General features: G+C 64.4%; 227 protein-coding genes and 3 tRNA genes (2 of these 230 only partly in view). 120 read left to right on the top strand and 110 right to left on the bottom strand.

Going from position 1 to position 221401, the window contains the following annotated elements; translation table 11 throughout:
• A protein-coding gene (gene phhA, locus EN862_RS25540) for a phenylalanine 4-monooxygenase (protein WP_127866275.1) crosses the window boundary here: on the top strand, positions 1–683 show its 3' portion. It extends 151 nt beyond the left edge of the window; the window shows 683 of its 834 coding nt (coding positions 152–834); its start codon lies off the left edge, out of view; it ends in the stop codon at positions 681–683.
• 78 nt (positions 684–761) lie between these two features.
• On the opposite strand, the gene EN862_RS25535 is transcribed toward phhA, so the two are convergent.
• Positions 762–1253, bottom strand: a complete 492-nt coding sequence (locus EN862_RS25535; RefSeq protein ID WP_127866274.1) for a MarR family transcriptional regulator — start codon at positions 1251–1253, stop codon at positions 762–764.
• A 94-nt stretch (positions 1254–1347) separates the two neighbouring features.
• Here EN862_RS25535 and EN862_RS36325 point away from each other — a divergent pair, with 94 nt between their 5' ends.
• Positions 1348–1515: a hypothetical protein gene (locus EN862_RS36325; RefSeq protein WP_164772138.1), complete on the top strand. Its 168-nt coding sequence runs from the start codon at positions 1348–1350 to the stop codon at positions 1513–1515.
• Between the two features lie 80 nt (positions 1516–1595).
• On the opposite strand, the gene EN862_RS25530 is transcribed toward EN862_RS36325, so the two are convergent.
• The 3 genes from EN862_RS25530 to EN862_RS25525 all read right to left on the bottom strand — a co-directional run bounded on the left by EN862_RS25530 (position 1596) and on the right by EN862_RS25525 (position 4139).
• On the bottom strand, positions 1596–3035 hold the full coding sequence (locus EN862_RS25530; RefSeq protein ID WP_127866273.1) for a GMC family oxidoreductase: 1440 nt from the start codon (positions 3033–3035) through the stop codon (positions 1596–1598).
• Positions 3032–3205 carry a hypothetical protein gene (locus EN862_RS36320; RefSeq protein ID WP_181592077.1) on the bottom strand — a complete coding sequence of 58 codons (174 nt, stop codon included), beginning with the start codon at positions 3203–3205 and terminating at the stop codon, positions 3032–3034. The genes EN862_RS25530 and EN862_RS36320 overlap by 4 nt, the downstream gene beginning before the upstream one ends.
• 172 nt (positions 3206–3377) lie before the next feature.
• Positions 3378–4139, bottom strand: coding sequence for a GGDEF domain-containing protein (locus EN862_RS25525; protein WP_127866272.1), 762 nt, complete (start codon positions 4137–4139; stop codon positions 3378–3380).
• Between the two features lie 149 nt (positions 4140–4288).
• Here EN862_RS25525 and EN862_RS25520 point away from each other — a divergent pair, with 149 nt between their 5' ends.
• Positions 4289–4996, top strand: a complete 708-nt coding sequence (locus EN862_RS25520; protein ID WP_127866271.1) for a pyrimidine 5'-nucleotidase — start codon at positions 4289–4291, stop codon at positions 4994–4996.
• Between the two features lie 43 nt (positions 4997–5039).
• Here the strand turns inward: EN862_RS25520 and EN862_RS36315 are convergent, their stop codons facing one another.
• From EN862_RS36315 to EN862_RS35985, 3 genes are all read right to left on the bottom strand, one after another.
• Positions 5040–5507 (bottom strand): hypothetical protein, encoded by a 468-nt coding sequence (locus EN862_RS36315; protein WP_189401435.1) that lies wholly within the window; start codon positions 5505–5507, stop codon positions 5040–5042.
• The gene (locus tag EN862_RS25510) at positions 5507–5959 is read right to left on the bottom strand and encodes a hypothetical protein (RefSeq protein ID WP_127866270.1); all 453 of its coding nucleotides are present in this window, start codon (positions 5957–5959) and stop codon (positions 5507–5509) included. The genes EN862_RS36315 and EN862_RS25510 overlap by 1 nt, the downstream gene beginning before the upstream one ends.
• Before the next feature lie 177 nt (positions 5960–6136).
• Positions 6137–6553 (bottom strand): hypothetical protein, encoded by a 417-nt coding sequence (locus EN862_RS35985; protein WP_189401438.1) that lies wholly within the window; start codon positions 6551–6553, stop codon positions 6137–6139.
• Positions 6554–6836: 283 nt separating this feature from the next.
• On the opposite strand from EN862_RS35985, the gene EN862_RS25500 reads away from it, so the two are divergent.
• Both EN862_RS25500 and EN862_RS25495 read left to right on the top strand, forming a co-directional pair.
• The gene (locus tag EN862_RS25500) at positions 6837–7511 is read left to right on the top strand and encodes a sensor histidine kinase (RefSeq protein ID WP_189401441.1); all 675 of its coding nucleotides are present in this window, start codon (positions 6837–6839) and stop codon (positions 7509–7511) included.
• A gap of 376 nt (positions 7512–7887) precedes the next feature.
• A complete protein-coding gene (locus EN862_RS25495; RefSeq protein ID WP_245519686.1) occupies positions 7888–8511 on the top strand; it encodes a response regulator transcription factor in 624 nt (207 codons plus the stop codon).
• A gap of 128 nt (positions 8512–8639) precedes the next feature.
• Here the strand turns inward: EN862_RS25495 and EN862_RS25490 are convergent, their stop codons facing one another.
• Positions 8640–9485, bottom strand: coding sequence for an LOG family protein (locus tag EN862_RS25490; RefSeq protein WP_127866268.1), 846 nt, complete (start codon positions 9483–9485; stop codon positions 8640–8642).
• A 144-nt stretch (positions 9486–9629) separates the two neighbouring features.
• Between EN862_RS25490 and dapD the strand changes: the two genes are divergently transcribed.
• From dapD to EN862_RS25475, 3 genes are all read left to right on the top strand, one after another.
• The gene (dapD, locus tag EN862_RS25485) at positions 9630–10484 is read left to right on the top strand and encodes a 2,3,4,5-tetrahydropyridine-2,6-dicarboxylate N-succinyltransferase (protein WP_127866267.1); all 855 of its coding nucleotides are present in this window, start codon (positions 9630–9632) and stop codon (positions 10482–10484) included.
• Positions 10485–10612: 128 nt separating this feature from the next.
• Positions 10613–10984 (top strand): DUF805 domain-containing protein, encoded by a 372-nt coding sequence (locus tag EN862_RS25480; protein ID WP_189401445.1) that lies wholly within the window; start codon positions 10613–10615, stop codon positions 10982–10984.
• A gap of 7 nt (positions 10985–10991) precedes the next feature.
• Complete coding sequence (locus tag EN862_RS25475) at positions 10992–11693, top strand: hypothetical protein (RefSeq protein ID WP_127866265.1); 702 nt, start codon at positions 10992–10994, stop codon at positions 11691–11693.
• 76 nt (positions 11694–11769) lie between these two features.
• Here the strand turns inward: EN862_RS25475 and EN862_RS25470 are convergent, their stop codons facing one another.
• Positions 11770–12804: a 2-dehydropantoate 2-reductase gene (locus EN862_RS25470; RefSeq protein WP_127866264.1), complete on the bottom strand. Its 1035-nt coding sequence runs from the start codon at positions 12802–12804 to the stop codon at positions 11770–11772.
• A 116-nt stretch (positions 12805–12920) separates the two neighbouring features.
• Between EN862_RS25470 and dapE the strand changes: the two genes are divergently transcribed.
• The 4 genes from dapE (at position 12921) to EN862_RS25450 (ending at position 15325) form a co-directional block, all read left to right on the top strand.
• Positions 12921–14120 (top strand): succinyl-diaminopimelate desuccinylase, encoded by a 1200-nt coding sequence (dapE, locus tag EN862_RS25465; RefSeq protein ID WP_127866263.1) that lies wholly within the window; start codon positions 12921–12923, stop codon positions 14118–14120.
• A 2-nt stretch (positions 14121–14122) separates the two neighbouring features.
• Entirely contained in the window at positions 14123–14728 is a 606-nt protein-coding gene (locus tag EN862_RS25460; protein ID WP_127866349.1) for a transporter, read from the top strand.
• Between the two features lie 82 nt (positions 14729–14810).
• A complete protein-coding gene (locus tag EN862_RS25455; protein ID WP_127866262.1) occupies positions 14811–15092 on the top strand; it encodes a type II toxin-antitoxin system ParD family antitoxin in 282 nt (93 codons plus the stop codon).
• Positions 15089–15325 (top strand): type II toxin-antitoxin system RelE/ParE family toxin, encoded by a 237-nt coding sequence (locus EN862_RS25450; protein ID WP_245518553.1) that lies wholly within the window; start codon positions 15089–15091, stop codon positions 15323–15325. Before EN862_RS25455 ends, EN862_RS25450 begins: the two co-directional genes overlap by 4 nt.
• A gap of 94 nt (positions 15326–15419) precedes the next feature.
• Here the strand turns inward: EN862_RS25450 and truA are convergent, their stop codons facing one another.
• The 4 genes from truA to def are packed head-to-tail and all read right to left on the bottom strand — an operon-like array spanning position 15420 to position 18226.
• A complete protein-coding gene (gene truA, locus EN862_RS25445; protein ID WP_127866261.1) occupies positions 15420–16175 on the bottom strand; it encodes a tRNA pseudouridine(38-40) synthase TruA in 756 nt (251 codons plus the stop codon).
• Positions 16176–16199: 24 nt separating this feature from the next.
• Positions 16200–16706: an N-acetyltransferase gene (locus EN862_RS25440; protein ID WP_127866260.1), complete on the bottom strand. Its 507-nt coding sequence runs from the start codon at positions 16704–16706 to the stop codon at positions 16200–16202.
• Positions 16703–17638: a methionyl-tRNA formyltransferase gene (gene fmt, locus EN862_RS25435; RefSeq protein WP_127866259.1), complete on the bottom strand. Its 936-nt coding sequence runs from the start codon at positions 17636–17638 to the stop codon at positions 16703–16705. The genes EN862_RS25440 and fmt overlap by 4 nt, the downstream gene beginning before the upstream one ends.
• A 57-nt stretch (positions 17639–17695) precedes the next feature.
• Positions 17696–18226: a peptide deformylase gene (gene def, locus EN862_RS25430; RefSeq protein WP_127866258.1), complete on the bottom strand. Its 531-nt coding sequence runs from the start codon at positions 18224–18226 to the stop codon at positions 17696–17698.
• 103 nt (positions 18227–18329) lie between these two features.
• Here def and EN862_RS25425 point away from each other — a divergent pair, with 103 nt between their 5' ends.
• Entirely contained in the window at positions 18330–19583 is a 1254-nt protein-coding gene (locus EN862_RS25425) for a DNA recombination protein RmuC (protein ID WP_127866257.1), read from the top strand.
• Between the two features lies 1 nt (position 19584).
• On the opposite strand, the gene EN862_RS25420 is transcribed toward EN862_RS25425, so the two are convergent.
• Together EN862_RS25420 and EN862_RS25415 are read right to left on the bottom strand one after the other, a co-directional pair.
• Positions 19585–19989, bottom strand: a complete 405-nt coding sequence (locus EN862_RS25420; protein ID WP_127866256.1) for a GFA family protein — start codon at positions 19987–19989, stop codon at positions 19585–19587.
• Positions 19990–20025: 36 nt separating this feature from the next.
• Positions 20026–20985, bottom strand: a complete 960-nt coding sequence (locus tag EN862_RS25415) for a cation diffusion facilitator family transporter (RefSeq protein ID WP_127866255.1) — start codon at positions 20983–20985, stop codon at positions 20026–20028.
• Between the two features lie 233 nt (positions 20986–21218).
• Between EN862_RS25415 and EN862_RS37445 the strand changes: the two genes are divergently transcribed.
• Both EN862_RS37445 and sugE read left to right on the top strand, forming a co-directional pair.
• Positions 21219–21344 (top strand): hypothetical protein, encoded by a 126-nt coding sequence (locus EN862_RS37445; protein WP_095819016.1) that lies wholly within the window; start codon positions 21219–21221, stop codon positions 21342–21344.
• A gap of 195 nt (positions 21345–21539) precedes the next feature.
• Positions 21540–21854, top strand: coding sequence for a quaternary ammonium compound efflux SMR transporter SugE (sugE, locus tag EN862_RS25405; protein ID WP_127866254.1), 315 nt, complete (start codon positions 21540–21542; stop codon positions 21852–21854).
• 176 nt (positions 21855–22030) lie between these two features.
• Here sugE and EN862_RS25400 read toward each other — a convergent pair whose 3' ends face one another.
• Complete coding sequence (locus EN862_RS25400) at positions 22031–22459, bottom strand: DUF6481 family protein (RefSeq protein WP_042647354.1); 429 nt, start codon at positions 22457–22459, stop codon at positions 22031–22033.
• 234 nt (positions 22460–22693) lie between these two features.
• On the opposite strand from EN862_RS25400, the gene EN862_RS25395 reads away from it, so the two are divergent.
• From EN862_RS25395 to EN862_RS25345, 11 genes are all read left to right on the top strand, one after another.
• Positions 22694–23746 (top strand): LLM class flavin-dependent oxidoreductase, encoded by a 1053-nt coding sequence (locus tag EN862_RS25395; protein WP_127866253.1) that lies wholly within the window; start codon positions 22694–22696, stop codon positions 23744–23746.
• Positions 23747–23878: 132 nt separating this feature from the next.
• Positions 23879–25042, top strand: coding sequence for an AI-2E family transporter (locus EN862_RS25390; RefSeq protein WP_127866252.1), 1164 nt, complete (start codon positions 23879–23881; stop codon positions 25040–25042).
• 89 nt (positions 25043–25131) lie between these two features.
• Complete coding sequence (locus tag EN862_RS25385) at positions 25132–25953, top strand: arylamine N-acetyltransferase (protein WP_127866251.1); 822 nt, start codon at positions 25132–25134, stop codon at positions 25951–25953.
• A gap of 3 nt (positions 25954–25956) precedes the next feature.
• The gene (locus tag EN862_RS25380; RefSeq protein WP_127866250.1) at positions 25957–26955 is read left to right on the top strand and encodes an LLM class flavin-dependent oxidoreductase; all 999 of its coding nucleotides are present in this window, start codon (positions 25957–25959) and stop codon (positions 26953–26955) included.
• Positions 26956–27029: 74 nt separating this feature from the next.
• Positions 27030–27830, top strand: coding sequence for an inositol monophosphatase family protein (locus tag EN862_RS25375; protein WP_127866249.1), 801 nt, complete (start codon positions 27030–27032; stop codon positions 27828–27830).
• A gap of 476 nt (positions 27831–28306) precedes the next feature.
• Entirely contained in the window at positions 28307–30223 is a 1917-nt protein-coding gene (gene dnaK / locus EN862_RS25370; protein WP_127866248.1) for a molecular chaperone DnaK, read from the top strand.
• 201 nt (positions 30224–30424) lie between these two features.
• On the top strand, positions 30425–31552 hold the full coding sequence (gene dnaJ / locus EN862_RS25365) for a molecular chaperone DnaJ (protein WP_112128917.1): 1128 nt from the start codon (positions 30425–30427) through the stop codon (positions 31550–31552).
• A gap of 145 nt (positions 31553–31697) precedes the next feature.
• On the top strand, positions 31698–32303 hold the full coding sequence (pmtA, locus tag EN862_RS25360) for a phospholipid N-methyltransferase PmtA (RefSeq protein WP_112128916.1): 606 nt from the start codon (positions 31698–31700) through the stop codon (positions 32301–32303).
• A gap of 331 nt (positions 32304–32634) precedes the next feature.
• Positions 32635–33231, top strand: coding sequence for an NADPH-dependent FMN reductase (locus tag EN862_RS25355; protein ID WP_127866247.1), 597 nt, complete (start codon positions 32635–32637; stop codon positions 33229–33231).
• Positions 33231–33938, top strand: a complete 708-nt coding sequence (pyrF, locus tag EN862_RS25350; protein WP_127866348.1) for an orotidine-5'-phosphate decarboxylase — start codon at positions 33231–33233, stop codon at positions 33936–33938. Before EN862_RS25355 ends, pyrF begins: the two co-directional genes overlap by 1 nt.
• Positions 33939–33977: 39 nt before the next feature.
• Positions 33978–34265, top strand: a complete 288-nt coding sequence (locus tag EN862_RS25345) for a DUF1330 domain-containing protein (protein ID WP_127866246.1) — start codon at positions 33978–33980, stop codon at positions 34263–34265.
• Between the two features lie 257 nt (positions 34266–34522).
• On the opposite strand, the gene EN862_RS25340 is transcribed toward EN862_RS25345, so the two are convergent.
• The 7 genes from EN862_RS25340 to EN862_RS25310 form a co-directional block, all read right to left on the bottom strand.
• The gene (locus EN862_RS25340; protein ID WP_127866245.1) at positions 34523–35575 is read right to left on the bottom strand and encodes a D-alanine:D-lactate ligase-like protein; all 1053 of its coding nucleotides are present in this window, start codon (positions 35573–35575) and stop codon (positions 34523–34525) included.
• 104 nt (positions 35576–35679) lie between these two features.
• The gene (locus EN862_RS25335) at positions 35680–36558 is read right to left on the bottom strand and encodes an SMP-30/gluconolactonase/LRE family protein (RefSeq protein WP_127866244.1); all 879 of its coding nucleotides are present in this window, start codon (positions 36556–36558) and stop codon (positions 35680–35682) included.
• Positions 36555–37190 (bottom strand): 2-dehydro-3-deoxy-6-phosphogalactonate aldolase, encoded by a 636-nt coding sequence (locus EN862_RS25330; RefSeq protein ID WP_127866243.1) that lies wholly within the window; start codon positions 37188–37190, stop codon positions 36555–36557. The genes EN862_RS25335 and EN862_RS25330 overlap by 4 nt, the downstream gene beginning before the upstream one ends.
• Positions 37187–38125 (bottom strand): 2-dehydro-3-deoxygalactonokinase, encoded by a 939-nt coding sequence (locus EN862_RS25325; protein WP_245519685.1) that lies wholly within the window; start codon positions 38123–38125, stop codon positions 37187–37189. Before EN862_RS25325 ends, EN862_RS25330 begins: the two co-directional genes overlap by 4 nt.
• A complete protein-coding gene (locus EN862_RS25320; protein WP_127866241.1) occupies positions 38122–38889 on the bottom strand; it encodes an SDR family oxidoreductase in 768 nt (255 codons plus the stop codon). The genes EN862_RS25325 and EN862_RS25320 overlap by 4 nt, the downstream gene beginning before the upstream one ends.
• Positions 38890–39189: 300 nt before the next feature.
• Positions 39190–40539 (bottom strand): EAL domain-containing protein, encoded by a 1350-nt coding sequence (locus tag EN862_RS25315; protein ID WP_127866347.1) that lies wholly within the window; start codon positions 40537–40539, stop codon positions 39190–39192.
• A 262-nt stretch (positions 40540–40801) separates the two neighbouring features.
• Positions 40802–42601: a GtrA family protein gene (locus tag EN862_RS25310; protein ID WP_127866240.1), complete on the bottom strand. Its 1800-nt coding sequence runs from the start codon at positions 42599–42601 to the stop codon at positions 40802–40804.
• 126 nt (positions 42602–42727) lie between these two features.
• Between EN862_RS25310 and EN862_RS25305 the strand changes: the two genes are divergently transcribed.
• The 5 genes from EN862_RS25305 to EN862_RS25285 all read left to right on the top strand — a co-directional run bounded on the left by EN862_RS25305 (position 42728) and on the right by EN862_RS25285 (position 48156).
• Positions 42728–43732: a glycosyltransferase gene (locus EN862_RS25305; RefSeq protein WP_127866239.1), complete on the top strand. Its 1005-nt coding sequence runs from the start codon at positions 42728–42730 to the stop codon at positions 43730–43732.
• Between the two features lie 11 nt (positions 43733–43743).
• Positions 43744–44118 carry a GtrA family protein gene (locus EN862_RS25300; RefSeq protein ID WP_127866238.1) on the top strand — a complete coding sequence of 125 codons (375 nt, stop codon included), beginning with the start codon at positions 43744–43746 and terminating at the stop codon, positions 44116–44118.
• 81 nt (positions 44119–44199) lie between these two features.
• Complete coding sequence (gene gshB / locus EN862_RS25295) at positions 44200–45153, top strand: glutathione synthase (RefSeq protein ID WP_127866237.1); 954 nt, start codon at positions 44200–44202, stop codon at positions 45151–45153.
• A 64-nt stretch (positions 45154–45217) separates the two neighbouring features.
• Positions 45218–46282 carry a glycosyltransferase family 4 protein gene (locus EN862_RS25290; RefSeq protein WP_127866236.1) on the top strand — a complete coding sequence of 355 codons (1065 nt, stop codon included), beginning with the start codon at positions 45218–45220 and terminating at the stop codon, positions 46280–46282.
• Positions 46283–46626: 344 nt separating this feature from the next.
• Positions 46627–48156: a YifB family Mg chelatase-like AAA ATPase gene (locus EN862_RS25285; protein WP_127866235.1), complete on the top strand. Its 1530-nt coding sequence runs from the start codon at positions 46627–46629 to the stop codon at positions 48154–48156.
• A 39-nt stretch (positions 48157–48195) separates the two neighbouring features.
• Here EN862_RS25285 and EN862_RS25280 read toward each other — a convergent pair whose 3' ends face one another.
• Positions 48196–48783 (bottom strand): TetR/AcrR family transcriptional regulator, encoded by a 588-nt coding sequence (locus EN862_RS25280; RefSeq protein ID WP_127866234.1) that lies wholly within the window; start codon positions 48781–48783, stop codon positions 48196–48198.
• Between the two features lie 131 nt (positions 48784–48914).
• Entirely contained in the window at positions 48915–49505 is a 591-nt protein-coding gene (locus tag EN862_RS25275) for a DUF308 domain-containing protein (RefSeq protein WP_127866233.1), read from the bottom strand.
• Between the two features lie 159 nt (positions 49506–49664).
• Between EN862_RS25275 and EN862_RS25270 the strand changes: the two genes are divergently transcribed.
• Positions 49665–50183: a GNAT family N-acetyltransferase gene (locus EN862_RS25270; RefSeq protein ID WP_127866232.1), complete on the top strand. Its 519-nt coding sequence runs from the start codon at positions 49665–49667 to the stop codon at positions 50181–50183.
• 75 nt (positions 50184–50258) lie between these two features.
• Here EN862_RS25270 and EN862_RS25265 read toward each other — a convergent pair whose 3' ends face one another.
• The 7 genes from EN862_RS25265 to EN862_RS36310 all read right to left on the bottom strand — a co-directional run bounded on the left by EN862_RS25265 (position 50259) and on the right by EN862_RS36310 (position 58475).
• Positions 50259–52424: a malate synthase G gene (locus tag EN862_RS25265; protein WP_127866231.1), complete on the bottom strand. Its 2166-nt coding sequence runs from the start codon at positions 52422–52424 to the stop codon at positions 50259–50261.
• Between the two features lie 295 nt (positions 52425–52719).
• The gene (locus EN862_RS25260) at positions 52720–54741 is read right to left on the bottom strand and encodes a hydantoinase/oxoprolinase family protein (RefSeq protein WP_127866230.1); all 2022 of its coding nucleotides are present in this window, start codon (positions 54739–54741) and stop codon (positions 52720–52722) included.
• A gap of 435 nt (positions 54742–55176) precedes the next feature.
• Positions 55177–55803, bottom strand: coding sequence for a CDGSH iron-sulfur domain-containing protein (locus EN862_RS25250; RefSeq protein WP_127866229.1), 627 nt, complete (start codon positions 55801–55803; stop codon positions 55177–55179).
• 87 nt (positions 55804–55890) lie between these two features.
• Positions 55891–56262, bottom strand: coding sequence for a hypothetical protein (locus EN862_RS25245; RefSeq protein WP_127306452.1), 372 nt, complete (start codon positions 56260–56262; stop codon positions 55891–55893).
• A gap of 357 nt (positions 56263–56619) precedes the next feature.
• Positions 56620–56967, bottom strand: coding sequence for a hypothetical protein (locus tag EN862_RS25240; RefSeq protein ID WP_127866228.1), 348 nt, complete (start codon positions 56965–56967; stop codon positions 56620–56622).
• Positions 56968–57441: 474 nt separating this feature from the next.
• Positions 57442–57951 (bottom strand): hypothetical protein, encoded by a 510-nt coding sequence (locus EN862_RS25230; protein WP_127866226.1) that lies wholly within the window; start codon positions 57949–57951, stop codon positions 57442–57444.
• Between the two features lie 11 nt (positions 57952–57962).
• A complete protein-coding gene (locus tag EN862_RS36310; RefSeq protein WP_189401448.1) occupies positions 57963–58475 on the bottom strand; it encodes a hypothetical protein in 513 nt (170 codons plus the stop codon).
• 440 nt (positions 58476–58915) lie between these two features.
• Between EN862_RS36310 and EN862_RS35980 the strand changes: the two genes are divergently transcribed.
• From EN862_RS35980 to EN862_RS25215, 3 genes are all read left to right on the top strand, one after another.
• Positions 58916–58987 (top strand) — tRNA-Cys (locus EN862_RS35980).
• Between the two features lie 158 nt (positions 58988–59145).
• Positions 59146–59376, top strand: a complete 231-nt coding sequence (locus tag EN862_RS25220; RefSeq protein WP_127866225.1) for a hypothetical protein — start codon at positions 59146–59148, stop codon at positions 59374–59376.
• Between the two features lie 190 nt (positions 59377–59566).
• Positions 59567–60619, top strand: a complete 1053-nt coding sequence (locus tag EN862_RS25215) for a hypothetical protein (protein WP_127866224.1) — start codon at positions 59567–59569, stop codon at positions 60617–60619.
• Between the two features lie 32 nt (positions 60620–60651).
• Here the strand turns inward: EN862_RS25215 and lepA are convergent, their stop codons facing one another.
• A complete protein-coding gene (gene lepA / locus EN862_RS25210) occupies positions 60652–62457 on the bottom strand; it encodes a translation elongation factor 4 (protein WP_127252994.1) in 1806 nt (601 codons plus the stop codon).
• A 366-nt stretch (positions 62458–62823) separates the two neighbouring features.
• Between lepA and EN862_RS25205 the strand changes: the two genes are divergently transcribed.
• On the top strand, positions 62824–63927 hold the full coding sequence (locus EN862_RS25205) for a TadE/TadG family type IV pilus assembly protein (protein ID WP_245519684.1): 1104 nt from the start codon (positions 62824–62826) through the stop codon (positions 63925–63927).
• Between the two features lie 213 nt (positions 63928–64140).
• On the opposite strand, the gene mbfA is transcribed toward EN862_RS25205, so the two are convergent.
• Positions 64141–65124: an iron exporter MbfA gene (mbfA, locus tag EN862_RS25200; protein WP_127866223.1), complete on the bottom strand. Its 984-nt coding sequence runs from the start codon at positions 65122–65124 to the stop codon at positions 64141–64143.
• Between the two features lie 181 nt (positions 65125–65305).
• Between mbfA and EN862_RS25195 the strand changes: the two genes are divergently transcribed.
• Both EN862_RS25195 and EN862_RS25190 read left to right on the top strand, forming a co-directional pair.
• Positions 65306–65629, top strand: a complete 324-nt coding sequence (locus EN862_RS25195) for a hypothetical protein (protein ID WP_127866222.1) — start codon at positions 65306–65308, stop codon at positions 65627–65629.
• A gap of 484 nt (positions 65630–66113) precedes the next feature.
• Positions 66114–67091 (top strand): threonine/serine dehydratase, encoded by a 978-nt coding sequence (locus EN862_RS25190; RefSeq protein ID WP_127866221.1) that lies wholly within the window; start codon positions 66114–66116, stop codon positions 67089–67091.
• A gap of 75 nt (positions 67092–67166) precedes the next feature.
• Here EN862_RS25190 and EN862_RS25185 read toward each other — a convergent pair whose 3' ends face one another.
• Genes EN862_RS25185 through EN862_RS25170 form a run of 4 tightly spaced genes read right to left on the bottom strand, consistent with a single transcriptional unit; the run spans position 67167 to position 70871 of the window.
• A complete protein-coding gene (locus EN862_RS25185; protein WP_127866220.1) occupies positions 67167–68303 on the bottom strand; it encodes an ABC transporter permease in 1137 nt (378 codons plus the stop codon).
• Positions 68300–69220: an ABC transporter ATP-binding protein gene (locus EN862_RS25180; protein ID WP_127866219.1), complete on the bottom strand. Its 921-nt coding sequence runs from the start codon at positions 69218–69220 to the stop codon at positions 68300–68302. The genes EN862_RS25185 and EN862_RS25180 overlap by 4 nt, the downstream gene beginning before the upstream one ends.
• Positions 69217–70170 carry an HlyD family efflux transporter periplasmic adaptor subunit gene (locus EN862_RS25175; RefSeq protein WP_127866218.1) on the bottom strand — a complete coding sequence of 318 codons (954 nt, stop codon included), beginning with the start codon at positions 70168–70170 and terminating at the stop codon, positions 69217–69219. The genes EN862_RS25180 and EN862_RS25175 overlap by 4 nt, the downstream gene beginning before the upstream one ends.
• A complete protein-coding gene (locus EN862_RS25170; RefSeq protein WP_127866217.1) occupies positions 70167–70871 on the bottom strand; it encodes a DUF1956 domain-containing protein in 705 nt (234 codons plus the stop codon). Before EN862_RS25170 ends, EN862_RS25175 begins: the two co-directional genes overlap by 4 nt.
• Before the next feature lie 92 nt (positions 70872–70963).
• Between EN862_RS25170 and EN862_RS25165 the strand changes: the two genes are divergently transcribed.
• Positions 70964–71437 (top strand): CYTH domain-containing protein, encoded by a 474-nt coding sequence (locus EN862_RS25165; RefSeq protein ID WP_127866216.1) that lies wholly within the window; start codon positions 70964–70966, stop codon positions 71435–71437.
• Positions 71434–72366 carry a CHAD domain-containing protein gene (locus EN862_RS25160; RefSeq protein ID WP_127866215.1) on the top strand — a complete coding sequence of 311 codons (933 nt, stop codon included), beginning with the start codon at positions 71434–71436 and terminating at the stop codon, positions 72364–72366. The genes EN862_RS25165 and EN862_RS25160 overlap by 4 nt, the downstream gene beginning before the upstream one ends.
• A gap of 109 nt (positions 72367–72475) precedes the next feature.
• Here EN862_RS25160 and EN862_RS25155 read toward each other — a convergent pair whose 3' ends face one another.
• Entirely contained in the window at positions 72476–73852 is a 1377-nt protein-coding gene (locus EN862_RS25155) for an adenylate/guanylate cyclase domain-containing protein (protein ID WP_127866214.1), read from the bottom strand.
• A gap of 228 nt (positions 73853–74080) precedes the next feature.
• A complete protein-coding gene (locus EN862_RS25150; protein WP_127866213.1) occupies positions 74081–74875 on the bottom strand; it encodes a helix-turn-helix transcriptional regulator in 795 nt (264 codons plus the stop codon).
• A 113-nt stretch (positions 74876–74988) separates the two neighbouring features.
• On the opposite strand from EN862_RS25150, the gene EN862_RS25145 reads away from it, so the two are divergent.
• From EN862_RS25145 to EN862_RS25135, 3 genes are all read left to right on the top strand, one after another.
• A complete protein-coding gene (locus tag EN862_RS25145; RefSeq protein ID WP_127866212.1) occupies positions 74989–75837 on the top strand; it encodes an ATP/GTP-binding protein in 849 nt (282 codons plus the stop codon).
• Between the two features lie 94 nt (positions 75838–75931).
• Positions 75932–76312, top strand: coding sequence for a nuclear transport factor 2 family protein (locus EN862_RS25140; protein ID WP_127866211.1), 381 nt, complete (start codon positions 75932–75934; stop codon positions 76310–76312).
• Between the two features lie 78 nt (positions 76313–76390).
• On the top strand, positions 76391–77317 hold the full coding sequence (locus EN862_RS25135; protein ID WP_127866210.1) for a DMT family transporter: 927 nt from the start codon (positions 76391–76393) through the stop codon (positions 77315–77317).
• Positions 77318–77378: 61 nt separating this feature from the next.
• Here EN862_RS25135 and EN862_RS25130 read toward each other — a convergent pair whose 3' ends face one another.
• From EN862_RS25130 to EN862_RS25110, 5 genes are all read right to left on the bottom strand, one after another.
• Positions 77379–77648 carry a helix-turn-helix transcriptional regulator gene (locus tag EN862_RS25130; RefSeq protein WP_126080263.1) on the bottom strand — a complete coding sequence of 90 codons (270 nt, stop codon included), beginning with the start codon at positions 77646–77648 and terminating at the stop codon, positions 77379–77381.
• A gap of 78 nt (positions 77649–77726) precedes the next feature.
• Complete coding sequence (locus EN862_RS25125; RefSeq protein ID WP_127866209.1) at positions 77727–78437, bottom strand: phosphatase PAP2 family protein; 711 nt, start codon at positions 78435–78437, stop codon at positions 77727–77729.
• Positions 78438–78451: 14 nt separating this feature from the next.
• A complete protein-coding gene (locus tag EN862_RS25120) occupies positions 78452–78790 on the bottom strand; it encodes a hypothetical protein (protein WP_112128871.1) in 339 nt (112 codons plus the stop codon).
• Between the two features lie 310 nt (positions 78791–79100).
• On the bottom strand, positions 79101–79781 hold the full coding sequence (locus tag EN862_RS25115; protein ID WP_127866208.1) for a GNAT family N-acetyltransferase: 681 nt from the start codon (positions 79779–79781) through the stop codon (positions 79101–79103).
• Positions 79778–80263 (bottom strand): MarR family transcriptional regulator, encoded by a 486-nt coding sequence (locus EN862_RS25110; protein WP_127866207.1) that lies wholly within the window; start codon positions 80261–80263, stop codon positions 79778–79780. The genes EN862_RS25115 and EN862_RS25110 overlap by 4 nt, the downstream gene beginning before the upstream one ends.
• A 231-nt stretch (positions 80264–80494) precedes the next feature.
• On the opposite strand from EN862_RS25110, the gene EN862_RS25105 reads away from it, so the two are divergent.
• Positions 80495–81532 (top strand): phosphatidylglycerol lysyltransferase domain-containing protein, encoded by a 1038-nt coding sequence (locus EN862_RS25105; RefSeq protein ID WP_127866206.1) that lies wholly within the window; start codon positions 80495–80497, stop codon positions 81530–81532.
• 131 nt (positions 81533–81663) lie between these two features.
• Here EN862_RS25105 and EN862_RS25100 read toward each other — a convergent pair whose 3' ends face one another.
• The 9 genes from EN862_RS25100 to EN862_RS25060 form a co-directional block, all read right to left on the bottom strand.
• Complete coding sequence (locus EN862_RS25100; RefSeq protein ID WP_127866205.1) at positions 81664–82443, bottom strand: ABC transporter permease; 780 nt, start codon at positions 82441–82443, stop codon at positions 81664–81666.
• Positions 82440–83366: an ABC transporter ATP-binding protein gene (locus tag EN862_RS25095; protein ID WP_127866204.1), complete on the bottom strand. Its 927-nt coding sequence runs from the start codon at positions 83364–83366 to the stop codon at positions 82440–82442. The genes EN862_RS25100 and EN862_RS25095 overlap by 4 nt, the downstream gene beginning before the upstream one ends.
• Positions 83367–83812: 446 nt before the next feature.
• Complete coding sequence (locus EN862_RS25090) at positions 83813–84022, bottom strand: hypothetical protein (protein WP_127878160.1); 210 nt, start codon at positions 84020–84022, stop codon at positions 83813–83815.
• Between the two features lie 159 nt (positions 84023–84181).
• Complete coding sequence (locus EN862_RS25085) at positions 84182–85516, bottom strand: phospholipase D-like domain-containing protein (RefSeq protein ID WP_189401451.1); 1335 nt, start codon at positions 85514–85516, stop codon at positions 84182–84184.
• Between the two features lie 597 nt (positions 85517–86113).
• Positions 86114–86851, bottom strand: coding sequence for a peptide-methionine (S)-S-oxide reductase MsrA (gene msrA / locus EN862_RS25080; RefSeq protein WP_127866201.1), 738 nt, complete (start codon positions 86849–86851; stop codon positions 86114–86116).
• Positions 86852–87182: 331 nt separating this feature from the next.
• Positions 87183–87509 (bottom strand): hypothetical protein, encoded by a 327-nt coding sequence (locus EN862_RS25075; protein ID WP_127866200.1) that lies wholly within the window; start codon positions 87507–87509, stop codon positions 87183–87185.
• Positions 87510–87598: 89 nt separating this feature from the next.
• Positions 87599–88285, bottom strand: coding sequence for a DUF1223 domain-containing protein (locus EN862_RS25070; RefSeq protein WP_127866199.1), 687 nt, complete (start codon positions 88283–88285; stop codon positions 87599–87601).
• 123 nt (positions 88286–88408) lie between these two features.
• Entirely contained in the window at positions 88409–88753 is a 345-nt protein-coding gene (locus tag EN862_RS25065; RefSeq protein WP_127866198.1) for an antibiotic biosynthesis monooxygenase, read from the bottom strand.
• Positions 88750–89118: an NIPSNAP family protein gene (locus EN862_RS25060; protein ID WP_127866197.1), complete on the bottom strand. Its 369-nt coding sequence runs from the start codon at positions 89116–89118 to the stop codon at positions 88750–88752. The genes EN862_RS25065 and EN862_RS25060 overlap by 4 nt, the downstream gene beginning before the upstream one ends.
• A 170-nt stretch (positions 89119–89288) precedes the next feature.
• On the opposite strand from EN862_RS25060, the gene EN862_RS25055 reads away from it, so the two are divergent.
• Positions 89289–89963 carry a winged helix-turn-helix domain-containing protein gene (locus EN862_RS25055; RefSeq protein WP_127866196.1) on the top strand — a complete coding sequence of 225 codons (675 nt, stop codon included), beginning with the start codon at positions 89289–89291 and terminating at the stop codon, positions 89961–89963.
• A 223-nt stretch (positions 89964–90186) separates the two neighbouring features.
• On the opposite strand, the gene ligD is transcribed toward EN862_RS25055, so the two are convergent.
• The 3 genes from ligD to EN862_RS25035 form a co-directional block, all read right to left on the bottom strand.
• Positions 90187–92688, bottom strand: a complete 2502-nt coding sequence (gene ligD, locus EN862_RS25045; RefSeq protein WP_127866195.1) for a DNA ligase D — start codon at positions 92686–92688, stop codon at positions 90187–90189.
• A gap of 12 nt (positions 92689–92700) precedes the next feature.
• A complete protein-coding gene (locus EN862_RS25040) occupies positions 92701–93564 on the bottom strand; it encodes a Ku protein (protein ID WP_127866194.1) in 864 nt (287 codons plus the stop codon).
• A gap of 106 nt (positions 93565–93670) precedes the next feature.
• Complete coding sequence (locus EN862_RS25035; protein ID WP_127866193.1) at positions 93671–94177, bottom strand: ferritin-like domain-containing protein; 507 nt, start codon at positions 94175–94177, stop codon at positions 93671–93673.
• Positions 94178–94574: 397 nt separating this feature from the next.
• On the opposite strand from EN862_RS25035, the gene EN862_RS25030 reads away from it, so the two are divergent.
• The 5 genes from EN862_RS25030 (at position 94575) to EN862_RS25015 (ending at position 97182) form a co-directional block, all read left to right on the top strand.
• Positions 94575–94721, top strand: coding sequence for a hypothetical protein (locus EN862_RS25030; protein WP_116389945.1), 147 nt, complete (start codon positions 94575–94577; stop codon positions 94719–94721).
• A 1-nt stretch (position 94722) separates the two neighbouring features.
• Positions 94723–94848: a hypothetical protein gene (locus tag EN862_RS37440; RefSeq protein ID WP_263649576.1), complete on the top strand. Its 126-nt coding sequence runs from the start codon at positions 94723–94725 to the stop codon at positions 94846–94848.
• A gap of 51 nt (positions 94849–94899) precedes the next feature.
• On the top strand, positions 94900–95364 hold the full coding sequence (locus EN862_RS25025; protein WP_127866192.1) for a thiol-disulfide oxidoreductase DCC family protein: 465 nt from the start codon (positions 94900–94902) through the stop codon (positions 95362–95364).
• A gap of 195 nt (positions 95365–95559) precedes the next feature.
• On the top strand, positions 95560–95931 hold the full coding sequence (locus tag EN862_RS25020; RefSeq protein WP_127304645.1) for a YciI family protein: 372 nt from the start codon (positions 95560–95562) through the stop codon (positions 95929–95931).
• A gap of 6 nt (positions 95932–95937) precedes the next feature.
• Positions 95938–97182 (top strand): RNA polymerase sigma factor, encoded by a 1245-nt coding sequence (locus EN862_RS25015; RefSeq protein WP_127866191.1) that lies wholly within the window; start codon positions 95938–95940, stop codon positions 97180–97182.
• A gap of 216 nt (positions 97183–97398) precedes the next feature.
• Here EN862_RS25015 and cysK read toward each other — a convergent pair whose 3' ends face one another.
• The 7 genes from cysK to hrcA all read right to left on the bottom strand — a co-directional run bounded on the left by cysK (position 97399) and on the right by hrcA (position 102885).
• Positions 97399–98379 carry a cysteine synthase A gene (gene cysK, locus EN862_RS25010; RefSeq protein WP_127866190.1) on the bottom strand — a complete coding sequence of 327 codons (981 nt, stop codon included), beginning with the start codon at positions 98377–98379 and terminating at the stop codon, positions 97399–97401.
• Positions 98380–98569: 190 nt separating this feature from the next.
• Positions 98570–99187, bottom strand: a complete 618-nt coding sequence (locus tag EN862_RS25005) for a LysE family translocator (protein ID WP_127866189.1) — start codon at positions 99185–99187, stop codon at positions 98570–98572.
• A gap of 68 nt (positions 99188–99255) precedes the next feature.
• Positions 99256–99585, bottom strand: a complete 330-nt coding sequence (locus EN862_RS25000) for a type II toxin-antitoxin system RelE/ParE family toxin (protein WP_348632086.1) — start codon at positions 99583–99585, stop codon at positions 99256–99258.
• Between the two features lie 32 nt (positions 99586–99617).
• Complete coding sequence (locus EN862_RS24995) at positions 99618–99908, bottom strand: type II toxin-antitoxin system ParD family antitoxin (protein WP_127866187.1); 291 nt, start codon at positions 99906–99908, stop codon at positions 99618–99620.
• An 86-nt stretch (positions 99909–99994) separates the two neighbouring features.
• Entirely contained in the window at positions 99995–101362 is a 1368-nt protein-coding gene (locus tag EN862_RS24990; RefSeq protein ID WP_127866186.1) for a sorbosone dehydrogenase family protein, read from the bottom strand.
• A 119-nt stretch (positions 101363–101481) separates the two neighbouring features.
• Positions 101482–101682, bottom strand: a complete 201-nt coding sequence (locus EN862_RS24985; RefSeq protein ID WP_127866185.1) for a hypothetical protein — start codon at positions 101680–101682, stop codon at positions 101482–101484.
• Between the two features lie 105 nt (positions 101683–101787).
• Positions 101788–102885 carry a heat-inducible transcriptional repressor HrcA gene (gene hrcA, locus EN862_RS24980; protein WP_112128850.1) on the bottom strand — a complete coding sequence of 366 codons (1098 nt, stop codon included), beginning with the start codon at positions 102883–102885 and terminating at the stop codon, positions 101788–101790.
• A gap of 171 nt (positions 102886–103056) precedes the next feature.
• On the opposite strand from hrcA, the gene rph reads away from it, so the two are divergent.
• From rph to hemW, 4 genes are all read left to right on the top strand, one after another.
• Positions 103057–103773 carry a ribonuclease PH gene (gene rph / locus EN862_RS24975; RefSeq protein ID WP_112098165.1) on the top strand — a complete coding sequence of 239 codons (717 nt, stop codon included), beginning with the start codon at positions 103057–103059 and terminating at the stop codon, positions 103771–103773.
• A gap of 238 nt (positions 103774–104011) precedes the next feature.
• Positions 104012–104422 (top strand): VOC family protein, encoded by a 411-nt coding sequence (locus tag EN862_RS24970; RefSeq protein ID WP_127866184.1) that lies wholly within the window; start codon positions 104012–104014, stop codon positions 104420–104422.
• A complete protein-coding gene (gene rdgB / locus EN862_RS24965) occupies positions 104422–105084 on the top strand; it encodes an RdgB/HAM1 family non-canonical purine NTP pyrophosphatase (RefSeq protein ID WP_127866183.1) in 663 nt (220 codons plus the stop codon). The genes EN862_RS24970 and rdgB overlap by 1 nt, the downstream gene beginning before the upstream one ends.
• Positions 105081–106259 carry a radical SAM family heme chaperone HemW gene (gene hemW / locus EN862_RS24960; protein WP_127866182.1) on the top strand — a complete coding sequence of 393 codons (1179 nt, stop codon included), beginning with the start codon at positions 105081–105083 and terminating at the stop codon, positions 106257–106259. The genes rdgB and hemW overlap by 4 nt, the downstream gene beginning before the upstream one ends.
• Before the next feature lie 75 nt (positions 106260–106334).
• Here hemW and EN862_RS24955 read toward each other — a convergent pair whose 3' ends face one another.
• On the bottom strand, positions 106335–106523 hold the full coding sequence (locus tag EN862_RS24955) for a hypothetical protein (protein ID WP_127866181.1): 189 nt from the start codon (positions 106521–106523) through the stop codon (positions 106335–106337).
• Between the two features lie 213 nt (positions 106524–106736).
• On the opposite strand from EN862_RS24955, the gene rsmI reads away from it, so the two are divergent.
• Both rsmI and EN862_RS24945 read left to right on the top strand, forming a co-directional pair.
• Complete coding sequence (gene rsmI / locus EN862_RS24950) at positions 106737–107633, top strand: 16S rRNA (cytidine(1402)-2'-O)-methyltransferase (protein WP_189401454.1); 897 nt, start codon at positions 106737–106739, stop codon at positions 107631–107633.
• A complete protein-coding gene (locus EN862_RS24945; protein WP_127866179.1) occupies positions 107626–108003 on the top strand; it encodes a YraN family protein in 378 nt (125 codons plus the stop codon). The genes rsmI and EN862_RS24945 overlap by 8 nt, the downstream gene beginning before the upstream one ends.
• Before the next feature lie 215 nt (positions 108004–108218).
• On the opposite strand, the gene EN862_RS24935 is transcribed toward EN862_RS24945, so the two are convergent.
• On the bottom strand, positions 108219–109025 hold the full coding sequence (locus tag EN862_RS24935) for an undecaprenyl-diphosphate phosphatase (protein ID WP_127866177.1): 807 nt from the start codon (positions 109023–109025) through the stop codon (positions 108219–108221).
• A 160-nt stretch (positions 109026–109185) separates the two neighbouring features.
• Between EN862_RS24935 and EN862_RS24930 the strand changes: the two genes are divergently transcribed.
• From EN862_RS24930 to EN862_RS24890, 9 genes are all read left to right on the top strand, one after another.
• Positions 109186–109878, top strand: coding sequence for a glutathione S-transferase family protein (locus EN862_RS24930; RefSeq protein WP_042645260.1), 693 nt, complete (start codon positions 109186–109188; stop codon positions 109876–109878).
• Complete coding sequence (gene queG / locus EN862_RS24925; protein WP_127866176.1) at positions 109859–111010, top strand: tRNA epoxyqueuosine(34) reductase QueG; 1152 nt, start codon at positions 109859–109861, stop codon at positions 111008–111010. The genes EN862_RS24930 and queG overlap by 20 nt, the downstream gene beginning before the upstream one ends.
• 13 nt (positions 111011–111023) lie before the next feature.
• Positions 111024–111926 (top strand): SDR family oxidoreductase, encoded by a 903-nt coding sequence (locus tag EN862_RS24920; RefSeq protein ID WP_127866175.1) that lies wholly within the window; start codon positions 111024–111026, stop codon positions 111924–111926.
• 96 nt (positions 111927–112022) lie between these two features.
• Entirely contained in the window at positions 112023–113120 is a 1098-nt protein-coding gene (gene mepA / locus EN862_RS24915) for a penicillin-insensitive murein endopeptidase (protein WP_127866174.1), read from the top strand.
• 326 nt (positions 113121–113446) lie between these two features.
• Positions 113447–114466, top strand: coding sequence for a glucokinase (locus EN862_RS24910; RefSeq protein WP_127866173.1), 1020 nt, complete (start codon positions 113447–113449; stop codon positions 114464–114466).
• 119 nt (positions 114467–114585) lie between these two features.
• On the top strand, positions 114586–116457 hold the full coding sequence (locus EN862_RS24905; protein ID WP_127866172.1) for an ABC transporter ATP-binding protein: 1872 nt from the start codon (positions 114586–114588) through the stop codon (positions 116455–116457).
• Entirely contained in the window at positions 116454–117275 is an 822-nt protein-coding gene (gene dapB, locus EN862_RS24900; RefSeq protein ID WP_127866171.1) for a 4-hydroxy-tetrahydrodipicolinate reductase, read from the top strand. Before EN862_RS24905 ends, dapB begins: the two co-directional genes overlap by 4 nt.
• Before the next feature lie 34 nt (positions 117276–117309).
• Positions 117310–117930: a 2,3-bisphosphoglycerate-dependent phosphoglycerate mutase gene (locus tag EN862_RS24895; protein ID WP_112128835.1), complete on the top strand. Its 621-nt coding sequence runs from the start codon at positions 117310–117312 to the stop codon at positions 117928–117930.
• Positions 117931–118081: 151 nt separating this feature from the next.
• Positions 118082–118166: transfer RNA gene (locus EN862_RS24890), tRNA-Leu, on the top strand.
• Positions 118167–118369: 203 nt separating this feature from the next.
• Here the strand turns inward: EN862_RS24890 and EN862_RS24885 are convergent.
• On the bottom strand, positions 118370–118561 hold the full coding sequence (locus EN862_RS24885; protein ID WP_127866170.1) for a Flp family type IVb pilin: 192 nt from the start codon (positions 118559–118561) through the stop codon (positions 118370–118372).
• Between the two features lie 367 nt (positions 118562–118928).
• Between EN862_RS24885 and EN862_RS24880 the strand changes: the two genes are divergently transcribed.
• From EN862_RS24880 to EN862_RS24865, 4 genes are all read left to right on the top strand, one after another.
• On the top strand, positions 118929–119219 hold the full coding sequence (locus EN862_RS24880; protein WP_127866169.1) for a DUF1778 domain-containing protein: 291 nt from the start codon (positions 118929–118931) through the stop codon (positions 119217–119219).
• Positions 119216–119710 (top strand): GNAT family N-acetyltransferase, encoded by a 495-nt coding sequence (locus EN862_RS24875; RefSeq protein ID WP_127866168.1) that lies wholly within the window; start codon positions 119216–119218, stop codon positions 119708–119710. The genes EN862_RS24880 and EN862_RS24875 overlap by 4 nt, the downstream gene beginning before the upstream one ends.
• Before the next feature lie 99 nt (positions 119711–119809).
• Positions 119810–121483 (top strand): cyclic nucleotide-binding domain-containing thioredoxin-disulfide reductase, encoded by a 1674-nt coding sequence (locus EN862_RS24870; RefSeq protein WP_127866167.1) that lies wholly within the window; start codon positions 119810–119812, stop codon positions 121481–121483.
• Between the two features lie 26 nt (positions 121484–121509).
• Positions 121510–121815: a UBP-type zinc finger domain-containing protein gene (locus tag EN862_RS24865; protein ID WP_112128833.1), complete on the top strand. Its 306-nt coding sequence runs from the start codon at positions 121510–121512 to the stop codon at positions 121813–121815.
• A gap of 125 nt (positions 121816–121940) precedes the next feature.
• Here EN862_RS24865 and EN862_RS24860 read toward each other — a convergent pair whose 3' ends face one another.
• The 3 genes from EN862_RS24860 to EN862_RS24850 all read right to left on the bottom strand — a co-directional run bounded on the left by EN862_RS24860 (position 121941) and on the right by EN862_RS24850 (position 124535).
• Positions 121941–122123, bottom strand: coding sequence for a hypothetical protein (locus tag EN862_RS24860; RefSeq protein WP_112128832.1), 183 nt, complete (start codon positions 122121–122123; stop codon positions 121941–121943).
• A 323-nt stretch (positions 122124–122446) separates the two neighbouring features.
• Entirely contained in the window at positions 122447–123250 is an 804-nt protein-coding gene (locus EN862_RS24855; protein ID WP_127866166.1) for an aspartate/glutamate racemase family protein, read from the bottom strand.
• A gap of 43 nt (positions 123251–123293) precedes the next feature.
• Complete coding sequence (locus tag EN862_RS24850; RefSeq protein WP_127866165.1) at positions 123294–124535, bottom strand: D-amino acid dehydrogenase; 1242 nt, start codon at positions 124533–124535, stop codon at positions 123294–123296.
• Positions 124536–124800: 265 nt separating this feature from the next.
• On the opposite strand from EN862_RS24850, the gene EN862_RS24845 reads away from it, so the two are divergent.
• Positions 124801–125088 (top strand): GIY-YIG nuclease family protein, encoded by a 288-nt coding sequence (locus EN862_RS24845; protein WP_127866164.1) that lies wholly within the window; start codon positions 124801–124803, stop codon positions 125086–125088.
• Positions 125089–125240: 152 nt separating this feature from the next.
• On the opposite strand, the gene EN862_RS24840 is transcribed toward EN862_RS24845, so the two are convergent.
• The 4 genes from EN862_RS24840 to EN862_RS24825 all read right to left on the bottom strand — a co-directional run bounded on the left by EN862_RS24840 (position 125241) and on the right by EN862_RS24825 (position 130249).
• The gene (locus EN862_RS24840; protein WP_127866163.1) at positions 125241–126410 is read right to left on the bottom strand and encodes a PLP-dependent aspartate aminotransferase family protein; all 1170 of its coding nucleotides are present in this window, start codon (positions 126408–126410) and stop codon (positions 125241–125243) included.
• Positions 126407–127843: a pyridoxal-phosphate dependent enzyme gene (locus tag EN862_RS24835; RefSeq protein WP_127866162.1), complete on the bottom strand. Its 1437-nt coding sequence runs from the start codon at positions 127841–127843 to the stop codon at positions 126407–126409. The genes EN862_RS24840 and EN862_RS24835 overlap by 4 nt, the downstream gene beginning before the upstream one ends.
• A 370-nt stretch (positions 127844–128213) precedes the next feature.
• The gene (locus EN862_RS24830; protein ID WP_245519683.1) at positions 128214–128606 is read right to left on the bottom strand and encodes a hypothetical protein; all 393 of its coding nucleotides are present in this window, start codon (positions 128604–128606) and stop codon (positions 128214–128216) included.
• 302 nt (positions 128607–128908) lie between these two features.
• The gene (locus EN862_RS24825; RefSeq protein ID WP_127866160.1) at positions 128909–130249 is read right to left on the bottom strand and encodes an FAD/NAD(P)-binding protein; all 1341 of its coding nucleotides are present in this window, start codon (positions 130247–130249) and stop codon (positions 128909–128911) included.
• 643 nt (positions 130250–130892) lie between these two features.
• Here EN862_RS24825 and tauA point away from each other — a divergent pair.
• The 8 genes from tauA to EN862_RS24785 all read left to right on the top strand — a co-directional run bounded on the left by tauA (position 130893) and on the right by EN862_RS24785 (position 137900).
• Positions 130893–131906 carry a taurine ABC transporter substrate-binding protein gene (gene tauA, locus EN862_RS24820; RefSeq protein ID WP_127866159.1) on the top strand — a complete coding sequence of 338 codons (1014 nt, stop codon included), beginning with the start codon at positions 130893–130895 and terminating at the stop codon, positions 131904–131906.
• Between the two features lie 163 nt (positions 131907–132069).
• The gene (locus EN862_RS24815; RefSeq protein WP_127866158.1) at positions 132070–132858 is read left to right on the top strand and encodes a taurine ABC transporter ATP-binding protein; all 789 of its coding nucleotides are present in this window, start codon (positions 132070–132072) and stop codon (positions 132856–132858) included.
• On the top strand, positions 132855–133715 hold the full coding sequence (locus EN862_RS24810) for an ABC transporter permease subunit (RefSeq protein WP_127866157.1): 861 nt from the start codon (positions 132855–132857) through the stop codon (positions 133713–133715). Before EN862_RS24815 ends, EN862_RS24810 begins: the two co-directional genes overlap by 4 nt.
• Before the next feature lie 23 nt (positions 133716–133738).
• On the top strand, positions 133739–133924 hold the full coding sequence (locus EN862_RS24805; protein ID WP_127866156.1) for a hypothetical protein: 186 nt from the start codon (positions 133739–133741) through the stop codon (positions 133922–133924).
• A 184-nt stretch (positions 133925–134108) separates the two neighbouring features.
• Complete coding sequence (locus EN862_RS24800; protein ID WP_127866155.1) at positions 134109–135077, top strand: sulfonate ABC transporter substrate-binding protein; 969 nt, start codon at positions 134109–134111, stop codon at positions 135075–135077.
• 78 nt (positions 135078–135155) lie between these two features.
• The gene (gene ssuD, locus EN862_RS24795; RefSeq protein ID WP_189401459.1) at positions 135156–136313 is read left to right on the top strand and encodes an FMNH2-dependent alkanesulfonate monooxygenase; all 1158 of its coding nucleotides are present in this window, start codon (positions 135156–135158) and stop codon (positions 136311–136313) included.
• A complete protein-coding gene (locus tag EN862_RS24790) occupies positions 136310–137089 on the top strand; it encodes an ABC transporter permease subunit (RefSeq protein WP_127866153.1) in 780 nt (259 codons plus the stop codon). Before ssuD ends, EN862_RS24790 begins: the two co-directional genes overlap by 4 nt.
• 7 nt (positions 137090–137096) lie before the next feature.
• Positions 137097–137900 (top strand): ATP-binding cassette domain-containing protein, encoded by an 804-nt coding sequence (locus EN862_RS24785; protein WP_127866152.1) that lies wholly within the window; start codon positions 137097–137099, stop codon positions 137898–137900.
• Between the two features lie 46 nt (positions 137901–137946).
• Here the strand turns inward: EN862_RS24785 and EN862_RS24780 are convergent, their stop codons facing one another.
• Positions 137947–138132, bottom strand: coding sequence for a hypothetical protein (locus EN862_RS24780; protein ID WP_127866151.1), 186 nt, complete (start codon positions 138130–138132; stop codon positions 137947–137949).
• A gap of 309 nt (positions 138133–138441) precedes the next feature.
• Between EN862_RS24780 and EN862_RS24775 the strand changes: the two genes are divergently transcribed.
• The 4 genes from EN862_RS24775 to EN862_RS24760 all read left to right on the top strand — a co-directional run bounded on the left by EN862_RS24775 (position 138442) and on the right by EN862_RS24760 (position 141749).
• Positions 138442–138804: a septal ring lytic transglycosylase RlpA family protein gene (locus EN862_RS24775; protein ID WP_127866150.1), complete on the top strand. Its 363-nt coding sequence runs from the start codon at positions 138442–138444 to the stop codon at positions 138802–138804.
• Between the two features lie 287 nt (positions 138805–139091).
• Positions 139092–140369: a polyhydroxyalkanoate depolymerase gene (locus EN862_RS24770; RefSeq protein ID WP_127866149.1), complete on the top strand. Its 1278-nt coding sequence runs from the start codon at positions 139092–139094 to the stop codon at positions 140367–140369.
• A gap of 200 nt (positions 140370–140569) precedes the next feature.
• The gene (locus EN862_RS24765) at positions 140570–141187 is read left to right on the top strand and encodes a transglutaminase-like cysteine peptidase (RefSeq protein ID WP_127866148.1); all 618 of its coding nucleotides are present in this window, start codon (positions 140570–140572) and stop codon (positions 141185–141187) included.
• A gap of 316 nt (positions 141188–141503) precedes the next feature.
• Complete coding sequence (locus tag EN862_RS24760; protein ID WP_127866147.1) at positions 141504–141749, top strand: hypothetical protein; 246 nt, start codon at positions 141504–141506, stop codon at positions 141747–141749.
• A 183-nt stretch (positions 141750–141932) separates the two neighbouring features.
• Here EN862_RS24760 and EN862_RS24755 read toward each other — a convergent pair whose 3' ends face one another.
• From EN862_RS24755 to EN862_RS24740, 4 genes are read right to left on the bottom strand one after another with little or no spacing between them, the layout of a single operon-like run.
• Positions 141933–142295, bottom strand: coding sequence for a helix-turn-helix transcriptional regulator (locus EN862_RS24755; protein ID WP_127866146.1), 363 nt, complete (start codon positions 142293–142295; stop codon positions 141933–141935).
• 54 nt (positions 142296–142349) lie between these two features.
• Entirely contained in the window at positions 142350–142874 is a 525-nt protein-coding gene (locus tag EN862_RS24750; RefSeq protein WP_127866145.1) for a Smr/MutS family protein, read from the bottom strand.
• On the bottom strand, positions 142846–143976 hold the full coding sequence (locus EN862_RS24745) for a murein transglycosylase A (protein WP_127866144.1): 1131 nt from the start codon (positions 143974–143976) through the stop codon (positions 142846–142848). Before EN862_RS24745 ends, EN862_RS24750 begins: the two co-directional genes overlap by 29 nt.
• A 23-nt stretch (positions 143977–143999) precedes the next feature.
• The gene (locus tag EN862_RS24740) at positions 144000–144707 is read right to left on the bottom strand and encodes a Tim44/TimA family putative adaptor protein (RefSeq protein ID WP_127866143.1); all 708 of its coding nucleotides are present in this window, start codon (positions 144705–144707) and stop codon (positions 144000–144002) included.
• Between the two features lie 202 nt (positions 144708–144909).
• Here EN862_RS24740 and EN862_RS24735 point away from each other — a divergent pair, with 202 nt between their 5' ends.
• The 3 genes from EN862_RS24735 (at position 144910) to EN862_RS24725 (ending at position 146520) form a co-directional block, all read left to right on the top strand.
• Positions 144910–145404, top strand: coding sequence for an FxsA family protein (locus tag EN862_RS24735; RefSeq protein ID WP_127866142.1), 495 nt, complete (start codon positions 144910–144912; stop codon positions 145402–145404).
• 118 nt (positions 145405–145522) lie between these two features.
• Entirely contained in the window at positions 145523–146023 is a 501-nt protein-coding gene (gene secB, locus EN862_RS24730) for a protein-export chaperone SecB (protein ID WP_042645309.1), read from the top strand.
• Positions 146024–146238: 215 nt separating this feature from the next.
• Positions 146239–146520: a GIY-YIG nuclease family protein gene (locus EN862_RS24725; protein ID WP_127866141.1), complete on the top strand. Its 282-nt coding sequence runs from the start codon at positions 146239–146241 to the stop codon at positions 146518–146520.
• Between the two features lie 158 nt (positions 146521–146678).
• Here EN862_RS24725 and dnaQ read toward each other — a convergent pair whose 3' ends face one another.
• The 5 genes from dnaQ to EN862_RS24700 all read right to left on the bottom strand — a co-directional run bounded on the left by dnaQ (position 146679) and on the right by EN862_RS24700 (position 150710).
• Positions 146679–147383 carry a DNA polymerase III subunit epsilon gene (dnaQ, locus tag EN862_RS24720; RefSeq protein ID WP_127866140.1) on the bottom strand — a complete coding sequence of 235 codons (705 nt, stop codon included), beginning with the start codon at positions 147381–147383 and terminating at the stop codon, positions 146679–146681.
• Between the two features lie 181 nt (positions 147384–147564).
• Positions 147565–148170 carry a dephospho-CoA kinase gene (coaE, locus tag EN862_RS24715; RefSeq protein WP_127866139.1) on the bottom strand — a complete coding sequence of 202 codons (606 nt, stop codon included), beginning with the start codon at positions 148168–148170 and terminating at the stop codon, positions 147565–147567.
• Positions 148170–149003: a shikimate dehydrogenase gene (locus EN862_RS24710; protein ID WP_127866138.1), complete on the bottom strand. Its 834-nt coding sequence runs from the start codon at positions 149001–149003 to the stop codon at positions 148170–148172. The genes coaE and EN862_RS24710 overlap by 1 nt, the downstream gene beginning before the upstream one ends.
• The gene (locus EN862_RS24705; RefSeq protein WP_127866137.1) at positions 148996–149595 is read right to left on the bottom strand and encodes a Maf-like protein; all 600 of its coding nucleotides are present in this window, start codon (positions 149593–149595) and stop codon (positions 148996–148998) included. The genes EN862_RS24710 and EN862_RS24705 overlap by 8 nt, the downstream gene beginning before the upstream one ends.
• Before the next feature lie 293 nt (positions 149596–149888).
• On the bottom strand, positions 149889–150710 hold the full coding sequence (locus tag EN862_RS24700) for a pyruvate, water dikinase regulatory protein (protein ID WP_127866136.1): 822 nt from the start codon (positions 150708–150710) through the stop codon (positions 149889–149891).
• Positions 150711–151111: 401 nt separating this feature from the next.
• On the opposite strand from EN862_RS24700, the gene hemE reads away from it, so the two are divergent.
• The 3 genes from hemE (at position 151112) to rho (ending at position 154099) form a co-directional block, all read left to right on the top strand.
• Entirely contained in the window at positions 151112–152140 is a 1029-nt protein-coding gene (gene hemE, locus EN862_RS24695; RefSeq protein WP_127866135.1) for a uroporphyrinogen decarboxylase, read from the top strand.
• On the top strand, positions 152137–152664 hold the full coding sequence (gene hemJ / locus EN862_RS24690) for a protoporphyrinogen oxidase HemJ (RefSeq protein WP_127866134.1): 528 nt from the start codon (positions 152137–152139) through the stop codon (positions 152662–152664). The genes hemE and hemJ overlap by 4 nt, the downstream gene beginning before the upstream one ends.
• Before the next feature lie 169 nt (positions 152665–152833).
• Positions 152834–154099, top strand: a complete 1266-nt coding sequence (gene rho, locus EN862_RS24685) for a transcription termination factor Rho (RefSeq protein WP_127230347.1) — start codon at positions 152834–152836, stop codon at positions 154097–154099.
• A 203-nt stretch (positions 154100–154302) separates the two neighbouring features.
• Here the strand turns inward: rho and EN862_RS24680 are convergent, their stop codons facing one another.
• On the bottom strand, positions 154303–156321 hold the full coding sequence (locus tag EN862_RS24680) for a thioredoxin domain-containing protein (RefSeq protein WP_127866133.1): 2019 nt from the start codon (positions 156319–156321) through the stop codon (positions 154303–154305).
• A gap of 120 nt (positions 156322–156441) precedes the next feature.
• On the opposite strand from EN862_RS24680, the gene mnmE reads away from it, so the two are divergent.
• The 7 genes from mnmE to EN862_RS24645 all read left to right on the top strand — a co-directional run bounded on the left by mnmE (position 156442) and on the right by EN862_RS24645 (position 164520).
• Positions 156442–157749, top strand: coding sequence for a tRNA uridine-5-carboxymethylaminomethyl(34) synthesis GTPase MnmE (mnmE, locus tag EN862_RS24675; protein ID WP_127866132.1), 1308 nt, complete (start codon positions 156442–156444; stop codon positions 157747–157749).
• 424 nt (positions 157750–158173) lie between these two features.
• Positions 158174–160048 carry a tRNA uridine-5-carboxymethylaminomethyl(34) synthesis enzyme MnmG gene (gene mnmG, locus EN862_RS24670; protein ID WP_127866131.1) on the top strand — a complete coding sequence of 625 codons (1875 nt, stop codon included), beginning with the start codon at positions 158174–158176 and terminating at the stop codon, positions 160046–160048.
• On the top strand, positions 160045–160686 hold the full coding sequence (gene rsmG / locus EN862_RS24665; RefSeq protein WP_127866130.1) for a 16S rRNA (guanine(527)-N(7))-methyltransferase RsmG: 642 nt from the start codon (positions 160045–160047) through the stop codon (positions 160684–160686). The genes mnmG and rsmG overlap by 4 nt, the downstream gene beginning before the upstream one ends.
• Positions 160687–160703: 17 nt before the next feature.
• Positions 160704–161501: a ParA family protein gene (locus EN862_RS24660; protein ID WP_042645323.1), complete on the top strand. Its 798-nt coding sequence runs from the start codon at positions 160704–160706 to the stop codon at positions 161499–161501.
• Positions 161502–161563: 62 nt separating this feature from the next.
• On the top strand, positions 161564–162457 hold the full coding sequence (locus tag EN862_RS24655; RefSeq protein ID WP_127866129.1) for a ParB/RepB/Spo0J family partition protein: 894 nt from the start codon (positions 161564–161566) through the stop codon (positions 162455–162457).
• A 637-nt stretch (positions 162458–163094) separates the two neighbouring features.
• The gene (locus EN862_RS24650) at positions 163095–163721 is read left to right on the top strand and encodes a DUF1326 domain-containing protein (protein ID WP_127866128.1); all 627 of its coding nucleotides are present in this window, start codon (positions 163095–163097) and stop codon (positions 163719–163721) included.
• Between the two features lie 25 nt (positions 163722–163746).
• Positions 163747–164520: a DUF2182 domain-containing protein gene (locus EN862_RS24645; RefSeq protein WP_127866127.1), complete on the top strand. Its 774-nt coding sequence runs from the start codon at positions 163747–163749 to the stop codon at positions 164518–164520.
• A 367-nt stretch (positions 164521–164887) separates the two neighbouring features.
• On the opposite strand, the gene holA is transcribed toward EN862_RS24645, so the two are convergent.
• Positions 164888–165931: a DNA polymerase III subunit delta gene (gene holA, locus EN862_RS24640; RefSeq protein WP_127866126.1), complete on the bottom strand. Its 1044-nt coding sequence runs from the start codon at positions 165929–165931 to the stop codon at positions 164888–164890.
• 545 nt (positions 165932–166476) lie between these two features.
• On the opposite strand from holA, the gene EN862_RS24635 reads away from it, so the two are divergent.
• From EN862_RS24635 to lpdA, 4 genes are all read left to right on the top strand, one after another.
• A complete protein-coding gene (locus EN862_RS24635) occupies positions 166477–167709 on the top strand; it encodes a 3-methyl-2-oxobutanoate dehydrogenase (2-methylpropanoyl-transferring) subunit alpha (RefSeq protein WP_127866125.1) in 1233 nt (410 codons plus the stop codon).
• 2 nt (positions 167710–167711) lie between these two features.
• Positions 167712–168725, top strand: coding sequence for an alpha-ketoacid dehydrogenase subunit beta (locus EN862_RS24630; RefSeq protein WP_127866124.1), 1014 nt, complete (start codon positions 167712–167714; stop codon positions 168723–168725).
• Between the two features lie 13 nt (positions 168726–168738).
• The gene (locus EN862_RS24625) at positions 168739–170055 is read left to right on the top strand and encodes a dihydrolipoamide acetyltransferase family protein (protein WP_127866123.1); all 1317 of its coding nucleotides are present in this window, start codon (positions 168739–168741) and stop codon (positions 170053–170055) included.
• Between the two features lie 294 nt (positions 170056–170349).
• Positions 170350–171747 (top strand): dihydrolipoyl dehydrogenase, encoded by a 1398-nt coding sequence (lpdA, locus tag EN862_RS24620; protein ID WP_127866122.1) that lies wholly within the window; start codon positions 170350–170352, stop codon positions 171745–171747.
• Between the two features lie 281 nt (positions 171748–172028).
• On the opposite strand, the gene EN862_RS24615 is transcribed toward lpdA, so the two are convergent.
• Positions 172029–173171, bottom strand: a complete 1143-nt coding sequence (locus tag EN862_RS24615; protein ID WP_281035861.1) for a saccharopine dehydrogenase family protein — start codon at positions 173169–173171, stop codon at positions 172029–172031.
• 83 nt (positions 173172–173254) lie between these two features.
• Here EN862_RS24615 and EN862_RS24610 point away from each other — a divergent pair, with 83 nt between their 5' ends.
• Complete coding sequence (locus tag EN862_RS24610; protein WP_127866120.1) at positions 173255–173683, top strand: Lrp/AsnC family transcriptional regulator; 429 nt, start codon at positions 173255–173257, stop codon at positions 173681–173683.
• A 225-nt stretch (positions 173684–173908) separates the two neighbouring features.
• Here the strand turns inward: EN862_RS24610 and EN862_RS24600 are convergent, their stop codons facing one another.
• The 5 genes from EN862_RS24600 to EN862_RS24580 all read right to left on the bottom strand — a co-directional run bounded on the left by EN862_RS24600 (position 173909) and on the right by EN862_RS24580 (position 180236).
• Positions 173909–175936 (bottom strand): aldo/keto reductase, encoded by a 2028-nt coding sequence (locus EN862_RS24600; RefSeq protein WP_127866119.1) that lies wholly within the window; start codon positions 175934–175936, stop codon positions 173909–173911.
• Positions 175937–175990: 54 nt separating this feature from the next.
• Positions 175991–177076, bottom strand: a complete 1086-nt coding sequence (ugpC, locus tag EN862_RS24595) for a sn-glycerol-3-phosphate ABC transporter ATP-binding protein UgpC (protein WP_127866118.1) — start codon at positions 177074–177076, stop codon at positions 175991–175993.
• Positions 177077–177088: 12 nt separating this feature from the next.
• Positions 177089–177928: a carbohydrate ABC transporter permease gene (locus EN862_RS24590; RefSeq protein WP_127866117.1), complete on the bottom strand. Its 840-nt coding sequence runs from the start codon at positions 177926–177928 to the stop codon at positions 177089–177091.
• On the bottom strand, positions 177925–178785 hold the full coding sequence (locus EN862_RS24585) for a sugar ABC transporter permease (protein WP_127866116.1): 861 nt from the start codon (positions 178783–178785) through the stop codon (positions 177925–177927). Before EN862_RS24585 ends, EN862_RS24590 begins: the two co-directional genes overlap by 4 nt.
• A 182-nt stretch (positions 178786–178967) precedes the next feature.
• Complete coding sequence (locus EN862_RS24580; RefSeq protein WP_127866115.1) at positions 178968–180236, bottom strand: ABC transporter substrate-binding protein; 1269 nt, start codon at positions 180234–180236, stop codon at positions 178968–178970.
• 106 nt (positions 180237–180342) lie between these two features.
• Here EN862_RS24580 and EN862_RS24575 point away from each other — a divergent pair, with 106 nt between their 5' ends.
• Positions 180343–181212, top strand: coding sequence for a helix-turn-helix domain-containing protein (locus EN862_RS24575; protein ID WP_127866114.1), 870 nt, complete (start codon positions 180343–180345; stop codon positions 181210–181212).
• An 18-nt stretch (positions 181213–181230) separates the two neighbouring features.
• Here the strand turns inward: EN862_RS24575 and EN862_RS24570 are convergent, their stop codons facing one another.
• The 3 genes from EN862_RS24570 to EN862_RS24560 form a co-directional block, all read right to left on the bottom strand.
• Positions 181231–182604: a HAMP domain-containing sensor histidine kinase gene (locus EN862_RS24570; RefSeq protein WP_127866113.1), complete on the bottom strand. Its 1374-nt coding sequence runs from the start codon at positions 182602–182604 to the stop codon at positions 181231–181233.
• A gap of 45 nt (positions 182605–182649) precedes the next feature.
• A complete protein-coding gene (locus EN862_RS24565) occupies positions 182650–183327 on the bottom strand; it encodes a winged helix-turn-helix domain-containing protein (protein WP_126063578.1) in 678 nt (225 codons plus the stop codon).
• Positions 183328–183563: 236 nt separating this feature from the next.
• Positions 183564–184349 (bottom strand): hypothetical protein, encoded by a 786-nt coding sequence (locus EN862_RS24560; protein ID WP_127866112.1) that lies wholly within the window; start codon positions 184347–184349, stop codon positions 183564–183566.
• Between the two features lie 211 nt (positions 184350–184560).
• On the opposite strand from EN862_RS24560, the gene EN862_RS24555 reads away from it, so the two are divergent.
• On the top strand, positions 184561–185193 hold the full coding sequence (locus tag EN862_RS24555; protein ID WP_127866111.1) for an isoprenylcysteine carboxylmethyltransferase family protein: 633 nt from the start codon (positions 184561–184563) through the stop codon (positions 185191–185193).
• A 272-nt stretch (positions 185194–185465) separates the two neighbouring features.
• Here EN862_RS24555 and EN862_RS24550 read toward each other — a convergent pair whose 3' ends face one another.
• Both EN862_RS24550 and EN862_RS24545 read right to left on the bottom strand, forming a co-directional pair.
• Positions 185466–185675: a hypothetical protein gene (locus tag EN862_RS24550; RefSeq protein ID WP_127866110.1), complete on the bottom strand. Its 210-nt coding sequence runs from the start codon at positions 185673–185675 to the stop codon at positions 185466–185468.
• The gene (locus EN862_RS24545; protein ID WP_127866109.1) at positions 185672–186427 is read right to left on the bottom strand and encodes a COG4280 domain-containing protein; all 756 of its coding nucleotides are present in this window, start codon (positions 186425–186427) and stop codon (positions 185672–185674) included. Before EN862_RS24545 ends, EN862_RS24550 begins: the two co-directional genes overlap by 4 nt.
• A gap of 293 nt (positions 186428–186720) precedes the next feature.
• On the opposite strand from EN862_RS24545, the gene EN862_RS24540 reads away from it, so the two are divergent.
• Positions 186721–187740, top strand: coding sequence for an LLM class flavin-dependent oxidoreductase (locus EN862_RS24540; protein WP_127866108.1), 1020 nt, complete (start codon positions 186721–186723; stop codon positions 187738–187740).
• 33 nt (positions 187741–187773) lie between these two features.
• Here EN862_RS24540 and EN862_RS24535 read toward each other — a convergent pair whose 3' ends face one another.
• Positions 187774–188100 carry a multidrug efflux SMR transporter gene (locus tag EN862_RS24535; RefSeq protein ID WP_127866107.1) on the bottom strand — a complete coding sequence of 109 codons (327 nt, stop codon included), beginning with the start codon at positions 188098–188100 and terminating at the stop codon, positions 187774–187776.
• Entirely contained in the window at positions 188097–188741 is a 645-nt protein-coding gene (locus EN862_RS24530) for an NAD(P)H-dependent oxidoreductase (protein ID WP_127866106.1), read from the bottom strand. Before EN862_RS24530 ends, EN862_RS24535 begins: the two co-directional genes overlap by 4 nt.
• Before the next feature lie 104 nt (positions 188742–188845).
• Between EN862_RS24530 and EN862_RS24525 the strand changes: the two genes are divergently transcribed.
• The 5 genes from EN862_RS24525 (at position 188846) to EN862_RS24505 (ending at position 194531) form a co-directional block, all read left to right on the top strand.
• Positions 188846–189712, top strand: coding sequence for a LysR family transcriptional regulator (locus EN862_RS24525; RefSeq protein WP_189401462.1), 867 nt, complete (start codon positions 188846–188848; stop codon positions 189710–189712).
• A 79-nt stretch (positions 189713–189791) separates the two neighbouring features.
• Positions 189792–190757 (top strand): sugar ABC transporter substrate-binding protein, encoded by a 966-nt coding sequence (locus tag EN862_RS24520; protein WP_127866104.1) that lies wholly within the window; start codon positions 189792–189794, stop codon positions 190755–190757.
• A 139-nt stretch (positions 190758–190896) separates the two neighbouring features.
• On the top strand, positions 190897–192396 hold the full coding sequence (locus tag EN862_RS24515; RefSeq protein ID WP_189401465.1) for a sugar ABC transporter ATP-binding protein: 1500 nt from the start codon (positions 190897–190899) through the stop codon (positions 192394–192396).
• On the top strand, positions 192393–193409 hold the full coding sequence (locus tag EN862_RS24510; protein ID WP_127866102.1) for an ABC transporter permease: 1017 nt from the start codon (positions 192393–192395) through the stop codon (positions 193407–193409). The genes EN862_RS24515 and EN862_RS24510 overlap by 4 nt, the downstream gene beginning before the upstream one ends.
• Positions 193410–193532: 123 nt before the next feature.
• Complete coding sequence (locus EN862_RS24505; RefSeq protein ID WP_127866101.1) at positions 193533–194531, top strand: substrate-binding domain-containing protein; 999 nt, start codon at positions 193533–193535, stop codon at positions 194529–194531.
• Between the two features lie 302 nt (positions 194532–194833).
• Here EN862_RS24505 and EN862_RS24500 read toward each other — a convergent pair whose 3' ends face one another.
• Positions 194834–195892, bottom strand: coding sequence for an ornithine cyclodeaminase (locus EN862_RS24500; protein WP_127866100.1), 1059 nt, complete (start codon positions 195890–195892; stop codon positions 194834–194836).
• A 2-nt stretch (positions 195893–195894) separates the two neighbouring features.
• Positions 195895–196827 (bottom strand): arginase, encoded by a 933-nt coding sequence (gene rocF, locus EN862_RS24495; RefSeq protein WP_095820630.1) that lies wholly within the window; start codon positions 196825–196827, stop codon positions 195895–195897.
• Between the two features lie 132 nt (positions 196828–196959).
• Here rocF and EN862_RS24490 point away from each other — a divergent pair, with 132 nt between their 5' ends.
• Positions 196960–197400, top strand: a complete 441-nt coding sequence (locus tag EN862_RS24490; protein WP_127866099.1) for an Lrp/AsnC family transcriptional regulator — start codon at positions 196960–196962, stop codon at positions 197398–197400.
• A gap of 128 nt (positions 197401–197528) precedes the next feature.
• Here the strand turns inward: EN862_RS24490 and EN862_RS24485 are convergent, their stop codons facing one another.
• The 3 genes from EN862_RS24485 to EN862_RS24475 all read right to left on the bottom strand — a co-directional run bounded on the left by EN862_RS24485 (position 197529) and on the right by EN862_RS24475 (position 200455).
• A complete protein-coding gene (locus EN862_RS24485; protein WP_128192800.1) occupies positions 197529–198002 on the bottom strand; it encodes a hypothetical protein in 474 nt (157 codons plus the stop codon).
• Between the two features lie 356 nt (positions 198003–198358).
• Positions 198359–198730 carry a hypothetical protein gene (locus tag EN862_RS24480; protein WP_127866097.1) on the bottom strand — a complete coding sequence of 124 codons (372 nt, stop codon included), beginning with the start codon at positions 198728–198730 and terminating at the stop codon, positions 198359–198361.
• A gap of 471 nt (positions 198731–199201) precedes the next feature.
• The gene (locus EN862_RS24475; protein WP_189401468.1) at positions 199202–200455 is read right to left on the bottom strand and encodes a YcaO-like family protein; all 1254 of its coding nucleotides are present in this window, start codon (positions 200453–200455) and stop codon (positions 199202–199204) included.
• Between the two features lie 73 nt (positions 200456–200528).
• Between EN862_RS24475 and EN862_RS24470 the strand changes: the two genes are divergently transcribed.
• The 3 genes from EN862_RS24470 (at position 200529) to EN862_RS24460 (ending at position 205733) form a co-directional block, all read left to right on the top strand.
• A complete protein-coding gene (locus EN862_RS24470; RefSeq protein ID WP_127866095.1) occupies positions 200529–203015 on the top strand; it encodes an adenylate/guanylate cyclase domain-containing protein in 2487 nt (828 codons plus the stop codon).
• 315 nt (positions 203016–203330) lie between these two features.
• Positions 203331–205226: a choice-of-anchor X domain-containing protein gene (locus EN862_RS24465; protein WP_127866094.1), complete on the top strand. Its 1896-nt coding sequence runs from the start codon at positions 203331–203333 to the stop codon at positions 205224–205226.
• Positions 205227–205271: 45 nt separating this feature from the next.
• Positions 205272–205733: a hypothetical protein gene (locus tag EN862_RS24460; protein ID WP_127866093.1), complete on the top strand. Its 462-nt coding sequence runs from the start codon at positions 205272–205274 to the stop codon at positions 205731–205733.
• A 563-nt stretch (positions 205734–206296) separates the two neighbouring features.
• On the opposite strand, the gene EN862_RS24455 is transcribed toward EN862_RS24460, so the two are convergent.
• A tRNA-Gly gene (locus tag EN862_RS24455) sits at positions 206297–206371 on the bottom strand.
• A gap of 262 nt (positions 206372–206633) precedes the next feature.
• Between EN862_RS24455 and EN862_RS24450 the strand changes: the two genes are divergently transcribed.
• From EN862_RS24450 to EN862_RS24435, 4 genes are all read left to right on the top strand, one after another.
• Positions 206634–207134 (top strand): prolyl-tRNA synthetase associated domain-containing protein, encoded by a 501-nt coding sequence (locus EN862_RS24450; protein WP_127866092.1) that lies wholly within the window; start codon positions 206634–206636, stop codon positions 207132–207134.
• Between the two features lie 85 nt (positions 207135–207219).
• Positions 207220–208212: a thioredoxin gene (gene trxA, locus EN862_RS24445; protein ID WP_127866344.1), complete on the top strand. Its 993-nt coding sequence runs from the start codon at positions 207220–207222 to the stop codon at positions 208210–208212.
• A gap of 281 nt (positions 208213–208493) precedes the next feature.
• Positions 208494–209165 (top strand): LON peptidase substrate-binding domain-containing protein, encoded by a 672-nt coding sequence (locus tag EN862_RS24440; protein ID WP_127866091.1) that lies wholly within the window; start codon positions 208494–208496, stop codon positions 209163–209165.
• 24 nt (positions 209166–209189) lie between these two features.
• On the top strand, positions 209190–209435 hold the full coding sequence (locus EN862_RS24435; RefSeq protein ID WP_127866090.1) for a Trm112 family protein: 246 nt from the start codon (positions 209190–209192) through the stop codon (positions 209433–209435).
• Between the two features lie 268 nt (positions 209436–209703).
• Here the strand turns inward: EN862_RS24435 and EN862_RS24425 are convergent, their stop codons facing one another.
• Genes EN862_RS24425 through EN862_RS36985 form a run of 3 tightly spaced genes read right to left on the bottom strand, consistent with a single transcriptional unit; the run spans position 209704 to position 215472 of the window.
• Positions 209704–213036, bottom strand: coding sequence for an error-prone DNA polymerase (locus EN862_RS24425; RefSeq protein ID WP_127866089.1), 3333 nt, complete (start codon positions 213034–213036; stop codon positions 209704–209706).
• Positions 213033–214523, bottom strand: coding sequence for a DUF6504 family protein (locus tag EN862_RS24420; protein WP_127866088.1), 1491 nt, complete (start codon positions 214521–214523; stop codon positions 213033–213035). The genes EN862_RS24425 and EN862_RS24420 overlap by 4 nt, the downstream gene beginning before the upstream one ends.
• Positions 214465–215472, bottom strand: coding sequence for a hypothetical protein (locus EN862_RS36985; RefSeq protein WP_127866087.1), 1008 nt, complete (start codon positions 215470–215472; stop codon positions 214465–214467). The genes EN862_RS24420 and EN862_RS36985 overlap by 59 nt, the downstream gene beginning before the upstream one ends.
• Positions 215473–215655: 183 nt before the next feature.
• Between EN862_RS36985 and EN862_RS24410 the strand changes: the two genes are divergently transcribed.
• Complete coding sequence (locus EN862_RS24410) at positions 215656–216093, top strand: metallopeptidase family protein (protein WP_042645389.1); 438 nt, start codon at positions 215656–215658, stop codon at positions 216091–216093.
• 253 nt (positions 216094–216346) lie between these two features.
• On the opposite strand, the gene EN862_RS24405 is transcribed toward EN862_RS24410, so the two are convergent.
• A complete protein-coding gene (locus EN862_RS24405; RefSeq protein ID WP_042645368.1) occupies positions 216347–216553 on the bottom strand; it encodes a DUF1737 domain-containing protein in 207 nt (68 codons plus the stop codon).
• Between the two features lie 92 nt (positions 216554–216645).
• Complete coding sequence (locus tag EN862_RS24400) at positions 216646–217524, bottom strand: CoA ester lyase (RefSeq protein ID WP_127866086.1); 879 nt, start codon at positions 217522–217524, stop codon at positions 216646–216648.
• A gap of 419 nt (positions 217525–217943) precedes the next feature.
• Here EN862_RS24400 and EN862_RS24395 point away from each other — a divergent pair, with 419 nt between their 5' ends.
• The 3 genes in view from EN862_RS24395 to EN862_RS24385 are tightly spaced (at most 3 nt apart) and all read left to right on the top strand, a layout consistent with a single transcriptional unit that may run on beyond the window.
• Entirely contained in the window at positions 217944–219608 is a 1665-nt protein-coding gene (locus EN862_RS24395; RefSeq protein ID WP_348632085.1) for a DUF4173 domain-containing protein, read from the top strand.
• A 3-nt stretch (positions 219609–219611) separates the two neighbouring features.
• Entirely contained in the window at positions 219612–220310 is a 699-nt protein-coding gene (locus tag EN862_RS24390; RefSeq protein WP_127866085.1) for a response regulator transcription factor, read from the top strand.
• A protein-coding gene (locus tag EN862_RS24385) for a HAMP domain-containing sensor histidine kinase (RefSeq protein WP_127866084.1) crosses the window boundary here: on the top strand, positions 220298–221401 show its 5' portion. It continues 468 nt past the right edge of the window; only the first 1104 of its 1572 coding nucleotides appear in the window; it begins with the start codon at positions 220298–220300; its stop codon lies beyond the right edge, outside the window. Before EN862_RS24390 ends, EN862_RS24385 begins: the two co-directional genes overlap by 13 nt.

The following is a 221401-nucleotide window of genomic DNA, read 5'->3' as shown; positions in this document are numbered from 1 at the left end:
AGACGAAGCTGACCAAGAAGCTCGCGCATCGTTCCTATCTGGACGGCGTCGCGGCGCTCGGGCTGCTGGACAGGATTCCGGATTTCGACGCGGTCAGCGAGAAGCTCACCAAGCTGACCGGCTGGGAAATCGTCGCGGTGCCCGGCCTCATCCCGGCCGGCCCGTTCTTCGACCATCTCGCCAATCGCCGCTTCCCGGTCACCAACTGGCTGCGGACGAAAAAAGAGCTCGACTACATCGTCGAGCCGGACATGTTCCACGACTTCTTCGGCCATGTGCCGATCCTGACCCAGCCGGTGTTCGCCGATTTCATGCAGATGTATGGCGAGAAGGCGGAGGACATGATCGCGCTCGGCGGCGACGAGATGATCACCAGGCTCTACTGGTACAGTGCCGAATACGGCCTCATCCAGGAAGCCGGCCAGCCGCTGAAAGCCTTCGGCGCCGGGCTAATGTCGTCCTTCACCGAACTGCAATTCGCGGTCGAGAGCAAGGACGCCCACCATGTGCCGTTCGACCTCGAGACGGTGATGCGCACCGGCTATGAGATCGACAAGTTCCAGCGCGCCTATTTCGTGCTGCCGTCCTTCGATGCGCTGCGCGATGCCTTCGCCAAGGGCGACCTTGCCGGCATCATCTCACGGTTCAAGGGTCTGCCGGCGCTCGACCCTGCCACGGTCTGAGGTCGGTTTTCGCCCAACCGACGTTTCAGGGCGGTTCAGCTGCCGGAAGGCTGCTGGGCCGCTTTGCTCGTTCGGGGTTCAATCCGCCTTATCGGGCTCGGCCTTGATCCTGGCCAGCTGCTCGCTCTGCAGGTCCAGCGCGGCATTGATGAAGCGCAGCACGGTCTCGATCTCGGCATCGCTGAAACTCGCCACCATCTTCTCGCCTTCCCGCGCGATCGCGCCGTAATAGCGCTCCGACAGGTCCCTGGTCAGTTCGGTCGCCTCGATCACCACCTTGCGCCTGTCCTCCAGGCTGCGGGTGCGGGTGACGTAGCCGCGCGCCTCCAGCCGGTCGATCAGCGCCGTCACGGCCGCCGGTGTCAGTCCGGTCGCAGCCGCCACGGCGCCCGCCGATTGCGGCCCGGCATAAAGCAGGCCGAGGCAGTGCCGCTCGGCCGCAATCAGCCCGAGCCGCGCCCCCACCGCCTCATCATAGGCCTGGGTGGCGTCCTGCCAGCGCATGACTGCAAGGCTGAGAGCCTTGGTCATCTCGTCGCGTTTCGTGCTTGACGAATTTATTTCGATCATCTAACTATCAATCTGTCTAACATTTAGACTATCATATCAATATGCGATGACGCTTTTGCAAGGCAAGGGCAAAGTCGCCGACAAGGAGTGAATAATGAGCTTGATCCAACAGCGCACCCCCCTCTCGAACGAGGAGGAATACAAATACGCCAAGCTGGCGATGGAATGGTATGGCTGGGGCTCACCCATCGGCCTCGGCATCCTGCTGGTGGCGCTTGCGGCCGCGGCCGTGCTGGTGCGCATCGCCGTCTACGGCCTCTGAGCGAAGTCGCAATTTCCCCAAAAGCGCCAGAGCGGCGCCGGCTGCCAGTCCAGGCGTCGGCGCCGCCGGCGTCTCGGAGATCAGACGGCGATCAGCTTGCCGAGGTGCTCGCCCAGGCGGCAGGCGAGCGCGGTGATGGTGGTCGTCGGGTTGCACTGGCCCGACGTGCAGAACACCGAGGAGCCGCCGACATAGAGATTGTCCATGCCGTGCACCTTGCAATTGGCGTCGACGACGCTCTTCAGGACATCGGTGCCCATACGGGTGCCGCCCATATGGTGGTGGCCGGCCGTCTCCTCGTTGGTCGGGTAATCGGCGCCATTGCTGATCCAGTCGTCGATGCGGACGCGGCCGAGATTCTTCTGCACCATCGTCGTGCCGAAGAGCCTCAGCCCCTCGAGCAGCGTGCGGCGCTCGAGCGCCGACTTCTTCCAGTGCAGTTCGATGCGCGGCACGCCGGCGTGATCGACATCGGTCTTCGACAGCTCTATCTGGTTCGAGGCGAGCGGCACCTGCTCCCAGGCGACATAGAGCTGGGCGGCGCAGCGCAGCCTCTGGTCCAGTTGAGAAGACATCCACTCCGCCATGTTCGGCGCGGTGCAGGCAAGGTCGGCGATCAGCTTCTTGACATTGGGATAGGGGCTCTCGATCAGGCGGATGCCGAAATTCATGATCTGCAGCCGCTCCATCGCGGCAAGCGTCGGCGAGAAGAAGGCTTCGTTCGAGGCGTCGACCTCGAATTCCGAGTAGTTGGCAAGAATGGCGTTGCCGCCCTCGAAGGTCGGGTGCTCCATCCAGTAGCGGCCGAGCGCCGTTGCATTCGGCACCACGCCGCCATTCGAGCGCTCGTTCGACCACAACAGCAGCCGCGAGTTCTCCAGCCCGCCGGTACAGGTGACGAAATAGTCCGCGCTGTAGGTGCCGGCGTCCTGGCCGTTCGACCACAGCTTCGCGCCGGTGACGCGCTTGCCGTCGCCGATGAGCTCGGTCGCGTAGGTGTTGAGCACGACGGCGATGTTTTTGCTCTGGTCGAGCTCGTCGGCATATTTCTCGGCGAAACGAACCGCGGGACTCTTGATCAGCTGCACCCAGCGTATGTCGTCTGAAACCTGGACGTCCGGACGGAACGCCGGAAGCTCGAGGATGTCATGGACTTCGCCAAGATAGGGCTCGATGTCGGCGCGGCTGATCGGCCAGCCGGTGTCCGGCGCCCAGGCCTTGGGCTCGAAGTCTTGGCTGTCGAGCACGCGGCACCAGCCGGCCCAGTGGTTGGACGAGCCGCCCATGAAGCGCAGCCTGGTGATGTCGAGGTCGAAATAGAAATCGCCGACCGTCTTGCCGCGGTAGAAATCCTGCGACTCGTCGCTGAACTCGCGCGAGCCCGCCTCCAGGACGATGACCGGGATGCCGGCGGCGCCCAGCTTCCTGGCGATCGTCGTGCCGGCCGGGCCGGAGCCGAGGATGCAGGCCCTGGGTTTGAAGCCGGCCTGCTTGTAGGCTTCATAGCTGTCGAAGATCATGCGAGGTCGCTCCGCCGCAGGATCCATCCGTTGATCTCGACGATTTCATCGCGGTCGATCTCGTCAGGGTTGGCAGGGGCCGGCTGGTTGCGGAACAGCGACAGGGCGGGCAAAGCGATCAACGCCTGCACGATCGCGCGGCGCGACATTTTTCTTATGAACCTGCTCATGACACGTCTCTCGATAGGGGCCTCGATCCACGCATGCCGTTCCTGAACGGCACACATGCCGCCGAGGAGGCCAATTCCGTGACAAACCAGGGTGAAGACGGCGTTACACCCGGAAGTTTAGCGCGGTTGAATATGGACATGGTTAGGGCTTTCCTAACGCTGCGGCGAATCTTCAGGCCGCTTCCGGAAGCTCGCGGTCGAGAATCGAAAGGTTGCGGCCACGGTTCTTTGCCTCATAGAGCCTGCGGTCGGCCGCGCGCATCAAATCGGAAACGGTCGCGTTCTCGCCGCAGCTTATGCCTCCGATCGAGACAGTGAGCGTGACGGTGCGCTCGTCGCCAGGGCGGAACCGGATCAGCTCGACCTCGCGGCGGATGCGTTCGGCGACGTGCTTGGCCTCATGCTCGCTGGCACCTACCAGGAAAGCCGCGAATTCCTCGCCGCCAATGCGGCCGAGCACATCGCCGCTGCGCACGCCGCGTTCGATCGCGCCGGCGATCAGAAGCAGCGCTTCGTCCCCCGTCAAATGGCCGTAGCTGTCATTGATCCTCTTGAAGTGATCGGCGTCGATGATGAGCAGCGCGCCGCGATCGCTCTTGCGCCGCGACCCGTCGAGCGCGGCAAAGAAGGTTTCGCGGTTGAGCATGCCGGTCATGTCGTCGCGGCTTGCCTTTTCGGAGAGGCGCCTGTGCGCGGCGGCGAGCTGCGCGTGGGCACGGGCAAGCTCGCGATGGGCGTTCTGCAGCCGGTCGCTGTGCCAGAAGGTGCCGGCGCTGGCGGCCCAGGCGAGGATGAGCGGGCACACCGTCGATGCCAGCCAGATGGTGCGGCTCATCGGAAAGCCCATTGCCGGAACCACAATCAGCGTCAACAACAGCGAGACAGCGACCGAAGCGAATGCTACGGTAGCGGCCTTTAGAAATATGCGACTCATCACTTGCTCCCAAGGGATAGCCTGTGTGCCAGCAAGCGCTAAAGGCGACCTTTCCGGAACTTTTAAAATTTGAAGCGAGAAGCCATTTTCACAATTCTTGACGCGCATAAGTTGTGGATAAATTCAGCGTCGGCATGCCATAAGAAACCATGACAATGACACCCGATCCCGCCCGCTTTGCCCATGTCACGGACTGGGTGTTCGACCTCGACAACACGCTCTATCCGCATCACTCGAACCTGTTCGCGCAGATCGATGTGAAGATGACCGCCTATGTCGGCGAGCTGCTGACGCTTTCGCGCGATGAGGCGCGCAAGCTGCAGAAGGAACTTTACCTGGAATACGGCACGACGCTGAACGGGCTGATGAAGCGGCACGGCATCGATCCCGACGATTTCCTCGAGAAGGTGCACGACATCGACTATTCGCGGCTGGTGCCTGATCCAGTGCTGGGCGCGGCGATCCGCCAGCTTCCGGGGCGCAAATTCATCTTCACCAATGGCGACCGCAGGCATGCCGAGCGCACCGCGCGCCAGCTGGGCATTTTAGAGCATTTCGATGCCATCTTCGACATCGTCGCGGCGGGGCTGAACCCCAAGCCGGAGCGCCAGACCTATGAACGCTTCGCCGAATTGCACTCGGTGACCGGGCACAACGCGGTGATGTTCGAGGATCTGGCGCGCAATCTGGCCGTGCCGAAATCGCTCGGCATGACGACCGTGCTGGTGGTGCCGCGCAATTTCGAACCGACCTTCTCGGAGATCTGGGAACGCGACCCGGCAAACGAGGACGACGTCGATTTCGTCACCGACGATCTCTCCGGCTTCCTGACCGCGATCGTCGACGTGGCGCCCTGACAAACTCCGGATTGCCGTACGTCGTCCGCGCAGACGATGCCCTCTAATCGAAATCCGGAATCGTGCCGGGCGGCAGTCCCAGTCGGCCGTTCAGCTCCTTCAAGAACCGGCACAGGTCCGGATTGCCGGCGGCTCCCGTGCCGTTGCCGTTGCCGTCGGACGCGTAGCCATTGCCGTGGCCGTTGCCGCAATTGGCGTTGCCGTTGAAGCTGCCGCCATTGAAATTGCCGCTGAAGCTCCCGGCATTGCCGTTGCCGTTGAAGTTGCCGCTGTTGCCATTGCCGTTGAAGTTGCCGGTATTCCCATTGCCGTTGAAATTTCCGGTGTTGCCAAGGCCATTGGCGACACCGGCCCCGATTGGAAGGTCGGCGATCCTGACCAGGGTCGAGGCATCGGCAGCCAGCAACGCGGCAAGCAGGGTGCCGAGCGCGAGGCCGTTGCCATCAAGCAGCCTCGCCGCTACCCGGCGCTCGCGCGGCCTAGCGGGCCCGGATGATTTCAGGCCGGTCATCAGCGGTTCCCCCGGCCGTTGAAGTTGCCGTTGAAGGCGCCGACATTGCCGTTGCCGTTGAACGACCCGCCGTTGAAGTTGCCATTGCCGGCGCCGATGTTGGCGTTGCCGTTATATTCGCCGGTGTTGCCGTTGCCGTTGAAGGCGCCGATGTTGCCGTTGCCGCTCGTCGTCGAGGTATTGTCGTTGCCGTTGAACGCGCCGACATTGCCGGTACCGCTGTTGAAGGCGCCGACATTGCCGCTGCCGCTGTTCTTGTAGCCGAGATTGCCACCGAAATTGCCGAGCGGATCCATGCCCCTGACGTCCGAGCCGATAGCCTGGCCGTATTTGCCGACCGCCGCCTGGACGGCCGACCTGCCGAAGGCCTGGCTGCCCGTCGCGGTGTCGGCTTTCGCCGCGGTTGCGCTCAACAACCCCAGGCATAGCGCCGGTATGACGTAGCGTTTCATCTGCGAGCTCCTTCCATGGCTTTGCTTTTGAAATTGGAACCTGTCGCGAAAAGGACTGGGACCGCCGGCGACATGTCGCGATAGCCTTGCGCGGGGGACGGGCGCGTGGCTCGGCGGTCCCAGAGCCATCAGCGTCTTTCCAAACTGGAGCTTGGCGACGCTGGCGGTTGGACGGCGCTAGTGATTGGCGTTGCCGTTTCCGTTGCCGTTGCCGGCGCCCCAGTTGCCGTTGCCGTTGGCATTTCCGTTTCCGAAGCCCCAGTTCCCGTTGCCGTTCAGGTTGCCGTTGCCGAGGCCGAAGTTACCGTTGCCGTTGCCATTGCCGTTGGCGACGCCGGCATTCAGGTTGCCGTTATAGTTGCCGTTGAAGGCGCCCATATTGGCGTTGCCGTTCCCGTTGCCGTTGCCGAAGCCGAAATTGCCATTGCCGTTGAAGTTGCCGTTGAAGGCGCCGGTATTGGCATTGCCGTTGCCGTTACCGTTGCCGACGCCGACATTGCCGTTGCCGTTGCCGTTGCCGCTACCGATCGAAAGCGCGGATGCCGAACCGGTCAGAGCCGACAGCACGGCCGCGGCCAGGATGATCTTTCTCATGACGTTCTCCTTCGTTTGCGTTGAGCTTCCCGGGCAATCCAAGGTGACCGGGAGGACGCTTGAAGGATGCACGCAGAAATAGTGGCGATACATTCGGGCTGATCGGCAGGCGCTGTCGGTTTTTCTGCTGATCCCGGTGTCAGGAAAAGTTGAAGCAATCAGGAAAAAACTGACAGGCATAAAGGCATCTGGCGGGTGTATACTGCGCTGACATTCATGCCTTTTCTCGCCGACCCGCGGGTGGCTTGCGACCCCCGCGACGGCAATGGGAAGAGAAAGGTTGATGTGGGCGGGTATGACTACAGGCAAGGACGATAGGGCCCTGCGCCGTAGGCTTGCGCGGCGCTTGATCGCCGTGCAGGAAGAGCAGCGCCTGCGCCTGTCGCGAGAGCTGCATGACGACCTCGGCCAGATGCTGGCCAGTGTCGCGCTGGAATTGCACAACGTACGTGCCGGCACGGAAGGGATGGACGGCCGTCTCGAGCGCGCTGCGATGCTTGTCGATCGGCTCAGCGCCAAGGTGCATGACGCTGCCTGGAACCTGCGTCCCGCCGACCTCGATCGTCTCGGCCTGCGCGCTTCGGTCGAGGATCTGGCGACAATGCTTTGCAGCCAGCTCGGCATTCCATGCGAGATGGATCTCGAAGCCCTTTCGAACCCGCTGCCCGCCGAGACCGCGCTCACGCTTTATCGTGTCGCGCAGGAGGCGCTTACCAATATCGGCAAGCATGCCCAGCCAAGCCGGATAAGCGTAACGGCCCATATCCAGGACGATCGAATGCGCCTGACAATCGAGGATGATGGCCGCGGCTTTGACGGCCGCGCCGAACTCGGTCCGGGCCACCTGGGACTTGCCGGAATGCGGGAGCGGCTGGCGCTGGTCGGCGGTGAATTGACGGTCGAAACCGCCACGATGAAAGGGACTACCGTTTACGCGGATGTGCCGTTGGCACATTGAAAAGTGGGAGACTGCGCTTTCCAAGGACAGTCTGATGGGTGGGGAAATAGCGTTTTGGCTTCGGGCCTGGTCCGTCGCGTCTCGCCAGGTGTCAAGTTTTGCACCCAATTCGGATAGCAAAACCGCGACCTCCTTTCCTAAACTCGTCTACGTGAAGCGCTGCACATCCCGGACATTGGTCCCGACTTACAATTCGGGCTCATGGGGTTAGGCGGGGGATGGCTTACCCGTTGCGGCCGTTTAAGGCCTGAGGAAGACGGGCGTCCCGCGCCAGGCGGGGCAGTTGCCTAGACCATCAAGGACAAGAGGACCCTTTCCGCGTGACAGGGCCTTTGACAGACTGATGGAGGTTAAGGTGCGCTGCAGGCGGATATTTTTGGTCGACGACCACCCGATCATGCTGTCGGGGGTTGGGGCGATGATCAACAGCCAGGACGATCTGACGGTCGTCGGCCTGGCCGGGAATGTCGAGGATGCCCTTGAAGGGATAGGCAAGACGCTGCCCGATGTCGCCGTGGTCGATATATCGCTCCCCGGGGACAGTGGGATCACGCTGATCGAAAGGCTGGGCGAGCGATTTCCCGAGGTCAGCTGCATAGCATTGACGGCGCATGAGGACCCCGGCTGCCTGCGCCAGGTGCTTGCGGCCGGTGGCCGCGGCTTCGTGGTCAAGCGCGCGACCGCGACGGACCTCTTGCAGGCGATCCGATGCGTGCTGGCCGGTGACAATTATGTCGATCCCGCACTCGCGGCGCGCATCCTGAGCCCGCGCAGCGCCCCGCAGGGCGATCCGGGCAATCTCAGCCAACGGGAGCGGTCGGTGATCCAGCTGGTGGCGCTCGGCTACAGCAACAAGGAAATCTCGTCCCGGCTCAACCTCAGCATCAAGACGATCGAAACCTATCGCACCAGGGCGTCCGAGAAGCTCGAGCTCCGCTCTCGGGCGGCCATTGTGCGCTTCGCGCACTCGAATGGCTGGCTGGCCGAGTTGCCGGTATAAGCGGACCGAGCCGGGATGCCGTCCCGAATAGAGGAATTGGAGAACTGAGGAATTGAAGAACTGGAGAACAGACGAACGATCCGGACGTCCTTTTTCCTCAATTCTTCAGTTCTTCAATTCATCAGTTCCTAATCCCCCAACTTGTAGAAGCGTCGGATGATGTCCCAGGCTTCCTCGGCGGTGTCGACGAAATCGATGATGTCCTGATCGCCGGGCGAGATCGTGCCCTGCTCGGCGAGGAAATCGAGGTCGATCACCCGTCGCCAGAAGGCCTTGCCGAACAGGATGACCGGCACCCGCTCCATGCGCCCCGTCTGGATCAGGGTCAGCGTCTCGAAGAACTCGTCCATCGTGCCGAAGCCGCCCGGAAACACGGCGACCGCCTTGGCGCGCATGACGAAATGCATCTTGCGGATGGCGAAGTAGTGGAAGTTGAAGCAGAGCTCCGGCGTGACGTAGGCGTTGGGCGCCTGCTCGTGCGGCAGCACGATGTTCAAACCGATCGACGGAGCGCCGACATCATCGGCGCCGCGGTTGCCCGCCTCCATGACGCCAGGCCCGCCGCCGGTGACGACGACATATTCACGATAATAGGAGGTGGCCGATTGCTGCGAGCACAGACGGGCGAATTTGCGCGCTTCCTCGTAGTATTTGCTGTTCGCCTCGAGGTTCTTCTTCTGCGTCTCGTTCTTGGCCGCCCAGGCTTCGCCGCCCGGCTCGGGCAAGCGGGCGCCGCCGAACAGGATCACGGTCGAGCGGATGCCGCGTTCGGCCAGGATCATCTCCGGCTTCAAGAGCTCGAGCTGCAGCCGCACGGCGCGCAATTCGCGCCGCGTCATGAAGTCCGGATCGTTCCACGCCAGCCGATAGGTCTCGGCACGAGTCTGCGGGGTGTCCGGCACGCTTTTCGCGCGTTCCAGGTCCTCGTCCGAATGCGGCAGCGGCGTCCACCCCGCCTTTTCCATGGGAGTCATCGAATCCACCCGTCCAATTCCCTTAACTGCGCCGTCCCGTGACGCTGGCGCGATTGACCCTCATTAAGCCTTAACATAGGGTCCGCGCGACTTTTAAACAGGTTAAGGCTGAGCCCCTTAACAGCTTGGTAATGGAGCGAAATCATGTCGAAGCCCGATCTGGCGAACCTCGAAACGACCATCGAAAAGGCTTTCGAGGAGCGCGAGGCGATTTCGACGGCGACGCGCGGTGAGCCGCGCGAGGCCATCCAGGCGGCGCTCGACCTGCTCGACCGCGGTGTCGCCCGGGTCGCGGAGCGGCAGGACGACGGCAAGTGGCAGGTCAACCAGTGGCTGAAGAAGGCGGTGCTGCTCTCCTTCCGGCTGAACCCGATGGAGATCATCAAGGGCGGTCCCGGTCAGGCGGTGTGGTGGGACAAGGTGCCGTCGAAGTTCGACGGCTGGAGCGCCGTCGATTTCGAGAAGGCCGGCTTCCGCGCCGTGCCGTCCTCGATCGTGCGCCGCTCGGCCTATGTCGCGCCGGGCGCCGTGCTGATGCCGTCCTTCGTCAATGTCGGCGCCTATGTTGATTCGGGCACCATGGTCGACACCTGGGCCTCGGTCGGCTCCTGCGCCCAGATCGGCAAGAACGTGCATCTTTCCGGCGGCGTCGGCATCGGCGGCGTGCTGGAGCCGATGCAGGCCGGACCGACCATCATCGAGGACAATTGCTTCATCGGCGCGCGCTCGGAAGTGGTCGAGGGATGCATCGTGCGCGAAGGCTCCGTGCTCGGCATGGGCGTGTTCATCGGCCAGTCCACCAAGATCGTCGACCGCGCCACCGGCGAGGTGTTCTACGGCGAGGTGCCGGCAAACTCGGTGGTTGTCGCCGGATCGCTGCCGGGCAAGCCGCTGCCCAATGGCGAGCCGGGTCCGAGCCTCTACTGCGCCGTCATCGTCAAGCGCGTGGACGCCAAGACCCGCTCCAAGACCTCGATCAACGAATTGCTGCGCGATTGATCCTGCCTAAAGCGCGTCGCGATCTTTCAGATTCGCTCCCCGCGCTTTAGGTTTTTGATCTTGCGCATGTCTTTGTCCCGAAACCGGTTCCCACTTTCGGGAGACATGCTTTGACGGAGCGGACGCGATTGTCTGAAAAATCGCAATTCTTCTGGCTGTTCTTCAGCCTTTCGGGGCGGCTGAGCCCGGTCGCCTATGCGCTGGCCGGGGTTTTGCTGGTGCTCGTCCAGTTTTTCCCGTTCTACCAGTTCGCGCGAGTGGAGCTGAACACCACCGCCAGTCAGAACTGGGCCATGATATGCTGGGGCGTGCTGCTGATCTCGGCCTGGGCCACCTTCGCGGTGACGGCAAAACGCTTCCATGATTTCGGCAAGCCGACCTATTTTGCGCTAATCTCGCTCATCATCGGTCCCATCCTGCTCATCGTCCTCTCCTGTTTCCGCAGCGATCCCGGACCGAATCGTTACGGCAGGCGCACCAACGCGCCGGCCGATCCGTGAGGCCGTCATGCGCTACCGCGCGCTCGATCCGCAACTGATCATCGAGACGGCCGAAAGGCTGGAGGGGCGGATCGGCGAGCGTTTTCCGGATGCCGGCCTGCGCGGCGTCGCCGCCGAGCTGGTGTCGCTGTCGCGGGACCTCGCCAAGGCAGCCCGCGAACTGGAGACGCCGATCTGGTGGCTGCGCGGCGTCATCATCGCGGCCTTCATCGCCGGCGTGGCGGTGTTCCTGTTCGTGGGCACGATCCTGCCGCTCGACCGCATCTCGGGCGCCGATGACGCCGTGCAGTCGATGCAAGGCATCGAGGCGACCATCAACACCGTCATCCTGGCCGTGCTCGGGCTGCTGGCGCTGGTGCGCACCGAGGAGCGCATCAAGCGCAAGAAGGTGTTCCGCCAGCTGCACGGGCTGCGCTCGCTGATCCATGTCATCGACATGCACCAGCTGACTAAGGACCCGGCAGCGCTTTCGGCCGAGTTCAAGCCGACCGCGCACTCGCCCGCCCGCATAACCAACGCCGCGGACCTTGCGCGCTATCTCGACTACTGCTCGGAGATGCTGTCGATCGCCGGCAAGGTCGCGGCGCTGTTCGCGCAGTCGGTCAATGACGACGTCGTCATCGACGGGGTCAACGACATCGAGAACCTGAGCTCCAACCTCTCTCGCAAGATCTGGCAGAAGATCACGCTGATCGAGGGCCGCCGCTAGAGCGTTTCACCGTTTCACGGAAACGGCGAACCGCTCTATCTTTCTGTTTTGACGCAATTCCTGACGGAAAACCGCGTCACACTTTTCCTGGAATTGCTCTGACCTTCTGGGCAGCCAGCTTCGGCGGGCCGCGCCTTTCCGCTTCCGCCTGACGCACCAGAGCCGCGACCCGTTCGTTCATCGGCGTCGGGATGCCGGCCTGCCTGGCCTGGCGAATGACCGCGCCCTGCAATTCATCGATCTCGGTCTGGCGGCCGCGTTTGAGATCGTCCCACATCGACGAGCGGGCTTCGGGATCGATCGCCAGCATGCGGCGCGCCAGTAGGCCGAACAGCCAGTCGGGCAGCCGCAGCACTTTCGGCAGCAGCGCCGGCGGCAGGCCGGTGATGCGCGCCGGCGCGATCCCCGCCGCCTTCATCGCGGCGAGCGCCTCGTCGATCTGGGCGGCCAGGATGACGCGCCATCGCCGGTCGGCCAGTTGCCTCGCCAGCGGCAGGTCGGAGAGCGCCACCAGGGCATTGTTGAGGTTCATCAGCAGTTTGCTCCACTGCACCGCCTTCATGTCGGTGCGCGCTTCGACGGGAAGCCCGTCGACATCGAGCAGGTCGGCGAGGCCATCGACGCCCTGGTCGATCATCACCTCGCCCTGGCTGGCGCGATGAACGCGAAACGGCAGCTCGCCGTCCGGCGACTGGACGACGTTGAACATCACCATGCCGGTCAGCACCCGCCGTCCCGGGAGCGCGGCGCGCAGCCTGTCCGCATTGTCGACGCCGTTCTGCAGGCTGACCACCACGGCATCCGGGCGCCCGTGGGCGGCGATCAGCTTCGCCATTTCCCCGGTCGCGCCGCTCTTCACCGCCACCAGGACGACGTCCGCCTCGCGCAACGCGATCGCCGGATCGTCGGTGGCTGAAATCGCTTGCGCCTCGAGGCGGCGGTCGCGGCCGTCAAGATCGCTGATCCGCAGTCCGCCCTGGCGCGTGGTCTCGACGAGGCGGCCGCGGCCGAGGAAAACAACCTTGCGTCCGGCGAGCGCCAGGCAGCCGCCGACATAGCAGCCGATGCTGCCGGCGCCGGCAATCGCGATGGTGCTTGTTTTGCTGGCCATGCATTCGTCCCCGCTTGGCCCGCAACTATACGTGATGAAAACCATATTGTCGGCGGCATGACCGGCGATCATCTGCCACCGTGACACGACAAACGCTTTCGACTATCGCTTTGCCCATGACACTGCCGACCGATCCCGCCGCGAATCTTGCCGCCCTGATCCGCTGCCCTTCCGTGACGCCCGCCGAAGGTGGGGCGCTTGCCGCACTGGAACAGATGCTGAAGCCGCTCGGTTTCTCGGTCGAGCGTCCGGTCTTCTCGGAGGACGGCACGCCGGACATCGAGAACCTCTATGCGCGGCGCTCGGGCAATGGCCCCCATCTGATGTTTGCCGGCCATACCGATGTCGTGCCGGTGGGCGACGAATCGGCATGGACGCATCCCCCCTTCGCCGCCGAAATCGCCAAAGGCGAGATGTATGGCCGCGGCGCCGTCGACATGAAGGGCGGCATCGCCTGCTTCATCGCCGCGGTGGCGCGCCACGTGGAGAAAAACGGCGGCCCGAAAGGCTCGGTCTCGCTGCTCATCACCGGCGACGAGGAAGGACCGGCGATCAACGGCACCACCAAGCTGCTCGGCTGGGCGGCGGCCAAGGGCGAGAAATGGGACGCCTCGATCGTCGGCGAGCCGACCAATCCGGATGCGCTGGGCGACATGATCAAGATCGGGCGACGCGGCTCGCTGTCTGGCAGCGTGACCGTGAACGGACGCCAGGGCCATGCCGCCTATCCGCAGCTTGCCGATAACCCGGTGCGCGGGCTGATGAGCCTCGTCGACGCGCTGCTCCATCCCGTGTTCGACAAGGGAACCAAGGATTTCCAGCCGACCAATCTCGAAGTGACGTCGATCGACGTTGGCAATCCGGCGACCAATGTCATCCCGGCCAAGGCGACGGCGACGTTCAACATCCGCTTCAACGACACATGGGACGCCGAAACGATACAGGCCGAGATCCACAACCGGCTCGACCAGGCGGCGGGGCGCAAGAAGTACCGGCCGGGCAAGAAGACGCCGGTCGACTACGAGCTTGTCTGGCGCGACCGGCCGAGCCATGTCTTCCTCACCCGCGACGACAGGCTGATCGATACGCTGAGCAGCTCGGTCAAGGCGGTGGTCGGCAAGACGCCGGCGCTCTCCACCTCCGGCGGCACGTCGGACGCGCGCTTCATCAAGGATTACTGCCCGGTGGTCGAGTTCGGGCTGGTCGGCAAGACCATGCATATGGTGGACGAGCGCGTCGCGCTTGCCGACCTCGAGACGCTGACGCGGATCTACGAACGCTTCATCGAAGACTGGTTCGCAAAAGGCCTTTCGTGACCATGCTATCGGCGGACGAAACCTACTCTTCGCTGGCCGGCGCCTGGCGGCTGATGTTCGGCAAGGCTGACGGGCTGCGCCTGCTCGACCTTTCGGCGGACGGTTTCTGGAACTCCTTCTTCGCCATCGTCGTGGCCGCGCCGGCGCTGATCGTCGGCTGGGTCGGGATTGCCAACGAGATCGGCGATCCGGAGGCCTTCGCCGGGCGCCTCGGCATGCTGATCCGACTGGCGACCGTAGATATCGGCTCCTGGGTGCTGCCGCTGGTGGCGCTGGCGCTGGTCGCGCCGCGCGCCGGCATCGGCGGCCGCTTCGTCCACTATGTCGTTGCCTCCAACTGGGCGTCGGCGATCATCGCCTGGCTGATGCTGCCCTCGGCGCTGCTCAGGCTGTTCCTGCCCTCAACCAGCGAGGTCAGCAGCCTTGTCTCGCTGTTCCTGTTCGCGCTGTCGGCGCTGCTGACCTGGCGCATGACCAACGCGTCGATCGGCAAGGGCGCCGCCGTGGGCACCGCCGTCTTTGTCGGCATGTTCATCGCCTCGCTGCTCGTCCTGTTCGGCCTCCAGGCTCTGCTCGGCATCGACATACCGGACAGCACGACGGGCTGATCCTGACCGATTGACAAAGTCTTTCAATTCATGGGCAAAGTGGTATGATAGTTTCATACCGTTCTCCTCGTGGAGAGAAGCTATGTCCGCCACCGAAAAACGCACCTTCAGCCTGCCGGCGGAGCAAGCCGCCTTCATCGATCAACTCGTCCGCTCGGGCACCTATGCGACCAGCAGCGAAGTCATCCGCGCGGGGCTTCGCGCCCTCCAGGAACGGGACGCCGCAGTGGAACGTTGGCTCCGCGAGGAAGTCGCACCGACCTATGATGCGTTGACGACAAACCCTGATAAAGTCATTTCGCCTGCGGAAATGGCCGAGCGGGCGTGCAAGCGCCACGAGATCCATTCGCAGAAGAAACCGTGAAGCGCCGAGACGTCGGCTACTCGCTTGATGCCAGCGACGATCTCGACCGCATCTACACCATTGTTGCTGAAGCCAGCAGCCCCATCACAGCGGACGGCTATGATCGTCGAATACGGGCGTTCTGCGAGGGTCTCGAGCATGGCTCCGAACGTGGCACGCGCCGCGATGACCTGCGGCCGGGCCTTCGTGTCGTCGGTTTTGAAATACCGGATCGCCGTCGCTTTCATCGTTGAGCCTGAGCGGGTCGTGATTTTGCGCCTTGTTCTACGGCGGAGCGAACTGGTCGGACGAACTCGCCGGGACGACGCCGGCTGATCGGCGCCAGTCTCAGACGTCTTCCGGATAATCCACCCCGACAAGAAACAGCCCGTCCGGCGGCGCCACCTGGCCGCAGGCGGCGCGGTCGCGCGCTTCAAGCGCCGCTTTGAGATCGGCGGCGCCCCAGGAACCGTCGCCGACGCGCCGCAGCGAGCCGACCATCGAGCGGACCTGGTTGTGCAGGAAGGAGCGTGCCGAGGTCCGCACCTCGATGAAATCGCCATTGCGGCTGACGTCGAGGCGGTCAAGCGTGCGGACCGGGCTTTCGGCCTGGCACTGAGTGGAGCGGAAGGTGGTGAAGTCGTGCTTGCCAAGCAGCACCTTGGCAGCTTCGTGCATGGCCTCGGCGTCGAGCCGCTTCGGAACCCACCAGGCCTTGCCCTTTTCCAGCGCCGCCGGGGCGCGACGGTTGAGGATGCGATAGAGATAGCGGCGGCCGGTGGCGGAAAAGCGCGCGTCGAAGTCGTCGGCGACGACGCCCGCCTTGAGGATGACTACGCGCGCGCCGGCCGCCTGCAGATGGGCATTCACCGCGTCGCGCACCTTGTCGCCAGGCCAGTCCCTGGCAAGATCGACATGCGCCACCTGCGCTGTGGCGTGCACGCCGGCATCGGTGCGGCCGGCGGCACGTATTCTTACGTCTTCACCGCAGAACTTTTCGATCGCCTGCTCGATCGCCTGCTGCACCGAGGGCTGATCGGCCTGATGCTGCCAGCCGGCGAACTGGCTGCCGTCATATTCGATATCGAGCCGAAAACGCGGCATGTTCTGCGGTTGGTCGGCGCTCGCCTAGGCGGCGAGCGCTGTGAAAGCGGTAGCGTAGACCAGTCTGCCGGTCTCCGGCGCGTCGCCCCAGGCCAAAGCCTGCAGCGCTTCGCCCTGATACTCGCTCTCGAACTTTGCGGCGCGGTCATGGGCGTAACCAAAACGACCGTAATAGGTCGGATCGCCCAGGACCACGGCAAGCGTCTCGCCGGCTTCCTTGAGCCGCACATGCGCTTCGCGGATCAGCGCGCCGCCGATGCCGGTGCCATGAAACGACGGTTCGACCGCTAGCGGCGCCAGCGCGACGGCCGCGAAGCGCTTGCCGCCATTCTGCACGTAAAGCCTGGAAAACAGGATGTGGCCGACGACCTGGCCGTCTTCCTCGGCAACCAGCTCGACGACGGCGTCGCCGCCGGTGACCAGGGCATCGACCAGGCCGGCTTCCGCCTGCTGGCCAAAGGCATGCTCTTCGACGAGGCGGATGGCCTCGCGATCCCGCGGCGTCGCCGCGCGTATCGACATCATGCTCATGTGAGTTTCGTTCCTTTTTCGATCTTGGCTCCGCGCAGAAACTCCTGCGCGGCGGCAGGCTTTCCGCCCGCCCGTTGAACTTCGACCAGCCTGACCGCGCCTGCCCCGCAGGCGACCGTCAGCCGGTCATCGAGAATTCCTCCCGACTCGCCGACGCCATCCGAGAGCGTCGAGCGAAGCAGTTTCAGCCGCTCCATGCGGCCGCCAATTTCGACCTCGCACCACGCGCCCGGGAAGGGCGAGAGGCCGCGAATGTGATTGTGGACTTCGCCAGAAGGCCGCGTCCAGTCTACGCGTGTCTCCGATTTATCGATCTTTCGGGCGTAGGTCACCCCTTCCGTCGCCTGCGGGGTAAATGTCAGACAATTTATCCCCAACTGCGCGAGCGCCTCGACCATCAGCGAAGCGCCCTGAGCCATCAGGCGGTCATGCAATTCGCCGGCCGTCATATCGGGTGCGATGGCGACTTTTTCAACCATTGCCACCGGCCCGGTATCCAGACCCTCTTCCATCTTCATGACCATCATGCCGGTTTCGGCATCGCCGGCCATGATGGCACGCTGGATGGGAGCAGCACCACGCCAGCGTGGCAAAAGCGAGGCATGGCCGTTGAGGCAACCCAGCCTCGGCGCGTCCAGAATGGCTTTCGGCAGCAGCAACCCGTAGGCGACGACGACGGCGACATCGGCCTGCAGGGCAGCGAAAGCCGCCTGCTCCGCCTCACCCTTCAGCGATGTCGGCGTGCGCACTTCGAGCCCCAGCCGCTCGGCCTCGCGCTGCACCGGCGAGGGCGTCAATTCCAGCCCACGGCGGCCGGCGGCACGCGGCGGCTGGGTGTAGACGGCCGCGATCTCGTGGCCGGCCTCGGCGATGGCGCGCAAGGTCGGCACGGAAAAATCCGGCGTGCCCATAAAGATGACGCGAAGCGGCATGAGGTCCTGCGATCCTGTTTGCGGTAGGCTCAGGTGCTCGCGCGGCCGAAACGGCCCCTAGCCCACCATCTTGCCCGGCGCCTTGTCCTTGGCGAGCTTCTTGAACTTGCGCACCACCATGTCGCGCTTCAGCTTCGAGATGTGGTCGATGAACAGCACGCCGTTGAGATGGTCGATCTCGTGCTGCAGGCAGGTGGCCATCAGCCCCTCGGCCTGCATCTCCTGCAATTTGCCGTCGCGGTCGAGATATTTCACCCGCACGGAGGCCGGGCGCTCGACCTCGGCATAATAGTCGGGGATCGACAGGCAGCCTTCCTCATAGACGGAACGCTGGTCGGAACTCTCGAGCACTTCGGGATTGATGAAAACATGCGGTTCCGGCGGCTCACCTTCCTTGGCGAGATCGATCACCAGCAGCCGCCGCGGCTCGCCGATCTGGATCGCGGCAAGGCCGATGCCCGGCGCGTCATACATGGTCTCCAGCATGTCGTCGGCGAGCTGGCGCAAGTTGGCGTCGACGCGCTCCACCGGCTTGGAAACCTGGCGCAGGACGGGATCGGGAAGGATGATGAGCGGCTTGATCGACATGGCGTCTCACCTAAGACTTCGCTTTCGAGGCGTCAACGGGGGCAGCTTTTCCCTGTTCACGTTTTGATCTGTGCCGGCGATGCGAATCGGTTATGCTGCGTCCATGAACGACATGACCTCCATCCTTTCGCAACCGGTCGCGCGGCTCGGCGCCACCACGATCACGCTCGGCCAGGCGGTTGGTATCGTCGCCGTCCTGTTCGTCGTGCTGTTCGCCGCGCTCGTCATCGCCCTGTGGCGCGCGGCCAAGGCGCGCGCGGTTGCCGCGGCGGAAGCGGCCGACCATGCCCGCGACGCCGAGGCGCGGATGGCCGACATCATGCAGGCGCAGGCCGAGATGCAGGGGCGCATGGGCGCGATCGCCGACGTGTTCGGCGCCAGGCAGGCGGAGCTCACGCAATCGCTCGGGCAGCGACTCGACGCCATGACCGGCCGCATCGGCCAGACCATGGCCGAGCAGACCAAGTCGACGCATGAAAGCCTGGCCAAGCTGCAGGAGCGGCTGGCGGTGATCGACACCGCGCAAGGCAACATCCAGTCCCTGGCCGGTCAGGTCGTGCAGCTGCAGGCGATCCTCTCCAACAAGCAGACGCGCGGCGCCTTCGGCCAGTCGCGGATGGAAGCGATCGTTGCCGACGGGCTGCCGCACGGCGCCTATGAATTCCAGGCCAGCCTCAGCAATGGCAGCCGGCCCGACTGCCTGGTGCGGATGCCGAACGGCGCGCCGATGCTCGCCATCGACGCGAAATTCCCACTGGAAGCCTGGAACGCCATCCGCGCCGCCGAAGGCGCCGACATGCAGAAGGTGGCGGCGCAGGCTTTTCGGCGCGACATCGAGGTGCATATCCGCGATATCGCCGAAAAATACCTGATCCAGGGCGAGACGCAGGACACCGCCTTCATGTTCGTGCCCTCGGAATCGGTGTTCGCGGAAATCCACGAGAATTTCGAAGCGGTGGTGCAGAAGGCGCACCGCGCCCGCGTCGTCATCGTCTCGCCGTCGCTGCTGATGCTGTCGATCCAGGTGATCCAGGCGATCCTCAAGGACGCCCGCATGCGCGAGCAGGCGCATTTGATCCAGGGCGAGGTCATCCGGCTGATGGAGGATGTGGCCAGGGTCGACGAGCGGGTGCGCCGGTTGCAGACGCATTTCGGCCAGGCGGCCAAGGACATCGACGACATTCTGGTCTCGACGTCGAAGGTCACCAAGCGCGGCCAGAAGATCGAGGCGCTGGAGTTCGCCGAGGGCGAGACCGAGACGCCGCGCGGCGGTCCCGCTAAGGCGGAAGCCGGCGCGCGGGTGGCCGATTCAAAGACGGGACAGCTCAGGCTGCGGGTCGTCGAGGGCGATGAGTAGCCTACTGCTCCTCGAGAGTCGTCATGCCTTCGAATTCCGGCAGCCAGTGCAACGCCGAGCGGTGCCAGACCTGTCTTCTCGGAACAAGGTCCTCCCGCTGGCGCGCTGTGCCGACCCTGATGCCATAGATTTTGGGTCCGTCGCCGACCGAGGTTGCATAGAGGTGCGAGCCGCAATCGCCGCAGAAACCTTGCGCCCGTTTGGCGCCGCTCGATCCAGTCTTGATATAGACTTTCGGCGCGCCCCGAGTGACCCTGTAGTCGCTTTCCGACGCCGGCACGGTGACGCGAAAAGCCGTCCCGGTCAGCTGCTGGCAGTCGGTACAGTGGCAGATCGAGGTCTTTTCCGGATCGACCTCCGCCTCATAGGTGATCGCGCCACAATGGCAGCCACCGTCAATTTTCATCAGCATTCTCCTCAAAAGTTCGCTGTTGTGTTGACCCTAATTCTCCTCCGAGGCCCCGGCGATAGCCTTGCGCCGCTGCTCCCATGTGCCAGTGGTTTGCGGCTTGACGAAGAGCCTGGAGATTTGCGGCATTTCCTTTTTCAGTCTTGCTTCCAGGCGCTCGACGCAGGCTTCGATCTCGGGCGCGATGAGGTGATCCTCGAATTCGATGCTCAACCCCGCGACGATCTCTTCCGGTCCGATATGGACGCTCAGAATGCCGTTCGCGCGCTGCACGGCCGGATCCTGCTGGGCGATCGCCAAAACCTTGCGCTGAACCTCAGGCGACGCAGGTTCGCCCAGCAGCAGGCCCTTGCTCTCGCGCGCCAGGAAAATCGCCGTGGCGTCGAGGATGATGGCGATGCCGATCGAGCCGACACCGTCCAGCTCGGGCATTTCCAGAAGTTGCGCAGATAGGATGCCTGTAAAGGCAACGACAAGGCCGAGCAATGCGGCGCTGTCCTCGAACAACACGGTGTAGACGCTCGGATCCTTGCTCGATTGCACGGCCTGCAGCCAGCCCTGCTTGCCCTTCTGCTGGCGGAATTCCCTCAGCGCCACCAGCCAGGAGCTGCCCTCGAACAGGAAGGACAGGCCAAGCACGATGTAATTGACCCTGGCGTTGACGACAGGTTCGGGCGCCATGATGTGGATGATGCCCTCATAGAAGGAAATGCCGGAACCGAGCGCGAACACCAGAAGCGCGACGATGAAACTCCAGAAATAGAGTTCGCGCCCATAGCCGAGCGGATGCGTGCGGTCGGGCGGCCGCGCGGCGCGACGCATGCCGTAGAGGAGCAGCGTGCCGTTACCCGTGTCGACCAGCGAATGCACGCCTTCCGACAACATGGCTGACGAACCGGTGAAGAACGCGGCCGCGAATTTGGTCGCCGCGATCGCCAGGTTGCCGGCGAGCGCGGCGTAGATGACCCTTTTCGAGCCGGCATGCCCTGCCATTGGCCTTTGACCTCTCTGCGATGCATCGAGCTTAGCGGGCCGCACGCCACAGCTCCACAGACAATGCGCCAGCCGGGCCGAGGTTCAAGCCGGCTGAAGCGCTCCGCGAAGGAGCGCGGCGCAGGGAAAATCGGTTGACATCCGGCCGCACGGCTTCGCAAGCGCGGCGCCGCCTCTTGCGGTCCGGCATTTCTCTTGTTTCACTTGCGCGTCCACAATCGGAGGAGCGAATCATGGCAAAAGGCGCGATGAAGGCAGGCAAGGAAGCCCGCAAGCCGAAGAAGGACGCCAAGAAGCCCGCCGCGGCCCCGGCTCCGAAGGCGCCGCCGGTCAAGGCGATGCGCATCAAGGAAAAGTAAGCGGCCGAATTCGGTCGATCCGGCTCTCTGCAGAATCTGAACCGGCGGCATGACAATGCTGCCGGTGTTTTGTTGATCGAGAGACAGGGCACTCCCATATCAAGGGGCGAGGACGACCTCGCTTCCCCGAAAAGCCGGCCGGGACGACCCGCCACCAAGCATCTCAGGCGATGCTGGAATGACGGAGCGTTTTCGATGTCCTGGATCTTTCTTTTCTTCGCCGGCCTGTTCGAGATCGGCTGGGCGATCGGCCTCAAATACACCGACGGCTTCTCCAGGCCGCTGCCGACCCTTCTCACCATCGCCTCGATGATCGTCAGCCTCGGCCTGCTCGGCCTGGCGCTGAAGGAGCTGCCTGTCGGCACGGCCTATGCCGTATGGACCGGCATCGGCACCGTCGGCACGGCGCTGCTCGGCATCTGGCTGCTCGGCGAACCTGCGACAGTCGTCCGGCTGGCCTGCATCGGCCTGATCGTCTGCGGCATCGTCGGGCTGAAGCTGGTAGCCTAAATTAGACCCGACCGCACAAACGCGTTCAGAGCCGCTTTTGGCGACCCTGAATCATTTTCATCAAACCCGGACTCAGAGCGGTTCAGCGATTCACAGAATCGCCGACCCGCTCTAAGCTTTTTGGTTCTTGCGCAATTCCGGACGGAAAACCGCTACGCACTTTTCCTGGAATTGCTCTAGCGGGCGGAGAAGCCCGGAGGCGTCCTGCCGACGCGTGCCTTGCGGGCGGCGTAGCGTGCGTCACGCTTGGCCTTGCGCGCGGCCTCGTCGGCAAGCTCGAGCGCGATGCGCTCTGCTTCCTCGGCCTCGCGGATTTTGGCCTCGGCGGCAGCGGCCTCTTCGGCGGCGATACGCGCCGCTTCGGCGGCGGCTTCGCGTTCGGCCTTCTCGGCCGCTTCGCGAGCCAGCTTTTCCTGCTTCAGCCTTGCCTTCTCCGCTTCGCGGATGGCGCGGGCCTCGAGGATCGCCTTGCGTTCGGCCTGGCGCGCCAGCACAGCGGGATCATCCGCCGCCGGCTTTGCCTTGAAGCGCGCGAGCAGCGCCTTCTTTGCCTCGTTCGCGGCATTGCGCCGCTCGAAAATGTCTTTTTCCCTGTAGATAGCCAAGTGTACTTCCCTGCAGTCTATTCGCGACGCTTACATACGCGTGAAAGCGCCGAGTTCAAGCGTCAAAACGGTATGCCAGCCATGAAAAAACCGGGCTTGTTGCCGCAGGGATACGGCTTGGCGATGCGCGATGCACTGTTCACCGATCGGGGCTCTGGCGGGCGGCAAGGCATACGGCTACCTAGAGCGCCAGCAGGCAAAAACGCTACATGAACAGGTTCAGGACGCAATCAGATGGAACTCGGTCTCTACACTTTCGCCGACGTCAGCCCGGAGCCGGGTCCCGGCGCCATCGGTCCGCATGAGCGGCTGCGCAACCTCATCGAGGAAATCGAGCTGGCCGACCAGGTCGGCCTCGATGTGTTCGGGCTCGGCGAGCATCACCGCCCCGACTATGCCGCCTCCGCGCCGGCCGTGGCGCTTGCCGCGGCGGCCGAGCGCACGAAGAAAATCCGCCTTACCAGCGCGGTCACGGTGCTCTCCTCTGACGATCCGGTGCGCGTCTTCCAGCAATTCGCGACGCTCGACCTTCTGTCCGACGGCCGCGCCGAGATCATGGCCGGGCGCGGCTCCTTCATCGAATCCTTCCCGCTGTTCGGCTACAATTTGGAAGACTATGATGAGCTTTTCGCCGAGAAGCTCGACCTGTTGCTCGCCATCCGCGACCAGGTGAAGGTGACGTGGCAGGGCAAGCTGCGCGCGCCGATCAACGGCCGAGGCGTCTATCCGCGTCCGTTCCAAGAAAAGCTGCCGATCTGGATCGCCATTGGCGGCACACCGCAATCCGCCGCTCGCGCCGGCGTGCTCGGCCTGCCGCTGGCCTTGGCCATCATCGGCGGCGAGCCGGCGCGTTTCGCGCCGCTGTTCGATATCTATCGCGAGGCGGCCCGGCGCGCCGGCACCGATACGGCCAGCCTCGCCACCAGCATCAATGTGCATGGCTTCATTGCCGAGACGACCGAACAGGCCGCCGACGATTTCTACGGACCGCAGGCCGAGGTGATGAACCGCATCGGCCGCGAGCGCGGCTGGGGCCCGACCTCGCGCGCCCATTTCGACCAGTCCCGCGGCCCGAACGGCGCGCTGTTCGTCGGTAACCCCGAGCAGGTGGCTGAAAAGATCGTCGCCCAGCACAGGATCTTCAACAATGACCGCTTCCTGCTGCAGATGGCGATCGGCACCATGCCGCACGCCAAGATCATGAAGGCGATCGAGCTCTACGGCACCAAGGTGGCGCCGATCGTGCGCAAGGAGACGGCCAAGACGGCGCCAGCGCCGGCTGCCTGACGAGCGATCCGCTCTAAACCGGCGCCCGGATGCGGAAAGCCGGCTCTTGGAACCTTGCCGGGAACTCCCGCGTTTCGAGCGCAGGCCCGCCGCCATGCATTCATTGTCGGCTGGCGGCTTGCAAGGGAACCGATGAAAGCCGAACAGATCGCTTCGGGCGCAAGCGCTGTCGAAAGCCCTGACCCGCGTGCCGATGCCAGGGCGGACATGCGCCTGATGCGGTCGCTGGTGATCGGGATTTTCATTCTGATGACGGCCGCCGCGCTTTATTTCGCCCGGGCCTTCTTCATGCCGGTGATGCTTGCCTTCCTGCTGGCGCTGACGCTGACGCCGATCGTGCGCTTCCTGAAGAAACACGGGATTCCTGAAGTGGTGTCGGCGACGCTTTTGGTGCTGCTGTCGATCTTCATCTTCATCGCCGCCGGCTATCTGCTCAGCGGCCCGGTTATCGACCTCATCAACAACTCCTATTCGATCGGCCAGCAGTTGACGGAACGGCTGGCGCCGTTCAGGCGGCCGCTCGAACGAATGATGGACCTCGCGCATCAACTGGAAGCGCTGACCGAGACCTCGCAGGAGCCCGGCCTGCAGCGGGTCGCGGTGGCGCCTTCCGGCATCCTCTCAACCGCGGCCAGCAACATCCTGGAAGCAGGCACCGCGATCACCATCGTGTTTGTCTTGTCGCTGTTCCTGCTCGCCTCCGGCACACTGTTCTACGAGAAGATCATCCAGTCCTTCGCCAGCATGACCCAGAAGAAGCGGGCACTGCGCGTCGTCTATGACGTCGAGCGCGAGATTTCGCACTACCTGCTTACGGTCTCCATCATCAATGTGAGTCTCGGCACGGTGATCGGGCTCGGCCTGTGGGGGCTCGGCATGCCCAACCCGCTCGTTTGGGGCGCAACGGCGGCCCTGTTCAATTTCCTGCCCTATGTCGGCGCGCTGACGACCATCCTGCTCGTCGCCATCATCGCGCTGATCAGCTTCGACACGATCGCCTATGCGCTGCTCGCACCGGCCTTCGTGCTGTTGTGCGACATCGTCGAAGGTCAGTTCGTGACGCCGATGGTGGTCGGGCGGCGCCTCGAGATCAATGCGGTGGCGATCTTCATCGCCATCGCCTTCTGGTCCTGGCTGTGGGGCTTCGTCGGCGCGCTGATGGCGGTCCCGCTGCTGGTTGTCATCAAGGTGTTCTGCGATCATTTCGAAAGCCTGAGCCCGTTCGGCAATTTCCTGGCGGCGCAGCAGTCCATGGCGATCGAGGAAGAGTCCGCCGAGAACAATCACAAATCTTGAAACGCTGGCCCAATCTCAAACCTCGCCCATTGTTTGCGGCACCGTCGGCCAGTGCCTATATCGGACCGGTCAAGCCGGACCTGTCCTTAATGAGCGACTTCGATCTCGATGGCTATTTTGCCCGCATCGGCTACGGCGGACCGGCCGACGCTTCGCTGACCACGCTTAAGGCGCTGCACGCCGCGCATCCGCGGGCGATCCCGTTCGAGAACATCGATGCCTTGATGGGCGTTTCCGTCGGCCTCGACCTCGCTTCGCTGCAGGACAAGATTTTTGGCCAGGGTCGCGGCGGCTATTGCTTCGAGCACAATCTGATCCTGATGCATGCGTTTGACGCGCTGGGCTTCACGGTCAGCGGGCTGGCGGCACGCGTGCTGTGGGGCCAGCCGGAAGACACTGTTACCGCGCGCAGCCACATGCTGCTGCGCGTCGAGCTTGGCGGCCGCACCTACATTGCCGATGTCGGCTTCGGCGGCCTGACGCTGACGGCCCCGCTGCTGCTGGAACCCGGGCTCGAGCAACGAACGCCGCATGAGGCCTTCCGCATTGTCGAGACCAACGACCATTTTCGCCTGCAAGCAAGCATTGGCGGCGATTGGCGCACGCTCTATCGGTTCGACATGAGCCAGGCCTATGAGGTCGACTACCGGGTGGCCAGCCATTTCCTGTCGACGCATCCGAGCTCGCATTTCCTGTCGACGCTGGTCGCCGCGCTGGCCCTGCCCGACCGGCGCTATGCGCTGCGCAACAACCGGCTGTCGACGCATCATGCCGGCGGCCGCAGCGAGCAGCGCGAGATCGCGACGGCCGCGGAGTTCGCCGGCGTGCTGGAGAACCAGCTCGCCATCGTCATTCCCGACCGCGCCGCCTTCGAGGCGAGGCTCAGGGAAAAACGCATCGTGGAGACCTGACCAATGACGGACCTTTCGGTTCTCGACCTGTCGCCGATCACGCAAGGCAGCACCGCCTCGCGGTCGCTCGCCAATTCGCTCGACCTTGCCCGCCATGCCGAGCGCCTGGGCTACAAGCGCTACTGGCTAGCCGAGCATCACAACATGCCGGGCATCGCAAGCGCCGCGACATCCGTCGTGATCGCGCATGTCGCCGGCGGCACCAAGACGATCCACGTCGGCGCCGGCGGCATCATGCTGCCCAACCATGCGCCGCTGGTGATCGCCGAGCAGTTCGGCACGCTGGCCGCGCTTTTTCCCGGCCGCATCGACCTTGGCCTCGGCCGCGCGCCGGGCACCGACATGCTGACCGCCCGCGCCCTGCGGCGCAATCTGGAGTCTGCCGACAATTTCCCGCAGGACGTGGTCGAGCTGATGGGCTATTTCCAGCCGGCCGAGGAAGGCCAGCGCATCCGCGCCGTGCCCGGCGAAGGCCAGACCGTGCCGGTCTGGATCCTCGGCTCCAGCCTCTACGGCGCGCAGCTCGCAGCATTTCTTGGCCTGCCCTACGCCTTCGCCTCGCATTTCGCGCCGGCCGAGCTCGACCATGCGCTGGAGGTCTACCGCACGCGCTTCCAGCCATCGGCGCAGTTGGACAAGCCCTACGTCATGCTCGGCCTCAATGTCTCCGCCGCGCCGACGGATGCCGAGGCGAAGCTGCTGTTCAGCTCGCTGCAGCAGGCCTTCGTCAATTTGCGCAGCGGCAGGCCGGGGCAGTTGCCGCCGCCGGTCGAGAATTACGACCGCGATCTCGACCCGATGGCGAAAACCATGCTTGCCCAGGCGCTGTCCTGCGCCGTCGTCGGCTCGCCGGAAACGGTGCGCCAGGGCATCGATGCCTTCATCCGCAGCACCGGCGCCGACGAATTGATGGTGACGGCGCAGATCTTCGACCACGCGGCGCGCGTCCGCTCCTACGAGATTCTCGCCGACGTGCACAAATCGATGTCGGAGGCGGCGTGATCGCGCAGTCGCTTTTGCCTGACATATTGGTCTGTTAAGGGCGCGCAGATGTCCCTCTCAGCCAAGAGTTCCCCGTGACCGAAGATCTCGACGACCGCATGCATTTTGCCATCGACCTGGCGCGGCGCGCCGGCGAGCTGGGGCTGAAATATTTCCGCGACCTCGACAATCTGGCCGTCGAGTGCAAGGGCCATCAGGATCTGGTCTCAGAGGCCGACCGCGAGGTCGAGCTGTTCGTCCGCGCTGCGATCGCGGAGGCCTATCCGCAGGACGGCATCGTCGGCGAGGAGCACGCGGCGGTGACCGGAACAACCGGCCATGTCTGGGTGATCGACCCGATCGACGGCACCGCCAATTTCGTGCGCGGCATTCCCGCCTGGTGCGTGGTGATCGCCTGCGCCAAGGACGGCGAGACGGTGGTCGGCGTCATCCATGAGCCTTCGACCGACGAGACATTCTACGGCCGCCTGGGCGGCGGCGCCTTCATCAACGGCAAGCCGATCAAGGCCAGCAATGCCGCGTCGCTTTCCGAAGGTTCCGTCGGCACCGGGCTTTCGAACCGGACGGCGACAGAGCATGTCGCGGTGCTCATCAGCCTGATCATGGCGGAGGGCGGCGTCTTCTATCGCAATGCTTCCGGAGCGCTGATGCTTGCCTATGCGGCGTCCGGCCGGCTGCTCGGCTATGTCGAGGAGCACATGAACGCCTGGGACTGTCTGGCCGGCATGCTGTTGGTCGAAGAGGCCGGCGGCATGGTGCTCAGAGCGGATCCGAAGACGGTGCTCGACCAGGGCACGCAGGTGATCACCGGCGGCAGGCAGATCTTCGCGAAATTGCAGGCGCTGTGCGCGGAGGCGTTCGCAGCTACGCGCTGACGGTTTGCGCGACGGCTGCAGATGGTGAACAAGGGCGAGCTGACGGCGACCTTCACCTGTGTCACTCCGGGCGCCGAGGGCCTGCCGCCCGATTCCAAATACTGGCGGCAGGCTGATTTTCCGTCCCTTTCGCGACCGAAAGTCACGCCTGCCAAGGGATGCCTTGCCCCCGCCAAATGCCCGACCTGTGCGGCGCCAGCGGCATCGATTCCAAAAAAGCTATTCGGAACAATAGGGTAGTGCGACCTCCCGCCGATTCTGCCGCAAATCGCGGCGGGGTCGCCCCGTTGCCGCTGTCGAGACAATGGACAGCTTGCGCAGAATGCTTGCGCCCCGTGTCGGCTGTTCTTATATACGCGCCAAGCCGTCCGGCCCCGAAAAGCGGGGACCGGGGCGGGATTTCTTGTGAACAGGGGCTTTCGTCGGAACGCCTTTTGAAGGGTCCTGAGAGCCTGCTTAGAGGAGAGACTAGAACAATGGCAAAAGTTATCGGTATTGATCTCGGCACCACCAATTCCTGCATTGCCATCATGGATGGCAAGGACCCCAAGGTGATCGAGAATGCTGAAGGCGCGCGCACGACGCCTTCCATCGTCGCCATCTCCAATGACGGCGAACGCCTCGTCGGCCAGCCGGCCAAGCGCCAGGCGGTCACCAATCCTGAAAACACCATCTTCGCGGTCAAGCGCCTGATCGGCCGCCGCTATGACGATCCGGTGACGGAGAAGGACAAGAAGCTTGTCCCCTACAAGATCGTCAAGGGCGACAATGGCGACGCCTGGGTCGAGGCCGGCGGCAAGAAGCAGTCGCCCAGCCAGATCTCGGCCATGATCCTGCAGAAGATGAAAGAGACGGCGGAAGCCTATCTCGGCGAGAAGGTCGAGAAGGCGGTCATCACCGTTCCGGCCTATTTCAACGACGCCCAGCGCCAGGCGACCAAGGACGCCGGCAGGATCGCCGGCCTCGAGGTGCTGCGCATCATCAACGAGCCGACGGCCGCAGCGCTTGCCTACGGCCTGGAAAAGAAGGACGGCAAGACCATCGCCGTCTATGATCTCGGCGGCGGCACCTTCGATATTTCCGTGCTCGAGATCGGCGACGGCGTCTTCGAGGTGAAGTCGACCAACGGCGACACCTTCCTCGGCGGCGAGGACTTCGACATGCGGCTCGTCGAATATCTGGCGGCCGAGTTCAAGAAGGAACAGGGCATCGACCTCAAGGCCGACAAGCTCGCGTTGCAGCGCCTGAAGGAAGCGGCCGAGAAGGCCAAGATCGAGCTATCGTCGACGACGCAGACCGAGATCAACCTGCCCTTCATCACCGCCGACGCCACAGGGCCCAAGCACCTGACGATGAAGCTCACCCGGGCGAAGTTCGAGCAGCTGGTCGACGACCTCGTGCAGCGCACGATCGAGCCCTGCAAGGCGGCGCTCAAGGATGCCGGCCTGAAGGCTGCCGAGATCGACGAAGTGGTTCTGGTCGGCGGCATGACCCGTATGCCCAAGATCCAGGAGATCGTGAAGCAGTTCTTCGGCAAGGAGCCGCACAAGGGTGTCAACCCGGATGAGGTCGTCGCGCTCGGCGCCGCCATCCAGGCCGGCGTGCTGCAGGGCGACGTCAAGGACGTGCTCTTGCTCGACGTGACGCCGCTGTCGCTGGGCATCGAGACGCTGGGTGGCGTGTTCACCCGACTGATCGAGCGCAACACGACGATCCCGACCAAGAAGAGCCAGACCTTCTCGACCGCCGAGGATTCGCAGTCGGCGGTGACGATCCGCGTCTTCCAGGGCGAGCGCGAAATGGCGGCGGACAACAAGCTGCTCGGCCAGTTCGACCTGGTCGGTATCCCGCCGGCGCCGCGCGGCGTGCCGCAGATCGAGGTCACTTTCGACATCGACGCCAACGGCATCGTCAACGTCTCGGCCAAGGACAAGGGCACCGGCAAGGAGCACCAGATCCGCATCCAGGCATCGGGCGGTCTGTCCGACGCCGACATCGAGAAGATGGTGAAGGACGCCGAGGCCAATGCCGACGCCGACAAGAAGCGTCGCGCCCTCGTCGAGGCACGCAACCAGGCCGAGGCGCTGGTGCATTCGTCCGAGAAGTCGCTGAAGGATTATGGCGACAAGGTCTCGGAGGCTGACCGCACCGCGATCTCCGACGCCATCGCCGCGCTCAAGACCGCCGCCGAAGGCGACGATCCGGCCAATATCGAGGCCAAGTCGCAGTCGCTGGCCGAAGTGTCGATGAAGCTCGGCCAGGCCATGTACGAGGCCTCGCAGAAGGAAGCGGCCGAAGCCGACGCCAAGGCGGATGCCGCCAAAGATTCGGACGTGGTCGACGCCGACTTCGAGGAAATCAACGAAGACGACGACAAGAAGAAGTCGGCCTGAGCCGGCTGACGGCGAATAAGTGCAAAGCCCGGCGCAAAGCCGGGCTTTTTTGCAACCCCAATCGAAAAAGTGACGGAAAAACCCGGAGCGACTCTGGCTTGGCACTAGCATCCGGGAAACATCGCTCCTAAATCCAAGGCCATGCCGGCAAACGTCGCCAACAATGCTTGAAGACATTGAGCATCCGGACAGCGGGAAAAAATGAAAGCTGATTTCTACGAAACGCTGGGCGTACAAAAAGGCGCCGACGACAAGGAGCTCAAGAGCGCTTTTCGCAAGCTCGCCATGCAGTTCCACCCCGACCGCAACCCCGGCGACCATGCCTGCGAGCACAAGTTCAAAGAAATCAACGAAGCCTACGAGACGCTGAAGGACCCGCAGAAGCGCGCCGCCTATGACCGCTTCGGCCACGCCGCCTTTGAGGGCGGCATGAACGGCGCCGCGCACGGCTTCGGCGCCGGCGGATTCGCCGACATCTTCGAGGATATTTTCGGCGACATGATGGGCGGCCGCCAGCGCCGCTCGTCGGGCGGCCGCGAACGCGGCGCCGACCTGCGCTACAATATGGAAATCACGCTGGAAGAGGCCTTTTCCGGCAAGACCGCCCAGATCCACGTGCCGGCTTCCATTTCCTGCTCGGAATGCTCCGGCAGCGGCGCCAAGCCCGGCACCCAGCCGGTGACCTGCTCGATGTGCCACGGCCACGGCAAGGTGCGCGCCACGCAAGGCTTCTTCTCGATCGAGCGCACCTGCCCGCAATGCCAGGGCCGCGGCCAGACGATCAAGGATCCCTGCCCGAAATGCGCTGGACAGGGCCGCGTCACCGAGGAGCGCTCGCTGTCGGTCAACATCCCGGCCGGCATCGAGGACGGCACCCGCATCCGGCTTGCCAATGAGGGCGAGGCGGGCCTGCGCGGCGGACCGTCCGGCGACCTCTACATCTTCCTGGCGGTGAAGCCGCACGAATTCTTCCAGCGCGACGGCGCCGATCTCTATTGCAAGGTGCCGATCTCGATGACGACGGCCGCCCTTGGCGGCTCCTTCGAGGTCACCACGCTGGACGGCACGCAGACCAAGGTGAAGGTGCCGGAAGGCACGCAGAACGGCCGCCAATTCCGCTTGAAGGGCAAGGGCATGCCGGTGCTGCGCCAGCCTAATGTCGGCGACCTCTACATCCAGACGGCGGTCGAGACGCCGCAGAACCTGACGCGCCGTCAGCGCGAATTGCTGGAAGAGTTCGAGCAGCTCTCCTCGAAGGACAATTCGCCCCAGTCGAGCGGCTTTTTCGCCCGGATGAAGGATTTTTTCGAGTCGTTCGGCGAAAACTGATCGTCACGGCCCACATTGCGAACGGCATCGGAAGCGGCGATCCGCTTCCCAAGCGTCATCAACATCTTATGCCAGCTTGACGCCTTGCCTTGTCCCACCCACCTGCTAAGTAGCGGTTCGGGGGCGAGCATTGAGGAGAGCTCTGATGGCACGTAGTCCCGGGTTGCGCAAAGCGCTGGCGGAAAAATTCGACGACGAGCTGAAGTTCTTCAAAGGCTGGATCGACAAGCCGAAAACGGTCGGCTCCATCGTTCCCACCAGTTCCATCACCGCCCGCAAGATGGCATCGATCGTCAATCCGAGATCGGGCCTGCCCGTGCTTGAAGTGGGGCCCGGCACCGGCGTCATCACGCGCGCCATCCTCGCCCAGGGCGTGAAGCCGGAAAACCTCTACGCCGTCGAATATTCGACCGACTTCGTGCGCCATCTGCGCGGGCTCTATCCCGGCGTTAACGTGATCGAGGGCGACGCCTTCAATCTTAACGCGACGCTCGGCGACAAGCGCGACATGGTGTTCGATTCGGTCGTCTCCGGCGTGCCGCTGCTCAATTTCCCGGTCGCCCAGCGCATCGCCTATATCGAGAGCCTACTCGACCGCATTCCTGCCGGACGGCCGATCGTGCAGCTGACCTACGGCCCGCTGTCGCCGATCCCGGCCGGCCGAGGCGACTACACGGTCGAGCATTTCGATTTCATCTTCCGCAACATTCCCCCGACGCAGCTGTGGATTTATCGGCGCCCCTCACACTAGATTCTCCGTTGCCCCGTCCATCCTCCGCCATTGGCGCAAACGCCTGTCACATCGTCATCCACGGGCGGAGCAAGGAGCGAAGCGACGCGGCGCAGACCCGAGGATCCATTCCGTGACTTCGAGGCGTTGCGGCGATCCAGAATTCTGCTCCGCCACGCTCTACGATCGGGGTAACGGAATGGATCCTCGGGTCTCCGCGACGCCGCTTCGCGGCTGCTCCGCCCGTGGATGACGAAGTTCGTAAGCCGCGGCCATCCTTCACCGTTTTCTGCCTTCCGCTCGTTGATTTGAACGCCCCTTGGCTGTACCTGTCCCCGAACAAGGGTGGCCAATGGCAGTGATCCCACGAATCCTGGTCTTTGCCGGCTCGGTCCGGACCGGCGCCTATAGCGGCCGGACGGCCGATGTGGCGCAGAAGGAACTGGCCATGCAGGGCGCGGAGGTGACGCGCATCTCGCTCGGCGACTATCCGCTGCCGATCATGGACGAGGACCTCGAAAAGGAAAAAGGCATCCCCGAGAACGCGCTCAGACTCGGGCGTCAGATTGCGGCGCATGACGGGCTGCTGATCGCGACGCCCGAATATAACGGCTCGATCCCGCCCCTGCTCAAGAACGCGATCGACTGGGTGAGCCGGATACGGCGCGAGGGCAGCCGTTCGTTCCGGCCGCTTTACGGCAAACCCGTGGCCCTCTGCTCGTCCTCGGAGGGCAAGTTCGCCGGCATACGCTGCATCAACCATCTGCGCGCGGTGCTGGTGCGCTGCCAGATGGAGGTGGTCACGCCGGAATGCTCGGTCTCCGAGGCCGACGCGGCGTTCGCCGAGGACGGACAATTCAGGGACGCCAGACTACACCAATCGATGGAGCGCCTATGCCGTACACTGATGGAAACCTCGCGCATGCTGTCGACCCGGATCGAGGCGTGATGCATTTCGCGGAGGCCGGCAGCATGCGGGACAGGCTGATCGTCGGGCTGGACCTGCCGACGCTGAGCGAGGCCGAGAAGGCGGTGCGCGAGCTCGAAGGCGCGGTTTCCTTCTACAAGATCGGTTACCAGCTCGCCTTTGCCGGCGGACTGGACTTCGCGCGGGAACTGGCTAGCGGCGGCACGAAAGTGTTCCTCGACATGAAGCTGCTCGACATCGACAACACTGTGGCCAAGGGCGTCGAGAACATCGTCAAGATGGGCGTTTCGATGCTGACGCTGCATGCCTATCTTAAAACCATGAGAGCGGCTGTCGAGGCGGCCAAGGGCAGCGATCTCTGCCTGCTCGGGGTGACGGTGCTGACCTCGATGGACGAGCAGGACGTGATCGACGCCGGCTATGAATACGACCCGCACACGCTGGTGCTCAGGCGCTCCGAACAGGCGCTGCATGCCGGCATGGGCGGCATCGTTTGCTCGGCCGAGGAGGCTCAAGCGGTGCGCCGGATCGTCGGACCCGACCTGGCGGTGGTGACGCCCGGCATCCGCCCGTCGGGCAGCGACCACGGCGACCAGAAACGCGTGGTGACGCCGGCGCAGGCGATCCGCAACGGCTCCAGCCACCTCGTCGTCGGCCGGCCGATCGTCAAGGCGCCGGATCGGCGCGCCGCGGCCGAAGCGATCCTCGCCGAAATGCAGTCGGCCTAAGGACCGGTCCTCGTTCGCGAAAACAAACAGGAGAAACGCATGCCCAAGGGATATTGGATCGCTCGCGTCGATGTGCGCGACGCCGAGGGATACAAGGATTATGTCGCCGCGGCCAAGCTCGCCTTCGACCGCTTCGGCGCGAAATTCCTGGCGCGCGGCGGCGAGCATGAAAAGGCCGAGGGGCCGGGCCGCGCCCGCAATGTCATCATCGAGTTCGAATCGCTGGCCGTGGCGCATGACTGCTACCACTCGCCGGAATACCAGCGCGCCGCCGCCATCCGCCAGAAAGTGGCCGAGGGCGAGATCGTGCTGGTCGAGGGCGTTTAGGTCGTCTGCGCCGGCGTATGTTGGAGATCGGCCGCCCATCTCGTCGTCATCCACGGGCGGAGCAAGGAGCGAAGCGACGCGGCGAAGACCCGAGGATCCATCCCGTGACTTCAACGCGCCGCCGCGGTCCAGAAATTCAGCTCCGCTGCACTCCACGGCCGAGGTAATGGCATGGATTCCAGGGTCTGCGCGCGTCGCTTCGCTCCTTGCTACGCCCTGGAATGACGAAGTTGCCCGGCCTCAGCCAATCGTGAAGGTCACGACGTCAGCCTGTTAGCTGCCGTCTGCGCCATAGCATCGGCAAGGCTCATCCCCCATTGTCTGCGGCAATAGTCGCGGAAATCGAAGCAGGGCAGGCCGGGACATACCTCGAACTCGATGAGATGGACGGTGTCGTCGGCCTCGACGCGGAAATCGACGGAAAATACGTCCCGCAAGCCGAGGCCGACAATCAGTTTTTGCGCGATGGCACGGATTTTCCGATCCGCCTCCGGCTGGCTGGCGCCGACAGCCTCGAGCTCCGGCTCGGCATAGGTTCCCGCATCCTTCGCTGCCTGGCCGGTCTCGCCATAAAGCGCCATCGAGTCGGCCATGGTCTGAAAATCGCCGCCGGAATCGACAAAGAAGATGCCGAGCGCCTCGACGCCGGTCTCCGGCTTGAGACCGAGGAAGCTTGCGCGCACATTGCGCCCCGCGACATAGGGCTGGACGACGACATCGTCGCGGTAATGGGCAAAGACACGCCGGCTAAGCTCCAGCGCATGGCCGAGGTCGGCGATGCGCGAATCCGGCCAGATGCCGATCTTGGCGCCGAGCCGGTTGGGTTTGACGAACCAGCCTTTGGGCGAGGCCGGCGGCTCGACCAGCCATTCGCCGTTGCGCGCCAGGCCAGCCTGCGGCGCCGGCAGGCCGAGCGCGCCGAGCACGGCGCCGGAGCGCAATTTGTCCTGGCAGAGCGCGAAAAGCGAATCGTCGGCGCCGATGGTGCGCAGGCCGTTCAGCCGCGCCAGCGCCGGCGAGGCGCCGCCCCGGAAATAGGCAACGCCGTCGGTCAGTGTCCAGACCAACGTTGTTGCGGGATCGGCCTTTGCCAGAACGGGCGCTGCGTCGTCGAGCTCGACAGGCTTGAATGCGAGGCCGCGCTTTTCGCAGGCGGCGGCGAGCAGGTTGAATTCGGGCGCAAGGTCGGTCGACTGCGCCAGATAGGACGAAATTTCCAGGGCACGATCCGCCGGGTATCCGTCGGCGGATAGGCGGTCGAGACAGGCCTTTTCCGGCTCGTAGACAAGGATCAGCGTCGGCTGCGGCATTGAATGCTCCGGGCGAAATCAGGCGCTACCATCGCATGGCCGCAGCGGCCGGCTTGCGGGAAACCGACCGGACTGAGGCGATTGCCTGATAGTGCTGAACTGCCTTACGCGATCAGCACGCGCGGCTCGAAGCGGCCTTTGACCGGGATATCGAGCAGGAAAGTCATGCCGGCCTGCGGATCGAGCGCGCGCTGTTTTTCGTCCTTGCCGCTCCAGGCCGAGGTCACGGCCAGGCGGTTGCCATCGCGACCGACGAAAGCCGGACAGGACGGTTGCGTCACCGGCATGGCGATCTCGCGCAGCAGCGTGCCGTCCGGCGCATAGGCCTTCACCGCCTTGCCACCCCAGACGGCATTCCACAGAACCCCGTCGCGGTCGACGACCGAACCGTCGATATAGCCTTTCGAGGCGCGATGATCGACGAACACCTTCACTTCGCCCGCCGGCAGGCCGGTCGCCGGATCGCAGGCGACGCGCATCAGCAGCCCGGTCGCTGTGTCGGTGTAGTAGGCGATCGTGCCGTCCTCGGAAAAACAGATCGAGTTCGAGACGGTGATGCCGGAAAACAACCGGCGCAATTCGCCCTTGAAGAACCAGTAGATCGAGCCCGCGCCCTTCTCCTCGCCCTTGCCCATCGTGCCCGTCCACAGCGCGCCGCAGGGATGAACGCGGGAATCGTTGGAGCGCGTGACCGAATTGTCGGCCTCGATCGGCGTGTGCAGCGTCAGCCTGCCGGTTTTCACGTCGCGGACCTGCAGCCCGATCTCGGTGGCGATGAGCTGGCGGTCGGCGTCGATGACGGCGATGGCGCTGGCCATGACGCCGAGGTCATGCACCTTCAGCGCACCGGCGAGCGGCTTTTCCAGAAGCTTGCCGTTGACGATGTCGAACCAGAACAGCGTGTCGGTGGCGGGATCGTAGCTCGGGCCTTCGCCGAGTTCGCAGATATGGTCGGAAAAAACCGCAACGCCGTCCATCGTCATCCTCCGAAAGCTTCATCCCAGGCGGCGACCGCGGCGCTGGCGCGCCGCGCCACCTCCTCGACCGTCGCGCCCGGCCTGTAGAGGCTGGACCCCAGGCCGAAGACGCTGACGCCGACCGCCTTGTAGCCGGCAAAGTCCTTGTCCGAGACGCCGCCCACGGCGCCGATCAGGGTTGCGGGCGGCAGCACGGCGCGGATCGCCGCGATGCCGCTCGATCCAAGCACGCTTGCCGGGAAGAATTTCAGCGCCGAGGCGCCGAGCCGGATCGCCTGGAAGGCTTCGGTGGGCGTGAACACGCCGGGCATCGTCACCATGCCGTGGTGCATGGCGCGGCCCATGACCTCGGCATCGATGTTCGGACTGACCAACAGCCTCCCGCCAGCCTTGTGCAAGGCGTCGACGTCCGTCGCCGTCAGCACCGTGCCGGCGCCGATCAGCGCGCTTTGCGGCAGCGCCTTGACCAGATCGGCGATGGAGACGAACGGCTCCGGCGAATTGAGCGGCACCTCGATCGCCTCGATGCCGGCGCCGTGGATCGCCTTGCCGATCGCCACGGCCTCGGAGGGCTTGAGGCCGCGCAGGATGGCGACTAGGCCGCGCTTGAGTTTGGGGAAGGGTGCGGTCTGGCTCATGAAGCGCCTCCAATCATGCCGTTCTCGCGCGCGGCCTCGACGAGGCCGGCGCGCACCGCTTCATCGGCGTCCACGGTGCGGAAGGCAAGTCCGGCAAAACCCAGGGCGGAACCGTAGAGCGTGGCCAGCGCGCCCGAGGCGACCAGCACGACCGGCGCTTCGCTGGCGCCATAGCGGCGTCTTGCCGAGGCGATCTCGCCGCCGATCAGCAGTCCGGACAGCGCCGCCGCCGCCTCGGCGGGCTGCAGATCCTGCAGAAGCCCGGCGGCGCGGATGGCGAACAGTTTCGAGGTGATATCGCCGCCTTCGCCCAAGGCTCGCTCGCACCATTGCCGGAAGAACGGACTGCCCGCGGCGACGGGAGCGGGATGCTCGCCCAGCGAATGTTTCAGGATCGAGTGCCCCGCAAGTACCGAGAACAATTCCCCGGTCGGCCAGGTGCCGAAGCCCGCGACCGCGCCATCCTCGACCGAAACCCATTTTGAATGGGTGCCGGGCATGCAGACGAGATGCCTTCCCTTTGCCGGCAAACCGGCGCCGGCAAGCTGGGTCTCCTCGCCGCGCATGACATCCGGCGCGTCGGCCAGGCGCTGCGCGAGGCCAGGCACGATGCGGATGTCGCGGCGCGAGCCCTCAATGCGGGCGGCGCCGCGCAGGATAGCGCCGATCGGCGCCGGCACGGTGACATAGGGCGCCTCGATCCAGCCCTGCCGCGAGCCGGCCATGCCGCAGATGATGACCGGCAGCGTGTCCGGCGCACCCATGGCGCCAAGGTGGCCTTCCAGCACGTTGGCAAAGCCTTTTTCGCGGGCGGTGATCAGCCCGTCGTCGCCGCGCCGCTCGGCAAGCACCTTGCCGGTGTTGTCGAGCAGCCAGGCCCGGAGCCGCGTCGTACCCCAGTCGAGCGCGGCGACCGCCGGCGAGCCGCCGCTCACAGGAAACCTCCGTCGACGATCAGCATCTGCGCGGTCAGCATGCGCGAGGCGTCCGACGCCAGGAACAGCACCGTGCCAACCATGTCGTCGGGCTGCATCACATCCTTGATGCATTGCTTGGCGACATGGGCGGCAAGCCCCTCGTCGGTCACCCAGAGCTCGCGCTGCCGCTCGGTGATCACCCAGCCCGGCGCCACCGCGTTGACGCGGATGCGGTCGGCGCCGAGCTTGCCGGCGAGGCCCTTTGTCAGGCCGAGTATGCCTGCCTTGGCCGCTGTGTAGGCCGGCATATCGGGATGGTTGATCAGATAGGAGGTGGAGGTGAAGTTGATGATCGAGCCGCCGCCGGCGCGCTTCATGCCGGGCGCCACGGCCTGCGCGGTGAAGAAATGCGGCCGCAGGTTGACGGCGAGATTGTTGTCCCAGAACTCGACCGTGACGTCTTCCACCGCGTGACGGTCGTCGAGCGCGGCATTGTTGATCAAAACGGTGACATCGCCATGCGCCTCAGCCGCCTTGGCCGCGGCGGCGCGCAACGCCTCGACGTCGCGCAGGTCGGCCTTGAGGTAGAGCGGCCGGCGGCCGAGCTCCTTCTCCAGCCGGTCGGCAAGGACGGTGCTTGGCTTGTCGGCGATATCGATGAAGGCGACCCTGGAGCCCTGGCGCATAAAACCTTCGGTCAGCGCCGCGCCGATGCCGGAGCCGCCGCCAGTGATCAGCACCGAGGCGCCGTCGAGGTCGGCGAACCGTGCCGATGGCATCATGATTTCTTCTCCCTTTGGCCGGCGCGCATCCTAGCCACGCAGGGCCGGGGGGCAAGGGCGAAAAGGCGAATTCGGCAGCTTATGTCCGACAAATGAGATCTGCATCTCCGTCTTCCCGGAAGCAGCTCAAGGTTTGTTGAGATTCAGGTCAGGCCGAGTCGGAGTCGAAGACGGGCGCGAAGCGCCCAAACTGGGTGGTTTCCGAGAACCGGAGCGGAGCGTACTTAAAGTACGTGAGCACCAGAAGCGCAGGAGGCCGCCATTTGCAGACCGGCCTCACCTGAATATCAACAGACCTTATCAGATCGCCTTGGCATGCAGCGCGCCCCGATAAGAATCGCGCAGATAGCCGAGCGTGGCGTCGGCATCGGCCGGCTTGCCGAACAGGTAGCCCTGCCCGCCGGCGCAGCCGAACTGGACGAGACGATCGGCCTGGGCCTCGTCCTCGATGCCTTCGGCGACGACATCCATGCCGAGCCCCTCGCACATGGCGAGGATGGCGCGGATGATGTGCTCCGAGGGCCGGTCGTCGAGGATGGAGGAGACGAAGGCCCGGTCGATCTTGAGCTTGTCGAAATGGAACTCGCGCAGGCGGCCGAGCGACGACTGGCCGGTGCCGAAATCGTCGAGCGAGACGCGGATGCCGACGCGGCGCAGGTCCGCGACGATCTTCTCGGCCGAGGCCGGATCATTCATCAGGCCGGTCTCGGTGATCTCGATCTCCAGGCGGCGCGGGTCGAAGCCGGTGCGATCGAGGATGGCGAGGATATGCAAGCCGGTGTTCTGGTCGACGAGCTGCGAGGGCGACAGGTTGAAGGACAGGAACAGATCCTTCGGCCAGCTGCGCGCCGCTTCCGTCGCCTTGCGCAGCACCAGCTGCGACAGCGGGCCGATGATGCCTCGTTCCTCGGCGATCGGGATGAAGACGGATGGCGGCACGACGCCGAGGTCGCGGTCGGTCCAGCGCGCCAGCGTCTCGAAGCCGATGGTGCGGCGGCTGTTGAGGTCGACGATGGGCTGGAAATGCGGCTCGACCTCGCCGGCCGAGACGGCGCGGCGCAGCGCCTGCTCGATGCGGGTGACGCGCTTGGCCGCCTCCTCCATCTCGCGGGTGTAGACGACGACGCGGCCGCGGCCCGAGCGCTTGGCGTGATAGAGCGCGGTCTCGGCCTTGTTGACGAGGATCTCGGTGGTCTCATCGCCGGAATAGAAGAGCGAGCAGCCGACCGAGGCGGAAAGCCTCGCGGTACGCTCGCCGACATCATAGGGGGCCGACAGGATCTCGATCAGCATGCGCGACTTTTCGGCCGCCTGCTCCTCGGAGAACACCATCGGGTAGAGATAGGCGAACTCATCGGCGCCGATGCGGCAGACGGTGGAATAGCCGTCCATCGAGGCGCGCAGCCGCATCGCCACCTGGATCAGGATGTCGTCGCCGGCCTTGTGGCCGAACAGGTCGTTGATCGGCTTGAAGCCGTCGAGGTCGAGGATGCCGACGGTGAAGGGTGCGGGGTCGTCGGCGCGGTCGCTGATCAGGCGATCGACCTTGTCGAAGAAGCGACGATGGTTGCCGAGCCCGGTCAACGAATCCGTGAAGGCCAGATCCGTGTTTTCCCTGCCTGGCTGACCGGTGCCAAACGTCGTTTGCATCATGTCCCTGTTCTGATGTCGGTATTTCTCATCAGACTGGCACCAAAGCGTTTAGGAAAAGTATCGGAAAATCGATTTTCCTTCGCCCAAGAGTTGCTGGCGTCGCTGGCGGGCGTTCAGCTTCGGGCAAAAAACGCTAGTCTAGCCCAAACATTCGTTTATGCGTCATATCTAATAGAATATCGAACGATCTTTTCCTCAGACGCCGCTTCCGTTGAAGCAAGTGCGGACGAAAAGCCGCTCGCACTTTTTGGACATTGCGTCAGCCCGCTTGCTTTACGCGATAGAGCTCAATCGGGCTGCCCTTGGTCTCGCTGACCGGCTCGAGCCAGTCCGGCACGCTGCCGCGCAGCAGCCCGGCCAGGAAGCCCTGCGGCGCCTTTTGGGTCAGGGTCCGGCTCTCGAAATTGCCGGGGCAGATGGCGACAAGGCCGACACGATGCGCCTCGACGATCCGCCGCGCGTCATCGGCCGAGCCGAGAAAGGCGTCCAACGCCAGGAGATTGCCAGCGACGTTGCGATGATAGGGGCCGGCGAAGACCTTGTGGCCGCTATAGACGAGTATGGGCGCGCCGAGATTGGAGATCGCAAGCACGGTGGTGCCGGCCATGCCGCCAAGCGGCGCGAAGGTGGCCTTCTTCTCGCAAGCCCTGTCCGTCGTGCCGCGGTCGGCGACAGCCGGGCCTTTTTCGAACGCCACCGAGGCGGCGGCGGCAACGCCGGTCCAGACCGGGTTGATCGAGACCAGCCAGACTGCGGCAAGGCGCAGCGCCACGCCGGGCGAAGAGCCGGCTTCGGCCCGCGCCCGCCATTTCGCGATCCAGGCCGACAGCGGGATGACCGCGAAGGCGATCGAAAAGGTGGTGCCGCGCAGCTGCCAGGCGCCGACGACGAAGGAGACGCCAAGCAGCGCCGCGACGAGACTGTCCTGCCGCCGCCAGCCGCCGCGCCGCAAGCGCAGCGCCATCAGGATGATCGCGACCAGCGGCGTCGCATAACGCGCCGCCACCCGCGCCGGATCGTGGACAAGCAGCGTGAACAGCGACTGGGCCTCGTCGATGTGGTCCAGCCAGAGTTCCTTGAGGCGCGGATCGAGACTGGCATAGGGCGCCGAGAGGCATTGCGGGAACAGCGACGCCACGACGACGCCGAGGACGAGGCCCAGCGCGGCCAGTGACCCCAGCCTGAACCGCCAGTCGCCAGCGGCGGGCTCGACCGAGGCGATCGCCACCAGCCCGATGCCCGCGACGGCCGCGACGGCGAATTGCGCGACCGAGAAGGCGTCGCATTGCGCCGCGCCCCATGCGGGAGGCGGGATGGTGGCGAAGAAGACAAGCGCCGAGACGCCGGCGAAGCCGAGGCCGAAATCCCGGGCGATCGCCCGCTCGCCGCCTGGATCGGCGACGAACAGCAGCGACACGCAAGCCCCAATGGCCGCGACATAAGGAACCGTTTCCATGCCGATGGCGAGCGTCAGCGCGGCGCAGAGGCCGGACAACAGCGCGGCCCGGCGCCAGGCTGGCGCCTCGAGCAGCAGAGCGAGGCTCGCCATGGTGAGCATCAGCTGGACGTTATGGTGGTCGAGCGCACCCGGCGCATAGATGCCGACGAAATAATAACCGGCGCCACCGATGAGGATGGCGGGCAGCACCGCGCCGCCGCCGCCGAAACCGCGCGCGGCGCGAGCGGTGAAGAACAGGGTCGACCAGAAGAGCAGCGCCGGCCACAGCACCTGCGCCACATCCTCGCCAAGCGGCCTGCTGCCGGTGAGCGCCGAGGCGGCAAGAACCATCGCGGCGATCGGCGCATCCACCAGCCTGGACCAGTGCATGACGAAACCGCCTTCCAGCCCCATGCGATACTGGTGCAGGTCGAACCAGCCCTGGCCGGCAAGCAGGTCGCGGACCTCGACGAGGCGCAGCAGATTGTCGTTGTCGCCGCCGGCATCGGTCAGCGGGCCGAACCCCGTCCACGCGTCGACGCCGAGCGCGAGCAAGGCGGCAAGCAGCGCCAGCACGAGGTCGGATTTCCACGAGGCGGCGCCGTTCTCGGCTGTGCCCATTGCCGTGACCTTTGACGGGAGAGGATCGGTTTAAACCTAGCCTTAACGGCTTCAATAAATAGTAAAACGGCTCGACGGGACCGGCATCAGGCCGGCCGGAGGCTGGTCGGGCGTCCGGAGACAGACATGCCGCATGCAGTCCGCCACGAGCCGGTCATCGCCGTGCTCCTGCCTTGCTACAACGAGGAGCTCACGATCGGCGAGGTCGTTCGGCGCTTCCGCGAGACCCTGCCTTCGGCCGCGATCTATGTGTACGACAACAATTCCAAGGACCTCACGGCGCTGAAGGCCCGCGCCGCCGGCGCCATCGTCGTGCGCGAGCCGCGCCAGGGCAAGGGCAATGTGGTGCGGCGCATGTTCGCCGACATCGATGCCGACATCTATGTGATGGCCGACGGCGACGGCACCTATGCGCCGGAGGACGCGCCGCAGCTGATCAACGTGCTGCAGACCGAGCGCTGCGACATGGTGGTGGGCACCAGGCGCGGCGTGACCGACGATGCCGGCCGCAACGGCCACGCCTTCGGCAACCGCATCTTCAACCGGCTCTACAAGGGCCTGTTCGGGACCGATTTCACCGATATCTTCTCCGGCTACCGGGTGTTTTCGCGCCGCTTCGTCAAGAGCTTCCCGGCCGTGTCCGGCGGCTTCGAGATCGAGACCGAGATGTCGGTGCATGCCTCGCAGCTCAAGCTGCCGGTGAGCGAGATGGCGCTCGATTACGGCCGCCGCCCGGAAGGCTCGTCGTCGAAACTGTCGACCTTCCGCGACGGTGCCAGGATCCTGTGGATGTTCGCCATGCTGATGAAGGAGACGCAGCCGCTGCGCTTCTTCGGCACGTTCGCGCTGTTCTTCCTGGCGGCGAGCATCGGCCTGATGATCCCCGTGCTCATCGAATTCGCCGAGACGGGGCTGGTGCCGCGCATGCCGACCTGGGTGCTGTCGATCGGCATGCTGCTCCTGGCCATGCTCTCCATGATGACCGGGCTGATCCTCGATTCGGTATCGCGCGGCCGGGCCGAGCAGAAGCGCATCTTCTATCTGTCGATTTCCTCCGGCCGGGCCGAGCGCGGGATACCGGGGCAGGCCTTGCCGAAGGGTGAAGCTGGCAAGCCCTCGCGGGCGGCCTAGTGGGGGGCATAGTGGGCCGCCTCGTCCGCTTCGCCCTTGCCGGCGGCATCGGCTTCGCCGCCGACGCGGCGGCACTGTGGCTGCTGCTTGCCACCACGCCGCTCGGCCCGCTTTCGGCGCGCGTGCTGTCGATCGGCTTCGCGCTCTGCGTCACCTGGCAGATCAACCGCCACCTGACCTTCGCGCCGTCGAAACGGAGCATAACTGAGGAAGGCGCGCGCTACGGCGGCGTCGGCGTCGCCACCAGCATCGTCAATTACCTGGTCTACTGCGCCGTCCTGCTCGCGCTGCCGGCCCTGCCGCCGCTGGCGGCGCTCGCCATCGCCTCGATCGTCGCCATGACGCTGTCCTTCCTCGGCTATTCCAGGCTGGTCTTCGACCGGTAAACGTCCGCACCAAGCGAGCACGATTGGCAGGAGCCGCCGATTTCCCTATATCGACGGCTGAGTTTCCCCCGGAGAGGAAAAATGCCGCTGAAGATCGCCGTCCAGATGGACCATGTCTCCACCGTGTCGATCGCCGGCGACACCAGCTTCGCGCTGTCGCTGGAGGCGCAGCGGCGCGGCCACAAGCTTTTCCACTACACGCCCGACCGGCTGTCGATGCGGGACGGCAAGGTGTTCGCGCGCGTCGAGGAGATGCAGGTGCGCGACGAGAAGGGCAACCATTATTCGCTGGGCGAGAAGGTGCGCACCGATCTCTCCGAGATGGACGTGGTGCTGCTCAGGCAGGATCCGCCCTTCGACATGAACTACATCACGACCACGCACATATTGGAGCGCATCCATCCGAAGACGCTGGTGGTCAACGACCCGGCCTGGGTGCGCAACAGCCCGGAAAAGATCTTCGTCACCGAATTCCCGGACCTGATGCCGGAGACGCTGATCACCAAGGACCCCCAGGAAGTCGCCGCTTTCCGCAAGGAATTCGGCGACATCATCGTCAAGCCGCTCTACGGCAATGGCGGCGCCGGCATCTTCCATCTGCACGAGGCCGACCGCAATCTTGCCTCGCTGCTCGAGATGTTCGGCCAGCTGTTCCGCGAGCCCTATATCGTGCAGCGCTACCTCAAGGAGGTGCGCAAGGGCGACAAGCGCATCATCCTGATCGACGGCGAACCGGTGGGCGCCATCAACCGCGTGCCGGCCGAGCACGATTCGCGCTCCAACATGCATGTCGGCGGCCGCGCCGAGAAGACCGAGCTGACGGAGCGCGAGCGCGAGATCTGCGCCCGCATCGGGCCGGCGCTCAGGGAACGCGGCTTCATCCTGGTCGGCATCGACGTGATCGGCGACTACATGACCGAGATCAACGTCACCTCGCCGACCGGCGTGCGCGAAGTGCAGCGCTTCGGCGGCGCGGATATCGCCAGCCTGTTCTGGGATTGTGTGGAGGAGAAGCGGCTGACGTCGGCCGCGTGATTGCCGCATGTTGACTCTACGGCACGGGTATCGCCCTGCTACCGTATTCGAGATTGTCAGCGCAATGTTGCGTCATCGCCGGTATCTCCGGGAAGGGCTCCCTTCCGCGAAGTCGCAACCTGCTCTTCAGGCAAGTTTGCTGTCGGACGATCCGTTCATATCCTATTCGGGAATGTCCGGCACGCCCCTCGGATTGGCAAGCCACATGCCTCGCCTTCGACGCAGCCACCGTGCCTGGTTTCTCATCTCGCCAACCTGGTCCATCGAGAACAATTCCAGCGTCAAAATGATCCGGACCTATGCCGTTCTGCATAGGCTTAGGAACCCCCGTCACTCGCTGATCTTCCTATCCAACACACAAGGTGAGGCCGATCTCTTGAATCAGTCCGGTGAGGCCGCCGTCCTGCACAACAAGACTTCAGCAACCTCCGAATACATATTCAGGCCCCTCGAGGACGTCCCTGTAGAATTCGATGCAATATACAATGCGCAACTGGCTTCGTGGAAACGCCACGACTTGTCCCTTGGCATCGAGCGTTGCGCATTTATCTTTTATCGCGATTCATCGGAGTCATCCACGATGGAGTCGGAAAGGGCGCGAATAAATCGGCACAGGGAGCTCGCGCCGGGTCACGTGTTTATCAATGAGTTTGACAGCACCGGCAAGCCTGTCCGACTGGCGCCGGCTCATGTGAACATGCATCTAAATCGTGCAGCCGTGGGAATTTGTCTCTCTGAAATGGAGGGACCAATGTTCGCCAGCACAGAATATCTTCTAGCGGGGCTGCCTATCGTCACGACCCCGAACCATGGCGGCCGAGACCTTTATCTGGATGACGACTATTCGCTTACAGTTCCACCCGATCCTCGATCCATCGCGGAGGCTGTCTTAGCGCTCAAGGAGCGACGAATCCCCCGGGCCTATATTCGTTCGCAAACCTTGAAACGGATTGAACGAGACCGCGGGCGGTTCATAGACCTTGTAAATGAGATTTTTCAGGAAAGCGGCTCTTTGCGCCGGATCGCCATGCCTTGGCCTTTCCGATATCCTGTCATGGAGTGGCTTCCACCCCACATCGCAATCGATCGATCGCTTTCAGGCACGGTCGATGCCTTTATCAGCGCTTAAAGCGCGTCGCGATTCTTCGGATTCGCTCCATGCGCTTTAGGTCTTTGATTTTACGCATGTCTCCCGAAACCGGTTCTCACTTTCGGGAGACATGCTTTAGACGGCAACAGCCCCGGATGCCGGAGGGGCTGCTCGCCTTTTCGACGGGTCGAGAGCACGCGGCGACAGCCGTTTTCCTTTTGCCTTAACGATGTTCCGCTTTTGCACCCGGGGGCACAATCCGCCTGCAACCACAGCGTTTGCGTGTTCTCGTAATGTTCTTGATTCGATCGAAGAATTGTGATTGTTTCAACGAGAGTTCATTCGTGGACAATCGCAGGGGTTGCTGCCGGGGGCTTGAGAAAATGGTGGCGCGGGTTCGCACGGTCGCTTTCCAGGGCATCGAGGCCTTGCCGGTCGATGTCCAGGTGATGGTCGGGCCGGGCAAGGTCGGCATGCAGATCGTCGGCCTGCCGGACAAGGCGGTGGCCGAGAGCCGCGAGCGCGTGCAGGCGGCGCTGCATGCATCCGGCCTGTCGATGCCGTCGAAGAAGGTGACGGTAAATCTCGCGCCGGCGGACCTGCCCAAGGAAGGCAGCCATTACGACCTGCCGATTGCGCTTGGCCTGATGGCGGCGCTGGGCGCCATCCCGGGCGACATGCTCACCGGCTATGTGGTGTTGGGCGAATTGTCGCTCGACGGCACGATCGCGGGCGTGGCCGGCGCGCTGCCGGCCGCGATCGGCGCCAATGCCGAAGGCAAGGGCCTGATCTGCCCCTTCGCCTGCGGGCCGGAGGCGGCCTGGGCGGGCAAGGATTTCGACATTCTTGCGCCGCGCAGCCTGATCGCCGTCGCCAACCATTTTCGCGGCACGCAGGTTCTGTCGCGGCCCGAGGCCGGCATCCAGCTCGCCGCGCGCGATCTGCCGGACCTCGCGGACATCAAGGGCCAGGAAAGCGCCAAGCGGGCGGTGGAGGTGGCGGCGGCAGGCGGCCACAACCTCCTCATGGTCGGACCGCCGGGTTCGGGCAAGTCGATGCTGGCGCAAAGGCTGCCCTCGATCCTGCCGCCGCTGGCGCCGAAGGAACTGCTCGAAGTCTCGATGATCGCGTCCGTCGCCGGCGAGCTCGGCGAAGGCAAGCTGACCGACCGGCGGCCGTTCCGCGCCCCGCATCACTCGGCCTCGATGGCGGCCATGGTCGGCGGCGGGCTGCGCGCCCGCCCGGGCGAAGCCTCGCTCGCCCATCACGGCGTGCTGTTCCTCGATGAGCTGCCGGAATTCGCGCCGCAGACGCTGGACGCGCTGCGCCAGCCGCTGGAGACGGGCGACTGCATGATCGCGCGCGCCAACCACCGCGTCACCTATCCGGCGCGCATCCAGCTGGTGGCGGCGATGAATCCGTGCCGCTGCGGCATGTCGGGAGAGCCCGGCTATCGCTGCCTGCGCGGCGACCGCTGCCGCACCGAATACCAGGCGCGGATCTCCGGTCCGCTGCTCGACCGCATCGACCTCAGGATCGAGGTACCGGCGGTCTCGGCGAGCGACCTGATCCGCCCGGACAAGGCCGAGACGAGCGCTTCGGTGGCGCAGCGCGTGGCCCGGGCGCGGGCCATGCAGCGCGAACGGCTGGAAAAACTGGGCGCGGGCGCCACCACCAACGCGCACTGCCCGCCTTCGATCATCGAGGAGATCGCCAAGCCCGATACGGCCGGCCTGGCGCTGCTCAAGGACGCCAGCGAGAAGCTCGGCTTTTCGGCGCGGGCCTATCACCGCGTGCTCAAGGTGGCGCGCACGCTGGCCGACCTCGACGTCAGCGAGACGGTGGGCCGCATCCATCTGGCCGAAGCGATTTCCTATCGCATGAGCGCCGAGCGGATGGCGCAGGCGGCGTGAGCCGGAAGGCGTTCGCAGCCACGCCTGACCGATTTCACGTCAATCGGTTGCCGGGATCAACTTCTGCAGGGTCGGCGCCAGGATCATGCCGAAGGTCAGGACGTCGCCATAGGCCCGCGCGGAAAGCATCGCCCCGTGCACGGTCGCCATGAAGGCCTCGGCTTCCACGCGCGGCGCGGCGGCGATCGTCAATGTTCCCTGCTCGGCGCCGCGCTCGAAGACGCGGGTCAGCCAGCCCGAGAGAAACTGAAAATAGGCACGGACTCCCACGGCAACTTCCGGCGGCAGGACCGGAAGCTCGCTCGCCAGCAACGCGCACACGCAAAACGGCCTGCTCGCGTCCTCGATGCACTGGGCCCAGAAGCCGGCATAGGTTCTGAGCAGCTCCGGCGGTTCAGGCACATTGCGCTCGAGCTCCGTCATGCCCGCCACGGCATCCTCGAGGTACCGCTTCACCAGAGTCTGCACGAGATCGACCTTGCTCGGGAAATGATGATGGATGCTCGCCTTGCGGATACCGACCACCTCGGCGATATCGGCGTAGCTGAAGCCGTTATAGCCGCCGGCGACGATGAAGCGTCGCGCGGCGGCCAGGATGTCATCGGCGGTGTTCGAAGGCCTGTCCATAAGCATGCCTAGAGCGTTTCACCGTTTCACGGAAACGGCGAACCACTCTATCCCTTTGTTTTGACGCAATTCCGGACGCAAAACCGTAAACACTTTTCCTGGAATTGCTCTAACCTCCGGCTGAAGAAATCTCAACGCGCGGCCTGCGGCGACTTGCGAAGCATATCGCTCACCGAAAGCCAGATGGCGGACACCAGGAAATAGAAGGCGCCGAAAGCGGCGTAGGGCGCGACATTGGCGATGCCGATGGCCTCCGCGCCGCCCGCCATCTTGACGAAGAAGAGACCGGCCAGCGCCGACTGGGCGCCGCTCAGGATCATCGCCCACTGGGCGCCGTTGGTCTTCCAGCGACGAGCCGCCGTCAGGAGCTGAAACGCGCCGGAGAAAACGGCCCAGACACCGTAGACCGTGAGCACCGCGTTCATGCTGTGGCCAAGCGCGATGGCGACCGCGATCGCGGTGACGATGCTGACCACGAAGTTGAGCAGTTGCGACCTGTTGCGGCCGAGGCCGCCACTGCGCTGCGCGTCGACATAATTCGCAAGCGCGTCCCACAGGGGATAGGCGACCAGCATGACGGCGGCGAGCGTCGGAACTGCCTTCGCGACGGTGAAGGCCGCCAGGACCCAGGCGGCCGATACGGCAAAGCGCAGATAGTAATAGTTTTTGAGCCAGGCATTCGAGGACCGGGCGGGGCTTTCAATGCTTGTTTGTGCAGACATGACGCATACCTTTCTTTGATGTCATAATCTACCTACTAGTAGGTAGACAAATATCTGTCAAGCGTTTTGCGAGGTATCCCCACCGCGTTGAACGCTTAACGACGCATTCGCACCCGGAAAGCTGCGTGATATGGTGGAGCCGATCCGCGGGGGCGAGGGATGATTTCAGTTCTGCCGGCGCGCAGCGCCGAAGATTTCGAGACACTGGCGGGGCTCTGCCGGAAGCTCGCGCAGTGGGATGTCGAAGCTTCGGCGCCGCATGGCGTCTCGGCCGCGGATGTGAGGGCTCTGTTCCATCCCGAAACAAGCGGCCCGCAATTGGCGGCGCAGTTCGGCGCGCCGGATGCGATGGCGTTCATCGCAAGATCCGGAGGCCTGCCGGCGGGCTGCCTCGCCTTCGATCCATTCGGCGAGGGCATGGTGGAACTTCACAGGTTCTTCGTCGACGCTGCTTTCCGGGGGCAAGGCATAGGCCGCGCGCTGATGGGCGCGGTTCTGGCGGAAATCGACAAAGGCCCGGCCCGCACGGTGCTGATCCACACCACCTTCTATATGGAAAGCGCGATCACCGTGTACGAGGCATTCGGCTTCAGGCCCTGCGCGCCGTTTCGCGACACCCCGGCGCATGTCAGGCACACGGATGTGTTCCTGACGCGCTCCGCCTTGTCCGGGATGTGATACGAAGGGCGCTCAAGCCGGCGATCGCATCCGGCTTCGACGGAAGGCAGCGAGGGCGATGGCCCCCGCACAAGTTCAGCCCTTCGCCTTCAGCTCCAGCCGCCGCGCATGCAGCACCGGCTCCGTGTAGCCGTTGGGCTGGCTCGTCCCCTTGAACACAAGGTCGCAGGCGGCCTGGAAGGCGATGGAATTGTCGAAGTCCGGCGCCATCGGGCGGTAGAGCGGGTCGCCGACATTCTGGCGGTCGACGATCGCCGCCATGCGCTGCAGCGAGTCCCTGACCTGGATTTCCGAGCACACCTTGTGGCGCAGCCAGTTGGCGATGTGCTGCGAGGAGATGCGCAGCGTGGCGCGGTCCTCCATCAGGCCGACATCGTTGATATCGGGCACTTTCGAGCAGCCGACGCCCTGGTCGATCCACCGCACGACATAGCCCAGGATGCCCTGCGCATTGTTGTCGAGCTCGCGCTGGATCTCGTCCGGCGTCCAGTTCGGGCGCACCGCGACGGGCACCGACAGGATATCGTCGAGCTTGGCCTTGGGCCGGCTCTTCAGCGCCGCCTGCACGGAATGCACATCGACCTTGTGATAATGCGTGGCGTGCAGCGTCGCCGCCGTCGGCGAGGGCACCCAGGCGGTGTTGGCGCCGGCCTTGGGATGCGCGACCTTCTCAACCAGCATCGCCGCCATCAGATCCGGCATCGCCCACATGCCCTTGCCGATCTGGGCATGGCCGGCGAGCCCGCATTCGAGGCCCGTATCGACATTCCAGGCCTCATAGGCGGAGATCCAGGCGGCCTGCTTCATGTCGCCCTTGCGGATCATCGGACCGGCTTCCATCGAGGTGTGGATCTCGTCGCCGGTGCGGTCGAGGAAGCCGGTGTTGATGAACACCACACGCTCCTTTGCGGCGCGGATCGCCTCCTTGAGGTTGACGGTGGTGCGCCGCTCCTCGTCCATGATGCCCATCTTGATGGTGTTTTTCGCCATGCCGAGCAGGGCTTCGACGCGGTCGAAGATTTCCACCGCGAAGGCGACCTCTTCCGGCCCGTGCATCTTCGGCTTCACGACATACATCGAGCCGGCGCGGGAATTGGCGCGGCGGCCGTTCTCGCCGACATCATGCAACGCGATCAACGCGGTGATCGCGGCGTCCATGATGCCTTCCGGCACCTCGTTTCCGTCGCGGTCGGTGATCGCCGGGTTGGTCATCAGGTGGCCGACATTGCGCACCAGCATCAGCGAGCGCCCCGGCAGCAGAAGCTGGCCGCCATTCGGCGCCGTGTAGCGGCGGTCGGGGTTGAGCTTGCGGACAAAGGTCTTGCCGCCCTTGGTGATCTCTTCGGCCAGGTCGCCCTTCATCAGGCCGAGCCAGTTGCGGTAGACGACGACCTTGTCCTCGGCATCGACGGCGGCGACCGAATCCTCGCAGTCCTGGATGGTGGTCAAAGCCGATTCCAGGATGACATCGGCGATGCCGGCCGGATCGGTCTTGCCGATCTGGTTGGCGTGGTCGATCACGATCTCGATATGCAGGCCGTTCTTGACCAGCAACACGGCTTCCGGATTCTCGGCATCGCCGCGATAGCCGGCGAACTGCTTCGGGTCCGCGAGCGTGGTGGCGCCGGCGCCCTCGCCCGCCTTCAGCGCGCCGTTCGCCACCGACAATCCGTTGACGCCGGCCCATTTGCCTGATGTCAGCGGCACGGACTGGTCGAGGAAATCCTTCGCCCAGGCGATCACCTTGGCGCCGCGCGCGGGATTGAAACCCTTGCCCTTCTCGGCGCCGCCGGTCTCGGGAATGGCGTCGGTGCCGTAGAGCGCGTCATAGAGCGAGCCCCAGCGGGCGTTGGCGGCGTTGAGCGCATAGCGCGCGTTCATCACCGGCACGACGAGCTGTGGCCCGGCGACGACGGCGATCTCGGGATCGACATGCTCCGTCGAGACGCTGAAGGCCGGGCCTTCCGGCACCAGATAGCCGATCTCCTTCAGGAAATTCTTGTAGGCCTCCATGTCGAGCGGCGCGCCGTTTTCGCGATACCAGCCGTCGAGCTTTTCCTGCATGGCGTCGCGTTTGGCCAGCAGCGCGCGGTTCTTCGGCGCGAGGTCGTGGACGATGGCGGAAAAGCCTTGCCAGAATTTTTCCGGATCGATGCCGGTGCCCGGCGTGGCCTCCTCGGCCACGAAGTCATGGAGCTCCCGGGCAATCCGCAACCCGGCGATCTCGATGCGGTCGGTCATCTGCACGTCTCCAGATAGGTAGGCTTGCCGCCTGTCGGTCGGCAACGGGGCTTTGGCATGCCAAGCGGTAAGGGTCAATTCGGCTTAAGGTGAAGTAGGACCGGAGGGCGTCTATTCCAGCACATGGCGAAGGAACGCGACGTGTCAAGACCAAGGTTCCTCGCCCCACGAAAGTGGGGAGAGGTGGCTCGGCGAAGCCGAGACGGAGAGGGGAGCGCCCTACGAAGGCCCCCTCTCCGTCCGCTTCGCGGACACCTCTCCCCCGCCTCCGGCGGGGGCGAGGAACCAAGTGAACTCACACCGCAATCCGCGGCCGTCCCGACGCCACCGCGACGACATGCGCCTCGATGAACATGCGCTGGCCCTCGATGGTCGAGACCTTGAATTCGGTGGCGACGTCGATTTCGGCGCTGTCGGTGCCGGCGTCCTTGGCGCGCTCGGCGGCGATCGCCCGCACGTCCGCCTCGGCCGCCTCGATCGCCTTCACCTCGTCGGTGAAGTCGCGCACCGTCTGGCCGGAGGCGAGGCGGAACAGGCCTTCCTTGGGCTGGCTGACGCGGGCCTCGGCCGAGACGCGTACCTGGCCGACCACGGCGCCGAGCGCGTTGGCGACGTCGGTGTCCTCCGGCACGATGCAGCCATTGCCGACCAGCACGGCCAAGCCGGCGTAATGCAGCGGCGCGGAGGCGCCGAGGCCGATGACCGGGCGGTCGAGCGCGACGGTGAAGCGGGCGATACCGGGATGGCCATCGACCGCGCGCTGCACCAGCGCATGCGCGACGGTGGCGGCGCCGTCCAGCCCGTCCTCGGCGAAAGCGGTTTCGAGGATGTATTCGGCGGACCAGCGGGTGAGCGTGACCAGCACGCGCCCGGCGATCGCTTCCGGCGTCGCGGCGATCGCCTGGCCGCGGCCGTCGCGGCGGCGGGCGAACAGCTCGGCGCCGAGGCGGGCGGTCGCGGCGTCCCAATTGGCCTGCTTGCCCAGCACATGGGCGGCGTCGGACGGCGTGAAGCCGGAGATATGCACGAGACCGCGCGCGACCAGACGGTTCAGCGTGGCGTTCTGGGCGTTGGACGAGAGCAGCCTGTCGAGCGCCAGCGGGACAGTGCCGATCGCCTCGTAGAGTTTCGCCTCCGGCGCGGTGAGGCCGGCGGCAAGCCGGTCCGGCACGCCGGTGCGCAGGGCAAAACGCCCGTCCATGCGGCCGGGGTTCGGCGCCCGCAGCTGCCGCTCCAGCTCTGATGTGACCGCCTCGCCATGCATCATGCCGGCCAGCGCCAGCGGCACCAGGCGGCGCGGCCCAAGCAGGATCTTCGGGTCGAGCGCGCCGTCCTCCAGCGCCACTTCGGAATCGCCGCCAAGGCCGAAAGTGCGCATGGCGACGGCTTCGACCATGGTGCGGAAGCCGCCGACGGTCGCGCCTTCCGGATCGAGGCGCGGCCGGCCGCCATCGAGCACGGCGACGTCGGTCGTGGTGCCGCCGATATCCGACACCATGGCGTCGTCCAGCCCGGTCATGTGGCGGGCGCCGACCAGAGAGGCAGCCGGGCCGGACAGGATGGTCTCGATCGGCCGCTGGCGGGCAAAGGCGGCCGACACCAGCGCACCGTCGCCGCGCACCACCATCAGGGGCGCGGCGATGCCGCGCCTGGCCAGAAACCCTTCGGTCGCGGCGACCAGCCGGTCGATCATCGAGATCAGGCGGGCGTTGAGCAGCGTTGTCAGCGCGCGGCGCGGGCCGCCGAGCTTGGCCGAAAGCTCATGGCTGGCGGTGACCGGCAGGCCAGCTCTCTTGCGGATCAGGTCGCGGGCCGCCAGCTCATGCGCCGGGTTGCGGGTGGCGAAATAGGCGCAGACGGCAAAGCCCGACACCGAGCCCCCCAATTCCGGCAGTGCGGCCTCGAGGCCGGAGAGGTCGAGCTTGGCCGCATTGCCATGCACGTCATGGCCGCCGGGGCAGAACACGACCGGATCGGTGCCGAGCGCCGACTTCAACCCGTCGCGGGCAAGGTCGGCCTCGGAAAAGCCGATCATGACCAGCGCCACGCGCCCGCCCTGGCCCTCGACCAGCGCGTTGGTGGCCAGCGTGGTCGACATGGAGACCAGCTTTATGGCGGCCGGATCGGTGCCGGATTCCTGAAGCACGGCATCGACCGCGCCGGAAATGCCGACGGCGAGATCGTGGCGCGTCGTCAGCGACTTCGCCTTGGCCAGCACCTTGCCTTTCGGCCCGCCCTCCTCGCACCACAGCACCGCATCGGTGTAGGTGCCGCCGGTGTCGATGCCGAGGAAGAGGGGGTGAAGCTTGGCGGTCATTTTTGCGGGCAGTCCGGGGGTCGAGGGCTTTGTCGCGAAGCCCTTAGCCGATACGGGCTGCCGGATAAAGGTTGGAGGGGTGGGCCAGGGGGCGCAAGGTCCTCGCCCCACGGAGCGGGGAGAGGTGGCTCGGCGAAGCCGAGACGGAGAGGGGAGCGCCCTACGAAGGCCCCCTCTCTGTCCGCTTCGCGGACACCTCTCCCCCGCCTCTGGCGGGGGCGAGGAACCCAAGCTTTGAGACGCCGGCGCGAAGCCCCCCTCTCTGGCCTGCCGGCCATCTCCCCCTCAAAGGGGGAGATCGGATGTCACGCCGGCTTTCGCCAATCACCAATGTTGCAGAAGAGGCGCCGGCGCCGAAGCTGCCAATCTCCCCCCTTGAGGGGGAGATGCCCGGCAGGGCAGAGAGGGGGGCCTCGCGCCGGCCTCCGCAACTAACTACCCAACAAACCCCACCCTCTTATGGCTCCCGTCGCAGAACGGCTTGTTGGCCGAATGCCCGCAGCGACACAGGAACACCTTCGTCGTGCGGGCAATCGTATGCCCCGTGCCGGTGACGAGCTCGGCATTGCCTTCGACCTTCAGCGGCCCGTTGGTCGTGGGGGTCACGGTCAGCGGGCCATTCCGCGCGTCCAGCACCTGCGCTTCCTTCAGCGGCGGCTCGCCGGTGGCGGTGAAGCCGGCCTTGATGTGGCTGTTGTCGCAGAAGGGCTTGTTCTGCGATTCACCACAGCGGCAGAGCGTGGCGCGGAAGAAGGTTTCTTCACCCAGCACGATCTCGGCATGGACCGCCAGCGGGCCGTTTTCGCGGACACGCACCGTGTTGACCACGGGCGGCTTCTCCTGCGGCCCGCCATCCTTGCGGTGGTAGGTGATGGCGCCCGACGGGCAGTTCTCCGCCAAGGCAACGACCTGCTCGACGCTGGCCGCTTCCGGATGGATCCACTCGCCCGGCGCATTGGGCACGAAGACATGCGGGTTGCCGAGCACGCAATTGCGCGAATGGATGCAGCGCTTGCCGCTGAAGGAAACGTCGATCTTCTCGCCTTCGACAGTGCCTGCCATTTGGGTGGGGTCTCCTGTTGGGGTGGAGACATGGCTTAAGGCGCGGGTGCGAAGGGCGTCAAGCTGGGAGGATGGGCAGTCGTCCCCTCACTCCTCCAGGTCGATCTCCTCCGTTTGCCCGCCGCTGCAGGTGTAACAGCAGTCCTCGCAGCTCTCCTGGTTGTTGGGGCCGACACCCCAATAGGTGCTTTCATCGCCGTCGACCCAGGCGCCGTAGCAGATCTTCTCGCCCTCGTTGCAGGAGATCGGCAGTTGCTTGGTCTCGCCGTCGTCGAGATAGAAATCCTTGCCATTGCCCGGCCAGACATAGTCGCGGTCCTGGCTGTAGAGCTCGACGCGCATGGCGTTGGGATGGTTGTTCCTGATCTGGAAGGTGACGTCGCCGGCATGGGCGGCGGGCGCGATGAGGACGGCAAGCGAAAGCGCAGCGGCGGCGCGGCGCGCGAAAGAGATGGACATGAGAACCCCCGAGATAGAATCGGCCCCCACGGCCGATGGCGCGATGATGGCATGAGGAGCGGCGATGCCAAGGGGGTGGTGGCGAAAATAGCTGAGGGAAATTTGGAGGTGGTTGGGAAAGCGGCGATGCCGGCCAATTCCACCTCTGGGGGATATCCGGCAGGACAGAGGTGATGCGGAACGCGGCGCCGGCGAGTTCGCGTTTCCTCGCCCCACGAAAGTGGGGAGAGGTGGCTCGGCGAAGCCGAGACGGAGAGGGGAGCGCCCTACGAAGACCCCCTCTCCGTCCGCTTCGCGGCCACCTCTCCCCCGCCTTTGGCGGGGGCGAGGAACAGCAGGTTCGGCGTCGCGCCATCCCTACTCGGCCAAATCCACCGTCTCGGTCGAGTGCTCCACGCAGATGAAGCAGCAGGTGTCGCAGGGCTGGTCGTTGTCGGGGCCGACGCCGGCGGAGACGGAATCGTCGCCGTCCACCCAGGCGCCCCAGCAGATATGCTCGCCGGACTCGCAGGAGATCGGCACGGATTTCCGCGCCTTCGGCCGGATGAGAAACACCTTGTCGCCGCCCGGCCAGACTTTCTGGCTGTCGCGGCTGAACAGCTCCAGCGCGACGCCGTCCGAGCGCTGGTTGCGCACGAAGACCGACATGTCGGCGGCGAAGGCCGGCGTGGTGAGAAGAAGGAAGGCGAGCAAGGCGCGAATCATGGCGAGGTCCCCGACGGGAGTAGAGCACGGGTGGAATGCGTAATCTCCCCCCTTGTGGGGGGTGAGAAGCGGTCCGCGCAGCGGACGAAAAGCCAATTGCTTGGCTTTTCGAGCTTCGAACGCCCGGCAGGCCAGAGGGGGGGCGCGAAGGAACGCGGCGTGTGCAAGATCAAGGTTCCTCGCCCCACGAAGTGGGGAGAGGTGGCTCGGCGAAGCCGAGACGGAGAGGGGAGCGCCCTACGAAGGCCCCTCTCCGTCCGCTTCGCGGACACCTCTCCCCGCCTGTGGCGGGGCGAGGAACCTAGGCCCTGAGACGCTGGCGGGACAGCGCCCCCCTCTGTCCTGCCGGCTTTCGTCGCTCGGAAAGCCAAGCAATTGGCTTCCCGTCCGCTACGCGGACCGCTCCTCAACCCCCACGAGGGGGGAGATCAGCAGTTCCGGCGCCTCCGATCCCCACAAGGGGGGGTGGAAGAATCAGCGCTTCACCAACACATGCGGCGCGAACTTCTTCACCGCATCCACAAGATCCTGCCCCCGCACGTCGAGCGAGGAGATCTCCATATGCACCGTGGTCTTGCCGAAGGGCATCAGGCCGAAGGCGTTGGCGGAGGAATAACGGATCGCGTCGGGCGGCTCGCCGGTGAGCTCGAAATTGAGCATCGCCGCGCCCTTGCCGCCGGCGGCAAGCCGCACGCTTTTCACCTTGCTCCACGGCACCAGCACGTCGCCGGCGCGAACATCGCGGAAGCCGCGCTGGTCAAGGGTCACCTTGACCGAAGTGTCGAAGGCGCCGCGGGCGATAAAGGCGCCGAGCCCGAGGCAGGCGGCGCCGAGCAGCGCGATCCACAGCACATGCCCGCCATCCGCGCCCGAAGCCACGCCCTGCAGCGCGCCGAAGCCGAAGACGCCGCCGATCAGGAACGGCCCGAGCGCCGGAAAAATCTTTCCCGACGGGCTGTTGCGGAGTTCGAGCGGGGCGGCCATGGCCTTGGCGCTCAGCGCTCCGCCTTCAGCAAAGTCCAGATCCAGCCGATGAAGGTCAGCACCAGGAACGGATAGCCGAGCGCCGGCAGCGGCGCGGAGGTGGGCAGAAGCGGCGCGCCCCACAGGATCATCAGGACCGAGACGGCGAAGAGTGCGGCGGCTATGAAGGCCGTCAGCCGCATCCAGAGCGCGAAACTGGCTTGCGCGCTGACCATGACCAGCCCCGCCGCCCACAGCGCAATGCCGCCGGCATAGGAAGGCACGCTCGCCTGCAACCCCGCCGCATTGCCGGCCAGAAGCAGGCTTTCGCCGGCAAGGAAAGTCAGGAACCCGGCCGCGACGAGATCATTGCCGAGCCGCTGGTATTTCATGGTGAGCAGTGCTGCGGCGACGACGATCGCCACGCCGTCGATGGTCCAAAGCGTCTCGCGCAGCGCGTCGCTGGCAACGAAGGTGCCCGCCATGCCCAAAGCACCGCCAATGGCGAGGCCGATCGCGGCGATGGTGTCAGAGGTGGAGCGCATGTGATGTCTCCCCAAACGGGGAGAGGATAGTGCAGCGCTTCTGTAATCGCAAAGGTGCGCTGTCGCCCCTGTGCAACATGCCAAGCTTTTGTACCCCGCTGCCCACATTGGAGATACACAAGATATTGGGGTCACAAAAACTGCAAAAACGAATCCTTGACGGCTCCAAACGAGTCGCTTTTTATAGGCTATGCGTCCCAGTTGCGGGCGTGATCGGCGAGTTTAGAGGCCGGTCTTTTTCCCGGATTTTATGGGTTTTGCCCACATTTTTCGCCTGCTCACGGGCCGGAGGAAGCGTTGGGCATGGATGGGCTAAAGGGAGAATTGTCGGCCTGGAAAAAATGATCTGTAAACGCTACAAGTTGTGTTTGCTGGCATGTTCACTTGTGGCTAATGTCAAGGGTAGAAACGAATCACCCCGCCTTTGGGCGGGGTGATATGGCCGGGAGGCAGAATGGTTATGCGGCTCCCCTGCAAGGTTGCATAAGTCGGTTCGATTCCGAACCCGGCCTCACTGCACTTCGGACGGCCCAATGGGCCGTCCTTTTCTTTTAGCGCCAAAATTCCTGCAATGCGAATCTCTTGTTGCAAGAGTCGCATAACGCGATTCGACGCGCAAGAATTTTAATGCGATTATAAACGCATTAAATTGCCGATGTGTTTAAGCGCGATGTCAGAAAAACGTGGTCGAAAACGGAATGAAGCGGATACCGTTGCGTTTCGTGTCTCGGTACCGAAGAAGCTTCATGACTACCTACAACTCTTGGCACGCAATTCGTTCATCGGTGCTAACGTCGGCGAAGTCGCTGCATATATGATAACGCAGCAATCGCTTTTGATGATGCGCGAGAAGTTCCATGAACTCGACATTGCAGCGGGCGAAAGCGCGTCCCAGTCATAGACGTTGCGCACTGGGCGCTGAGGTTCCAAAGCCGTCTCCACCTTAGTGCTCTGCGTTCCCGGCCGGACGTTTGACAAGCTTGGTATCCTATTCTCCAGAGCTAAAGACGTGACTTTTTGCAATTGGCTCCATTGACCACCCCTCTGAGCCAGCATACTTTTCGGCCGGGTGTTGAGGGGGAGGAAATCGAGTGGCAACCGATGGGACGCAAGTCGTCCGCATAGATAGTGAAGAAGCTGCCTGGAATGCGTTGAATGGGTTGCTCTCAGGAGAACTTCTAGCTAGCCAAATATCTCTTGATCTAAGCGACCTCCGGTGGACGAAGGTCCATTTTGCATTCAAGGGAGAGCCATTTCACCAAACGGTGACCGCTTCCATGATGAGCGGTTTGGTGGAGTACCAGAATGATTTATATAGATCCGTCGCGCGCCTAATAAAAAATGATGGGCGCATCATAAGGCTCACGGATGCGGAGAAAAGGCAACTAGAGCTAGTCTTTTCTGTAACAGAAGGCAGTTCAGAACTATTCGCTAAGGCAGCCGAATCTCTTGGTGCACTGGGGAAAGCGGTGGAAAAACTTAACAGTAAACAATCATTAATTGCAATTCTGACCTTCCTCGTTTTGTTCTTCGGCGCAGCTGGGGGGTACATGTACCTCAGTCACGTGGAAACAATGAAGAAGATTGAAGCTGAGCAAAAAGGCCGAGAATTCGATCAAAATGAGAAAAAAGACTTATATGACTTTATCGAAAAGATGTTGCATGACAAGCAAGCGCAAGCAGATACACTAAAGAAGGCAACGAGGCAATCAGCGGCGGCATCAGATATATCTCAGTATAGCGACCATGCTGTAGACGAAGTATTGAGGAGAAGCGGTGAAGCGACGGAAGTTATATATCAGGGATTAGCATTTGACGCGGACGTTATTTCTGCTGTGACCGCGACACGCCGAGCAAAGTCCGAGAAGATGGTTATACAGGACACCTTCCTTGTCACTGCCCTAGAGTCAGAGAACGTTAAAAGCTATCGAGTCCATCTCGAATCAGTAGATGGTGACTGGAACTTGGTGGCAGAGCTTGAAGATCCCTTGGTGAGTTCAAAATATCAGAAGGCCATCCAAAAGGCCGAATGGAACCACACGCCAGTCACTGTGCACATTGTCGGGCGACGGGTTGGGGAAAGCATCCGCGACGCCAAAATCACCAAGGCCTTCACTCCTCGGAAGCGCAAAGCACGCGCCTAAGGATCCGCTAGCTGCAGGCCTCGTTAACAGCCTCAATCGCCCATCTTCAGCGCCTGGATAAACGCCTCCTGCGGGATATCCACCTTGCCGAACTGGCGCATCCGCTTCTTGCCCTCTTTCTGCTTGTCGAGCAGCTTGCGCTTGCGGGTCACGTCGCCGCCGTAGCATTTGGCGGTGACGTCCTTCCTGAGCGCTGAGACGGTCTCGCGGGCGATGATGCGGCCGCCGATGGCCGCCTGGATCGGGATCTTGAAGAGATGCTGCGGGATCAGCTCCTTCAGCTTCTCGCACATGGCGCGGCCGCGCTTTTCGGCGGCCGAGCGGTGCACCAGCATCGACAAAGCGTCGACGGGCTCGTCATTGACCAGGATCGACATCTTGACCAGGTCGCCCTCGCGATAGTCGGTCAGGTGATAGTCGAAGGAGGCGTAGCCCTTGGAGATCGACTTCAGCCGGTCGTAGAAGTCGAACACCACCTCGTTCAGCGGCAGGTCGTAGGTCAGCATGGCGCGCTTGCCGACATAGGAGAGATCGGCCTGGATGCCGCGCCTGTCCTGGCAGAGCTTCAGGATCCCGCCGAGATAGTCGTCGGGGGTGAGGATGGTGGCGCGGATCCACGGCTCCTCGATCGAGGCGATCTTGACCACGTCGGGCATGTCGGCCGGGTTGTGCAGCTCCTTCACCGTGCCGTCGATGAGGTTCATGCGGTAGACGACGGAGGGCGCGGTGGCGATGAGGTCGAGGTTAAACTCGCGCTCCAGCCGCTCCTGGATGATCTCCAGATGCAAGAGCCCAAGAAAGCCGCAGCGGAAGCCGAAGCCGAGCGCGGCGGAGGTCTCCATTTCGTAGGAGAAGCTGGCGTCGTTGAGGCGCAATTTGCCGACGGCGGCGCGCAGATCCTCGAAATCGGCGGCGTCGACCGGGAACAGGCCGCAGAACACCACCGGCTGCGCCGGCTTGAAGCCGGGCAGCGCCTTTTGCGTCGGGCGGCGGTCCTCGGTGATGGTGTCGCCGACCCGGGTGTCGGCCACTTCCTTGATCGAGCCGGTGAAGAAGCCGAACTCGCCGGGGCCGAGCTCGTCGACATTGACGCGGGCCGGCTTGAACACGCCGGTCCTCTCGACGAGGTACTTTGCGCCCGTGCCCATCATGCGGATGGTCTGGCCCTTCTTCATCACGCCGTCGATGATGCGCACCAGAACGATGACGCCGAGATAGGCGTCGTACCAGCTATCGACCAGCATGGCCTTCAGCGGCGCGTTGATGTCGCCCTCGCGCGGCGGCGGCAGCTGGTGGACGATCGCCTCCAGCACGTCCGGCACGCCAAGACCGGTCTTGGCCGAGATCAGCACGGCGTTGGAGGCGTCGAGGCCGATCACCTCCTCGACCTGCTCGCGGATGCGCTCGGGCTCGGCCGCCGGCAGGTCGACCTTGTTCAGCACCACGACGATCTCGTGGTTGTTGTCGATGGCCTGGTAGACATTGGCGAGCGTCTGCGCCTCGACGCCCTGGGAGGCGTCGACGACCAGCAGCGAGCCTTCGCAGGCGGCCAGCGAGCGCGACACCTCATAGGCGAAGTCGACATGTCCGGGCGTGTCGATCAGGTTCAGCACATAATCCTCGCCGTTTTTGGCGCGGTAGTTGAGCCGAACGGTCTGGGCCTTGATGGTGATGCCGCGCTCGCGCTCGATATCCATCGAGTCCAGCACCTGCTCCTTCATGTCGCGCTCCTCCAGCGCGCCGGTGAGCTGGATCAGCCGGTCGGCAAGCGTGGATTTGCCATGGTCGATATGGGCGACGATGGAGAAATTGCGGATGTGGTCGAGGGGCGTCGTCATGCGGCGCGCTTTAGCAGGGGCGGGGTTGAGGGGCAAGCGGCGGGGGTTAGCTGATCTCCCCCCTTGCGGGGGAGATGGCCGGCAGGCCAGAGGGGGGTGTGACGGATCGCCTGCTTTGATCCAGTGTTTTTTCGACCTTTTCAGCCTCAGGTGAATATTCGGGCGTGGGTAGTCGTGTCGACAGAAATGTTGGCGGGACAGCACCCCCCTCTGCCCTGCCGGGCATCTCCCCCGCAAGGGGGGAGATCAGCTGTATCCCGCTCACGAAACATTCAAATGCGCTTAAACATTCATGCACCGCTTTAGGGCATGCTTCGCGCCCGGATGGTAAACCGGCTCGATGTCGCGATGATGAAGGCCCCAAGAATGCCCAGTTCAGTCCAGAAGTCCAGCCCGGCCGGGGTGGCCGGAGCGGCGAGGCGCTTCCTCGCCAGCCGCGACGGCTCGATGATGCCGATGATGGTACTGCTGACGATCCCGCTGGTGACGGCGGTCGGCTTTTCGGTCGACTACACCTCGGCGGTGACGACCCGCAGCGACATGCAGAACGCGCTCGACGCCGCGATCATATCGATCACCACGCTGCCCACCACCACGGCTTTTGCCGACCGGCAGACGTCGCTGCAGCAGGCCTATGTGGCCAATAGCGGGCAAGGCACGGCGACGCTCACCAGCGTCAATGTCGCCGCCGACGGCTCGGCGACCTTCGGCGCCACGGCCAGCTATCCGATGCCGACCAATTTCATGCAGATCGCCCGCATCAACACGGTGCAGGTCGGCGTCGCCTCCGCGGTGCGCAAGACGCCGGCGCTGGTGCAGTCCACCTTTAAGGTGACGAAGGTGTCAGGTTACTGGAACAAAACCATGTACCTCTACGGCACCAAGTTCGGCGACACAGTGGCCAAGCCGCTGATGACGATCAGCTACACCTACAATGGCTTCGGCGATCCGAAGGGCTACGGCACGACTACGGTGAGCACCATCAACGGCTCCACCAGCACAGTGGTCCAGCAACAGGCCTGCACGACCAAGACGGTCAAGAACTTCAACAGCCTGCCCACCGGAGCGATCACCCAGACCGACAGCAACGGCAAGAGATATGTGACGACCTGCGCCGACACCTTCTACCCCGCCAACGGCGCCGGCGCTGTGATCGACGTCAGCCAGATGGACCAGCTCTATCTCGAGATGGATGTGCCCTCGGGCAATCCGAAGGTGCTGAAGTCGAACGATCCCGCCACCTCGAACCGACTCTATATCGGCGACAGCGACACCAACATGCCGGAGGTGGCGACCGGCCAGAACGTCAACATCTTCACCGCGGTGCCCTGCGGCCAGACCGGGTACCAGGCCTGGGAAGACGGCGGCAACCCGGTGCCGGCCAATGTCAGCAACGCCGACTTCTTCTACACCACCACCGGCAAGTGCGACTACAACCAGCGCCCGTCGGATACGGTGCTGACGCAGTAGGGCGCGGCGCAGCGCGGTTCACCGTTTCACGGAAACGGCGAACCGCCTACCTCCTTGTTTTTACGCAATTCCGGACGGAAAACCGCTCACACTTTTCCTGGAATTGCTCTAAAGCGCGTCGCGATCTTTCAGATTCGCTCCATGCGTTTGAGGTTTTTGATTTTTACGCATGTCTTTATCCCGAAACCGGTTCCCACTTTCAGGAGACATGCTCTAGGCGTTGCCGATCAGCACGCCCGCCCCGAACACCAGCGCGCCGCCCAGCACCACCTGGAAGGCGGCGCGCCAGAAGGGCGTCTGCATGTAGCGGTTCTGGATGAAGGCGATCGCCCAGAGCTCGAAGAACACCACCACAGCCGCGACGATCGTTGCCGTCCAGAAATAGGGGATGAGGTAGGGCAGCGCGTGGCCGAGCCCGCCCAGCGTCGTCATGATGCCGACGGTCAAGCCACGCTTGACCGGCGAACCGCGTCCCGAAAGCTTGCCGTCGTCGGAGGCCACCTCAGTGAAGCCCATCGAGATGCCGGCGCCGATCGAGGCGGCGAGGCCGACGAGGAAGGTCTGGAATGTCGCATGGGTCGCAAAAGCGGCGGCGAAGATCGGTGCCAGCGTCGACACCGAGCCGTCCATCAGTCCGGCCAGGCCCGGCTGCACATAGGTGAGGATGAACTGGCGCTGCTCGGCGCTCGCTTCCTCGGCCTTGACCTCGCCGGGAACATGGGTTTGCTCCAGTTCATGCGCCGAGCTCTCATGGCCCTGCTCGGCCAAGGCGAGATCGTCGAGCAATTTGCGCGTCGAGGCGTCGGTGGTGCGCTTGGCGGCCTCGACATAGAAGCGGTAGGCCTGCCGCTCCATATCCTCGGCCTGCCGGCGCACATGCTCGATGCCGAGCGGCCGCACCAGCCAGTCCGGCTTGCGCTCGTAATAGCCCCTCACATGCTCGCGCCGGATCAGCGGAATGCGGTCGCCGAAGCGCCTGCGGTGAAGCTCGATCAGCGAGTCGCGATGGCCGTCCTCCTCCTCGGCCATCGCCTCGAACACCTTGGCCGATTGCGGGAAATCCTGCGCCAGGCCATCGGCATAGGCGCGGTAGATGCGCCCGTCATCCTCCTCGGAGGAGATCGCCAGCGCCAGGATCTCCTGCTCCGACAGTGAATCGAAGGAACGGCGGCCGAAGCCGAAAACACGGGAAAGCATGATGGGATCACTCTAGTTTAGAATGATTCTAAACTATGGTTTCAAGCGTCCAACGTCAATTGCGAACGCCACGGGCCGCGCGCGAAAATGGATGACCAGAGCGTGATCGGACCGACTCTTCATTATTGCCGAATGTTAGCCTATATAGACGCGACAGCCGAAATCGAAGGAGACCAACGCAATGACGGAGAAGAAGCCGCCGCACGCATTCGACGCCAAACCGGTGCTCGATCTCATCGCCAGCATCGAGGCCGACCTGCAGCGCCTGAAGGGCCTGGTCGAGGAACAGCTCGAGAAATTCGATCCGGCCAACCCGCACAACAAGACGCCGGACGGCAAGCTGACCGAGGAGGGTGCCGAGTGCTGCTACCGCATGTTCGACGAAGGCAAGTCGCGCTACACGGTTTCCCAGCAGATGAAGATATCCTTCGCCGCCGCCACCCACCGCTTCAACACCTGGCGCAAGCTCGGCGGCAAAAAGCGGGCACCGACGCTGCTGGGGTGAGGCGGGCGGTTCGCATGGCAGCGATTGGCCGTGGCCACATTCCCAATCGTCATTCCAGGGCGGAGCAAGGAGCGAAGCGACGCGCGCAGACCCTGGAATCCATGCCGTGACGCTAAGGCGTTGCAACGGTTACAGAATTCTGCACCGTCGCGCGCACCGCAAGGTCACGGCATGGATACTCGGGTCAAGCCCGAGTATGACGAAGGGATAGGCGACTCGGCTAATCGCATAGGTCGCGCCAACAGCGCCCGCTCCGCCCGGCGCCACCTTCAGCCACAGCGCCTTCTCACCCAGTATCAAGACAAGCCCAGCGAGTGCGACCCGGGAAAGCGTCAGCCTTTTGGGATTGGCGTAGCCAAATTCCCAACGAAGATGATGGCCGCGGTCGCCATCATCGCCAAACCTTGTCTCCATCACATTTTTTCGTTGGCGCGCCGCCTTGGTTTGCGTGCACCATGGATGCACTCAGATCACGAGGGCCACCATGACCACCCTGCCCGGCATCTCAGACATCCGCGCCGCCGCCGCGCGGCTTTCCGGCCTGATCGTCGAGACGCCGCTGATCGAATCGCCCGAGATCAACAGGCGCCATGGCGGCCGCATCCTGTTCAAGCCGGAGACGCTGCAGCGCACCGGCTCCTTCAAGATCCGCGGCGCATATAACAAATTGTCGACGCTGAGCGAGGAAGAGCGCAGCCGCGGCGTCGTCGCCTTCTCATCCGGCAACCATGCGCAGGGGGTGGCGGCGTCGGCCGCGATGTTCGGCGTCAAGGCGGTCATCGCCATGCCGGCCGACGCGCCGGCGATGAAAATCGGCAATGTCCGCAAGATGGGGGGCGAGGTGGTGACGTTCGACCGTTTCAAGGAGGATCGCATGACGGTCGTGCGCCCCTATATCGAGCAAGGCATGGCGCTGGTGCCGCCCTTCGACGATCCGGCCATCATCGCCGGCCAGGGCACGATCGGGCTGGAATTGATGCGGCAGGCGAAGGCGCTCGGCGTGGCGCTCGACGCCGTCGTCATCCCTTGTGGCGGCGGCGGCCTGTCGAGCGGCATTTCGGTCGCGGTCAAGGACGCCTCGCCGAACACGCAAGTCTGGGCGGTCGAGCCGGAGCATTTCGATGACACGCGCCGCTCGCTGGCCAAGGGCGAAAGGGTCGCGAACGATCCCGGCCACAGCTCGATCTGCGATGCGCTGCTCACCGCCGAGCCAGGCGCCATCACCTTCGAGATCAACCGCAAGAATCTCGCCGGCGCCATCGCCGTCTCCGACAAGGCAGCGGCGCAGGCCATGCGCGACGCCATGGCCCATCTCAAGCTGGTGGTCGAGCCCGGCGGCTGCGTCGCCTTTGCCGCGCTCGCCTCCGGCGAGATCGACCTCGCCGGCAAATGCGTGGCGGTCGTGCTGTCCGGCGGCAATGTCGATTTCAGCACCTATGCCGGGATCATGGCGGCGGCGTAGAGGCGCTGCACGCGGGAAGCATCGCGTTCCTTCGCGCCAGCCTTCGGCTTTTGCGCGCAAGATTTTTCCGTGATTTCAGTCCAGAGTCCGCCTGAACCGCACCAGCGCGAACCCGGCAAACAGACCCACGAACACCGCCAGCCAGCCGATTTCCGTCGCCACCGCCGGCAGCTCGGCGCCCTTCAGCATGACCGCGCGGGTGATGCGCAGGAAATGCGTCAGCGGAAAGATCTCGCCAAGGCTCTGCGCCCAGCCCGGCATGCCGCGATAGGGGAACATGAAGCCGGAGAGCAGCAGCGACGGCAGGAAAAAGAAGAAGGTCAGCTGCATGGCCTGCATTTGCGAGCGGGCCATGGTCGAGATCGTATAGCCGAGCAGCACCAGCGAAAGCACGAAGACCAGCACCGAGGAGAGCAGCAGCGTCAGGCTGCCGACGAAGGGGATGCCGAACAGCAGCTTCGCCGCCACCAGCACAACCACCACCTGCACCGCGCCGACCACGAGGTAAGGCAGCACCTTGCCCAGCATGATCTCCAGCGGGCTCGAGGGCATGGCCAAAAGGTTTTCCATCGTGCCGCGCTCGGTTTCCCGGGTCAGCGCCATGGCCGTCATCATCACCATGGTCATCTGCAGGATGACGCCGAGCAGGCCGGGCACGATGTTGTATTGCGAGACGCCTTCGGGATTGTAGCGCCGGTGCACGACGACATCGAGCTGGCCGCGCGCCGCCTCCCTGGCCGCGTCCTGGGTGCCCTGGGCTCTCAGCAGCGCCTGGCCGGCAACGGTGCTGAGCGTGGAGATGGCGCCGCTGGCGACGGACGGGTCGGTGGCGTCGGCCTCGATCAGGATCTGCGGGTTGTCGCCGCGCTCGACGCGGCGCGCGAAATCGGCGGGAATAGTGACGACGAAGGAGACGTCGCCGCGCGCCATCAGGAACTCGGCCTCCTCGGCACTTTGCGCGACATGGTCGAAGCGGTAGTAGCCGGTGGTCTGCAGCGCCGAGACCATCGCCCGCGTATAGGGATCGCTGCTGGTCGCCACCAGCGCCGCCGGCAGGCTCTTCGGGTCGTTGTTGATCGCAAAGCCGAACAGCACGAGCTGCATCAAGGGCACGCCCAGCATCATGGCGAAGGTGATGCGGTCGCGCCGCATCTGGATGAACTCCTTGATGAGCAGCGCGCCAAGCCTGGCGAAGGAAAAGACCGCGTTCATGCCATATTGTCCTTCGAGCCGGACATGAACTGGATGAACACATCCTCGAGGCTGGTCTCGCCCGGCGTCACCGTCACGTCCTTGTGCTCCTTCTCGACGTCGGCGAGCGCCTTTTCCAGCGCAGCCTTGTCAGAGCCGACGACATGCAGCGTTGCGCCGAACGGCGCCACCTGGTCGACGCCCGGCCGCCCCTGCAGCGCCTGGGCCACCTGGTCGAGCCCCGTCCCATGCAGCACGAAGGTGGTCAGCCCGGCATTCCTCACCACCTCGTCGACCGTGCCGGTGGCAAGCATCTTGCCGTAGGAGATGTAGCTGATGCGGTGGCAGCGCTCCGCCTCGTCCATGTAGTGGGTGGAGACGAGCACCGTCAGGCCGCCGCCGGCGAGGCGATGGATCTCATCCCAGAACTCGCGCCGCGCCTTGGGGTCGACGCCGGCCGTCGGCTCGTCCAGCAGAAGCAGCTTCGGCTTGTGCATGATGCAGGCGGCCAGCGCCAGCCGCTGCTTCCAGCCGCCGGAAAGCGTGCCGGCCAGCTGGTTGCGGCGGCTCGCCAGGCCGAGCTCTTCCAGCGTCCTCGCCACATATTGCTCGACCGGCTTCAGCCGGTAGAGCCGCGCCACGAATTCAAGATTCTCGCCGATCGTCAGATCCTCGTAGAACGAGAATTTCTGCGTCATGTAGCCAACCTCGCGCTTGATCTTGAGCGCGTCGGTGCGGATGTCGAAGCCCAGCACCGTGCCGTCGCCCTCGTCCGGCGTAAGCAGCCCGCACATGATGCGGATGGTCGTTGTCTTGCCCGAGCCGTTCGGCCCGAGGAAGCCGACGATCTCGCCTTCGGCGACCGTCATCGTCACATGATCGACGACCGTCTTGTCGCCGAAGCGCTTGACCAGGCCGCGGACGTCGATGGCGTTCATTGCCCGATATCCGCGAGATCGACATCGACGATCTGGCCGGGCTGCAACGGCCCGGCATCGCCCTCCGGCCGCGCCTCGACGAGATAGACCAGCTTCTGCCGGTTCTCGAGCGAGTAGATCACCGGCGGCGTGAATTCCGGATCGGGCGAGACATAGCTGACGCGCGCCTTCAGCCCCGCCCCGCATCCGTCGCAGTGGACGTTGAGCTCGGTGCCGACCTTGACCGACGAAAACGCGCGTTCCGGCACATAGACGCTGAGCTTCACGGCGCCGTCCGGCAGCATCGAGATCACCGGCGCGGTCGGCCCGGCCGTGTCGCCGGGATTGCGGATGACGTCGTTAACGCGGCCGGGCGAGGGCGCGGTCAGCACCCGTTTCGACAGCCGCCACTCAGCCTGCCGCAGGGCCGACTGCGCCTGCTTGACCTGGTTGTCGGCGGCCTTGATGGTTTCCGGCCGCGCCGGCAGGTTGCCGACGGCGAGGTTGGCCTCCGCCTGCCCGACCTGGGCATTGGCGGTCTCCAGCGAGGCAGAGGCGGTGTCGTAGTCGGCCTGCGTGCCGGTGCCGCGTTTGTAGAGGTCGCTGGCGCGGTCATATTTGCGCTTGGCGTCGGCGGCCTGGGCTTTCGCCATGTCGACCTCGGCCTTCAGCACCGCGATTTCCTCGGCACGCTTGCCGACCTGCAAATCGGCAAGCTGCGCCTGCGCCTGCGCGAGCGCGGCCTCGGCCTGCGCCACCTCGATCCTGGCGTCGGCATCCTCGAGCGTCGCCACCGCCGCGCCGGTCTCGACGCGGTCGCCGCGCCTCACCGTCACCGTCGCCACCTGGGCCACTTCGATCGGCGCCATCAGCACATATTCGCCCTCGACATAACCGACGGCGAGGGGCGCCGCCGGCGCGCAGGCGCCGAACAGCTGAGCCGCGAGCGGCAGCGAACAGAGAAAGCTCATGATTTGCCCTTCTTGCCGGCGGCCGGCCTGCGCGCCGCCAGCATTGCCCTGAGGTTGTCGGTCGTGGCCGCCACCACCTTGGCGGCTTCTTCGTCGCCGATCTCGCGCCAACCCATCCGGCGCATCACCGCTTCGCGGCCGATGCGGAAATAGATGACCTGGCCGATCAACGTGAAAACGGTGAGCCGGGTTGCCTCACTCTCGGCCGGCTCGCCGGTCGCCTGTTCCCAGATCTGGCACAACCGCCGATGCGTCGGCTCGAACACGCCGGCATAGATGCGGTCGAGGGCGGCGGTCGGGTGCGAAAGCTCGCGAAGTACGAATTGTACGATCTCGCCCGCCTGCGGACTGACGACGACGAAGCCCACCATCCGTTCCAGCGCGGCGAAGAGCTGCGCTCTTGCGGCTTCCGGGCTTGCCGGGGCGGCCGGCTGGGCGCCGCCCAGCGCCTGGCCGGCGATGCCCTGGATGGTTTCGACGATGAAGTCGGCGGCGGCGGCGCGCAGGCCCTCCTTGCCGCCGAAATGATAGGCGATCGAGCCTATATTGGCCTTGGCTTCCGCCGCGATCTGGCGCGTCGACGTGCCGTCGAAACCCCGCCGCCCGAACAGCTTGAGCGCGGCGTGCACCAGCGCCGCGCGCGTCTGCTCGGCCGTGGTCGCCTCGCGCTGCTGCCTTTTTGCCCTTGATTGCTTCTCCATGTCTTGACATTTAATCAATCGATTGATTAAAGTCAAATTTGACCTCTGAACCGGCTTGCCTTCCCGGCCCCCACAGGCTTTAGTGCGCGGCCATGGGCAAGGAAGTCGAGCGTAAGTTCCTGGTCTCCAGTTCCGCCTGGCGCGACGAGGTCGAGGCGGAGATCCGCATTCGCCAGTTCTATGTCGCCACCCAGCCCGGTCGCACCGTGCGCGTGCGCATCTCGGACGGACGCTCCGCCGAGCTGACGCTGAAGTTCGGCGACAGGGCGCGCGAGCGCGACGAATTCGAATATTCGATCCCGCTTGCCGAGGCCGAGGAATTGATGGCCTTTGCCATCGGACGTGTCATCGAGAAGACACGCCACCATGTTAGACACCGCGGCTATCTCTATGAAGTCGATGTTTTCGGCGGCAAGCTCGCGGGTTTGGTGATCGCGGAGCTGGAGACGCCGGAGGACGTATCTGACGAAATGCTGCCCGACTGGCTTGGTCGCGAGGTCACCGGCGAGTCGAGATTCTACAACGCGTCGCTGGCCCTCGGGGGGATTCCGGAGATCGCCGCATGAGCTTCCGCATCGATCCGCGCTTGCCGCTGACCGGCGAGGTCGGGCGCATATTGGCCGACGAGATCGGCAGGGCCATCAGCCATCTCGAGACGGCGCGCGAGAAGCCGGAGCAGGGCCTGCACAAATGCCGCAAGCGGCTGAAGAGCGTGCGCGCCTTGCTGCGCCTGGTTCGTTCCGGAGACGAACCGTTCTGCCAGACCGAGAACGAGTGCTACAAGCAGGTCTCGGCGCTGCTCGCCGGCCCGCGCGAGGCGACCGCCTTGATCGAGACCGTCGACCGCCTCGCCGATGCCTTTCCGGAACAATCGGCCGGCGGCGGCCTCGATCCCGTGCGCGAACGGCTGGTGCTGCGCCAGCACGAGCTCCACGCCGGCCCGGGCCTCGACGCCGCCATCAATGCGGCCGTAGCCGCCTGCCGGGAAGGCCTGGAGCGCATCGACCGGCTGGCGCTGCCCGACCAGCCGGAACAGGCGGCCGATATCCTGGCCGACGGCGCCCGCGCCACCTTGCGGCGGGCGAAGAAGGCGCTCGACAAGGCGGAGTCGCGCGGCGAGGCCGACGATTTTCACGATCTGCGCAAGGCGGCCAAGACGCACTCCATGCATCTGTCGCTGCTCGGCCGCCTGTGGCCGACGCCGATCAAGGCGCGACGCAAGGCGGTCGACAGACTCGGCGAGCAGCTCGGCGAATTGCACGACGTCTTCGTCATGCGCGCGCTGCTCGACGCCGAGGGCGAGCCGCTCGGCCCCGTCGATGAAACGAAGCTTCTGCGCAAGCTCTTGAAGCGCTCGGAAAAGAGCCTGACCAAGGCCTGCCTTGCCGACGCCACCGAGCTGTTCGGCGACAGTCCGAAACGCTCGGCCAAGAGACTCGCCCGCAAGGCGCGCGACGACCTCGCCGCACCGCAGGAAGAAGCGAAGGCGGCGTAGGCGCGGCGCTCATGCACGTGATGGCTTTCGGCCTGGGTCAGGACATGCCCCTATGCCGGGACCTACTGCTATCCGGCCGACGTGCAGGTTTTTCGCATGGCGGCCTGTATCAAGCTGAAACCGCAACAGCGCCTTGGTCCTCGGCTCTGTGCTCGACCCAGACATGGACCGGTTCGTCCCGGCCGCGGACGCTCACCGGGCCATGATCGCTCGCATTCAACTGTGTCATGGGCGATTCCGCCTTTGCGGCCTCTATCAGTCGTGACCCAAAGCAAATATTCGCCCGAAGCTCGCGGCACAGCGACTGCAAACGGCTGGCGACATTGACGGTGTCGCCAACCACCGCGAAGGACAGATTGCGCTCGCTGCCGACCGCGCCGATGACGACTGCGCCATATTGTGCACCGATGCGAATGTCCAGCGACGGGTATCCCCTGGACACACGCTGCATATTCCATGCTTCGACAGCGGCGACCATCGCTTCAGCGCACTTGATGGCACGGGTCGCGTCGTCATGGCTGGTTTGCGGAACCCCGAACGTCGCCATGATGCAATCGCCGATATAGTTATCGACCGTGCCATTGTGGTCGAAGACGACCTGCTCCATGCGACGGTGGAACTGGCGCAGAAGTTCGAACACTGCTTCGGCCGGATTATTCTCGGAATAGTTTGTGAAGCCGACGATATCGGCGAACAGCACCGCGATATCCTGCCGGCGGACCGGGCCGAAGGGCTCGTCATCCGCGGCGAGCTGGTCGACGACGTTGGGCGAAAAATGCCGGGCGAGATTGGCGCGGGCGCGCTCCGCCTTGACATAGTCTTCCGACAGACGTCGGGAACGAGAGACGACCAGCGCCATGATCGCGCCGATGATCAACACAACCAGCACGTTGGTTGCCTGCGCGAATGTATCGACGAAGTTGGGGTTGAGATAGAGGTTCAGTCGCTCTGTCATCGGCAGCGAATAGAGGTTCGTCGCCGGAATGACTGTTCCCGGATGAAGAACCACCCATCCCACCCCGATCGCCCACGTCAAAGCCGCGAGCGCGCCGAGATAGAGCGCCAAGCGTGGCGAAAGGGTCAGCGCGCCAAGGCATACGAAAATCAGCAGGAATTTGAAGCTGCCCTCGCGCAGTTGCATCGCAGCCGGCGTGACCTCCGTGGAAAACGGGTTGGGCGTTACCAGCAGAACGGTCAACAGAATGATGTCCAGCGTGCCGACGAGATAACCGATCCACCATGGCGCCGTGGGGCGGCGCGCAAAGAGAAACTGGATCAGGCCGACGAGCTGGAACAGCACGAGGCCCGCCAGCACGAAGAGCAGCGCGGCATCCCAGCGGCTGATCAATGAAAAAAAGCAGGAGATCACGGCGAGCGATGCGGTACGCGCCCAGAACTGCAATCCGGCACCTTGCCGTTCTGCGCGCTGGCGCAATTTTTGCAGGCGCGAATAGCGGCGAAGCTCGAGTGTTGGCGCGGTCGGCATCGGATCACTTCGATTTCGCATTCGGCAAACCTGCCCCACCACTGTCCGGCAAATCAGTTCGCGAATTCTATCATGAATGTTGATGCCGGATTTCTATTCTATCCCGAGGCGCCCTACGGGCTCGGTCGGCGTCGCTGGCGGCAAGGGCGGAGATGGCAGCAGTCCGCGCCGACGGAGCGGCGCGCGGCAAGCTCGACCGCCAGATGCAATCCTGCTCAAGATGATTGGTCAGGCCGGCAAGGGGCGGCGTCCCTTTGCAGGAGCGGCGCCCTGGGCCCCGGCATCACGCGGATGCGGTCCGATCGGCATGATCGCCGGAAACGGTGTCGCGCCGAAGGCGAAGGTCCATTTGTAGCCGGTGAGCTGGTCCTCCGGCGTGGTGTGCTGGTCGTGATGGGCGAGCAGCCTGGCGCGTTCGGCGAGCTCGTCGGCCTCGCGGCGCAGCATCTCCGCCGTTTCCGGCCGCATGCGCCGGGAAAAGCTGATGAAGGTCGCGGCCTGTTCCATATGGCCGAGCGCCCAGCCGACAAAATTCTTGTTGGTCATCTCGAAATGCGGCTTCAGCGGCCCCTCGAAATCCCACTGGATCGGCGTGTCGACCAATAGCCTTGCCGACAGGCCGCGCCCCAGCGCCACCAGCCCAAGCTCCTCGAGGTCGCGCAGATAGAGGAACATCGAGGCTTCGCTCAGGCCCTGCGAGCGCATGATGCCCTCGGGCGTGAATTTCTCCGACAGCATGATGAAGACGAAGAGCAGCGCCGGCCGCGCCGCAAGGCGGCGCTCGATCTCCGGCCCGACGCGATTGGCCGGACCCGGCCCGCGATTCATCGCGCCGAGCACGTTCTCCAGCTCGACATCGGCCGCGGCGCAGATCTCCATCAGCCTGTCGAGCTTGCAGTTCTTCTCATGGAAGATGCGCTTCACCGTCGGCTCGGAAATGCCTATGCGCTCGGCCAGCGTCCGGTAGGTCAGGCCCTTGGCCTTCAGCGTCCGTTTCAGCGCCTCGAAGATCGGACCGTTCATGGAATGCGCCTCATTCGTGCGGTTTGGTATAGGAATGCGATACTAGCTTCATTCGTGCTTTCCGAGAAGTATCGAAAATCATAGCTCTCCTTCGTCATCACAGGAGAGCACCCATGAAACGCCTGATCGCCTCAACCATCTTCGCCGCTGCGGCCGTGTCTGTCGCGCAGGCCGGCGAGCTCTGGCGCGCCACCGGCTTCGAGCAGCCGGAATCCGCGCTTGTCGACGCCGCTCACAACCGAATCGTCGTCTCCAACATCTCCGGCAATCCCGGCGCGGCGGACGGCAATGGCTATCTGTCACTGCTGTCGATGGACGGCAAGGTCATCGCGCGCCACTGGGTGGACGGCATGGACGCGCCCAAGGGCATGGCGATCGCCGGCGGCAAGCTCTACGCCGCCGATATCACCAAGGTGCGCGTCGTCGATCTCGCCAGCGGCAGGCTGGTCGAGACCATCGACGTGCCGGGCGCTGTCTTCCTCAACGATATGACTGAGGACAAGGCGGGCAAGGTCTATGTCAGCGACATGCTGGCCGACATGATCTACCGCATCGACGGCGACAAGCCGGAGCTGTTCGTCAAGGACCCGTTGCTTGCCTCGCCCAATGGCGTGTTCGCCGATGGCCACAGGCTGATCGTGGCGTCCTGGGGCAAGGACATCAACAAGGCCGACTTCAGCACCCCCGAGCCGGGCGGCCTGCTGTCGGTCGACCTCGCCACCAAGAAGATCACGCCGCTGCCAGGCGCCGAGAACTTCGCCGATCTCGACGGCGTCATCGCCATAGGCGGCACCATCTACGCCACCGCCTACATGACCGGCACGCTCTATAGTTATCATGACGGCGCCCCGCAGGTGGTCGCCACCTTCAAGCCGGGCAGCGCCGATATCGGCACCGACGGCAAGCGCATCTTCGTGCCGCTGATGGGCGAAGGCGAGATCGTGGCGCTTAGCCTCGATTGAGAGCAAACGCTTTGAGGCACCCTCGGAGCGCTCTGCTACCAGCCATGCGATGGACCGTGATACCACGGTCCATCGCGGGCTCAAGGAGGTTGCCATGCAAGACCTGGAGATCAGGGCGGCCCTGGATCGCCATTGGGCCGCTTCCGATGCTGATGATTTCGAGGCCGAGCACCAGATCTACCGTGAGGATGCCGTGCTCGACTATCCGCAATCGGGCGAGCGCATCCGCGGGCGGGCAAACATCCAGGCCTCCCGCGCCGCACAGCCGAACCGCAAGCGTTTTGCGGTGCGGCGCATCATTGGCGCCGGCGAACTCTGGGTGACGGAATATGTCCTGACCTATGACGGGCAGCCGTCCTACACCGTCTCGATCATGGAGTTCCTCGACGGCAAGGTGGCGCGCGAGACCCAGTATTTCGGCGACCCGTTCGAACCCGGCCCATCACGCGCGCAATGGGTCGAGCGGATGCCGTGACCGCCGGGCGGGATTGGACCGCCATATCGGGCCTGCTGCCATCTGGTTCCGCTATGCGCTCCGCGATATCCGGCTGCCATGAGCGATGCCGCGAAGACATCCAGCCTGACCGGCGCCGTTTCTCCGACCATCCCCGTGCTCACATGCGCGCTGGCGATTTTCCTGCTGTCCGGCATGGATGCGGCCATGAAGTCGCTAACGATCGCGGTCGGCGTCTACAATACGCTGCTGTGGCGCAGCATGGTCTCGACCCTGGTCGCGGGCGCGGTCTGGTCGGCGGGCTCGCGTTCAAAGCCGGCCCTTCGGGTGCTGGGCCTACATGCGCTGCGCGCCGCGATTGTCGGCATCGTCCTGGTCTTGTTCTTCTGGGGTCTGGCCAGACTGCCGCTAGCCGAGGCGATCGGGCTCAGCTTCGTCGCGCCGCTGTTTGCGCTTTTGCTTGCGGCATTGTTGCTGGGCGAACGCATAAGGCGGCAGGCGGTCTGGGCATCGCTGGCCGGCATCGCCGGCGTCACCATCATCCTGTCCGGGCAGTTCGGGCGGGAAAGCTACTCGCAAGATGCCCTGCTTGGCACGGCCGCGGTGCTCGCATCGACTGTGTTCTATGCCTACAATCTGATCCTCTCCCGGCAGCAGGCGCTGCTGGCCAGGCCGGTCGAGATCATGCTGTTCCAGAACCTTTTCGTTGGGATTATCCTCGCTCTCGCCGCACCTTGGCTCGCGGTTGCTCTGCCCGGCGATCTATGGCTGCCCCTGGCCGGGGTGGCGCTGCTGTCGCTCGCGGGGCAATTCCTGATGAGCTGGGCCTACGCCCGCGCCGAAGCGCAATATCTGATCCCTACCGAATACTCGGCCTTCATCTGGGCGATCGCGCTCGGCTGGTTCTTCTTCGGCGAGGACGTGGCCTGGACCACGCTGGCCGGCGCATGCCTCATCGTCGCCGGCTGCCTGATCGCCGCGCGCGCCAATCCGAGGCTCGCCGAGCCGATCGAAGCGGCGATGTGAAGCAGCATTCCGTTGGGCGGCAAGTTCAGCTGTGGTGCCGCTACATCCAGGCCGACCTTGCTCAGCCTTGCGGGTTCTGCGCCGCAGCGGCCTTGAGGCGTACGCCCCTGCCGCCGCGCTCGCTGGCCTGGTTCTCGCCGATCAGTTCCACCCCGACATCATCAAGCGCCTGGATGACCTTCATCAGCGTGTCGACCACGCCCCTGACCACGCCGTCGCTCGCTTCCATGCGCTGGATCGTCGGAAGCGAAACCCCGGCACGCTCGGCGAGCGTCTTCTGGTCGATGCCGGTCAACGCCCGCGCGGCGCGCATCTGTGCGGCAGTGATCATCGGCCGGAACCTGTTTCTGAAGATATGAAAGATGTATATTTTAAATATTACAATGTCTCAAGCATCATTTTAAATGCTTCAGCCATCGATGTCGCTGTCAGCCACCACTTTGCGCCGCTGCAGCAGGCGTGCCGCAAGCCAGCATAGCATGGCCCAGGCGAAGCCGGCGCACCAGCCGGCGAGCACATCCGACGGCCAGTGCACGCCGAGATAGACGCGGCTGGCGCCGACCAGCACGGTGGTGAACACGGCAAGGCAAAGCACGAAGATCTTCGTCCGGCGATCCGGCAGGAAACGCGCCGCCAAAGAGCCGAGCGTCAGATAGGTCACCGCCGACAGCATCGCGTGGCCGCTTGGAAAGGACAGCGACGTTTCGGTGACCAGGTGCGAGACGAGATCGGGCCGGGGCCGGTCGACCTCCAGCTTGAGCAGGCTGGAAAGCACCTGCCCGCCGGCTATGGCGACGAAGACGAACAGTGCCGTCGCCGGCCGGCGGATCAACAGCAGGTACAGGATGGCCGCAGTCGTGATCAGCACCAGCACAGTTGTGCTGCCGAGGGCGGTGATGTCGCGCACCGCGCCTTGCAGCCAAAGCGGGCCGATCGGGCTGTCCGGCTGCCCGGCATGGCGGAAGGCAAGCAGGATCTCGGTGTCGAAGGCGTGCGGCGTCGTGGCGCGCGCCACCTCCATCAATTCCTCAAGACCCCACAGCCCGCCGGCGATCACCAGTCCCGCCAGCAGCAGGGGGAATTCGATCTTGGCAAGCAGCGCGCCGACGGATGGCTTCATGAGAGGCTCGAGGGTTAGAGCTTCTGCATATAGGGCCCGAGCGTGATCAGGGCGACGGCGGCGATCGCCAGCACCATGCCGGTCGCCTGGAAAGCATTGAGCCGCTCGCCGAAAAAGGCGATGGCCACGACATTGACCGCGACAAGCTGGATCACCGCCGACAGGCTGAACGACACCGACATGCCGAACTCGCGCACCAGCCTCAGCATGATCAAATTGCCGGCGGTATAGAGCGCCAGCGTCACAAGGAGCTTGGCCAGGCTCGGCGCCAGCCCCCATTGCTTTGCGGCCATTGCCGCAAGCAGGAACATCACGGTCGAAATACCGAGCTGCGCCAGTCCCCAGAAACTCACCTGCCATCCCCTTTTGAAGCGCCGTCGCCACAGCCGGCCGCAGCCCTTGTTTCCGAAGCGGGCGAAGCCGTCAAGCCGATCGCGACGGACGTTGCGTGTTCAAAGGGGGACCGAAGGCGGCTGGCCAGGGCGAAGCAGGAGCGAAGCTCCGTCGCGTAAACCCTGGAATCCACGCCGTTACCTTGGCCGCAATTGCAGCGGAGCAGAATTCTGCACCGCCGGCGGGGCTTCGATGTTACGGCATGAATCCTCGGGTCTACGCGTTCACTTCGCTCCCGCTCCGCCCGTGGATGACGAAAGTGCCGAGCACTCACCCAGCCCGCTGAACCATGGCGATGTTCATCGCGCTGCGCAGCCGGAAGCCGATCGACTCGTAGAGCCTGATCGCCGCAGCATTGTTGGCAAAGGCATGCAGATACGGCACCTCGCCGCGCGCCACGATGCGGTTGGCCACGAACAGCGACAACAGCCTGGCGAGGCCGCCGCCGCGAAAATCCGGATGCGAGCAGACGCCGCTGAGTTCCGAATAGCCGGGCTGCTTCATGCGCTCGCCGGCCATCGCGGCCAGCCTGCCATCGATCTTCACGCCCCAGAATTCGCCGAGGCTCAAGGCTTCCAACGTGAACGGGCCAGGCTTCGTCAGCGAGGCGAGCGCGAGCATCTCGGCCGCGTCCTGCCGCGTCAATTGCTCGATTCGAGGATCGGCGACCGTCTGCAAGGCTTGCCCGGTAATCATCTGCACGGCATCGGCGGTCATCGTCGCGACAAGCGCCGGCGGCAGGACAATGTTCTCGGCCTGAGCCAGGATGACGGTCTCGCCGGCGGGAACGAGCCTTCCGAGCGCATGCAGGCTTTCCGGATCGTCCGTTGCCGTGGCGGCGAACGGGATGATCGATGGCCGGTACCGGCGCGCGAGATCGTCACCCTCGGCGAAAGTCCTTTGCCGTGTTTCGAGCGCGCTCCAGACAGGGCGGTCGAGGATATGCTTCATGGCGTGGCGATCCTTTCGGCGCGACGGTGGAGCGGCGTCTCTGCCAGCCGATCCTCGATGGCGGCAAGCTGGCCGAGCAGCGGCCCGGAAAGATCGGCGCACAAATCCGCGACGGCATTTTCGATGCTCGGCCAGATGTCCCGTTTCGCCCGGTCGACCAGCCGCCTGCCGTTGCCGGTCAGCGAAACGATCCTGCGCCGCTGGTCGTCCTCCGCGGGATTGACCTCCACCAGCCCCAGTTCGGCAAGCAGCGCGACGCTGCGCGTCACGCCCGGCTGCGCGACGCCGAGCGATTGCGCTAGCTCACCGACCGGCAACGGCCCCAGCCTGTCGAGCGCGGCGAGCAGCGGGTACTGGCTCGACTGAATGCGCATGTCGAGGCGGTCGAGCACGCGCTGCGTGTCGGCTTGCAACTGCTCGCCCATGCGTTTCATCCGGCTGCCGAGGCAGAGAAAACCAAGAGATCGCAGAATGTCTTCCATAGCGCGCCCGCCACCTATCGATAACTTGATATATAACATTGCATGGAAAAATCAAGCGAATGCACACAGGGCGTTCCTGCGGCTGATGGCCGATACCGGACGCTTTCGGACGTTTGCCCTTCATTCGCCGTCAATTGCATCCTATATCGCTGACGCGACGTGGCCGGCAGCGGTCGCCAGCGATTCGCGACCTGAGGGTGGCAGGTCATCACTTCTTGGCACGCGGAGCTCATGGCGCCCCTGCGCATCTATTTCGACAGGCTTCTCGATGCCGTGGCGCCCAAGGTTCCGCGGCGCGAATTGAGCGATGAGGAGCGCCTGGCGCTGGTGCGCCGCCATGGCGATTTCTCGCTCGCCTATTCCACGGCTGTGCAGAAGAAGCTGTCCTATTTCAGCGACGGCGACGGCTTCATCGCCTTCGGCACCAAGATGAGCCGCCATTTCGCGCTGGGCGATCCGGTGGCCGACCCGGCCAACCGCCCGGCCTATATCAAGCGCTTTGTCGAGGCGGCCGGCAGCCCCTGGTTCGTGCAGATCGGCGCCGACACGGCCAAGGTGCTCGCCGGTCTCGGCTACCAGGTCAACCGGCTCGGCGTCGACACCAGGCTGCTTTTGCCGGAGCATGATTTTTCGGGCAAGCGCAACGAGACCGTGCGCTATTCCGAGCGTTGGCTGGCGAAGAAGGGGTTTGTCCTCACCGAGGGCACGGGCGACATGCTGCTGGAGGAGATCAAGCAGCTTTCCGCCGACTGGCGCAAAAAACGCATCATCAAGCGCTGGGAGATGGCCTTCCTGAACCGTCGCTTTTCCAGCCAGCTGGGCGCCGACATGCGCCGCTTCCTCCTGCACAGCCCCGAAGGCCGGCTTCTCGCCATCCTTGATTTCGACCCTCTGTTTCGCGACGGCAAGGTCTTCGGCTACACCACTTCCTTCAAGCGCAAGCAGGTCGACACCACGCCGCATGCCGAGATCGGGCTGACCAAATTCGCGGTCGACCGCTTTCGCGAGGAAGGCATCTCGGTGGTGACGCTTGGCCTCTCGCCGCTCCTCGATGTCGAGCCCAGCGGCTTTGCCGAATCGGACTTCTGGCGCAACGCCTTCCAGCGCGCCTACAACTCGCCCTGGGTCAACCGCTCGCGCTTCAACCTGCAGGGCCAGGCGGCTTTCAAGCGCCGCTTCCATGGTGTCGAGGAACCGACCTATATCGCGTTCCGCAAAGGGACCTTCGTGGAGATGCTGGGGCTGCTGCGCCTGACCAAGGCGATCTGAGGCGGGCTTTTTTCCTCGCCCACTTCGTCCACGCTATGCGCACATCTTCCGTGACTGGCGTGTCTGATCGGGCCGCTTGGAAATGTTTGCACGCCTTAGTCACTTTCGTGGGGCGAGGAAGTCGAGTTCCATCAGTTCCTCAATCTGTATCCCGTCTTGAAGATCCAGGCGACGATGGCGATGCAGATGGTCAGGAACACCAGCGTCATGCCGAGGCTGACGCCGACCGAGACGTCGGCCTTGCCGTAAAAACTCCAGCGGAACCCGCTGATCAGGTAGACGACCGGGTTGAACAGGGTGATCGTCTTCCAGATGCCCGGAAGCATATGGATCGAATAGAAGCTGCCGCCGAGGAAGGTGAGCGGCGTGACGATGAGGAGCGGCACCAGCTGCAGCTGCTCGAAGGTCTTCGCCCAAATACCGATGATGAAGCCGAAAAGGCTGAAGGTCACCGCGGTCAGCACCAGGAAGGCGATCATCCAGAACGGATGCTCGATCCTGAGCGGCACGAACAGCGCGGCGGTGGCGAGGATGATCAGGCCGAGCATGATCGATTTGGTCGCGGCACCGCCGACATAGGCGATGATGATCTCCAGATAGGAAACGGGCGCCGACAGGAGCTCATAGATCGAGCCGACGAATTTCGGGAAATAGATGGCGAAGGACGCGTTGGAGATCGACTGCGTCAAGAGCGACAGCATCATCAGGCCGGGTACGATAAAGGCGCCATAGGCGATGCCGTCGATCTCGTTGATGCGCGAGCCGATGGCCGAGCCGAAGACGACGAAATAGAGCGATGTCGAGATCACCGGCGAGATGATGCTCTGCAGCACCGTGCGGAAGGCGCGCGCCATCTCCACCCGGTAGATCGCCCATACCGCACGAAAATTGGGGGCTGCGCGCAGATTCATGGCTCTTGCCTCAGAAGACTGACGAAGATCTCTTCGAGCGAGCTGTTCTTGGTGTCGAGGTCGCGGAACTGGACGCCGGCCGCCTCGAGGTCACGGATCAGCGAGGCGACGCCTGGACGGTCGCTCTGGTTGTCATAGGTGTAAGTGAGCTCGTTGCCGCCCCGGGACAGCTCCAGCGGATAGCGCGACAGGCCGTCCGGAATGGCGGCTAGCGGCGCGCGGAGCTCCAGCCGCATCTGCTTGCGGCCGAGCTTGCGCATCAGCTCGGCCTTGCCCTCGACCAGGATGATCTCGCCCTTGTTGATGACGCCGACGCGGTTGGCCATCGCCTCGGCTTCCTCGATGTAATGCGTGGTGAGGATAATGGTGACGCCGTCCTCGCGCAGGCGCCTGACCATCGCCCACATGTCCTGGCGCAGCTCGACGTCGACGCCGGCTGTCGGCTCGTCGAGGAACAGCACGCGCGGCTCGTGCGACAGCGCCTTGGCGATCATCAGCCGGCGCTTCATGCCGCCCGACAGCGTGATCGCCTTGGAATCCTTCTTCTCCCAGAGCGACAGGTCGCGCAGAACTTTCTCGACGAACGCCTTGTTGGGCGGCTTGCCGAACAGGCCGCGGCTGTAGTTCACCGTCGCCCAGACCGTCTCGAAAGCGTCGATGGTGAGTTCCTGCGGCACCAGCCCGATCAGGCTGCGCGCCGCGCGATAGTCCCGGCTGATGTCGTGGCCATCCACCGTGACGCTGCCCGACGAGCGGTTGACGATGCCGCAGACGATCGAGATCAGCGTCGTCTTGCCGGCGCCGTTCGGCCCGAGCAGCGCGAAGATCTCGCCGCGCTCGATGTCGAGGTTGATTTCCTTCAATGCCTTGAAGCCGGTGGCATAGGTTTTCGTGACACCGGAGATCGAGATGATGGATGACATGCTGAAAAACGGCCGGCTGGAAAATGTGACCTGATATAGGTCGGATGCCGCTCAAGGCAAACGGCAAATCGATGCGGCTCCTGACAGTTCTGGACAGTGACAGCGTCTTTCTCCCCGTGAACGGCTGCGCTATGCGCAGATCTTCTGTGACCGGAAGCTTGATTGCCAAGTGGTTCCCCCAATCCGTCGCTGCTTCGCAGCGCCACCTTTCCCCCTCCGGAGGGAAAGGAAGGGAGCGTTGCCGGACGAGCGTTGCCAGCAAAAAGCTTGGCGCCTTTCCTCTACCCCGTCGATCGGGGGAGAGGTGGCTCGGCGAAGCCGAGACGGAGTGGGGGTCGACCAGCGCTACATTAGACAATGCATGCGCCAAGCTACCGGGCACGCTATCGCCAAAGACCAGCTGCTCAGAAATGTCTGCATGCCGTAGCGTGGAACGGGGAGAAGGACTAACCTTGCCCCGTCCAGAACGCGATCTCCTGCGCCTTGGTCCTGAGCTCGGTCTTCAACCACTGGTCGTCGTCGTGGAGGTAGCTCCACGGCGTCTTGCCCTCAGCCCGCATCTCGCGGATGTAGGAGCGGTAGCGGTAGTGGCTGTAGACCGACATCGCATAGGTGGCATAGGCGGCGGCGAGCTTCCTGTGGCCGCGCACGATCACCAGGTTCTCGTCATTCTACTTGCTCGCCGGGGCCGAGAAATTGTGGCTGCCGGTCACAACCACGCTGTCGTCCGAATGCGGATCGGTTACCAGGATCTTCGAGTGCACGATGGCGTGGCCGATCTGCGACAGGAACTCCCGCCGGTTGACCTCGGCGATTCATGGCCCGAGCGGCGCATCCAGGCCTTGCGGCTGCGCCACCGCGTAGCGGTCGGGCGTGAACGTCCGGTCGCTGCTCACCAGGTCGATGTCGAGGAAGTTCTGCTCGGTGCCGCCCTCGTCTGCGCTCAGCGTCGAGACCACCCCGCGCACATACATGCCTTTCTCCTTGGCGCGCTGCCCGGCAAGCATATGCAGCCCCTGCTTGCCCGGCGTGAACATCAGGAACAGCACCGCATGCCTGGCCGAGGTGACGACCTCGCGCAGCGCGTCCATGTCGGCCCCGTTCGAGGTGCGGGTGAACCATACGGTCGCCCTGGCGCTCCCGATCGCGAAGGTTTTCGGCCCGTCGTTGTCGGCCATCAGCGCCGGCGTGAAGTTCGCCGGGTCGGTCTTCGGCGGCGAGGCGTCCTTCAACAGGTCCCAATGCTTGCGGAAATGCGCCGCGACATCCCTGTCCTCGATCAGCAGCCCGTTGTTGACCTGCGTGCACAGGCCCGTGGTGCTCCAGTTGGTGCTGCCCGTCCATACCATCTCGGGAACGTCATCCCTGGATACCACGACGAACTTGTTGTGGCCGAGCCCTTTCGATTTCAGCATCCGGTCGATTGTCGCGATGCCGTGGTCGTTGAGGTTCTTGCGCGCCGCCTTGTTGCCGTCGCCGCTCTTATCGGAACCGTTGGCAAGGATGAGACGAAGCCGCGGCCCGAGCCCGATCAGCGCCGTCTCCAGCGTCGCGTCGCCGAGCTCGTAGAGCGCGGCATGCAGCTCGTCGCCGGCGCCTTGCGTCAGCCCGACCATGCGCAGGCCGAGATCGCCTTCCAGGAAAGCGCGGAATTTTGCGTCGCCATTGGTCTGCAGGCTCTTCTTGAAGGCCGCCGGCGTGAGCCTGTTCTTGGCCATGTAGCGGGCGACGAACTGCGACAGCACCAGCCCGCGGTTGAAGTAGCAGGAAAAGCCGCCCCCTGCGTCGGTCGCAAGCGTCTTCCAGTCCGTCCAGTCGCTGGAAACGCCCTTGATCAGCGGCTTGCCGGGTGCGGCGCTTATCATCGCGGTGACCCGGTAGCGCACGACATTGCCGACATCGGCCGCATGGTCGGTCCAGTTGAAGCGCTGGAACGGCCAGACGTCCGAAGGCCTGTGGTCGCCCGATTTCGGCCTGTCCTTGGTAAAGCCGACGCGGTTCTCCACCGGCTCGATCTTCTCGGTCGCGCCGACCTTGCGGCCGCGCTCGAGCAGGAAACCCGGGCATCCCGCGATGAAGTCGCTCGGCGCCCAGGCGACGAAGGCGTCGTCGCCATTGGTGTAGACGGAAACCTTTATGCTGACGGCCACCTGTTGCTGCTCCCCCATCTATAGTTCTTGCCGGTGCGGCGCGGCATGGCGGACCTATCACTGCAGCCAACAAAATCCGCGCCGGAAGCAGGGCTCCGGATCAGGTGAAACAGAACTTTCGAAAAGATGACGGCGATGATTGTGTGGCGGCAGAAGATCGAACGTCAATGTTTTGCAGCGTCAAGTATAACTCTATGAACTGCTTCAGATTGCAGGCCTCTTGCCAGCAAAACAAAGGGCGAATTGTTTCGGCGACCATGGGTTCAAACGGCAGGCGGGCCTGGAGCAGTCCAGGAAAAGTGCGAGCGTAGGTCGCCGTTTGTCAGCGGGCAGGACTTTCACCGTTGCTTTCCGTGGGATCGAAGCAAACGCTGGGGATTGGCCAAAGCCGTCCGAACCTCGTCATTCCTGGGCGGAGCAAGGAGCGAAGCGACGCGCGCAGACCCTGGAATTCATTCCGTTACCCTGGTCGTAGGACGCAGCGGAGCAGAATTCTGCACCATTGCGGCGCTCGAAAGTCACGGAATGGATCCTCGGGTCTGCGCGCGTCGCTGCGCTCCTTGCTCCGCCCGTGGATGACGACGAGTGGGTCTCTCGTCAGCTCTTGCTGGAGGCCAGCACCAGCACCGGCTTCTCGCTGTAAAGCTGCGGGAACAGCGCCTTCAGATTCTCGATCTTGGGCAGGTCGTTGTAGACGATATAGGGATAGGTCGGGTTCAGCGTCAGGAAGTCCTGATGGTAGTCCTCGGCCGGGTAGAAGGTCTTGCCGGTCTCCAGCGTGGTGACGATCGGCTTCGCAAACACCTTGGCCTTGTCGAGCTGGGCGATGTAGCTCTCGGCGACCTTCTTCTGCTCGTCATTCTCGGCGAAGATCGTCGAGCGGTACTGCGTGCCGGAATCCGGCCCCTGGTAGTTGAGCTGCGTCGGGTTGTGGGCGACCGAGAAATAGACCTGCAGCAGCTGGCCGTAGGTGACCTTCGACGGGTCGTAGGTGATCTCGACCGATTCGGCATGCCCGGTTCGGCCGCTGCCGACCACTTCATAGACGGCGTTCTCGGCGCTGCCGCCGGTATAGCCGGATACCGCCTTGCTGACGCCCTTGACGTGCTGGAACACGCCCTGCACGCCCCAGAAGCAGCCGCCGGCGAAGACCGCCTTCTCGGTGCCGCTCGCCGCCTTCTCGTCCATTGCCGGCGGCGGGATCACCACCGCGTCCTCGGCCGAACGCGCCGGGCTCTGCCAGAAGACGGCCGCGGCGACTGCCGCAAGGCCAAGCGCTGCAAGTGTGCCGCGGGTGAAGAATGGCCGCGCGGCTTTTGTCTTTATGCCGTTCATGTCCTGATCTCCTGTCATTGTCTTAGTATATACGAAGGAAGCCGTCGGGAGGTTCTCACTTTGCCGTGCGGCCGTGTGCAACCGCCAACGGCGCTCCCCCTCTCCGTCTCGGCTTCGCCGAGCCACCTCTCCCCCACCTTTGGCGGGGGCGAGGAACCCAGGCTTGCGAAGGCCTCTCCGTGGCTCATTGGCGTCCTCGCCCTTCGCGGTTAGCGTTTCCTCGCCCCCGCAAAGCGGGGGAGAGGTGGATCGGCGCGCAGCGCCGAGACGGAGCGGGGGCCAGCGCTGACATTCGCGATTGGCCCGAGCCGGCTGCGGCGCAAGCCTAGCCTCACTGAGCAGTGCTATCCGCCGGCTTCATCGCGTCGGTTGCCGGCTTCATGGCATCCGTCGCGGGCTTCATCGCATCCGCAGGCTTCATCGCATCCGTGGCCGGCTTCATCGCCTCCGTGCTCATCGCATCCGGCTTCATGGCGTCGGTCGCGGGCTTCATGGCATCGGCCGGCTTCATCGCGTCCGTCGCCGGCTTCATGGCATCGGTCGCCATCGCATTGGCGGGCTTCATCGCATTGGTCGTGTCGTCGGCGCGGGCGCCGGCCACGAAGACCGAGGCGGAAAGCGCGAGGGCCAGAGCCGGCAGCGTGAGGAACTTGGTCATGAGGTAGTCTCCTTGGTTTTGGCGCGCGCAGATGCGGGCCTTGGTGAAGCGTTGCCGCCCATGCGGCCCCGCGCGAAGGGAAAGAAAGATCAGTTGGCGGCGGCGGCCAGGATTGGCCCGCCGCGCGGCGCCTGCACCAGCACGGCGGTGCTCAAGCCGCCGCTGGCCGCCGGCAGCGGCAGCGTCGTCGCCTCGCCGTTCCAGCTGCCGAGCTTTGTCAGCGCATGCACGACATTGGCATGCGGCAGCGTGCGGCCGGTGTTCTCGCCGCGCGCCACCGGCACCTCGACGACGCCTCTGTTGTAACGCACCAGCCAGATGTCGGCGCCGCCGCCCGGCGCCTTGCCGGCGCCGATGCTGACCTTGCCCTGCCCGAGCGAAAGCGCCGGGCCTTGCGGGTGGCCGCTGTTGGCGATGAGACCCTGGATCTCGCCCGGCGCCGCGCCCACGGCGTCATGGCTGCCGTTCACCACCACTTGCGGCGTGAACGGTCCGTCGCGGCCGAGCGGCGGCTCATAGGTCACCTGGCGATCGGTGAATTCCTTGCGGCCAAAGGTGTCCTTCCAGCCGAGATAGTCCCAATAGGTGACGTTGAACGACAGCGCCAGCACGCCCGGCTGGTCCTTGACCTTGATCAGGTTGGCATTGGCCGGCGGGCAGGACGAGCAGCCCTGGCTGGTGAACAGCTCCACCACGGTCAATGGCTGGGCGGCCGCGGCGCCGATCGTGGCGGCAAGCATCGCGCCGGCGAGCCGGCCTGTCTTCAATCCGGTCATGGGAAGCAATCTCCGTAGCGGGGTCATGCTCTCATTTCGCCGCGGCGGATTGCTTCGTTACAGGCTTCACCGGTTTGTGATTGCAGGCCTTCCCCGCTTCTCCCGCTGTCGTGGAAGAAGGCTTCATCCGTTCGCCGCGCGGCTATCTTTCGGGGCTTCGGCCCTTTCCGTCAGCCCGTAATCGCGCACGACATGGGCGATGCGCAGACGGTAGCCGGCAAAGATGCCGCCCCGCCCGGCCTTTTGCGCCTGGCGATGCTCCTCGGTGTTGCGCCAGGCTTTCACCGCTTCCTCGTCGCGCCAGAAGGACAGCGACAGCAGGCGCTTCGGATCAGTCAGGCTCTGGAAGCGCTCGACCGAGATGAAGCCGTCGATGTTCTCGAGCAGCGGCTTAAGTTCGGCGGCGATGCCGAGGTAGGCATCGCGCTTGCCCTCCGCGGGCTCCACTTCGAAGATGACAGCGATCATGCCTCTATTCCTTCCCTGACCGTCACGTCGGTGCGAAAGAGCTGCCTCGGACCGTGCGGCCCCGACACCAGCTTCAGGAAGACGCGGTCTTCCTTGAGGATGAATTTCTCGCGCCTGGCGAACTCGTAATTTGCCTTGCCCGCGGGGTCGGCGGCAAGCCGCGCGCGATAGGCTTCGTAGGCGGCGAGGCTCTCGATGTTGTAGGCGGCATAGGCCGTGGTGGCCGAGCCTTCATGCGGCGCGAAATAGCCGATTAGGTCGGCGCCGCAGCGCGGAATGGCCTGGCCCCAGGCGCGCGCATATTGCTCGAAGGCCGCCTTGCCGAACGGGTCGATCTCGTAGCGGATGAAGCAGGTGATGGTCATGTCGGTCTCCTCGTCGGTTGGCTTGCGCACATCGATGCTTCGATCGTGGTCGAAACATCGCTGGGTGCCTCTGTGCTAGGCATTGTCCTGTCAGGAGCGTTGCCCGGGCTGCTTGAGATGACCCCAGAATAATGCTTCCCTGACGGGGATGCTTCGATAAGGATCGAACCATGCGTGAAGGACCCGACATCGCCCGCATCGCCAGCCTGGTCGGCGACCCGGCCCGCGCCAACATGCTGAACGCGCTGATGGGCGGCACGGCGCTGACGGCGTCGGAACTGGCGCTGGAAGCCGGCGTGTCCCTGCCCACCGCTTCCTCGCATCTGTCGAAGCTGATGGAGGGCGGACTGCTCACCTTGGCCAGCCAGGGCCGACATCGCTATTACGGGCTCGCCAGCGCGCAGGTGGCGGGCATGATCGAGGCGATCATCGGCGTCGCCGAGGCGGTCGGTCCGAAGCGCGTGCGGCCGGGTCCGCGCGACGCGGCCATGCGCGTGGCGCGGGTCTGCTACGACCACCTCGCCGGCGAGCAGGCGGTGGCGATGCTCGACCGGCTCTTCGACAGGAAGCTTTTGCTGCGCGAGGACAGTGAAATCAGGCTGTCATCCTCCGGCGCGGCGCATTTTTCCGCGCTCGGCATCGATATCCAGGCCAGGGCGCGGCGGCCGGTGTGCCGGGCCTGCCTCGACTGGAGCGTGCGGCGCTCGCATCTCGCCGGCACGCTGGGCGCGGCCATCCTCGACAAGATCATCGCCGAGAAATGGGCGCGGCGCGAGAAGGAAAGCCGCGCCGTCGTGTTCTCGCCCGGAGGAAAGCGGGAGTTCGAGAGGGTGTTTCTGGCGTAGGGCTGCGCAGAAACGACAGCCTCGCAATGTTGGCGCGAGGCACCCCCCTCTGGCCTGCCGGCCATCTCCCCCGCAAGGGGGGAGATTGTCTGTTTCGGCGACCCGCCTATCCTGCAACGTCGCAGATCGGCGAAAGCGGCTGAGAGCTTAATCTCCCCCCTTGCGGGGGAGATGTCCGGCAGGACAGAGTGGGCGCGAAGGATCGCGACGCTTGTTGCGCCAGCTAACTCCGCTTCAGCGCCTTCCCCAGCTTGAAGAACTCCTTCCACGGGTCGGCCTTCTTCAGCTGGGCCAGCGTCGTCCCATCGCCGAGCGGGAAAGCGTTGGGCGCCAGCCCCTTCTCGATCTCCGGCCAGGTCACCGGCATCGATATCGTCGCGCCCTTCTTGGCGCGTGAGGAATAGGGCGCGACCGTGGTCGAGCCGCGGCCGTTGCGCAGATAATCGACGAAGATTCTTCCGGTGCGCGCCTTCTTCGACAATGTCGCCGTGTAGCGGTCGGGCGCGGCCTGCTCCAGCGCACGGGCAAAGTCGTGGGCGAAATCCTTGACCTGATCCCAATCGGCCGAGGGTTTCAGCGGCACCAGCACATGATAGCCCTTGCCGCCGGAGGTCTTGACCAGGTTGGGCAGCGACAGCTCGTCGAGCTGTTTATGAATGTCGAGCGCTGCTTCGCGCACCCGGCCGACGTCGACGCCTTCGTCCGGATCGAGGTCGAAGATGATCTGGTCCGGCTTTTCCAGCTCATCGATCGTCGAACCCCAGATATGGACCTCGACCACGCCGTACTGGACCAGCGCCGCGAGCCCGTCGAAGTCCTTGATGTAGAGTATCTCCTCGCCATCGGTCGGATCCTTCATCCTGGCGATCCTGTCGCTCATGCCCGGCGAGGCGTGTTTCTGGAAGAAGCGCTGGCCGTGGATGCCGTCCGGCGCGCGCACCAGGCTCAGCGGCCGGTTGACGACGAATTGCTCCATGCGCGGCCAGACCAGCGCGTAGTGCTCTAGCAGGTTCTGCTTCGAAACCTTCTCGTCGGGCCACAACAGCTTGTCGGGATGCGAGAGTTTTATCGATGTCTTTGCCGCTCCGGCCGAGGGCTTTGACGGCGCTTTTGCGCGCGACTTTGCTTCGCTCCCAGCCTTTTTCGGCTTTTCCTGCACGACTTCCTCCGCGGGCTTGTCCTCGCGCAGCCCCTGGAACGAGGCGTGGCGGATTATACGGTCGGATGTCCAGCTGCGGAACTCCACCTCGCCGACAAGCTCGGGTTTGACGAAGGTGAGCCCCTTGCCCTTCGGCACCGCCGCCGAGAAAGGCGATGTCTTCGCCTCCAGGCGATCGAGCTTCTTCTTCAAATCCGTCATCACCTTGCCGGAAAATCCGGTGCCGACACGGCCGGCGTAATTGAGCTTGCCGCCTTCATAATAGCCGACGAGAAGCGAGCGCACGCCCCGCCCGGTCTTGTCCGAAGGCAGATAGCCGCCGATGACGAATTCCTGCCTGAGCGTGCATTTCGACTTGATCCAGGTGAGCCCCCGCCCGCTGCGATAGGGCGCATCGGCTCGCTTCGACACCACGCCTTCCAGACCCATGCGGCAGACATGCTGCAGCATGACCTTGCCCGGCTCGTGGAAATGATCGCTGAAGCGCAGCGCCGAATCCTCGGGCTGCCGGCCCAGCAGCACGGCCAGCGCCTGCTTGCGCTCAACCAGCGGCTCACGGCGCAGATCCTCGCCGTCGAGGCGCATCAAATCGAACACATAATAGATGAAACGGTCGGCGCGGCGCGCCGAGAGGTCCGCCTGCAGCAGCGGGAAGGACGATGCGCCGCTGTCGGCGAGCACCACTACCTCGCCGTCGATGATGGCGTCGTGGCATTTCAATTTGGCCAGCGCCGCCGTGACCGGCCCGTCGAATTTTTCCGTCCAGTCGAGGCCGGCGCGGGTGAGCAGCCTGACCTCGCTGCCTTCGATCTGCGCCTGCATACGATAGCCGTCGAATTTCACTTCATGCAGCCAGTCGTCGCCGGCTGGTGCTTCCTTCTCCAGCGTCGCCAGCTGCGGCTCGATGAATTCGAGCTTCCGGACCTGGCCGGCCTTGGCCTTTCCGGCGGCCGGCCTGTTGGACTGCCAGACCTTCGGTGCCTGCCCCTTGGCCGCCTTGCCTTCGCCGACCTCCTTGATGGTCAGGCCCGATTTCACCGATTTCGGTTCTTCTTCGAGGATGTCCTCGCCGGGACGGGCGGCGGCATCGTCGGATTTGATCAGCAGCCAGTTGTCGCGCTTCTCGCCGGGCCGCGGTCTCAGCCTGACCAGATGCCAGCGGCCGTTGAGCTTGTGGCCCTCGAGCTCGAAGTCGATATGGCCCTTCTTCATGCCCTGGGCCGGATCGCCATCGGGCACCCATCTGCCTTCGTCCCAGACGATGACGGCGCCGCCGCCATATTGGCCCTTCGGAATGGTGCCTTCGAAGGAGGCGTAGTCGATTGGGTGATCCTCGACATGCACGGCCAGCCGCTTCTCATGCGGGTCGAGGCTCGGGCCGCGCGTCACCGCCCAGCTCCACAGCACGCCGTCATGTTCCAGGCGAAAATCGTAGTGAAGCCGCGTGGCGGCATGCTTCTGGACGACGAAGATGCCGCCGGCCTGCTTGCCGCGCTTCACCTTGCCTGCCGGCTCGGCGGTTTTCTTGAAATTGCGCTTGGCGTGATATTGTTCCAGGCTGGCCATGCCGCCACTCCCCTATGCGGATTTGCGCTTCGAGGCCGCTGCCTTGGCCTTCGGCCGCCGCGCCGTCGTCTTTGACGAAGATTTGCCGGCTTTGCCGTCGTCGGCGTTGAGGCTCTTCTTCAGCGCGTCGAACAGGTTGACGACGTTGGACGGTTTCGGCGATGCCTTGGCGCTGGGCGCCTTCCTGCCGGCTTTCCTGGCGCGAATCAGCTCAAGCAACGATTCCTCATAGCGATCCCTGAATTTGGCCGGATCGAACTTCGCCTTCTTCTTGTCGATGATATTTTCGGCCAGCTCGACCATTTCGCCGTCCAGCTTGGTGGACTGAATGTCCGCGAAGACGCCGGACGCGTCGCGCACCGTGTCGCCGTAGCGCAGCGTCGTCAGCAGCATGCCTTTGCCGAACGGCTCGATCATCGCCGGGCGCTCGCGCTGATAAAGCACGATGCGGGCGAGGCCGGCCATTTTCTTCTCCGCAAGCGCATCGCGAATGACGGCAAAGGCCTCCTGCGAGACCTTGTCGGCGGGCGAGACGTAATAGGGCGTGTCGAGATAGACCTGGTCGATCGAAGCCTTGTCGACGAAACCATCGAGATCGAGCGTGTGCGAGGACTCGATCTGGACCGCCTCGATATCTTCGTCCTCGATGCGGATGAAGTCGTCCTTGCCGACCTCGAAGCCCCTGACCTCCTCATCCTCTTCCAGCGGCTTTTGGCTTTTCTGGTCGACATAGACACGCCGGACCCTGTTGCCGGTCTTGCGGTTGAGGATGTGGAAGGACACCTTTTCGGCATGGGTGACGACGTTGCTCAATTCGATGGCGCAGGTGACCAGTGAAAGCTTGAGATAACCGCTCCAGGCGGGGCGCGGCGCCATGACCAACTCCTTGCAACATCGGGACAAACCGAAACGGCCGGAGCGCCGCTTCGGTTCCCGGACACCAAGGCCGGCGTCAAAAGCACCGGCCTTGGAACGGGCGCGCCTACTCGGCCGCCTGCAGGTTGACCCTACTTTCGGCGATCTCGGTGAGCTTGCGGTCGGTCGCCTCTTCTTCCTTGAGGTTCTTGGCCAGCACGTTGGCGCAGTCGCTGCGGCCGAGCTGCTTGGCCCAGGCGATCAGCGTGCCGTAGCGCGTTATCTCATAGTGCTCGACGGCCTGCGCGGAGGCGATCAGCGCCGCATCGAGGACCTCCTTGTCGTCGACATCGCCGCTGACCTCGTCGGCCTCCGCGAGGATGCCGTCGATGGCAGGGCAGTTGACCGTCTTGGCCTTGACGCCGTGCAGCTCGAACACCTGCTCGACCCGCTCGATGTGGCCCCTGGTCTGCGTGAGGTGCTTCTCGAAGCCGGCCTTCAATTGCGGATCGGTCGCCTTGTCGATCATCTTCGGCAGGGATTTCTCGATCTGCTTTTCGGCATAATAGATGTCGCGCAGCGTGTGGATGAAGAGATCGTCCAGCGTCTTGATGTCCTTCGAAAAGAAGCCCATGGCGGTTGCCTTTCCATGTTTCGCGTTGTGGGAAGGTTGCGCGGCGGACAGCCGTCAACATGGCCGGGTTCATCCCGGCCTTGCGGTGTCAACGCAGCCTTCCGTGACAGGTTCCTGCCGGGCTGATCACGCGAAAGGAAATTTCCTGTCGTCGGACGAAGGTGAAACGGAAGCGCGCCCAGGCGACATCGGAACGAAACATATGTGATGCAAAAGTCACACGGCGCGGAAACGCGAACAAAGGCACCGAAACACCGCGAATCAGCCGCAATCCGGCCACGATGCAACGCGTTTCGGACCAGAAATTAACATCACGTTCACCGACTATTCACGCCTCGACGCTATGCTCTCGAACAATTCGGAAGGGACATCCGAAAGCGGGACAGGGACAGGTAAAATGCATTTCTGGAATCACATCGCCGGCTACGCCGCCGCCATCCGCGAATTCGTCGCACCGACATATCGGCCGGAACGCTACTACATGCGCGGTCCGGGCCCGGCCTGCGCGCGCCGCGGCAACTCGCTGGGCGTCAGCGCGAACTGACATGACCCGTTTACGCGCCCACCACAGCCGCATCTGCCGGCCGGCCGCCGATCAGCGCGCCACCACCTATCGCGCCGAGCGCCTTGTGCTCGCCGCCAATTGGCGTGCGACAACGCCGCGACTTTGACGCCGCCGCCGGCTGGCTTAGTGTCTAAAAACACAAGCAGCCGGGGCCTCCATGACCGACCTGCCCGAACCGAACCGTCCCGCCTCTCCAAGCCAGGCTCCAAGCCAGGCCTATGACACCCGCCAGCCGCTGATCGTCTTCGACGGCGTCTGCGTGTTCTGCTCGGGTTTCGTCCAGCTCATCCTCAGGCTCGACCGGGAAAAGCGCTTCCGCTTCGCCACGGCGCAATCGCCGTTCGGCGAGTCGCTGTTTCGCCGACACGGTCTCCAAACCGACGATTACGACAGCAACCTCGCCATCATCGACGGCGCGGCCTTCACCAAGCTCGACAGTTTCGTCGCGGTCATGGCCGCGCTCGGCTGGCCCTGGCGCGCGGCGAAGGCGCTGCTCATCCTGCCGCGGCCGCTGCGCGACTGGCTCTATGACCGCGTCGCCAGGAACCGCTACGCGCTGTTCGGACGCAAGGACAGTTGCGAGATACCTTCGGCCGAGTTGCGGGAGCGGCTGATCGGCTGATGCACGCCACCGTACCGGTGGTACCGCCCGCTTGCCCTGCAGATTCGAACTGCTTGTGCCGCCCGCGAACCCGCGACTTCTTGCGCAATGCGCGCCGGCGGACGAAGATTTTCGCAGCGCCTGTCGAAATCGGTCGATGCCGCACGACATAGGTCGGCACGCAATGATGCGGCCTTCAAGAAACGGGAGAAGACCATGCGATACATGCTTTTGATCTACAATGACGAAGCCGCGATGGCGAATGCTCCGAAAGAGCAGACCCAGCAGGTGCTCGCCGCCTATGGCGCCTATACCGAGGCGCTGAAGAAATCCGGGGCGTATATCGCCGGCGAGCGGCTGCGCCCGACCCAGGCGGCCACCTCGGTGCGGCTCGCCGGCGGCAAGACCAATGTGCTCGACGGCCCCTATGCCGACACCAAGGAGCAATTGGCAGGCTTCTACATGATCGAGGCGGCCGACATCGACACGGCCATCGAGTGGGGCGCGCGTTGCCCCGCGTCCTCCACCGGCACGGTCGAGGTGCGGCCGATCTGGGAAATGGCAGAGTACGTGGCCGCCGCGGAGTGACCCGCGATGGATGATCGCTCGGAGATCGCGCGGGCAGCGGCGGAAGCGGCCGCCCGGCGCAGCTACGGCAAGCTGGTCGCCTGGCTGGCGGCGCGCACGCGCGACGTCGCCGGCGCCGAGGACGCGCTGGCCGACGCCTTCGCCGCCGCGCTGGAGCGCTGGCCGCGGACCGGCGTGCCGGCTGAGCCGGAAGCCTGGCTGCTCGCGGTGGCGCGCCGGCGCGACGTCGACGCCGTGCGGCGACGGCTGACCGGCGAGGCGGCGCGCGATCACCTGCAGCTGATCGCCGAGGAAATGGAGGCGCGCATGAGCGGCGAGGAGCTGCCCGACGACCGGTTGCGGCTGATGTTCGCCTGCGCCCATCCGGCGATCGAGGCCGGCGTGCGCGCGCCGCTGATCCTGCAGACGATCCTCGGCTTCGACGCCGCAACGATCGCCTCGGCCTTCCTGGTTTCGCCGGCGACCATGGGCCAGCGGCTGGTACGAGCCAAGGCGCGCATCCGCGAGACCGGGATTCCGTTCCGCGTGCCGGAGCAGGCGGAGCTGGGCGAGCGGCTGGGCGCGGTGCTCGAAGCGATCTACGCCGCCTTCGCCGAAGGCTGGTCGGATGCGACCGGCACCGACAGCCGGCGGCGCAACCTCGCCGGCGAAGGCATCTGGCTTGGACGGCTGGTCGCCTCGCTGATGCCGGACGAGCCGGAGGCGCTGGGACTGCTGGCGCTGATGCTGTTCGCCGAGGCGCGCCGCTCGGCAAGGCGCGGCCCGGATGGAGACTTCGTGCCTTTGGCCGAGCAGGATATCGCGCTCTGGGACGACAGCATGATCGACGAGGCGGAAGCCCTGCTGGTGCGCGCCGCGCAAAGGGCCATCATCGGCCGCTACCAGCTGGAAGCCGCCGTGCAGTCCGCCCACACGGCGCGCCGGCGCGGCAGCGGCACCGACTGGGCGGCCATCCGCCAGCTTTACGACGCGCTGCTTTCCGTAGCCGGCTCACCGGTGGTGGCGATCAACCGCGCGGTGGCGATTGCCGAGACCGAGGGTGCAACAGCCGGGCTGGCGGCCCTCTATGTGCGGGGCGAGGACAAGCGGCTGCAGGACTACCAGCCTTATTGGGCCGCCCGCGCCGGCCTCTTGGCCAGGCTCGGCAACACCACGCAGGCGGCCGAGGCCTATGACCAGGCGATCGGCCTGGAGCGCGACCCGGCGCTGCGGCGTTTCCTGCAGGCCGAGAAGGCGAAGCTCGTTAGTTAGGCAAACTGTTGAGGCTGGAGGGACAGCGCCCTCCTCTGTCCTGCCGGACATCTCCCCCACGAGGGGGGAGATTGGCCGCCACGCAGGCTTTCGCCAGTCTCCGACGTTGTAAAATCGAACTAGGCGCCGAAGCTGCTAATCTCCCCCCGTGTGGGGGAGGTGCCCGGCAGGGCAGAGGGGGGCGCGAAGGATCTCGGCGCTGGGGCGTTTGGGCTCCTAAGCCCCCAGCCCGTCGAACAGGATGGTCGAGAGATAGCGCTCGGCAAAAGAGGGGATGACGACGACGAGGTTCTTGCCCTTGTTCTCCGGCCGCGAGCCGACGACAATGGCCGCCTGGAGCGCAGCGCCCGACGAGATGCCGACCGGCACGCCTTCGAGGCGGGCGACGAGGCGCGCATTGGCGACCGAATCCTCGTTCGACACCCTGACGATCTCGTCATAGACCGACGTGTCGAGGATTTTCGGCGCGAAGCCGGCGCCGATGCCCTGGATCTTGTGCGGGCCGGGCTGGCCGCCCGACAGAACCGGGGATGCCTCCGGCTCGACCGCCACGACATGCACCGAAGGCTTGCGCTTCTTCAGCACCTGGCCGACGCCGGTGATGGTTCCGCCGGTGCCGATGCCAGCAACGAAGATATCGACCTCGCCATTGGTGTCGTTCCAGATCTCCTCGGCCGTGGTGCGGCGATGGATTTCGGGATTGGCCGGATTCTCGAATTGCTGCGGGATGATGGCGTTGGGCAGTGTGGCGGCAAGCTCATCGGCCTTGGCGATGGCGCCCTTCATGCCTTTCGGCCCTTCGGTCAGCACCAACTCGGCGCCGAGCAGCGCCAGCATCTTGCGGCGCTCGACCGACATGGTCTCCGGCATGGTGAGGATCAGCTTGTAGCCCTTGGCGGCGGCGGCGAAGGCGAGCGCGATGCCGGTGTTGCCGGAGGTCGGCTCGATCAGCGTGGTCTTGCCGGGCGCGATCTTGCCGGCCTCCTCGAGCGCCTCGATCATGGCGACGCCGATGCGGTCCTTGACCGAGGCGATCGGGTTGAAGAATTCGAGCTTGGCCATGAGGTTGGCGACGATCCCCTTTTCCCTGGCGAACTTGTCCAGCCTGACCAGCGGCGTATCGCCAATCGTCTCCGTGATCGAATTGAAGACGCGGCCGCGGCCGGGCACGCGCGCGGAGGTGACGGGCTTGTTCATTTGGTTCGCTCCCAGGGCAATGGCATAGGCAAAACAGAATAGGGCTTTCAACCGCGCAAGATAGGCCGACGTTTGAAAATATCCGAGTGGGGCGGTTGCTCAAAAGCGCAGCGCAGCGGAAATGCATTTTCCGGTGTCAGCGGTTTCAGGAATGGTTTGGCTGAAATCCGGGAGCGGCTGACATTGGAGCCTACTGGCGGGCCGCGATCGCGGCCGCCGCGCCCATCATGAAGCCGGCGGCGGTGCGGTTCAGCACCTTCAGCGCGCGCGGCGACTTCAGGAACCAGCGCGCCTTCGCGGCCAAAGCCAGATAAGGCACCAGCACCACGAACAGCACCGCCACGGTGAGCAGCGCGAGGATGGCGTAGTCGGCGAACGTGATCGCCTTGAGGTCGACGATGGTCGGCGTGATGGCGAGATAGAAGATCATCGTCTTGGGATTGCCCAGCGTCACCGTCAGCCCGGCGATGAAGCTCGACACCAGCCCACCCTTGGCCTTGCGCGCCTCGATGTTTTCCGGCGTGATGCCGCTGGTCCAGAAGCGCCAGGCGAGGAAGGCGAGATAGGCGACGCCGGCCCATTTGATGGCGAGGAAGACCAGGCCGAAGGTCTGAGCGACGAAAGCCAGGCCCAACACCACGGCGGTGAGATAGGTGAGGTCGCCAAGCATCAGGCCAAACGACATGGCGAGCGAGGAACGGAACCCGGAGCCGAGCGCGCGGGCGACAAGCGCCGTGACGCCGGGGCCGGGAATGGCGGCGGCGACGCCGAGGGCGGCGCTGTAGGCGAGGAAACCGGTGAGTGTCATGGTTCTGGCCCGACTGTTGATCCCGCAATGCTAACGCCGCGCGTCACGGCGCATGAGTTCGCCTTGAGTCATACCGCAAAACCATGATCGCGGTCGCCCCTTTGCAAGCGTCTGCTCTTATTCCTCAGTGCTTTCGTCGTGGCCCCGTACAACGCCTCATAATCCCGGCCGCCGTAAAACACATTGACGATTTCCACGGTCTTGCCGACGCGGTAAGCGATTACGGTGCTGCGCTCAAAAGGCACAGTGCGCAACCCTGGTTGAAGGTCGTCGCGTGGTCGACCACCGTTTGGTGCATCGCCAATCTTGCGACAGCGGGCATGTATGCGCCGAACAAAGGCCAATGCAACGTTGCGGCTTTGGCCCTGCGTGGCGATGAACCGGTAAACTTCGGCCAAGTCCGCGATGGCGTCGGGTCGGTAGGTGGACCCTAAGACGCCGCACGGTCCAGGTCTTTGTCGATTCCGGCGATAGCGGCCTCAAGCGCGGCGTCGGCCTCGTCTTCGCTCAAGGACGGCCTGGAGTCCTCGATGGAGCGGCGGACACGGGCTCGGATAGCCTCAAGGCGCTCGGCATCCTCGATGCGTTGCCGCTGCCATACCCGCACGGCGTCACGCATGGCTTCGCTGACGGTGGCAAATTCGCCGGCTTCCACTCTCTCGCGGATAGCCTGCATTTGCTCGCGAGCCATGGTAACGCTCACTTTCTCGGCGTTGTTCACGGTTGGACTCCTTCTCGCTGCCCTACTAGGTAGGATAAATTCCGACCTGGCGCCAGAAATTTGGGAAAAGCTGTGGTGTCGGACCGTCAGGACCGGCCATCTCCATACGTGATGCGCCAGATGGTGCCGTTGCCGTCCTCGGTGAGGATCAGCGCGCCGTCCTTGGCCACGGCGACGCCGACCGGCCGGCCCCAGAGCGCGTCGTCGGCAATGACGAAGCCGGTGGCGAAGTCGTCATATTCGCCGGTCGGCTTGCCGTCCTTGAATCTCAGCCGCACCACCTTGTAGCCGGTGCGGACATTGCGGTTCCAGGAGCCGTGCAGGGTGACGAAGGCGTCGCCCCTATATTCAGCAGGAAAACCGTAATCGGCCGGAAAGTTGCCGCCGTCGTAAAAGGCGATGTTGAGCGGCGCCGAATGCGCCTGGATCAGCACGTCGGGCAGCGTGACCTTGCCGGCGAGATCGGGGCGCGCGCCCTCGTGGCGCGGATCCTCATTGTCGCCGATATAGTACCAGGGCCAGCCGTAGAAGGCGCCTTCCTTGACGGCGGTCGCGTATTCGAAGGGGACATCGTCGCCTAGCTCGTCGCGCTCGTTGACGACGCACCAGAGCGCGCCTGTCGCCGGCTGCACGGTCATGCCGGAGCAGTTGCGCAGGCCGGTGGCGACAACCTTGCGGTTCTTGCCGTCGGGGTCGAAGGCGAGCACATCGGCGCGGCCCTCTTCCGCGCCCCAGGCGGCGCCCAGCGGCTGCGATTTCGCCCACGCCTCGACGCCGCCTTTCGGCTTCGCGCCCATATCCTCGGCGATGTTGGAGCCGGAGCCGACCGACAGATAGAGCGTCTTGCCGTCGGGCGAGAAGGCGATGTCGCGCGTCCAATGGTGGCTGGCGGGGACCTTGGCTACGATGGTCTCCGGCTTGGCGGACGCTTCCAGGTCGCCCTCGCGATAGGGGAAGCGCACCACGCTGTTGCTGTTGGCGACATAGACCCATTGCGGCTTGTCGCCCGGGGGATAGAAGGCGATGCCGTAGGGTCGCGTCAGGCCCTTGGCGAAGATCGACGTCTCAGCGGGCTTGGCGCTGCCTTGCGCCAGGCGATAGACGCGGACCTGGTTCGCCCGGCTGTCGGCGACGAAGAGGTCGCCGTTCGGCGCCACGCGCACCACGCGGGGACTGTCGATGCCCGATGCGACCAACTCGGCGGAGAAGCCCGGCGGAAGTTTCGGCCTGGCCCCCTCGGGACGATCGGTGACGCCGCCGCCATTCGAGGCGGACTCCGCCACATCGGGCTTCGGCATATCCTGAGGCTTCAGCAGCCGGCGCACGCCAGGACGGTCGGCCTTCCAGTCGCCGAAGGCCTTTTCGCCGCTGAGCAAGGGTTGATCGGCCTGCTGCGCAAAGGCACCGGTGGCAAAAACCAGCGCGAGGCCCGCAAGCTCGACGATCCGCGTCATGCTGTATCTCCGTCGTCTGCCAATGCGCCTATCGATCGGCGCCTGCCGACGGAGATATCGGGCACAGGGTCTAAAAGAGAAGCAGGCGCACGTTGATTTGACGACGAAGCGCCAGGAGTTCAGCTCTCGTCTTCGGCATCCAGGTCGTCGTCGAGGCGCTTTTCCAGCTCGACGAGGTCTGCCGGCAAGGGCAGGCCCATGGCGCGGAGCTCGCGCAATTTCTCGCGCAGCTGCTCCTGGATCTCGTGATCGTCCTCGGGCTGGTTGATCATTTCCTGAAGCAGGAGGTCGATCTGGGCCTTGATTGCTTCCAGCGCCATTTCTTTTCTCCCTCTGCAGCAATTTAGGTGTGTCGAGATTCAGGTCAGGCCGAGCCGAAAACGGTGGGTTCCCGCCGTTTGCAGGCCGGCTGAATATCGATACACCTAACGGAGCATGCGCGAAATGAGCTGCGCCGTATAGTCGACCATCGGCACGATGCGCGCGTAGTTCAGCCTTGTCGGGCCGATGACGCCAAGCGCGCCGATGACGCGGGCGTCCTTGTCGCGATAGGGCGCGACGACCAGCGACGAGCCGGACAGCGAAAACAGCTTGTTTTCCGAGCCGATGAAGATGCGCACGCCCGGCCCTTCCTCGGCGAGGTCGAGCAGTTGCAACAGCCCGTCCTGCGTCTCCAGGTCCTCGAACAGATGGCGCAGCAGCTCGAGGTCGGCCTGAGCGGTGACGTTTTCAAGCAGGTTGGCACGGCCGCGCACGATGAGACGCGCCGGCAGGCCGCTTTCGGCGCCGGCCCAGACCGCCAGACCCTTCTCGACAAGATCCTGCGACAGCGTGTCGAGGGCGGATTTGGTTTCGTCCTTGATGCGGGCGATCTCGGCGCGCGCCTCGGCAAGCGTGCGGCCCCTGATATGGGCGTTGAGGAAATTGGACGCCTCGTGCAGCTGCGACACGGTCGTGCCGGCGGGCAGGTCGACGACGCGGTTCTCGACATCGCCGTTCTGCGACACCAGCACGGCAAGCGCCTTGGTGGGCTCGAGCTGGATGAATTCGATGTGCTTCAGCGCCACCTCGTTCTTGGAGGCGAGCACGAGGCCGGCGCCGCGCGACATGCCGGACAGCATCTGGCTGGCCTCGGTCAGCATATGCTCCAGCGTTGCGCCGGAGCCCGAGGCGCGCACCTGCGCCTCGATGATGCGGCGCTCGTCGTCGGAAAGATCGCCGAGCTCCATGAAGGCGTCGACGAAGAAACGCAGGCCCGTCTGGGTCGGCAGCCGCCCGGCGGAGATATGCGGCGCGTAGATCAGGCCCAGATGCTCCAGGTCGCTCATCACGTTGCGGATGGTGGCCGGCGACAGCGAGGAGGGCAGGATGCGCGACAGGCTGCGCGAGCCGACCGGCTCGCCGTCGCGCAGATAGGAATCGACAATCCGCCGGAAAATATCGCGCGAGCGCATGTCGAGTGACTGAAGTACCGGCGACTGAAGCCCGGGTGACTGCGACGTCGGATCGACTGGTTTGTTCATTCCGGCGAGAAACCTCCTGCCGAAAAGATATAGACTTAAGCCACCCCCGCGCAACCCGGTGCCGCGTTTGCGGTCACGGTGCCGCGTTTGCTGCCCCTTTTCCTTTGCGACTTGCCTCGCATGCGTCTACAAGCCGGCCACGATTCCGAAAACGACAAGAAAGCAGGCCGAATGCGCCCCTCCAAACGCCAAGCCGACGAAATGCGCGCCATCTCCTTCGAGCGCGGCGTCTCCAAGCATGCCGAAGGCTCTTGCCTGGTGAAGTTCGGCGACACGCATGTCTTGTGCACCGCGAGCCTTGAGGAAAAAGTGCCGGCCTGGATGCGCAATTCCGGCAAGGGCTGGGTGACGGCCGAATACGGCATGCTGCCGCGCTCGACCGGCGAACGCATGCGGCGCGAGGCCTCCGCCGGCAAGCAGGGCGGCCGCACGCTGGAGATCCAGCGGCTGATCGGCCGGAGCCTGCGCGCCGTGGTCGACCTGCAGGCGCTGGGCGAGCAGCAGATCACCGTCGACTGCGACGTGATCCAGGCCGATGGCGGCACCCGCACCGCCTCGATCACCGGCGGCTGGGTGGCGCTCTACGACTGCCTGCGCTGGATGGAAGCGCGCCAGATGGTCAGCGTCTCCAAGGTTCTGAAGGACCATGTCGCGGCGATCTCCTGCGGCATCCATGACGGCCAGCCGGTCATCGACCTCGACTATCTCGAGGATTCCTCGGCCGGCACCGACGCCAATTTCGTCATGACCGGCAAGGGGGGCATCGTCGAGATCCAGGGCACCGCCGAGGGCGAGCCGTTTTCCGAGGAGCAGTTCGCGGCGCTGATGGGGCTCGCCAAGAAGGGCATTTCGCGGCTGGTGAGCCTGCAGCAGATGGCGGTGGCGTAGGGTTTCCGATGCCGAGCCTAGGCCCCCCTCTCTGGCCTGCCGGCCATCTCCCCCCCAAGGGGGGAGATTGGATGTCACGATGGCTTTCGCCAATCGCCAACGTCGCAAGATGTGCGACGGCATCGAAGCTGCCAATCTCCTCCCTCGAGGGGGGTGAGGAGTGGTCCGCGAAGCGGACGCAAAGCCAATTGCTTGGCTTTGCGATCGACGAACGCCCAAGGGCAGAGAGGGGGGCCTCGTGACTCCCTCCGCAATCCTGGAATCCGCCCTCTACGTCAGCGATCTCGCCGCCGCCGAAGCCTTCTACCGCGACATCATCGGCCTCGAAGCGCTGGGCAAGGTCGAAGGCCGTCACGTCTTCTTCCGCTGCGGCGACGGCGTGCTGCTTCTCTTCAACGCCGAGGCGACGAAAATCCCGCCGGCGCCGGACGCTCGACTGAAAGTGCCGCCGCATGGCACCGCCGGCGAGGGGCATCTCTGCTTTGCGGCTAATGCTGACGAGATTGCCAAATGGCGTGACCATCTCGCCGCCAGGAACATCGCCATCGAAAGCGATTTCGAATGGCCGCAAGGCGGGCACTCGATCTATATCCGCGACCCTTCGGGCAATTCGATCGAGTTCGCCGAGCCGAGGATCTGGGGTTTCTGATGCATTCTTTGAACGGAAAGAAGATCGTCGTCGCCAGCCACAATGCCGGCAAGCTGCGCGAATTCGCCGACCTGATGGCGCCGTTCGGCTTCGAGGCGAAATCGGCCAAGGAATACGGCCTGCCGGAGCCGGACGAGACCGGCACGACCTTCGAGGAGAACGCTTATATCAAGGCACACGCCGCGGCCAAGGCCACCGGCCTGCCAGCGCTGTCCGACGATTCCGGACTTTGCGTGGACGCGCTCGACGGCGCGCCGGGCGTCTACACCGCCAACTGGGCCGAGAAGCCGGACGGGTCACGCGATTTCGGCATGGCCATGCAAAAGACGGAAACGGCGCTGCAGGAGGCCGGCGCGACCGAGCCGGCGCAACGCACCGGCCGGTTTGTCGCCGTCATCTGTCTCGCCTTTCCGGATGGCGATGCCGAATATTATCGGGGCGAGGCCGAAGGCACGCTGGTGTGGCCGCCGCGTGGCACGCTGGGCTTCGGCTACGATCCGGTCTTCCTGCCCAACGGTTTCGACAAGACCTTCGGCGAGATGAGCGCGGAGGAGAAGCATGGCTGGAAGCCAGGCCAGGCGACGGCGCTTTCGCACCGCGCCCGTGCCTTCCAGAAATTCGCCCAAGCCCGGCTGGACATGGCACGGCTCGGTTCGGAATGATCGGGACCGGCCATACCATGCCGCTCGACCGCAGCCCCGGCTTCGGCGTCTACATCCATTGGCCGTTCTGCGCGGCCAAGTGCCCTTACTGCGACTTCAACAGCCATGTCCGTCACCAGCCGGTAGACCAGAAGCGTTTCGCCCGCGCCTTCGAGACCGAGCTCAAGACCATGCGCGCCCGCACCGGGCCGCGCGAGGTGACCAGCATCTTTCTTGGCGGCGGCACGCCATCGCTGATGAAGCCGGAAACAGTGGGCGCGGTGCTGGAGGCGGTGGCGAGGAACTGGACGGTGCCTAAAGGCATCGAGGTGACGCTGGAGGCCAACCCGTCCTCGGTCGAGGCCGAGCGTTTCCGCGGCTATCGCGCCGCTGGCGTCAACCGCGTCTCGCTCGGCGTGCAGGCGCTGAACGACAAGGATCTGCGTTTCCTCGGCCGGCTGCACAATGTCGAGGAGGCGCTGCACGCCATCGGGCTCGCCCGCGAAATCTTCCCCCGCCTCTCCTTCGACCTGATCTATGCCCGGCCGGGCCAGACGCCGGAGGCGTGGGGGGCGGAGCTGGAGCAGGCGATCGGCTATGCCGTCGACCATCTGTCGCTCTACCAGCTCACCATCGAGGAGGGCACGCCCTTCCACGCGCTTTACGCGGCGAAGAAATTCACCCTGCCCGACAACGACCATGCCGCCGACCTCTATGCGCTGACACAGGAGGTGACGGCGGCGCATGGGCTGCCGGCCTATGAGATTTCCAACCACGCCCAGCCGGGCGCCGAGAGCCGGCACAACCTGACCTATTGGCGCTATGGCGAATATGTCGGCGTCGGGCCGGGGGCGCATGGCCGCTTCGTCGAGAACGGGCGCCGCACGGTGACGATAGCCGAAAGGATGCCGGAGACCTGGGCCAATCTGGTCGAGGCCAAGGGACACGGCGTCACCGGCGGCGAGATCCTGACCCGCAGTGAGGAAGCCGACGAGTTCCTGCTGATGGGCTTGCGGCTCGCCGAAGGCATCGACCTGCAGCGCTACGAGGCGCTGTCAGGGCGCGGCCTTTCGAGCGCGCGGCTCTCGGTGCTGCAGGAGGAAGGGCTGGTGGCGCCGGTCGGCAATGCAAGGCTGCGCGCCACGACCGCCGGCATGATCGTGCTCGATGCCGTGGTGGCGGATCTGGCCAGGTAGAATTCCACGGCGCGGGTGCAGAACCCATAACGTCGGCGGGAGGATCGCTACATCCGCGGAAAGAGCGTCACTCGATCAAGCGTCGTGCTTCTGGCGGTGCTTGCTGCGGTGCTTCTCGCCATGCGCCTCACCGTCGCGGACAGGCTTCTGGTCGGCCTTGTCGCGGCGTGCGCCGTTCTGGGTGGCGATGGGGTGTGGAGGGATGCCCTCGCGGGCGGTCTTGCTTTCAAGTCGGCTGATGAAGATGTCGAAGCGATTGGGCATCGTCCGGTCCTGCCTCCTCCCGGGGAATCAGGGGTTAAATTCGCCGTTGCCGGTTTCGTTCCGCACTGTGGCAAAGGCATGGCGATTTCCTTGACCTGACCTCACGTTTTGCAACAGGCCGTCAGCCATGCCAAAGAGACTTTGTTCTTTCGCAATTCCGGACGGAAAACCGCTACGCGCTTTTCCTGGAATTGCTTGGACGGAGGGTTATTCTTGACCGGCGACAAACGCAGCTACCTGATCGGGCAGACCGAGATCGCGGCGCGGGCGCTCCAGCCGGCGCTCTATCTGGTGGCGACGCCGATCGGCAATCTGGCCGACATCACGCTGCGTGCGCTGGAGACGCTGGCCGCCGCCGACATCGTCGCCTGCGAGGACACGCGCGTCTCGCGCGTGCTGCTCGAACGCTACGGCATCCGCCGCCGCACAACCGCCTATCACGAGCACAATGCGCAAGAGGCCGGGCCGAAGCTGATCGAGGCGCTGGCGGCCGGGCAGAGCGTGGCGCTGATCTCAGACGCCGGCACGCCCTTGGTTTCCGATCCCGGCTACCGGCTGGTCGGCGAGGCGCTGGAGCGCGGCATCCGCGTCGTGCCGATCCCGGGACCTTCGGCCGCGCTCGCCGCGCTGACGGCATCCGGCCTGCCATCCGATGCTTTCCTGTTCGCCGGGTTCTTGCCGGTCAAAGCAGGGCAGCGGCTGACAAAGCTTGAAATTTTCAAGCAGGTGCCGGCGACGCTGATCTTCTTCGAATCGCCGCGCCGACTGGCCGAGACGCTCGGCGCCATGGTCGAGGCGCTGGGCGGCAGCCGCAAGGCCGCGATCGGTCGCGAGCTTACCAAGGCCTTCGAGGAGATGCGGACCGGCACGCTGGCCGAACTGGCCGACCATTATGCGGCTGCCGACACGCCGAAGGGCGAGATCGTCATCTGCGTTGGCCCGCCGGAAGCGGCGGAGGACCAGCCGGCGGACATCGACCGGCTGCTGTTGTCGCTCGCGGCCGAAATGCCGGCGTCCAAGGCAGCGGCGGAAGCGGCGAAAATGACCGGCGGGCAGAAGCAGGCGCTTTACCGTCGGCTCTTGGAACTCAAGGAAGGCGACGGTGGCTGATCGTACTTTAGGCCATCGCCGAAAAGCTTATCGGCGCGGCCATCGCGGCGAGTGGCTGGCGGCGCTGGCGCTGATGCTGAAGGGCTATCGCATCCTTGCCCGCCGGCACCGCACGAGGCTCGGCGAGATCGACCTGATCGCCCGGCGCGGCGACCTGGTGCTGTTCGTCGAGGTCAAGGCGCGCCGCACGCTGATCGAAGCGATGGAAGCCATCGGCCATGAATCGGAGCGCCGCATCGAGGGCGCCGCGGATTTGTGGCTGTCGCGCCAGCCGGATTATGGGCGGCTTTCGATGCGCTTCGACATGGTGGCGGTGCTGCCCTGGCGCTGGCCGGTGCATGTCGAGAACGCGTTTTATGGACGGAATTGAGGATACGTCGGCGGGACAGCACCCCCCTCTGCCCTGCCGGGCATCTCCCCCGCAAGGGGGGAGATTGGCGGTTTCGTCGGCGGCACCCCTCTTGCGGCGTGGGCGATTGGCGAAAGCCGAGGCGACATCTGATCTCCCCCCTTGCGGGGGAGATGGCCGGCAGGCCAGAGGGGGGTTGGCGGGAACTCGACGAATGGTGCGGGCAAAGCCCGCTCTTACCCCCAAATGAATAGCGCCGCCAGCCCCACGCCCCCCACCACAAGCCGCCACCAGCCGAACAGCGCGTAGCCTTTGCGCGAGACGTAATCGAGCAGGAAGCGCACGACGATCAGCGCGGCGACGAAGGCCGCGATGAAGCCGACGGAAATGATCGGCAGGTCGGCCGCGGTCAGCACGTTGCGGTTCTTGTAGAGGTCGAAGGCGAAGGCGCCGACCATGGTGGGCATGGCGAGGAAGAAGGAGAATTCCGCCGCCGCGCGCTTGTCGACGCCCATCAGCAGCGCACCGACGATGGTCGAGCCGGAGCGCGAGGTGCCGGGGATCAGCGACAGGCACTGGAACAGGCCGATCTTGAGATAGACGCTCAACGGGAAGCGCTCGACGTCGTGATGCACCGGCTTGAAGTTGATGCGGTCGACGACGAGCAGCACCACGCCGCCGATGATCAGCATGATGCAGATCAGTTTTGGCGACTCGAACAGATAGTTTTTGATGAAGTCGTGACCCAGCGCGCCGATGACCGCGGCCGGCAGGAAGGCGATCAGGATGCCGATGACGAAATGCCTTGTCTGCGGATCGCTGGGCAGCTTGACCAGCATCTGCCAGAGCTTGCTGAAATAGACACTCAAAATGGCCAGGATGGCGCCGAGCTGGATCAGGATCTCGAAGGCCTTGCCGGTGGAGTGGAAGCCGAGGAAATGGCCGGCGAGCAGGATGTGGCCGGTTGATGACACCGGGATGAACTCGGTCAGGCCCTCCAGCAGCCCAAGCAGCAGCGCTTCGACGATGGTCTGGCTTTCCATGGCAACCTCAGGATTTCGGGGACAGCTGGGGACAACGGCTTGCTTGTCACGGCGCGGAAGTCCCCCTATAGGTCGCAACACCGTGACGGCCGCATGACGGGCCGCCAAGACTTACCGGCGCGGCCGGCCAATTGCCAGTGCGCCCTATCATCGCGGAACCATGCTGACGCTTTTCCATCATCCCATGTTCGCCACCTGCCGGTTCGTCCGCCTCGCCTTCGGCGAGTATGGCGAGGAGCTGGCACTGATCGAGGAAAAGCCGTGGACGCGGCGCAAGGAGTTTCTGGCGCTGAACCCGGCCGGCACGCTGCCCATCCTGCTCGCCGAAGGCGACGTGCCGATCGTCGGCGCCATGGTGATCGCGGAATATCTCGACGAGACGCGGGGCGTCTTGAAGCGCGACAAGCGGCTGTTCGCCGAGGACCCGATGCAGCGCGCCGAAATCCGCCGGCTGACCGACTGGTACCTGGCGAAGGCCGAAAGCGAGGTCACCCGCCACCTGGTGCGCGAGCGCGTGCTGAAGCCGGTGATGCCGGAAACCGCCGGCGGCGGCTCGCCCGATTCCGCGGCGATCCGCGCGGCGCGCGCCAACATCCGCCAGCACATGAAATACACCAATTGGCTGGCCGGCACGCGCCATTGGCTGGCCGGCAACAAGGTGACCTATGCCGATCTCGCCGCGGCGGCCACGCTTTCGGTGCTCGATTATCTGGGCGAGATCGACTGGCGCGAACACAGCGCCGCGCGCGAATGGTACACGCGGGTGAAATCGCGGCCGTCGTTCCGGCCGCTGCTCTCCGACCGGGTGCGCGGCCTGTCGCCGGTATCGCATTATGCGGACCTCGACTTCTGAAAAACTGCGCGCGCTGATCGAGGCGGAGGCGCGCCGCGCCGGCTTCGAGGCGGTCGCCGTGACCCAGCCGGACGCGATCCCGCTGGCGCCGGCACGCTTGGCCGAATTCGTCGCTGACGGTTTCCACGGCTCGATGGACTGGATCGCCGAGACGCTTCAACGTCGCGCCGAGCCCTCGATATTGTGGCCGGAAGTGCGCTCGATCATCGTGCTTGCGATGAATTACGGCCCCGACCGCGATCCACGCGATATCCTCGAAAAGCCCGATCGCGGGGCCATCTCGGTCTATGCGCAGAACCGCGATTACCATGACGTGATGAAGGGCAGACTGAAGGAGATCGCCGGCAAGATCGTTGCAAAGGCCGGCGGCGACGTAAAAGTGTTCGTCGACACCGCGCCGGTCATGGAAAAACCGTTGGCGGAAGCCGCGGGGCTCGGCTGGCAGGGCAAGCACACCAACCTGGTCAGCCGCGCGCATGGCTCGTGGCTGTTCCTCGGCACGATCTTCACCACGGCTGAGCTTGAGCCGGACCAGGCCGAGATCGACCATTGCGGCTCCTGCCGCGCCTGCCTCGACGCCTGCCCGACCGATGCTTTCCCGGCGCCCTACCGGCTCGACGCGCGGCGCTGCATCTCCTACCTCACCATCGAGAACAAAGGGCCGATCCCGCGCGAATTCCGCGACAAGATCGGCAACCGCATCTATGGCTGCGACGACTGCCTGGCCGCCTGCCCGTGGAACAAATTCGCCAGCGCCGCCTCGGAGGCGAAGCTTGCCGCGCGTAACGATCTGCGCGAACCTAAGCTTTCGGACTTGCTCGCGCTCGACGACGCGGCGTTCCGCGCTTTCTTCTCCGGCTCGCCAGTCAAGCGCATCGGCCGCGACCGTTTTGTCCGCAACGTGCTGATCGCGGCGGGCAATTCGGGCGACGCATCGCTGACGCCCATTGTGCAAGGTCTGCTCGGCGATGCCTCGCCACTGGTGCGGGGTGCGGCAATCGCGGCTCTGTCGCGACTGCTCTCCGATCGCGAATTTGGCGAGCTCGCCGCCACGGCCTCGAAGGCCGAGATCGATGCGACGGTCAGTGAGGAGTGGCTGGCGGCGCTGGCAGATCCCGTGAAGGCCGATTGAAGGAAGTTCATCGATGAGCGAGAGACGCTTCTTCATCTTTGGCGCAGGCTATTCCGGCAAGGCTTTCGCGCGCGCCAACGGGCAGCGCGCGCCGCTCTTCGGCACGACCCGGGCGCCGGAAAGGTTCGAGGCGCTGCGATCGGCCGGCATCGAGCCGCTGCAATTCGACGGCGCGCTGTCGCCTGAGATCGGCGATGCGCTCGCCAGGACCACGCATCTCATCGTCTCGGTCGCTCCCGACGAGGCGGGCGACCCGGCGCTCAATGCCGCCGGCGATTCGCTGCGGGAAAAAATGCCGGCGCTGGAATGGATCGCCTATCTCTCCACCGTCGGCGTCTATGGCGACCATGGCGGCGCCTGGGTGGACGAGACCAGCGACTGCCGCCCCGTGTCGAAGCGCTCGGTGATGCGGGTGGCGGCCGAACAGGAATGGCTGGCGCTTGGCCGCGCGACCGGCAAGCCGGTGGCGGTGCTGCGGCTTTCCGGAATCTACGGGCCAGGCCGCAACGCGCTCGCCAATCTCGAGGAGGGCACGGCAAGGCGGCTGGTCAAGCCGGGGCAGGTGTTCAACCGCATCCATTGCGACGACATCGCCGGCGCGCTCTGGCTGCTCGCCGAAAACAATCTCGGCGGCATCTTCAATGTCACCGACGACGAGCCGGCGCCGCCGCAGGATGTCGTCGCCTATGCCGCCGGGCTGATGGGCGTCGAGCCGCCGCCCGAAATTCCCTTCGAGACCGCCCAACTTTCGCCCATGGCGCGGTCTTTCTATGGCGAGAACAAGCGCGTCGCCAACAAGGCGATCAAGGCGGCCGGCTATCGCTTCCGGTTCCCGAACTACCGGGTGGCGCTGGAACGGATGTGGGCCGAGGGCAACTGGCGGGACGGGGAGCCGCGCAGCCCGATGAGGGACTGAAGGATCGATGCGGGACGCGCAGCGTGGTATGATTCGTTCCTGACCGGGTTCGCCTAAGCGCGCGGCAAGGAGAAGACTGGAGAGGGATCCGGCCTGATGAATTTGCGATCGCTGCCCGACAGGAAGCCGTTCCTGACCGCCGCGCTGGCGCTGGTGACCTTGGCCGCGCTGGCGGCGGCGGCGATTTCGGCCGAACCGCGCGCCAAGGATCTGTTCGGCGCCAAGAAGCTGCCGGCGGTGGTGCCCGCGCAATCCTTCGGCTTCTACTCCAAGGGCTGTTTCGCCGGCGGCGTCGCCCTGCCCATGGACGGGCCGACCTGGGAAGTGATGCGCCCCTCGCGCAACCGCCGCTGGGGCCATCCGGCGATGATCGCGCTGATCGAGAAACTCTCGCGGGACGCGGCAGCCGATGGCTGGCCAGGGCTTCTGGTCGGCGACGTCTCGCAGCCGCGCGGCGGACCGATGATGACCGGCCATGCCTCGCACCAGATCGGGCTCGACGCCGACATCTGGCTGACGCCGATGCCGAAGCGGCCGCTGAGCATGGCGCAGCGCGAATCGATGAGCGCCACGCTGATGGTCGACGAGAAGACGCATCTGGTGAAGGACGCGCTGTGGACGCCGGCGCACACAAGGCTGCTCAAGCGCGCGGCGAGCTATCCGGAAGTTGAGCGCATCCTGGTCAATCCCGGCATCAAGAAGGAGCTTTGCGACACCGTCACCGGCGACCGTTCCTGGCTGCGCAAGATCCGGCCGTTCTGGGGCCATGACTATCACTTCCACATGCGCATCGGCTGCCAGCCGGGCTCGCCCGGTTGCAAGGGGCAGGAGGCGACGCCCGCGGATGACGGCTGCGGCAAGCCGCTGGCCTGGTGGTTCACCGAGGAGCCGTGGCGGCCCAACAAGAATCCCGATGCGCCCAAGGCCCGCGACCTGATGACGATGGCCAATCTGCCGAAAGAGTGCCAGGCGGTGCTCGCCGCGACGGATGCGCCGTCGCTGGCGGCCGTGACCTACCAGGGCGGCAGCGCCACCGCCGTCGCGGTGGCCGAACCGCAGCCGACCGAGCCGCAACCAAGCGAGCCGGCGCAAACGATTTCCAGCGACAATGCCTCGATCCCGGCGGCGGCAAGCGCCTTCGCGCCGACGCCCAAGATCGGCATTCCGCTGCCAAGGCCTCGACCGGGGAACTGACGCCGAAGCCGGGCGTCTTATCGTCAAGGGAGTCGCCGCCCCTCATCGCCCTGCCGGGCACTTCTCCCCGTATATTGACGGGGAGAAGGAGCTGGCCGCGACGGCGGCGCCTTTCCTGCAACGCTGGTGATTGGCGAAACCGGTGATGAGAGCGCCCTCTCCCCGTCACTATACGGGGAGAGGATGCCGGCAGGCAGGTGAGGGGCAGCGCCAGCGCTGGAAGGGTGGGTGAGGCCCGAAAGCGAAGCCGCTTTCCCTTTGCAGGCCCATGCGCTAGTCAACGAACAAACAGCGGCAGACAGCCGAACGGGGAAGCGCGAGAAGAAATGGTAAGCGAGAACGAGACAGCGCTGCGGTTTCCGGTCCTGATCGGCGACATTGGCGGAACCAATGCGCGCTTCTCGATCGTGCTCGACGCCAATTCGGAGGCGACCGAGCCGCAGATCGTCCAGACGGCGAATTTCAAGACCATCGACGACGCGATCCAGGCGGCGGTGCTCGACCGTTCGTCGGTACAGCCGAATTCGGCGGTGCTGGCGATCGCCGGACCAGTCGACGGCGACGAGATTCCGCTCACCAACTGCCCCTGGGTCGTGAAACCCCGGCAGATGATCGCCAATCTGGGCCTGAGCGAGGTCGTAGTGCTCAACGATTTCGAGGCGCAGGCGCTGGCCGTCGTGGCGCTCGGCGAAGAGCATATGGAAAAGATCGGCGGCGGCACGCCGGAGCCCAATGCGAGCCGCGTCGTGCTCGGCCCCGGAACCGGGCTGGGCGTCGCCGGGCTGATTTACGCGCTCGATCGCTGGATTCCGGTGCCGGGCGAGGGCGGGCATATGGATATCGGACCGCGCACGCCGCGCGACTTCGAGGTGTTCCCGCATATCGAGAAGCTGGAAGGCCGCATCTCCGGCGAGCAGATCCTGTGCGGACGCGGGCTGGTCAATGTCTATCGCGCCGTGGCCAGGACGGACGGCAAGCCGACGCCCTTCACGACGCCGGCCGAGATCACCGGGGCGGCGCTCGCCAAATCCGACGCGGTGGCCGGGGAGGCGCTGGAGCTGTTCGTCACCTGCCTCGGCCGCACCGCGGGCGACCTGGCGCTGGTGTTCATGGGCCGCGGCGGCGTGTTCCTCACCGGCGGCATCGCGCAGAAGATCGTGCCGGCGCTGAAGGCCGGCAATTTCCGCGCCGCCTTCGAGGACAAGGCGCCGCACAGCGCGCTGATGCGCGAAATGCCGGTCTATGTGATCACCCATCCGCTGGCGGCGCTGCTTGGGCTTGCCGCCTATGCCAGGACGCCTTCGCTGTTCGGCGTGCAGACCGCCGGGCGGCACTGGCGGGCATGATTCTCGCCAGGGCCTGGGCCGGCGCTCGGCCGCCGCGACGAAGTTTCGCCATAGGCAAGCCGTAGCCGGGGCGCTAAGAGGGTTGGCCTTATGACGAAAACCCACGAAGCGCTTCCGATTTGACACGTCAAAATCCAGACAAGCACAAGACCCGACCGGGCGAGGTCACCGCGGTGCTGCGCCGCATTGTCGCCGAAAACGGCTATGACCATCGCTGGTCCTACGCGGTCGTCATCGTCTGCTCGCTGCTGGTTTCGGGCGCGACTGGCGTCTCGGCAGCGCTCATGTCGCCGATGGTCAATCAGATCTTCTACGAACGGAGCAGCGGCGCCGTCTGGTGGATTTGCGCCGGCTTCATGGGCGCCTTCCTCGTGCGCGGCTTTGCCGGTTACGGCCAGGCGGTGATGCTAGCCAAGGTCGGCAACAATCTCGTCGCCCGCTACCAGAAGCGCTGCTTCGACCAACTGATGAAGCTCGGCGTCAATTTCTTCAACGACACGCGTTCCGGACGCCTGGCGGCGCAGCTGGACGAGAATGTCGGCGGCATTCGCGACCTGCTGTCGCTGACCTTGATTTCGATCACCCGCGACGCGGTGACGCTGATCGGCCTGGTCTGCCTGATGGTCTACCAGGATCCGGTGTTGTCGCTGAGCTCGCTGCTGATCGGACCGCCGCTGATCTGGGCCGTCGTCTACATCACCCGCCGGGTGCGCAAGATCAACCGCGACTCCGTGCTGATCAACTCGCGGCTGAGCGGGTCGGTGCAGGAGGCGGTTCAAGGCATAGCCATCGTCAAGGCCTTCACCATGGAGGACGAGCTGGCCCGCCGCATCGGCATCATGGCCGATACGGCCGAGCAGCGCAGCAACAAGATCGCCCGCGTCTCCGAGCGGCTGTCGCCGATTTCCGACATGCTGGCCGGCCTCGCGGTCACCGCCGTCATCGCCTATTCCGGCTATCGGGCATTGTATCTCGGCCAACCGCCTGGCGCGGTGTTTTCCTTCATCACCGCGCTGATCCTGGCCTACGATCCGGCGCGTCGCCTGGCGCGCATGCAGGTGACGATGGAACGCGCGCTGGTCAATGCGCGCATGATCTATGAGCTGCTCGACCTCGAGCCGAGGCAGGGGGATGCCGCCGACGCGGTCGAGGCGAAAATCACCACGGGCGAGGTGCGCTTCAACGACGTGAGCTTCGGCTACAGCGCCGACATGCCGGTGCTGCGGGAGCTGAGCTTCACCGCCGCCGCCGGCAAGGTGACGGCGATCGTCGGCGCCTCGGGCGCCGGCAAGTCGACGCTGGTGGCGCTGCTGCAGCGCTTCTACGACGTCGACAAGGGCTCGATCGAGGTCGACGGCCAGGACATCGCCAAGGTGACGAAGCGCTCGCTGCGCCAATCGATCGCCTATGTCTCGCAGGCGCCCTATTTGTTCGAGGGCACGATCCGCGACAACATCCGCTACGGCCGGCTCTCGGCCACCGATGCCGAGATCGAGCAGGCGGCGAAACTCGCCGCCGCCGACGAGTTCATCCGCCAGCAACCGCGAGGCTATGACACGCCGGTCGGCGAAGGCGGCTCGACGCTGTCGGGCGGCCAGCGCCAACGCGTGTCGATCGCGCGCGCCATCGTGCGCCAGGCGCCGATCCTGCTGCTCGACGAGGCGACCTCGGCGCTGGACAACGAGGCCGAGGCACGCGTCCAGGAAGCGCTGACCCATGTCATGGAAGGCCGCACGACGATCGTGATCGCGCACCGGCTGTCGACGGTGGTCAATGCCGACCATATCATCGTGCTGGAAGAGGGCAGGCTGGTCGAACAAGGCACGCATGCGACGCTGATGGCCGACCCGCACAGCATCTATGCCCGTTTCCACAGGATCCAGGGCAAGAAGGGGCTGGGACTTGTCGACGACGCCAAGGCAAGCCAGACTTCGGGCCAAACTCCGGCGCCGCGCAGCCGCGCCAAGAAGACCGTCAGGAGAAGCGCATGAGCGAAGCCGGCGATATGGGCCTGGTCGTGGTGGGCGCCGCGGGCCGCATGGGCCAGACGCTGATCCGCGCCATACACACGATGCCCGGCGCGCGCGTCGCAGCCGCGATCGAGCGGCCGGACTCCCCGCATCTCGGCAAGGATGCCGGTGAGCTTGCCGGCATCGGCATCATCAACGTGCCGATCGTCGACGATCCGCTGCCGGCCTTCGCCAAGGCTGACGGCGTGCTCGATTTCACCGCGCCGGCCGCAAGCGTCGAATTCGCCGGCTACGCCGCGCAGGCGCGCATCGTCCATGTCATCGGCACCACCGGCTGCTCGGCCGACGACGATGCGAAAATCGCCGCCGCCGCGCGGCATGCGACGATCGTCAAATCCGGCAATATGAGCCTCGGCGTCAACCTTCTGGCGGTGCTGGTCGAGCAGGCCGCGAAGGCGCTCGACCCGGAGGATTTCGACATCGAGATCCTGGAAATGCACCACCGCCACAAGGTCGACGCGCCGTCCGGCACGGCGCTGCTGCTCGGCGAGGCGGCGGCCAATGGGCGCGGCATCGATCTTTCCGGCAACAGCGTGCGGGTGCGCGACGGCCATACCGGCGTGCGCAAGGCGGGCTCGATCGGCTTCGCCGCGCTGCGCGGCGGCTCCGTGGTCGGCGACCATAGCGTGATCCTTGCCGGCACCGGCGAGCGCATCACGCTGTCCCACCATGCCGAGGACCGGGCGATCTTCGCCCGCGGCGCGGTCAAGGCGGCGCTTTGGGCGCGCGGCAAGAAGCCCGGACTTTATTCCATGCGGGATGTGCTCGGCCTGAGCTGAGGCGTCTCTTCCATAAAATTCCAAAGGAGCAAACATGTCGGGAACTCTCGTGCTCGTGCGCCACGGCCAGAGCGAATGGAACCTGAAGAACCTGTTCACCGGCTGGCGCGATGTCGACCTGACCGACCAGGGCAATGCGGAAGCGCTTGCGGCCGGCGAAAAGCTCAAGGCGCGCGGCCTAAAATTCGACATCGCCTACACGTCGGCCCTGAAGCGGGCGCAAAAGACCTGCCAGCACATCCTCGACGTGGTCGGCCAGAGCGATCTCAAGACCATCCGCGACCAGGCGCTCAACGAGCGCGACTATGGCGATCTCTCCGGCCTCAACAAGGACGACGCGCGCAAGAAATGGGGCGAGGAGCAGGTGCATATCTGGCGCCGTTCCTACGACATCGCCCCGCCCGGCGGCGAGAGTCTGAAGGACACCGGCGCGCGCGTGTGGCCCTATTACCTGCATGAGGTGCAGCCGCATGTGCTGCGCGGCGAGACGGTGCTGGTCGCCGCCCACGGCAATTCGCTGCGCGCGCTGATCATGGCGCTGGACGGCAAGAGCGGCGAGGAGATCGTCAAGCTCGAGCTCGGCACCGGCGTGCCGGTGATCTACAAGCTCAACGCCGATTCCACCGTGGCGAAGAAAGAAGTGCTGGAGGGGTGAGGCGCAGCAAGAAGGGCGCCGACGCGGCGACTAGCCCTTTCTCCCCGTGAACGGGGAGAAATGCCCGGCAGGGCAATGAGGGGCAGCGCCAACGCTGGTGAAAAAAGCGCGTTGACACACATCGTTTGCCCGCTTACATGAGCGCCCACCAGCCCAGATGGCGGAATTGGTAGACGCGCACGGTTCAGGTCCGTGTTCCGCAAGGAGTGGAGGTTCGAGTCCTCTTCTGGGCACCATCCTTCGCTCTTCGAGCCTCGGATGGCAGGCCATCCCGTAGTTCCAAGAGCGAAGAGTATCCGCAACGCCAATCGAGAAGGTTTGCGGTTCTATCCTCCTTGCCGAGGGCTAACGCCGCCGTGTCGCTGCTTTCCGGCGCCACAAAAAGGAGAGGCCGCCCAAAGGCGGCCCCCGAAGCCGTGCCGTAGCACGTGGACAGAAATTATGTCGGACATCCAGAAGCTTTGGGGTCCTTGACGCAGTCTGCGACTAGCTTGAACTTGGCGTTCAACGCCCCGCCGAGCGAGCTGGCGCCGACCATGATTGCCAACGCGATCAGCGCCGCGATCAGGCCGTACTCGATCGCCGTGGCGCCGGATTCGTCATTCTTGAACCGCTTAATCAGTTTGAGCATTGTACGATTTCCTCGTTGCCCGTTGGTGACCGGCTCAAACTATACAGAAACGATTTTGAAGACCTTAATCGAAACAGTTAAGATTCTGTTATTGCAGCTATATCTGTAATATTCTTTGTCGACTCTTCCGGTAATAACAGGATATCGTTATAAAGCTATCTCTAATATACGACTTGGGAGATATCGTGTTGGAATGCATTTATGTGCAAAATGAGGCAGTTGACTGGTGCCCGCGGTTTGCCATACGCCCGACTCCCGTCTATACCGTTCGAAAGAAACCTTTTTTATCATCTGCATTGATTTTTATGCGAACAAAACCTGATTTCATTATAATGACAATGTCATTACAAGATACTACTCTTGCACAATGAAGCACGAATCGCCGGACGCCTCGAAGAGAAGCACGCTGAACATGCGCATCAGGCCCGAAGAGCGCGGCCTGATCGACGAGGCCGCGCGGACGCTCGGCATGACCCGAACGGATTTCATCCTCGACGCCGCCCGGCGCATGGCTGAGGACACGCTGCTCGAGCGCACGCTTATCAAGGCTTCGCCGGAGGCTTATGCGGAGTTCCTTGTCCTGCTCGATGCGCCGGCCAAGTCGAACGAGCGACTGTCCAAACTGATGAACGCGCCGCTGCCTTGGGAAACCAAGTGACGCTGCAGGCGCCGGTACCGCTGGATCGTGGCCACGATCTCTCGTCTTTTTCATCCGGTGTTGCGGCGTCGGATGACTGGGTCAAACGCCGGGCGCTCGCCAACCAGGACAGTGGCGCGACACGCACCTTCGTGGCCTGCGAGGACGACAAGGTTGTCGCCTATTACGCGCTCGCTTCGGGCGGCGCCATTGCCAGTCACGTGCCGGGCCGGTCCCGGCGCACCATGCCCGATCCGATTCCGGTGGCGATTCTTGCCCGTCTCGCAATCGACACGTCCTGTCAGCGGCAGGGAATCGGCAGGGTGCTCGTCCAGGATGCAGCACGCAGAGTGATGAATGCCGCAGGCTCGCTCGGCATCCGCGGCATCCTGGCCCACGCCGTCTCCGATGAAGCGCGAAGCTATTACACGGCGCTAGGATTCGACCCGTCGCCCCTCGATCCCATGACGCTGGTGATCTCTCTCACCGATCTGCGTGAGGCGATCAGGTAGGGGCCATTCGACCGACGAAGCGGCGCCGGCACCTCCCCTTCCGGCCAGTCCTCCAACAAACCACTTCAAACCCGGCGGCCATGACGCTACGGTCGCGCCATGGCCCCTTCCGTCAGTCCGACCATCGCCGCCCGCCGCGACCAGATGTTCCCGATCCTCACCGATGCGGACATCGAGCGCATGCGCCGTTTCGGCGAGGCACGCTCCTATGCCGCCGGCGATCATATCGTGACGGCCGGCGCGGTTTCGCCGGGCGTGATCCTCATCCTGTCGGGCAAGGTCGACATCACCCAGGCCGACGGGCTTGGCCAACGCGACGCGATCGTCACCCATGGCGCCGGCAATTTCATCGGCGAGCTGGCGCAGCTGTCGAACCGGCCGTCGCTGGTCAATGCCGAGGCGGTCGAGCCGGTCGAGGCGATCGTCATCCCCTCGCAGCGGCTGCGCGACCTGATGGTGCAGGAGGCCAATCTCGGCGAGCGCGTCATGCGGGCGCTGATCCTGCGTCGCGTCGGCCTGCTCGAAAGCGGCGCCAGCGGGCCGGTCGTCATCGGCCCTCCGGGCAATGGCGACGTGCTGCGGCTGCAGGGTTTTCTGCGGCGCAGCGGGTTGCCGCACCGGGCGCTCGATTCCGACACCGACCCTTGCGCGAAAACGCTAATCGAGCGCTTCCATGTCGATCCGCACCATCTGCCGATCGTGCTCTGCCCGAACGGCAAGCTGATGCACAATCCGGGCGAGAACGAGCTTGCCCGCTGTGTCGGCCTGCTGCGGCCTATCGATGCCGACAAGGTCTATGACGTGGCGATCGTCGGCGCCGGACCGGCGGGGCTGGCAGCGGCGGTCTATGCCGCCTCGGAAGGCCTGTCGACGATCGTGCTCGACTGCCGCGCCTTCGGCGGGCAGGCGGGCGCCTCGGCCCGCATCGAAAACTATCTCGGCTTCCCGACCGGCATCACCGGCATGGCGCTGATGGCGCGCGCCTACAACCAGGCGCAGAAGTTCGGCGTCGAGATGGTCATACCCGACGAGGCGAAGCTGCTGGACGACGCCGACGACGGCGCACGCTACAGGCTTGCCATCGGCGATGGCGAGAGCGTGCGTTCACGCGCGGTGGTGATCGCCAGCGGCGCGCGCTACCGCCGCCTCGACATCGCCAATCTGGCGCAGTTCGAGGGCACTTCGGTGCATTATTGGGCCTCGCCGATCGAGGCGAGGCTTTGCCAGGACCAGGAGGTGGCGCTGGTCGGTGCCGGCAATTCGGCCGGACAGGCGGCCGTCTATCTGGCGAGCCAGGTACGCAAGGTGACGCTCCTGGCGCGGCGCGGTCTCGACGCCACCATGTCGCGCTATCTGGTCGAGCGCATCGCCGCGCAGCCGAACATCGAGGTGCTGACCGGGACCGAAGTCGTGGCGCTGGAGGGCCATGACGGCAATCTCGAGCAATTGCGCTGGCGCAACCGGGCGACCGGCGAGGAGACGACCCGCGCCATCCAGCACCTCTTCCTGTTCATCGGCGCCGATCCGAACACCGACTGGCTGGCGAATTGCAATGTGGCGCTGGATGCCAAGGGTTTCGTGCGCACCGGGCCGGACACGACGCCGGGTCACGGGCTGATGGAAACGAGCCGCGGCGGTGTCTTCGCCATCGGCGACGTGCGGTGCGGCTCGACCAAGCGGGTCGCGGCCGCCGTCGGCGAGGGCGCGCAGGTGGTCGCGGCATTGCATGCCTATCTGGCGCGGAACGGCGCCGGCGCCGCCGTAAACGAATAGATCAGCGAACCGGCGAGGACCCAGCGATGGACGAATGCAGGCACACCAGGGACATCAAAAAGGTCACGCCGAGCGCGCTGGGCTGCGAGGAATGCCTGAAGAGCGGCTCCTGGTGGGTGCATCTGAGGCTCTGTCGCACCTGCGGCCATGTCGGCTGCTGCGACGACTCGCCCAATCGCCACGCGACAAAGCATTTCCACGCCACGCAGCATCCGATCATCGAAGGCTACGACCCGCCGGAAGGCTGGGCCTGGTGCTTCGTCGACGAGGTTTTTGTCGACCTCGAGGGCGATACGACGCCGCAGAACGGGCCGATCCCGAAGTTTGTCTGAGTCCAGCCGTCCGGGCGGCGTCTAGAGCGTTTCACCGTTTCACGGAAACGGCGAACCACTCTGTCCCTTGTTTTTGCGCAATTCCGGACGGAAAACCGCTCACACTTTTCCTGGAATTGCTCTAATCAGCGCACCGAGCTCGTCACGGTCGGATCGACGGCGTCGGGCACGGATTTGCGCTCATTGCCGGCGAAGATGCCGATGAGCAGCAGGCTGAGCACGACCGGCACAAACAGGATGGCGACGCGGGCCTGCACGTAGAAGATGGCACGCCATTCATTTCGCTTTTCGGGGCTGTCGTTCATCATGCTCGCTCTGTCTGCGCCTCCCCGAGGCGGGACATAGAGACGAAGCGTTAAACATCTCCTTCCGATTCCGTTAACGGGGGGCGATCTGCGGTAATGGCAGAGGGTAGTGCCAGCCCCTCTCCGTCCGCTTCGCGGACACCTCTCCCCCACTTTGTGGGGGCGAGGAAACGCCAATCGCCGAGGCGGCGCCTTCGCAAGCTTGGGTTCCTCGCCCCGCCAGAGGCGGGGAGAGGTGGCTCGGCGAAGCCGAGACGGAGAGGGGAGCGCCCTTTGCGATTACCCGCTGGATGCGCTTCCGATCCCCTGAAAGTCCGCTCCACCGATCAATCTGCCGGCAGCGCGAACAGCCTGCCACCCGCCGGCACCACGTCGTCGATGCCGGCGAGGCGCAGGCAGTGCCAGGCCATGGCGTGGTTGGACGAGGTGACGGGGATGCCGATGCGCTGCTCCAGCTCCGCCACGGCTTCCGCGACGCGCAGGCTGGTGCAGGAGATGAAGATCGCATCGACGCCGGGCACTTGCGCCATACGCTCGGCGGCCGCCTCGATCGAGGCGAGCGAGATGCGGGCGGCCTCGCGGTCGTCGCGGCGGTCGAAGGTGGCGACGGCGGCGATGTCGAGGCCGCGGCCGGTGAAATAGCGCACCAGGCCCTGGTTGATCTCGGGCGCGTAGGGCGTCAGCAGTCCGATGCCCTTCGCGCCCAGCGCCCTGAAAGCGGCGAGCGCGCCGGTGACCGGGGTGGTGCAGGCGACGCCCGGCCGCACCTTCCTGATCTCGGCGAAGACGGCTTCCTCGCCGAGCGTCATGGTCGCCGAGGTGCAGCCGAAGCCGACGACGTCGAGCGGGATGCTGGGCAGGATGAGGTCAACGGTGGGCGCGATGTGCGGACCGATGGCGCGCAAAGTGTCGGGCGTGATGTCGTTGTCGTTGAAGAGGCGCGCCTCGTAGAAGGCGACGCCAGGAATGCGCACCAGCGCGCGGAACTCGTGCTCCAGCGTCTGGTCGGTGGCGAGGATCGCCAGGCCGATCGCCGCGCGCGAGGCGAGGCCGCCATCGATCTGCGACGGCAGCACGCCCAAATCGACCGGTCCTGACGACTGAGGGCGGGTAGCGGCGCTGACGGACATGGGCTTTCCCTTTCTTGTTGTCGATCCCGCGCGGACCGAACGTTCAGTTCAAAAGGCCTTCCATGGAAACAGAAGGCTTGCGGCCGGCGATGAGGTCGGCGGTGATGCGGGCCGAGCCGTGCGACATGGTCCAGCCGATATGGCCGTGCCCGGTGTTGAGGTAGAGGTTCCGCGGGCGGCGCCGGCCGAATTCGGGCAGGTTGTTCGGCGTCATGGGCCGCAACCCCGCCCACATCTCGGCGCGGTCGTAATCGGCGCCTTCGGGATAAAGCTCCTCGGTCACGCCCTTCATGAAGGCGAAATCGGCCGGCTTGTGGCTGGTGTCGTAGCCGGCGAACTCCGCGGTGGCGGTGACGCGCAGGCGGTCGCCGAAGCGCGAGACGGCGACCAGATTGTGCTCGTCGATCGCGGCGATGGTCGGCGGCGCCGGCCGGTTGCCGATCGGAATGGTCAGCGAATAGCCCTTGATCGGATAGATGGGCAGGCTGAGCCCGATCGTCTTCGCGATCAGCGGGCTGTAGGAGCCGAGCGCCAGCACATAGGCGTCGCCCTTGACCGCCCCCTTGTCCGTCATCACCTGCGCGACGCCGTCGCCGGATGTCTCGATGCCGGTGATGGTCGTGCCGGTGAGGATCTCGCCGCCGCGTTCGACCACCTTGGCGGCCAGCGCCCGGGTGAATTTCGCCGGGTCGCCGGTCTCGTCGGTCGGGCAATGGATGCCGCCGGCGATCTTTTCCCTGGCTGCGGCCAGCGACGGGTCGAGCGCGACGATGGCGTCGCGGTCGAGCACCTTGATCAGCTGGCCATCGGATTCCAGCAGCCGCATATGCTCGACGCCTTTGTCGAGCGCGTGCTGGCTGCGATAGAAATAGAGGATGCCACGATCGTTGCGGTCGTAGTCGATGGCCTCGTCGGCGATTACCTGTTGCAGCACCGATTGCGAATAGACGGCGAGGCGATGCTTGAGCAGCGTGTTGCGCCTCGCCTTCTCGGCCGTGCACTCCATCAGGAACAGCCATGACCAGCTGTAGAGCCTCGGATCGGCCGAGAGCCTGAAGCGCAGCGCCTGGTCCTTCAGCACCAGTGATTTCAGCAGGATCATCGGCGCCCTGGGCGAGGACCAGACGAAGGAATGCCCCGGCGCGATCATGCCGGCATTGCCCCAGCTGGTCTCGGCGGCGACCTGCTGCTGGCGCTCGAGGATGACGACCTCGTGCCCGTCCTTCTGCAGCTGGTAAGCTGTGGTGACGCCGACCACGCCGCCACCCAACACGATCACGCGCATCACGCCTCCGGAGATCGCAAAGCTGGCTCACTGTAGAGTGTAAGCTGCGGTCTGCAATGGCACACATAGCGAGATGTCGGCGGGACAGCGCGCCTCCGCGTGGGCCCTCGTGGGCAGGACGATCGCAAATGGCGCTTCGTCATTCTAGGGCGGAGCAAGGAGCGAAGCGACGCGCGCAGACCCTAGAATCCATGCCGTGACATTCGCCGTGGAATGCAACCGGTCAAGAATAGCCGTTGGTGATAGTGCTAGGTAGGATCGCAGGATGACAGGCTACGTCTACATGACCGCGAGCCAGAAAGGCGGCACGATCTATATCGGTGTCACCGATGACCTTGCTCGTCGCATGCCTGAGCACAAGACCGGCCAAGGCTCCAGCTTCACCAGCCGCTACGGCGTGCAGCGTCTGGTCTGGTACGAGGAATACTTCGACATCGCCGATGCAATTCAGCGTGAGACGTCATTGAAGCGTTGGCCACGCCGATGGAAGGTCGAACTTATAGAGAAAGCCAACCCGGAATGGTTCGAGCTCTTTCGCGGAATTAGCTGGTGAACGTTCTGCACCGTTGCGGCGCTCGGGCGTCACAGCATGGGTTCTAGGGTCTGCACGCGTCGCTTCGCTCCTTGCTCCGCCCTAGAATGACGAAGCGCCATTTGCGATTGTCCTGCCCACCAGGGGCGCGAAAGATCACCACGCCAGGTGCTTTAAAGCGCCAGCGCCTGCTCCAGATCCGCGACCAGATCGTCCCCGTCCTCGATGCCGCAGGAGAGCCGCACCAGTGAATCGGTGATGCCGATCGCGCCGCGCTTTTCCGCCGGGATCGAGCCGTGCGTCATCAGCGCCGGGTGCTCGATCAGGCTTTCGACGCCGCCGAGGCTTTCGGCCAGCGTGAAGAGCTGGGTGCGTTCCAGGAAGCGTTTCGTTCCCGCCAGGTCGCGGTCGAGGTCGACGGAGATCATGCCGCCGAAGGCATGCATTTGCTGGACGGCGATGGAATGCTGCGGGTGGCTGGCGAGGCCGGGATAGATCACCCGGCGGACATCTTTTCGCGTTTCCAGCCATTGCGCGATCTTCAGGCCGTTCGACGAATGGCGTTCCATCCTCAGCGCCAAAGTCTTGGTGCCGCGTAGCGCCAGGAAACTGTCGAAGGGACTGGAGATGGCACCGATGGCGTTCTGCAGGAATTTCAGCTGGTCGGCGAGGTCCTTGTTGTCACCGACGATCGCCACGCCGCCGACCATGTCGGAATGGCCGTTCAAATATTTCGTCGTCGAATGCACGACGATGTCGATGCCGAGCTCCAGCGGACGCTGGATATAGGGGCTGCAAAAGGTGTTGTCGGCGACGGTAAGCAGACCCTTACGCTTTGCAAGCGCGGCGAGAGCTTCGAGATCGACGATGCGCAGCAGCGGGTTGGTCGGCGTCTCGACCCAGAGCAGTTTTGTTTCCGGGCGAATCGCGGCCTCGACCGCCGCAAGGTCGGTGAAGTCGGCGAAGCTCACCTGCAGGCCGGCCGAGCGCTTGCGCACCCGCTCCATCAAGCGGAACGAGCCGCCATAGATGTCGTCGGTGGCAACGATGTGAGCGCCGGAATCGAGCAGCTCCAGCACCGTCGAGATCGCCGCCAGGCCGGAGGCGAAGGCGAAGGCCCTGGTGCCGCTTTCAAGATCGGCGACCGCGCGTTCGAAGGCAAAGCGCGTCGGGTTTTGGCTGCGGGCATATTCAAAGCCCTTGTGCACGCCGGGCGACTGCTGGCCGTAGGTGGAGGTGGCGTAAATCGGCACCATCACCGCGCCGGTCAGCGGATCGTGGCTCTGGCCGCCATGGATGGTGCGGGTGGAAAAAGCCAGGCGGTTCTTGCCGTTTGAAGTCATTTTGCGCGGCGCCTCAGATGGTTGATCAGATCGATACGGGTTATCAGGCCGATGAACTCCTCGCCATCGAAGACGATGGCGACCTCGTTGCGGTCGAAGACAGGCAGCAGCGCATCCAGCGTCTGATTGGCCTGCAGCGTGTGCAGGTTCGACGTCATCGCCGAGCGCACCGGGCCGTTGAAGCGGTCCCAGCGGCCGTCATAGGGACCGTCGACCTTGGCCAGGATGTCGCTCTCGTCGACGATGCCGATCAGCTTGCCGCCGTCCAGCACCGGCAGCTGCGAGACATCGGAACGGCGCATGCGGCCATAGGCATTGAGCAGGCTCTCGTCCGGGCCGACAGTGACGATGTCGCCGGTGCGCGGCGAGCGCATGACTAAGTCACGCAGGTCGCCATGCTGTTCCTGGTCGGCCAAGCCCTGCTCGGCCAGCCAGATGTCGTCGAAGACCTTGGACAGATATTTGTTGCCGCTGTCGCAGACGAAGGTGACGACGCGCTTCGGCACCGTCTGCTCGCGGCAATAGCGCAACGCCGCCGACAACAGCGTGCCGGAGGACGAGCCGGCGAGGATGCCTTCGCGGGACAGGAGATCGCGCACCGCCAGCATGCTCTGCTTGTCGGGAATCGAGTAGGCCTTCTTCACCAGCGAGAGATCGGCATTAGGCGGCACGAAATCCTCGCCGATGCCCTCCACCGTCCAGCTGCCGGCCTCTTCCATCTTGCCGGTCTTGATCAGCGGCGCCAGCACCGAGCCGACCGGATCGGCCAGCACCATCTCGGTCTTCGGCGAATGTTTCGCGAAAAAGCGGCCGAGGCCGGTCAGCGTGCCGCCGGAACCGACGCCGACCACTACGGCGTCGACGTCACCTTCGAGCTGCGAGAAGATTTCCGGCCCGGTCGTCGTCTCATGCGCCAGCGGATTGGCCGGGTTGGCGAACTGGTTGGCGTAGAAGGCGCCGGGCAATTCGGCGGCGATCTTCTCGGCCATGTCCTGATAATATTCGGGATGGCCCTTGCCGACATCGGAGCGGGTCATGCGCACCTCGGCGCCGAGCGCGCGCAGATGCTGGATCTTCTCGCGCGACATCTTGTCGGGCACGACCAGGATGATGCGGTAGCCTTTCGGGATGCCGACCTGGGCAAGCCCGAGGCCGGTGTTGCCGGCAGTGGCTTCGACGATGGTGCCGCCACGCTTCAGCCGGCCGTCCTTCTCGGCCGCGGCGATCATCGACAGCGCGATGCGATCCTTGATCGAGCCGCCGGGGTTCTGGCTTTCGAGCTTGATGAACAGACGGCATTTGCCGGTGTCGAATTTGGTCAGCTCGACGATCGGCGTCTGGCCGATCAGGTCGAGCACCGAAGCGTAAGGTGGACGCAGCCTCGACAGGTTGGTGTCCGCGCCGCCGGGCGCCGCTTTTGTTTGCTCGCTCATCTTGAGTGCTCCGTCGAAGCAGTTCGAGGCGTATGTCGGCAATCTCGCGCGGGAGGCCGCGGGAATCCATTCCGGTTTCGCGGATCGCGCGCCCTGTCTTTTCCAGCCCTTTTCATCCGGAAAGAAGATAGATCGTGCCAATCCGGCGGCGAGTGGAGGAATGGAATTTCACGGGCGGCATCTTGAGAGAAGGTTGATTGGAATTCGATCATCAGCGTCGAGTTCCTTCACATCCCCTCTGTGGCTTGCCGACCTCGGCAGAAATTTCACCCCAGCAGTTGCTTGCTCAGCTTCGCGCACAGCACGCGAATGGGAAATGGCGTCGATCTCGAAAAGCATTTCTTCGACACCTGGCCGTCGCCGGCGATGACTATTTGCCCACTGAGGCGTCCTTCCGGCGAAATATGCGAACTTGCATCTCAGCCCACCGCGTCATCACCTTTTCCTTGAAGCGATCGCCATCGAATGCAACGCACCGGTTTCCCTCGAACAGAAAGATATCGTCCTCGGATGCGACTGCGTCCAGGAATCGTGGAGACCAGCCGGCCAGCCCCGAAGTTTGGCCCATCAATTGCTCAAAAGTGAACATTGCGTGGCAATAATTGTCGAAACTCTCAAACTCGGAAAAATCGGCGGCGCGGCATTCTTCCAATGTCATTAGCGGGTAGCTGTACGGACTCTTCCGGCTACTATGTGGCTTGAGATGCGGAAAAATAGCTGGCGGCATTTGAAGGAACTTGATGGCGCCGACTTCCTCCAGCACCCCAGTACTCCACTCCCAGCAACTCGTGTGCATGTGGTAAAAGGTCTCGTGCTCCACACCATGTTCGTCAGGCAGCCAAAGATTGTAGCCCCGCTCAATCTCGATTTGCCGATAGAAATCGAATAGAAACTCGTATATGAGTGCAGATACTGTCGCGTTTCGCATTTATCACCGTCAATTTTTGCGGCTCGACTGCGCTTGAAAGCCATTTGATGATTACTAGCAACTTGCTGAGTTGCTGCAACAAATATCCGACTGGGGTCGGACATTACGTCGTTTTAATTGATAGCGTGACCTTCGCGCTACCCCAGCAGCTGCTTGCTCAGCTTCGCGCATTGCACCCGGATGTCCGGAATGGCGTCGATCTCGAAGAAGGTGCCGCGCGTCAGCGGCCCGACGGCGAGAAGCTTCGACGACACCGTGCCGTCGGCCGCGATCAGCTCGCATTTTGCCGTGACGTCGAGGCCGAGGCGCAGCGGATCCGGTCGCGCCATGCTGCGCTCGATCAACGAGCGCACCACACCGTTCGAAGTCCTCGAAATGTCGCGGGCGATGCCCATGCAGTCATAGAGCCGGGCGACCTCCAGGGTCTCGATAGCCTGCGTGCCGCGCGGCTGGATTTTTACGGTGAAGCCGCCGTTCGCCTCGACATTCACGACCCTGCCGGCGACCAGGCGGATGCGGCCCGACCTGACCGCCTCGGTGACCCGCTGGTAGACTTCCGGCGCCAAGCGGTGGCGGTGGATATCCCACCAGGCCTTGGTATGCTCGACGAAGCGGCGCTTGGCCGAGGACGGCCAGTTCTGCCAGATCGGCTGGTTGAACGGCCGAAGCCCGTCCACGACGTCGCGCCAGTCGCCGCCGGCCTTCTGGGTCTCGCGGATCAGGTTGCGGAACCAGCCGACGAAATAGGAAAGCTCGGTGCCCAGCGGAATGTCGGCGATATCGAGCTTGATCGGGTTGCCCTTGCGATGCGGCGACGGCAGCAGGCCGCGCCGCGATACCGCGACGATCGGGCCGCGATGGCCGCGCTGTTCCAGTGACAGGAAGGCATCGACCATGCTCAAGCCCGTGCCGAGCAGCAGGACCGAAGTTTTGGGATCGAGCGTGGTGTCGGCCTCCGTCCCCATGCGGATGGCGTGGCCCTGGAAGGCGCCGGGCTGCTCGTCGTGGCCAGTGGCAAGAACTGCCAGATGGCCAACAACGCTGGTGCCGTTGGCGAGCACCACCTCGACGCCAGCCGGCGTCGGCGTGATCGACAGGCTCTCCTCGGCAATCAGCCGCAACCGGCCGGTCTCGCGCTCACGCTCCACCAGATCGTCGAGCAGCTCCCTGAGGTAGCGCGCATAGAGGCTGCGCGGCGCATAGAATGGTCCCTGGTCGGGTTTGGCGAAGCCGCGCTCCAGCACCCAGCGCGCGAAATGGGTGGGGTCGTCGGCATAGGCGCTCATGCCGGAGGCTTTGACGTTGAGCACATGCGCCGACAGCAGCGTCGAATAGGCCATGCCCTGGCCGAAATGCGGCCGCTTCTCGATCAGCGTGACACGCAGATCGGGGTTCGATAACATAAGCAGATGCGCGGCCAGCACGACGCCGCTGGCGCCGCCGCCGACAATGATGATGGAGTTGCCGCGTCCAACCATGGTTGCGAGCCGGAATTTCTGTCGAGCGGTCAGCGCGCGGCGGTCGCCGCGGGCGGCCTCGGCCGCAGGCCACGAACGATCGCCGGAACGGTTTTTAGAAGGTCGCGCATCGTTCTCTCACTCCCAATGTTGATAAGATTACTATACTAAGCGAGCCAGGCACGAAACCCGCTTTCCAATTCGCCCGCAATTTGAAGCATGGGTTTGCCCGGATGGGTCGACCGGAGAATTTTCGTTCGCTGCGCTCGCATCCACGCGGTCGTCATTCCAGGGCGGAGCGACGCGAAGCGGCGCGCAGACCCTGGAATCCATGCCGCTACATCCATGATAGGCACTACGGTGCAGAACGAGGGCCTCGCACGACATCGGATGGTTTGCACCGCCGCATTGCTTCCACGTCACGGCATGGATTCCAAGGTCTGCGCGCGTCGCTTCGCTCCTTGCTCCGCCCTGGAATGACGATGAACACAGGTTGCTGCCTGTTACGGCACCCCGACCGTCCTTTTGCGCTTCCGCCGCCGGTACAGGGCGACACTTTTCCAATAAAGTCCGCTTCGTTGGAAGGATTTAACTCTACAAAACTGATAGAATTAACCGACGATAGAAAGGCAATCCAGTTTTCAGGGGTTTATGGAGCCTTTCAATGTCAATCTTTTCACGACGCGTTCTGCTTTTCTCGTCGGCCGCGCTTACGGCTGCCGCCCTGCTTGGTCCGGCCAGCGCCGAGGACCTCAAGATCACCATCGGCTACCAGACGGTGGTCGAGCCATCGAAAGTGCCGCAGGCCGACGGCGCTTATGAGAAGGCGACCAAGGCGGCGATCGACTGGCGCAAGTTCGATTCCGGCGCCGACGTCATCGCCGCGATCGCTTCCGGCTCGGTCGATATCGGCTATGTCGGCTCGAGCCCGCTGGCCGCGGCGGCCAGCCGCGAGTTGCCGATCCAGACCATCTTCGTCGTCGGCCTGATCGGGCCGTCGGAAGCGCTGGTGGCCCGCAACGGCGCCGGCATCGAGAAAGTCGCCGACCTTGCCGGCAAGAAGGTCGCCGTGCCGTTCGTCTCGACCACGCATTACAGCCTGCTCGCGGCGCTGAAGCATGAAGGCGTCGATCCGAAGTCGGTGCAGATCCTCAACCTCAGGCCGCCGGAAATCGCCGCCGCCTTCGCGCGCGGCGACATCGACGCGGCCTATGTCTGGGATCCGGCGCTCGGCCAGGTGAAGACGACCGGCAAGGTGGTGCTGGATTCCTCGCAGGTGGCCGCCTGGGGCGCGCCGACCTTCGACGCCTGGATCGTGCGCACCGATTTTGCCGACAAGCACCCCGAAGCCGTGCGCGACTTCGTCAAGGTGACCGGCGAAGCCTATGCCCAGTTCCTCGCCAAGCCGGAGGCCTGGTCGGTGTCCTCGCCGGAAGCCGGCAAGATCGCCAAGCTCACCGGCGCCAAGCTGGAAGAGGTGCCGGAACTGCTCAAGGGCTATGTCTTCCCGTCGCTCGAGGAGCAGGCTTCGGACAAGTTCCTCGGCGGCGCGACTGTCAAGGCCGTCGCGGCGACGTCCGCCTTCCTCAAGGAGCAGGGCAAGGTCGACGCCGTGCTGCCCGACTATTCGAAATATGTGACGGCGAAATATGCCAGCGAGGCGCTCGCCTCGAACTGAGCCTTCTCCATGCAATCTCCGGAAGGATGACCGCCTTTCCGGGGATTGTTCGGAAGCGCGGCCTCCTTCCCTGGCCTTGCGCTTGTCTGTCCCGGAGCCGCTTACGAGGCGCGGCTTCGGGGCAGGCCTTAGGATCCAACGCCTTGGTCCAGCAGAGGCCCGAATGACGCATCTCATCCTCGACAAGGTCAGCGTCCATTATGACGGCCAGCCGGCCCCGGCGGTCGAGCGTGTTTCGCTCGACATCGGCAAAAGCGATTCAGGCAGGGGCGATTTCGTCGTGCTGGTCGGCCGTTCCGGCTGCGGCAAGACCTCGCTGCTCAATGTCGCCGCCGGCCTTGTCGAGCCCGCGGGCGGCCTGGCCACGGTGGACGGCCGGCCGATCACCGGGCCCGGCTCCGATCGCGCCGTGGTCTTCCAGAACGATGCATTGTTCCCCTGGCTGACGGCGCGGGAAAACGTCGCCTTCGCGCTCAGGCTGCGTGGCGTATCCGCCGACAAAAGGGCGCGCCGCGCCGACGAGCTGCTGTCGCTGGTCAAGCTCGGCGATGCCGGCGACAAGCGCATCTGGGAGCTTTCCGGCGGCATGCGCCAGCGCGTCGGCCTGGCCCGGGCTTTGGCCGCCGAACCCGAATTCCTCCTGCTCGACGAGCCGCTTGGCGCGCTCGACGCCCTGACGCGCGAGCGCATGCAGACGACGCTGCTCGACCTGTGGGCAGCGGCCCAAGTCGGCGTGCTGATGGTTACGCACGGCATCGAGGAGGCGCTGGTGCTCGCCACCCGCATCGTCGTGCTGGCGCCGGGTCCAGGCCACGTGGTGCGGACATTCGAAACCCATTTCGGCCGCCGCTACGCCGCCGGCGAGCCGATCCGCGCGATCAAGGCCGATCCCGCCTTTGTCGCTGCCCGCGCGGAGCTGACCGACGCGATCTTCGAAGGAGAGGCGGCATGAGCGTGAGCGCCTATAGCGAACGCCCCGGCGCGAAGGCCGACGAGAATGACGGGTTTTCCGTGCCATGGTCCCGGCCACGGCCGAAACGTGCGGTCGTTTCGGCCAGGCTGGTCAGCGCGATCACCATCCTCGTGCTGCTCGCCGCCTGGACGGCGGCGGCCTCGCTGCAGCTGGTATCGCCGGTCTTCCTGCCCTCGCCCGCCGCGGTCTGGGCGAAATTTGTCGTCGTCGCCCGCGACGGATTCGTCGATGCGACGCTGCTCCAGCACACCCTCGCCTCGCTTTGGCGCGTGTTCGCGGCGCTGATCGCGGCGATCCTCGTCGGCGTCCCGGTCGGGCTCGCCATCGGCATCAGCAGGATCGGGCGCGGCGTGTTCGACCCGCTGCTCGAGTTCCTGCGGCCGATCCCGCCGCTCGCCTATCTGCCGCTGATCATCATCTGGTTCGGCATCGGCGAGCCGTCGAAGATCCTGGTGATCGCCATCGCCATGCTGGCGCCGGTGGCGCTGTCGACCGCCGCCGGGGTGCGCGGCGTTTCGCGCGAGCGCGTCGACGCGGCGCGTTCGCTCGGCGCCACGCGAGCCCAGGTCATCCGCCATGTGATCCTGCCCAGCGCGCTTCCATCGATCCTCACCGGCCTGCGCATCGCGCTCGGCGCCGGCTGGTCGACGCTGGTCGCGGCGGAGCTGGTGGCGGCGACGCGCGGCCTCGGCTTCATGATCCAGTCGGCGGCGCAGTTTCTGGTCACGGACGTGGTGGTGATGGGCATACTGGTGATCGCGATCATCGCTTTTGCCCTGGAATTCATCATCCGGCGTGTCGAACGGGTGCTGGTGCCCTGGGCGGGGCGGGAATGAACGAAAGCGAAGGAGTAGGACTTGTGACCCATTCCACCGCAGTGCTGTTCGCGCATGTCGGCGCTTGGCTATTGGGTCTGCCGCCGAGCGACACACGACAGAAAGACGAAGCGAAGTCGCCGACACCGGTGTTGCTCGCCGGGGACCGCGATCGCCTGCCACCCCGCGACGAGAGCTTCTATTGGGCCTGGCAATACTGGTCGCAGTGATTGGGGGGCAGGAGCATTCTTTGTTCCGGCGAGGCGCTGTGCGGCCGCCCGGCGCCGTTGGTAGAAAATGATTCCGATTTGCGCTGCGAACTCGCAAGATCGTTCCTCTACTAACTTTATAGATTTACCTAGCCTGACCTCATTCCAACGGCCCGGCAGTTCGGGACCAACGAAGGAGAGGGTCATGTTCAATCTGACGAGACGCGCTTTCGGCGTCGGCCTGCTGGCAGCGGCGGCCTTTGCCGCATCCTTTGGGACGACATCCCCCGCCGCGGCGGATGATCTCAAGGCGTTCAACATCGGCTACCAGAAGACCGGCCTGCCGGTGATCGCCCGGCAGCAGCAGATCATCGAAAAGGCGCTTGCCGACAAGGGCGTCACGGTTAAGTGGGTCGAGTTCACCGCCGGCCCGCCGCTGGTGGAAGCCCTGAATGTCGGCGCCATCGATGTCGGCTGGACCGGCGACGCGCCGCCGATCTTCGGTCAATCTGCCGGCGCCAACATCGTCTACGCCGCCGCGCTGCCGTCCAACGGCCAGGGCGAGGCGATCTTCGTCAAGCCGGCCTCGCCGATCCAGTCGCTGGCCGACCTCAAGGGCAAGCGCATCGGCGTCGGCAAGGGTACCAGCGCGCATAATCTGGTCGTTGCCGCCCTGGAAAAGGCCGGCATCCCCTTCGACCAGATCACGCCCATCTACCTCAGCCCCGCCGATGCGGCGGCCGCCTTCGCCAGCGACCAGATCGATGCGTGGGCCGTCTGGGATCCGTTCTTCGCCATTGCCGAGACCCGTTACCAGCCGCGCGTGCTTGCCCGCTCCAGCGACGTGCTCCAGGTCAACACCTATTTCCTCGCCAACAAGGATTTCGCCAAGGCGCATCCGGATTTCGTCTCGACGACGATCGCCGCGCTTGGCGACGCGGCGAAATGGGCCGACCAGAACCGCGACAAGGTGGCCGAGGCGCTGCATGAGGTGACCGGCGTGCCGCTCGACGCGCAGACGATCGCCGCCAACCGCACCAAGTTCGGCATCTATCCGATCACCGCCGAGATCGTCGCCGGCCAGCAGGCGACGGCCGACCGCTTCTTCAAGCTTGGGCTGATCCCGAAAGCGGTGCGGATATCCGACGCGGTCTGGACCGCGCCGGGCAACTGATTTTCATCCAAGGCGCCGGGCGCGGCGAACGCCCGGCGCCGCCTTTGTTTTCGACTGTCTTCTCCCCGGGTGTCAGCCATGACCGCATCTTCAAGCCCGCTCGATTTCTTCTGGTTCATCCCAACGCATGGCGACGGAACCTATCTCGGCACCGAGAAGCAGCAGCGTCCGCCCGAATTCGGCTACTTCAAGGAGATCGCGCAGGCGGTCGACCGGCTGGGCTTCCCCGGTGTGCTGTTGCCCACCGGCCAGAACTGCGAGGATTCCTGGATCACCGCCACCGGTCTCGCGACGCTGACGGAAAGGCTGAAATTCCTGGTCGCGCTGCGACCCGGCGTGACGCTGCCGACCTTCGCGGCGCGTCAGACCGCGGCGCTCGACCGGCTGAGCAACGGCCGGCTGCTGCTCAATGTCGTGGTCGGCGGCAACCCGACCGAGCTTGCCGGCGACGGCGTGTTCCTGCCGCATGACGAGCGCTATGCGCAGGCGCAGGAATTCCTGACCATCTGGCGCGGCCTGGTCTCGGGCGAGCGGGTGAATTTCGAAGGCAAATACTATCGCGTCGAGAACGGCCGCCTCGACCTGTTGCCGCTGCAGGAGCGGCCGCCGCTCTATTTCGGCGGCTCGTCCGACGCCGGCCAGGAGCTCGCGGCCGACCTCGTCGACATGTATCTCACCTGGGGCGAGCCGCCGGCGCAGGTTGCCGCAAAGATTGCCTCGGCGCGCGATAAAGCGGCGCGGCGCGGCCGCAAGCTGCGTTTCGGCATCAGGCTGCATTTCATCGTGCGCGAGACCGAGGATGAGGCCTGGCGCGCCGCCGAGCGGCTGATCAGCCATGTCACCGACGCGCAGATCGAGAACGCCCAGGCGCGTTTCCTCAAGGAGATGGATTCGGTCGGGCAGCGGCGCATGGCCGAGCTGCATGGCGGCCGGCGCGACCGGCTCGTCGTCTCACCGAACCTGTGGGCCGGCGTCGGCCTGGTGCGCGGCGGCGCCGGCACGGCGCTGGTCGGCACGCCGGAGCAAATCGTCGAGCGCATCGGCGAATACCAGGCGATCGGCATCGACACCATCATCGGCTCCGGCTACCCGCATCTCGAGGAGGCCTACCGCGTCGCCGAGCTCCTGTTCCCGCGGCTCGGCCTCGGCACGCAGCGGCAGCGGGCGCACAAGGATATCGCCAACGAATTTTCGGTCGGCTTCCATGGCGCCAGCCGCCTGCAGGCGGCGTCATGAGCCTGGCCATCCGCCTTGCCCGCAACGGCGCGGCCGGCTGGCTGCTGCCCGCGGCAATCATCGCCGGCTGGGAAGCCGCAGCACGCGCGGGTTTGATCCCGGCCAATGTGCTGCCGGCGCCGAGCGCGGTGGCCGAGGCCTTCTGGCGGCTGACACTGTCCGGCGAGCTCATCCGCAACATTGGCGTCTCGACCCTGCGGGCGCTGTCGGGCTTCGCCATAGGCGGCTCGATCGGCTTCGCGCTCGGCCTCGCCAACGGATTGTCGGCGCTGAGCCGCGGCCTCACCGACACGACGCTGCAGATGATCCGCAACATCCCGCATCTGGCGCTGATCCCGCTGGTCATCCTGTGGTTCGGCATCGACGAGGAAGCAAAACTCTTCCTGGTGGCGCTCGGCGTCTTCTTCCCGATCTATGTCAACACGCTGCTCGGCATCCAGAGCGTCGATCCGCAGCTGGTCGAGATGGGCCGGGTCTACGGGCTCGACCGGCGCGCCTTGTTCTTCCGGGTGATCCTGCCCGGCGCGCTGCCCTCGATCTTTGTCGGCCTGCGCTATGCGCTGGGCATCATGTGGCTGACCCTGATCGTCGCCGAGACGATCTCGGCCAGTTCCGGCCTCGGCTACATGGCCATGCAGGCGCGCGAGTTCCTTCTGATCGACGTCGTGGTGCTGTCGATCCTGATCTACGCGCTGCTCGGCAAGCTCGCCGACAGCCTGGCCCGCCTGCTCGAGCGCCTGTCGCTCGGCTGGCATCCGGCTTTCCAGAAAGGGTGAGAACAAGATGCCAGCCGCCACCCTCACCGCCGCACGCTCCCTCGCCGCCACGCCGGCGCAAGCCCGGACGATCGGCTCGGTCGAGGGCCGCCGGGCCTTCGCCTTCAGGGAAGTGGGAAAACGCTTCGGCGACAAGATCGTGCTCGACGGCATCAGCCTCGACGTGCGGGCCGGACAGTTCCTGGCCGTCATCGGCAAGAGCGGCTGCGGCAAGAGCACGCTGCTTCGGCTGCTCGCCGGGCTCGACCGCCCGAGCAGCGGTTCGCTGACCTTTGGCGCGGCCGAGGAAGGTCACAGCCGCACGCGCTTCATGTTCCAGGAGCCGCGGCTGCTCCCTTGGGCGAGCGTGGTGAAGAATGTCGAGATCGGGCTGACCGGCATCGCCGGCGGCACTGACGCCAGGCAGCGGGCGCTTGCCATGCTTGACGAGGTCGGGCTGGCCGACCGCGCCGACGAGTGGCCCTCGGTGCTATCGGGCGGCCAGAAGCAGCGCGTGGCGTTAGCCCGTGCCCTGGTGGGCCAGCCGCAGATCCTGGCGCTGGACGAGCCGCTCGGCGCGCTGGACGCGCTGACGCGCATCGAGATGCAGCAGCTTCTGGAACGGATATGGCTCGACCAGAAGTTCACCGCCGTGCTGGTGACGCATGATGTCGGCGAGGCCGTCGCGCTCGCCGACCGCGTCGTGGTGATCGGCGCCGGCAGGATCGCCCTCGACCTCGACGTGCCTGTGGCCCGCCCCCGCCGGCACGGTTCGGCGGAGCTTGCCCATATCGAGGGCACCATCCTGGATCACCTGTTCAGCCGGACTTGATCGCGGCGCCGGCCGCGATCCCAGATCACAAGATGATATCGCAAGGTCAGACGCGCGAGCGGTTCGCCCAGCGCAGCCCGACGATGCCGGCCAGCATGGTGACGAGGCCGATATAGAGCCATTGCGTCCGGCCGGTCATGAAGCTGCCGCCCACCAGGCCGAGGCCCTGCAGCGACCATAGCGCGCCCAACCCCAGCACAATCAGCGCCAGCACAAACCTGATCAATCGCATCGGCTGGACCCTCTCCGGAAGTCGATCCTGAACGGCAACAGGGACGCAACAAAAGACGCCGAGGAATCGGAATAGTCCGGTTCCTCTGTACTTCCAATCTTGGGGACCGATCTTGTCCGGAACGTCCCGGATAGTGACCCGATATTCATCAAGAATACGCCTTTCCGGCTCCAAAAATATCATGACAAACTGTTTCGCGGCGACTCCAAACGTGTGCCGTCGCCATGGAACCGCCAGAAGGCTGCCGCATTTCCCGCCTCATTCGGCACTTAGGCGGGGCTACTCGATCAACGGAGCCACCCCCAAAGCATGAAGAAAACCAACCAGACCGCGCTTGTCGCGGTAACGATCGCGGCTGGCCTGATGGCTGGCGCCTCGTCCGCCTCCTCCGCCGCCGCGCAATGCGGCCGCGCTTCCTGGTATGCGCTGCATTCCAGAACCGCCTCAGGGGAACGCATGAACCCCTCGGCACTGACTGCCGCCCATCGCTCCCTGCCCTTCGGCACCAAGCTTAGGGTCACCAACAAAGACAATGGCCGCAGCGTCGTCGTGCGCATCAACGATCGCGGACCGTTCGTGAAGGGACGCATGCTCGACCTCTCCCGCGGCGCCGCCAACCAGCTCGGTTTCATCGGCTCGGGCCACACCGCCGTCTGCATGGCGCGCGTTTGAGGGTCCCTCACACCATGATCTTTTCCGAAAACCGGAACCCACTTTTCGGGATCATGGTCTAGTGTCCGGCGTGAGGGGCCGGACACATATCCTTCACATTTCGGCACCGCACAGTGAGCCGGCTCGCCCCGTCCAAGTCCGATTTCAACAGGTTGAACCAAAGAAGCATTCGTCAGACAAAATGACGTATTGCATCGCAACAATATCTCGTTAACCTCGCCGGGAGACATTCAAGGCTCGGCGCTGTTCGTCGTCCCTTTGGTCGATGGACGGCAACGAGGTTCTCGATGTTCTACCAGCTCTACGAAATGAACCATGCGGCGCTGCAGCCGGCCCGCCTCTATGCCGACGCGGTGCGGCTGTTCTACTCCAACCCGCTCAATCCGATCTCCCACACCCCCTTCGGACGCTCGGTCGCGGCGACCGCCGAGCTCTTCGAGCGCACCACCCGCCGCTACGGCAAGCCGCGATTCGGCCTGGACAAGACCGTGGTCGACTGGAAGAGCGTCGACGTCACCGAAAAGACGGTCTGGTCGAAGCCGTTCTGCAATCTCGTGCGTTTCGAGCGCGCGCTGCCTGCGGGACGCAAGCCGGACCCGAAGCTTTTGATCGTGGCGCCGATGTCGGGCCATTACGCGACGCTGCTGCGCGGCACGGTCGAGGCGATGCTTCCTCACGCCGACGTGCACATCACCGACTGGGTCGACGCCCGCATGGTGCCGGTGGCGCAAGGCAGCTTCGATCTCGACGACTATATCGACTACGTCATCGAGATGTTCCATGCGCTCGGCCCCGACACGCATGTAATGGCCGTCTGCCAGCCCTCGGTGCCCGTGCTGGCGGCGGTGGCGCTGATGGAGAAGCGCGGCGATCCCTTCGTGCCCTCGACCATGACGCTGATGGGCGGCCCGATCGATACGCGCCGCAACCCGACCGCGGTCAATCTTCTAGCCGAGGAAAAGGGCATCGCCTGGTTCCGCGACAATGTCATCATGCAGGCGCCGTGGCCGGTGCCGGGCTTCGGCCGCGAGGTCTATCCGGGCTTCCTGCAGCTTTCGGGCTTCATGAGCATGAATCTCGACCGTCACATCATCGCCCACAAGGACTTCTTCATGCACCTTGTGAAAAATGACGGCGACAGCGCCGAAAAGCACCGCGACTTCTATGACGAATACCTGGCGGTGATGGACCTGACGGCGGAGTTCTACCTGCAGACGGTCGACACTGTGTTCGTGCGCCACGCTTTGCCGAAGGGCGAGATGACGCATCGCGGCGAGACGATCGACTGCACAGCGATCCGCAACGTCGCGCTGCTCACCATCGAGGGCGAGAACGACGACATTTCCGGGCTCGGCCAGACCCAGGCCGCGCATGATCTGTGCGTCAACATTCCCGCCGACAAGCATGTCCATTACATGCAGCCGGCGGTCGGCCATTACGGTGTCTTCAACGGCTCGCGCTTCCGCTCGGAAATCGTGCCGCGCATCGCCGACTTCATTTCCAGCTATGGCCGCCAGCAGCGTGTGGCGACGAAGCCGAGACTGGTCCGTTCGGCGAAAGGCTGAACGCCGCAGACCGCGCCAGCGCGAACTTTCGCTCCGCCGCCAGCCGGCGGCCGCTGGTGTTGCGCCTTTGCCTCTGTGGCGAAAGTGTCGCTACGGGATCGTCCAGGTAACCATGCCGTCAAACTGGCCGTGCTCTCTAATTGACACGGACTGTAAATCGCCCTTAACGTTTCGTTAATAAAGAGAGGGCGGCGGGGGCAATGACTTCCTCAGCTATGACGCGGATACTGCGTTTGTGTTCAGTCGCAGGGCTGGCGATTTCGGCTCACTGGGCGGTGCCCGCCTGGGCGGCGGGCGCGATGACCACGGGCGGCCTGACCTCGCAGCCGATCGGGCACTATGATTTCTGCAAAGCGCGTCCGAACGAATGCAACATCCATCCGGCCGATCTCGATCCGGCCAGGATGACGGACGGTCTGTGGCGCAAGCTGGTCAATGTCAGCGCCAGGGTCAACGCCGCCGTCAAGCCGTTGAGCGATCTCGATCACTACGGCAAGGATGAAGTCTGGGCCTATCCGGATGACGGCTATGGCGACTGCGAGGACTATGTGCTGGAAAAGCGCCGCCAGCTTTATCGCACGGGCATGTCGCTCGCCGATCTCCTGATCACCGTCGTGCGCAAGCCAGATGGCGAAGGCCACTCGGTGCTCACGGTGCGCACCGACAAGGGCGACTATGTGCTCGACAATCTGACTGACAAGGTCAAAGCCTGGGACGCGACCGGCTACCGCTTCCTCAAGCGCCAGGCGATTGACAACACCGGACGCTGGGTCTCGATCCGCGACGGCCAGGCGGTTCTGGTCGGCTCGGTGCAGTAGGCTGGGCGGGTCAACCTCGGCTTCGTCATTCTAGGGCGGAGCAAGGAGCGGGGCGACGCCGCGCAGACCCTAGAATCCATTCCGTTACCTACAGGCGTCACCGCGGTGCAGAACGACCTCTGTTCTGCACCGCTTTTACCCTTCGCGCGAGGTTACGGAATGGATCCTCGGGTCTGCGCGTCCGCTTCGCTCCCGCTCCGCCCGTGGATGACGAAGGCGATAGGCCTCCGAAAATTTTCAGGCGACTCCATGAACCGTTTCCGTTCAGCCGACGACACACAGCCGTGAATGGCAAACCCAACCATGGAGACCTCAAATGACTGCTTTTCTGCGCAATACCCTTCTTGCCGCCGTCGCCGTGTCGGCCCTGACCGGATCGGCCCTGGCGGACCAGACCTACAAAAGCTGCGCCGCGACCAACCTCAATGACCTGTGGAGCGGCCGCTGCTGCACCGTCGGCTCCGAGAACTGCCTTGGCGGCGGCAATGGTGGCCGCGACCATCAAGGCCATCAGGGCAAGGGCGACCGCGGCAGCACCAACGGCGCCGCCGGCAAGTTCTGATTTCAAGCGTGAGGGTTGCCTGCGGCGCAGTACACCGAAGCCTTGGCTTTCGCGCCGTCGTCATCCCGTGGCGAGCAAGGAGCGAAGCGACGCGCGCAGACTATGGGTCTGCGCGTCCGCTTCGCTCCCGCTCCGCCGTGGATGACGAAGTTCGAGCGCTTCGGCTAACCGCACCAGGGCAAACTATCTGCGCAGCGCAGTCCGGACCAATGCTGTGATTTTCCGCAGCTGCTCTTCATCGAGCTTTTCGATGCTCTCGGCCAAGAGATTGGCAAGCTCGGTCGCCGCCGGAGACAGGCCGGACGTGTCGATCCTGACCCTCGGGTGCGAGCTTTCCGCAAGGCGGGCGAGATCTTCGGCATCGTCCCAGATGACGTTGAAATAGCCGATGATCTTCTGGATCAGCGTCCAGGTTGGCGCGCCGCGGCGGCCGTGCTCGAGCGCCGACAGATAGGCGGCGCTAACGCCGATGGCCTCGGCCATCGCCTTCTGGCTGACGCCGCGTTCGGCGCGCAGCGCCCTGAGCTTCTCGCCGAACGGGGTCATGTCGGCCTGCTCATCGGCGAGCCCCCATTGCCGAGCCCCTCATTGCCGAGTTCCTCATGGGCGCATCCGCCGCAGCCGCACATAGAGCGCGCCAGAGCCGCCATGGTTGCGGGCCGCGTGATCGTGGCTGGAGACGAGATGGCGGAAGGCCGGCGTCGACAGCCAGGCCGGCACGGCGCGGCGCAGGATGCCGTCGCCGCCGGAGGACGAACCCTTGCCGGTGATGATCAGAACGTAACGAATGCCGCCGGCATGCGCCCGATGCAGGAAGGTGAGCAGCAGCGAATAGGCCTCGTCCTGCGTCATGCCGTGCAGGTCGACGCGGCCTTCGATCGGCAGCCGGCCTTTCTTCAGCTTGTGCAGCGTCTGGTCGTCGAGCGCATTTGAGACATGCGGCGTCTTCGGTTTTGCAGCGACGGCCGGGACACCGTTGACCGGAGCGGCGGCCGGCGTCGGCTTGGGTTCGATGATTTCGGGAATCTCGACCGCGGTCTTGCCTTTCAGGGGCCGGGCCGAACGCGCCACCAGGTTCCACAGGATGCGGTCGTCGTCACTGAGATGATCGTCGCGGCGGCTCACCGGGTCGCTCCATCAACAGCGCGCGGGGCACCAGCGCATAAAAATCCGCCGCGTTGCGGACCACGCCGGCGATTTCGCCAGCGGCGTCGCCCGAGCCGGCGAAAAGATCGCCGCGCGCGGGCCCGGTGATGGCCGAGCCGGTGTCCTGCGCAATCATCAGCCGCCGGAACGGTCTTTTATCGAAGGCAGTGAGCGTCGGCGCGTCGATATAGAAGGGCGTGCCGAAAGTATGCAGCAGCCGGTCGACGGCGACCGAGCGCCCCGGCGTCAGCGGGACCTTGGCGGCGGCGATAGGCCCAAGCGCCGCATCGTCGACCGCGGCCTCGCGGAAGAATATGTAGGAGCGGTTTTGCCAGAGGATCTCGTCGACCCGCTCCGGATGCGCCTTGAACCAGGCACGGATCGACTGCATCGTCACCTTTTCCAGCGGGATCTCGCCGAGATCGCTCAAGATCCTGCCGGGACCGGTGAAGCGCTGGCCGGACTTCGCGGCATAGGTGACGCGGGCGAGCCTGCCGTCGGTCATCTTCAGGCGCGCCGCACCCTGCACATGGATGAAGAAGGCGTCGACCTTCTCGGCGAGCCAGGCGATTTCGAGATCTTTGCCGGCCAGCGCGCCGCGCTCGATCGCGCCGCGGTCGAAATATTCGACTGGGCCGTCATCCGTCCGGCGGGCGAAGGCCAGATAAGGATCCATGCCGGCCGGCCGGTTGCTGTCATCGATGTCGATCAGATCGGCGGGGCGGGACAGCAGCGGCACGGTGAACCGCTCGGTCCTGACCGGCGAGGCCTCGACCTCCGGCTCGTAGAAGCCGGTGACGAGGCCCGAGCCGCCATTGTCGGGTATGACCAGGGCGGGTGAGAAATGCCGTTCGAAAAAGGACCGCGCTCCGGACCGGCTCGGCGCCGAAACGGCGCGCGCCTCGGCATAGGCCTCGGCAAAAGCGTTGAAGTCGACGCCGAGCGATCCGGTGCGATAAGGTTTTATGGGCGCGTGGAAGGCTGAGCGCCGGAACGCGGCGAAGGCTGCGCGGTGATCGTCCTCGCTCCAGCCCGGAAGGTCGGTGAAGGATTTTTCGCTGAGTGTAGGAGAGAGCGGCACGACTGGGGCCCCGCCGCTTTGTCTCAATCTTCTTCTTCGGTGGCGACGAGCTTCCAGTTCGGGTCGCGCGAGCGTGTGTCGCGGGCGAAGGTCCAGACATCCTTGACCTCGGCCACCGTCTCCGGATCGCCGTCGATGACGGCGCCGGCCTTGTCGCGGGTCGCCGAGATCAGCTCGGAGACGACGCGCAGCGTGATATGCGCTTCCGAGCCCTTCATTTCGGCAGCGACGATGTCGGCCCTGTCGATGCCGACGAAGGACGACTGGATCTTTTCCGACTTCGCCTCGCGTTCGCCGATGGCGGCGACGAAGCCGTCATAGACCTCGCGCGACAGAAGATTCTTCAGCGTTTTGCGGTCGCCGTCGGCATAGGCCATGACGATCATCTCATAGGCCATCTTGGCGCCGTCGACGAAGCTCTTGGGCTCGAAGGACGCGTCATTGTCCTTGATCGTGCGCAGGCCCCTGTTGAGATCGGTGTCCGGCTTGGCGAAGGCGTCGATATCGGCATAGGTTTCGGCGGCGCTTTCGCCCGGCGCGCGCTTGCGCGGCAGCGACACGACGTTTTCCGGCTTCTGCGCCGCATCAGCCTCGCGCGTGCGGCTCGCCGAATAGGGATCGAAGGGCGGGCGCTCGTTGCCGGTGCGACGTCCGAGCACGTTGCGCAGCTGGAAAAAGATCACAACCGCCGCAATCAAAAAGAAAATCGTGCCGAAGTCGAAGAAACCCATATTTTCCGCCAACTCGAACCCTGTTCTTGCCGGACCGGCATAACCCCTCGGGGACCGCGGTCGCATAGCGTTCAACACCCAAAGCATATAGAACGGCAGGCGCAATCATTCAAATCAAAGGCAGCCATACCTATCTAAGGGCGCCAAGGCCAGCGGCGATTGTCCGCGAGCGCCCAAAAGAAGAAAGCGATCGGTCGAGACTTTGCGCATTTCGTTCATCCCGCTGTTCCTGCTCCTGCTGCCGCTGCTGGAGATCGCCGGCTTCGTGGTCGTCGGCCGCGAGATCGGCGCCTTGGCGACGGTCGGGCTGGTCATCCTGTCCAGCGCCGCCGGCAGCCTGCTGCTCAGGTATCAGGGTTTCGGCGTCATGACGCGGGTGCGGGCCGAGATGGATGCCGGGCATGATCCCAGCCGGCAGCTCGCGCATGGCGCGATGATCGTTCTGGCGGCGATCCTTTTGATCATCCCCGGCTTCATCACCGATATTTTCGCCATTCTTCTGCTGCTGCCGCCGGTGCGCGACTTCGCCTGGCGCCTGCTCAAGAGCCGCATCGTCATGGCGACCAGCTTCTCGAGCGGCTTTTCGGCGCGCCGGCGCGACACCGTCATCGACCTCGACGACAGCGACTATTCGCGCGACGATTATCCGAACCGGCCGGATCACAATTCGCCGTGGCGGCGGTTGAAAAACGACTAGTCCCAGGCCCTTTGCCCGACAAAGCGGCAAAACTTGTTTTGTCCGCCCGAGCATGGTAGCGAACCCGCGATTTCAATCCGGTCAGCAATGCTGCCCAGGCAGAAGGACTTAAAGGCTCATGGCCAGCAACGATGACGCGGCGACCGGCGCCGCCAACGGCAACGGCACCCAGAACCAGCCCTCGCTCAATGTGCTTGCGCAATATGTGAAGGATCTGTCCTTCGAAAGCCCCGGCGCGCCGAACTCGCTGCGCGGCCGCGACAAGGCGCCCGGCATCGCGATCAATGTCAACGTCAACGCCAATCCGCTTTCGGACAAGCAGTTCGACGTCAACCTGACCTTGAACGCCAAGGCCTCCTTCGACCAGGAAGTGCTGTTCAATGTCGAGCTGGTCTATGGCGGCGTCTTCGCCATTTCGGGCTTCCCGCAGGAGCACATGCTGCCGATCCTGTTCATCGAGTGCCCGCGGCTCCTGTTCCCCTTCGCCCGCCAGATCATCTCCGATGCGACCCGCAATGGCGGCTTCCCGCCGCTGATGCTCGACCCGATCGATTTCGCGCAGATGTTCCAGCAGCGCATCGCCGAGGACCAGGCCGCGAGCAAGGTCCAGGTGAGCTGAGAAGATTCGCTTTGGCGAATGACGAGCCCGGCTTCGTGCCGGGCTTTTTTGTTTAAATGTTGAGGATTGGCACCCCCTTTCCATCGTCATCCTAGGGCGGAGCAAGGAGCGAAGCGACGCGCGCAGACCCTAGGATCCATGCCGTGACATTAGCCGTAGAATGCGACGGACCAGGAATGGCCTTGTACGCGCAAAATGCTCGCTAGCCTGAAACGATGACCGGCTACGTCTATATGACCGCAAGCCAGAAGCGCGGCACAATCTATATCGGTGTCACCAACGATCTTGGCCGCCGCATGCCGGAGCACAAAACGGGCGCTGGCTCACGTTTCACGAGCCGCTACAGTGTGCAGCGACTGGTCTGTATATATTTCGACATTGCCGATGCCATCCAACGCGAGAAGTCACTGAAGCGCTGGCCGCGACAATGGAAGATCGAGTTAATCGAGAAGACCAACCCAGAATGGTTCGAACTTTTCCGTGGGACAGGGTGGTAGTTTCGTCCGGTTTCTTGCACCGCCGGAGTATAGCACCAGAGTCACGGCATGGATCCTAGGGTCTGCGCGCGTCGCTTCGCTCCTTGCTTCGCCCTAGGATGACGAAGTCGCGAAAGTATCGGCTAATCTCGACAGTCTACGTTCGGGCGCTCTGCGCCTCACCCCACCGCCACCTTGAGCCACAGCGCCTTTTCGCCGAGCGTCGAAACCAGCCCGGCATGCGCCGCGCGGTCCGCCTCGGTGAGGCGCGGCGGCAGGGCGATCGGCCTGGCGCCGATCGAGATGTCGATGTCGGCCACCTCGCCGGCGCCGTTCATCTGCACCGCCACGGCTTCCAGCACCAGCGCCGCCTGCTTGCCGCCGATGAGCTCGATATAGACTTCGGCCAGCAGCTCGGAGTCGAGCAGCGCGCCGTGCTTGGTGCGGCGGGTGTTGTCGATGCCGTAGCGCCGGCAGAGCGCGTCGAGCGAGTTCGGGCCCATCGGATGCTTGCGGCGCGCCAGGGCCAGCGTGTCGATGATACGGCCGGGATCTATGGCCGGATGGTCGAGCCGGCTGTATTCGAGGTTGAGGAAGCCGAGGTCGAAGGTGGCGTTGTGGGCGATCAGCTTGGCGCCATCGGTGAAGGCCAGCCACTCATCGACGATTTCGGCGAAGGTCGGCTTGCCGACGAGATCGGCGGCGCTGATGCCGTGCACGGCCTGCGCCTCGGCGTGGATGGCGCGGCCCTGCGGATTGATGAATTTATGGAAGGTGCGGCCAGTCGGGAAGCGGTTGACCAACTCGACGCCGCCGAGCTCGATAATGCGGTCTTCGCGCAAATCGAGGCCGGTGGTTTCCGTATCGAAGATGATCTCACGCATTTCGAATCAATCCGCTCCAAGGAGCAGAATCACAAACCAGAACAAAATGGCAATGGGGACTGCTGACGGCCTAACGCATGACCTCCGAAAATCGGAATCGATTTTCGGAAAAGGATCATGCGCAAAATCAAAGCGTTACAGCGTCCTTTGCGCGTCCGAACGGACGCGCGGCGCTGTAATGTCAGGAGCCGGTTTCGCCGGACTTTTCCCCTGAGAGTTCGGCGATGATCGCGTCAACCGCCTTCCGCGCCGCCTCGAAGCCGTGCCCGGTGTCGATGATGAAATCGGCCTGGCGGCGCTTTTCGGCGTCGGGCACCTGCTTGGCGAGGATCGACAAAAATTTCTCCTCGCTCATGCCAGGCCTCGCCAGCACGCGCTCGCGCTGGATCTCGGGCGACGCGGTGACGACCACGACCTTGTCGACGCGGTTGCGGCCGCCGGTTTCGAACAGAAGCGGGATATCGAGCACGGCGACCGGAGCGTCGGCGGCGCGATACTTCGCCAGAAACGCATCGGCGTCGGCGCGCACCAGCGGGTGGATGATTGATTCGAGCTTCTTCAGCGCGGCGGGATCGCCGAGCACTTTTCCGGCGAGCTTCACGCGGTCGACCCTGCCTGCCTCAGTCGTGCCCGGGAAGGCGGCCTCGACCAAAGGCGCGGCCTTGCCGGAATAAAGGCGATGCACGGTCTCGTCGGAATCATGCACCGGCACGCCGGCCTCGGCGAACATCTTCGCCGTCGCCGATTTTCCCATGCCGATCGATCCGGTGAGGCCGAGCACGATCATCAATGGCCCTCGATGTCGGCGACGATCATGCGCCGCAATTCGGGCTTGACTTCGGGCTTCCTGCCGAACCAGCGCTCGAAGCCGGGCACGGCCTGATGCAGCAGCATGCCGAGCCCGTCGACCGTCTTCAGCCCCCGCGCCCTGGCGGCGGCGAGCAAAGGCGTCTCCAATGGCACATAGACGATGTCGGTAACGATGGCGTGGTCCGGCAATCCGGCCGGATCGGCGGAGAGCGTCGCATCCCCATGCATGCCGAGCGCTGTGGTGTTGATCAGCAGGCCGGCATCGGCAAGCAGCTCGCCGACCGCGCCCGCACTGTACGCCGAGACGCCGGGGCCAAAATGGCGGCTGAGTTCCTCGGCTCTCGCCAGCGTCCGATTGACGATGCGGACGTCCTTGATCCCGCGCTCTTTCAGCGCGTGAATGACGGCGCGGGAGGCGCCGCCGGCGCCCAGCACCACAGCCGGTCCATTGGCCGCCCAGCCCGGCGCATACTGGTCAAGATTGGCGGCAAAACCGTAGCCGTCCGTATTGCCGCCCCAAAGAACGCCATCCTCGAACCACAGCGTGTTGACGGCGCCGATTTCGTCGGCCGCATGGTCGCGGCGAGCGACGCCGGCGAAAGCGGCTTCCTTGTGCGGAATGGTGACATTGCCGCCGCGGTATCCGTCCTCGCCGAGAGATTTGAGAAAAGCGGCGAAATCCGCCGGCGCCACATCGATCGCCTGGTAGCTGCCATCGATGCCGTATGTCTTGAGCCAATAGCCGTGGATCTTCGGCGAGCGCGAATGCGCGATCGGATGTCCCGTGACGAAAGCTTTTGCCTCAGCCATCGATTGCTCCCAGCGCGCGCAGTTCCTCCAGCACCGGCATCAGCGGCAGGCCGACGATGGTGAAATAGTCGCCTTCGATCTTCTCGAACAGCTGGATGCCCTCGCCCTCGATCTGATAGGCGCCGACGCTCCCCAGCGCCTTGGCGCCAACCCGCGCCAGGTGCCGCCCGATGAAGGCAGGGTCGAGCTTGCGCATGGTGAGGCTGGCGACGCCGACATGGCGCCACAGCACCTCGCCATTGCGGCAAAGCACGGCGGCGCTGTTCAACTGATGAGTCTTGCCCGACAAAGCCAGGAGATGCCTGCGCGCGCCTTCCATGTCGGCCGGCTTGTGAAAGACCTTATCGCCCAGCGACAGCGTCTGGTCGCAGCCGAGCACCAGGGCGCCGGGTCTCCGCTCGCTGACCTCGGTCGCCTTGGCCTCGGCCAGGATCGAGGCGACATCCTCCGGCGAGACGCCACTGTCTTTCAGCGGAGCCTCGAGGGCGCGCTCGTCGACATTTGCCGGCACCGCCTCGATATCGAGACCGGCATTGACGAGCATGGCTTTTCGGAACGGGCTGCCGGAGGCGAGGATGATCTTTTCGGGCATGCACTAGTTCCCTGACGCTGTTGACTCATCGTTTGTCCGGCGGTCCGGCACAAACTTTGGAGAATGGCCAAGCCCTACGAACTTCGTCATCCTAGGGCGAAGCAGGAGCGAAGCTCCGTCGCGTAGACCCTAGGATCCATGCCGTAACTTCAGCCGAGGGGCGCAGCGGAGCAGAATTCTACACCGTTGCAATACTTCGAGGTCATGGCATGGATCCTAGGGTCTACGCCGCGTCGCTGCGCTCCTTGCTCCGCCCTAGGATGACGAAGCAGCCGCGTCTCGGCCAATCTCCGTTACCGCGTCTTGCCCCGCAGGGCAACGATCGCCGCCGCCGTTTCCTCGATGGAGCGGCGGCTGACGTCTATCATCGGCCAGCCATGCCTTGTGCAGAGCTGGCGCGCGTAGGCAAGCTCCTCGTTGATCGCGGCGCGATCGACATAATCGGTCGGCACGAAGGCGGCGCTGTTGCCGAGGATGCGGTTTTGCCGGACATGCGAGATACGCTCTGCCGTCGCGACCAGGCCGACGATCAGCGGCGTCTTGGCGGCGATCAGGCTTTCGGGCAGCGGCACGCCGAGCACGATCGGGATGTTGGCGGTCTTGATGCCGCGATTGGCGAGATAGATCGAGGTCGGCGTCTTCGAGGTGCGCGAGATGCCGATCAGCACGATATCGGCATCGTCCATATTCGCCGGCAGCTGGCCGTCATCATGCTCCATGGTGAAGTTCAGCGCATCGATGCGGCGGAAATATTCGGCGTCGAGGACATGCTGGGCGCCGACGCGGCGGCCGGCCGGCGTGCCGAGATAGGACTGGAAGACGGCGAGCACCGGCTCCAGCACCGAGACGCAAGGCAGGCCCATGGTCGCGCAGCGCTCGTCGATCGAGCGCGCCAGCTTCTGATCGACGACGGTGTAGAGAATGATGCCGGGCTCTTCCTCGATGTCCTCGAAGACCTTGGCGACCTGCTTCTCGGTGCGGATCAGCGGATAGATGTGCTCGATGGCGCGCGCATCCTTGTACTGGGCGGACGCCGCGCGGCCGGCGGCCAGCAGCGTCTCGCCGGTGGCGTCGGAGATCAGGTGCAGATGGAAGAAGCTCTGAGGTTTGTTCACAGGGGATGGGTCCAGGCTGTGGGCAATTGTGGACAAGGCTGGATGGGCAAGCCTCGGATCAAAAGGCGACTCTATCAGATGGCCGCTTGTCCACAATTCGACCGGCTGTAGGCTTTGTCGCGGCGCTGGGGACAAAACCGGGGATCAACTTTTCTGGGCCGGTTTCATCCACAGCGCGGATTTCAGAGCGGAATGGCCAAGCTTTTGACTCAAAAGACTGAATCCGCTTCGTCCCCAGAACCCTCCAAATTGTGAAAGCGAGTACGCGACAATATGCTGACTGGCCTTTTCGGGCCGCAGGCTGGACAGGTCGCAACCATCACAACCAACAGACTCTTAGAATCAGAAGACTCTTTTAAAATAGATATTTGATTTAAGAGAACTGGAGAGGCGGGCGCTGGATGGCTGGGAAACGGATCGTGCTGGACGTCCTCAAGGGCGAGACGGTTTCACCGCCGCCGCTCTGGATGATGCGTCAGGCTGGCCGCTACCTTCCGGAGTATCGCGAGACAAGGAAGCGCGCCGGGTCCTTCCTCGATCTCTGCTATGATCCGGACCTCGCCGTCGAGGTGACGCTGCAGCCGATCGAACGCTTCGGCTTCGACGCCTCGATCCTGTTCTCCGACATTCTCGTCGTGCCCAACGCCCTTGGGCGGGATGTGCGCTTCGAGGAGGGTCGCGGGCCGATCTTGAAGCCGATCACGGCGGCCGAGATCGCGGCGCTGAATGGCGAGATGTTTCACGTGAATCTCGAACCGGTCTACGAGACCGTGCGCCGGCTGCGCGCGAAGCTGCCTGACGAGACGGCGCTGCTCGGCTTCTGCGGCGCGCCCTGGACGGTGGCGACCTATATGATTGCCGGGCATGGGACGCCCGACCAGGGCCCTGCGCGGCTTTTCGCCTATCGCGAGCCCGAGGCCTTCAGACGACTTCTGAAGGTACTGGCCGACCATTCGGCTGCCTATCTCATCCGTCAGATCGAAGCCGGCGCCGATGCGGTGCAGATTTTCGATTCCTGGTCGGGCGTCCTGGATGAACCCTCTTTCGAGGCTTTCTGCGTCGAGCCGGTGGCCGAGATCGTCGGCCAAGTGAAGGCGGTTCACCCCGACGTGCCGGTGATCGGTTTTCCAAAGGGCGCCGGCGAGCGCTATCGCGACTACAGGAAGAAGACCGGTATCGACGGCCTCGGCCTGGACTGGACCGTGCCTTTGTCCATGGCGAAGGAGCTGCAGCGCGAAGGCGCGGTGCAAGGCAATCTCGATCCGCTGCGCCTGGTCGCCGGTGGCAAGGCGCTGGCCGATGGCGTCGATGCCATTCTGAGGACTTTGGGCGGCGGACCGCTGATCTTCAATCTCGGCCACGGCATCACGCCGGAGACGCCGGTGGAGCATGTCGAAGCGATGGTGAAAATGGTGAGGGGCCACCGATGAGCAATGAGAACAGCACGGGCCAGGCGATGAAGCGCATGGCGGTCGGCATTGGCTTTCTCGTGGTGGCGACCGCCCTTCTCTATTTGGTGGCCGGCGACGGCTTCTATATCTGGGCCAAGGCGATCCATGTGATCGCGGTGATCGCCTGGATGGCCGGCATGCTCTATCTGCCGCGGCTCTTCGTCTATCACGTCGATGCCGAGAAGGGCTCTGTGCAGTCCGAGACTTTCAAGGTGATGGAGCGCCGGCTGCTCAGGGGGATCATCAATCCGGCAATGATCGTGACCTGGGTGTTCGGCCTTTGGCTGGCCTGGAAGGGCTTCGGCTTCCAGGGCGGCTGGCTGCACACCAAGATCGCTTTGGTGCTCGTCCTGTCGGGTCTGCATGGCTATCTCGCCGGCGCTGTACGGAAATTCGCCGAGGACAAGAACGAAAAGCCGGCCAGGCACTGGCGGATCGTCAACGAGATCCCCACATTGTTGATGATCGCCATCGTCATCCTGGTTGTCGTGAAGCCGTTCTAGCGCATCGGCCAGGGTCCGCAAAAGGCGGCTTGCTCTTTCAGACGACCGACGATAAAAGACGGGTCTTCCTTCCCGTCATGCGCCGCCCCTTTCATTCGCTTTCGGCCGCGCCCGGCATTTGTCGTATTCAGCCGATTTTTCTCCCCAAAGCCTACCCAGAGTCTATCTAATGCAAGAAATGAAACTCGCAGAGTTCAAGAACAAGAAGCCGCCAGAGCTGATCGCTTATGCCGAATCGCTCGAGGTGGAGAACGCCAGCGTCATGCGCAAGCAGGAGCTGATGTTCGCGATCCTGAAGAAGCTCGCCGCCCAGGATATCGAGATCATCGGCGACGGTGTCGTCGAGGTGCTGCAGGACGGTTTCGGCTTCCTGCGCTCGGCGAATGCCAATTACCTGCCGGGTCCCGACGACATCTATATCTCGCCGTCGCAGATCAGGCGGTTTTCGCTCAAGACCGGCGATACGGTCGAAGGGCCGATCCGCAGCCCGAAAGAGGGCGAGCGCTATTTCGCGCTGCTCAAGGTCAACACCATCAATTTCGACGATCCCGAAAAGATTCGGCACAAGATCCACTTCGACAATCTGACGCCGCTCTATCCGACCAAGCGGCTGAAGATGGAGGTCGACAATCCCACCTCGAAGGACATCTCGCCGCGCGTCATCGACCTGGTGGCGCCGATCGGCAAGGGCCAGCGCGCGCTGATCAACGCGCAGCCGCGCACCGGCAAGACGGTGCTGATGCAGAACATCGCCCATTCGATCACCGCCAACCATCCGGAATGCTATCTGATCGTGCTTCTGATCGACGAGCGCCCGGAGGAAGTGACCGACATGCAGCGCTCGGTGAAGGGCGAGGTGATCTCGTCCACTTTCGACGAGCCGGCCGCGCGCCACGTGCAGGTCGCCGAAATGGTGATCGAGAAGGCCAAGCGTCTGGTCGAGCATGGCCGCGACGTGGTCATCCTGCTCGATTCGATCACCCGCCTCGGCCGCGCCTACAACACCGTCGTGCCGTCATCCGGCAAGGTGCTGACCGGCGGTGTCGACGCCAACGCGCTGCAGCGCCCGAAGCGCTTCTTCGGCGCCGCCCGCAACATCGAGGAAGGCGGTTCGCTGACCATCATCGCCACCGCGCTGATCGACACCGGCAGCCGCATGGACGAAGTCATCTTCGAAGAGTTTAAGGGCACCGGTAACTGCGAAATCCAGCTCGACCGCAAGGTGGCCGACAAGCGCATCTACCCGGCGATGGACATCCTCAAATCCGGCACCCGCAAGGAAGACCTGCTCGTTCCCCGCGCGGACCTGCAGAAGATCTTCGTGCTGCGCCGGATTCTCGCGCCGATGGGAACGACCGACGCGATCGAGTTCCTCATCGACAAGCTCAAGCAGACCAAGACCAACGCGGACTTCTTCGATTCGATGAATACGTGATTGGAGGAACTCGCCGCTCTAGACTTCGTCATTCTAGGGCGGAGCAAGGAGCGAAGCGACGCGGCGTAGACCCTAGAATCCATGCCGTTCCCTTTGAGCTTTGCAGCGGTGCAGAAATCTTGCTCCGCTGCATCCCTCGGCAGCCGTCACGGCATGGATCCTCGGGTCAAGCCCGAGGATGACGAAATGACAGACGCGGTCGCCTATCCCCGCCGCAACAGCTTCTCCAACTCCTCCGCATCCGTCACCACCGGCAGGCACACCTGCCCGCTGCAGAACCAGGCGCCTGGCATGTCTGTCGGCGGCAGGACGCCGCCCGGCAACAGTGCTCGATTCGCCTCCGAACCGATCGGCACGACAATGTCGACCCGGCGCGGATCGGGAGTCCGAGTCGCTACCGGAACAAGACTTGAAGGTCCTGGCTTGTCTATGATGACGAGCTTCAGCGGCTCAAGCGCCAGGGCGCAGGCGTTGACAATGCCGGCCTGGCCGTAGGCCTGCTGCGTGGCGCGGCCCATGGCATGTTCGGCGGTTGCCCAAGCCTTCTCCCAGAGATCGAGGTCGCCGGTGAGCGAGGACAACCGCACCAGGGCCTCGACGATCTGGCTGGTGGCCGAGGGTATTGCCTCGTCGACATCGCCGCGGATGCGGATCGGCACGTCGCCGCTGTCCGAGGCTGTCAGCCAGTAGCCTGTGTTTTCGCCGTCCAGGTGCCAGCGGTCGAGCTCGCCGATGAACTGCCTGGCGCGATCGGAATATTCCGGATTGCCGGTCGCTTCGAACAAAGCGATCGCGGCATTGGTCATGGCGGCGTAATCGCTGGACAGTGCCGGGAAGAGCTTCTTCGCGCCAAGCATGGAATGCGGCAGCCGGCCATCCTGGCTGGCCTCGACGATATGGGAGAAAGCCCTGGCTGCTGCCTCGATCCAGTCGGGGCGCCCAAGCGAGCGGCCGGCTTCGGCAAGCGCCGCTATCATCAGGCCGTTCCAGTCGGTGAGCGCCTTGCCGTCGCGGCCGGGCCTGACCCTCTGTTCGCGGCCAGCCAGCAGCTTCGCTTTCAAGGGGGCAAGGTTGGCGTAGTCGGCGACGCCCTGAGCTTGCTGCGCGTCGCTCTGGCGGATGATCGGCTTGCCCTCCCAGCCATGCGGCGCAGCCAGCTCGAAATACTGGAAGAAAGCCGGGGCGTCGTCGCCTAGCGCAGTCTCTATTTCGTCGCGGCTCCAGGTGTAGAAAAGCCCCTCCTCGCCGTCGCTGTCGGCGTCGAGGCTGGCGGCGAAGGCACCGCCTTCGACCCGCATCTCCCGCAGCAGCCAGGCGACGGTCTCTTCGATTCGCACCCGGAACAAGTCGTTTCCGCTGGCTGCATAGGCCCAGTTGCAGAGGCGGATGAGCTGGGCATTGTCGTAAAGCATCTTTTCGAAATGCGGCACCAGCCATTCGGCGTCGGTCGAATAGCGGCTGAGGCCGCCGCCGACATGATCGTAGATACCGCCGGCCAGCATCTTTTCGAGACTCCGCAGCACGGCGTCGCGATGGTCCGCCTGGCCGTCGCGCAGCCAGGAGAGCCAGAGCGTATGCATGAAGGGCGCATTCGGGAATTTGGGCGCGCCCTTCAAGCCACCGAGATCGCGGTCGATCATGCCGTCGATGCGTCTGGCGAGATCGGAGAGCGTATCGCGGTCGAGCACCGTCTTGCCCTTAGCGCCGGCCAGCCGTTGTTCAACATGGGCGGTCAGGCCGTCGGCGCTTTCGGCAAGGCTCTGCTGCTTTTCGCGCCAGGCCTTGTCGACCGCTTCCAGCACCTGGATGAAGCCTGGCCGCCCGTAGCGCGCCTCGCGCGGAAAATAGGTGCCGCCCCAGAAAGGCTTGCCGTCGGGCGTCAGGAACATGGTCAGCGGCCAGCCGCCCTGCTCGCCCATGGCATGGAGCGCCGCCATGTAGATCTGGTCGATGTCCGGCCGCTCCTCGCGATCGACCTTGATATTCACGTAGAGCCGGTTCATGACGGCCGCGACGGCGTCGTTCTCGAAGCTTTCATGGGCCATGACATGGCACCAGTGGCAGGCGGCGTAGCCGATGGAGAGCAGGATCGGCCGGCCCAGCTCCTTGGCTTCGGCAAGGGTGGCCGGCGACCAGCCGCGCCAATGGACAGGATTGTCGCTGTGCTGCCGCAGATAGGGGCTGGCTTCTTCGGCAAGCAGGTTTCGCGCGGGCAAGGTCACGATGGGCGGCTCGGCGTGGTTTGAGGCAGAGGTCAGAGTGTGATGCCGAGAGGTGAAGCGGCCGACACGCTCTACCTTTTAATCTAGGCGGTTCGGCAGGTCCGGCAAATGGTTTCGCCAATGGCTTCGAAGGATTCGATCGTAGCGCTGTCCAGCGGCCGCCTGCCCGCCGGCATCGCCGTTATCCGCATTTCCGGCCCTCAGACTCGATTCGTAGTCGAAACGATCGCTGGATCGATTAAGGATCGGTTTACCAATTTACGGACGATCAGGGCGCCGGACGGCGCGACGATCGACCACGGGCTCGTGCTGTTCTTTCCGGGTCCCGGCAGCTTCACCGGCGAGGATGTCGCCGAGTTCCAGGTGCATGGCAGCCGGGCAGTCGCGGCCAAGATGCTGGAGACGATTACCGGCTTCGAAGGCGTCAGGCATGCCGAGCCTGGGGAGTTCACCAGGCGCGCCTTTCTCAACGGCAGGTTGAATCTGGTCGAGACGGAGGCCTTGGCCGATCTTGTCAGTGCCGAGACCGAGGCGCAGCGCCGCTTCGCGGTGCGCAATGCCGAAGGCGCGCAAAGCGAGCTTTATTCTGAATGGCGCCTCCGGCTGATCCACGCGCGCGCCATGATCGAGGCGGAGATCGATTTCGCCGACGAAGAGGATGTCCCGGGTTCCGTTTCGGAGGCGGTCTGGTCGGACGTGACAGCGATGATCGGCGAGATCGAACGGCACGTCCAAGGATTCAAGGCCGCCGAGATCATTCGCGACGGGTTCGAAGTCGTGATCCTCGGCGCACCGAATGCCGGGAAGTCCAGTCTGTTCAATGCTCTGGCGCGGCGCGAGGCCGCGATCGTCACCGACGAACCGGGCACCACCCGCGATCTGCTCGAGGTCGTCATGGACCTCAACGGGCTGAAGGTGCGGCTTGTCGATACCGCCGGGCTGCGCGACGCCGTGGGCAAGGTGGAATCGATCGGCATCGAAAGAGCGCGGGCGAAGGCTGATGTGGCGGATCTTGTTCTGCTGTTGGAGGATATGGCCGATCCGGCGCCTGTCAGCGCAATCTCGGTTGGGGCTCCGCTGCTGCGGGTCGGCACGAAGTCGGACATCGCAGATCCCGGCGGTGGCGCCTACGACTTGGTGATTTCTTCCAAAGACGGCAGCGGACTGGCGCGCCTTCTCGACGAGATCGGCAGCCGCGCCGCTGCGGCGGTTGGCGATGCGGGTGACGTCCTGCCATCCAGAATGCGCCACGTCGAGCTGCTGCAGGAGGCGATGGATTTCCTGCGGGCGGCGCTGTCCGGGCACAGCCAGGAACTGCGCGCCGAGGAATTGCGGTTGGCGGCCGAGCGCCTCGGGCGCATCGTCGGTGCGGTCGATGTCGAGGATCTGCTCGACGTCATCTTTTCGCAGTTCTGCATTGGTAAGTGATTCACGTGAAACACAGGCCCCGGCCCTATCCGGCGGTGATTCACGTGAAACACCGGATTGAGCGCGGATCGATGTTTCACGTGAAACGAGTCCGATAAGGCTTCCGGTTTCGAATTCACGAGAAGCCTTTCCAGGCGCTGGCGCTGCCCCTCACCTGCCTGCTCTCATCGTCGGTTTCGCCAATCAACAGCGTCGCAAGAAGGTCGCCGTTGTTGCGGCTAGCCCCTTCTCCCCGTCCCTATACGGGGAGAGGTGCCCGGCAGGGCGATGAGGGGCGGCGCCGTCCTCGACCCTTAGCGTCCTCGGAAATCAGGGCTTTGACTTGGCCTGAACGATTCGCCCCGGCGAGTCCGGCCTTCGTCCTTGACAGCAGACGATAGCAGGGACATGTGTCAATCCATCTCTGAAAGCGGATTCTTGGAAAATGACCGATCACTATGATGTGGTGGTGGTGGGCGGCGGCCATGCCGGATGTGAGGCGGCGAGTGCGGCCGCGCGCGCCGGTGCCAGGACCGCGCTGGTGACGCTGCGCTTCGACACGATCGGCGTCATGTCCTGCAATCCGGCTATCGGCGGTCTCGGCAAGGGACATCTCGTGCGCGAGATCGACGCCATGGACGGGCTGATGGGTCGCATCGCCGACGCCGCCGGCATCCAGTTCCGCCTGCTCAATCGCCGCAAGGGGCCAGCTGTGCGTGGGCCGCGCACCCAGGCCGACCGCAAGCTTTATCGGCTCGCCATGCAGGAAGCGATTCGGCAGCAGAACGATCTCGATGTCATTGAGGGCGAAGTTCTCGACTTTGAAATCGTGGACGGGCGGATCGCTGCCGTTCAGATATCGGGCGACCGCCGACTGGCTTGCGGCGCCGTCGTGCTGACGACCGGTACCTTCCTGCGCGGATTGATCCATATCGGCGAAAGGAAGATCGTCGCCGGCCGGATGAACGAGCAGGCCAGCATGGGCCTGTCGGCCACCGTGGCGCGCGCGGGTTTCAAGCTCGGGCGCCTGAAGACGGGCACGCCCCCTCGCCTCGATGGCCGCACCATCGACTGGGCGTCGCTGGAAAGCCAGGCCGCGGACGAGGATCCGGTGCCGTTCTCGCTGATGACGGACGCAATCGCCAACCCGCAGATCCATTGTGGCATCACCCGCACGATGCCGGGGACGCATGAGCTGATCCGCGCCAATCTCGGTCGCTCGGCGATGTATTCCGGCTCGATCGAAGGTGTCGGGCCGCGTTACTGTCCGTCGATCGAGGACAAGATCGTCAAGTTCGGCGACCGCGAAGGCCATCAGATCTTCCTCGAGCCGGAAGGGCTCGACGATGACACCGTCTACCCGAACGGCATCTCGACCTCGCTGCCGGAGGATGTTCAGCTCGAGATCCTGAAGACGATCCCAGGGCTGGAAAAGGCGACGCTGCTGCAGCCGGGCTATGCGATCGAATATGACCATGTCGATCCGCGCGAGTTGAAGACGACGCTGGAGACAAAGCGCGTCGCCGGCCTGTTCCTGGCCGGGCAGATCAACGGCACGACCGGCTATGAAGAGGCCGGCGCGCAAGGCCTGCTCGCCGGCATCAACGCCGCGCGCAAGGCGGCCGGCGGTGACGACGTCGTGCTCAGCCGAACCGAGGCCTATATCGGCGTGATGGTGGACGACCTCACCAGTCGCGGCATCGCCGAGCCTTATCGCATGTTCACCTCGCGCGCCGAATTCCGGCTGTCGCTGCGCGCCGACAATGCCGATGAGAGGCTGACGCCGCTGGCTGAAAAGCTCGGCATCGCGTCGTCGGGGCGGCTGCAGCGGTTTGGCGAGATGGCGCAGAGGCTCGACGAGGCTCGTGCGTTGGCCAAGTCGGTCACCTGGACGCCGAACGAAGCGGCGCGGCACGGGCTGGAGATCAACAAGGACGGCGTGCGCCGCTCGGCCTATGAATTGCTGGCGCATCCGGGCGTCGACATGGCCTGGCTCTCTCGTGTCGAGCCGCGCTTTGCCGCGCTTGACACCAAGACCGCCGAGCGCCTTGAAACGGAGGCGAAATATTCGGTTTACCTCGACCGCCAGCAGGCCGATGTCGCGCAGATCAGGCATGAGGAATCGCGGCTCATCCCGGAGGGAATCGACTTCGCGGACGTGCCGGGCCTGTCGAATGAGTTGAAGCAGAAGATGAGGACGCGCCAGCCGCGTTCGATCGCCGATGCGCAGCGCATGGAAGGCATGACGCCGGCGGCGCTTGCCATCATTGTCGCGCATGTCCGCAACGCCGAACTTGCCGCGCGCAGGTCCGTAGCGTGAGCGCGGATAGCTGGGCGGATCTGCAGAAAGCAGCGGGTCCGGTTTCACGTGAAACATTCGAGCGGCTGCGGGCCTTTGAAAAGCTGTTCCTGAAATGGAACCGCAGCATCAATCTGGCGGCGCCGTCGACGCTGGACGACGTCTGGCGGCGCCACATCCTGGACAGCGCCCAGCTTGCGCGAATCGCGCCCACTGCCACACGCTGGGTCGATCTTGGCTCAGGCGGCGGATTTCCCGGATTGGTGCTCGGCTTCCTGCTTAAAGAGCGTCCCGGCGCCTCGATCGACCTGGTCGAAAGCAACCGCAAGAAGGCCTCGTTCCTGCAGTCTATCGTGGGCCAATTCGATTTGCCGGCGCGGGTCCTGGCGAAGCGCATCGATGACAGCTATCCGCTTGTTCCTGCTCCTGAAATCGTCACGGCGCGGGCGCTGGCCGCGCTCCCTGACCTGCTCGATCTGGCCGCGCCGTGGCTGACCAAAGGGGCGCGGGCGCTTTTCCACAAAGGCCGGGATTACCGGGCAGAAGTGGAAGAAAGCACTCACCGCTGGGCCTTCGATCTGGTAGAACATTCGAGCATGACCGACCCCCATGGCGTCATCCTCCAAATCAGCGACTTGCGCCCGGCGAAACAGCAATGAATTACTGGCATAGGCCCATGAGCACAGCACCGCGTATCATCACTGTTGCCAACCAGAAAGGTGGCGTCGGTAAGACGACGACGGCCATCAATCTGGCGACGGCCCTGGCCGCGATCGGCGAGCGGGTGCTGATCGTCGACCTCGACCCGCAGGGCAATGCCAGCACCGGGCTCGGCATCGACCGCAAGGACCGCACGGTCTCGTCCTATGACGTGCTCACCGGCGAGCTCGATCTGGAAGCTGCCGCCGTGCCGACGGCGGTGCCGGGTCTGTCCATTGTGCCTTCGACGCTCGACCTGCTCGGCATCGAGATGGAGATCGCCTCCGCGCCCGACCGGGTGCTCAGGCTGCGCAATGCGCTGCGCGCCGCGGCAGAACGTTCGGCGCCGTTCGGCTATGTGCTGATCGACTGCCCGCCCTCGCTCAATCTTTTGACTTTGAATTCAATGGCGGCAGCCGATTCCGTTCTCGTGCCGCTGCAATGCGAGTTCTTCGCGCTTGAAGGTCTCAGCCAATTGCTGGAGACGGTCGAGCAGGTGCGCGGCACGATCAATCCGGACCTCACCATCCAGGGCATCGTGCTCACCATGTATGACGGGCGCAACAACCTCGCCAACCAGGTGGTGCAGGATGTGCGCACCCATATGGGCGACAAGGTCTATGAGACGATCATCCCGCGCAATGTGCGGGTCTCGGAAGCGCCGTCCTACGGCAAGCCGGCGATCCTGTACGACCTGAAGTGCTCGGGCAGCCAGGCCTATCTGCAGCTCGCCTCCGAGGTGATCCGCCGCGAGCGCAAACTGCGCGCCGCCTGAGCCACAATCCGCCAGCCTTGGTTAATTAGCCGATTCGATTCCGAAACGATCTGGACAGTATAATGAGCGAAGACCAATCAAGAAAAAGACTGGGCCGTGGCCTCGCGGCGCTGATCGGGGAAATCGACCGTCCGGCGGCGCCGGAAAAGCCGAGCGCAACGGTGGCGGCCGACGGCAAGGTGCCGATCGAATTTGTCAGCCCAAACCCGAAGAATCCGCGCCGGCATTTCGGCGATGCCGAGCTGACCGACCTTGCCCAGTCGATCCGCGAGCATGGCGTGGTGCAGCCGGTGGTGGCGCGCCCCTCGCCTTCGCAGGCCGGCCGCTACGAGATCATCGCCGGCGAGCGGCGCTGGCGGGCGGCGCAGCGCGCCGGCCTGACCGAGCTTCCGCTGATCGTGCGCGACGTCAACGACCGCACGGCGCTGGAACTGGCGATCATCGAGAACGTGCAGCGCGCCGACCTCAATCCGGTCGAGGAGGCGCAAGGCTATCAGCAACTCATCGACGAGCACGGCTATACGCAGGCCGACCTTGGCCAGGTCATCGGCAAGAGCCGCAGCCATGTCGCCAACACGCTGCGGCTGCTGAAGCTGCCTCCCGTCATCCACTCGATGCTGGTCGACGGCGACCTGTCCGCCGGGCATGCCCGCACGCTGGTCACCGCCGAGGACCCGGCCGGGCTTGCCAAGCGCATCGTCAAGGAAGGGCTTTCGGTGCGCCAGGCGGAGGCGCTGGCGCAGATGCCCGCCGGTCCAACGCCGGCCAAGACCAAGTCCGCGCCGAGTTCGACGGAAAAGGACCCCAACACGCTGGCGCTCGAGAAGCTGATGACCGACACGATCGGCATGATCGTCAGCATCGAGCACAAGGGCAAGGGCGGCACGCTGCGCATCGATTACCGCTCTCTGGAGCAACTCGACGAGCTCTGCCGGCGGCTGAAGGACGAGCGGTAGGCGGCTGCGGCATAACGGTATTTGGCTATAGCTGAGGTTTTGGCTGAACGCTGGATATGCCTGATATATTGGTGATAAACGAGAAAGGCTGGCGTTACGCTGGCTTTTTTTGTCGGATCATTGGCGAAGGCGACGAAGCTGCTGATCTCCCCCCTTGTGGGGGAGATGCCCGGCAGGGCAGAGGGGGGCGCGACCGAGCGCCATCATCTCTCCGGTGAAACAATGAACAGGGGACATGCGGGGACATTAAGCCATTGTAGCGGAGGCAGAAATTCGCGCATGCGCCCGTCGACAGAAGTGATGGCCCGGATCATCGGGAGGTCAAGGCCAAAGACCCGATACGCCGGCGGGACAGCGCCCCCCTCTGTCCTGCCGGACATCTCCCCCACATGGGAGGAGATCGGCTAACCGCCTACCTCTGCCCCAATCTCGCGCGCTCTCGATCGCAATGCCAGCGCCCGGGCCTTGGCTTGACAGTGCCGGGCATCGGCGTAACCTCATTAGAGACAACTAAACTATATGCCCTGGCGTGCCGAGCAGTCGCGATGTCGGGCTATTTGCCGCTTCCACGATATGAGCGGCGCCACCTCGCCAAAGCGATCCGAGCCGACCCGCCTGACAGAGCCGGGAGGTGAAAATGGCGACCAGTTGGCAATTGTCCGGAAGCTACTTCGAAAACTGCAGCTGCGATGTCGTATGTCCTTGCTTGATGTCCACCAATGCGCAGTTGACATCGAGGCCGACGCAAGGCGTTTGCGATGTCGCCTTGGTCTTTCATATCGACAAGGGCAATTACGGCGACGTTCGACTGGATGGGCTCAACGTCGCTATGGTTGCGCACACGCCAGGCCCGATGGCGGAAGGCAATTGGACGGCTGCGGCCTATATCGACGAACGCGCCGATGACCGGCAAACGGAAGCACTGGGCGCGATCTTCACCGGCGGCGCGGGCGGTCCGATGGCGGTGTTGGCGCCGATGATCGGCACGAATCTCGGCGCCAGGAAGGTTCCGATAGACTATCGGATAGATGGCAAGAAAAGGTCGGCGGCGATTGCCGGCGTGGCGCAGCTGGCGGTCGAACCGCTGCCGACCATGCGCGAGGACGGCGAGATGTGGGCGGCCACCGGCCATCCCGTCAATCCCGACTGGCTCGGTCTGGCGATGGGGGCCGCAGGCAGCACCTTCAGCGATCATGGCATGAGTTGGGACAATTCCCGCCGCAACGGGCATTACGCGCCGATCAACTGGTCCGGCCAGCACTAGCGCCTGGCAGAAGAACGGACCGCTCATGCCGCTGACGCTGCAGCGAAACATCATTCTCGCGTTGCTGGTCGCCGCGGCCGCGGCGGCGTGGTGGGCTCTGCTTGTCTGGCGGCAGACCGGCATGGACATGTACACACCCACCATGGGCATGACCGCCGCGCTGTTTCTTGCCGTCTGGCTGATCATGATGATCGCCATGATGTTTCCGGCGGCCGCGCCCATGATCCTGACGTTTCACCAGGTGCAGAGCGGCAAGCGAGGGCGCGGCCAGGCCTTCGTGTCGACCTGGGTTTTCGTGGCCGGCTACATGCTGGTCTGGGCGGCGACGGGCGTTCTCGCTTTTGCCGGCGGGGCGGGCGCGGAGATGCTTGCCGGGCGTGCGGGATTGTCCGCCGCGACGGCCGCGCGCATCGGCGGCGCGCTGCTGATGACCGCGGGCGTCTACCAACTCTCCCCGCTGAAAGATCTTTGTCTGGCCAAATGCCGCTCGCCGATCGGTTTCATCCTGACCTCGTGGCGCGATGGGCAATGGGGAGCGGTGCGCATGGGCCTGCGGCATGGGCTCTTCTGCCTGGGCTGCTGCTGGCTGTTGTTCCTCACGCTTTTTCCGCTCGGGATCATGAACGTGGCCGCAATGTCCGTGGTCACGCTGCTGGTGTTTGCCGAGAAGACCTTCCCGTATGGAGAGCGGATCGCAAAGGTGTCGGGTGTCGCCCTGCTTCTTTACGGCGCGGCGGTGCTGGTCTTTCCACAGGCGCTGCCGACCTTCCAGCCGATGGACGCGATGATCATGAACTGAGCGGGGACGGAAGTCTAAACTGATATATTGGTGATAGACGCGAGAAAGAGCCTGCCGCTCGCGCGATGCAACTGTCACCGATCCAGACTGTCGGGTCTTCCCCGACGGATCGCGCCAACCCGCTCAAGGGTAGGAATGACGATGGTGATAGCAATCAACAACCCGAAAAAACCGCTCAAAAAATTGACCCACCGGGGCACGGCATGGTTTGGCCACAGGACGCAATAGCCAACGGCTGTCACCACGGCGGACGTAAGCGCACATCCAGCACATGTTCCTGCAAAGTTCGCAATTTTCTGCCGAGTAAAACCCCTCATGCCGCAAGACTACCACGCTGAGGGGCTGGCCGCCACGTCGGCTACTCGCCTTACCTCTGCCCCAGCCTCGCGCTCTCGATTGCGATCCCCAGCAGTGCCTGCCGTGCCAGCGCTTCCGATAGATCCGGCCGCTTGCGGGTTTGCAGCACCGCCGTCTGCAGCCGGCCGAGCGCGCGGCCGAGCGCCTCGACGTTCCAGCGCTCCAGGGTCTTTTCCACCAGCTTGCGGCGGGAAAAGAAAACCGGTGGGCGGGCGCCGGCAACGACCGAGGCGGCGTTGCGGCCGCCGCTCTCCATTTGGCCGCGCATCGCCTGGATCGCCTGCAATTGCCGCATCGCCGAGGACAGCACCAGGAACGGATGGCCGCCGGACTGGCAATGACGGGTGAAGGCGATGTCGAAATCGCCGACCTTGCCGTCCAGCATGGCGTCGACCGCGGCGTCGAAGGACGCGCCGGAGACATCGCCCGACAGCGCGTTGATGTCGTCGATGCCGATCTCCTTGCGGCCATGCGCGTAAAGCACCAGCTTCTCGATCTCACCGCGCGAGGCGAGGCGGTCACCGCCGAGATTGCGGCGCAGCGTCTGGCGGGCGTCCAGCGTCATCGACATGCCCGCCTTGCGCAGCTCGTCGTCGATCACCGAATCCAGGTCGCGGGCCTCGTCGGCATAGCAGGGCAAGGCGATGGCGTTGCCGGCGGCCTCGACGATGGCCCGCAGACCCGTGCCCTTCTTCAGGTCGCCGGCCTCGATGAGGATGATTGCGTCGCGCGCGGGTTCGGCGGTCAGCGCCTTGATGTCGTCGGCCAGCGCCTTCTGGCCGCTGGCATTGCGCACCCAAAGCAGCCGCCGGTCGGAAAACATCGGCACCGTGCGCGCCTCGTCGAGCAGCCGGCCCTCATCGCGGTCAACCTCCGCGCCGTCGAGCTTGACCACGGAGAACGGGTCATCCAGAGGCAAGCCAGTTTTCACGGCGAAGGCTTTTGCACGCTCGGCGACAAGGCCGCGATCGGGACCGTAAAGCAGAACGATTCCCATGGAGGGATCCGGCTTCGCCAGCCACGAATCGACCTCGTTTCCTTTCTTCTGTGTCATGCGGGGTGAGTTAGCATGAGGCGGGGTCGGAGTGAACGGCGAAGTGGCGGGCCTCTCTTCGTCATTCTCGGGCTTGACCCGAGAATCCATGCCGGAACTTCTGCCGAGGAGCGCAAGGTTGCAGGATATTCTGTAACTGCCGAGACGCCTTAACGTCATGGCATGGATTCTAGGGTCTGCGCGCGTCGCTTCGCTCCTTGCTCCGCCCTAGAATGACGACCGCACTGTAGCGTTCTGTCACGCCCCCCTCTGCCCTGCCGGGCATCTCCTCCACGAGGGGGGAGATTAGCTGCTTCGGCGCCGCGCATATCCCACTTACCTTTTCTGACAGCAACCACCCCGCAAACTTCCGCCAAATTGCGCGGGGCGCGAAAACATCGACAAGAAATTTCGTCGCCATATCTGCATCTTGAGCCTGCGCGGCGCATCGGCTTGCCGAGGCCGACGCCGGGGAGGAAGGCCGCGCGCAGACCCGGCGTATTGGCACTGGTCTGGCGGCGCGGATGTGCAAAGATCGCACCGGCAACATTGGAGGATGTGAGCTCATGGCCGATGCTGGAATGTTGCGCTTTCATGTGCCGGAGCCGGAGGTGCGGCCCGGCGGCACGCCCGACTTCTCGAATGTGACTATCCCGAAGGCCGGCTCGGTGCCGCGTCCCGAGATCGACGTCGATCCGCGCACCATCCGCGACATGGCTTTCTCCATCATCCGCGTGCTCAACCGCGCCGGCGAAGCGGTCGGGCCGTGGGCGGGGCTGCTCAGCGACCAGGAACTGCTGGAAGGCCTGCGCCACATGATGACGCTTCGGACCTTCGACGCGCGCATGCAGATGGCGCAGCGCCAGGGCAAGACCTCCTTCTATATGCAGCATCTCGGCGAAGAAGCAGTGAGCTGCGCGTTCCGCAAGGCGCTTCAGCCGGGCGACATGAATTTCCCGACCTACCGGCAAGCCGGGCTTCTCATCGCCGACGGCTATCCGATGGTCACGATGATGAACCAGATCTATTCCAACGAGGCCGATCCGCTGAAGGGCCGACAACTGCCGGTCATGTATTCCTCGAAGGAGCACGGTTTCTTCTCGATTTCGGGCAATCTAGCGACGCAATATATCCAGGCGGTCGGCTGGGCGATGGCCTCGGCGATCTCCAACGATTCGCGCATCGCCGCCGCCTGGATCGGCGACGGCTCGACGGCGGAGTCCGATTTTCACGCGGCGCTGGTCTTCGCCTCGACCTACAAGGCTCCTGTCGTGCTCAACGTGGTCAACAACCAGTGGGCGATCTCGACTTTCCAGGGCATCGCGCGCGGCGGCTCCGGCACGTTCGCCGCGCGGGGGCTCGGCTTCGGCATTCCTTCGCTGCGCGTCGACGGCAATGACTATCTCGCGGTGCATGCCGTAGCGAAATGGGCGGCGGAGCGGGCGCGCGCCAATCTCGGGCCGACGCTGGTCGAATATGTCACCTACCGCGCCGGCGCGCATTCGACGTCGGATGATCCGTCGGCCTACCGGCCGAAGGCCGAATCCGACGCCTGGCCGCTCGGCGATCCGGTCATCCGGCTGAAGAACCACCTGATCCAGAAGGGCGTCTGGTCCGAGGATCGCCACACCCAGGCGGAGGCCGAGATCCTCGAGACGGTGATCGCCGCGCAGAAGGAGGCCGAGGGCCACGGCACGCTGCATGCCGGCGGCAAGCCGTCGACCCGCGACATGTTCGAGGGCGTCTATGCCGAGATGCCGCCGCATCTCAGGCGCCAGCGCCAGCAGGCGGGGGTCTGACCATGCCCAGGCGTACCATGATCGAGGCGATCCGTGACGCCATGGACGTGTCGATGGGGCGCGACGAACGCGTCATCGTCTATGGCGAGGATGTCGGCTTCTTCGGCGGCGTCTTCCGCGCGACGCAAGGCCTGCAGGCCAAATACGGCAAGAGCCGCTGCTTCGACGCGCCGATCAGCGAATCCGGCATCGTCGGTTCGGCCATCGGCATGGCCGCCTACGGGCTGCGCCCTTGTGTCGAGGTGCAGTTTGCCGACTATGTTTATCCGGCCTACGACCAGATCGTCTCGGAGGCGGCGCGGCTGCGCTACCGTTCGAACGGCGACTTCACCTGCCCGATCGTGGTGCGCATGCCGACCGGGGGCGGCATCTTTGGCGGCCAGACGCACAGCCAGAGCCCGGAAGCCCTGTTCACGCATGTTTCTGGCCTGAAGGTGATCGTGCCCTCCAATCCGCACGACGCCAAGGGGTTGCTGATCGCGGCGATCGAGGACCCGGATCCGGTGATCTTCCTCGAGCCGAAGCGGCTCTATAACGGCCCGTTCGACGGCCACCACGACAAGCCGGTGACACCCTGGTCGAAGCATGAGCTCGGCGAGGTTCCTGACGGCCATTACACGATCCCGCTCGGCAAGGCGGCGATCCGCCGGCAGGGCTCGGCCGTCACCGTGCTCGCCTATGGCACGATGGTCTATGTGGCGCAGGCCGCGGCCGAGGAGACTGGCATCGACGCCGAGGTCATTGATCTGAGGACGCTGCTGCCGCTCGATCTCGACACAATTGTCGCCTCGGTGAAGAAGACCGGACGCTGCGTCGTCGTGCACGAGGCGACGCTGACCTCCGGCTTCGGCGCCGAGCTGGTCTCCCTGGTGCAGGAGAACTGCTTCTACCATCTGGAAGCGCCGGTCGCGCGGGTCGCCGGCTGGGACACGCCCTATCCGCATGCGCAGGAATGGGATTACTTCCCCGGCCCGGCGCGGGTCGGGCGCGCGCTCGTCGAAACATTGGAAGCTTAGGGGGAGGCCTGACATGGGCGAACACGTCATCAAGCTTCCCGACGTGGGCGAAGGCGTCGCCGAGGCCGAGCTTGTCGAGTGGCACGTCAAGGTCGGCGACCTGGTGCGCGAGGACACGGTTCTGGCCGCCGTCATGACCGACAAGGCAACCGTCGAGATCCCTTCGCCCGTCGACGGCGAGATTCTTTGGCTCGGCGCCGAGATCGGCGACACGGTGGCGATCGGCTCGCCGATCGTGCGGCTGAAGGTGGCCGGCGAAGGCAATGTGAAGGCGGAAACCGGTGGCGGCGATGCGACGAAGGTGGAGGTTCCCACCAAATCGGCCGAGCCGAAAGCGGAAGCTCAGCCGAGCACGCCGAAGCTCGCACCAAAGCCAGCCGATCCGCCGGCTAAGGTTTCGCCAGTCGCCGCGCCGAAGGCCGCGCGCCCTGCCTCCACTTCCGGCGCGCCGCGCGCGGAAGGCGAAAAGCCGCTGGCCTCGCCGGCCGTGCGGCTGCGCGCCAAGGAAGCCGGCATCGATCTGCGTCAGGTTCCGGGCAGCGGTCCGGCCGGGCGCATCAGCCATGAGGACATCGATGCCTTCATCGCGCGGGGCCCGCAACTGGCCCGCGCCACCGGACTTGCGCGCAAGGACGGCGTCGAGGACATCAAGGTCGTGGGGCTCAGGCGCAAGATCGCTGAAAAGATGTCGCTGGCAAAATCGCGCATCCCCCACATCACCTATGTCGAGGAGATCGATGTCACGGCGTTGGAGGATTTGCGCGCGACGCTGAACAAGGAAAAGCGTGCCGATCGCCCCAAGCTGACGCTGCTGCCTTTCCTGATGCGGGCGATGGTCAAGGCGATCGCCGAGCAGCCCAACCTCAACGCCTTGTTCGACGACGAGGCCGGCATCATCCACCAGCATGAAGGCATCCATATCGGCATCGCCGCGCAAACGCCGAACGGGCTGGTGGTGCCGGTGGTAAAACATGCCGAGGCGTGCGACCTCTGGGACTGCGCGGCCGAAGTCAACCGGCTAGCCGACGCGGCCAAGGCCGGCACGGCGAGCCGCGAGGAGCTGTCCGGCTCGACCATCACCATCACCTCGCTCGGCGCCATGGGCGGCGTGGCGACCACGCCGGTCATCAACTATCCGGAAGTGGCGATCGTCGGCGTCAACAAGATGATGGTGCGGCCGGTGTGGGACGGCACCCAGTTCATCCCGCGCAAGATGATGAACCTGTCGTCCAGCTTCGACCATCGCGTCATCGACGGCTGGGATGCCGCGGTTTTCGTGCAGCGCATCAAGGCGTTGCTGGAGACGCCGGCGCTGATCTTTGTGGATTGAGGTTATGGAGAGGGACGTTGCCCCCGCACCTTCGTCATCCTCGGGCTTGACCCGAGGATCCATGCCGTGCCCGACGACGAAGGTCGCAGCGGCGCAGAATTCTGCACCGTCACAACGCTCGAACATCACGGCATGGATTCCAGGGTCTACGCGCGTCGCTTCGCTCCTTGCTTCGCCCTGGAATGACGAAGTTCGGACGACATCCGCCAACCGCCTTGGTTCCCGCCTGGGCTCTCAATATTCGCCGCGGCGTGCCCGCTTGGCAAATTCCCCGTGCTTAGCAACGAGGACCCCATGAAAGAAATCTCCTGCAAGCTGCTCGTCATCGGCGCCGGTCCGGGCGGTTATGTCTGCGCCATCCGCGCCGGCCAGCTTGGCGTCGACACGGTGATCGTCGAGGCGGCTAAGCCCGGCGGCACCTGCCTCAATGTCGGCTGCATCCCGTCCAAGGCATTGATCCACGCCGCGGAAGAATTCGAGAAGATCGCGCATATGGCCTCCGGCAAGGACCCGCTCGGCATCAAGGTCGCCGCGCCGACCCTGGAACTCGCAAAGACCGTCGCCTGGAAGGACGGCATTGTTAGCCGGCTTAATAGTGGCGTGGCCGGACTGCTGAAGAAGGCCAAGGTGAAGACCGTGCAGGGCTGGGCGACGTTCCGGGACGGCAAGACGGTCGAGGTCGAAACCGAAATCGGGACGCAAGTGATCCGCGCCGAAACGGTGGTGATAGCCACCGGCTCGGCGCCGGTCGAGCTGCCGTTCCTGCCTTTCGGCGGTCCGGTCATCTCGTCGACCGAGGCGCTGGCGCTCGGTGACGTGCCGAAGAAGCTCGCGGTCGTCGGCGGCGGCTATATCGGGCTGGAGCTCGGCATGGCCTTCGCCAAGATGGGGTCGAAGGTCACCGTGGTCGAAGCGTTGCCGCGTGTGCTCGCGCAATATGACGCCGAGCTGACGCGGCCAGTTCTGAAGCGGCTTGGCGAGCTCGGCGTCGAAGTGATGACTGGCGCGAAAGCCAAGGGGCTATCGACCAAGAGCGATGCGTTGCTGGTGGAGACATCAGACGGCAAGAACGCCAAGATCGCCGCCGACAGGATTTTGGTCACGGTCGGCCGCAAGCCGCTGACCGAGGGCTGGGGACTGGAGCAGATCGACCTCGACCGTGCCGGCAAATTCATCCGCATCGACGATCAGTGCCGAACCTCGATGCGCGGCATTTATGCCATCGGCGACGTCACCGGCGAGCCGATGCTGGCGCATCGCGCCATGGCGCAGGGCGAGATGCTGGCCGAGATCGTCGCCGGCCATAAGAGAAGCTGGGACAAGCGCGCGATCCCGGCGATCTGCTTCACCGATCCGGAGCTGGTCACCGCCGGCCTGTCACCAGAGGAGGCGAAAGCGCTCGCCGGCGAGATCAAGGTCGGCCAGTTTCCCTTTGCCGCCAACGGCCGCGCGATGACCAGGCAAGGCGAGGATGGGTTCGTGCGGGTCGTGGCTCGCGCGGACAATCACCTGGTGCTGGGCATTCAGGCGGTCGGGCAGGGCGTGTCGGAACTGTCGGCGGCCTTCGGCCTGGCGCTGGAGATGGGCGCGCGGCTGGAGGATATCGCGGGCACCATCCACGCGCATCCGACGCAAGGCGAAGGTTTTCAGGAAGCGGCGCTCAAGGCGCTGGGCCACGCGCTGCATGTTTGAGCTCCCTTTTCCTCTCCCTCCGGAGGGGGAGAGGTGGCGCCGCGAAGCGGCGACGGAGTGGGGGAAGCCGCTGCTCAAATGTGGACGCGCTGACAGCCAGCTACCGGCGTCAATCGAGGCGAAGCATCGCCCCCAGCTTGAAATAGCAGCGGCTGGTGCTGGTCGACCCCCACTCCGTCGAGCTTCGCTCGACACCTCTCCCCCGATCGACGGGGGAGAGGAAAGGCGCCCCTCGCGAGGAGGTTGGCGCTTCACGCGTGGCGCCCCCCTCTGTCGCCAGCTCACCCCGCCAGCCGGCTTACCATCTCGTGCTGGGCGTAGGCGCGGCCGAAGCGGTTGGCGAGGAAGGCGTCGAGGGCGATGTCTTCCTGGCGCACGAAACCTTTCGCCGGCAGCGAGCCGTCGGCCAGCATGTCGAGCACGGCGCAGATGCCGGAGGCGGTGGTGATCTGGATGGCGCTGCGCACGATGTTGCCGACGCGGTGCGAATAGATCTTGTTGGCGTAGGTCTCCTGCAGCAGGCGGCCATTGCGGCGGCCCGAGACGGTGACGAAGACGATGACCACATCCTGCAGCGTCGCCGGCAGGGCGCTCTCGAAAATATCCTTCAGCACGTCGCGGCGGTGGCGCAGTCCGAGGTCGTTGAGCAGCGCCTTCATGATCGCGGTATGGCCGGGATAGCGGATGGTGCGGTAGTTCAGCGTGCGGACCTTGCCCTTCAGCGTCTCGGCCAGAGTGCCAAGGCCGCCGGAGGTGTTGAAGGCCTCATAAGTGACGCCGTCGAGCGAGAATTCCTCGCGCTCCTCCAGCGGCGGCACCTCGATCAGCTCGCCCTCGACGATCGCCTCGCAGGGCTCGCAATATTCGTTGATGACCCCGTCCGTGCTCCAGGTAAGGTTGTAGTTCAGCGCGTTGGACGGATATTGCGGCAGCGCGCCGACGCGCATGCGCACGCTTTCCAGCGTGTCGAAGCGGCTGGCGAGGTCGTTGGCGACGATCGAGATGAAGCCCGGCGCCAGGCCGCATTGCGGGATGAATGCACTTTTGGCGTCGCGCGCCAGCTCCTTCACCCTGCGGGTCGAGACGACGTCCTCGGTCAGGTCGAGGTAGTGCACGCCGGTCGCGGCCGCCGCCTCGGCGATGCGGGTGGTGAGGTGGAAGGGTGCTGCGCTCAGCACGGCGAACTTGCCGGCAAGGATCTTTTCCAGTTCGCCGGCGGCGGCGATGTCGAGCTCCTGCGTTTCGACGCCAGCCGGCAGTTCGGCGGCGGCAAGCTGGGCGGCCGAGCGGTCGACAAGCGTGACGCGGTAATCTCCCGTGGCGCTCAGCATTTCCGCAATGGTCGAGCCGATCTTGCCGGCGCCGACGACAACGATGTTCTTCATGATCAATTCCCCTGCCAAATTTCGAGTTACAAAAATCATCGCAGCTTGCCCGTCGAAAGGAAGCGTAGAATCTGGCAATATGAAACTGAACTTTGAACGATCCGCCGAAAGGTTTCGTCGAAATGATCACTGAAGCCGAACAAGCCCTGCTTACCCTGCTGCGCGCCAACGCGCGGGCCTCGACCGCGGAGCTGGCGCGCCAGCTCGGCGTGTCGCGCACCACGGTGCAAAGCCGGATCGAGCGGCTGGAGCAGCGCGGCATCATCGCCGGCTATGGGGTCAGGCTGTCGCCCGACTACGAGCAGGGGCTGGTCAAGGCGCATGTGCTGCTCACCGTCACGCCGAAACTCGCCGACAAGGTTGTGCGGAGTCTCGCGGCGATGCCGCCTGTGCGGACGGTGCATTCGGTGAGCGGCAATTTCGACATGATCGTCATCGTCGACGCGCCGTCGATCAGAGACCTCGATGCGTTGCTGGATAGGATCGGGGCAATGGATGGGGTGGAGCGGACATCGTCGTCGATTATCTTGTCGACAAGGGTGGATCGGTGAGGGGACTGCCGCTCATTTCGAGGCGCCGGCGCGAGGCCCCCCTCTCTGTCCTGCCGGACATCTCCCCCTCAAGGGGGGAGATTGGCAGCTTCGATGCCGGCGCCTTTTCTGCAACATTGGTGATTGGCGAAAGCCGGCGTGACATCTGATCTCCCCCCTTGAGGGGGAGATGCCCGGCAGGGCAAAGAGGGGGGCGAAGGAACGCGACGCCTCTGGCTTTTCCCCCTAAGCCCTCCTTCTCTCCGACCCTTCATCCAGCCACGCCACATCCTCCGGCGTCAGCTTGATGTCCAGCGCCTTGAGGCTGTCCTCCAGCTCGTCCAGCGTTCGCGGGCCGATCAGCGGCACGGACGGGAAGGGCTGCGCCAGCACGTAGGCCAGCGCGACATGGATCGGGCTTTTGCCGAGCTTTCGGGCCAGCTCGATCGCGCGGTCGCGGCGGCCGAAATTCTTTTCCGAATACCAGACCCGCACCAGTTCCTCATTGTCCTGCTTGTCGCGGCCGGCGCGGTCGGTGAAGAAGCCGCGACCTTGGCTCGACCAGGCGAAGTTCGGCATTTGCCGTTTGGTCAGCCAGGCCTTCCATTGATCGGTGGACGAGGTAATACAGCCGGCCCAGATCGGTTCCAGCATCTCGGCCAACGAGAAATTGTTGGAGAGCGCGCCGGGCTTCTGCCTGCCGTTCTTCTCGGCATAGGCGATCGCCGCGTCCATGCGCTCCATCGTCCAGTTGGAGCCGCCGAACAGGCCACGGATGCGGCCGGCTCTGGCCTCCGCGTCCATGGCGTCGACGAATTCGCCGACCGGCACGTCCGGATTGTCGCGGTGCATGAAATAGATGTCGACATGGTCGGTCTGCAGCCGGTCGAGCGACTGCGCCAGCTGCTTGCCGATGACGTCGGGGTAGCAGAGCGGCGAATGCGCGCCCTTGGCGATGACGACGGACTTTTCGCGCACGCCGCGACCCTTCAGCCACTGGCCAAGCAGCGTCTCGGTATAGCCGCCGCCATAGACATAGCCGGTGTCGAACAGATTGCCGCCGGCCTCGAAAAAGGCGTCGAGCAGGATCGATCCCGAGGAGAAGCTGCGGAAATCCTCGAAGCCGAGCGCCAGAAGCGAAACCGGTTTCGGCAAGCCGGGAAGGGCGCGCTTGGCGATGGCCGTGCCGTTGGTGCGCAGCGGCCGGCCGGAGATTGTGTTGAGGCGCTTAGCCGGCTTCTCGATCTCATATTCCAGCCCGACCGCGGCGCGCCATCTATCGAGAACGCGCAACGTGCCGAGGCTGTCGGCCCAGGACATGCCCGGCCAGGCGAATTCCTGCCTGCCTGCGAGAATCGCCTCGCCGGCGGCATCGACCTCGAAGGAATAGAGGTGGCGGGTCTCGTTGAGGCTGATCACCTCGCGAGTCGCCCCGGACCGGATCACCTCGATCCGGCCCGGCCCGACATCGCGGTTGCCGCCGGCGAACCAGAAATCGGGCACCTCGATCCGGCCCTTGGTGCCAAAAATGCGCAGCACATTGTCCTGGTCGAGCGAGATGCTGCAGGAGATTTCGGCGACGATGCCGCTGGGGAAATGCAGCAAGGCCGAGGCCCATTCGTCGACGCCGGATTGGCCGAGATGCGCGGCGCCCGACACCTTGTTGGGCTCGACAAAAGGCTGGCCGGTCGCGGCACCCGCGATCAGCCGCGCCATCGAGACAGGATAGCCGCCGACATCGAGGATGCCGCCGCCGGCGAGGTCGTTGGCATAGAGCCGGTGCTCAGGCATGAAGCCCGGCATGGCGAAGCCGAAGCTCGACTTGATCATGCGCACTTCGCCAATAGCGCCCGATTTGATCAGCTCGACCAGCTGCAGGGTTTGCGGATGCAGGCGGTACATGAAGGCCTCGCCGAGGAAGGTGCCGGCCTTGCGCGCGGCGTGCATCATGGCGTCGGCTTCGAAGGCGGTGAGCGCCAGCGGCTTTTCGCACAAGACATGCTTGCCGGCTTCGGCGGCCTTGATCGCCCATTCGGCGTGGCCGGGATGGGGTATCGAAATATAGACCGCGTCGACCTGGCCGTCGGCAAGCAGCGCGTCATACCCGTCGAGGATGCGCGCGCCGGGAAAGGTCTCGGCAAGCCCCGGCTTGGCGGGGTTGCGGGCGCCGAGCGCCTCGAGCGTGCCGGTGCGCGACTGCGCCACGCCGCCGGCAAAGGATTTGGCGATGCTGCCGGGCCCGAGAATGCCCCAGCGGATTTTTCCAGATGTCATGTCGAATTCTCCATGGGTCGCCGCCACGCCTTGGGGATCGGGCGGAAATGAAAGTCAGCGGATCCTCGCGCCCGCCTTGTCGAAAAGCAGCGAGCGTTCCGCCTTGATAGAAACCGTGAAATGATCGCCGCTGGCGCGCTGGCGCGAGGCTTCGCGCTCGACGATCAGCTCCTCAGGTCCGGCATTGGCGTAGACATAGCTTACGGAACCCAGATGCTCGGCGACGTCGGCCTTGACCGGAATGTCGCAATCGCCCTGGCCGGCTTCGAAGAAATGCTCGGGCCTGACGCCGAGCACCACCTCGGCGCCGATGGCGGGAAAAGCTTCGCGGAGCGGCTTGCGCAGCCTGGCGCCGCCATGGTTGACGAGCTCGATGATCGCGGCGCTGTTCGACGTATCGACGATCTTGGCGCCAAGGAAATTCATCTTCGGCGAGCCGATGAAGCCGGCTACGAAACGGTTGGCCGGGTCGTCATAGAGGTCGAGCGGCGCGCCGATCTGCTCTACATTGCCGGCCTTCAGCACGACGATGCGGTCGGCCAGCGTCATCGCCTCGGTCTGGTCGTGCGTCACATAGATCATGGTGACGCCGAGCTCCTTATGCAGGCGCGAGATCTCGACCCGCATCTGCACCCTCAGCTCGGCGTCGAGGTTGGACAGCGGCTCGTCGAAGAGAAAAACCTGCGGCTCGCGCACGATGGCGCGGCCGATGGCGACGCGCTGGCGCTGGCCGCCGGAGAGTTGCTTCGGCCGGCGCTGCATCAATTCGTCGATGCGCAGGATCTCGGCCGCGCGTTTCACCCGGCGCTCGGTGTCGGCCTTGGGGTTGCCGTTCATGCGGAGCCCGAAGGAGAGGTTCTGCTCGACCGTCATATGCGGGTAGAGCGCGTAGGACTGGAACACCATGGCGATGCCGCGGTCGGCCGCCTCGACATCGTTCATCACCTTGCCGCCGATGGCGATGTCGCCGCCGCTGATGTCCTCCAGCCCGGCGATCATTCGGAGCAAAGTGGACTTGCCGCAGCCGGACGGGCCGACGAAGACGACGAACTCGCCATCGGCGATGTCGATGTTGGCGCCATGGACGACTTCGAAGACGCCGAAGCGTTTTATGACATTGGTGAGGGTGACGGCCGCCATTGCGCTCCTGACCTATTTAACCGCGCCGGCCGCGATGCCGGCGATGAAATGACGCTGCAACAGCACGAAGACGATGAGCATGGGCACGGTTAGCATCACCGCGCCGGCCATGATGCCGCCCCAGGAGACCTTGGTCAGGCCGATCAGCGTGCCGAGCGCCACCGGCGCGGTCATGGCGCCGGGCTGGCTGTTGATCAGCAGCGGCCAGAGATAATTGTTCCACGAGGCGAGGAAGAGAATGATCGCCAGCGCCGCCAGCATCGGGCGCGCCAGCGGCAGCGCCACGAACAGGAAGATGCGCCATTCCTTGACGCCTTCGACGCGCGCCGCATCGAACAGTTCGGCCGGCATCATCGAGAAGGCCTGGCGCATGAAGAGCACGCCGAGCGAATTGAACAGCGGCGGCACGATCAGCGCGATCCAGGTGTTGGCCAAGGCGAAGTCGCGCGCCACCATGATGAATTGCGGGATCAGCACCACCGCGTAGGGAAGCGTGATGGTGCCGAAGATGATCGCCACCACCGCGCCCTTGCCGTGGAACTCGTAGCGCGCCAGCGCCCAGCCGGCCATCGAGGTGAGCAGCACCGAAAGGATCGTGTAGGTCACGGCAACCGAGACCGAGATGCCGATGGCGCCGACGAAATTGGTGTCGCGCTGCAGATTGTTGAAATTGTCGATGAAGCCGTCATGCGGCAGAAGCTCGATGCCGGGGCTGAAGATGCCGTTGTCGGGCATGGTGGAGAACACCACCATCATCCACAGCGGGAACAGCCAGACCAGCGCCAGCGGCGTCAGGAAAAGATGCAGCAGGATGCTGCGGCCGAGCCTTGCCTGCGAGCGCGAGGTCGTCATTTCGGTTCCCTCATCAGCCAGAGCTGTACGAGCGTGATGGCGATGGCGAGCCCCGCCATGGTGTAGGCGACGGCCGAGGCGTAACCGAAATTGAGCGATCGAAAACCCTGGCGATAGAGCAGCAGGCCGAGCGTCTCGGTGCCGCCGCCCGGGCCGCCGCGCTCGGTGATCAGGAAGGGTTCGGTGAAGAGCTGCATGGTGCCGATGATCGACAGCACGGCGCAAAAGACGATGACGGGCTTCAACAGCGGTAGGGTGATGTGGAAGAACTGCTTCAGCTTGCTGACGCGGTCGAGTGTCGCCGCCTCGTAGACATCTTCGGGGATAGACTGCAGGCCGGCCAGGATGATGATGGCGTTGTAGCCGGCCCAGCGCCAGGTCACCGCGATCATGATCAGCGCCATCGCCGGCGTGACGTTGGAGAACCAGTCGATCTTAGGGATACCGACGCTGTTGAGAAGCTTGTTGACGATGCCGAAATCGAGGCTGAACATCAGCCGGAACACGGCCGAATAGGCGACCTCGCCGACCACGACCGGGGCGAAGAAAGCAAAGCGGTAGAGACCTCGCGCCTTCAAGAGCGGCGAATTCAAAAGCACCGCCATGACGATCGCCAGCGCAATCATCACCGGCACCTGGATGACCAGGATCAGCAGCGTGTTCTTCAGCGCATTGTAGAAGGCGGGATCGCCGATCAGGCGGCCCCAGTTGAAGGCCGGCGCGAAGCGCCACGGCACCGTGCGCGTCGCCTGGAAGGAGATGATGAAGGACGAGATGATCGGCCAGATCCAGAAGATGGCGAAAATCAGAAGGTAAGGCGTGAGGAAGCGGTACGCGGTGGCGTTCTGGGTGCGCATCGGCTTCCTCCTTTCTTCGTCTTTCCCTTCTCCCCTTGTGGGAGAAGGTGGCCGCGAAGCGGCCGGATGAGGGGTGTTCCAGGGAATGCCAACGTCTCACTCCGCCGGAACACCCCTCATCTGTCTCGGCGCTAAAGCGCCGATCCACCTTCCCCCACAAGGGGGGAAGGAAAAGTGGCGCCCTACTTCACCGGCAGGCCGGTCGCGGCGGCGATCTGCTTGGCGGCGTCGTCGAGCGCGGCCTTGGCGTCGGGATAGCCGTTGGCCAGATATTTGGTCTGGACGGCGCGCACGATGATCTCGGCGTCGCTCTGGAACTGGGTGCCGCGGCTCGGCGCCACCTTGGGCAGGGTGGAGAGGATATCCTTCCACACCGGCTGGCCGCCCCAATATTCCTGACCTTGCGCGACGTAAGGATCGTCGAGCGCGGAGACCAGCGACGGCACCAGTCCGAAATCCTTCAGCATGGTGATCTGGCCCTCATTGGTCTCCAGCGTGTATTTCAGATAGGCGTAGGCCGCTTCCTTGTTCTTCGAGGCCGAGGTGATGGCCAGCGACGAGCCGCCGAGATTGGCGGCGCGTGGGCCGTCGGCGGTCAGGCTCGGCATCAGATAGACGCCCCACTTGCCGCTTTCCTTCGGCGATTCGGTACGGATCGTGCCTTCGTACCAGCCGCCATAGACCTGGGTGGCGACGGTGCCGGCGGTGTTGTTGGTGATCTTGGTCGACCAGTCTGCCGACGACACGATCCCGGCGTCCTTCATCTCCTTGACCTTGGTCATGGCGTCGACGCATTTCGGCTCCGCCACGGTGATCGACTGGCCGTCCTCGGCGAAATAGGCGCAGCCCTGCTCGTTGGAGATCATGCGGAAGAATTCGGTGTCGCCGTTGAAATCGGCGTTGGTCATCGACACGCCGGGATTGGCGGCCTGGATCTTCTTGCCGGCGGCGATGAAATCGTCCCAGGTCTTGATCGTCGCGGGGTCGACGCCGGCCTTTTCGTAGAAGTCGCGGCGATAGAAGACGGCGACCGGGCCGGAATCCCAGGGCATGGCATAGGCTTTGTCGCCGACCTCGAGCTCGGTGCGCTTGAAATCGGGGAATTTCTTCTGGTCCTCGGCACTATAGCCCAGCGTGTGCAGGTCGACGAAGCAGTCCGGGAACTGGCTCCAGTAATTCTCGGCCTCGCCATTCTCGATCGTGACGATGTCGGGCAGGCCGACGCCGCCCGCAGCGCAGCCGGCGATCGATTTGTCATAGGTTGGCTGGTTGCCGAGGTCCTGAACGGTGACCTTGATGTCGGGATATTTCTTGTTGAAGCCCTCGACCGTCGACTTCAGCGACGAAGCGGCGATGTTCCAGCTCCAGATGGTGATCTCGCCGGACTGCGCCAGCGCCGGGCCTGAACCCAGGGCAAGCAAAAGCGCGGCGCAGGTCAGTGTAGTGCGCATTGAAATCCTCCCATTTCATTTGCTCTCTCGCTGTGAGCGTGGCTAGACTATGCGGCGCGGAAGGCTTGTCCCCGACAAAGGGAATAAGAAGTTGGCGGAAAGTAAGATGTCCGAGCGTCCGTTCTACCAGCCCGGAGCGAGCAGCGTCGAAGGACTGCCGCTCATGCTGCAGATGTTCCACAACCACCCGTTGGTGATGCTGAAACCGCACTGGCACGCCCAGGTCGAGGTGAACTTCATCGTGCAGGGCCGCGTGCATTACCGCATGGCCGAGCACGAGATTTCGCTGTCGGCCGGCGAGATGTGCCTGTTCTGGGGCGGCCTGCCGCACCAGATGGACGACCTCTCCGACGACGCCATCTATGCCGGCGCGCATCTGCCGCTGGTGCATTTCTTCCGCCTGCATCTGCCGGCCGACATACGCCACCGGCTGATGACCGGCGCGACGCTGGTGACCAACGCAACCGACCAGTCGGACAACGACAATTTCAAGCGCTGGAACGAATATGCCCGCTCAGGCGATCCGGCCAGGACCGAGCATGCCGTCAACGAGCTGCTGCTGCGGCTCGAGCGGGTGCGCTTCGAGCCCTACCGCCTGGTGCCGGGAACCGCGGCCGGGCAAGGCGCGGGCAACGCCTTCGACCAGCAATCCTCGCGCAATGTCGGGCGCATGTGCGACTACATCGCCGAGAATTTCCTCTACGACATCGATTGCGTGACCATCGCCTGCGCCGCCGACATCCATCCCAAATACGCGATGAGCCTGTTCAAGAAATCGACCGGCATGACGCTCAACGAGTATCTCAACCTCCTGCGCCTGAGCTACGCGCAGGCGCTTCTGATGCATGAGGACGCCAATGTCTTGAGAGTCGCGATGGAATCGGGCTTCGGCTCGCTCAGCGCCTTCAACAAATCCTTCCGCAAGCTCGCCGGCATGTCGCCATCCGATTTCCGCCGGGCGGGCGCAGCGCGGTAACCGCCAAGCGGATCAGGATCAGGCGGCTTTCACCGCCGGGAAGCTGACCGTCACGCCGAGACCCGGGTTACGGTCCTCGAGTTCTATCGCGGCGCCATGCAGGTCCGCCACAGCCTTCACGAGGCTGAGCCCCAGGCCGCTGCCCGGCGTCGTGCGGCTCGCATCCAGCCGGTACAGCCGGCGGAATACCTTTTCGCGTTCCTCGGCGGGAATGCCCGGGCCATTGTCGCGGACATGGATGAGGACGTGGCTGCCATCCCTGGTCACTGAAAGCCCGATCGCGGTGCCCGGTGGGCAATGCCGGAGCGCGTTCTCGACCAGATTGGCGAGCATCTGCATCAGCAGGTCACGGTCGCCGTGGATATAACATTTCGTATCCGGAACGACGGTTGTCGACAGCGACTTGCCGTCATCCTCCGCGACATCGGCATAGACGTCGCCGATGGTCTCGACGATCGGCCCGACGTCGAGATCGACGAAACGGGCCTTGCGGGCGCCGGCTTCGATCTGGGCGATGCGCAGAAGCGCGTCGAAGGTGCTATTGATCTGCTGGCTTTCGGCGCGCGCGTCGGTCAGCTCGGCCGAGACATCCTCGCCCGAGGCCGTCTTGTCGGCGGCGGATTCCAGGATCATCTGCAGCCGGTTGAGCGGTGTCTTGAGGTCATGCGCGATGTTGGCGCTCACCTCGCGCATGCCGTCGACCAGGGCCGACAGGCGCTCGAGTGCGGCATTTACCTGGGCGGAGACGGCGTCGATGTCATCGCCGCTGCCGATCAGCGGAATGCGCGCGTCGAGCCGCCCATGCGAGACGTCGACCATGGTGCTGGCGATGCCGTCCAGGCGCCGCTGGACGCGCGAGGCAAGCACGGCGCCGCCGCCGACCGCCAGAACGGTGATGACGAGCGTCGCCCAGCCGAAGCTCATCAGCACGATCCGTTCCAGATCCTCGGTTTCCGAAAGCGAGAAGGCGACCGTCAGATTGTCGTCGCCGACCGTGCCTGAGTAAGCGCGGTATTCGGTGCCGCGCGGGACTCCCGGCAGGTTGGCGGCGAACATGGAAAAGCCGTCCGGCAGGCCGGAGGCGGTGAAATCCCCGGCGAGGCGGTTGCCGGCCTTGTCGGTGAGGGAAAAGATCTCGTCCTTGTCCTGGCTGAACTGGGCATGGTCCCTGACGGTGGAGACGAGATCCTCCTCGTCGCTCTCGGCATGGGTGGCGGCGATGAGCGAATAGGTCTCCTTGATCGACTGATCGAGCTGCCTGGCGAGCGAGGCGCTCATCAGTTGATAGACGATCGCGCCGGACAGGATGAAGGCCAGCAGGAACAGGAAGGCGAAGGTCAGCGCCAGCCTGAACGGCGTGCTGCGCAGCAGGCTGGAGCGTGGCCCGCTCATAGGCTCGCGAAGATCGCTGGTCGCCCCAAAAGCGCGGACGGGGGATCAGGCCGGAACATGCAGGCTGTAGCCGGTGTTGCGCACGGTGTGGATCAACGGCACGTCGAAAGGCCTGTCGACCTTGGCCCGCAGCCGGCTGATATGGGTCTCGACGACGCTCGTCTTGGGGTCGAAGTGAAAATCCCAGACGCGCTCCAGAAGCATGGTGCGGGTGATGACGCGGCCTTCGCCGCGCATCAGCACCTCGAGCAGGCTGAACTCGCGCGGCTGCAGGTCGATCGGCTGGCCCTGCCGGGTCACGCGGCGCTGGATCAGGTCCATTTCGAGGTCGGCGACGCGCAGCGCCGTCTTCTGCTCTTGCGCCGCCGGCCGGCGGCCGAGCGCATGGATGCGGGCAAGCAGCTCCGAAAAGGCGAAGGGCTTGACCAGGTAGTCGTCGCCTCCCGCCTCGAGCCCCTCGACGCGGTCGTCGACGCCGCCGATCGAGGTCAGGAAGATAGCCGGCGTATGGATGCCGGCGGCGCGCACTGCCTTGATCATCGACAGGCCGTCGAGGCCGGGCACCATGCGGTCGGCGACGATCACGTCATAGGCGTTGCGGGTCGCGGCGAAGAGCCCGTCATGACCGTCGCGCAAGAGGTCGCAGACATGGCCGGCCTCGGTCAGCCCCCGCACGATATAGTCGGCGGTTCTTGGATCGTCTTCAACAAGCAGAAGTCGCATCGCCCCGTGCAGTCCTTGCCGCCTCAACCTCGCCGGCATGGCGGCGGCGGCCGGGCTCTTTCCTGGCTGGTTCTCCAGGACATGATGCCGAAAGTGTGACGCGGCTTTCGGATGGCATCATGCCCATCTCGTCGTCTTGGCGCAACTCCGGACGGATTGCACTAACCATCTGTTTTTACGCGTTCGTGGGCCGAAGACCGCTACACATTTTTGCGAGAGGGCTTTCAGGGACACGCTCAGTCGAGCAGGGCCTGCTCGTCTTCGTCGATCAGGTTCTTCAGCGTCATATAAAGAACGATGGCCACGATGCAGCCGAGGAAGGTCAGGCTGGTGACGGTGGTGCCGAAGCCCATGCCGCCATATTCGACCGGCTGCGAGAGCAGGTCGCCGAAGGAGGCGCCGAACGGCCGGGTCAGGATATAGGCGAGCCAGAAGGCGAGGATGGCGTTCAGGCCGAGGAAGAACCAGGCCAGCGCGATCGCCGCGATGACGCCGCCGAAGATAAGGCCGGTCGCGAGATAACCCATGTCGAAGCGCTCGGCGACCAGATCGCCGGCGGCCGTGCCGAGCGAAAAGGTGAAGAGGATCGCCAGCCAGTAGAAGATCTCGCGCCTGGTGGTGAAGATGGTGTGGATCGACAGGGTCTTTTCGCTTGCGTACCAAACGATGAAAGTGAGGGCCAGCACGGCGGAGAAGACGATCGTCGTCGTCTCCAGCCGCACGCCGAAATTGTCGACGAGGTTGTCGGTGACCAGGGTGCCGACGACGCTGATCAGCACGACCGCCAGCCAGTAGGCCCAGGGCACGTAGCGCTTCTGCGCGAATTGCAGGATGAGCGCGACGACGAGAATGCCGGTCATGATCAGGGACGTGACGGTGAGGCCGAGACCGAGATTGACGGCCAAATAGTCTGCCGCGGTCTCGCCCATGGTCACCGCCATGATCTTGATCAGCCAGAAATCGAGGGTGACTTCCGGGACCCGGTTCAATTCGGGCCCGTGTTCGTCGGCTGTCATGGTCATGGCGATGCTGTCATCCTGTAAGGGCCGTTCGTCGGCGCTCGGTTCGAGCCGCCGTGGCAGCAAGGCTAGGCAGGCGAGTTCACCGCAGCCTGTCCGCGTCCTTACAAATTCGTAAGGTCGGCCAAAAACAGTCGCCGGGTCTCGTCATCGCCCGGCGGAAGGGCTAGAGAAAGCCTGGCGTCCGTCTCGGCGCCGGAGCGGGGAGAAAAGAATGGCCTACACGTCCCTCAAAGCGGCGCCGAAAGCGTTCGACCAGCACAAGCGCCTGATCGTCGTGCAGGTGGCAGCCGTGCTTGCCGTGATCCTGCTGCTCTTCAGCAGACCGGCGCTGGCTGAAGGATCGAACGGACATGAAGCCCTGGAGACGATAGGCTTTGTCATGGTGCTGACCTGCTTTCTGGGCCGGCTGTGGAGCATCCTTTTCGTCGGCGGCAGGAAGAATGACGAGCTGATCGTGTCCGGCCCGTTCTCGATGACCCAGAACCCGCTCTATTTCTTCTCGACCGTCGGCGCGGTCGGCATCGGGCTGATGTTCGGCTCGGTGCTGGCGGCCGCGATGCTCGGCCTGGCAAGCTTCCTCGTCTTCCGCTTCACCGCGCGCAAGGAGGCCGCGTACCTCGCCGGCAAGTTCGGCGCCGTCCACGCGGCCTATGCCCTACGCACGCCGCGCTTCTGGCCCAACCCGCTGCTTTACCGCGACGAGGACCAGTGGCTTTTTTCGACGGTCGCGCTGCGCAGGACGTTCCGCGACGGGCTCTATTTCCTGGCGCTGTTTCCGCTCATCGAGGCGGTCGAGTATGTCCGCCTCGCCGGCCATCTGCCGACGCTTTTCACGGTTTATTAGGTTTCCGGCGCGGATTTGACCGGCGGCTATGTTTGCCGGCAAGCGGCATACGTTGGAGATTGGCTGAGGCGCTTGTCCGGTCGTCATTCTATGGCGGAGCAAGGAGCGGAGCGACGCGCGCAGACCATAGAATCCATGCCGCGACTTCGAAGCGTTGCCACGGTGCGGAATTTCTGCTCCGCTGCGTTCCTCGGCCAAGGTCACGGAATGGATCCTCGGGTCTGCGCTCCGCTTCGCGTCGCTTCGCCCGTGGATGACGAGATTCAACGCCCTCAACGCGCCTTGTCGCGCGCGGCGCGGCGCGCGCTGTCCAGAAGAATCGCCAGGCAGCCGGCGAGAAGCAGGAAGCCGCCGATGAGCGGCGGCAGCCCCAGGACCTTCACCGCGGCGGCGACGAGCGCGATCAGGATCAGCGCCAGCAATGCCAGATTGCCGTCGTCGACGAACATGCCGACGAGTTCCTTGAAGACAAGACGGATCATCGGGCAAGCCCTCCGGCGGGCGCCGGATAGGCGCCGCGCAGCCAGCGCACGATGGCGAAGGACGCCGCGGCGATAACGGCGAAGATGGCGAGCAGCGCGAGATCGGCGCCCGGCCACTCCGCGCCGAGGCCCTCGCCGGTCCAGAACACGCCGAAGCTGGTCAGCATAAGCCCGACGACGAATTTGAGCGCATTCTCCGGCACGCGCGCCAAAGGCCGGTGCACTGCAAGGCCGATCAGCATCACCAGCACGAAGGCCGCCAGCGCGCCGAGGCCGGCATAGAGCGTCTGGCCATGCGCGGCGCCGACGGCAATGACGATGAACACCACTTCGACACCTTCGAGCAGCACCGCCTTGAACGACGCGACGGCGGCCAGATAGTCGGCGCGGCGGTCGCCGGCCTGCCGCCGCAGCACCTCCGTCTCCTTGGAGAAGGCCTGCTCCTCGTCATGCAGCGCGATCACGCCGACGCTGCGCAGGATCGCCTTGCGGAGCCAGCGCATGCCGAACAGGATCAGGAGCACGCCGACCACGAATTGCAGGACGGCGATGGGGACGAATGCCAGCAGCGGCCCGAAGATGAGCACCAGCGCCGCAAGCAGGATGAGCGCCAGCGCGGCGCCGGAGAGCGCCGGGCGCCAGCCGCGCGTCAGCCCGACGGCAAGCACGATGGTGAAGGCTTCGACCACTTCGACGAAGGAGGCCAGGAAAGAGGCCGTCACAGTGGAAAATATGGGGGTCAGGCCATGCATGGAGGCATCGTCCAATGCTGGGGAATCATCGGCTGGCGGGAACGATACAGCGCTCCGGCGGCGGCGAGAATGCCGGAGATGATCGCAGGGCCGGTCGGCGCGCCGGCACCGACAGGCGCCACATGTGCCGTGGTTTGATCGCGCTCCGACCGAGCGGGACCGGACATTTCGCGGAACTCATTGACGGTCTGTATCTATTCGGTGTCCGTTGTATCGCGGCACCGCCCTGGCTATCTGCGGGAGCAACAAGGCATTTAAGCGGCCGATGGGCCGCTCCAGCAGGAACGGAGCACATGAAGAAGATCGGATTTCTGTCGTTCGGGCATTGGTCGCCCTCGCCGCAATCGGGCACGCGCTCGGGCGCCGACGCGCTGCTGCAGTCGATCGACCTCGCGGTCGCGGCCGAGGAGCTCGGCGCCGACGGCGCCTATTACCGCGTCCACCATTTTGCCCGCCAGCTCGCCTCGCCCTTTCCGCTGCTTGCCGCCGCCGGCGCCAAGACCAAACGTATCGAGCTCGGCACCGCCGTCATCGACATGCGCTACGAGAACCCGCTCTATATGGCCGAAGACGCGGGTGCTGCGGACCTCATCGCAGGCGGGCGTTTGCAGCTCGGCATCAGCCGCGGCTCGCCCGAGCAGGTGATCGATGGCTGGCGCTATTTCGGCTATGTGCCGCAAGAGGGCAAGAGCGACGCCGATATGGCGCGGAACCACGCCGAAATCTTCCTCGACCTGTTGCGCGGCGAAGGTTTTGCCCAGCCCAACCCGCGGCCGATGTTCCCCAACCCGCCCGGCCTGCTGCGCCTCGAACCCTTCTCGGCCGGTCTGCGCGATCGCATCTGGTGGGGCGCGGCCACCGACGCCACCGCCATATGGGCGGCCAAGCTCGGCATGAACCTGCAGAGCTCGACGCTGAAATTCGACGAGAGCGGCGAGCCGCTGCATGTCCAGCAGGCCAAGCAGATAAGGGCCTACCGCGCCGCCTGGAAGGAAGCCGGCCATGCGCGGGAGCCGCGCGTCTCGGTCAGCCGCAGCATTTTTGCCCTCGTCAACGACATGGACCGCGCCTATTTCGGCGGCAGCGAGGGCGAGGACCACTTCGGCTATATCGAGCCCGAGAAGCGCGCCGTGTTCGGCCGCACCTATGCCGCCGAGCCCGACAAGCTGGTCGAACAGCTCAGGGAAGACGAGGCGATCACCGAGGCCGACACGCTGCTGCTCACCGTGCCCAATCAGTTGGGCGTCGACTACAACGCTCATGTCATCGAGTCGATCCTGAAGCACGTCGCGCCGGCGCTGGGCTGGCGGTAACTTGCAAAGTGAGGAAGGCGCGACGCGCCTTCCCTAAGAACTCACCTTCAACCCGACCACGCCAAGAATGGTCACCGCCGCAAAGGTGAGCCGCACGGCGTCGGTGCTTTCACCGAGGAGCAGGATGCCGGTGGCCAGGGAGCCGACGGCGCCGATGCCGGTCCACACCGCATAGGCGGTGCCGAGCGGCAGGACGGTGAGCGCCTTGGTCAGAAGCGCGATGAAGATGACCAGGAGCACCAGCGAGACCGCGGCCCAGAGCGGCTCGGTGAAGCCGGCCGATTTCTTGGTCGCGAGCGCCCAGGCGACGTCGGTGACGCCGGAGATGATCAGCAGCAGCCAGGCAACGGACTGGCTCATACGAGCCTCCTGGCGAAGCTTTCGGCAAGGCGCTGGACTTCTGTCTCGGTTCGTCTGACGCCGGCTTCCATCGCTTCCGACTGGCCAATGGTCGGCGAGACATGGACGATTGCCGCATCTTTCAGGCCGATGAAGGCCAGCGCGGTGCTGAGATAGGGCGTCGCCAGATCCGGCCGGCCGTAGCTCGGGCCTTCGGTGAAGTCGCCCGAGCTCGCCATCAGCACGGCAGTCGGGCGGGCCCTGAGCAGCGGCATGTAGCCGGTGGCCGGGTTGAAGGAAAAGCTGAGGCCGGGCTGCGTCACCAGGTCGAACAGGTGCTTCAGCCGGTAGGGAACGCCGAGATTCCACATCGGCGTCGAGATCAGGATCGCGTCGGCGGCGTCGAGCCGCGCCACATAGTGGGCGATCAGTTTCCAGGCGTGGCTCTGGGCATCGGTCAGCGGCGTGCCGGAAAGTTTTGCGTATTTGGCCTCGATCGCCGCGCCGTCGAAGGTCGGCAGGATGGCGGTCCAGATGTTGAAGTGGTCGACTTCGACCTTGGGCAGGCGCTCTTTCAGCTGTGCGAGGAAATTCGCGGCGGCCTTGCTCGACCAGGAGCGGTCGCCGCGCGGCGAGGCCTCGATGTGCAGGATGCGGCTCATGCCTGTCTCCAGTTAGGCTGGTTCGTTTCCAGAGCGCGATATATGTTCGCGGCAATGCGAGCGTATTGAGCGATTCCGCTACTCTCATTCGCATGGATGCGAAGATGATCGATTATGACGACGTGCGGCTGGTGGCGGCGATCGCGGGGGCTGGCGGGGTGCGCGGCGCGCAGGCAAGGCTCGGCACGCATATCGCGACGATCTACCGGCAGCTCAGGGAACTGGAGAAGCGCACCGGCGGCGTGCTGTTCGAGCGCCTCGGCGACGCGCTGGTGCCGACCGGCAGGGCCGGGCCTTTCCTCGAGGCCGCGGAAGAGCTGCGCGATCGCCTCGCCGAGGTCGAGCGGCGCGTGGCGGCGCAGGACGACCGCTTGGTCGGGCCGCTCCATGTGACGACCGCCGACACGCTGCTCGACATTGCCTGCGCCTGCCTGAAATCCTTCGGCAATGCCCATCCCGGCGTCGCTTTGTCGCTGGAGGTGAACAACAGTTTTGCCGATCTCGCCCGGCGCGAGGCCGACGTCGCCATCCGCCCGACACTGACGCCGCCCGAAACGCTTGTCGGCCGGCGCGTGGCGCGTTTTTCGTATGCGGCCTTTGCCAGCGATACGTCCTTGGAGGAATGGATCGGCTTCGACGCGACCCTGTCCGCCTTGCCGGCGGCGCGATGGCTTAAGGCGAATGTCGGAGAGGATGAGATCCGGCTGAGGGTCAACAGCCTCACAGCGGCGGCGGCTGCCGCCGAGGCCGGCTGGGGCAAGGCGCTGCTGCCGGACTATCTGGGTGCTGCGCGCCGGCTGCCGCGCCTGGGCGAAACCGTCGAAGAGCTCGCCTCGGAGCTGTGGGTGCTCTCCCATCCGGACCTCAAGGGCAATCCGCGCGTGCGCGCCTTCAGTGACTTTTCGGCCAAGTGGTTGAAGACGCGGCTGAATACTGCGAACCCTCCAGCCGGGGGTGGCTCCCGATATTGACACTCGGCAAATTTCGGCTCTACTTTGTCGCGTAATCGGTTACGTAACCGATTACGGCTCAATCAAGTGGAGGAGACTAATGAGCAAGATTTCGAACATGCACGGGCTTGGCCCGTTCTCGCGGCGCCGGTTCCTGAAGACCAGCGCGCTCGCCGCCGGCGCGCTCGCCTTGCCGCTCGGCCCAGCTCTCGCGGCAGACAAGCCGAAGGTCGGCCTGGTGATGAAGTCGCTGGCCAACGAGTTCTTCAAGCAGATGCAGGCCGGCGCCGAGGCGTATGCGGCCAAGAACAAGGACAAGTTCGATTTCGCCGCCGTCGGCATGAAGGACGAGCGCGACTTCGCGGCCCAGGTCGACGCGATCGAGAACTTCATCACCCAGAAATACAATATCATCGTCGTGGCGCCGGCCGACTCCAAGGCGATGGTGACGCCGATCGCCAAGGCGCTGAAGGCCGGCATCAAGGTCATCAACATCGACGTCGCGCTCGACGAGAAAGCCAAGAAGAAGGCCGGCATCGATCTTGCCTTCTTCGGCCCGGACAACCGCGCCGGCGCCAAGCTCGCCGGCGACGCGCTCGGCAAGGCGCTGGGCAAGGGCGGCAAGGTCGTCATCCTCGAGGGCAATCCCGAGGCCGACAACGCCAAGCAGCGCAAGCTCGGCTTTGACGATTCGGTGAAGGAGTACGGGCTGAAGCTGCTCGACTCCAAGACCGCGCATTGGGAGACCGAGGAAGCCAACACGCTGATGACCAACTTCCTCACCCAGCATCCGGATATCCAGGGCGTGATGGCGGCCAATGATTCGATGGCGCTCGGCGTCGTCAAGGCGATCGACGCCGCCGGCAAGTCGGGCAAGATCAAGGTGGTCGGCTTCGACAACATCCCGGCCGTCGGCCCGCTGCTGAAGGAGGGCAAGATGCTCGCCACCGTCGAGCAGTATGGCGCGCAGATGGCGGCCATGGGCATCGATTACGGCCTGCGCGAGCTCGCCGGCGAGAAGTTCTCCGGCTGGGTCAAGACCGACGTCAAGCTGATCACCGCCTGAGACTTTCAGAGACGCGCCGGCACATGCCGGCGCCCTAGCTCTGGCAACCGCGTCACCGCTGTCGGCATGTCCGGCAGCGGTGCCGACGCGCCCGCGCCGCTATCGCGGTGGATAAGCGCGGTTTAGGATTCTGTCGCCCATGGATGCGATTCTCTCCCTTGAAGGGGTCGGAAAGATCTTTCCCGGCGTCGTCGCGCTGAGCGACGTCTCGCTGTCGATCGCCCGCGGCGAAACCCATATCGTGCTGGGCGAGAACGGCGCGGGCAAGTCGACACTGATCAAGCTGCTCGCCGGCATCTACCAGCCGGACTCAGGCACGATCGCTTTCAACGGCGCGGCCTACCAGCCGAAGACGCCGCATGATGCGCAGCAGAGCGGCATCCGCATCGTGCACCAGGAACTCAACCTTCTGCCCTATCTCAGCATCGCCGAGAATCTGATGCTGGAAAACCTGCCGCGACGCGCCTTCGGCATCGTCGACCGCAAGGCGCTGAACAGCCGCGCCGTTACCTTGCTGAAGGAAGTCGGCCTCGATGTCGATCCAAGGACGCGGGTCGAGGCGCTGGGCGTCGCGCAGATGCAGCTGGTCGAAATCGCCAAGGCGCTGAGCTACGACTCGAAGCTCCTGGTGCTGGATGAGCCGACGGCGACGCTGACGCCGCCGGAGATCACGCGGCTCTTCGCCATCATCAAGCGGCTCAAGGCAAAGGGTGTCACCATCATCTATATCTCGCACCGCCTGCATGAGGTGTTCGAGATCGGCGAGCGGGTGACGGTGCTGCGCAACGGCAGGCTGGTCGCGACGCGCGATCTCCACGGCCTCACCGTGCCCGACCTGGTGCGCATGATGATCGGCCGCGACATCGCCGACGAGTACAGCTTCGACGACACGATCGTGCCGGGCAAGGTCGCGCTCAGCGTCGCCAATCTGAAGCGCAATGCCGCGGCCCCCGCCATTTCCTTCGACGTCCGTCATGGCGAGATCCTCGGCGTCGCCGGCCTGGTCGGCAGCGGCCGGACAGAGGCTATGCGCGCCCTGTTCGGCGCCGACGCAAAGCTCGACGGCGTGATCGAGATCGACGGCAAGCCGGTGGCGATCGCTGCCCCCAAGGACGCGGTGCGGCATGGCTTGAGCCTGCTTACCGAGGACCGCAAGGGCCAGGGCCTGCTGCTCGACCTGGCCGTCGACAAGAACATCACCATCACCGATCTGAGCAAAGTCTCGCGTAACGGGCTGCTCAATCGCCGGGCCGAGGCCGCGGCGGCCAACGGTCTCGTCGGCCAGTTGCGCGTCAAGGCAAGCTCGATCGAGCAGGCGGTGCGAAACCTTTCCGGCGGCAACCAGCAGAAGGTGGTGCTGGCCAAGTGGCTGTTCCGCGGCACCTCGACGCTCATCCTCGACGAGCCGACGCGCGGCGTCGATATCGGCGCGCGGCGCGAGATCTACCAGTTGCTGTGGATGCTGGCGGTGCAGCAGAAGGGCATCATCATGGTCTCGTCCGACCTGCCCGAGCTGATGGGCATGTGCCATCGCATCATCGTCTTTTCCAAGAACAGGATCGTCGGCGAGGTGCCGCGCGCCGAATTCGACCAGGAGCGCATCCTGTTGCTCGCCTATCAGGAGTATGTGCGACCATGACCGAGACGTCCGAACCGCTGGTGTCGGCGCCTGTTTCCCCAGGCCGGGCGAAACTCCTGCGCTTCCTGATCCGCGACGCCGGCGTGCTCCTGGCGCTGGTGCTGATCACCGTGTTCTTCTCGGCCACGGCGCCCTACTTCGCCACTCCCGACAATGCGCTGAAGATCTTCGTGCAGATCGCCATCAACACCGTGCTGGCGGCCGGCATGACCTTCGTCATCCTGACCGGCGGCATCGACCTGTCGGTCGGCTCGGTGCTGGCGCTGTGCACCGTGGTCGGCGCCACCGTCATGATCGATGAAGACCTGTCGCCGGCCGCGGCAATCACGCTGTCGCTTCTGGCCTGCATGGCGACGGGCGCGGTGTGCGGCTTCCTCAATGGCTGGATCTCGACGCGCTGGAAGATCCCCTCCTTCATCGTCACGCTCGGTATGCTCAACATGGCGGCGGGTGCTGCCCGCGTCGTCAGCGACAACTCGACCATCACCGGCCTGCCGCAGAGTTTCGTGGATTTCGGCAATCTGATCATCGGCGGCTTCCTGCCGTCGATCTTCCTGGTCGCCGTACTGGTGATCGCCGCCGGCTGGTTCGTGCTGCGCTTCACCGTCTTCGGCCGCATGATCTTCGCCGTCGGCACCAATGACGAAGCGGTGCGGCTGTCGGGCCACAATCCGGATTTCTACAAGGTCGCCGCCTTCACCATCAGCGGGCTCACCGCCGGCATCGCGGCCATGGTCTATCTCTTGCGCCTCAACATCGGCAGTCCGATCGCCGGCGTCGGCTACGAGCTCAATGCCATTGCCGCCGTCATCATCGGCGGCACCAGCCTCAGCGGCGGCAAGGGCTCGATCATCGGCACGCTGGTCGGCGCCTGTATCCTGCAGGTCTTGAGCACCGGGCTGCAACTGCTCGGCGTCGGCGACAATTTCAAACCGATCGTGATTGGCCTTGTCATCGTGCTGGCCGTCATCCTAGACGCGTATCGGGAGAGGCTGTTGCGGAGGATCCGCTAGGGCAATTCCAGGAAAAGTGTGAGCGGTTTTCCGTCCGGAATTGCGTAAAAACAAAGGGATAGAGCGGATCGCCGTTTCTGGGAAACGGTGAAACGCTCTAGAGGGCACCAGGGGCTAAGGGCCATGACGACGATTGCCGATGTCGCACGCTATGCGGGGGTGTCCGTCGCAACGGTCTCGCATGTGATGAACCATACCCGCCATGTCGAGCCGGAAACGGCCGAGCGCGTGCGCGCAGCGATCGCGGCGCTGCGCTACAGCCCGAACTCGGTGGCGCGGAGTCTCAGGCGCGGCGAGACCAAAACGATCGGCCTGCTGCTGCCCGACAATTCCAACCCCTTCTTCGCCAGCGTCGCGCGGCAAATCGAGGACGCGGGCTTCGTCTCCGGCTACACGGTGATCCTGTGCAACTCCGACGGCAACGCCGAAAAGGAAGAGCGCTATCTGTCGGTGCTGATGGCCAAGCAGATCGACGGGCTGATCTTTGCCGGCTCGTCCGACCATGCGCGGGTGTTCGCCCGGCTCCTGCCCAGCGTGCCGGCGGTGCTGCTCGACCGTGAGATCCAGTCGGTCAATGTCGATTCGGTGCTGGTCGACCACAACCATGGCGGCTATCTCGCCGGCCGGTATCTGGCTGGGCTCGGGCATAAGACGATCGGCGTCATCGGCGGTCCGCGCGATTCCAGCTCCAGCCCGGCCCGCCTGCGCGGTTTCGTGCGGGCGCTTGGCGAAGCAGGCCTCGAGCTGCCGGCTTCGTCGATCGTCGATTCCGACTATCATTTCGCCGGCGGCCGGCTGGCAATGGAACAGCTCATGGCGCAGGCGCCGGACATCACGGCGGTGTTCGCCTGCAACGACCTGATGGCGATGGGCGCGGTCACGGCGCTGCGCTCGCGCGGCTTGCGGGTTCCCGACGACATCTCGATGGTCGGCTTCGACGACATCCCCTACGCCGTCACCACCTGGCCGCCGCTGACGACCATCGCGCAGCCGGTGGAAAAGATCGGCACGCGCGCGGTGAGCCTGCTGCTCGAGAGGCTGGGCGAGCCGGAAGCGCCCTCGCGCCGCGAGGTGCTGGCGCCGGTGCTGGTGGAGAGGGAAAGCTGCGCGGCGCGGGGGTAGTGTCGGTAATCGTCGACGTAGGCGCTGCGCTATGCACACATTTTCTGTGACTGGCGTGACTGATCGGGCCTCGGCTTGATTGCCACGTGGTTCCCCCAATCCGTCGCTGCTTCGCAGCGCCACCTTTCCCCCCTCCGGAGGGAAAGGAAGGGAGCGTTGCTGGACGAGCGCTGACGGCAAAAAAGGCTTGGCGCCTTTCCTCTACCCCGTCGATCGGGGGAGAGGTGGCTCGGCGAAGCCGAGACGGAGTGGGGGTCGACCAGCGCGATTGTCTCGCTGTGAAGCCGCCTCGGCGAAAGACTTCACGCCGCCGGCTGCATCGCGGCCCGCAACAACATGCCGAACAGGTCGCGCGGCTCGTCGGGGTCGGCGAGCAGGTCCAGCTCCTCATAGAGGCCGGTGGCCTGGAGCTGGTCGCGGACATAGCGCAGCGCTGAAAAATCCTCGGTGGCAAAACCGACGGAATCGAACAGCGTGATCTGTTTGGCCGTCTTGCGGCCTTCGGCCTGGCCGGTCATCACCTGCCACAGCTCGGTCACCGGATGGTCGGCGTCGAGCTGCTGGATCTCGCCCTCGATGCGGGTCTGCGGCGGAAACTCGACGAAGATGTCGGAGCGCAACAGGATGTCGCGGTGCAGCTCGGTCTTGCCGGGGCAGTCGCCGCCGACGGCGTTGATGTGGACGCCGGAGCCGACCATGTTGTCGGTGAGGATCGTGGCGTACTGCTTGTCGGCCGTCACCGTGGTGATGATGTCGACGCCTTCCACCGCGTCCTGCCCGGTCGCGCAGATGGTGATGTCAAAACCCTTGGCCGCTAGGTTGCGGGCGCATTTTTCGGAAGCCGAACGGTCGATGTCGTAGAGCCGCAGCCTGTCGATGCCGAGCAGCGCCTTGAAGGCGATGGCCTGGAATTCGGACTGGGCGCCGTTGCCGATGATGGCCATGGCGCGCGAGCCCTTGGGCGCCAGGTATTTGGCGGCCACGGCGGAGGTGGCCGCCGTGCGCAGCGCCGTCAGGATGGTCATTTCGGTGAGCAGCATCGGATAGCCGGAGCCGACATTGGCCAGCACGCCGAAGGCGGTGACCGTCTGGCGGCCCTCGCGCATGTTCTTCGGATGGCCGTTGACATATTTGAAGCCGTACATCTTGCCGTCGCTGGTCGGCATCAGCTCGATGACGCCGTCATGGCTGTGCGAGGCGATGCGCGGGGTCTTGTCGAACAGCTCCCAGCGGCGGAAATCCTCCTCGATATAGGCGGCGAGCTCGGTGAGGAAGCGCTCGACGCCAATGGCGAGCACCAGCTTCATCATGCGGTCGACGCTGACGAAGGGAACGATGGCGAGGCGCGAAGGCTGGGTCATGATCAGAGGCTTCCGGAGTGGCTGCGGGTCGGGCGGTCCATGATGCGGCGGCCCATCAGGCTGGCGGTGAGGTCGACCATCAGGGTCGCGGTGCGGCCGCGCTCGTCGAGGAACGGGTTGAGCTCGACCAAATCGAGGCTGGAGACAAGGCAGCTGTCGGACAGCATCTCCATCACAAGATGCGCCTCGCGAAAAGTGGCGCCGCCGGGAACGGTGGTGCCGACGGCCGGCGCGATCGACGGGTCGAGGAAGTCGACGTCGAGGCTGACATGCAAGAGCCCGTCCTCCTGCTCGACGCGAGCCAGGAAAGCGCGCAGCAGCGGCGCGATGCCGTGCTCGTCGATGGCGCGCATGTCATGCACGGTGACGCCGGCTTCAGCGAGCGCGTGGCGCTCGGCCGGATCGACGCTGCGCAGGCCGATGGCGCAGATGCGGGCCGGGTCGACGGCTTGCGGCAGATCCGGGAAATAGCCCTTGAAGCCGGCCTGGCCGCTGGCATAGGCGAGCGGCACGCCGTGCAGATTGCCGCTGGTGGTGGTGTCGAGCGTATGGAAATCCGGATGCGCGTCGAGCCACAGCACGAAGAGCGGCCGGCCGCGTTTGGCGGCGCGGCGCGCCACGCCGGACACCGTGCCGGCGGAGATCGAATGGTCGCCGCCGAGGAAGATCGGCATGGCGTCCCGCGAAGCGGCGTAGGCGGTCTCGGCGATTGCCGCGGTCCAGGCGGAGATCTCCGGCAGCGCCTTCAGCGCGAGGTTGCCGTGCACCACCGGGCGCGCCGCGGCCTTCTCGACCGCGCCCCAGTCCTCGACCTCATGGCCAAGCTCCGAAAGTACCGAGACGAGACCTGCCGTGCGCAGCGCGCTCGGCCCCATCTCGCATCCCATCCTGCCCGCGCCGTCCTGCACCGGCGCGCCGACGATCCTGCAGCGCATGATTTCTTCAGCCCTTACGATTGATTGGCTTGATTGGATCATCAAGCGCTGGCGGTTTGAACAGGCGAAATTGGCATTTCGAGAAGGATGATATATCATTCTGCGCAAGCAACTTGATCGAAATGGACAGTCATGGACGCGCTCGACGAAAGACTGATCACGCTGCTGCGGCACGATGCGCGGCGCAGCGTCTCCGACCTCGCCGTCGATCTCGGCGTCTCGCGCGCCACGGTCCGGGCGCGCATGGAGCGGCTGGAAAAAGCCGGCGAGATCATCGGCTACACGGTGGTGCTGCGCGCCGACGCGGTCGATCAGAGGATACGCGGCGTGATGATGATCGAGATCGAGGGCCATGCCGCCGACCGCGTCATCCGGGCGCTGGGCGGCCTTCCCGAAGTTTCCACCATCCACACCACCAATGGCCGCTGGGACCTGGTGGTGGAGCTCGGCACCGCCTCGCTCACCGATTTCGACGCGGTGCTGCGCCGCATAAGGCTGATCCCCGGCATAACGGGCAGCGAGACGAGCCTGCTGCTGGCGACGCCGAGGACGACAAGAGCGCGGCTGGGATAATCGGTGAGTCTCGGGACGATCGGCGGTCCGCGGGCGTTATCTCGGCCCTGGCATTGCGGGGACGCGACGGCGCCGGTGCGGCAAGGCTCAATCACACCGGCGGCAGCATTGCGAAGTGCGTCGGGTCGTCAGCCGTTCGGATAATAGCCGCCATCGCCGCCGCTGCCGATATAGGTCCCCTGACCGGTGGTATTCTGAAGCCGCTGGTCCAGTTCATTGATCTGTCTCAGCATGGACCGGCCGGGAGACCCAGCGCGCTGGATGCTGTCCGCTTGCCGCATCAGGGCGCTGGCCTGGTCCTGCGAGATCTTGCCCATCTCCCGGGCCTCACGGATACCCTGTTTCACGCCCAGCAATTGCTCCATGGCCGCTCTCGTTTCCGGGTTGGCAGGCACCGATCCCGTGGTTGTGGTATCGACCGACACTATGCGGTGACGGTGCACCGCATAGGCGCTTGAAAGCGGGATGGCCGCGAAGACCGAAGCGGCAACGATGATTTTGGATGAGAAAGAGCGCATGACGACTCTCCTTGTGATGGAGAAGGGGCAGACCGCTTCTCCGAGACGGGCCGTCTGGTCGCGTCGTGTCGCGGTGTCAGTCACTCATCGCCGGCGGTTCTCGGCCCGGGATGGGATATAGCGGCCACCCCCGCGTCGAAACGGAGGTGGAACGCAAACGTTATCCGATGTGATCCGGTGCTGAGTCGTGGCTACGTGTAGCCAAGGCCGGACGCTTTAACCTTATGATTTTACGTGTGTCTTTGTCCTGAAACCCAGGCTCGCGCTTTCGAGAGCGCGAAGACTCTCCTGCGCTGCTTGATAAGGCCGATTGCCTCGCATGACGCGAGAAAGAAAGCCGGCAGGCTGCATTCCAGGATAAAAAGGCTGGGTCGATCCGGCCTTTTTCATGACGCTCGCTGCGGCGGGCGCGGCGATCCGGCTCGACGGACCGGTGGCCTTCAGGCGACGCTGGCGAATGGGACCGACGAATAGCCGGCGGGCCTGATGATTCCAGCATTGGCCAGGCCGGCAAGGTGCTCGGCCTCGCTTCGCGGCAGCCCGATCAGCAACAGGTCTTCCAGCTCCGCCGGGAGATCCAAAACCAGGTCGTAGACGAGCCAGTCGTCGCACGGGTCCTGCATCGCCGCGAATCTCGGTGGCGCTTTCGGCTGCAGCTCCGACAGAATTTCATTTGCCCGGCTGGCAAGCCGCTCGGCCTCCTCGCGCGTCAACCCAAGCAGCAAAATATCCGGTATCCGCGCCGGGTAGTCCGACAGCAGATCATACACCATCCATTGGCCGCACGGATCCTGTAAGGCGGTAAACCTCATGTCCGTCTTTGTTCTGGCTATGCCCCAACGTATTCATTTGACGGGCATCATCCCGCGAAACTGCCCGGCTGAATTGTCTCCAGCACTTTCACCAAAACATATAGTTGTGGGCCGCCCCGCAAAAGAGGTCCTGCAGTCCCTTTGCCATACGACTCAAGTCCGAGGAGGCGCTGACACTGTGTCGGTGGCGAACGCTATGTGAAAGTCATCGGCCAGCCATGTGCTTGATGCTGGCGGGACATAGATGTCGGCACGCGGATTGAAGCCTCTCCGGGGCGTTCACGCATATGTCTTTGTTTTCACGCAGTTCCGGACGTCGCCTTACGGCTCACCTCGCAAACCCGGTGGACCAATCACGCATTAAAACCCGAACGCGCGGGGGAGCAAATGGCTAACGACGAGCAAGAAGCGACCGAGGAATCATGACGCTCCCCAAAACAGGGCGACGTGAAGGCCCTCGAACATGCAATACTAAACCAAAAGCAGCGGCTGGTCCGCGGGCGAACTGGGGTCGAAGCTTAGATCGCGGGCATCGGGAGCAAGGAGTCGTACGCGTCCGAAACGTGGTTTGTAGTGACAGAGCCGGGTCGATACGGCGCGAAACACGGGAATGCCGATTTCCGCGCGGGTCATTTCGGCAAACCACAAATCGATTCCTCTCTGCGCCAAGGCGTCGAGCACATCCGACAGGTCACGTTCAACCGCGCGATGAGGTAGATTTGGCGCGACGTGTTGGATCGAAGCCATATCCAGCGGCCGGGTTTTCATTGAGGCTTTCTCTCGCCATCGCGACCAAGTGCCAGCTTTATCGCCAAGCACTCGTGAAACCCCGAGCGAAATCTCCATTTGAAGCATCTCGGTCAAGGCGGCTGTCGCGGCGGACTGTAGGCTTTTGCCCGCAGCAAAGCCTACCGAGACGTCTCTGCCGTCCGGTTCCGCAGAAGCAGCGGCAATCACTGGGACATCGATGTCCGAGGTGATGTCGAAGAGCCGGGTTCGACGCTCGCGATCCCACACCCAGTCAACAAGCGTGTCGATGCCCGAGAGACAGGACGGGTCGATTGTTCGGCGCTGCCTTCTTCCATACCACCACCGACCCGTCGCATCCCTCTCGACCAGCTCCAAGATGGCGGCCAGTTTTGCCGCATCCGCACTAGGTCCTGCAGCGCACCCGCTGCTATCGCCGATGGCGACCGCGCCCTCCTCGCCAGCCCCTTTGCGTCCTATGAAAGCAAAGTCTGCCGGTATGAAAGCCCCATCCCCCCCAAATGCATCTTCAACCCTCAGCCAGTTCAGCGCGGCGGATTCATCCCTGATCGGTGGCCGCCAGTCGAAGCCAGTGTTCTCCTTGTTCCACACGGCGCGGGCGGCGATTTGATCGGAACTGAAGCCGTTCAGGCTTTCAGGAGCAATTGCCGCCGATCCGATCTCGTCGACCGTAGCGGTGATCAACGGTTCGTCACCCCACGAGCAGCAACTGAAGAGTTCGGCTGCCTCGCCAAGGCAACTCGCCCGGCAATCGTCGATGCTCAATCCTCGGCCGCTCGCCAGCCTCCCCGTTTCGGGCATTGCTGCGCGCGGCGCTGCTGGCATTTGCAACAGAGCAACCCTGGGGATTGCGATAGCGAAATGAGCCGGAACATCCGTCGCAGGCAGGTCAATCACGTCGAACAACTCGCCGACCCTGGCGAGCTCGCTGGAGCCGTCCATGAAAGCGTTGGCCATCACTTCGTTGTACCGTCGACTAAGCGCGCATTGGGGAGCAGAATAACACATTCGACGGGCATGGGCGGCGACTATGCAAGCGAGATCGGAGCGACCGACCCTTAAATCAATCCTGTTTGCGGACCTGGCTCAATATAGCCGGCTAACCGCGGCCGATGAACTTGGAACACTCGATCTCGTTTCGCAGTGTTTCCAACTCTTCCAAACCCATTGCGAGGAATTCGGCGCCGAGTTCATCAAGACGACAGGCGACGGGGTCCTGATACTGTTCGACGGTGTATCGAACGCCATCGACTACGCCATTTTCATGCAGGATAGCCTGGCTGACCTACTGGACAGGAGAGCGTTCCACAGTCGATTCCGGATCGGATTGCATATTGGAGAGGTTCATCGCCGTGACGGCGACGTGTTCGGCCATGCGATAAACGTGGCCGCCCGGGTGCAGGCCATGGCCGACTCAGGCGGTGTGTGTGTGACCCAGGACGTCTACTGGGCGGCCCGCAACACCGGGCGGTGGCGATTTCGGTTCGCCGGTCGGCCCGCCTTGAAGAACATGCCAGAGCCGCTGACGCTCTACAACGTCGTTGCCCCCAACCTCGCGGATGTCCCGGATAGCAGCCATCAGCGACTGATTTCGGTCATCGATGGGCTTGGCCTTTATCGGGAAGATGGCGAAGCAATCGCATTGCGTTCCCCGAAAGCGCAGGCCCTGATCGGATATCTCGCACTGTCCAGCAATTTTCAGGAGGTGCATGACCGGCTGGCTACCTTGATCTGGCCAGAACGAAGCCCGCTAGCCGCGCGGCGCGCGATGGCGAACTGCCTGCAGATCGCCGAAAGATCAATTGCGGGCAACTCGGCGGCAGGAATTCTCAGGCGCGGAAATATTATCGGGTTGAGCCCGTCGCGCATAACCGTCGATGCCGTTCGCATGTTGAAGGATCTTGGAGAGGGCAAGATCGACGAGCTGCTGCTCCGACGATCGGATTGGTCCGATGCGATCCTGTTTGGCCTGGAAGACACCAGCGACCTGTTCAGCGCATGGCTGAGCGTCACCAGGCACAACTGGCGCGACCACGCATTGGAAGCCTTGGAGGCCATGCTGGAACGCTTCGAGATAGCCGAACCTGCAATGCGCAGGGCGGCAAATGCCCTCTTGGTGCTCGAGCCCAGCCATGAGCGCGCTGCGCGCTGTCTCATCCGCCACCATGCGGAACTGCAGAATGTCGCGGCCGCAATGCGCGTCTACGAAAATCTGCGCGACCTTCTACGCGAACGATATCAGTTGCTGCCGAGCATGGAGACGACGGCTTTGGCGGAGGCCCTCAAGGGTCCGGAGCCGCTATTGTCGAACAGAAAGAAACCACCTCGGCCTAGCGGACCGGCGCCAACGCTTGCGGTCGAAAAATTTGAGGCTCGGACAAAGAAAATTTCTCTTCTGGTCTGGGGATTCCGCTCAGAACTAATCGCCAATCTGTCCAAGTTCCGGGAGTTCACGGTCATTGAGTTGAAAGATACTGCGATCGAAAGCCCCGACACGGACTACCTTCTGGCGGCCCAATGCGTGGACAACCAGGACGACATGCAGCTGATCGTCTCGGTAAGCGATCCCAACACGAACCAGGTCATTTGGAGCGATTCGTTTCGGCTTTCGCTTGGAAACTGGCTCGCTTTGCAGAAGCAACTGGTCGGAAAGATTGCTTCCACTTTGGAAGTTTACCTGTCGCATGACAGACTGTCGCGCCAGGTCAGGGGCCCACCGCAAAATCTCAATGTCTATGATGCCTGGTTGCGCGGCGAGGACTTGCTGACTCGCTGGACGCCAGATGCCGAAGACGAAGCCCAACGGCTGTTCGAAGGCGCGATCGTTGCTGACCCGAACTTCGCCCCTGCCTACGCCAGTTTGGCCAGCATCCACAATGCGCGACAATTCATCCGGCCGGGAATTGCTGCCGATCCTTCCATAACGGAGAGGGCTGCCGAGCTGGCCCAACGCGCCGTGGCGCTTGATCCCTTGGATGCACGCAATCATTTGGTCGTCGCCTGGTCGACAGCCATGACCCGACACTTCGAACAGTCGGAAGTGCACTACGAACTGGCCGCCGAACTCAACCCCAACAGTCCCAAGACACTGGTGTCGGCGGCTTTGGGCATGGCGTTCATGGGCCGCGTCGATTCTGCGTCGCGCCTGCTGGAGCGTGCAATGGATCTGACATCCATGTTTTTGGACTATCAATGGTCGCACATCGCGGTAATCCGCTATTTTGCCGGAGATTTCGAAGGCACAATCGCGGCGGCCGATCGGTCCAAGAACGCAATCGTCGACACCGCCGGTTGGAAGACGGCCGCGCTGTGCAGGTTGGGCAGAACAGATGAAGCTCGCGCGGCGCTGATGCAATTGCAGGAGTCTATTGCCGCAGCTTGGGCAGGGCCTGCAGCACCGACGCTGAAGGACATCCTGGGCTGGTTTGTAGAAGCCTTCCCGATCAAGCGGGACGAGGATCGACGTGATCTGGCGCGGCTATGTCAGGTGGATGTGCGAACGCACAAGCTCTCTTGATCCATCAGCCGGCATTACGCCGTGATCGATGGCCGGCAAACTCGCGGCCCTTCAAACCCGATGGGACAAAAATGCGAAACTGCCGCCTTGTGCCGACCGCTTGATAAGTTCATGCTAAAGTATGGCTAGGGGAATACCATGGGGCGCCTAGCATTACTGCATCGACGATTTTCGGGTGACCTGCGCAGCTCGACTAGCGCTTCTCGACTTCAACCGGGAAGTTCGCGACGCCGTGTTCGGCGATGCCAAGCCGTGCCTGCGGAAGACCTACAACCAGCACGACTATCTGGTCGAGAAGCTGCATAGAGAACAACTATGTTTCAGGTGTCAGCGCTACAGCGTGCTTTGTTCCTGTCGCCACTATTGTTGTTGTCGACGGCAATCGCCGGCCATGTTCAGGAGAGCAACGTCGGGTCGGCCGAGATGCCGGTGGATAATATCGTCGAGCTACGTATGTTCCTAACGCCGGAGCCCGGGATTGTGCTGGGCGAGATCGCGACCGCCGGCCCGACGACACTCACGGAGTTCTCCGTCGCGATGGAGGACGGGACCGTTACGTTTCGCGACGATGGTGCCGGGCCGGATCGAGAAGGAGGCGACGGCGTATTCACCGCGCTGCTTAAGTTTGACGCTACCAGCGCGTTTGAAACGCGGCGGGCCGACCTCCAGGCGACAATCGAGGTTCTGCGTGGTCAGGGCCGAACCGGACTGATACGGCGGGGGCCGCGCGACATCGTCTCAGCGACGGACGTGGTCAACGACGCGGAGCGCACCATGCCGGCGACGCTGGCCGGCGCGCGCGAGCAGGCAGCGCAAGCATCGGGTCTAGTGGCCAAGCGAGACCCTATGATTGCTGCGCGGGAGATTGGCATAGATTCCGCTAAGACCCCCTTCCTTCGCTTGCCGGGACCCCGGTTCGACGCGCTGCAGAGCCGCAGGTTAAAGGTCGATTATCTCTTCGACTTCCCGATCTTCGAGACGTTTCCACCCCTGTCGCCACCCATCGCCATCGACTACAACCGCTCGCTGATGATAACGGCAAAGGAGGTAGTCGAAGATCGCAAGCGCAGCTTCGATGCCTGCAGCGGCCTAGGTTCGCCCGGGGGTGCGTGGAGTTTTGGCCACTTGGTGCGCGAGTTGGCCTACGGCAGTGGCTTCACACCCGAGGAGTTTGCTCTTCGCTGGTTGTCGACTTGGGAGTCCCCACAGAAGGCCAACGGCTTGACCGTTCCCAAGCGCAACCTGCACCTGCAGGACGTGATCGACACCTGGCAGCGATTGTCGGGCGGGGCGCTTAACATCGACTACTTCCCAGCACGGCTTCTCGCCATCATCAATCGCCCCGACCTTGCTGATAACGTCGTTGGCGCCGGCAGCGCCGGCGAGGGGCGTTTGGTGTTCGGTTTGGTCAACCAGGAGCCGACCACACCGCCCTCATGCACCCCGATCAGTTTTACCATTATCTTCGAGTACGGCATCGCTACCGGCTCATGCACGGAGGTCAAGGCGTGGCAGCAGCGCTGGAAGGATCTCGACAGCGCGGTCGACTACAATCAAGCGCTCGTGTCCATCACCCGCGCCTTCACTGATCACGGATCGAACCCGAGCCAGGTCCCCAACATGAGCGCGCTTAATCAATTGAGAACCAATGAGACCATGTTCGGTCTCGGGTGGCAGTGGCGCGAGTTCCGCCTTCGGAAAAGCGGCTTGTTAGGTCTCGTCACGGTGAAACAGACGCCGGACGATCATTTCAACGGGAGCACTACTCTGCAGAGCTATCTCGCCGCCAACGAAGGCGACATTCTCAACGACCACCTTGCCGTTCCAGAACACTTTCCGAGCGCCCTCGACCCGTTCCTAGGAGCCGCGTCCAATACCCAGTTGAGCGGCTTCTTCTGGTTTGCTCGAAATCTCGCCACTCTCGCCAACCCGTACGAAACGCGCCGCAAGTTTTCGCTCGCCACCTGCAACGGATGCCACACCGGTGAGACTGGAACACACTTCACCCATATCGGCAGCGAAGGCAAACGCGAGACAAACGAGGTCGCGCAGCTCTCGAAGTTCCTGGTAGGTGAGGACGTCACCGTCCCGGCGGGCGGCGGCGCGCACCACTATGAAGATCTGACCGAGCGCAAGAGAGCCATGACCGACCTGCTCGCTCGCTCCTGCTTCGAGCTGCTGGCGTTTCAGCGGCTGCCGTTCGTCCACTGACGGCGGATCCTAACAAATAAACTTTTCATCCAGGGGAGAAAGCAAATGGCAAAACTCAAGATCTTTGAAGGAAACGACACGACTGCAGCTATTCCAAGTAAGGACGGGTACAGAAACGTTACCAAACATTTACTAGCTGATCTTACTACTTTTTTGAAAGCCTCCGATAAGAAGCGGTCTGACTTGCTTCAGAAATACTCGAGTTATGGAGGGTCAAACCATATTATTTACCAATTGACGAGCAACCCACCAGTAGATGAGCCAATCTCCTCGACTAATTGCAAGGTACAAGTAGATGAGGATGAGCGAAAAAGACCGTCAGTTAACTTTGGCAAGCACAACATGGTTATACCGGACCAGCATGTAGGCGACCCTCCGATTAATCCTGGCTATTTGGAGGAATACGTAAAGGCGGTCGTCTCGTTGTATGGTGGCGGAACGCCGCCTGAAATATTAAGCGCATGCGAATTCCTGTTCGGGATCATGTTGCTCACGCGCTGCCGCTGACGAGAGCCCCTAAGCCATCAAGGTATCTGTCCTCCGGTTGGGCAGGGTCCGACACTAGAAGGCGCGCTGGCAAAGCGCGGCTTGATATGAGAAAGGTCGGTAGAGGTCGCCCTTCACACTGGCGGCCGCTATCGGTTAATTATCTCAAGCCGTATGTGCAGTTCTTGGCAGCATATTGTTTGATCCAAGCGAGCCGGACGGTGACAAGAGGCTGGAGCGAGCATGTCAATAGGCATCATGCTGCTAACCCGCTGCCGCTGACGTGTGTCGCGGTGCGGCTCCTCTCGCAGCATTGCCCTCAAGCCTGGAGGTCGCCGTCCCGGCTCCTCAAAATGCGGAGCTTAGCCGCGCTAGGCGGGGGAGTCCCAGCCTAGAGCGTTTCACCGTTTCACGGAAACGGCGATCCGCTCTATCTCTTTGTTTTTACGCAATTTCTGAACGGAAAACCGCTCACACTTTCCTGAAATTACTCTAGGCGCTATTTCCCTTGGCGATCCCCGGCGCCAGATAGCAAAAAGGCCCGGTTTCCCGGGCCCTTTGTGCTTGTCAAATCAAAAGAGATTTGGAGCGGGTGAGGCGATTCGAACGCCCGACCCCAACCTTGGCAAGGTTGTGCTCTACCCCTGAGCTACACCCGCTCGCGCGGCCTCGGGCCGCAAGCCGCGCTTATATGGCCGAAGAGCGCGGCGATTGCAACAGGGAAATGACGGTCTTTTTGGAGTGATTTTGTTCGTGCGGCGAGATCCGCCTCGAAAGCGTCGAAACGGCGCGGAAGCGGGGCGATTGCCAATCCCCGCCCGAAGCTTCCGCGCGCCCTTCCCGGAATTTCCCCCGCGGCCTTGCCCCGATGGCATCGTTGGCCGTAAACGGCATGAGCCCTATTCGACCGCGCGAGGACCGATGCCGAAGACCGAAGCCGAGCTGAACGAATTTCTTGCCGATCTCGGCATTTCCGTCTCGACGGTCAGGCATCCGCCGCTGTTCACCGTCGCCGATTCGCAGTCCTTGCGCGGCGAGATTCACGGCGGCCACACCAAGAACCTGTTCCTCAAGGACAAGAAGGACAATTATTTCCTCGTCACCGTCGGCGAGGAAGCCGTCGTCGACCTGAAGCAGATCCATCACCTGATCGGCGCCGCCAGCCGGGTTTCCTTCGGCAAGCCCGAGATGCTGATGGAGCTGCTCGGCGTCATCCCCGGCGCGGTCACGGTTTTCGGCCTGATCAACGACACGGAAGGGAAGGTGAAGGTTGTGCTCGACCAGGAATTGATGAGCCACGACGTCATCAACGGCCACCCGCTGACCAATGAGGCGACGACCTCGATCGCCGCCGCCGATCTGATCAGATTCGTCGAGGCAACCGGCCATGATCCTGTTATCCTGAAAGTCTCACAATCTTGAAAGTCGAGGCTTGATCGCCACATGAAAAGGCGGTTCCAAAATCCGATAATGACGCGCCTGAAAGCGCGACCGAAAGGGCGACATGATGAGCGACAACAATCCGTATAGCGGCGCGTTCGGCGGCAATGGCGGCCAGTACGCCCAGACGGTGCAATATGGCGGCGGCGACCGCCCCAAGGTTTCGCTGGGCGAGGCGCCGGCGGCGGCCGACCTGATCAAGGACACCACCACCGCGACTTTCGCAGCCGATGTCATCCAGGAATCGCGGCGCCAGCCGGTGCTGGTCGATTTCTGGGCGCCGTGGTGCGGGCCCTGCAAGCAGCTGACGCCGCAGCTGGAAAAGGCGGTCAAGGCGGCCGGCGGCAAGGTCAAGCTGGTCAAGATGAACATCGACGATCATCCTTCGATCGCCGGCCAGCTCGGCATCCAGTCGATCCCCGCGGTCATCGCCTTCAAGGACGGCCAGCCGGTCGACGGCTTCATGGGCGCCATTCCCGAAAGCCAGGTCAACCAGTTCATCCAGAAGGTCGGCGGCAAGGGCGGCGGCGCGCCGCAGATCGCCGACGCGCTGGCCGCTGCCGCCGAGGCGCGCACGGCCGGCGACGTGCAGACCGCGGCCGACATCTATGATGCGATCCTGGAGCAGGCGCCGGAGACGCTGGAGGCGATCGCCGGCTTGGGCGAAATCCTGTTCGACGCCGGCGACACGGAAGGCGCCGAGGCGGTGCTTGCCCGCGCGCCCGAGGACAAGAAGGACGCGCCGGCGCTCGCGGCGCTGCGTACCAGGATGACGCTGGCGGCGGAAGCGGCCGCGCTCGGCAATCCGGCCGAACTCGAGCGCCGGCTCGCCGCCAATCCTGCCGACCATCAGGCGCGCTTCGACCTGGCGATGATCCAGAACGCGCGCGGCGATCGCAATGCGGCCGCCGACAATCTGTTGGCGATCGTCAAGGCCGACCGGACCTGGAGCGACGACGGCGCCAGGGCGCAGCTGCTGAAGTTGTTCGAGGCCTGGGGCATGACCGATGAGGCGACGCTGGCGGCACGCCGCAAGCTGTCGTCGCTGCTGTTCTCGTAGAGCGGTTTCGGCGATTTTCAGAATCGTCGAACCTCTCTAGGTTTGTTTTGTGCAATTCCGGACGGAACGCTACGGCGAAGTCGCCCAACGTGACCGCTAGGCGCTTTCCTGGAATTGCTGTGAAGTTTTTGCCGGCTATCGTGGCCGGCAGGCTTGAGCAGTGGGGCATCAGCGCCAGATAAAGGCTGTCTGACGGGTCGCTGTCATTCGAGACGAGTTTGCCGGGCTGAGAGGAGATCGCGGATCGATGGGGTTGCCGGCATTGCTTTGGGAGGGTTGCGGTGCGCGTCGGTAACGCACTCTACCGGCTGGCCAAGGATCTGCCGCCGGCGATCCCGGTGTTTCCGCTCGCCGGCGCGCTGCTGCTGCCCGGCGGCCGCATGCCGCTCAACATCTTCGAGCCGCGCTATCTGCAGATGATCGACCAGGCGATGGCCGGCTCGCGGCTGATCGGCATGATCCAGCCCAGCCTCGACGGCGCCTTGCGCGATGACGGCGAGCCGGAGCTGTGCAGCGTCGGCTGCGCCGGGCGCATCATCTCTCTGGCCGAGACGGGCGACGGCCGCTACCTGATCTCGCTGCAGGGCGTGTGCCGGTTCCGCATCGTGCAGGAGCTCGCGGCAAAGGCGCCGTTCCGGCAGTGCAAGATCATGCCGTTCCTGGCCGACCTCGAGGAAGACCCGGCCGCCGCCGAGGTCGACAGGCCGGCGCTGCTCAAGGCGTTTCGCGCCTATCTGCAGGCCAACGACCTCGAAGCCGACTGGGAAAGCGTCAGCCGCGCCGAAAACGGCATATTGGTCAACGCGTTGTCGATGATGGCGCCCTACGGCCCGGCCGAGAAGCAGGCGCTGCTGGAAGCGCCGGACCTGAAGACGCGCGCCGAGACGCTGATCGCCATCACCGAAATGACGCTGGCGCGCGAGGATGATGAGTTTGGCTCCAGTTTACAATAGTTTGCCGGTACGGGGGATGGGCTCATGGCGGACGGACGTGACGCTCGAAAAGCCGAGGTCGACCCGAAGCTGCTTGAATTGCTGGCCTGCCCGCTGACCAAGGGACCGCTGACCTGGGATCCGGAGCGCAGCGAGCTGGTTTCGCGCGTGGCCAAGCTCGCCTATCCGGTGCGTGACGGCATCCCGATCATGCTGCCTTCGGAGGCGCGCACGATCTCGGCCGAGGATATGCTGGCGCCGCCCTCGCCGCGGCTCGGCGGGCCGTCGTGAGCGGGCTCATAGGCGCAGCGCGACGTAGGTTGGCGATCCTTCGCGCCCCCCTCTGTCCTGCCGGACATCTCCCCCACTTGGGGGGAGATTGGCAGCTTCGGCGCCCCGCGTATCCTGCAACGTTGCCGATTGGCGAAAGCCGGCGTGACATCTGATCTCCCCCCTCGTGGGGGAGATGTCCGGCAGGACAGAGGGGGGCGCTGTCCCGCCGACATTGAAGTTGTGCATCGTGACGGCACACGCAGTCGGGAGTCTTCCCCGTGTCGTCCTACTGAAAATTCCGTCCCTTGGGCATGACCTGTTGTGCGGCACCCGACAGGGCTTCAAGATCCTGGCGGACCGGCAGGCCACGGCTTGCGGCGGATCCAACCGGCCGCTCGGCGGGATTGTGCTCGATGGCTGGACTATTGGCGGACTCCAGCAGCACGCTTAGCCACGGAGTCAAATCCTCGATCCGGTCGGCGACAATGTGGATGACGTTTGATTCGTGCTGCAGCTTGCCGGTGACGCGGATGAAGCGGGCGCCCATGACCACCGGGCGGAAGCGGTCGAAGACGCGTGGCCAGATAATGACGTTGGCGATGGATTTTTCGTCCTCCAGCGTGACGAAGATGGCGTTCCCCTTCCCCGGCCGCTGGCGCACCAGCACAAGGCCGGCGACGGAGACGCGGCGGCCGTCGCGCACCGACGGCAGATGGGCGTTGGGGGTGACGCCGGCGCGGGTCAGCCGTTCGCGCAGGAAGGCGACGGGGTGCTCCTTCAGCGACAGGCCGAGCGCGCGGTAATCATGCACGACATGCTCGCCGAGCGGCATTCTCGGCAGTTTCGTTTCCGGCTCCAGCTCGCGCAGGCGAAGCGAAGGCTGGTCGAACAGCGGCAGCTTCTCGGCGGCGCTCCTGCCGTCGAGGGCCCGCACCTCCCAGAGCGCGGCACGGCGGTCGAGGCCGATCGAGCGGAACGCGTCGGCCTCAGCCAGTCTTTCGATCTCGCCGACATCGAGACCTGAGCGCAGCCAGACATCCCTGACCGATCGATAGCCGGCGCCGCGCTGCGCGACGACGGCTTTCATGCGTTCCTCGGACAGGCCCTTGATTTGGCGGAAGCCGAGGCGCACCGCATGCGCCGTCTCGATGACGCCGCGCATCGAGGCGTGGCGCTCGAGGATGCGGGACGGATCGAAGGCGGTGGCCTCCAGCGTGCAGTCCCAGACGGAATGGTTGATGTCGACTTCGCGTATTTCAACGCCATGGTCGCGCGCGTCGCGTACCAGCTGCGCCGGCTGGTAGAAACCCATCGGCTGCGCGTTCAGGATCGCGGCGCAGAAGACGTCGGGAAAGAAGGTCTTGAACCAGCAGGAAGCATAGACCAGCAGCGCGAAGGAGGCGGCATGGCTTTCAGGAAAGCCATATTCGCCAAAACCCTCGATCTGCTTGAAGCAGCGCTCGGCGAAGTCCTTGTCGTAGCCATTGCCGACCATGCCGTCGATCATGCGCTGGCGGTAATTGCCGATCGTGCCGGTGCGCTTGAAGGTCGCCATGGCGCGGCGCAGCTCGTCGGCCTCGCCCGGCCGGAAGCCGCCGGCGACGATGGCGATCTTCATCGCCTGTTCCTGGAACAGCGGCACGCCCAGCGTCTTGCCGAGGATTTTCTTGAGCTCCAGGCTGGGGTAATGGACCGCCTCCTTGCCCTGCCGCCGGCGCAGATAGGGATGCACCATGTCGCCCTGGATCGGGCCTGGACGCACGATCGCCACCTCGATGACGAGGTCGTAGAAATTTTCCGGCTTGAGACGCGGCAGCATCGACATCTGCGCGCGCGACTCGATCTGGAAGACGCCGAGCGTGTCGGCCCTCTGGATCATGGCGTAGACGTCCTCGTGCTCTTCGGGAAGGGTGGCGAGCACGTAAGGCCGTCCAAAAGGATCCCGCGCTTGCGGATAATGGTCGGTGAGCAAGGTGAAGGCGCGCTTCAGGCAGGTCAGCATGCCGAGCGCCAGCACGTCGACCTTGAGGATCTTCACGGCGTCGAGGTCGTCCTTGTCCCACTCGACCATCTTGCGCTCCTCCATCGCCGTCTTGACGATGGGCACGACTTCGTCGAGCCGGTCGCGGGTGATGACGAAGCCGCCGACATGCTGGGAGAGGTGGCGGGGGAAGCCCATGATCTCGTTGGCGCGCTCCAGCACTTGCCGCGACAGCGGATCGGTGCGGTCGAGGCCGCCGGCATTGGCTTCCCTTTCGCCGAGCTCGGAGGTCGACCAGCCCCAGATGGTGCTGGACAGCGCGCTTCGCACGTCCTCCGACAGGCCCATGGCCTTGGCCACCTCGCGCAGAGCGGAGCGGCCGCGATAGCTGATGACGGCGGCGGCAAGCGCCGTGCGCTTGGCGCTGTATTTGTCGTAAATATAGGCGATGACCTCGTCGCGCCTTTCATGCTCGAAGTCGACGTCGATGTCGGGCGGCTCGTTGCGCTCCTCCGAGATGAAGCGCTCGAAGAGTGTGTCGATGCGCTCGGGGCCGACCTCGGTGATGCCGATGCAGAAGCAGATGACCGAATTGGCGGCCGAGCCGCGGCCCTGGCAAAGAATGTCCTTGCTGCGGGCGAATTTGACGATGTCGTGGACGGTCAGGAAATAGCGCGCATAGTTCAGGCGCTCGATCAGCGCAAGCTCGCTGTCGATGCGTTCCAGCACATACTCGGGAACGCCGGCCGGATAGCGCCTGATCGCGCCCTCCCGGGCCAGGCGTTCGAGCTCGGCCTGCGGCCCGAGGCCGGATTCTGTCGGCTCGTCCGGATAGTTGTATTCGAGGTCGCTGAGCGAAAAGGTCAATTCGTCGGCGAAGCGCAGCGTCTCGGCCAGCGCTTCAGGGTGACGGCGGAAAAGGCGCGCCATCTCCAGCGGCGGCTTCAGATGGCGCTCGGCATTGGCGGTCAGCTCCAGCCCGACCTCGCAAACCGGCGTGTTGAGGCGGATCGCGGTCAGCACGTCCTGCAGCGGGCGGCGGTCGGCGGCATGATAGAGCACGTCGTTGGTCGCCATCATCGGGATACGCGCATGGTCGGCCATCGCCGCCGCCTGCTCGATGCGGAAGCGGTCATTGCCACCATAATCCGGCGCCACGGCCAATCGGAGCGCTGCGCCGAAGCGATCTTTAAGCCGGCTAATAAATTCCAGATTCTCTTCCGCGCCGCCGGACAGATTGGGCAGGATCGCCAGCGACATCCGATCGCCCCATTCGAGCAGGTCGTCGAGCTTGAGCAATGTCGCGCCCTTCTCGGTCTCGTCGCGCAGATTGGCTTGTGTGAGCATGCGGCAGAGATGCCCCCAGCCCTGGCGGTCGCGGGGATAGGCGAGAATGTCCGGCGTGCCGTCGCCGAACACCAGGCGGCAGCCGGGATGATAGGGCATCTTCTCCACCTTGGCCTGCTGCCAGGCGCGCACGACGCCGGCCACGGTGTTCCTGTCGGCAAGCCCGATCGACGAAAACCCGTAGAATTTTGCCGTGACCACCAGCTCCTCGGGCTTGGAGGCGCCGCGCAGGAAGGAGAAATTCGAGCTTATGCCGAACTCTGCATAGGGGATGGCGGTCAGCGCGTTCATGCGAACACCCCATGCATATACCAGCGTGGTGGCGCGGCCTGCGCGGCGCTGCTGTAAAGCCCATGGCGGTAGAGCCAGTAGCGGCGCCCCTCGCTGTCCTCGATGCGGTAATAGTCGCGGGTCGGCGCCTCTTCCTCGCCGGGCAATTGCCGCCACCATTCGGCGGCGATGCGTTCCGGCCCCTCGGCGCGGGCGACGCGGTAAAGCGCGCGCCGCCAGCGGAAATTCATCGGCGGACCCTCCGGGATCTCGGTCGCCGGCACCTCGATCGGCTCCGGCGAGCGGAACAGGCGCACCGGCCGCTCCGGCGGATAGATGGTCATCGGCGGGGCTGTTCGGGGTGGCGCCGCCCGCCCGGCCGCCGGCGCGCGCCTTTGCGGCGCTTCGGCGAAAGGCACGCTCTTGACGGCGCGCTCCGGCAGATGGCTCTCGACGACCACCGGCTTCAGCACGGCGGCCTCGCCGAGGCGGGCGCGGACGCGGTCGGCGAACAGCGCGATGTCGGCATCATCGTCGTCCGTCTCGCCGGTGAGGTCGCCCTGAACCAGATCGAAGGCGGCGGCCGACAGCACGGAGAGTCGCACGAGGTCGAAGCCGAAGCCGGCATCGATGTTCTGCTCCAGCGCGGCAAGCCGCTCATGGAACAGTCTTTGGATCAGCCGTGGCTCGCGCATCGGGCGCGAGGTGCCGACGGCGATGCGGCTGACGGCGCCGTCGACGCGAAAGAGAAGCAGCGCCAGCGTCCTTGCGCCTTCGCCGCGGCGCTCAAGGTCGGTCTTCAAGGCGATCGCCAGCCGGCTCACCAGCCGCTCGATGTCGTCGGTGAGCATGACCGGCTCGGCAAGATGGCGCTCGACCGAGAGCGGTGCGACGGGAAGGCGCGGCGAGACGGCCTCGTCGAGGCGGCCGAGCGCCTGGTCGAGGCGCAGAAGCAGAGTGGCGCCGAAGCGGCGTGCGAGCGGCGCGCGGGGTGCCGCCATCACCGCGCCGGCGGTGCGCAGGCCCACGCTCTCCAGGCTGGCGCGGGTCTCCGGCGCGATGCGCAGCGCCGAAAGCGGCAGGGGCGAAAGCAGCGCCTCCTCCTCGCCGCCGGCCACGATGCGGTTACCGTGGAAGCGCGCCGCCGCCCAGGCGGCGCCGGGGGTCGACGCAAGGCCGGCGCGGACATCGAAACCCTGCTGGAAGAAGCGGGTGAGGATCTCATCCTGCATGGCGCGCTCGCCGCCGAAGAGATGCGTGCAGCCGGTGACGTCGAGGAACAGCCCGTCCTCGGCGTCGATCGCCACCAGCGGCGTGTAACGATCGCACCAGTCGGCAAGGCCTTCGAGCAGGCGGCGGTCGGCTTCCGGGTCGGCCTCGACCACATCGATCATGGGATGCATGGCGCGGGCATCGGCAATGCCCATGCCGCGCTTCAGCTTGAGCGCCTCAGCCCGCTCGTCGAGGGCTGCGATGCGCTGGGTGTTGTTGTCGCGATGGCTGATCACCAATGGTGGGTGAGATGGAGGCAGGTGATCCGATGGCCGGGAACGCCAGGACCGCCCCAGGCGCTGGCGCAGGATCCGCTCCGCGCTGAGATGCGGGAACCACAGCGACAGGATTCTCTGTTCTTTCCGCAAAAGCGTGCTCATTTGGGTTCCACTCCAGTGTGAATTGTCCGGGCAGGGCCGTGCGGCTCTTGCCGATATCTACTTTGAAGGCGGGGCGGCCGATCGAGCCGGCGAGCGGCCCGGCGACCGTCTCGCGGCTTGCCGAAGATGCCGCCGAGACGATGAGGCGCACCGGGGCGGCGGTTGGATCGGCCTCGCCGGCCTGGCGCAGCAAAAGCAGCGGACGGCCGGCGTTCTGGGCCCGCGCATGCAGCCGGCGCGTGGCGGTGAGGTCGAGAAGTCGCGGGCTGCCGCGGATTTCGAGGATGACCGCGGCGAAGGCGGTCATGCGGGCGGCCTCCTCGGCGATCCACAGCGCGTCGAGCAGTTTCGGGGCCTCGGAAAACAGCAACTGTTCCGGCTCGATGCCGAACAGGGCATGAAGGCCCCTGGCATAGGGCAGGCCAGCCTCGTGGAAGATCTCCGATGTGCCGACCCAGAGCATCGGCAGGCCCTGCTTCTCCTTGAGGATCAGGCTTACCAGCGAGAGCGCGAAGCCGGCGACGGCGCCGGCATCGCGGGTCTCCAGGCCATGGATTTCGCTGAGCGCCGCCCTGGGTAGGCCACCGCCAAGGGCAGTGTCGAGGCCCTCGATGCCGGTGCGCAGAAAGGCGTCCGCCGAAGCCACGGCAAGGCCGCGCCGGACAAGCGTCATGTCCAACCTGGCAGCATCGAGAGGCGCGCCAGGCGCCGGCGCCTGCAGGCGCTCGGGCAGCGTTCCCTCGATCTTTGCGATCTGGCGGCGCAGGGCAAAAACAGTTTCCCGCGCCACGGCGCTCATCGCCATGACGTTCACTTCCGGCAGCAATTGTTCCTGTTATGTTCTTATAGATTCCAGAGGCGCCCGGAAGAGTCAAGCAGAGTCAGAAGGAATTTATTCCTTCGCCTTTTACCCTGAAAGCGCACGGCCAGCCGGCTCATTTGCCTCTATCGGCGCGAAAGCCTATATGCCGGGATCAAAGGACATTCCATGGCCCGCATCTACAAGACACGTACCTGGCACGATCAGCTCTCGCCGTCGATGGACGAGCTGGAGCTTATGGCGCTGGAGGCCTATGCCCATCTGCCGGACGAGTTCCGCCAGCTCACCGGCGAGATCGTCATCCAGATCGCCGAATTCCCGACCGACGAGATCATGGACGACCTGTCGCTGGAGACGCCCTTCGACCTGCTCGGCCTGTTCGAGGGACGCGGCATCGCCGAGCGCTGGAACCCGCAGACCGGCGAGGGACCGAACCGCGTCACGCTCTACCGCCGCGCCATCCTCGATTACTGGGCCGAGAACGAGGAGACGCTGGGCGACATCGTCACCCATGTGCTGATCCACGAGATCGGCCACCATTTCGGCCTGTCGGACGATGACATGGAGCGGATCGAGGAGGCCGCCGAGCAGGCGGCGGCGGGCTAAGGCGCACCCCGTCATCCTAGGGCGAAGCAAGGAGCGAAGCGACGCGCGTAGACCCTAGGATCCATGCCGTTCCATCAACACCAAACCCGCGGTGACGAACGGAACGATTCCCGCCCGACACCGCAAACATCCCCTACATTCTGACCCGCTGCGCTTTTCGCCTCAGGTAACGGCATGGATCCTAGGGTCTGCGCTCCGCTTCGCGTCGCTCCGCCCTAGGATGACGAAGTCGGACGGTCGCCGCCCCTTCTTCCTACCAGTCGCTGAGCTTGGTGTCGGCCGTGTATTCCTGGCCTTCGACATCCTTCACCACGGCCTGGCCGCAGCGCATCGACTTGGTCTTCTTGTCATAGGCGTAGGTCGGCGAGCCGAACAGGTGCCAGCCCTTGTTCAGCGCGGCGGTGACCTTGTGACAGAAGGTGGCATCGTCCGGACCGGACAGGAAGCGGTAGAGTTTCATTTTTCGTCTCTGATCGTGATTGTCTCAGCTCATGCATGTCGTTTTACCAAAACCGCCGCGCACTTTTGGGCGACATGCATCAGCCCTGCGCATCATGCGCCGATGATCGCGGCCTTCGCCAGAAGTTTCTCAGCCTCCGCCAGATGCAGCCGCTCGACCATGCGGCCGTCCAGCGCGATGACGCCCTGGCCGGCATTTTCGGGCCGCGCGAACGCATCCCGGATCGCGCGAGCCCTGGCAAGCGCTTCCGCCGACGGCGAAAAGGCGCGGTTCGCCGGCTCGATCTGAGCCGGGTGGATCAGCGACTTGCCGTCAAAGCCCATGGCGGCGGCTTCCGAGCATTCGCCGGCAAAAGCATCGAGGTCGCGAAAATCATTGGCGACGCCGTCGATCACGTCGAGCCCGCCGGCCCGCGCCGCGAGCACCAGCTGCATTAACCAGGGCATGAGATAGCGCCGGTCGGGCGTCGCCAAAATGCCGGTCGCCTTCACCAGGTCGTTCGTTCCGGCAACGAAACAAGCAAGGCGCGACGCCGGATCGCGGCCAAGCTCGGCGATGGTGCCGATGTTGAGCAGCGCCTTGGGCGTCTCGACCATCGCCCATAGTTTCACGCTGTCCGGCGCGAAATTGTCGTCGAGCAGGTCGCCGGCCTCCAAGATGTCGCGCGGCGTGCCGATCTTGGGCAGAAGAATGCCGTCGGGCTCAGCCTTGGCGACAGTCAGAAGATCGTCGGCGCCCCATTCGCTGGCCAAAGGGTTGATGCGCACCACCATCTCGCAGCGTTTTTCGCGGTCGGCCAGGATGCCGGCGACCTTGTCGCGCGCGGCTTTCTTGTCGGCGGGCAGGACGGCATCCTCCAGATCGATGATGACGGCATCGCAGGCAAGCGAGCCGATCTTGGCGAGCGCCTTGTCGTTTGAGGCGGGGATGTAAAGCACCGAGCGGCGCGGGCGGTAGATGTCGACGGTCATGGCCGATCTATGCCGGGTGATGGCGAGGGAGGCAAGGCGAGTCCCTCGAGGGGCAGGACAATCGCATAGGGCAGCGCTAGCCCCCTCTCCGTCTCGACGCTGCGCGCCGAGCCACCTCTCCCCCACCTTGTGGGGGCGAGGAAACCCTAACCGTCGATGGCGCGGCCTTTGCAAGCCTGGGTTCCTCGCCCCCGCCAGAGCGGGGGAGAGGTGGCTCGGCGAAGCCGAGACGGAGAGGGGGAGCGCCCTATGCGATTATTCCGCCTAAGGCGATCCGCCTGCACGAAAACTGCAAACCCTTGCGGAAAACCTCCTCCAATCCGCCGCGCGCTTTCCGCACGGGCCGGCGAAACCGGCGTCATGCGAATGCGTCACACATATCGCTGGTCCCTGCCGCGCCGGCTCCGCGACGAAGGCTGGTGGCTCGTCGAGTCGCAAGGGCGGCGCGCCCCGGCGACGGTGCTTCCCTTCAGACCACGGCTGGCATGCGCCGGCAGAACAGCAGCCAGGAAGGCGCGGCGATGACGACGATCACCACCACGGCGCCGGCAATGAAGACGTCGCCTGTCCCGAGCTACTGCCGCCGCGTCGGCGCCGCCGCGCTACTGGTGGCGCTGGCCGATTTCCTTTTCTACGGCCAGCCAGCCGGCATCACCGTCTTCATCTTCGCCATAGTGCTTGCGGCCGCGGTTGTCGCCATGCATCCGACCGCGCTGAACGATGCCCGGGTGTGGATCAAACCAGCCGCATTGTTCGCGGCACTTTTGCCGCTGGTCGAAAATGTCAGCCCACTTTCGGTGCTGGTCGCGGTTGCAGCACTTGCGATCTTTGCGCTGTCGCTGGCCGGCCGGCTGCGGACGAGGCCTGCATGCATCGCGCGGCAGCTTGGCCTGTTCCTGCTTGCCACCCCTTTCCGCTTCGCGCGCGACTTCTTCCGCTGGCGCAAGGTGGCGCGCCGACTCGGGCAGCGGCGCATCCGGCTGGCGGCCATCGCCGTCTGGGTCATGCCGCTGACGCTCGGCATCGTCTTCCTGGCGCTGTTCGGCGCCGCCAATCCAATCATTGAGCACTGGCTGTCGCTGATCGATCTTTATGCGCTGCTCGAGAAAATCGAGGTCGCGCGACTGATCTTCTGGCTCATCGTGCTGGCCGGCGTCTGGGCCTTTCTGCGGCCCCGCCTGCCGCGCTTTGTCTCTCGTCTCAGGCGCATCCTGCCTGCCGCGCCCGCGGCAAGGCGGACGAGGACTTCCGCCGAGGACGTCCTCTTCGGCAAGGCCGCCGTCCTGCGCGCGCTGATCGTCTTCAACGCGCTGTTTGCCGTGCAGACGATCCTCGACGGCACCTATCTATGGGGCGGCGCAGCTCTTCCCGATGGGCTGACCTACGCAAATTACGCACATCGCGGCGCCTATCCGCTGGTCGCCACCGCGCTGCTTGCCGCCGGCTTCGTGCTGGTGGCGCTGCGCTCGGGCAGCGAGACGTCGCGCGATCCGCTGATCCGCCGGCTGGTCTATCTCTGGGTGGCGCAGAACATCGTGCTGGTGATCTCCTCGATGCTGCGGCTCGACCTCTATATCGGCGCCTACGCGCTCACCTATCTGCGCGTCGCGGCCTTCATCTGGATGGGGCTGGTGGCGGCGGGGCTGGCGCTGATCATTGCCCGCATCGCGCTTCAAAAATCCGGCGAATGGCTGCTCTCCGCCAATCTTCTGACGCTTTCGGGGACGCCTTATGCCTGCTGTTTCGTCAATTTTGCAGCGCTGATCGCCAACTACAATGTCGACCATTCCCGTGAAATGACCGGACAGGGCGTTCCCTTCGACATCTGGTATGTCCGTTCGCTTGGCGCGGGCGCATTTCCTGCCCTCGACCGTTTCATCGATCACCAAGGCCCGACAACTGCCGAAAATCCGGCCTTTCGCCAATTCTTGGGGATACGCCCTGTCGACGAAGGCGCGTATCGCGCTGTCCTGAACCACTGGCGGGCCTGGAGCTTTCGCGACTGGAGGCTTTTGCGCTATCTCGACAAACGCGGCTCGCTTGCCAATCCTGCCGTCACCCAAGCTTACCCGCCGGGCTATTGACCGATGCCGCACAACATCCTCGTCGCCGACGACGATCCGCATATCCGCGAGATCATCTGCTTCGCCCTGGAAAAGGCCGGCATGAGGACGGCCGCCGTCGCCGACGGCGCCGCAGCGCTCCAGGCGGTCGAGCGGCGCGCGCCCGATCTCATCGTGCTCGATATCGGCATGCCGGAGATGGACGGGCTGGAGGTCTGCCGGCGGCTCAGGCAAAAATCCGACGTGCCGGTGCTGTTCCTGTCCGCGCGGGATGAGGAAATCGACCGCATCCTTGGGCTGGAAATGGGCGGCGACGATTATGTGACCAAGCCGTTCAGCCCGCGCGAGCTGGTCGCCCGCGTCAACGTCATCCTGCGGCGCGCGCGTCCGGCGCCGGTCGAGGAAGCAGCGGACGAGCGGGAATTCGCGCATGGCAAGCTCATGCTCGTGCCGGCAAGCCATGCGGCGAGTTTCGACGGCAAGCCGCTCACCCTGACGGCGATCGAGTTCGCCATCCTGAAAGGCTTTCTCGCCCGCCCGCTTCACGTGCTTGGCCGCGACGCGGTGATGGCCAATGCCTATGCCTCCAACATCCATGTCTCGGAGCGCACGGTCGACAGCCACATCCGCAATGTGCGGGCCAAGCTGGCGGCGGTCGGCTGCGCCGATGCGATCGCGACGGTGCATGGCGTCGGCTTCCGGCTCGGCCGATGCGGTGGTTGAGCAAGGAAAGGTGGCGGCCGCGGCTCGCCACCGTCGTCATCGCCATCCTGATCGTGGTCATGGCGCTGCCGCTGGTCGGGCTGTTCTTCTTCCGGCTCTATGAGAACCAGCTGATCCGGCAGACCGAGGGCGAGCTGATTGCGCAAGGAGCGGTCGTTGCCGCCGTCTATGCAAAGGAGGTGCGCGCCGCCGGCATTTCCCAGGACAGGCTGGGTTCGCCGATCTCGGCCGATCCGGCGCGGGACAACAACTATCCCTATGAACCGATCGAGCCCCGCCTCGATCTCGCCTCGGACGACGTGATGCCGATGCGGCCGGCGGCGGCTCCGGCCGCCGCCGATCCCGCTTTCGCGGCGATCGGCGCAAAGCTCTCCGGCATTCTCGACGAAACGCAGAAGACGACGCTCGCCGGCTTCCGCCTGCTCGACCCGCGCGGCGTGGTGATTGCCGGCGGCGACGAGATCGGTGAGTCGCTCGGCGGAGTCGAGGAGGTGCGCGCCGCGCTTTCCGGCGCCTATGCCAGCGAGCTCAGGCTGCGCATCCCCGACCAGCCGCCGCCGCCGCTTTATTCGGTGAGCCGGGGCACCAGGGTGCGCGTCTTCGTCGCCATGCCGGTCGAGCTCGACGGCCGGGTCGCGGGCGTCGTCTACCTGTCGCGGACGCCGAACAACATCGTCAAGCATCTCTATGGCGAGCGCGGCAAGGTGACGTTGGCGGCCATCGCGATACTCGGCGGCACGCTCTTGATCGCGCTGGTGTTCATCCGCACCGTCAGCCGGCCGATCTATGCGCTGATCGAGCGGACGAAACGCATCGCCGCCGGCGATCGCGACGCAATCAGGCCGCTCGCCCATCACGGCACGCGCGAGATGGCGGCGCTGTCGACGGCCTTCCTCGACATGGCGACCAAGCTGCAGGCGCGCTCCGACTCCATCCAGACCTTCGCCACTCATGTCTCGCATGAGCTGAAGTCGCCGCTGACGGCGATCCAGGGCGCGGCCGAGCTGCTGCGCGATTCCGGCGGCGCGATGGACGAGGCCGAGCGCAAGCGCTTCTCCAACAACATCGTCACCGATGCCGGGCGGCTCAAT

Source organism: Mesorhizobium sp. M2E.F.Ca.ET.219.01.1.1 (assembly GCF_004016445.2).
Lineage (GTDB): Bacteria > Pseudomonadota > Alphaproteobacteria > Rhizobiales > Rhizobiaceae > Mesorhizobium.
This window is presented reverse-complemented; position numbering and strand designations above follow the sequence as displayed.

What these genes read in the sequence shown, in the direction of transcription:
- EN862_RS24475 (WP_189401468.1), bottom strand. Translation starts at nt 200,455, where the DNA reads ATGGCCAACGCTTTCATGGACGGCTCCAGCGAGCTCGCCAGGGTCGGC.
- EN862_RS24840 (WP_127866163.1), bottom strand. Translation starts at nt 126,410, where the DNA reads ATGACTTCAAACGGCAAGAACCGCCTGGCTTTTTCCACCCGCACCATC.
- EN862_RS24775 (WP_127866150.1), top strand. Translation starts at nt 138,442, where the DNA reads ATGAAGAAAACCAACCAGACCGCGCTTGTCGCGGTAACGATCGCGGCT.
- EN862_RS24580 (WP_127866115.1), bottom strand. Translation starts at nt 180,236, where the DNA reads ATGCGCACTACACTGACCTGCGCCGCGCTTTTGCTTGCCCTGGGTTCA.
- EN862_RS24755 (WP_127866146.1), bottom strand. Translation starts at nt 142,295, where the DNA reads ATGACCCCGTTCGGCGAGAAGCTCAGGGCGCTGCGCGCCGAACGCGGC.
- EN862_RS24435 (WP_127866090.1), top strand. Translation starts at nt 209,190, where the DNA reads ATGGCGGACGGACGTGACGCTCGAAAAGCCGAGGTCGACCCGAAGCTG.
- EN862_RS24910 (WP_127866173.1), top strand. Translation starts at nt 113,447, where the DNA reads ATGGTAAGCGAGAACGAGACAGCGCTGCGGTTTCCGGTCCTGATCGGC.
- EN862_RS24825 (WP_127866160.1), bottom strand. Translation starts at nt 130,249, where the DNA reads ATGGTTGGACGCGGCAACTCCATCATCATTGTCGGCGGCGGCGCCAGC.
- trxA (WP_127866344.1), top strand. Translation starts at nt 207,220, where the DNA reads ATGAGCGACAACAATCCGTATAGCGGCGCGTTCGGCGGCAATGGCGGC.
- EN862_RS24630 (WP_127866124.1), top strand. Translation starts at nt 167,712, where the DNA reads ATGCCCAGGCGTACCATGATCGAGGCGATCCGTGACGCCATGGACGTG.
- EN862_RS25170 (WP_127866217.1), bottom strand. Translation starts at nt 70,871, where the DNA reads ATGGAGAAGCAATCAAGGGCAAAAAGGCAGCAGCGCGAGGCGACCACG.
- EN862_RS25220 (WP_127866225.1), top strand. Translation starts at nt 59,146, where the DNA reads ATGTCAGAAAAACGTGGTCGAAAACGGAATGAAGCGGATACCGTTGCG.
- EN862_RS24635 (WP_127866125.1), top strand. Translation starts at nt 166,477, where the DNA reads ATGGCCGATGCTGGAATGTTGCGCTTTCATGTGCCGGAGCCGGAGGTG.
- EN862_RS24800 (WP_127866155.1), top strand. Translation starts at nt 134,109, where the DNA reads ATGTTCAATCTGACGAGACGCGCTTTCGGCGTCGGCCTGCTGGCAGCG.
- rocF (WP_095820630.1), bottom strand. Translation starts at nt 196,827, where the DNA reads ATGCGCTGCAGGATCGTCGGCGCGCCGGTGCAGGACGGCGCGGGCAGG.
- EN862_RS25110 (WP_127866207.1), bottom strand. Translation starts at nt 80,263, where the DNA reads ATGGAAGACATTCTGCGATCTCTTGGTTTTCTCTGCCTCGGCAGCCGG.
- EN862_RS25135 (WP_127866210.1), top strand. Translation starts at nt 76,391, where the DNA reads ATGAGCGATGCCGCGAAGACATCCAGCCTGACCGGCGCCGTTTCTCCG.
- mnmG (WP_127866131.1), top strand. Translation starts at nt 158,174, where the DNA reads ATGACCGATCACTATGATGTGGTGGTGGTGGGCGGCGGCCATGCCGGA.
- EN862_RS24465 (WP_127866094.1), top strand. Translation starts at nt 203,331, where the DNA reads ATGTTTCAGGTGTCAGCGCTACAGCGTGCTTTGTTCCTGTCGCCACTA.
- EN862_RS25115 (WP_127866208.1), bottom strand. Translation starts at nt 79,781, where the DNA reads ATGAAGCATATCCTCGACCGCCCTGTCTGGAGCGCGCTCGAAACACGG.
- EN862_RS24600 (WP_127866119.1), bottom strand. Translation starts at nt 175,936, where the DNA reads ATGACATCTGGAAAAATCCGCTGGGGCATTCTCGGGCCCGGCAGCATC.
- mnmE (WP_127866132.1), top strand. Translation starts at nt 156,442, where the DNA reads ATGGCTTCGAAGGATTCGATCGTAGCGCTGTCCAGCGGCCGCCTGCCC.
- EN862_RS25015 (WP_127866191.1), top strand. Translation starts at nt 95,938, where the DNA reads ATGGATGATCGCTCGGAGATCGCGCGGGCAGCGGCGGAAGCGGCCGCC.
- EN862_RS37440 (WP_263649576.1), top strand. Translation starts at nt 94,723, where the DNA reads ATGACCCGTTTACGCGCCCACCACAGCCGCATCTGCCGGCCGGCCGCC.
- EN862_RS25245 (WP_127306452.1), bottom strand. Translation starts at nt 56,262, where the DNA reads ATGTCCATCTCTTTCGCGCGCCGCGCCGCCGCTGCGCTTTCGCTTGCC.
- truA (WP_127866261.1), bottom strand. Translation starts at nt 16,175, where the DNA reads ATGCCGCGTTTTCGGCTCGATATCGAATATGACGGCAGCCAGTTCGCC.
- EN862_RS25155 (WP_127866214.1), bottom strand. Translation starts at nt 73,852, where the DNA reads ATGCCGACCGCGCCAACACTCGAGCTTCGCCGCTATTCGCGCCTGCAA.
- EN862_RS25190 (WP_127866221.1), top strand. Translation starts at nt 66,114, where the DNA reads ATGACCACCCTGCCCGGCATCTCAGACATCCGCGCCGCCGCCGCGCGG.
- EN862_RS24520 (WP_127866104.1), top strand. Translation starts at nt 189,792, where the DNA reads ATGAGCAAGATTTCGAACATGCACGGGCTTGGCCCGTTCTCGCGGCGC.
- EN862_RS24645 (WP_127866127.1), top strand. Translation starts at nt 163,747, where the DNA reads ATGCCGCTGACGCTGCAGCGAAACATCATTCTCGCGTTGCTGGTCGCC.
- EN862_RS24705 (WP_127866137.1), bottom strand. Translation starts at nt 149,595, where the DNA reads ATGCCCGAAAAGATCATCCTCGCCTCCGGCAGCCCGTTCCGAAAAGCC.
- EN862_RS24880 (WP_127866169.1), top strand. Translation starts at nt 118,929, where the DNA reads ATGAAGCACGAATCGCCGGACGCCTCGAAGAGAAGCACGCTGAACATG.
- EN862_RS25270 (WP_127866232.1), top strand. Translation starts at nt 49,665, where the DNA reads ATGATTTCAGTTCTGCCGGCGCGCAGCGCCGAAGATTTCGAGACACTG.
- EN862_RS25320 (WP_127866241.1), bottom strand. Translation starts at nt 38,889, where the DNA reads ATGATGCCATCGGCACGGTTCGCCGACCTCGACGGCGCCTCGGTGCTG.
- ssuD (WP_189401459.1), top strand. Translation starts at nt 135,156, where the DNA reads ATGACCGCATCTTCAAGCCCGCTCGATTTCTTCTGGTTCATCCCAACG.
- EN862_RS25440 (WP_127866260.1), bottom strand. Translation starts at nt 16,706, where the DNA reads ATGAGCATGATGTCGATACGCGCGGCGACGCCGCGGGATCGCGAGGCC.
- EN862_RS24515 (WP_189401465.1), top strand. Translation starts at nt 190,897, where the DNA reads ATGGATGCGATTCTCTCCCTTGAAGGGGTCGGAAAGATCTTTCCCGGC.
- EN862_RS24780 (WP_127866151.1), bottom strand. Translation starts at nt 138,132, where the DNA reads ATGCGATTGATCAGGTTTGTGCTGGCGCTGATTGTGCTGGGGTTGGGC.
- EN862_RS24450 (WP_127866092.1), top strand. Translation starts at nt 206,634, where the DNA reads ATGCCGAAGACCGAAGCCGAGCTGAACGAATTTCTTGCCGATCTCGGC.
- EN862_RS25335 (WP_127866244.1), bottom strand. Translation starts at nt 36,558, where the DNA reads ATGACGATGGACGGCGTTGCGGTTTTTTCCGACCATATCTGCGAACTC.
- EN862_RS25265 (WP_127866231.1), bottom strand. Translation starts at nt 52,424, where the DNA reads ATGACCGACCGCATCGAGATCGCCGGGTTGCGGATTGCCCGGGAGCTC.
- hemE (WP_127866135.1), top strand. Translation starts at nt 151,112, where the DNA reads ATGGCTGGGAAACGGATCGTGCTGGACGTCCTCAAGGGCGAGACGGTT.
- hemW (WP_127866182.1), top strand. Translation starts at nt 105,081, where the DNA reads ATGATCGGGACCGGCCATACCATGCCGCTCGACCGCAGCCCCGGCTTC.
- EN862_RS37445 (WP_095819016.1), top strand. Translation starts at nt 21,219, where the DNA reads ATGGCAAAAGGCGCGATGAAGGCAGGCAAGGAAGCCCGCAAGCCGAAG.
- EN862_RS24955 (WP_127866181.1), bottom strand. Translation starts at nt 106,523, where the DNA reads ATGCCCAATCGCTTCGACATCTTCATCAGCCGACTTGAAAGCAAGACC.
- EN862_RS24390 (WP_127866085.1), top strand. Translation starts at nt 219,612, where the DNA reads ATGCCGCACAACATCCTCGTCGCCGACGACGATCCGCATATCCGCGAG.
- EN862_RS25345 (WP_127866246.1), top strand. Translation starts at nt 33,978, where the DNA reads ATGCCCAAGGGATATTGGATCGCTCGCGTCGATGTGCGCGACGCCGAG.
- EN862_RS24760 (WP_127866147.1), top strand. Translation starts at nt 141,504, where the DNA reads ATGACTGCTTTTCTGCGCAATACCCTTCTTGCCGCCGTCGCCGTGTCG.
- EN862_RS25055 (WP_127866196.1), top strand. Translation starts at nt 89,289, where the DNA reads ATGCGTGAAGGACCCGACATCGCCCGCATCGCCAGCCTGGTCGGCGAC.
- EN862_RS24500 (WP_127866100.1), bottom strand. Translation starts at nt 195,892, where the DNA reads ATGACCCAGCCTTCGCGCCTCGCCATCGTTCCCTTCGTCAGCGTCGAC.
- EN862_RS25060 (WP_127866197.1), bottom strand. Translation starts at nt 89,118, where the DNA reads ATGACCATCACCTGCTTCATCCGCTACGAGATCGACCCGTTCGGCAAG.
- ugpC (WP_127866118.1), bottom strand. Translation starts at nt 177,076, where the DNA reads ATGGCGGCCGTCACCCTCACCAATGTCATAAAACGCTTCGGCGTCTTC.
- EN862_RS25020 (WP_127304645.1), top strand. Translation starts at nt 95,560, where the DNA reads ATGCGATACATGCTTTTGATCTACAATGACGAAGCCGCGATGGCGAAT.
- EN862_RS36985 (WP_127866087.1), bottom strand. Translation starts at nt 215,472, where the DNA reads ATGGCGATGAGCGCCGTGGCGCGGGAAACTGTTTTTGCCCTGCGCCGC.
- EN862_RS24510 (WP_127866102.1), top strand. Translation starts at nt 192,393, where the DNA reads ATGACCGAGACGTCCGAACCGCTGGTGTCGGCGCCTGTTTCCCCAGGC.
- mepA (WP_127866174.1), top strand. Translation starts at nt 112,023, where the DNA reads ATGAATTTGCGATCGCTGCCCGACAGGAAGCCGTTCCTGACCGCCGCG.
- EN862_RS24895 (WP_112128835.1), top strand. Translation starts at nt 117,310, where the DNA reads ATGTCGGGAACTCTCGTGCTCGTGCGCCACGGCCAGAGCGAATGGAAC.
- rho (WP_127230347.1), top strand. Translation starts at nt 152,834, where the DNA reads ATGCAAGAAATGAAACTCGCAGAGTTCAAGAACAAGAAGCCGCCAGAG.
- EN862_RS25040 (WP_127866194.1), bottom strand. Translation starts at nt 93,564, where the DNA reads ATGGCGCCGCGCCCCGCCTGGAGCGGTTATCTCAAGCTTTCACTGGTC.
- pmtA (WP_112128916.1), top strand. Translation starts at nt 31,698, where the DNA reads ATGGCACGTAGTCCCGGGTTGCGCAAAGCGCTGGCGGAAAAATTCGAC.
- EN862_RS24885 (WP_127866170.1), bottom strand. Translation starts at nt 118,561, where the DNA reads ATGCTCAAACTGATTAAGCGGTTCAAGAATGACGAATCCGGCGCCACG.
- EN862_RS24815 (WP_127866158.1), top strand. Translation starts at nt 132,070, where the DNA reads ATGACGCATCTCATCCTCGACAAGGTCAGCGTCCATTATGACGGCCAG.
- EN862_RS24990 (WP_127866186.1), bottom strand. Translation starts at nt 101,362, where the DNA reads ATGACGCGGATCGTCGAGCTTGCGGGCCTCGCGCTGGTTTTTGCCACC.
- EN862_RS25330 (WP_127866243.1), bottom strand. Translation starts at nt 37,190, where the DNA reads ATGAGCCAGACCGCACCCTTCCCCAAACTCAAGCGCGGCCTAGTCGCC.
- EN862_RS25285 (WP_127866235.1), top strand. Translation starts at nt 46,627, where the DNA reads ATGGTGGCGCGGGTTCGCACGGTCGCTTTCCAGGGCATCGAGGCCTTG.
- EN862_RS36325 (WP_164772138.1), top strand. Translation starts at nt 1,348, where the DNA reads ATGAGCTTGATCCAACAGCGCACCCCCCTCTCGAACGAGGAGGAATAC.
- EN862_RS25095 (WP_127866204.1), bottom strand. Translation starts at nt 83,366, where the DNA reads ATGTCATCCATCATCTCGATCTCCGGTGTCACGAAAACCTATGCCACC.
- EN862_RS24610 (WP_127866120.1), top strand. Translation starts at nt 173,255, where the DNA reads ATGATCACTGAAGCCGAACAAGCCCTGCTTACCCTGCTGCGCGCCAAC.
- EN862_RS24985 (WP_127866185.1), bottom strand. Translation starts at nt 101,682, where the DNA reads ATGGCGCTGGAAGCAATCAAGGCCCAGATCGACCTCCTGCTTCAGGAA.
- EN862_RS24845 (WP_127866164.1), top strand. Translation starts at nt 124,801, where the DNA reads ATGACAGGCTACGTCTACATGACCGCGAGCCAGAAAGGCGGCACGATC.
- fmt (WP_127866259.1), bottom strand. Translation starts at nt 17,638, where the DNA reads ATGCCGCTTCGCGTCATCTTTATGGGCACGCCGGATTTTTCCGTGCCG.
- EN862_RS36315 (WP_189401435.1), bottom strand. Translation starts at nt 5,507, where the DNA reads ATGACCGGCCTGAAATCATCCGGGCCCGCTAGGCCGCGCGAGCGCCGG.
- EN862_RS24725 (WP_127866141.1), top strand. Translation starts at nt 146,239, where the DNA reads ATGACCGGCTACGTCTATATGACCGCAAGCCAGAAGCGCGGCACAATC.
- EN862_RS24790 (WP_127866153.1), top strand. Translation starts at nt 136,310, where the DNA reads ATGAGCCTGGCCATCCGCCTTGCCCGCAACGGCGCGGCCGGCTGGCTG.
- EN862_RS25510 (WP_127866270.1), bottom strand. Translation starts at nt 5,959, where the DNA reads ATGAAACGCTACGTCATACCGGCGCTATGCCTGGGGTTGTTGAGCGCA.
- EN862_RS25500 (WP_189401441.1), top strand. Translation starts at nt 6,837, where the DNA reads ATGTGGGCGGGTATGACTACAGGCAAGGACGATAGGGCCCTGCGCCGT.
- EN862_RS25160 (WP_127866215.1), top strand. Translation starts at nt 71,434, where the DNA reads ATGAGCTTCCGCATCGATCCGCGCTTGCCGCTGACCGGCGAGGTCGGG.
- EN862_RS24865 (WP_112128833.1), top strand. Translation starts at nt 121,510, where the DNA reads ATGGACGAATGCAGGCACACCAGGGACATCAAAAAGGTCACGCCGAGC.
- EN862_RS24615 (WP_281035861.1), bottom strand. Translation starts at nt 173,171, where the DNA reads ATGATTTTTGTAACTCGAAATTTGGCAGGGGAATTGATCATGAAGAAC.
- EN862_RS24570 (WP_127866113.1), bottom strand. Translation starts at nt 182,604, where the DNA reads ATGAGCGGGCCACGCTCCAGCCTGCTGCGCAGCACGCCGTTCAGGCTG.
- EN862_RS25260 (WP_127866230.1), bottom strand. Translation starts at nt 54,741, where the DNA reads ATGACCGCCAAGCTTCACCCCCTCTTCCTCGGCATCGACACCGGCGGC.
- EN862_RS25130 (WP_126080263.1), bottom strand. Translation starts at nt 77,648, where the DNA reads ATGATCACTGCCGCACAGATGCGCGCCGCGCGGGCGTTGACCGGCATC.
- EN862_RS25275 (WP_127866233.1), bottom strand. Translation starts at nt 49,505, where the DNA reads ATGTCTGCACAAACAAGCATTGAAAGCCCCGCCCGGTCCTCGAATGCC.
- EN862_RS24930 (WP_042645260.1), top strand. Translation starts at nt 109,186, where the DNA reads ATGCTGACGCTTTTCCATCATCCCATGTTCGCCACCTGCCGGTTCGTC.
- EN862_RS24835 (WP_127866162.1), bottom strand. Translation starts at nt 127,843, where the DNA reads ATGAGCGAGCAAACAAAAGCGGCGCCCGGCGGCGCGGACACCAACCTG.
- ligD (WP_127866195.1), bottom strand. Translation starts at nt 92,688, where the DNA reads ATGGCCAGCCTGGAACAATATCACGCCAAGCGCAATTTCAAGAAAACC.
- hemJ (WP_127866134.1), top strand. Translation starts at nt 152,137, where the DNA reads ATGAGCAATGAGAACAGCACGGGCCAGGCGATGAAGCGCATGGCGGTC.
- EN862_RS24405 (WP_042645368.1), bottom strand. Translation starts at nt 216,553, where the DNA reads ATGAAACTCTACCGCTTCCTGTCCGGTCCGGACGATGCCACCTTCTGT.
- EN862_RS24870 (WP_127866167.1), top strand. Translation starts at nt 119,810, where the DNA reads ATGGCCCCTTCCGTCAGTCCGACCATCGCCGCCCGCCGCGACCAGATG.
- EN862_RS25455 (WP_127866262.1), top strand. Translation starts at nt 14,811, where the DNA reads ATGTCCGCCACCGAAAAACGCACCTTCAGCCTGCCGGCGGAGCAAGCC.
- EN862_RS24535 (WP_127866107.1), bottom strand. Translation starts at nt 188,100, where the DNA reads ATGAGCCAGTCCGTTGCCTGGCTGCTGCTGATCATCTCCGGCGTCACC.
- EN862_RS24860 (WP_112128832.1), bottom strand. Translation starts at nt 122,123, where the DNA reads ATGATGAACGACAGCCCCGAAAAGCGAAATGAATGGCGTGCCATCTTC.
- EN862_RS24625 (WP_127866123.1), top strand. Translation starts at nt 168,739, where the DNA reads ATGGGCGAACACGTCATCAAGCTTCCCGACGTGGGCGAAGGCGTCGCC.
- EN862_RS25185 (WP_127866220.1), bottom strand. Translation starts at nt 68,303, where the DNA reads ATGAACGCGGTCTTTTCCTTCGCCAGGCTTGGCGCGCTGCTCATCAAG.
- EN862_RS25075 (WP_127866200.1), bottom strand. Translation starts at nt 87,509, where the DNA reads ATGACCAAGTTCCTCACGCTGCCGGCTCTGGCCCTCGCGCTTTCCGCC.
- EN862_RS24550 (WP_127866110.1), bottom strand. Translation starts at nt 185,675, where the DNA reads ATGATCCGTCTTGTCTTCAAGGAACTCGTCGGCATGTTCGTCGACGAC.
- EN862_RS25310 (WP_127866240.1), bottom strand. Translation starts at nt 42,601, where the DNA reads ATGGGCACAGCCGAGAACGGCGCCGCCTCGTGGAAATCCGACCTCGTG.
- EN862_RS36320 (WP_181592077.1), bottom strand. Translation starts at nt 3,205, where the DNA reads ATGAGCAGGTTCATAAGAAAAATGTCGCGCCGCGCGATCGTGCAGGCG.
- EN862_RS24490 (WP_127866099.1), top strand. Translation starts at nt 196,960, where the DNA reads ATGGACGCGCTCGACGAAAGACTGATCACGCTGCTGCGGCACGATGCG.
- EN862_RS25535 (WP_127866274.1), bottom strand. Translation starts at nt 1,253, where the DNA reads ATGATCGAAATAAATTCGTCAAGCACGAAACGCGACGAGATGACCAAG.
- dapD (WP_127866267.1), top strand. Translation starts at nt 9,630, where the DNA reads ATGTCGAAGCCCGATCTGGCGAACCTCGAAACGACCATCGAAAAGGCT.
- cysK (WP_127866190.1), bottom strand. Translation starts at nt 98,379, where the DNA reads ATGAACAAGCCCGTCACCTCCGCGCGCGTGCCCGGCCGCGGCCGCGTC.
- holA (WP_127866126.1), bottom strand. Translation starts at nt 165,931, where the DNA reads ATGACACAGAAGAAAGGAAACGAGGTCGATTCGTGGCTGGCGAAGCCG.
- coaE (WP_127866139.1), bottom strand. Translation starts at nt 148,170, where the DNA reads ATGATCGTGCTCGGCCTCACCGGATCGATCGGCATGGGAAAATCGGCG.
- pyrF (WP_127866348.1), top strand. Translation starts at nt 33,231, where the DNA reads ATGCATTTCGCGGAGGCCGGCAGCATGCGGGACAGGCTGATCGTCGGG.
- dnaQ (WP_127866140.1), bottom strand. Translation starts at nt 147,383, where the DNA reads ATGCGTGAGATCATCTTCGATACGGAAACCACCGGCCTCGATTTGCGC.
- secB (WP_042645309.1), top strand. Translation starts at nt 145,523, where the DNA reads ATGGCCAGCAACGATGACGCGGCGACCGGCGCCGCCAACGGCAACGGC.
- rdgB (WP_127866183.1), top strand. Translation starts at nt 104,422, where the DNA reads ATGCATTCTTTGAACGGAAAGAAGATCGTCGTCGCCAGCCACAATGCC.
- EN862_RS24505 (WP_127866101.1), top strand. Translation starts at nt 193,533, where the DNA reads ATGACGACGATTGCCGATGTCGCACGCTATGCGGGGGTGTCCGTCGCA.
- EN862_RS25140 (WP_127866211.1), top strand. Translation starts at nt 75,932, where the DNA reads ATGCAAGACCTGGAGATCAGGGCGGCCCTGGATCGCCATTGGGCCGCT.
- rph (WP_112098165.1), top strand. Translation starts at nt 103,057, where the DNA reads ATGCGCCCCTCCAAACGCCAAGCCGACGAAATGCGCGCCATCTCCTTC.
- EN862_RS25025 (WP_127866192.1), top strand. Translation starts at nt 94,900, where the DNA reads ATGACCGACCTGCCCGAACCGAACCGTCCCGCCTCTCCAAGCCAGGCT.
- EN862_RS24565 (WP_126063578.1), bottom strand. Translation starts at nt 183,327, where the DNA reads ATGCGACTTCTGCTTGTTGAAGACGATCCAAGAACCGCCGACTATATC.
- EN862_RS36310 (WP_189401448.1), bottom strand. Translation starts at nt 58,475, where the DNA reads ATGCGCTCCACCTCTGACACCATCGCCGCGATCGGCCTCGCCATTGGC.
- EN862_RS25070 (WP_127866199.1), bottom strand. Translation starts at nt 88,285, where the DNA reads ATGACCGGATTGAAGACAGGCCGGCTCGCCGGCGCGATGCTTGCCGCC.
- EN862_RS25230 (WP_127866226.1), bottom strand. Translation starts at nt 57,951, where the DNA reads ATGGCCGCCCCGCTCGAACTCCGCAACAGCCCGTCGGGAAAGATTTTT.
- EN862_RS25315 (WP_127866347.1), bottom strand. Translation starts at nt 40,539, where the DNA reads ATGCAAACGACGTTTGGCACCGGTCAGCCAGGCAGGGAAAACACGGAT.
- dnaJ (WP_112128917.1), top strand. Translation starts at nt 30,425, where the DNA reads ATGAAAGCTGATTTCTACGAAACGCTGGGCGTACAAAAAGGCGCCGAC.
- lpdA (WP_127866122.1), top strand. Translation starts at nt 170,350, where the DNA reads ATGAAAGAAATCTCCTGCAAGCTGCTCGTCATCGGCGCCGGTCCGGGC.
- dnaK (WP_127866248.1), top strand. Translation starts at nt 28,307, where the DNA reads ATGGCAAAAGTTATCGGTATTGATCTCGGCACCACCAATTCCTGCATT.
- EN862_RS35985 (WP_189401438.1), bottom strand. Translation starts at nt 6,553, where the DNA reads ATGAGAAAGATCATCCTGGCCGCGGCCGTGCTGTCGGCTCTGACCGGT.
- EN862_RS25205 (WP_245519684.1), top strand. Translation starts at nt 62,824, where the DNA reads ATGCCCAGTTCAGTCCAGAAGTCCAGCCCGGCCGGGGTGGCCGGAGCG.
- EN862_RS25420 (WP_127866256.1), bottom strand. Translation starts at nt 19,989, where the DNA reads ATGAAAATTGACGGTGGCTGCCATTGTGGCGCGATCACCTATGAGGCG.
- EN862_RS24460 (WP_127866093.1), top strand. Translation starts at nt 205,272, where the DNA reads ATGGCAAAACTCAAGATCTTTGAAGGAAACGACACGACTGCAGCTATT.
- EN862_RS24710 (WP_127866138.1), bottom strand. Translation starts at nt 149,003, where the DNA reads ATGGCTGAGGCAAAAGCTTTCGTCACGGGACATCCGATCGCGCATTCG.
- EN862_RS25530 (WP_127866273.1), bottom strand. Translation starts at nt 3,035, where the DNA reads ATGATCTTCGACAGCTATGAAGCCTACAAGCAGGCCGGCTTCAAACCC.
- EN862_RS24590 (WP_127866117.1), bottom strand. Translation starts at nt 177,928, where the DNA reads ATGACGACCTCGCGCTCGCAGGCAAGGCTCGGCCGCAGCATCCTGCTG.
- EN862_RS24585 (WP_127866116.1), bottom strand. Translation starts at nt 178,785, where the DNA reads ATGCGCACCCAGAACGCCACCGCGTACCGCTTCCTCACGCCTTACCTT.
- EN862_RS25150 (WP_127866213.1), bottom strand. Translation starts at nt 74,875, where the DNA reads ATGAACGGTCCGATCTTCGAGGCGCTGAAACGGACGCTGAAGGCCAAG.
- EN862_RS24850 (WP_127866165.1), bottom strand. Translation starts at nt 124,535, where the DNA reads ATGCGCGTGATCGTGTTGGGTGGCGGCGTGGTCGGCGTCACCACAGCT.
- EN862_RS24410 (WP_042645389.1), top strand. Translation starts at nt 215,656, where the DNA reads ATGGCCCGCATCTACAAGACACGTACCTGGCACGATCAGCTCTCGCCG.
- EN862_RS24530 (WP_127866106.1), bottom strand. Translation starts at nt 188,741, where the DNA reads ATGAGCCGCATCCTGCACATCGAGGCCTCGCCGCGCGGCGACCGCTCC.
- EN862_RS24575 (WP_127866114.1), top strand. Translation starts at nt 180,343, where the DNA reads ATGTCCGAGCGTCCGTTCTACCAGCCCGGAGCGAGCAGCGTCGAAGGA.
- EN862_RS25105 (WP_127866206.1), top strand. Translation starts at nt 80,495, where the DNA reads ATGGCGCCCCTGCGCATCTATTTCGACAGGCTTCTCGATGCCGTGGCG.
- EN862_RS25395 (WP_127866253.1), top strand. Translation starts at nt 22,694, where the DNA reads ATGGAACTCGGTCTCTACACTTTCGCCGACGTCAGCCCGGAGCCGGGT.
- EN862_RS25305 (WP_127866239.1), top strand. Translation starts at nt 42,728, where the DNA reads ATGCCGCATGCAGTCCGCCACGAGCCGGTCATCGCCGTGCTCCTGCCT.
- EN862_RS25340 (WP_127866245.1), bottom strand. Translation starts at nt 35,575, where the DNA reads ATGCCGCAGCCGACGCTGATCCTTGTCTACGAGCCGGAAAAGGCCTGT.
- EN862_RS25380 (WP_127866250.1), top strand. Translation starts at nt 25,957, where the DNA reads ATGACGGACCTTTCGGTTCTCGACCTGTCGCCGATCACGCAAGGCAGC.
- EN862_RS24770 (WP_127866149.1), top strand. Translation starts at nt 139,092, where the DNA reads ATGTTCTACCAGCTCTACGAAATGAACCATGCGGCGCTGCAGCCGGCC.
- EN862_RS25165 (WP_127866216.1), top strand. Translation starts at nt 70,964, where the DNA reads ATGGGCAAGGAAGTCGAGCGTAAGTTCCTGGTCTCCAGTTCCGCCTGG.
- EN862_RS25470 (WP_127866264.1), bottom strand. Translation starts at nt 12,804, where the DNA reads ATGGCCAGCAAAACAAGCACCATCGCGATTGCCGGCGCCGGCAGCATC.
- sugE (WP_127866254.1), top strand. Translation starts at nt 21,540, where the DNA reads ATGTCCTGGATCTTTCTTTTCTTCGCCGGCCTGTTCGAGATCGGCTGG.
- EN862_RS24560 (WP_127866112.1), bottom strand. Translation starts at nt 184,349, where the DNA reads ATGACCATGACAGCCGACGAACACGGGCCCGAATTGAACCGGGTCCCG.
- tauA (WP_127866159.1), top strand. Translation starts at nt 130,893, where the DNA reads ATGTCAATCTTTTCACGACGCGTTCTGCTTTTCTCGTCGGCCGCGCTT.
- EN862_RS25065 (WP_127866198.1), bottom strand. Translation starts at nt 88,753, where the DNA reads ATGATCGCTGTCATCTTCGAAGTGGAGCCCGCGGAGGGCAAGCGCGAT.
- EN862_RS25415 (WP_127866255.1), bottom strand. Translation starts at nt 20,985, where the DNA reads ATGGCAGGGCATGCCGGCTCGAAAAGGGTCATCTACGCCGCGCTCGCC.
- EN862_RS25180 (WP_127866219.1), bottom strand. Translation starts at nt 69,220, where the DNA reads ATGAACGCCATCGACGTCCGCGGCCTGGTCAAGCGCTTCGGCGACAAG.
- EN862_RS25100 (WP_127866205.1), bottom strand. Translation starts at nt 82,443, where the DNA reads ATGAATCTGCGCGCAGCCCCCAATTTTCGTGCGGTATGGGCGATCTAC.
- queG (WP_127866176.1), top strand. Translation starts at nt 109,859, where the DNA reads ATGCGGACCTCGACTTCTGAAAAACTGCGCGCGCTGATCGAGGCGGAG.
- EN862_RS24920 (WP_127866175.1), top strand. Translation starts at nt 111,024, where the DNA reads ATGAGCGAGAGACGCTTCTTCATCTTTGGCGCAGGCTATTCCGGCAAG.
- EN862_RS25035 (WP_127866193.1), bottom strand. Translation starts at nt 94,177, where the DNA reads ATGGGCTTCTTTTCGAAGGACATCAAGACGCTGGACGATCTCTTCATC.
- EN862_RS25290 (WP_127866236.1), top strand. Translation starts at nt 45,218, where the DNA reads ATGTTGCGTCATCGCCGGTATCTCCGGGAAGGGCTCCCTTCCGCGAAG.
- EN862_RS25475 (WP_127866265.1), top strand. Translation starts at nt 10,992, where the DNA reads ATGCGCTACCGCGCGCTCGATCCGCAACTGATCATCGAGACGGCCGAA.
- EN862_RS24765 (WP_127866148.1), top strand. Translation starts at nt 140,570, where the DNA reads ATGACTTCCTCAGCTATGACGCGGATACTGCGTTTGTGTTCAGTCGCA.
- EN862_RS24785 (WP_127866152.1), top strand. Translation starts at nt 137,097, where the DNA reads ATGCCAGCCGCCACCCTCACCGCCGCACGCTCCCTCGCCGCCACGCCG.
- mbfA (WP_127866223.1), bottom strand. Translation starts at nt 65,124, where the DNA reads ATGCTTTCCCGTGTTTTCGGCTTCGGCCGCCGTTCCTTCGATTCACTG.
- EN862_RS25125 (WP_127866209.1), bottom strand. Translation starts at nt 78,437, where the DNA reads ATGAAGCCATCCGTCGGCGCGCTGCTTGCCAAGATCGAATTCCCCCTG.
- EN862_RS25525 (WP_127866272.1), bottom strand. Translation starts at nt 4,139, where the DNA reads ATGAGTCGCATATTTCTAAAGGCCGCTACCGTAGCATTCGCTTCGGTC.
- dapB (WP_127866171.1), top strand. Translation starts at nt 116,454, where the DNA reads ATGAGCGAAGCCGGCGATATGGGCCTGGTCGTGGTGGGCGCCGCGGGC.
- EN862_RS24935 (WP_127866177.1), bottom strand. Translation starts at nt 109,025, where the DNA reads ATGGAAAGCCAGACCATCGTCGAAGCGCTGCTGCTTGGGCTGCTGGAG.
- EN862_RS25460 (WP_127866349.1), top strand. Translation starts at nt 14,123, where the DNA reads ATGCTATCGGCGGACGAAACCTACTCTTCGCTGGCCGGCGCCTGGCGG.
- EN862_RS24525 (WP_189401462.1), top strand. Translation starts at nt 188,846, where the DNA reads ATGATCGATTATGACGACGTGCGGCTGGTGGCGGCGATCGCGGGGGCT.
- EN862_RS25390 (WP_127866252.1), top strand. Translation starts at nt 23,879, where the DNA reads ATGAAAGCCGAACAGATCGCTTCGGGCGCAAGCGCTGTCGAAAGCCCT.
- EN862_RS25385 (WP_127866251.1), top strand. Translation starts at nt 25,132, where the DNA reads ATGAGCGACTTCGATCTCGATGGCTATTTTGCCCGCATCGGCTACGGC.
- EN862_RS24545 (WP_127866109.1), bottom strand. Translation starts at nt 186,427, where the DNA reads ATGCATGGCCTGACCCCCATATTTTCCACTGTGACGGCCTCTTTCCTG.
- EN862_RS25425 (WP_127866257.1), top strand. Translation starts at nt 18,330, where the DNA reads ATGAACGACATGACCTCCATCCTTTCGCAACCGGTCGCGCGGCTCGGC.
- EN862_RS24810 (WP_127866157.1), top strand. Translation starts at nt 132,855, where the DNA reads ATGAGCGTGAGCGCCTATAGCGAACGCCCCGGCGCGAAGGCCGACGAG.
- EN862_RS25490 (WP_127866268.1), bottom strand. Translation starts at nt 9,485, where the DNA reads ATGACTCCCATGGAAAAGGCGGGGTGGACGCCGCTGCCGCATTCGGAC.
- EN862_RS25175 (WP_127866218.1), bottom strand. Translation starts at nt 70,170, where the DNA reads ATGAGCTTTCTCTGTTCGCTGCCGCTCGCGGCTCAGCTGTTCGGCGCC.
- hrcA (WP_112128850.1), bottom strand. Translation starts at nt 102,885, where the DNA reads ATGAACAAACCAGTCGATCCGACGTCGCAGTCACCCGGGCTTCAGTCG.
- EN862_RS25355 (WP_127866247.1), top strand. Translation starts at nt 32,635, where the DNA reads ATGGCAGTGATCCCACGAATCCTGGTCTTTGCCGGCTCGGTCCGGACC.
- EN862_RS25195 (WP_127866222.1), top strand. Translation starts at nt 65,306, where the DNA reads ATGACGGAGAAGAAGCCGCCGCACGCATTCGACGCCAAACCGGTGCTC.
- EN862_RS25280 (WP_127866234.1), bottom strand. Translation starts at nt 48,783, where the DNA reads ATGGACAGGCCTTCGAACACCGCCGATGACATCCTGGCCGCCGCGCGA.
- gshB (WP_127866237.1), top strand. Translation starts at nt 44,200, where the DNA reads ATGCCGCTGAAGATCGCCGTCCAGATGGACCATGTCTCCACCGTGTCG.
- EN862_RS25250 (WP_127866229.1), bottom strand. Translation starts at nt 55,803, where the DNA reads ATGGCAGGCACTGTCGAAGGCGAGAAGATCGACGTTTCCTTCAGCGGC.
- EN862_RS24425 (WP_127866089.1), bottom strand. Translation starts at nt 213,036, where the DNA reads ATGAACGCGCTGACCGCCATCCCCTATGCAGAGTTCGGCATAAGCTCG.
- EN862_RS24655 (WP_127866129.1), top strand. Translation starts at nt 161,564, where the DNA reads ATGAGCGAAGACCAATCAAGAAAAAGACTGGGCCGTGGCCTCGCGGCG.
- EN862_RS25520 (WP_127866271.1), top strand. Translation starts at nt 4,289, where the DNA reads ATGACAATGACACCCGATCCCGCCCGCTTTGCCCATGTCACGGACTGG.
- EN862_RS24855 (WP_127866166.1), bottom strand. Translation starts at nt 123,250, where the DNA reads ATGTCCGTCAGCGCCGCTACCCGCCCTCAGTCGTCAGGACCGGTCGAT.
- EN862_RS24540 (WP_127866108.1), top strand. Translation starts at nt 186,721, where the DNA reads ATGAAGAAGATCGGATTTCTGTCGTTCGGGCATTGGTCGCCCTCGCCG.
- dapE (WP_127866263.1), top strand. Translation starts at nt 12,921, where the DNA reads ATGACACTGCCGACCGATCCCGCCGCGAATCTTGCCGCCCTGATCCGC.
- EN862_RS24470 (WP_127866095.1), top strand. Translation starts at nt 200,529, where the DNA reads ATGCAAGCGAGATCGGAGCGACCGACCCTTAAATCAATCCTGTTTGCG.
- EN862_RS25240 (WP_127866228.1), bottom strand. Translation starts at nt 56,967, where the DNA reads ATGATTCGCGCCTTGCTCGCCTTCCTTCTTCTCACCACGCCGGCCTTC.
- EN862_RS24400 (WP_127866086.1), bottom strand. Translation starts at nt 217,524, where the DNA reads ATGACCGTCGACATCTACCGCCCGCGCCGCTCGGTGCTTTACATCCCC.
- EN862_RS24555 (WP_127866111.1), top strand. Translation starts at nt 184,561, where the DNA reads ATGGCCTACACGTCCCTCAAAGCGGCGCCGAAAGCGTTCGACCAGCAC.
- EN862_RS25145 (WP_127866212.1), top strand. Translation starts at nt 74,989, where the DNA reads ATGAAACGCCTGATCGCCTCAACCATCTTCGCCGCTGCGGCCGTGTCT.
- EN862_RS24740 (WP_127866143.1), bottom strand. Translation starts at nt 144,707, where the DNA reads ATGGGTTTCTTCGACTTCGGCACGATTTTCTTTTTGATTGCGGCGGTT.
- lepA (WP_127252994.1), bottom strand. Translation starts at nt 62,457, where the DNA reads ATGACGACGCCCCTCGACCACATCCGCAATTTCTCCATCGTCGCCCAT.
- EN862_RS24480 (WP_127866097.1), bottom strand. Translation starts at nt 198,730, where the DNA reads ATGAGGTTTACCGCCTTACAGGATCCGTGCGGCCAATGGATGGTGTAT.
- def (WP_127866258.1), bottom strand. Translation starts at nt 18,226, where the DNA reads ATGTCGATCAAGCCGCTCATCATCCTTCCCGATCCCGTCCTGCGCCAG.
- msrA (WP_127866201.1), bottom strand. Translation starts at nt 86,851, where the DNA reads ATGAACGGCATAAAGACAAAAGCCGCGCGGCCATTCTTCACCCGCGGC.
- EN862_RS24650 (WP_127866128.1), top strand. Translation starts at nt 163,095, where the DNA reads ATGGCGACCAGTTGGCAATTGTCCGGAAGCTACTTCGAAAACTGCAGC.
- EN862_RS25030 (WP_116389945.1), top strand. Translation starts at nt 94,575, where the DNA reads ATGCATTTCTGGAATCACATCGCCGGCTACGCCGCCGCCATCCGCGAA.
- EN862_RS25005 (WP_127866189.1), bottom strand. Translation starts at nt 99,187, where the DNA reads ATGACACTCACCGGTTTCCTCGCCTACAGCGCCGCCCTCGGCGTCGCC.
- EN862_RS24660 (WP_042645323.1), top strand. Translation starts at nt 160,704, where the DNA reads ATGAGCACAGCACCGCGTATCATCACTGTTGCCAACCAGAAAGGTGGC.